We start from the raw sequence: 226,014 nt of genomic DNA on the forward strand, positions 1-226,014 counted from the left end.
CGGTCATCGTCTCGAGCTGATAGCGCGAGACGTCATGCGCGGCTTCGTCTTCGGCGAACACGCTGGACACCATCACGGTGTCGTCGCGGTCGTAGAAGCCGAGCTTGGCCAGGCCGCCGAAGAACTCGTCCCAGTTCACGTCGCCGTCCCCGATCTTGAGGTGCTGGTGCACCCGCACCGGGTTGCCCGGCGGATTGGTGATGTAGCGCAGGCCGTGGCTGCGGTGGTGATCCATCGTGTCGGCGACGTGCACCAGGCGCAGTTTGTCGCCGGCGGCGGCCATAATCTCGGCCATGTTCGCGCCCATGTGGAAGCTGTGGCATGCGACGTAGACCATGCCGATGTTGGGTGAGTTCACGCCGCGGATGATGCGCACCGCCTCGAGCCCGTCCTCGACGAAGTCGTCGGGGTGCGGGTCGATGCGTACGTCGATGCCCTCCCGCTCGAAGATCGGCACGAGTTCCTCCATCGACCGGAAGAACGCCCGCTCCGACTCCTCGGCCTTCTCCGGCCGTCCGGAGAACTCGGTGTTGATCACGTTGACGCCGAGGTCGACGGTGATCTGGACGACGCGCTTCCAGTTGCGCACCGCCGCTTCACGCGCGTCCTCGTCGGGACCCGACCAGCGCAGCACCGGGAGCACCGACGCGATGCCCACCCCTGCCGACGCGCACGCCTTCCGGAACTCGGCAACCAGGGCGTCGTCGGCGCGTGGGTGGTTGAAGAACGGGATGAAATCCCGGTGCGGGGTCAATTGCAGGTATTCGTAGCCCAATTCGGCGACCAGAGCCGGGAACTCGAGCAGCGAGTAGTCATGGTGGAACGGGGTCGGATCCAGTGCGATCTTCACGATGTCAGGCTCCTGGGATCGAGGCGCGGTCGACCATGTCCACCGCGACGGGTTGTCCGGACTGCAGGGCTTGGACACCCGCTTCGCACACGGCGGTGGCGGCGTAGCCGTCCCACGCGGTCGGCCCGGCTGTGTAGGTCCCTGTGGTGGGGCCGCAGCTGACCGCGTCGACCCACCGCTGGATCTCCGTGTCGTAGGCGCGGCCGAAACGCTCCTTGAAGCTCGGGGTGATGGTGCCGCCCCAGGTTCCGGGGGCGCTCTTGCGGACCAGGCCGACGTCGAGACCGATCATCGCGCTGCCCTTCTCGGCGACGAGTTCGGTGCGTACCTCGTAGGCGACGCCGGTGGTGACGAACAACTCGACGTCGACGTGCTTGCCACTGGCGGTGCGCATGATCGCGATCTGCGGATCGAACAACCCCTCGCGCGCAGCCGGATTCGGCGTCGGTGTGACGATCTGGATCGAGGTGATCTCCTCGCCGAACAGGAAGCGGGTCACGTCCACCTCGTGCACGAGCGAATCACGCACCGTCATCACCGAATCGAAGTGGTCTGGGACGGCCGGGTTGCGGTGCACGCAGTGCAGCACCAGGGGGCTGCCGAGCTCGCCGCCGTCCAGAAGCGCCTTCAGGGCGGCGTACTCGTCATCGAAGCGGCGCATGAACCCGACCTGGATCAGCCGCGTTCCGAGCTCGGCCTCGCGCCGGACCACCTCCAGCGAGGTGTCGACGTCGGTGGTCAGCGGCTTCTCGCACAGCACCGGCTTGCGGTGCTCGAGGCAGGCCAGCAGCTGCTTCTCGTGCGTCGGCCCCGGGGTCGCGAGCAGGACGGCGTCGACATCGGGGTCGGCGATGGCGTCGAGTGGGTCGGCGATGGCACGGCACCCGGGGATGCCGGCCGCCACCTGCTCGGCTTTCTCGGCCACATAGTCGTTGACGACGGCGACGCGGGCACCGGAGATGCGGGAGGTGATCCGCGCGACGTGGTCGGCGCCCATCAGACCGACGCCGAGGACGGCGATACGCAAGTCGGACATGGTCGGCTCCTAACGGAAGGTGACGGACGGGATGCCGCAGGACCCGAGGTAGGTGCGGGTGCGCTGGGCGATGGGCAGCGGGGCGTCGACCTCGCAGGGGTACATGTCCTGCTCGACGATCGCGAACACGTCGATGCCGAGGTGCTCGATCTCGGCCAGAAGCGAAGGCATGTCCGGGATCCCGCGCGGGGGTTCGGTCATCGCGCCGAGCTTGACGGCCTCGCCGAACGGCAGGTCCTCGGCCTCGACCTTGGCCCGCACCTCGGGGTCGACCTGCTTGAGGTGCAGATAGCCGATGCGCTCGGGTGCCCGGCGGATGATCGCGATGTTATCCCCACCGCAGTAGGAGATGTGGCCGGTGTCGAGACACAGGTTGACGAACTCGCTGTCGGTGCCGTCGAGGAAGCGGTAGACGTTCTCCTCGGTGTCGACGTGGGAGTCGGCGTGCGGATGGTATTGCGCCCGCACACCGTAAGTCTCGAACATCGCCTTGCCGAGCTGGTCCATGCCCTCGGTCTTCTTGCGCCACTGCTCGGGGGTGAGCACGCGGTCCTCGAGGACCGCGCCGGTGGACGGATCACGCCACATCTCCGGGATCACGACGACGTGTGTGCCGCCGACGGCGGCGGTCAACCGGGCGACGTCCTCGACCTGGGTCCACACCGCATCCCACGAATCATCTTGATGGAGATGCTCGAACACGGTGCCGGCGGAGAGCTTCAGGCCGCGGGAGCCGAGCTCGGCGAGCAGCTTCTCCGGGTCGGTGGGCAGGTATCCGTAGGGGCCCAGCTCGATCCACTCGTAGCCGGAATCGGCGACCTCGTCGAGGAAGCGGTGATACGGCGTCTGCTGCGGATCGTCGGGGAACCACACCCCCCACGAATCAGGGGCGGAGCCGACGCGGATGGTGCTCATGCGGGTGTCCTCGTCTCTCGACTAACGCGCGTTAGTAACGCGCGTGAGGTCTACTATGAACCGCGTCCCTGAATGTGTCAACCGTCACTCCCGTGGAGGATCCCCGCCGTGAGCACACCTCGCCGACGCCGCCCGACGATGGCCGACGTCGCCGAGCGCGCCGGGGTGTCCCGGACGCTGGTGTCGTTCATCCTCGACGGCAAACCCGGCGCCAGTGAGGAGACGCGGCAGCGGGTGCTCGCGATCGCCGGCGAGATCGGCTACCAGCCGGACTCCGCGGCACGCCTGCTGGCCCAGGGACGCAGTCGCACGCTGGGCGTGATGACCGACGTGCGTCAGCTCTTCCAGGCCGAGTTGGTCACCGAAATCTATCCCGCCGCAGAACATCTGGGCTACGAGGTGCTGCTGTCGGCGAACCTGCCGGACCGCACCGAGGGCGCGGTGGTGGACTCGCTGCTCAGCCATCGCTGTGGGGCGCTCATCCTGCTCGGCCCGAACGAGGACCCCGGCTTCTTCCGCGACCTGGCGACGCGGGCACCGGTGGTCGTGGCCTGCCGGCGGCTGCCGGGGTTGACCTCGGACACGCCGCTGGCGACGGTGCGCACCAACGACGCCAAGGGCATCCGGCAGGCGGTCGACTACCTGGTGGGACTGGGGCACCGCAGCATCCACCACGTCGACGGCGGCGCAGACCCGGGATCGGCCGACCGGTCACGCGCCTACAAGTCCGCGATGCGCGCGCACGGTCTGGCCGACGAGATCGCCGTGATCGCCGGAGCGCACAACGAGGAGGCCGGTGCCGCCGCGGCGCGCGCGATGCTGGCCGAACCCTCGCTGCCGACGGCGGTGCTGGCGGGCAACGACCGTTGCGCGCTGGGCATCCTCGATGTCTTCACCCGCGCGGGTGTCGCTGTGCCCGAGGATGTTTCACTCGTCGGTTACGACGACAACCGACTGTCGGAGAACCCGCGTATCGATCTCACCACGATCCACCAGGACGCACCCGACATCGCGCGCAACGCCGTCGAACTCGCCGTGCAGATGCTCGTCGACGGTGCCCCGCGCACGTCGGACGTCGTGCTGGAGCCGACGCTGATCGTGCGCGGGACGACCGCCCCGCCGCGCGCCTAAGAGCCGGCCGCCGACGCGATCATCCGGTCGATCACCGCCAGCAGTCCCTCATCGGCGGCCGACGGCGCCGGTTGCCCGCCCAGCGCACGGTGCAGCGCGTTGTAGTAGAGACCGTCGCCGATCAGCTTGACGGCCCGCGCGGTGTCCAGGTCGCCGATCGCCTGGTGCAGGATCGTCAACCATTCCTCGGCCGCGGCCTCGATCGCCGCCCGGGCCCGTGCGTCACCGGCCTGCCGCAGGCGGGACACGGCCACCAGCACGCGGTCCAACGGCGTGCCCTCGTAGTGCGACGAGCGCACGTAGTAGCGCGCCGGACCTTCGGGCGCGGTGCGCATCACCTCGGAGTCCTCGGCGGCGAGCGTCGCCAACCGCTCGCACACCGCCGCGGCGAGCTGGTCTTTCGACCGGAAGTGGTACAGCACCCCGCCCTTGGACACCCCGGCGCGCGCCGCCACGGCGTCGACCGTGGCGAACCGCTCACCCTCTTCTGCCAGCAGATCTGCGTAGGCGTCGAGGATGCGGTCGCGCGAGGACATGGGGCCAGCCTAAAACTCGGTGGTTCACTGCACCGTCTGGACAGTACAGTCCGGGCATGCGGACCTACCGTGCTCTCTTCCGGGTGCCGCGCGTCCTGAACATCACGGCGGCGCAGTTGTTCGCGCGGCTTCCGCTCGGCATCCTGTCGCTGGCCGTCCTGGTCCACGTCGAGCATCACACCGGTTCGTACGCGCAGGCCGGCGCCGTGGTGGCGTGCCTGACCGTCGGCGAGGCGGTGGCGATGCCGGCCACGTCGAAGTTGGCCGGCCGGGGCGGTAGAACCGCGCCGACCCTGGTGATCTGCGCCGTGGTCAACGGGCTCAGCATGCTGGCGCTCGCGGTCACTACGGCCTCCGGGCTTCCGCTCATGGCGTTGGGGCTGCTGGTGGGCGCGTCCGTGCCGTCGCTGATGCCGGTGGTCCGCGCGCTGTACCCGCAGATGCTGCCCCGCGACGGCGTGCGGGCGCTGTTCGCCCTGGACACCACGGCGCAGGAGGTGATCTGGGTCGTCGGTCCTGTCGCGGCGATGGCGTTGTCGACGCTGCTCTCGACGGCGCTGCCGCTGATCGTGTCTTCTGTGATCACCCTGGCTGGGACCGCGTGGTTCCTGGTGAGCGCGCGAGGGCTGCGCCCGCGCGGCGGACCGCGCACCGGAACCGGCCGCCGGGTGTTCGCCCGCCGCAGCGTGCTGCTCGCCATGGTCGCCGGATGCGCACTCGTCGGGTCCTTCACCGCGCTGGAGGTCGGGGTGGTGGCCGAACTCGGCCGCGACGGCATGACCGCGGGCGTTGCGATCGCCCTGGCCAGCGTCGGCTCGGTGGTCGGCGGGCTGACCTGGGGACACCGCCGCCTCGGCCTGCGCGGCATCGTCGCCGCGCTGACCGTCGTGGCGGTGGGAACCGCGTTGTTCGGGGCCACCCACGTCCTGGCCCTGCAGTTCTGCGCGTTGTTCGTCTCGGGGCTGGGCTTCGCGCCGGCGATGTCGGCGCTGTACTTCACGGTGTCCCAGGACATCGACGAGAGCGTCGCCACCGAGGCGTTCGGCTGGCTGCACAGCGCCGCCCTGGTCGGCGGCGCGCTGGGCACCGCGACCGCCGGGATGGCGACCGACGCGTACGGCGCCTCCGGAGCGGTCGCGGTGGGGACGCTGTTCGCCGTGGTCGCCGCGATGAGCCCGCTGGCCGCGCGAGCCACCGGCCGGATCGGCGGACTCGTCGACGCGGAGCCGCTCGCCCGGCCTGCCGTGGGTTCGCCGCGCTGACGGTCGCCGGCGGGCCCTACACTCCGAAGCGATGGACGACGACCGGGCAGTGCAGTTCGTCGGCGCCGGCCCAGGGGCCGCGGACCTGCTGACGGTGCGGGCCACGCGGATGCTCGCCGACGCCGACGTCGTGCTCTACCCGGGCAGTTACCTCGATCCCGAGGTGCTCACCCACTGCTCCCCCGCGGCCGAACTCGTCGACACCGCCGATCTGGATCTGGACGCCATCGTCGACCGCCTCGTCACCGCCCACCGCGCCGGACGCCGGATCGTGCGACTTGTCTCCGGTGACCCGTCGGTGTACTCCGCGGTCTCCGAGCAGACCCGCAGACTCGACGCGGCGGGCGTGCCGTGGACCGTCACGCCCGGTGTGCCCGCCTACGCGGCCGCGGCCGCCCGCGTCGGCCGTGAACTCACCGTCCCCCTCGTCGCGCAGTCGGTGGTACTGACCCGCACCCAGCAGCGCTCGACCGCGATGCCAGCGACCGAATCACTCGCCGCGTTCGCGGCCACCCGCGCCACGCTGGTGCTGCACCTGGCCGTGACCCGGATCCGGGAGCTGATGGCAGAACTGGTACCCGAGTACGGTTCCGACTGCCCCGTCGTCGTGGTGTATCGCGCGTCCCAGCCGCAGGAGACGGTGCTGCGCGGCACGGTGTCCGACATCGCTGACGCGGTCGAGGCCGCCGGGTTCCGGCAGGCCGCCGTCATCCTCGTCGGCCGCGCACTCGCCGACCGGCCGGACCCCTGCGCCGGCGAAAGCCACCTCTACGACCCCGCCCGCGACCGCTCGGCGCGCCCGTGACGGCGCCCAAACCGACAAATGGGCGCGAAAACGCCCGGAATCCACGCCCAAACGTTCGTTTGGGCGAAGATACACAGGCCGCGCTGTACGACGTGATCGGGCGGCGCCGCGACACCCGCCGCGAGTTCTCCGGTGAACCGGTCCCCGACGAGGTGCTCGAGCGGGTCCTGCTCGCTGCCCACGCCGCGCCGTCGGTCGGCATGAGCCAGCCGTGGGACTTCGTGCTGGTGCGCTCCCCGCAGACACTGCGCACCTTCCGCGACCACGTCGCCGCGGAACGCGAAGTGTTCGCCTCAACGCTGAGCGGCGAACGCGCGCAGACCTTTTCGCGCATCACCATCGAGGGTATCTGCGAATCCGGGCTGGGCGTCGTGGTCGGCTACGATCCGACGCGCGGCGGGCCGCAGGTACTCGGCCGACACGCGATCCCCGACGCCGGCCTCTATTCGGTGGTGTGCGCGATCCAGAACCTCTGGCTCGCCGCCACCGCCGAAGGCCTCGGCGTCGGCTGGGTGTCGTTCTACCGCGAGAACTTCCTGCGTTTGCTGGTCGGCATGCCCGAGCATGTCCACCCGATCGCCTGGTTGTGTGTCGGGCGGGTCACCGAGCTGCCCGACGTGCCCGACCTCGAGCGGTTCGGTTGGCGAGCAAGGACTTCCCTGGACTCCGTGCTGCACCGAGAGACCTACCAGGCCCACTGAGAGTGCTCCCGGCGAGCGCCCAAACCGACAAACGGGCGCGAAAAGGGTCCCTTTTCGCGCCCGTTTGTCGGTTTGGGCGTAAAAGTCAGAGGCGCAGGACCCGGCCCGCGATCACCAGGTGCACCTCGTCGCAGACCTCGGCGACGCGCTGATTGACGGTGCCCAGCAGATCCCGGAACAGCACCCCCGAGCGGTGCGCCGGCACCACGCCGAGGCCGACCTCATTGGTGACGATCACCGCCTGCGGCACCTGCGCCAGCACGTCGCAGAGCGCGTCGACCCGCGTTCCCAGCAGGTCGTGGACGTCGGCCGAAGGCGCCTCCCACAGTCCCGCGTCGTCGACGACTCCGACCACCCAGGTGCTCAGACAGTCGACGAGCACGGGTCCGTCGGCGCCGGCGATGGCGCCGGTCAGGTCGGTCGTCTCGACGGTCTGCCAGTCGGGTGAGCGCCGGGCCCGGTGTGCGGCCACGCGGGCGTCCCAGTCGGGGTCGCTGCCGTCGGCTGCCCGGCCAGGGGCCACGTAGGTGACCCGTCCGGCGTCGGCCAGCAGCGCTTCGGCGTGCCGTGACTTGCCGGACCGGACGCCGCCGGTGACGAGGATCCTCACCGGGTCATCGTAGAGAGCGCGCGCACCCAGTCCACCGCGTCGGCGACGTCGGTGACGGTCGTGACGCCGGGCGCGCGGGCGGGGCGCCGCACGATGACGACGGGAACCCCCAGTTGCTGCGCGGCGTCCATCTTGGGCCAGGTGTACTCACCGCCGGAGTCCTTGGTGATCAGTACATCGCTGCGGTGCTCCCGCATCAGGGCGAGCTCCCCGCGCAGCGCGTACGGGCCCCGGCTGGTGATCAGCCGCCACCGCGGCGGCAGGACGTCGTCGGGAGCCTGCACCACGCGGGCGAGAACGTCGTGGCCGTGCAGAGCCGGAATGAAGCGTGCGAGCTCCTGACGGCCCACGGTCAGGAACGGCCGCCGACCCAGCTGTGCGGCCAGCGCGGCCGCCTCATCGTGCGAGTCCACCCAGTACCACGAGTCGCGCGAGTGCTCGGCCCAGCCGGGCCGTTCCAGTCGCAGCAGCGGCACCCCGCCGGCGGCGCAGGCCGCCGCCGCGTTGGCGGAGATCGTCTTCGCGAACGGGTGCGTCGCGTCCACAACGGCGTCGAATTCCGCCAGGGCGGAACGCAATCCGTCGACGCCGCCGAAGCCACCGATGCGGACCTCACCCACGGGCAGCCGCGGATCGGCGACCCGCCCGGCCAGCGACGTCGTCACCTCGCCCAGCGGGGAGAGCTTCTCGGCCAGGTCCCGGGCCTCGGCGGTCCCGCCGAGCAGCAGGATCCTCACGGGGCGCCCGGCGGCAGGAACGGCAGACCCGCGGGCGCACCCCGGTGGGCGAGGTCGAGCAGCGCGTCGACGTCGATGTGCTGCTCGACCAGATCCCCCAGCAGGTCGATGCGCCGCTCGCGGGCTTCGGGAAAGGACACCCCGGACGCCGAGATACCGAGCGTCTCGGACAGGAACCGCGCCCGCAGCGCGTCGCCCTCCAGGGCCCCGTGCCACATCGTGCCGAACACGGTGCCGTGGCGCACACCGCCGAGGAAATCCTCGGTGGAACTCAGCGCCGTGATGCGGCCGTGGTGGATCTCGTAGCCGGACGCCGGTGCCCCCGACCACGCACCGCGCGGCAGCCGAAGCGTTTTCTGCGCAACGAAATTCGTGTCGACGTCGAGCAGTCCGAGACCGTCGACCTCCGTGACCGTCCCCTCCACGCCCGCGGGGTCGCGGACCGTCCGGCCCAGCATCTGGAAGCCCCCGCAGATGCCGAGCACCGGCTTCCCCGCGGCGGCGTGGGCACGCACCGCGTGGTCGAGTCCGCGGAAGCGCAGCCAGGCCAGATCGGCGATCGTGGAACGGGTGCCCGGCAACACGATGAGGTCCGCGTCGGTCAGAGCACCGGGGTGCGAGGCGAAGACCACGTCGAGTTCGGGCTCGAGACCGAGCGCGTCGACGTCGGTGAAATTGCTGATGCGCGGGAGTCGGATGACCGCGACGCGGCGGGCGCCGGCCCGCAGTGAGCGCCTGCCGGCGATCTCCAGGGCGTCCTCGGAGTCGAGCCACACGTCGGGCTGCCAGGGCAGCGTCCCGAACACCGTTCGGCCGGTGACCTTTTCGAGATCTTTCAGGCCCGGGCGTAGCAGGTCCAGGTCGCCGCGGAACTTGTTGACGACGAATCCGGCGATCAGGGCCTGGTCCTCGGGAGACAGCAGCGCCACGGTGCCCAGGAACGCCGCGAACACGCCGCCGCGGTCGATGTCACCGACCACGACGGTCGCCGTCCCGGCGTGCCGGGCCAGCCCCATGTTGACGTAATCCCCTGCCCGCAGGTTGATCTCGGTCGGGCTGCCTGCGCCTTCGGCGACGACGACGTCGAAGCGCGACGCCAGGTCGTCGTAGGCGGCGTGAGCCGCCTCGGCCAGCGCGCGCCGGCCGTCCAGCCAGTCCGACGACGACACCTCGCCCCACGGTTTACCCATCAGCACCACATGGCTACGCCGGTCGCTGCCGGGCTTGAGCAGGACGGGGTTCATCGCCGCCTCGGGGTTGACCCGTGCGGCGACTGCCTGAATCCATTGCGCGCGGCCGATTTCCACGCCGTCGTCACCGGACCCGGCGCAGACCATCGAGTTGTTGGACATGTTCTGCGCCTTGTACGGCGCGACGCGGACACCGCGGCGGGCCAGGGCCCGGCACAGCCCGGTGGTCACCAGGGTCTTGCCTGCGTCGCTGGTGGTGCCGGCGATCAGCAGCCCGGCCATCAGGGTCTCCTGAGCAGGAAGAGGTCCATCACCCAGCCGTCGCGGGCCTCGGCGGCGGCCCGGGCCTCGGGCAGGGCGGGCAGCACGTCGCCGAGCCGGCCGGTCAGCAGGCGTTCCCCGGGCGCGCCGAGATTCGCGCCCCACCAGATCGTCCAGTCGTGCAGACCGGTGAAGTCGAGGCGCTGCGGCGGCGGGTTGAGCATCGCGACGATGTTGTCGACCCCGGCGGCGACGGCCTCCTGCAACCGCCGCCCGGTGGTGATGTGGACCGACCGGCCCACCTCGTGCAGCACGATGCGGTGCCGGGCGGCGAGCAGAGAGGGCGCGCTGACACCGGGCAGCACGTCGTAGTCGACGTCGATCTGCCCCGCGAGGAGGCCGCGCACCTTCTCGACGATGCGGATCGTCGAGTCGTACAGCGACGGGTCGCCCCACACCAGGAACGCGGCCGTGCCGCCACGGCGCCGCAGCACGTCGGCGTAGCGTTCGGCGCGGGCGTCGTGCCAGTCGGTGACGGCGGACTCGTAGCCCTGGGCGCTCAGCCCGGTCGAGCGGTCCCGCGGCGGGTCGGGCACCGCGATGACCTCGGCGGGTCCCCGCGGACCGGGGTGGGCGCCGACGATCGCGCGCCGCAGCGCGAGCAGCGGGTCGTCGTCCGACTTCTCGGCGGCCAGCACGTAGTCGACCGACCGCAACGCCTCGGCGACCTCGCGCGTCACGTGCTCAGGCCCCATCCCGACGCCGAGGATCCGAACCCGCACCGGCGCACCCATACCCACGATTGTCCCTGCTCGCGTTCAGCGCGACCGGAGCAGGTCGGCTGCGGCTGCCGAGGAGACGGCGTCGGTCACCAGCTCGACCGTCGGGCTGTCGAGCTTCCAGCACTGCCAGTACAGGGGCACGTCGAGGTGCTCGTCGCAGATGCGGACGAAGAATCGGTCGATCAGCTGCTCGGGATACATCCCCCATCCCAGGCCCGCGTGTACGGCTGCACCGAAGCCCGTGGCGGTCGGCACGTAGTGCACGGGACGCCGCAGCACCGTCCCGAAGGCCTTGCGCAGCAACTGGTCCTGCAGCGCATCGTCACGGTTCCACGCCAGCGACGGTGCGCGACCGGCAGCGTCGGCGGTGAAGCCGTCGGGCAGATGGCGCGCCACGAAGTCGGGCGTGGCCACGGGCCGGTAGCGCATGATGCCGAGCGGCCGCACCCGGCAGCCGGGCACCGCGGCACGTTCGGTGGTGACCGCACCCATCACCACGCCCTCGCGCAGCAGGCGTGCAGAGTGGTCCTGATCCTCGATGCGCAGGTCGAGCAACGCGTCGGTCAGCCGGTCGAACACACCGGTGAACCAGGTCGCCATCGAATCGGCGTTGACGGCCAGCGCGATCCGCGGCCGCTCGGCGGAGCCGCCCCGCATCTCGGCGAGCGCCTCGGCCTCCAGCAGCGTGGTCTGCGCCGCCAGCCGCAACAGCGGAGCACCCGCAGCGGTTGCGACACAGGGCTTCTCGCGCAGAATGAGGACCTGACCCACCCGTTGCTCGAGGGCCTTGATGCGCTGGCTGATCGCCGAGGGCGTGACGTGCAGGTGCGTGGCCGCCGCGTCGAAGCTGCCGAACTCGACGACTGCCGCAAGCGCGGCGAGCTGACCGCTGTCCACCTGGCCCGCCACAGGGATAATGCTAGGCCTCAGCCCGCCACGGCGATGTCGGAGGGGTGTGCCGCCAGTGGGGTCACGGCGATGCTCATGAACGGGAAGAGCGGGAGCCCCGAGAGGATCCGGTGCAGTTCGTCGTGGGAGTCGACGTCGAAGATCGAGTAGTTCGCGTACTCGCCGACGATGCGCCAGATGTGCGGCCACTTCCCCGACCGCTGCAGGTCCTGGGAGTACTCCTTCTCTCGGTTGATGAGCGCGGCCCGTTCCTGCGGGTCCAGTCCGGCAGGCAGCCGGACGTCCATCCGGACGTGATACAGCATTGCGGCTCAGCCCTTTTCGGGGTCGAGCACGAAGCCGTAGACGATCTTCTGCGATCCGTCGGATATCGACTTCGGATCAAGGACCAGCTCGGGCTTGACGGCGTCGGCGATGTCGTCGTCGTTGTGCGGGTCGCCGGGGAAGTACAGCTGCGCGGTGAGCTGCTCGTGGCCCGGCGCCGACACCTTCACGTGCAGGTGGGCCGGCCGCCAGGCGTGCCAGCCGGCGGCGGCGATCAACTTGCCGCAGGAGCCGTCGGTGGGGATCTGGTACGGCGCGGGACGGACGGTGGTGATCTCGAAGGCGCCGTCGGGCCCGGTGGTGAAGGTGCCGCGCAGATTCCACTCCGGCAGGTTCGGGGCGAACTGCGAGTACAGCCCGTCAGCGTCGGCGTGCCAGAGCTCCACGGTGCCCGGCAGCGGGCTGCCGTCGGTGGAGGTGATGGTTCCCTCCCACACCAGGCGCGTGCCGTTCTCGTCGTCGCGCATCGGAATGGTGCCGCGGGCGCCGCACTCGGGCGAGCCGGGCACGTAGTAGGGCCCTTCGATGGTTCCCTTGTTGCCCTGCCGGTGGTCGGTGGCGACGTCCTCGACGACGTGCTCGACCCAGACGTCGAGGAACAGCGGCCATTCGCCGTCGGCGCCGACGCCGATCAGCCACGCCTTGAGGGCGTTGTACTCGTCGTAGGTGACCCGGTGTCGGCGGATGGTGTCGTGCACCGCGGAGAGCACCTCGCGGGCCAACAGGTCGACGCGTTCGGTCGGCGTGTCCTTGACCGCCTCGAACGGTGACTTGTCGGCGTGGAACCGCTCGGTCGCGGACGCGCCGGACGCGGCGGCGGTGGCGACCTCGGTGGTGGTGGTCTCGGTAGTGGTCATGGCCGTACTTCTTTCTCGTTGATCGTTCGTTGGTTGTTCGGTGTGGGCTGACACCGAAGGTCTTCAGTGGTCCGTGCGGTAGCGGGCGAGCTTGTCGGGGTCGATGTCGATCCCCAGGCCCGGTCCCGCGGGCACGTGCAGCTCCCCGTCGCGGATGCGCAGCGGTGTGGTGAGGAGGTCATCGGACATGTCCAGGAAGTTCGACAGCTCGCCGGCACGGCGCGCCGTGCGTTCGTACGCGGCGCCGAAGGCCACCGCGCAGGCGGTGCCGACCTGGCCGTCGATCTGGTTGCCGATGACGACCTCCAGGCCGAGTCCCTCGGCGAGGTGGTGCACCCGCTGCGAGCCGGTGAAGCCGGTGCGGGCGGTTTTGATGCTGATCGCCGTGGCCGAGCCGGCCAGCACCTCGCGGGTGACGTCGGCCGGGGTGGGCACCGACTCGTCGGCGATGAACGCCACGTCCAGGTGGCTGACGAGCCACCGCCGTCCCAGGACGTCGTCGGCCGGGCACAGCTCTTCTGCGAAGAGCAGGTCGAGGTCGGCCATCTGCTTCATGGCCCGCAGGGCCTCCGCGGCGGTCCAACCCCGGTTGGCGTCGACGTAGAGCTCCACGGTGTCACCGAAGTGCTCGCGCAGCGCCCGCACCACCGCGGTGTCCAGGTCGATCGGGCGTCGCCCGACCTTCACCTTGAACGTCCGGATGCCGTAGTGGTCCACGATGCGCTCGGCCTCGGCGACCATCGCCTCGGGTGTGTCGAACCCCAGCATGTGGCTGACCCGAAGGCGATTGGTGTAGCCGCCAAGCAGATCGCTGACGGACAGGTCCAGGCTGCGGCCCAGCGCATCCCAGATCGCCATGTCCACAGCGGCTTTCGCGGTCGGGTTGCCGACGGTCCGCGCCAGTCGCGAGGTGACCACTTCCCGTTCGGTCAGCCGCAGGCCGATGATCTGGGGGGCGAAGATCTGCCGGATCACCGCGAGGATCCCGTCCTGCGTCTCCCCGTAGGTGAACGGGCGCGGAGGCGCCTCCGCCACGCCGATGACGCCTTCGTCGGTGTGCACCCGGACCAGCACGTGGTCGGCCGAGTGCACCTCACCGGAGGCGAACCTGAGCGGCTTGCTGTAGGGAATCGAGAACGGAACAGCTTCTACTGCAGTGATTTTCATGATCTCTCCTGGATATGCGCGACGTCGGCGGTGGGGGTCAGCCCGACGGAGAGCAGTGCGACCACGGCATCGACGACGGGATTGTCGACCCCGCGGCGCCACGCCAGCGCGAGCTCGATGGTGTCGCTGTCGGTCAGGTCGCGGAACACGACGCCGTGCAGCGCCAGTGCCCGCACCGAGGCCGGCACCACCGCCACCCCGAGTCCGGCGGCCACCAGCGCAAGCAGCACCGCGGTGCTCGGGGCGCTGTACTCGCGATGGGGCACGAAACCGGCGTGCCGACAACTGCGCAACACGGCATGGTTGACCGCGGAGTCGGGGCTGGCGTAGCTGATGAACGGTTCACTGCGCAGATCGGCCATCGCGACCACGGGTTCGACGGACAGCCGGTGATCGGCCGACACGGCCAGCACCAGCTGCTCGAGGTCGATGGCGCGGATCTCGATGTCCTCGCCGACGGCCGGCGGCCGCAGCACACCGACGTCGAGGGTGCCCGAGCGCAGACCGTCGCACTGGTCGGGAGTGAGCACGTCGGAGCGGATGTCGAGCGCCACCCCCGGCAGCTCCCGCCGCACGATCCGCGCGATCCGGGGCAGATGGGAGAACGCGGCGGTGCCCGTCATCCCCAGCCGCAGCAGGCCCGTGCGGCCGGCCGCGATGCGGCGCACCCCGCGCTCGGCTTCGTCGACGCCGGCGAGGATCCGCCCGGCCTCGGCGCGCAGGAACTCCCCGGCCGGCGTCAGCGACACCCGGCGGGTGGTGCGGGTGAACAACGTGGCGTCGAGCTCGTTCTCGAGCTGTCGGATCGCATACGACAGCGCCGGCTGCGCGATGTGCAGCTGCTCAGCCGCCTGACCGAAGTGACAGGAATCGGCCACGGCGACGAAGTAGCGGAGGTGGCGCAGCTCCATGTCCGGTCCTTTCGACGACAGGTCAGCGGCCCAGGTCTCATAGAGGGGCCCGGTGTGATCACCGACACGAGTGACGCTAGACCGCTAATCCATCGATGACAAAGACCTATTTACGTCTTATTGATGGACTGGGGTTATCAATCAGAGCCCAGTTCAGGACTAGCAATTCACCTAGTGTGATGGACACCACGCGGTGACAGTGTTCGGGGAAGCATCACACGAACGCTCGCTGGAGGCACCTGTGACCACATCCCTGAACCCCGTCGCCGACGTCCTGGCCGACGCCGTCATCGACGACCCGGACGCCGGCGTGTTCCGGACCAACCGGCGCATCTTCACCGACGAGGACATCTTCGAACTCGAGATGAAGCACATCTTCGAGGGCAACTGGATCTACCTCGCCCACGAGAGCCAGGTGCCGAATCCGGGCGACTACTTCACCACCTACATCGGCCGCCAACCCGTCGTCATCACCCGCGACAAGAACGGCGACCTGCACTGCCTGATCAATGCGTGCGCACACCGCGGCGCCATGGTCTGCCGGCGCAAGACCGACAACCGGATGACCCTGACGTGCCCGTTCCACGGCTGGACGTTCCGCAACGACGGGACCCTGCTGAAGGTCAAGGATCCCGACGGGGCGGGTTACCCGGACACGTTCAACGTCGGCGGCAGCCACAACATGACGAAGGTCGCGCGGTTCGCGGGGTACCGCGGCTTCCTGTTCGGCAGCCTCGACGACGACGTGCTCCCGCTCACCGAGCATCTCGGGGACGCCACCAAGGTGATCGACATGCTCGTCGACCAGTCCCCCGACGGCCTGGAGGTGCTGCGCGGCTCGTCGACATACACCTACGACGGCAACTGGAAGGTGCAGGCGGAGAACGGCGCCGACGGCTACCACGTCACCGCGACGCACTGGAACTACGCCGCCACCACCAGCAGACGCACCACCGGCGAGTCGACGAACGACACCAAGGCACTCGACGCCGGCGGCTGGGGCAAGTCGGGCGGCGGGTACTGGTCCTTCCCGCACGGGCACCTGTGCCTGTGGACCTGGGCGGCCAACCCGCATGACCGGCCGCTGTGGGACAGACTCGACGAGCTCAAGAGCCGGTTCGGCGACGCCAAGGGCGAGTTCATGGTCAAGGGCTCGCGCAACCTGTGCATCTACCCGAACGTCTATGTGATGGACCAGTTCTCGACACAGATCCGGCACTTCCGGCCCATCGCTCCGGACAAGACCGAGGTGACCATCTACTGCATCGCCCCGAAGGGCGAGAGCGCGACCGCCCGCTCCCAGCGGATCCGCCAGTACGAGGACTTCTTCAACGCCTCCGGGATGGCGACCCCCGACGACCTCGAGGAGTTCCGGTCCTGCCAGCTGACGTTCCGCGCGAGCGCGGCCCCGTGGAACGACATGAGCCGGGGCGCGCAGCACTGGCTGACGGGGCCTGACGAGGTGGCCACCTCGCTGGGGATGGACGGGGTGATCTCCGCGGGCGTCAAAAACGAGGACGAGGGGCTCTACCCCGTCCAGCACGGCTACTGGCTCGAGACGATGCGTCGCGCGGTGCGCGCGCAGGAGGAGAATCGACGATGACCGAGACGATCAAGACGACCGGAAAACTCGTCACACAGAACATGATCGAGCAGTTCCTCTACCGCGAGGCGCGCTACCTCGACGACCGTGAGTTCGAGAAATGGCTGGACTGCTACGCCGACGACGTCGTGTACTGGATGCCGGCGTGGACCGACGACGACCGACTGGTCGAGGACCCGCAACGCGACATCTCGCTGATCTACTACGCCAACAAGGGCGGTCTCGAGGACCGGGTGTTCCGGATCCGCACCGAACGCTCCTCGGCCACCTCGATGCCGGAGCCGCGCACCAGTCACAACATCAGCAACGTGGAAGTGATCGAACGCCGCGGCGACCTCGTCGACGTCCGATTCAACTGGCACACAATGTATTTCCGCTACCAGACCATCGACCCGTACTACGGCACCTCGTTCTACACGATCGACTTCACCGGCGAGCAGCCCCTGATCCGCCGCAAGACCGTGGTGCTCAAGAACGACTACATCCACCACGTGGTGGATGTCTACCACTTCTAGAGGAGACCGCCGTGACCGCTGTGTCACCCCCCGCGCCCATCCAGAACCCGGCCGAGGTCTACTCGGTGGCGCTGTCGTTCGAAGACGGCGTCACCCGGTTCGTCAGCTGCCGCGGTGACCAGACCGTCGCCGACGCGTCCTACCGGCAGCGCATCAACATCCCGCTGGACTGCCGCGACGGCGCCTGCGGAACCTGCAAGGCCCTCTGCGAATCCGGCCGATACGACGGCGGGACCTACATCGACGACGCCCTGTCCCCCGATGAGGCGGACGCCGGGTACGTGCTGCCGTGCAGCATGCGTCCCCGCTCCGATCTGGTCCTGCAGATCGCCGGCACGTCCGACCTCGCCAAGACGCAGGCGGCCAGCTACACCGGCACCCTGACCGAGCTGCGCCGGCTGTCGGCGACCACCGTGAAGATCGGCATCGACATTCCCAACCGTGGCGAATTAGCCTTTCTGCCTGGGCAATACGTCAACATCTCGGTGCCGGGCACCGACCAGAGCCGGTCGTACTCGTTCTCCAACGCTCCCCACGAGAGCCGGCTCACCTTCCTGATCAAGCTCAGCCCCGGCGGGGCGATGTCGGACTACCTGACCGACCGCGCCGCCGTCGGCGACACCCTCACCTTCACCGGCCCGAACGGGTCGTTCTTCCTCCGGGAAGCCGAGCGGCCGGTGCTGCTGCTCGCCGGCGGGACCGGGCTGGCGCCCATCCTGTCGATGCTGCGAGCGATGCGCGCCGCCGGCAGCACCCGCAGGTCGCACCTCATCTACGGCGTCAGCACCGACGACGACCTCGCCGCGCTGGACGAGATCACCGAGATCGACACGACTCTGGACACTTTCACGTGGGACCACTGTGTGTCGGATCCCGGCAGCACGGCGCCGAACCGGGGGCCCGACCGCGCGTACGTCACCAGCCTGATCGATCCGGAGCACCTCAACGACGGCGACGTCGCGATCTACCTGTGTGGGCCACCACCCATGGTCGAGTCGGTCCGCACCCACCTCACCGGCGCCGGAATCGAGCCCACCGGGTTCTATTTCGAGAAGTTCGGTTTGGCCAGGACCGGCACTGCCACCACCTCGGGCGCCGTGAGCGCCGGATCCGGGGCCGGGGCCGACGAGGACCAGATCCTGCCGGTGCCGGAGGCGCGCGCACTGGCCGGTCAACCGGTACTGCCGGCAACGAACTTCCCGCCCCTACCCGCTGCGGGACCCGTACGCGACGACGGTGACCTCGCCCGGCGCATCGCCGGTCAGCTGATGGCCGCACCGGAAGCACCGGTCGCACCGCCCGAGGAGCAGCCCCTCGTCAGCGCTGACGGCTACCAGATCGGCGAGGAGCACCCCGAGGTGCGCGAATCCGATGCGCTGTTCGAGGCCCGCTCGGCGCTGGAACTCGGCGCGCTCGAACTGACCATCGGCCGGCTGACCAGCAGCCAGCTCGCCGGTTACCGGCTGCTCGCCGAGTCGACGCTGCCCTATGTCGACGGCGACCACTTCGTCGACGCCGTGCAGTACACCGAGACCAACGCCGCCTTCCACGACTATCTGTTCACCCTCACCGGCAATGACCATCTCCTGCACGCCTACCAGGCGCTCGGCGTCAAGGGGCGGATGAGCGAGGTGCTCAGCGAGGCGACCTGGTGCCATCCGCTGTGCGCACGCGACCACGTCGACATCGTCCACGCGTTCGAATCCGGTGACCGCGACGCCGCCCGGGAGCTCATCCTCGCCCACGCCGAGCGGTCCAAGCAGACCATGCGCCGCGCGATGGCCGACTCCGCGGCCGCGGCCACAGCGGTCTTCGTCACCCCGGGCAGGTTCGCCGGCAAGGTCGTCGTCGTGACCGGCGCGGCCCAGGGGATCGGGGAGCGCACCGCCCGGCGGATCCACGCCGAAGGCGGAACCGTGGTGCTCGCCGACCGGTCCGAACTGGTCGAGGAGTTGGCACGTCAACTGGCCGGTGACACCCGGTCGGCGCTGGCCGTCACGGCGGATCTCGAACACATCGACGGCGCAGAAAACGTTGTGCAGCATACTCTTTCGAATTACAGCCGCATCGACGTGCTGATCAACAACGTGGGCGGCGCGATCAACTTCAAGCCGTTCACCGAGTTCAGCGCCGCCGAGATCCGCGCCGAGATCGACCGGTCGCTGATGACCACGCTGTATGCGTGCCGCGCCGCGCTGCCCGCCATGGTGCACCGCGGCCGCGGCGTCATCGTCAACGTGTCGTCGGCGGCCACCCGCGGCATCCACCGCATCCCGTACTCGGCGGCCAAGGGCGGCATCAACGCGATCACCGCGTCGCTGGCGATGGAGTACGCCGAGGCCGGTATCCGGGTGGTCGGGACGGCGCCCGGCGGGACGACGGCGCCCGCGCGGCGCATCTCCCGCGGCACCCCCGAGCCGTCCACCGCCACGGAGCAAGCCTGGTTCGACGCCCACATCGGCCAGACCCTCGCCTCGTCGCTGCTCAAGCGTTACGGAACTCTGGACGAACAGGCGGCGGCGATCTGCTTCCTCGCCTCCGATGAGGCGTCCTACATCACCGGCACGGTGCTGCCCGTCGCCGGTGGCGACCTCGGCTGACGCGGGCCGCCTACGATGGGCTCGTGACCGGGACGTCCGTCGCGTTCGTCGGCCGCGTCCGCGAGATCGACGAGCTGACACGGCGATGCGCCATGGCCCGCTCCGGCGGCTTCAGCCTGCTCACCGTGACCGGCCCGGCAGGTATCGGCAAGACCGCGCTGCTGCGGCAGGTGGCGGAGCGCCTTCCCGCGGCGCGCTGGGCCACCGCCACCCCCTGGGAAACGGATTTGGCCGGCGGCGTCGTGAGCCAGCTGCTGCAGGAAGCCGCCCCCACCGACCCCATCGCCGCAGCCGACGCACTGGCCCACGCCCTCACGGGTGACGATCCCGTGCTGGTCGTGATCGACGACGCCCAGCACGCGGATCTCGTCTCGCTGCAAGCCGTTTCGACATTGTCGCGGCACCACCGCGGGTTGCCCGTGACCGTGGTGCTGGCCACCGACGGTTCGCGGCTGCCCACACCGGATCTGGATGCCGAGCAGATCCGGTTGACGGGCTTGTCGCGCAGTGAGGTCGCCGAGCTGGCCTCGGCGACCGGCCGGATCCTGCATCCCGCGATGGCCGAGCGACTGACCCGGCTGACCGACGGCGTCCCGCGCCACGTCCGCGACCTGCTCGACGAGGTACCCGCCGCGACATGGACGCGCACCGATGCGAGGCTGCCCGCGCCTCGGGCCGTCGCGCGCCGCGTCGCCGCACAGCTCGACGGCGCCGGGCCGGGTGGCCGCGCCCTCGTGGTGGCGCTGGCCGTCCTCGGCGAGCACAGCAGCCTCGCCGACGCGGCCCTGCTCGCCGGTGTCGACGATCCCCTGGCCGCACTGGAATCCGCGATCGGAGCCGGACTGCTGGCACCCCGCGACATCGCCGAACCGAGGTGGGCCGAGAGCCTGACCGCCGCCGCGGTGATCGACGCGACAGGCATCAGCGCGACGGCCGAACTGCACCGGCACGCAGCCGACGTCGTCACCGATCCCGCGGCGCGGCTGCGGCACCGGGTGGCCGCCACCCCGGTGCCCGACCCGGCGCTGGCCGACGACGTCGACACGCTGGCCCGTTCCCACGGCAACAACGGCGCCTGGGCGCAGGCCGCCGAGCTGTTCCGCGACGCCGGCCGGCTGACCGCCGATCCGCTGCTGCGCGACGAGCGGCTGATGCTCTCGGTGGATGCATTGGTGGCGGCCGGGGACTGCATCGGCGCCGCGGCGCTGGTGCCCGTGGTGGAGAGTCTGCGCGAAACACCGCTGCGCAATGCGGTTCTGGCCTACCTGGCGATCCTGCGCGGGAGAGCCACCGAAGCAGAACTGCGCCTGCAACGCGCGTGGGACATCGTCAACACCGGACGTGACCCCGGCACCGCGGCGTTCATCGCGCAGCGTCACGTCTTGCATGCCCTCGTGCACTGCCAGGGAGACCAGCTCGTGCACTGGGCCGACCGCGCCCTGGAGCTCGCCGATCCCGGATCACCCGCCGCCATCGAGGCGAGCGCGATCCGCGGGCTGGGCCTGCTGGCCGCCGGGCAGCCCCGGCGGGCGACGTCCGCCTACGAGGAACTCTCCGCCCGTGTCCGTCACGGCCCACAGGCCCAGCGGGTGGCGATGGGGCGCGGATGGGTCCAACTGATGCGCGATGACGTCGACGCGGCCCGGACCAGTCTGGAGACCGCCGTCGCCGCAGCATCGCTGGGCGGATCGACGCGGATCACCCTGTGGGCGTACGGATGGCTGGCCCGCGTGCAGTTCGTGACGGGCGAGTGGGACGACGCGATGGTCAGCGTCGCACACGGACGGCTGCTGGCCGACAGCAGTGGAATCGTCCTGGTGACACCGCTTCTGGAGTGGACCGCCGGTCAGATCGCCGCGCTGCGAGGGGACTGGGACGCGGCGGCCGAAGCCGCGCGGACGGCCGCGGTGTGCACGGGGGAGTACGCGATGATGCGCATCCCGACGCTGCTGCTCCAGGGTCAGATCGCCGAGGCCCACGCCGACTACCCCGCGGTGCGCAGATTCGTCGACCCGTTGCGCCGCATCGCTACGGGCACGTCCCTGCAGGAGCCCGGATACTGGCCGTGGCCGGATCTGCTCGCCAACGCGCTGGTCCTCGACGGCGACCTGGCCGGCGCCGAAGAGTTCCTGCGGCCCCACGAGCAGCGTGCGCGGGCACGGGGGCACCGCAGCGCGCAGGCCCGGCTCGGGTATGTCCGGGGGCGACTCCTTGGCGCCCGCGGCGACATCGCCGCGGCACGAATATGTTTCGACGAGTCGCTGGCCCAGCTCGACGGGCTGCCGCTGCGCTACGACGCAGCCAGGGTCAACTTCGCCTACGGGCAGACCCTGCGCCGGGCGGGCAAGCGCCGGGCCGCCGATGCGGCGATCAGCGCCGCCCGCGAACTCTATGCGTCGCTGGGCGCGGCGACCTATGTGGCCCGCTGTGACCGCGAGCTGAAGGCAGGCGGCCTCAACCAGGTGCGCGACACCAACGACGGTATCGAGCTCACGCCCCAGGAGGAGGCGGTGACCACGCTGGTGGCCCGAGGGCTGTCGAATCGTGACGTGGCCGCGGAGCTGTTCGTCTCGCCGAAGACCGTGCAGTACCACCTGACCCGCATCTACGCCAAGCTCGGTGTGCGCTCACGCGCGGAGCTGGCTGCGTTGCGGCGCTGAGTCAGCTCCGTTCGCGCAGCAGCTCCCACTGCTCCTGCTCGCGGGCGGTGAACGCATTCGACATGATCGCGCCGAACGCCGCCGCGTCGCGGGCGAACGTCTCCGCGGCGCCGGGCAGGGCATCGGGACCGTCGAGCCGGAAGCAGCTGGGCGCGAGCGGTCCGAACAACAGGGCGCGCCGCAGGTCCGGCCACGAGTCGAGGTCCGGCTCGCAGCCGGCCGCCCGCGCGAAGGCGATGGCCGCGATGTTCATCCGGGTCTTCTGCGACAGGCCGCGCCGCGCCCGGTACGCGTCGATCGATGCGCGCTGCGCTGCGGGATCAAGCGGCGGGATCACCCCGCCCCAGACGTAGGCGATCCAGCGTGCCTGCAGTTCCAGCGGCACGAAGTAGCCGCCGGACTGGTCCCACATCCCGACGAACGCCAGACCCGGCAGGTCCGGGTGGAAGGTGTACCGGTCGGCGTCGATGTGCACGGTGTCGAGCGCGACGGTGGCCCTGATGTCGTCATCGAGAAACGGGAGATCGAGGGCGAATCCGGTACCGAAGACGATGCCGTCGAACGGCGTCGTGCTGCCGTCACCGAACGTCACGTCTCGCCCGGACACCGACGTGAGCCACGGCCGGATCCCGATCCGGCCCTCGGCGACGAGCGGAAGGTAGTGCTGGCTCAGCGTGACCCCGGCCGCGAACAGCGACGGGTCCGGTCGCGGCGCCCCGTACTGCTCGGGGCTGCCGCCGGCGTCGGTCACGATGTCGCGAAGCTGCCGATCGACGGCCGACCTCGGCAGCTGTTCGTCTGCCAACACCCCGTAGCGGGTGAAGATGCGGTGATCCGACGGGACGCCGGCGGCGAACTTGGGCAGCACGTAGCGCTGCCGCCGCTGCGTCACCATCACGGCGTCGGCACCACCCTGCGCGAGTTCGGCGGCGATCTCCAATGCGCTGACCGCACACCCGCCGACCAGCACTCGTTTGCGGCGGTACCGTTCGGCGCCGCGGTAGTGAAATGTCGACGTCACCCCCTCCGAGCCGGCGAAGGACTCCAGGCCGGGCACCGTCGGCAGCGCGGGGGTCTGGAAGCGTCCACTGGCCACCACGACCCTGTCAAACATCTCTGCGCCACTTTCGGTTTCGACGGTCCAGCCACGCGCGCCCCGGCTCAGCCGGAACACTCTGGAGAACAACCGGATTCGGTCGACGAGTCCGAACGTCTGGGCGTAGCGGTTCAGATAGTGGCGGATGTCGCCGGCGGCGAGGAACGTCTGGTCGCCGGTGTGGGGCAGCTCGCTGAACGCCGTCAGGACGCGGCTGGTGTTGGTGTAGAGGCCCGGCCAGACACCGCTGGTGCCGTCCAAACCAGTCCACTGGCCGCCGAGTGCGGGCGCCTGCTCGAACAGGTGCGGCTCGAAACCCTGCGCAGCGAGCCAGCGCGCGGCGACCAGTCCGCCGGGGCCCGCCCCGATGATCGCAACAGTCGTCGCCACCGTGGCACTGTCGCACGCCGTGCGGTCACTGCGGACCGCATTGGGCGACGGGGATCAGCCCGCGGTGCCCGACGCGTTGACGAGAACGCCGGCCGGGACACTGCCTGCGAGCCGGCTCGCGACGAAATCAGCTGCCTGCGTGACCATTCCGGACTCCACGTAGTGGCTGTGGGCAGGCCGGTCGTCGCCGTCGGAACAGACCGGGTCGGCTCCGTTGCACAGGTCGATGGTCTTGGCACCGTAGAGCGGACTCGACGTGGTCAGGATGCGCCCGATCCGGCCCGCGGGGTTACCGAACACCGCGACGGCGGCGACATGGTCGGCGACGGGGGCCGGCATCGGGCGTCCGAACCCGAACGTGGCGGCGGGATCGCCGGTGATCAGATCCACCACCGCCGCGCCCTGCGAATACCCGCCCACCACGATGCGGGTATCGGGGCAGCGGGCGGCGGTGGCCTGGATCTGAGCGCTGGCGTCGTCGGCGCCGGCGGGCGCGGACTGCAGGAAGTCGTAGGACGCAGAGTAATTCACGGCCGAGGCGGTGACGGTGCGGCCGCCGAGTTGGTCGCGCAGGTCATCGACGAACGCCTCACCGACTCGGCCGAGGCCTGTGGGTTCGGCCGTGCCCCGGGCGAAGACGACCTGCACGTCGGGACAGGCGTCGGCGGCGTCGGCGCTCGCCGCACCGGGACCGATCAGGCCGGCCGCGGCGACCGCGCCTATGCCACTCATCAGCAGGGCCCGCCGCACGGTGTGCTGATCGGTCATCTCGGTCTCCTCCGTCGTGGCCGCCCCTGCGGCATCACCAAAAGGAATGCCTGCGACCGCGCAGAAATTCCAGGGAGACCCGAGTGGGCCGCTACCGCACCGTCTGGCGCAGCTCCGCGGCGGCGTCGGTGTCGGTGTCGTAGACCCGCACGATCGCGTCGTCACCTGTCTTGAGGTAGGTGCTCTCCCCGAGATCTGTGTAGCGGGTGGCGCCGATGCCGATGAGCACGTGTTCGGGGTGGCCACTGGCCACCATCAGCGCACCGACATCCTCCAGCGGGGTCTCCGGTGAGCCCTTCTGGTTGGCGAGCCGCTCGACGATCCAGTCCAGCAGGACCTCGCCGTAGTACGAGTAGCCGATCAGGGGGCTGTCGACGCCGTAGGCGTGCTCCGCACCGTCGGAGTGCAGGAAGCAGACCAGGCGCAGCGACGCGGTCGGCCCGTCCGGGGTCAGGTCGCTGATCTCGAAGAACGACTCCGAGACGCCCTTGGAGGCCGGGCCCCAGTTCTTCTTGTGGCTGATCTTCTTGGCGCCCGGCCTGCGGATAGAGCAGTCGTTGAAGGCGCCGAGCGCGAACGGTTGCAGAGTCACGATCGTGTCGCCCTGCCACACCACCCGGCACGCCAACCCGACCTCGGGTTCGATCTGCAGGTTCAGCGGCCCTGAGAACTCGGGGCTCTCGGCGGGCAGCTGGATCGCGTCATTGGACAGCGGAAACTCCCCGAGGAAGCTCTCCGCTCCGGGGGCGTACCACGGGAAGATGCCCTTGGGAGCGGCTCCCTCACTGGCCACGTTGACGAAATCGACGGCCTCCCCGGCCTGTTCGAGGTGTCCGGCGAAATTGCCCGCCACCCCGAAGCCGAACCAGTTCCGCATCTCGCTCAGGGGGATCTCGATCACGGTGGGTCAGCGTACGCGAACGCACCGTGGCCGATCGACTGATCTCAGCGCCGGTGGCGCAGCCAGATCAGCACGCCCAGTGTCGCGGCTGCGGCGAGCAGAACACCCACCGGAACGGCCGGCTTCGCCTTGGCGGTGTCGAGCGCGTCGTGACTGCGTTGCGCCACAGCCTGTTTCGTTTCGGCGACCTTCTGCTGAGCGCGCCCCTTGACGTCCAGCTTGTCGGAGAGCGCTCCGACGGTCTCCCCGAGTTCGGCGCGCGTGCGCTCGATGTCGGCCTGCAGCTCGTCGACACCGGCGTCCGGCCCCGGCTCGGGCCGCGGATCAGGCTGTACTGCCATGACGGGCTCCCTTCAACTCGGCGATGTCGGTCTTCACGCTGTCCACCGACACCGATGCCGGTGGCGGCACCTTCTCGACCTGCTTCTTGCCGATCAGCGCGGCGATGCCCGCCGCGGCGAACAGCACCACCGCCACGATCACCGCGGCCGCCCATACGGGCAGCACGAGGGAGAGCGCGGCGACAGCAGCCGCGATGAGGGTGGCCAACCCGAGGACTGCGAGCAGTCCAGCCGCGCCGGCAAGGCCGGCACCCACGCCGGCGTGCTTGGCCGACTCCTGCATTTCCTTCTGCGCCAACCGCAGCTCGTCACGAACCAAGCGTGACGTCTGCGAGGACAACTGACCCAGAAGCTCCCCGGTGGAGGGCTCCGTCTTCGGTTCCGTCATTTTCGAGGAGTGCCCGTTGCGTGCCCGGACAAACCCGGAACCGGGGCGGCGGCGAGGGCGTTGACCTTCGGTGACCCGCCGGACTCCCCCCGATCTCGCCGGCCGGCTGCTCGACGTGAAACGGACCTACCACGAGCCCGGCATCGACCGCTTCCCCCGCGCGCGTCAGGTGCTCGCCCGGTATCCCGAGGCCGAACGGATCGAGGTGGCCTCCCACCAGGCGATCCCCGGGCTGTACGGCAACGAGGGCAACGTCGAGGACTGGGACCTCATCGGCGCCACGCTGCCGGAGTGCCGGATCCGTTACGCGTTCTGACGCGACGTTTCGGGCCGCCGCCCGGAGGGCAATACCGGGCAATGCAACAGCAGCTCACGCCACCCCGCCCGAGGCGCAGCCCCGCCGCACTGGCCGGCGCCTTCCTGGCCGGCCTGGCGACCGGAGCCCTGACGACGCGCAAGGCCGCCGACGAGCGGCCGGAGCCGCCGAGCCCTGCGGGCCCAGTCGGCACCCCGGTCACCGAACCCGCCGAGCCGCCGCGGCCCGCGCAGGACGTCGAGGACCGGCCCGACGCCGACGATCCCGACAAGCCGGACTCCCCGACCGAGCTGACCCGGCCGTCGCTGCTCTACGTCCTGCGCCAGACCGCCGGCGAATTCACCCGCGACCAGTGCATGGACCTCGCCGCCGCGCTGACCTATTACGCGGTGCTGTCGCTGTTCCCCGCACTACTGGTGGTGATGTCACTGCTCGGTGTCGTCGGCCAGGGCGAGCGCACCGCCGACACCATCCTCGGGATCGTCGACGACGTGAGCCCCGGTGCGGCCGTCGACGTTCTGCGCCAGCCGATCGAGCAGCTCGTCAACGCGCCGTCGGCGGGATTCACGCTGGTGGCAGGCCTCCTCGGCGCTTTGTGGTCGGCGTCGGGCTACGTCGGCGCCTTCGGCCGTGCGATGAACCGCATCTACGAGGTCGAGGAGGGCCGCCCGGCGTGGAAGCTTCGGTTGCAGCAACTCGGGCTGACGTTCGGCGGGCTGATCGTCGCGGCCATCGCGGCGCTCCTGCTCGCGGTCAGCGGACCGGTCGCGGAGGCGGTGGGCGGCCACCTCGGCATCGGCCAGACCGGGCTCACGGTGTGGAACATCGCCCGGTGGCCGGTGCTGCTGCTGCTCGTCGTCGTGGGCGTGGCGACGCTGTACTTCACCGGTCCCAACGTCAAGCAGCCCAAGTTCCGCTGGATCAGTGTCGGGGCGGCCATCGCGATCCTCACCTGGATCGTCGCGTCGCTGCTGTTCGGCTTCTACGTCGCCAACTTCGGCAGCTACAACAAGACGTTCGGCACTCTCGCCGGGGTCATCGTGTTCCTGCTGTGGCTGTGGCTGACGAACCTGGCGCTGCTGTTCGGCGCCGAGGTGGACGCCGAACTCGAGCGTGGCCGCCAGCTGCAGGCCGGAATCCCCGCCGAGGATCTTCTGCAGCTTCCGCTGCGCGACACCAAGGTGATCGACAAGAACGCCGAAAAGGAGCATGCGCTGCGCGAGCGCGGCCGCACCCTGCGGCGCTCCCACGGAAAGCGGGCATGACTGCGCAGGTGAACGGGTATCCCCGCTGCGGCGCAAAGCCGGACAGGCGTGGGAGGTCACGATGGTCAAGTGGCTCGATCGCTTGCAGCAACGCAGCCGGGCGGCCGGTTTCGCCATCGCGGTGGTCTACAAGTACGTCGACGATCAGGCCGGCTATCTGGCCGCACTGATCACGTACTACGCCTTCGTCTCGCTGTTCCCGCTGCTTCTGCTGCTGACCACGCTGTTGGGCGTGGTGCTGTCGGGCCGGCCGCAGTGGCGCGACGAGATCGTCAGCGCAGCCATCGACCAGTTCCCGGTGATCGGCGACCAGCTCAGCCGACCCGAGGCCCTCAGCGGCGGCACCACCGCGGTGATCATCGGCATCGCGGGCGCGCTGTATGGCGGGCTCGGCGTCGGCAACGCCCTGCAGAACGCGATGAACACCGTGTGGGCGGTCCCCCGGTACACGCGTCCCGATCCCATCCGGGCGCGCCTGTACAGCTTGATGCTGCTGATCGTGCTGGGGTCGGCGGTCATCGGGACGACGGTGCTGACCGCGGTCGGCAGGGCGTGGGCCGGCCTGGGGTTCCTGGGCACCGCCGGAGTCGTCCTCGCGTCCCTGGCGTTGAACACGGCGGTGTGCGTCGCCGCGTTCCGGGTGACCACCGTGCGGCCGCTGAGCTACCGCGACGTCCTACCCGGGGCGATCACGGCCGCAGCGCTCTGGCAGATGCTGCAGTGGTTCGGCGCGGCGTACGTGGCCCACGTACTGGGCTCGGCCAGCGCGACCAACAGTGTGTTCGCGATCGTGCTCGGCCTGATGGCGTTCCTGTACCTGGTGTCGACATCGCTTCTGGTGTGCGCGGAGATCAACGCCGTCCGGGTGAACCGGCTGCACCCCCGCGCCCTGCTGACGCCGTTCACCGACAACGTGGAGCTCACCGAGGCGGACCGCAAGATGTACGCCGGCCAGGCCGAAGCCCAGCAGGCCAAGGGATTCCAACGCGTCGACGTCACCTTCCACAAACCCGAAGCCGACGACGACACGGGCGTTTGCGGCCCCGATGGCCAGGGTATGGCCGAGGCACACCCACGAAGCGGAGGCCACACACATGAGCGTCACCAGCCGAACGCGGTCGGCGGCCCGCACGGGCCTGAAGGTTCAACGTAGGATCGCGCTGGCCCAGCTGCTGTTCTGGCCCACCGTGATCACCACCGGGGCTGTGCTCACCGCGCTCGTGATCGCCGGGCGCCGACGCGGCCGGTCGACGAGTTCTGAGTACGTACCGGCCTCGGGCGTCGGTGCGGCTGAGGCGATGCCGGTGCCCGACAGCCCCGCGGCGACAGCTTGATGCGCATCGTCATCACCGGCGCGTCGGGCAACGTCGGCACCGCACTGCTGCGCCGGCTGGCCGAGGACGCGCCGGGTCACGACATCGTCGGCGTGGTGCGCCGGCCGCCGGAACCGGCCGGCGTCTACGACACCGTGCGTTGGCACAGCGTCGACCTCGCCGAGCCCGACGCCGCGACCCGGCTGCGGCCCCTCTTCGAGGGTGCTGACACGGTGGTCCACCTGGCCTGGGGCTTCCAGCCGACGCGCAACACCGAATACCTGACCCGTGTCGGTGTCGGTGGCACCACCGCCGTTCTGCACGCGGCACACGATGTTTCGGTCGGCCAGCTGGTGCACATGTCGTCGGTCGGCACCTACGCCGGCGGCCGGTATGCCCGGCGGGTGGACGAGTCCTGGTGCACCTCCGGCATCCCGTCCTCGCCGTACAGCCGCGACAAGTCGGCCGCTGAAGGCTTGCTCGACGACTACGAGCGCGACCACGGCGACGCCGGCGTGGGCATCGCCCGGATGCGACCCGGCTTCATCGTGCAGCGCGCGGCGGCGAGCGGGCTGATGCGGTATGCGCTACCCGGCTGGGTGCCGATGCTCGCGGTTCCGCTGCTGCCGGTGCTCCCGCTCGACCGCCGGCTGTGCATCCCGCTGGTGCATGCCGACGACGTCGCCGCGGCTGTGGTCCGCGCGATCGAACGCCGTGCCACCGGAGCGTTCAACCTGGCCGCCGAACCGCCCGTCACCCGCACCGAGGTGGCGAAAGTGTTGGGCTCCTTCCCCGTCCACGTACCGTCCCGGGTGCTGGGCGCACTGGTCGATCTCAGCTGGCGGATGCGCCTGCAACCGATCGACCGCGGCTGGCTCGACCTGGCGTTCAGCGTCCCCCTGCTGGACTGCGGGCGGGCCCGTACCGAACTGGGGTGGCAGCCCCGGTGGTCCTCGGTGGCCGCGCTCACCGACGTCATCACCGGTGTCGCCGAGCAGGCGCACACCGAAAGTCCGCCGCTGCGAGCACGATCGATGGTCGAGCAGGTGCGCCGCGACCTGACCGAAGGTCTGATGACCACCCGGCACCTGCCCTAGTCCGCAGGCCGGTCGGCCGCTTCCAGAAGGGCGTCGATCATCGCCGGGTCGACGTCGGCGCCACCGGCGGCGGCGAACACGATTGCCCGTTGGATCGGGATTCCGTCGAGCATCCGCGCGACGTCCACCCCCTCGGGCATCATCCCCGCGGTGCTACCGGCATCCGGCATCGCCGACGCCATCGCCTCGGCCAGCGCGGGGCCGGCCACCGGGTGCGCCAACACCTCGCCGATCGACGACATCCGCGTCAACGGCAACCCGATGTCGTCACCGGCGACGTCGACGCTCAGCGAGGCGCGCACGTCGCGACTCGACGCGGCGACCTCGATGGTGTAAGTCCCCGCCTCGACGACCCATCCGTCGACACGAATGTCCCAATAGGCCAGGTCTTCTCGCCGGACGGTCAGGCGGATCTCACGTGTCTCACCGGGCTCGAGGGGCACCGAGACGAACGCCTTGCACTCCCGCGGGGCCCGCGTGACGGCGCTGTCGCGGACGCCGGTGTAGACCTGCACGACCTCCCGCCCGGCCACCGCACCGGTGTTCGTCACCGACACCTCGACGGCGATGCCGCCGGCGTCGTCGACGGCGGCCGACGCGTCGCCGTAGTGGAAGGTGGTGTAGCTCAGCCCATGGCCGAACGGAAAAGCGACGTCGAGATCCCGCGCGTCGTACCACCGGTAGCCGACGAAAAGGCCCTCGCCGTAACGGACATGGCCGTGTTCGCCCGGGAAGTCGAGGTAGGCCGGCGTGTCCTGAAGTCGCCGCGGGATGGTCTCGGTCAGCTTGGCCGACGGATTGACCACACCGAACAGCACGTCGGCGACCGCGCCGCCGCAGGCCTGGCCGAGCAGCCAGCCCTCGAGCAGCGCGGGCACGTCCTCGGCGAACGGCAGCGCCACCACCCCGCCGTTGGACAGCACGACCACGGTGCGCGGATTCGCCAGCCGCACCGCGTCGAGGAGCGCCAACTGCGCTGCGGGAAGGTCGATTCCGTCGCGATCGTAGCCCTCGGACTCCGCCGCGGCCGGCAGGCCGAGGAACACGACGGCGACGTCGGCAGCCGATGCGGCGGCGACGGCGTCATCGAGCGGGTCACCGGGGTGATAGGTGACGGTTCCGGTTGCCAGAGCACGGATCTCGTCGAGGGCGGTGTCGAGACGGGTCGGGTTGATCTTCGACGAGCCGCCACCCTGGTAGCGGGGCTCGACGGCGAAGGCGCCGATGACGGCGATGCTGGTGTCAGGCCGCAGGGGCAGCAGGTCACCGTCGTTGCGCAGCAGCACGATCGACCGCCCGGCCGCCTCGCGGGCCAGTGCGTGGTGAGCGTCTTGGTCGACGGGGTCGGCGCCCCGGCCTCCGGCCCGCTCGATCAACCGCAGCACCCGGCCCGCCGCCTCGTCCACCCGCTGCGCGGCGAGCGTGCCGGCCTCGACGGCGGCCAGGATCGCCGCGTCCCCGGCGCGGGTAGGGCCGGGCATCGCGAGGTCCAGGCCGGCGACCAGCGACGCCGGACGGTCGTCGGCGGCGCCCCAGTCCGAGACGACGACACCGTCGAAGCCCCACTCCTCCCGCAGCACCGTCGTCAGCAGCCACGGGTCCCGCGCGGTGTAGACGCCGTTGATCCGGTTGTAGGAGCACATCACCGTCCACGGCTGCGCTTCGCGCACGACGTGGGCGAAGGCCCGCAGGTAGATCTCCCGCAGCGGGCGGGCGTCGATGTCGGCGCTGACCCGCATCCGGTCGGTCTCCTGGTTGTTGGCCGCGAAGTGCTTCAGCGAGGCGCCCACCCCGCGGCTCTGGATACCGGAGACCATCGCCGCGCCCAGCACCCCGGAGACGACGGGGTCTTCGGAGAAGTACTCGAAGGTGCGCCCGCACAGCGGGGTGCGCTTGATGTTGATACCGGGACCGAGCAGCACCGCCACGTCCTGGGCGGCGGCCTCCGCGCCGATCGCCGCGCCCACTCGCGCGACGAGTGCGGGATCCCACGAGCAGCCGAGTGCGACAGCCGGAGGAAAGCAGGTCGCAGGCTCGCTGTCGCCGATACCGTCGGCACCGGCCCTCTGCTTTCGCACGCCGTGCGGCCCGTCGGTCAGCACGATCGACGGAATTCCAACGCGCTCAATCGCTTCGGTGCGCCAGAACCCGGCACCACTGGTGAGCGACACCTTCTCCTCGAGCGTCAGGTCGGTCGGGGCCGGGAGAGGAGTCACGGTTCCATGGTGCCTCAGGCCCCCGCGAAGTCGATGCGCACGCAGTCGGTGACGGCCTCGAAGCCGATGCGCCGGTAGATCCCGTTGGACACCGGGTTGGCCGAGTCCGCGAACAGCACCACCTCGCCGGTCCCGCTGCGATGCGCCAGCCGGGCCGCCGCGGCCGTCACCGCGGAACCGAAGCCCTGCCCCCGGGCCGCGGTCGGCGTGTACACCGGCCCGATCCGGGATACGCCCGACGCGGGAGCGCGCAGCATCGCCATGCTCACCGGCTCGTCACCGAGCGTCCAGAGCACGAACCGGTCACCGACGTCGGCGGCGCGGGCGAGGAACCGCGCGCCAGCGGCGTCATCCCGGGGTTCGTTGAACGTCTCGACGAAGAAGCCCTCCACCCAGTCGACCAGCAGAGCGTGATCGTCCCCGGTCCCGAGACGGCAGGCGCCGCGCACGCCTGCCGGTGGCGCCAGCGTGCCCAGCCGGTAGAGCCTTTCGGCAAGGTCGACGTGGCCGACCCGGCCGGTGGCCGACTGCCAGGCGGCCGCGAACCGCGTCGCGACGTCACGGACGCCCCGGATGCCGTGGAGGTCGGGATGGGTCTCGGCGAGCAGTTCGGCCGCGCACTCGGTCGCGGCGCCCGCCAGACCGGTGACCAACAACGGGTAGGGCGGCGTCTGCAGCGCCGCCCCGACCGCGGTGTGACCGTCGTGCACGGTCACCATCAGCGACTGCGCGGGTATCCCGGCGCCGAGCGCGGTCAACTCGATCGTGTGCAGGACGGGATCGCGCCGGTACAGCGGACCGGCGTGCGCGAGGAATGCGTCGCGATCGTCGTGCAGGCGTGCGTCCATCACTTCAGCATGAGCACCGGGCCTGGCACGGTCGAATCATTAACGTCACTAATCCTGATGAAGAATCTTGAGCTGTACTGTTGCGCAGGTCGGCCCTAGCGTCAGACACATGACGACCACGGCGCTGATCGTGCTCAGCGGCTTCGCCACCACGATGGCGCTGATCGCGGCGATCGGCGCGCAGAACGCGTTCGTGCTCCGCCAGGGCATCCGGGGTGAGCACGTCCTTCCGGTGGTGGCCGTCTGCACCGTGTCCGACCTGCTCCTCGTCGCCGCCGGCATCGCCGGTTTCGGCGCGCTGGTTCGCGCCCACCCCGATCTGGTGACCGTCGCGACGTACGGCGGCGCCGCCTTCCTGCTGGGTTACGGCCTGCTCGCCGCGCGTCGTGCGCTGCGGCCGGGAACGCTGACGCCGTCGGAGGCGCAACCGGCCCGACTTGCCGGCGTACTGGCCACCTGCCTGGCGCTGACCTTCCTCAACCCGCACGTCTACCTCGACACCGTGGTGTTGCTGGGCGCGCTGGCGAACGAGCACCGCGAGGGCCGCTGGCTGTTCGGCATCGGGGCGGTGACCGCCAGCGCGGTCTGGTTCACCGGGCTGGGCTTCGGTGCACGGCGGTTGCGCCGCTACTTCGAGTCGCCGCGAACATGGCGGCTGCTCGACGGCGGGATCGCGGTGATGATGATCGCGCTGAGTGTGACGCTGGTCCTCAGCTGATCCAAACGGCCAATGTCTCAAGACGACTCCGCCACAATCGAGGGATGTCCCCAGCCAACACAGAGGGGCTCCGGGAACGCAAGAAGCGGCAGACCCGTGAAGCCGTCCGCCATGCGGCGTTCCAGCTGTTCGAGCGCAACGGCTACCCCAACACGACGATCGAGCAGATCGCCGAGGCCGCCGACGTCTCCCCGCGCACCTTCTTCCGCTACTTCCCTAACAAGGCGGCGCTGCTGATCCCGGATCAGCTGATGGAACCGATCATCGAGTTGTTCGTCGCCGCCCCCGCCGACATGTCCCCGATCGCTGCCTACCGGCACGCGCTCGAACAGGTCTTCAGCGGCATCGCCGGGTCGGAGTGGGGCGAGGAGATGGCGCGGCAGCGGCTGCTGTACACGTTGCCGGAGGCCGGCGGCGCGCTGTACCACGAGTACATCCACACCATCGAGCTGATCACCGAGGCGCTGGCCACCCGGCTGGACCGGCCCGTGGACGATTCCCAGCTGAGAATCACCGCCGGCGCGATGACCGGGGTGATGATGGCCGCGCTGCACGGGACACCGATGGCTCCCGACGCCCTGTTCGCGGGGCTGGACTTCCTCGACGCCGGCCTGCCGCTGACTTCCTAGCGCCGGCAATGTCCGGCGACTTCACGGTCAGCTGGCTATTCTCGCCGGGTGCCCGAGTTGTGGTCCCGGCGGAAAGTTCTGGCGATGACCGCCGCGGCGGCGTTGCTGACCGCCTGCAGGTCCGAGAAACCGGGTGCCGTCGCCTCGGACGGCTCGGTCACCGTCACGCACGCCTTCGGCGAGACGACGATCCCCAAGCCGCCGACCCGGGTGGTCAGCGTGGGCCTGAACGACGTTGACTTCCTGCTCTCGGTGGGTGTCGTGCCGGTCGCCGTGACGGACTGGTTCGGCGGCGAACCGTTCGGGGTGTGGCCGTGGGCGCAGCCCCGGCTCGGCAACGCAACACCGGTGGTGCTCTCGCTCGCCGACGGCATCCCGGTCAAGGAGATCGCGGCTGCCCGCCCGGATCTCATCGTCGCCACCAACGCCGGGCTGGATGCGGACACCTACACAGCGCTCAAGGCGCTCGCCCCGACCATCCCCCAGTCCGGTCGCGCCGCCTTCTTCGAGCCGTGGCGCGATCAGGCCGACCTGATCGGGCAGGCGACCTACCACCACGAGGACATGACCAAGCTCGTCGCCGACGTCGACGCGTCCTTCACCAAGGTCAAGGACGACCACCCCGCCTTCGCCGGCCGGAAGGTGCTGCTGCTCGACGGCCGGCTGGAGCCCGGCGGCGCCCGGGTGAGCGGGCCGGCCTGGCGGCGCGCATTCCTGACCGAGATGGGCCTCACCCTCGCCGACGCCGACGGGCTGATCCCGCGGGACCGGCTGACCCCGGTGCTCGACGGTGCGGATGTCGTGATCTGGACGACCGAGAGCGACGAGGAGCAGGCCGCGCTGCTGGCCGACCCGGCCGTCGCCCAGTCCCGCGTCACCACGCGGGCCCGCAATGTCTTCACCGGCAAGGAGCTGGCCGGCGCGATCGCCTACGCCTCGACGCTGTCCTACCCGGTGGTGGTCGACAAACTGCCGCCGATGATCGCCACCGCGCTGGGCTGATCTAATGGGCCGGTGACCGAGCAGCCCACCGACCTGGATCATCACGCCACCTTCGCCCGCGTGGGCTCGGCCTACTATCCGATCCTCGTCGCCGTGTTCACCGCGCTGGTGATCATCTCCAACGTCACCGCCACCAAGGGCGTCGCCTTCGGGCCGATCATCACCGACGGCGGCTTCATCGTGTTCCCGCTGACCTACGTGATCGGCGACGTGCTCAGCGAGGTCTACGGGTTCAAGGCCGCCCGGCGCGCGATCATGACCGGCTTCGCGATGAACATCCTTGCCGCCCTTGCCTTCTGGGTGACGATCTACCTGCCGGCCGCGGATTTCTACACCAATCAGGAGCACTTCGAGAACGTCGTGCACGCCTACACCCAGTTGATCGTCGCGGGGCTGGCCGGCTTCATCGTCGGGCAGACCCTCAACGCCTGGGTGGTGGTGGCGATCAAGGAGCGCACCAAGGAGAAGCACCTGTGGGCGCGGCTGGTCGGCTCGACGTTCGTCGGCCAACTCGGGGACACGCTGGTGTTCTGCACGATCGCCGCCAGCGCGATCGGCATCTCCACCTTCAAGGACTTCGCCATCTACACCGCGCTGGGCTGGTTCTACAAGACCGCCGTTGAGGTCGTCATGCTCCCCGTCACCTACCGGGTGATCGCGTCGATCAAGCGCCGCGAGCCCACGTACCAGCTGGTGGGTTGAGGGCCGTTCCTCTGAGCCGTTCCTAAGGTAGCTCTGGCAAGGTTCACAGAGCTGCGGCGAGCAGCGGCCAGGAAAGCTACTCGACGGTAGCGTTGGCACATGAGCGTGACTGCGGATGCGATGCAAGCAATGCGAACCGGGGGCGCACGCACGATCCACGACTATGGGGATCGGGCGCTCCTCCTCGAATTCGGCAGCACTGCCGAAGTGTTGGCGTGGACCGATGCGCTGCGGGCAGCCGAGCTGCCCGGTGTGGTGGATCTGGTGCCCGCCGCCCAGACCGTGCTGGTCAAGTTGGCCGGCGTCGACTACCAGGCCCCGACGCGCCAGCGTCTGAGCCGGGTGCAGCCGAGCGCGGAGGCGATGGCCGAGTCCGCCGCGCCGCCCGACGGGCACGCCGACGTCGTCATCGACGTCGTCTACGACGGTGCGGATCTCGACGATGTGGCGCGGCTGACCGGGCTGAGTGCCGACGACGTCGTCGCCGCGCACACCGCACGGCCGTGGCGGGTCGGGTTCAGCGGATTCGCGCCGGGCTTCGCCTACCTGGTGGGCGGCGACGAGCGGCTCGCGGTGCCGCGGCGCGCGGAACCGCGCACGAAGGTGCCCGTCGGGTCCGTCGGGCTGGCCGGCGCGTTCAGCGGCGTCTATCCGCGGGAATCGCCCGGCGGGTGGCAGTTGATCGGGCGCACCGACGCGGTGCTGTGGGACGTCGACCGCGAGAATCCCGCACTGCTGACTCCCGGCCTGTGGGTGCAGTTCCGGGCGGTGCACTCATGAGCGGGGTGACGCTGGAGATCCTGCAGCCCGGACCGCTGGCCCTGGTCGAGGACCTCGGCCGGCCCGGGTTGTCACACCTCGGCGTGACGCGGTCGGGAGCGGCCGACCGGCGCTCGCACACGCTGGCCAACCGGCTGGTCGCCAACCCCGGCGACCGTGCCACCGTCGAGGTGACACTCGGCGGCTTCGCCGCCCGAGTGTGCGGCGGAGACGTCGCGATCGCGGTCACCGGGGCCGACACCGACCCCGCGGTCAGCGGAGTTCCGTTCGGCACCAACAGCATTCATTACGTTCGCGCCGGTGAAGTGATTTCGCTGGGGCCGGCCCGCTCAGGGCTGCGCTCCTATCTGGCCGTCCGCGGCGGGTTCGACGTCGCCCCGGTGCTCGGCTCGCGCAGCTACGACGTGATGTCGTCGCTCGGCCCGCTGCCGCTGCGCTCGGGTGACGTGCTCGCTGTCGGGAAACACACAGACGAGTTCCCCGAACTCGACCAGGCGCCGGTCGCCGCCCTCGACGGCGAGGCACTCGAACTGCGGGTGGTGCCGGGACCGCGCGACGACTGGTTCGTCGACCCCGACGTGCTGGTGCGGACGAACTGGCAGGTCACCAACCGCAGCGACCGGGTGGGCATGCGGTTGGTGGGGATGCCGCTGGAGTACCGCTGGCCCGACCGCCAACTGCCCAGCGAAGGTGCCACCCGCGGCGCGATCCAGGTGCCGCCCAACGGTTTTCCGGTGATCCTCGGTCCGGATCATCCCGTCACCGGCGGGTACCCCGTGATCGGCGTCGTGGTCGACGAGGACATCGACGCGATGGCCCAGGCGCGGCCGGGGCAGACCGTGCGACTGCACTGGTCGCGGCCCCGGGTGCCGTTCGGCCCGCCGGGTGACCGGTCGGCCTGGTAGACACTGGAGGTGTGCGCGCACGCCTCGTTCACACCTCGGACCTCGACGACGAGACCCGCGAGGACGCCCGCCGGATGGTCATCGAGGCCTTCGGCGGCGAGTTCTCCGATGCTGACTGGGAGCATGCGCTCGGCGGCATGCACGCCGTGATCTGCCAGCGCGGAGCGATGATCGGCCACGCGGCCGTCGTGCAGCGCCGACTGCTCCATCAGGACACCGCGCTGCGGTGCGGCTATGTCGAGGCGGTCGCGGTCCGCGAGGACCACCGCGGTCAGGGCCTGGCGCACGCGCTGATGGACGCCGTCGAGCAGGTGATCCGCGGCGGCTACGTCGTCGGCGCCCTGGGGACCAGCGATCTGGGCCGGCCGTTGTACGCGGGTCGCGGCTGGGTGCCCTGGCAGGGACCGACCTCGGTGCTGGCACCCAGCGGACTCATCCGCACCCCCGACGACGACGGCGCGGTGTTCGTGCTGCCGGTGTCGGCGACGCTGGACCCGGCGGCCGGCATCGCGTGCGACTGGCGTGACGGCGACGTGTGGTGAGCCCTCACAGTCGGGCGCTGTCGGCGGTGAGCGGAAATTCACGCCCTGTCCGGCGGTGACACGACCCCGCAACGGCCGGGTAACCGGCGCGAAACACGACCTGAATAGACAGTGGGCATGAGTGAGCCGGACTGGTCGCCGCTCACCGGATTCCGGGTCGCGGTGACGTCAGCGCGGCGCGCCGACGAACTCGCCGCGTTGCTGACCCGTCGCGGTGCGACCGTCACCAGCGCGGCCGCCATCGAGATGGTGCCCCTGCCCGATGACGACGAACTGCGACAGCGCACGCGCGCACTGATCGACCAACCGCCCGACATCGTCATCGCCACCACCGGCATCGGCTTCCGCGGCTGGATCGCCGCCGCCGACGGCTGGGGCCTGGCCACCGAGCTCACCGCGGAGCTGGCCAAGGCCCGCGTCGTGTCCCGTGGCCCGAAGGCCACCGGCGCGCTGCGCGCAGCCGGCCTGCCCGAGGAGTGGTCACCGGACTCGGAGTCCTCGCGCGAGGTGCTGCACTACCTCGTCGAGGGCGGCATCGCGGGCGCGCGGATCGCGGTGCAGCTGCACGGCGCCACGGCCGACTGGGATCCGTTCCCCGAATTCCTCGACGAACTGCGTTCGGCGGGAGCCGATGTCGTGCCGATCCGGGTGTACCGCTGGCATCCGGCGCCGCGTAACGGGGATTTCGACGCGCTCGTCGCGGACATCGCCGCGGAGAAGTTCGACGCGGTCAGCTTCACGTCGGCGCCCGCGGTCGCGTCGGTGCTGCTGCGGGCGCGGGAGATGGGCATCGAAGCCGAGGTACTCGAGGCGTTGCGCGGTGGGGTGCACGCGATGTGTGTCGGGCCCGTCACCGCGCGGCCACTGGTCCGTCTCGGGATACCGACGTCGGCGCCGGAGCGGATGCGGCTGGGCGCGCTGGCCCGGCACATCACCGACGAACTGCCACTGCTACAGGCGCGGACGGTCCGGGTGGCCGGGCATCTGCTCGAGATCCGCGGCAACTGCGTGCTGGTCGACGGCGCGGTCAAGGCGATGTCGCCCGCGGCGATGGCCACGATCCGGGCGCTGGCGCAGCACCCGGGCGCAGTGGTGTCCCGGACCGATCTGCTGCGCGCACTGCCCGGCAGCGGCACCGACACCCACGCGGTCGAGACCGCGGTGCTGCGGCTGCGGACGGCACTGGGCGACAAGAAGATGGTGGCCACCGTGGTCAAACGCGGCTACCGGCTGCCCGTCGACGAGGCCTACGCGTCATGAGCTACGTGCTGGTGGCCCACGGCACCCGCAAGCGGCCGGGGGTGTCGCTGATCGGGGACCTCGCGTCCCGGGTGGCGGCGACGCTGGACCAGCCGGTGCACGTCGCGTTCGTCGACGTCGTCGGCCCCACACCTGCCGAGGTGCTCGGTGCCCGTACCGGGGAACCGGCGGTGCTGGTGCCGGCGTTCCTGGCCCGCGGCTACCACGTCAGCAGCGACATCCCCGCCCATGTGCGGGACAGCGGACACCACGGCGTCACCGTCACCCGCGCGCTCGGACCCGACCCGCAGCTGGTGCGGGTGCTCGTCGATCGGTTGATCGAAAGCGGTTGGCGGCCTGTTGATTCGGTGATCCTCGCGGCAGCGGGCACGTCGGATCCGGCGGCGATGCGCGACCTGCACACCACGGCGGCGTGGCTGTCGGCGACGCTGGGCTCACGGGTGGAACTCGCGTTCGCCGCGACCGGGCAGCCGCGGGTGGCCGACGCGGTCGCCGCGCTGCGAGGCCACGGCAGGCGCGTTGTCCTCGCGTCGTACCTGCTGTCCGAAGGCCTGTTCCAGGACCGGCTGCGCGACAGCGGCGCCGACCTGGTGACCGATCCGCTCGGCACGCATCCCGGCATCACGCGGCTGATCGTCAGCCGCTTTCAGCGGGCGCTGGTGTCGGAGCCCGTGGCGTCAGGGGTGCGGGGTCGTTGACGGCGGCCGCGCGGCCACCAGCGGTGTGTCCACGCCGACACGGCCCAGCCTGACCGCGCCGCCGGGATCTCCGAGCGGGGCGTCGCGGCCAGGCAGGACCATGCTGAAGAAGGCCGCGTTGTCCTCCAGAGACGCGGCTTCTTCGTCGGGCAGGTCGGTCTCGTAGTAGATGGCGTCCACCCGGCACGCGATGCGGCAGGCGCCGCAGTCCACGCACTCGTTCGGGTTGATGTACATCGCCCGGTCGCCCTCGTAGATGCAGTCAGCGGGGCACTCCTGCACACAGGACTTGTCGACGATGTCCACACACGCGCTACCGATCACATACGTCATGCCTACGACGGTAGGTAGTTCTCGCGCCGCCGTCGTGGGCCGAAAGTCCCTAGTTGAGTCACACTTGAACATCGCCGAAATTGCATTCCAGCAGCGAAAGTGCGAGTGGGGACCTGCTGGAATACAAGTTCGGCGGAGTCAGGAGCCGACCTGGACGTCGCCGTCCGGGGTGACGCGCGTGGCGTAGACCGGCAGCTCGTAGGCGGGGTCGTCGAGGCACACGCCGTCGTCGAGGGCGAACGCCTGCTTCTTCAGCGGCGAAGCCACGATCGCCCGACCGCCGCGGTCGCCGACGATGCCGCGCGAGATCACCGCGGCCCCGGTGAACGGGTCGATGTTGCCCACCGCGTGCAGCGTGCCGTCGTCGAGAAGGAACAGGGCGGCCTGCGCGCCGTCGGGCAGCAGCACCCCGACGCCTCGGTTGGGCAGCAGGAAGTCGAGGCGGCAGGCCGTCGTCCATACCGCGACACCGTCGAGAACAGTCATCGCTGAACCACTTTCGGCATGCCGATGGGCGTCGGCACCATGCGCCCCGCGCTGCGGGTGAAGCTCACCGTGGGGTCCTCGACGCCGGGCGCGTTGACGAACGACACGAATCGCGCCAGCTTGTCCGGGTCCTCGAGCACACCCTTCCACTCGCACGCGTAGCCCTCGACGTGCCGGGTGATCGCGGCCTCGAATTCGGCTGCCAGACCCAGCGAGTCGTCACACACCACCTCACGCACATGCTCGAGGCCCTTGTCCTCGACCCACGGCGCCGTGCGCTGCAGCCGGTCAGCGGTGCGGATGTAGAACATCAGGAACCGGTCGACGTAGCGCACCAGCGTGTCGTCGTCGAGGTCGCCGGCCAGCAGCTCGGCGTGGCGCGGCGTCATGCCGCCGTTGCCGCCGACGTAGAGGTTCCAGCCGTTCTCGGTGGCGATCACGCCGACGTCCTTGCTGCGTGCCTCCGCGCATTCCCGTGCGCACCCGGACACCCCCATCTTGATCTTGTGCGGGGCGCGCAGCCCGCGGTAGCGCATCTCGAGGTTCACCGCCATCTGCACCGAGTCCTGTTGGCCGTAGCGGCACCAGTCGCTGCCCACGCAGCTCTTGACCGTGCGAAGCGCCTTGCCGTACGCGTGCCCGGATTCCATCCCGCCGTCGACCAGGCGACGCCAGATCTCGGGCAGCTGGTCGACCCGGGCGCCGAACACGTCGATGCGCTGACCGCCGGTGATCTTGGTGTAGAGGCCGAAGTCCCTGGCGATCTCGCCGATCAGGATCAGGTGCTCGGGCGTGATGTCCCCGCCGGGCACCCGCGGCACCACCGAGTAGCTGCCGTTGCGCTGGATGTTGGCCAGGAAGTGATCGTTGGAGTCCTGCAGCGAGGCCTGTTCCCCGTCGAGGATGTGCTCCGTGCTGGTGGAGGCGAGAATCGACGCCACCACCGGTTTGCAGATGTCGCAACCCTTTCCGGACCCGAATCGCTCGATCAGCCCGGAGAAGGTGCGGATCTCGGTGGCGGTGACGATTTCGAACAGCTCGGCACGCGACTGCGGAAAGTGTTCGCACAGCGCCGTGGACTGCTCGACACCCTGGGCGTCGAGCAGCTGCTTGAGCAGCGGCACGCACGAACCGCAGGACGTGCCGGCCCTGGTGCACGCCTTCAGCCCCGGCACGTCGCAGCAGCCGGCGGCGATCGCGTCGGTGACCTCGCCCTTGGTCACGTTGTTGCACGAGCAGATCTGGGCGGTCGCCGGCAGTGCGCCGACCCCGACGGTGGCCGCGCCGCCGTCGGATCCGGCGGGGGTCAGGAATGCCAGCGGGTCACCCGGCAGCTTCTCGCCGACCATCGGGCGCAACACCCCGTAGGCCGAGGCGTCGCCGACCAGGATCCCGCCCAGCAGCGTCGACGCGTCGTCGGAGAGCACCAGCTTGGCGTAGGTCTGCCGCACCGCGTCGTTGACGGCCACCTCCAGGCAGTCCGGGGTGGCACCCATCGCGTCGCCGAAACTCGCGACGTCGACACCGAAAAGCTTGAGTTTGGTCGACATGTCCGCGGTGCCGAACTCCGCTGCGCCGCCGAGCAATCGGTCGGCGACCACCTCGGCGCTGGTGTAACCGGGTCCCACCAGGCCGTAGCACCGGCCGTCGATGGCGGCGACCTCGCCGATGGCGTATATCCGTGGATCTCTTGTCGCGCAAGAAGAGTCGGTGAGCACACCGCCGCGTTCGGCGATCGCCAGGCCCGCGGCGCGGGCGAGCTCGTCGCGCGGCCGCACGCCCGCCGCGAACACCACCACCCCCGCGTCCACCGTCTGCCCGTCGCTCAGGGCCACCCGCACCCCCGCTTCGGTCGGCTCGATCCGTTCGGTGCCGACCCCGACGTGCACGTCGATGCCCAGCGCGCCGACCATCCGGCCCAGCAGAGCACCGCCGGCCTCGTCGAGTTGCTGCGCCATCAACCGCGGCGCCATCTCCACCACGTGCGGGGTCAACCCGAAGCTGCGCAGCGCGTTGGCCGCCTCCAGACCCAGCAGCCCGCCTCCGATGACGACACCGGTGGCGTCACCGGAGGCGGCGGCTACTGCTCGGGCCGCGTCGGCCCGGATCGCGTCGAGGTCGTCCAGCGTGCGGTACACGTGACACTGCGGCAGGTCGTGGCCGGGTACCGGCGGCACGAACGCCGAGGAGCCGGTGGCCAGCACCAGCGCGTCGTAACCGAACTCGGCGCCGTCGGCCGTGGTCACCGTGGTGGCGGCCGTATCCAGCGCGGTGACGCGCCTGCCGAGTCGCACGTCGACGAGGTCGTCTCCGCGGTAGAGGTTGCCGGGGAGCGCGAGCCGGGGACGCTCCCAGTGCTCGGTGTACCCGGTCAGGCCGACCCGGTCATAGGCGGCATCGAGTTCCTCGGCCAGCACCGTCACCTGCCAGCGGTTCTCGGTGTCGCGGGAACGCAGAGCCTCGACGAAGCGGTGCGCGACCATGCCGTGGCCGACGACCACGACGCGTGAAGTGTGCATGGCGCTGAGGCTAGGAACCCGATATTGCCGCTGTGTCGCGCCGTGTGAAGCGCCCATCACGGTGTGCTCACCGCACCGGCGGACCCGTTGTGAGCGTTCGCCACCGGCGAACCGCCGTACGGAACTTGAGCGCGTTCGGCTCAAGTTGCAGTTCAGAGCCACCGGCAACGGGCCGGCCAGCAGAGAACATGAGTGAACAGTTGTACATTCAGGGGACGGAAACCGGGAGGGCGCATCAATGACGAAGTACTCGACCATCGTCGTCGGCACCGACGGCTCGGAGACCTCGCTGCGCGCGGTCGACAAGGCCGCAGCGCTGGCCGCCGAGTCCGACGCCCGCCTGATCATCGCGTCGGCGTACACACCGGCGCGCCACGACGGCGGCGCGCCCGAACCCGACCAGTCACGCCACGACTACCGCACACAGGGCGACGCACCGGTGTACGGCCTGCTGCACGACGCCGCCGACAGGGCCAGGAATGCCGGGGCGCACCACGTCGAGCAGCGTGCCGTGAAGGGCGCACCGGCCGACGCCCTGGTCGACCTGGCCGACGAGGTGGGCGCCGATCTGCTGGTGGTCGGCAGCGTCGGCATGCGGTCGATGGTGGGCCGACTCGTCGGTTCGGTACCCAAGATCGTGAAGCGCCGGGCGCACACCGAGGTGCTCGTCGTCGAGACCGACTGAGGCCGCGGCTCAGCGCCAGCGGGCGAGGATCTCCTTCGACCGCTCCGCGAGCGCCGCCTGCCAGAACGGGCCGAAACTGATCCGGGCCACCCCGAGCGGACCGTAGGACGCCGGGTCGGCCTTGTCCGGCGCCGCGATCGCGTTCACCGGCAGCGGCAGCTCGGATGTCAAGCGCTGCAACGTCTCCGGGCCGTGCAGCCCGACAGGGTAGAGCACGTCTGCGCCCGCGTCGGCCGCCTGCGTCAACCGCGCGATCGCCCGGTCGACCCGGTCGGACTCGTCGCCGTCCTGCCGCAGGAACAGATCGGTGCGCGCGTTGATCACCACGTGCACCCCGGCCGCGTCGGCGGCCGCCCGCAGCGCGCCCACGAGGTCGGCGTGCTCGTCGGCCGACCGTAGCCGGCCGCCCTCGCCGTGCACGGTGTCCTCGATGTTCAGGCCCACCGCCCCGACCGACAGCAGACCCTCGATGAGGCGCGACGGTGCTTCGCCGTATCCGGACTCGATGTCGACCGACACCGGCAGATCGGTCGCGGCCGTGATCTGGGCGACGCGGGTGAGCAGGTCGTCGAAACTCATGCCCTCGTTGTCGGGCTTGCCGACCGAGTCGGCCACCGGATGGCTGCCCACGGTCAGCGCCGCGAAGCCCGCGTCGGCAGCCAGCCGCGCCGACCACGCGTCCCACACCGTCGGCAGGATGACCGGATCCCCGGGCCGGTGCAGCGCCAGCAACGTCTCGGCGCGGCCCTTAAGAACGTCGTCGGTCATTCTTACCTCCGTGTCATCAAAGTGATCTGTCTCACCCACCAGCCGGGTGATGTGGCTAGCATCAAATGCGTACTGTGATCCATGACACCTTCAGCCCAAGGAGGTCACTTGTCCAGCAGCACGACCGAGCTCACCGAGCTTCACGATCTGATCGGAAGTCTTCGGCGTTGCGTGACATCACTGGCGTCGCGATACGGGGACAGCCCAGCTACCCGTCGCATCGTCAACGATGCCGAACGCATCCTCAACGATATCGACCGACTCGACATCGACGCCGAGGAACTGGAACTCGCGCGCGGCCTGTCCCGGCACCACCATGTCGGCGAGCGCATCGCTATTCCGGATACGCAGTACGACACCGATTTCTGGCGCGGCGTCGACGACGAGGGCCTGGGCGGAACGCACTGAACCGGGGAGTGCCCGCTCGGGCACATCGGGCTCGTGCGACAGTCGAGTTCGCCAATCGAGTTCGTGACGAGACATTCATCGAGAGGGAAACGTGAGCGCACCCACCGCCGACCGCAAGGCGACCGGCGTCTTCTCCCCCGGCCGAGCCCAGATCGCACAGCGCACGCTGCGCACCGACAACTGGCTCAAGGCGCCCATCGTCACGGACCTGGGTTTTGCCGCGTTCATCATCTACGCGACGGTGCGGGCGTTCATGCAGAACAACTACTACGTCGCCGAATACCACTACCTGACGCCGTTCTACTCGCCGTGTATCAGCAAGGGGTGCGTGCCCGAGGCCAGTCACTTCTGGCCGCAGATCCTGCCGGACGTCTGGTGGCTGCCCTACGCGGCGCTGTCGCTGCCGTTCCTGCTGCTGTTCCGGTTGACCTGCTACTACTACCGCGGCGCCTACTACCGGTCGGTCTGGCAGTCGCCGACCGCCTGCGCGGTGGCCGAGCCGCACGCGAAATACACCGGGGAGACCCGCTTTCCGCTCGTCATCCAGAACACCCACCGCTACTTCTTCTACATCGCGGCGATCATCTCGGTGATCAACACCTACGACGCCATCATCGCCTTCCACTCCCCGTCCGGATTCGGGTTCGGGCTGGGCAATGTGATCCTCGTCGTGAACGTGATCCTGCTGTGGACCTACACGGTGAGCTGCCACTCCTGCCGCCACGTCGCGGGCGGACGGCTCAAGCACTTCTCCAAGCATCCGGTGCGCTACTGGATGTGGACGCAGATCAGCAAGCTCAACACCCGGCACAAGCTCTACGCGTGGGTCACGTTGGGCACGCTCATGCTGACCGACTTCTACGTCATGCTGGTGGCCAGCGGCACTATCTCCGACCTGCGGTTCATCGGCTGAATCAGACTGGCGCACAGAGTTTTTCATTTATCAAGGACGAGTGAGGGTTGATGGCTTCGGACGAAGCGGAACTGGAACGGCACTCCTACGACGTCGTCGTGATCGGCGCCGGCGGGGCGGGACTGCGTGCGGTGATCGAGGCCCGGGAACGGGGCCTGCGCGTCGCGGTGGTGACGAAATCGCTGTTCGGCAAGGCCCATACCGTGATGGCCGAAGGCGGCTGCGCCGCGGCCATGCGCAACGTCAACACCAAGGACTCCTGGCAGGTGCACTTCGGTGACACCATGCGCGGCGGGAAGTTCCTGAACAACTGGCGGATGGCCGAACTGCACGCGCAGGAAGCCCCGGATCGGGTGTGGGAACTCGAGACCTACGGCGCGCTGTTCGACCGCACCAAGGACGGCAAGATCAGCCAGCGCAACTTCGGCGGGCACACCTACCCGCGGCTGGCCCACGTCGGCGACCGCACCGGCCTGGAGATCATCCGCACCCTGCAGCAGAAGATCGTGTCGCTGCAGCAGGAGGACAAGCGCGAACTCGGTGACTACGAAGCGCGGATCCGGGTGTTCCACGAGACTGCGATCACCGAACTCCTCCTCGACGACGGCAAGATCGCGGGCGCCTTCGGTTACTACCGCGAGACCGGCGACTTCGTGCTGTTCGAGGCGCCCGCGGTGGTGCTGGCCACCGGCGGCATCGGCAAGTCGTACAAGGTCTCGTCGAACTCGTGGGAGTACACCGGCGACGGGCACGCGCTCGCGCTGCGCGCCGGGTCCTCGCTGATCAACATGGAGTTCATCCAGTTCCACCCGACCGGCATGGTCTGGCCGCTGTCGGTGAAGGGAATCCTGGTCACCGAGGGCGTGCGCGGTGACGGCGGAGTGCTGAAGAACTCCGAGGGCAAGCGCTTCATGTTCGACTACATCCCCGATGTCTTCAAGGGCCAGTACGCCGAGAGCGAGGAAGAGGCCGACCAGTGGCTCAAGGACAACGACTCCGCACGGCGCACCCCTGACCTGCTGCCCCGCGACGAGGTGGCCCGCGCGATCAACACCGAGGTCAAGGAGGGCCGCGGCACCCCGCACGGCGGCGTGTACCTCGATATCGCGACCCGGATGTCGCCCGAGGAGATCAAGCGCCGGCTGCCGTCGATGTACCACCAGTTCATCGAGCTGGCCGAGGTCGACATCACCACCGACGAGATGGAGGTCGGGCCGACCTGTCACTACGTGATGGGCGGCATCGAGGTCGAGCCGGACACCGGCGCCGCCGCGACGCCCGGGCTGTTCGCCGCGGGCGAGTGCGCCGGCGGTATGCACGGCTCCAACCGCCTCGGCGGCAACTCGCTGTCCGACCTGCTGGTGTTCGGCAGGCGCGCCGGGCTCGGCGCGTCGGACTACGTGCGCGCCCTGTCCAGCCGCCCGGCCGTCACGCAGAACGCGGTCGACACGGCCCGGGAGATGGCGCTGGCGGTCTTCGACGGGCCGAGTGACGGCTCGGCGCCGGAGAATCCGTACTCGCTGCAGCTGGACATGCAGGACACCATGAACAACCTGGTGGGCATCATCCGCAAGGCCGACGAGATGCAGGAGGCGCTGGACAAGCTCCAGGAGCTGCGGGACCGCTACAAGCGGGTCAAGGTCGAGGGTGAGCGCAAGTTCAATCCCGGCTGGCACCTGGCGATGGACCTGCGCAACATGCTGCTTGTCAGCGAATCGGTGGCGAAGTCCGCGATGACCCGCACGGAGAGCCGGGGCGGACACACCCGCGACGACTACCCGTCGATGGACGCCGGCTGGCGCAACCACCTGCTGGTGTGCCGGTCCGAGGGCGACGATCCGGTGGTCCCGGACGTCAACGTCACCAAGGAGCGCCAGCCCACGATGCGGCCCGACCTGCTGGAGACCTTCGAGCTCTCCGAGCTCGAGAAGTACTACACCGACGACGAACTCCTCGAACACCCGCAACGGAAGGGCTGACACCATGGGTGCGTACAACGCGAAGATGCGCGTCTGGCGCGGTGACGCCTCCGGCGGGGAACTCAAGGACTACACCGTCGAGGTCAACGAGGGCGAGGTCGTCCTCGACATCATCCACCGGCTGCAGCAGACCCAGACCGGCGATCTGGCCGTGCGCTGGAACTGCAAGGCGGGCAAGTGCGGATCGTGCTCAGCGGAGATCAACGGCCGTCCCCGGCTGTTGTGCATGACGCGCATGTCCACCTTCGGCGAGAACGAGGTGGTGACCGTGACCCCGCTGCGCACCTTCCCGGTGATGCGGGACCTGGTGACCGACGTGTCCTTCAACTACGAGAAGGCCAGGGAGATCCCGTCGTTCACGCCGCCGAAGGACCTGCAGCCCGGTGAGTACCGGATGCAGCAGGAGGACGTGAACCGCTCGCAGGAGTTCCGCAAGTGCATCGAGTGCTTCCTGTGCCAGAACGTCTGCCACGTCAACCGTGACCACGAGGAGAACAAGTTGGCGTTCTCCGGCCCGCGGTATCTGATGCGGCAGGCCGAACTGGACATGCATCCGCTCGACGTGCACGGCCACCGCGCCGAACAGGCCCAGGAGGAGAACGGCCTGGGCTACTGCAACATCACCAAGTGCTGCACCGAGGTGTGCCCGGAGCACATCAAGATCACCGACAACGCGCTGATCCCGATGAAGGAACGCGCCGCCGACCGCAAGTACGACCCGGTGGTCTGGCTGGGCAACAAGCTGTTCCGGCGTAAATAGCACCGGGCGAATCGGGCGCGGAAAGCGACGCTCATCGTCGTTTGACGCGCCGGATTCGCCCCGCGCGCTAGATTGCCACCCATGCCGACTGCACGCCCCCTGCTGCTCAACCCGCACACCTTCGACCCCCAGCGGCTCGACCCGGAATCCCGCCGCCAACTGCGCGCCCTGATCGACTGGTTCGAGCAGCGGGGCAAGGACCGGCTGCTGCGCGACGACCTCGACGCGGCGTGGGTGTCGGACTTCCTGGACTTCGTCAAGCAGGAGCGGCTGTTCGCCACGTTCCTGACGCCGTCGGAGTTCTCCGGCGGGGACGCCGACAAGCGCTGGGACACCTCCCGCAACGCGGTGCTCAGCGAGATCCTCGGCTTCTACGGGCTCTCCTACTGGTACGCCGAGCAGGTCACCATCCTCGGGCTCGGACCGATCTGGCAGAGCGACAACGTCAAGGCCAAGGAGAAGGCGGCCGCCCAACTCGAGGGCGGCGGTGTGATGGCGTTCGCGCTGTCCGAGCGCGAGCACGGCGCCGACATCTACAACACCGACCTGCTGCTCACCCCGGCGGCTGCCGACGACAGCGAGGGCGTGCTGTTCCGGGCCTCCGGCGAGAAGTACTACATCGGCAACGGCAACGTGGCAGGCATGGTGTCGGTGTTCTCACGGCGCACCGACGTCGACGGCGCCGACGGGTACGTGTGGTTCGTCGCCGACAGCGGCCACGAGAACTACGAACTGATCGGCAACGTCGTGCACGGCCAGATGTTCGTCAGCACTTTCCGGCTCAACGACTACCCGGTGTACGAGGAGGACATCCTGTGCACCGGGCCGGAGGCCTTCTCGGCAGCGCTGAACACCGTCAACGTCGGCAAGTTCAACCTGTGCAGCGGCTCGATCGGCATGTGCGAGCACGCCTTCTACGAAGCCATCACCCACGCGAACAACCGGATCCTGTACGGCAACCCGGTCACCGTGTTCCCCCACGTGCGCGCGAACTTCGTCGACGCCTACTCCCGGCTGATCGCGATGAAACTGTTCAGCGACCGCGCCATCGACTACTTCCGCAGCGCCGGCCTCGAGGACCGCCGCTACCTGCTGTTCAACCCGGTGACCAAGTCCAAGGTCACCTCCGAGGGTGAGAAGGTGGTCACCCTGCTGTGGGATGTGCTGGCCGCCAAAGGTTTCGAGAAGAACACCTACTTCAGCGAGGTGGTCCGGCTGATCGGGGCGCTGCCGCGGCTGGAGGGCACCGTGCACGTCAACGTCGCCCAGATCCTGAAGTTCATGCCGAACTACATGTTCAACCCCACCGAGTACCCGCAGATCGGCACCCGCGACGACGCGGCCGACGACGTCTTCTTCTGGCACCAGGGGCCCGTCGGCGGCGCCTCGAAGGTGCGGTTCGCCGACTGGGCGCCGGTCTACGAGCGCAACACCGGCATCCCCAACGTCGGACGGTTCTTCGAGCAGGTCACCGCCTTCAAGGAACTGCTCGCCACCGCGGCACCCGATGCCGATCAGCGCGCCGATCTGGACTTCGTGCTGGTGATCGGCCACCTGTTCTCGCTGGTGGTGTACGGCCAGCTGATCCTCGAGCAGGCCGAACTGACGGGCCTGGACGCCGACCTGACCGATCAGATCTTCGATGTGATGATCCGCGACTTCTCCGCCTACGCGGTCGAGCTGCACGGCAAGCCCAGCTCCACCCCGGACCAGCAGGCCTGGGCGCTGTCGGCCATCCGCAAGCCGGTCACCGACTCCGCCCGATTCGACCGGGTGTGGCACGAGGTGGCGGCCTACGACGGCGTCTACGAAATGCGTCCCTGAATCGAGTCCTGGTTCATTGAAGCGTCTGCGGAGTACGCTCGCGAAGAGCACCACTCAGCGACGGAAGGCAGCGCAGTGTCGCTACACCAGCCCTTGAGCACCAACGATATTCGGACCGCCATCCGGGAGATCAGCAGCCGCGCCGACCTCGCCCGGCGAGAAGGCCGCAGTGCCGACGCCGCGGAGCTCGAGGAGCGTGTCAGACACTACCGGGACGAACTCGGCTATCGGCCCTAGCTCCTGCCGTCCTCAGGCGCCGAGCCTGCGGAACGTGCTGCGGTGAAAGACGATCGGCGCCACATCGGGGTGCACGGTGATGTTGCTGACCCGCAGCACGACGATGGTGTGGTCGCCCGCGGGCACCTGCTGCTCGATGGCGCTCTCCAACCACACACTGGTGCCGTGGATGAACACCGCTCCGCGCTCGGTTGACGCGGTCTCCAGCCCCGCGAACCGGTCGCCGGTCTTGGCGGCCAGTGTCCGCGCCGCCGCGTCATGGGACTCGCCGAGGACGCTGATTCCCAGGTAGGGCGCGTCCACCAGCCGCGGCCAGGTGGTCGACGAGTTCTGCACACAGAACGACACCAGCGGCGGGTCCAGCGACACCGGCACGAAAGTGCTTGCCGCCAAGCCGACCCGGGTGCCGTCCACCTCCGCGGCGATCGCGATCACGCCCGTCGGGAAATGCCCGAACGCCTCCCGCAGGGACGACGGGCTCAGGTCGATCTCGGAATGTGTACCGCTCATCTCCTCCATCTTCACACGTCGCCCGGCGCGGCCACCACGATGAGAATCCCCGTGAGCACAACGTGGCCGGTAAGTTGACGGCCATCATGTGGTTCCCGCTGCTGCTGATGGCCCTCGCGGTGAGCCTGGAGCCGTTCCGGATCGGCATGACCGTGCTGATGATCAACCGGCCACGCCCCGCGCTGCATCTGCTCGTGTTCCTCGCGGGGGGATTCGCGATGGGCACCGCGGTCGGCGTGGTGGTGCTGTTCGTACTGCGGCCGGCACCGTCACGCAATTGGGTGACGGCGTCACCGGACTCGAGATCGGCCAGCGGGTCTACGGCTCCATGCAGGGCGCGTTCGCCAGCCGGTTCAACGTGCCCTCGCAGTTCTTGGCGCCGATCCCCGACGGGGTGAGCGCGGTCGAGGCCGCGACCATCCCCGCCGCGGCGCTCACGGTTCGGTTGTCCTTCGATTGGGCGCAGCTCGAGCCGGGCGACAAGGTGCTGATCCACGCCGCCAGCGGCGGCGTCGGACTGGCGGCCGTGCAGATGGCCCAGCGGTGCGGGGCCGAGGTGTTCGCCACGGCCAGCACCTTCAAGCGCGAGACGCTGCGCCGGATGGGGGTGCAGCACGTGTACGACTCACGCAGCACCGACTTCGCCGATCAGATCCTCGCCGACACCGACACCGACGGCGTCGGCGTCGACGTGGTGCTCAACAGCCTGACGAGTGAAGGTTTCATCGAGGCGACGTTGCGGGCCACCGCCCACGGCGGCCGCTTCGCCGAGATCGCCAAGCGCGACATCTGGTCGGTGGAGCGGATGGCCGAGGCCCGGTCCGACATCGACTACGAGATCGTCGCGCTGGACACGGTGATGTTCACCGAACCCGAGCGCATCCGCGGGCTGCTGACCGAGGTGTCCGACGGTCTGGGCACGGGTGAGTGGACGCCGCTGCCCGCCGAGATCTACCCGGTGACCGAGGCGAGGTCGGCGTTCCGGCGCATGCAGCAGGCCCGGCACATCGGCAAGATCGTGCTGCAGATGCCCAGACCGCTTCAGCCGCAGCCTGACCGGACCTACCTGATCACCGGCGGCCTCGGTGCGATCGGCCTGCACACCGCGGCGCATCTGGCGCAGCTCGGCGCCGGCGACATCGTGTTGACCGGTCGCCGTGCCCCGTCCGCCGAGGCTGCGCAGATCATCGACGATCTCGTCGAACGCCACCGGTGCCGGGTGCACGTCGTGACCGCGGACGTCGGCGACGAGCACGACATGGTGGCGCTGCTGGAGCGCATCCGCGCCGAGATGCCCCCGCTGGGTGGTGTGGTGCACCTGGCCGGCGTACTCGACGACGCGCTGCTGTCGACACAGGACCTGAGGCGGTTCCGGAACACGTTGGCGCCGAAGGCTATGGCGCCGATCATCTCGACCGGTCGACCAGGGACGACGACCTCGACTTCATCATCGTGTCGTCGTCGGTGTCGAGCGTGTTCGGGTCTAGGGGTCAGGCCAACTACGCGACGGCCAACGCGTTCCTCGACGGTCTGGTCGCGGCGCGGCGGTCCCACGGGCTGCCGGCGACGGGCGTGAACTTCGGCCCCTGGGCCCGCGGCGGGATGGCGTCGTCGGAGGCGGCGACAGCCAACATCAGCGCCCAGGGCCTGATCCCGCTGGAACCGTCTGCGGCGCTGAGCGCGCTGTCGGAGGTCGTCGCCAACGGGACCGGGCAGGCGACCGTGCTCAAGGCCAACTGGCAGCGTGCCGCCAAGGTGCTCGGCGCCGCCCGCCCGCCGATGCTCGACCTGGTGTTGCCCAGCGCCGGCGGCGAGGCGACCGGGGACAGCGAGCTGCTCCGCCAGCTGCAGGAGATCCCGGTCCCGCAGCGCGCGGGCTTCGTCACCGAGTTCCTGCAGCGCGAGGTGCAGAACTTCCTACGGCTGGCGCAGCCGCCGGCCGCGTCGAGCAGGTTCCTCGACCTGGGCACCGATTCACTGATGGCGATCGAGTTGCGCAACCGGCTGCACAGCCAGTTCGGCGGCGCGTTCACGATCAACGCGACCGCGGTGTTCGACTATCCGACCATCGGCGGGCTCGCCGAGTACCTGGTGGGCCAGCTGCCCGACGGGGAGCCACCCGCCGAATCGGCGGACTGACACCGGGTGCGGCAATTCGAACGAAATAGGGACGTCGCGGCCGCGGTGACCGACCGCGGCCCTCGCACCGGTAGGGTGGTCCGGCATGGTTGACAGTCAACAGCCCACGCGCTCGAAAAACGTTATCGCTCTCGCGATCTCGCTCGGGGCGGTGGTCATCGCGTCGACCCTCGGCGGTCTCGCATCGGCCACCTCGGCGCAGGACTACGCCCGGCTGCAGCAGCCGTCCTGGGCCCCACCGTCGTGGGTCTTCGGTCCCGTCTGGACCGTGCTGTACGTCATGATGGCGGTGGCGGCCTGGCTGGTGTGGCGCAGCGGCCCGTGGGCGCAGACCCGGCCCGCGCTGACCGCGTACGGCACCCAGCTGGTGCTCAACGCCGCCTGGACACCGCTGTTCTTCGGCCTGGGCTGGCGCGGCATCGCGTTCGCCGAGTTGAGCGTGCTGTGGCTGGTGCTCGTCGGCACCGTGGTGCTGTTCTTCCGTCGCAGCGCGGTGGCGGGGTGGCTGCTGATTCCCTATCTGGCGTGGTCGACATTCGCGCTGTGCCTCAATTTCGCCGTCTGGCAACTGAATTCGTAGGAGGAGCGGCCCATGACCAAGTCGGTGTTCATCACCGGAGGCGCGACGGGGATCGGCAGGGCGACGGCTCTGCTGCTGGCGCAGCGGGGTTACCTCGTCGGCGCCTACGACATCGACGAGGCCCGGCTCGCCGTCCTGGAGCGTGACATCGCCGCGGTGGATGGGCGCAGCATCGTCGACCATCTCGACGTCACCGACGCCGACGAGATGGCGCGCCGCCTCGCCGAGTTCCACGAGGCCGCCGGTGGCCGGCTCGACGTGCTGATCAACAACGCCGGGCTGCTCAACGCCGGACGGTTCGAGGAGATCCCGCTCGACGTGCACCACCGCGAGATCGAGGTCAACGTCAAGGGTGTGGTCAACGGTCTGCACGCCGCGTTCCCGTACCTCAAGACCACACCCGGGGCCGTCGTGGTGAACCTGGCGTCGGCGTCGGCGATCTACGGCCAGGCCGAGCTCGCCAACTACAGCGCCACCAAGTTCTTCGTCCGGGCGATCACCGAGGCGCTGAACCTGGAGTGGGGCGGCCACGACATCCGCGTCATCGACATGTGGCCGCTGTACGTGAACACCGCGATGACGAGCGGCATCTCGACCGGCACCACCACCTCGCTGGGCATCCGGCTCACCGCGCAGGACATCGCCGAGGGCATCGTCGCCGCCGTCGACCCCACGCTGCCGCGCAAGGTGCTCCGCCAGGTGCACTTCCCGGTCGGCACCCAGGCGAAGGCGCTGGCCGCAGGGGCGCGGTTCTCCCCGGCGTGGCTGACCAGGCTGGTCAACAAGCGTCTCGCCGGGCACTGATCCAACTCGGCTAGGCCCAGCGCGTCGCCTCCACCGCCGGCGGAAGCGGCGGATGCAGCGGGACGTCGAGCCCGTCGTAGATCCCCGGCTTCTGCTCGGCGAGCCACCCGATCGCGCCGAGCAGGCGGTTGGCCGCCGTGGTGTTGCCGCCGTCGGCGCGGGTCCCGCCGGGAACGTCGGCGCGCGTGACGATCGTCAGCTGCGGGTCGCCGTCGACGATCACGCGGTGATCGCCCACCCCCTGGTCGGGCTGCGGCCAGTGCGGGGCGCAGGACGGGTCGATGCGGGTGATGTGTTCGACGATCACCCGCTGCACACCGCCGGCCCACCCGATGACGCGGAGGAAGAAGGCGCCCTGGGTGCCCTTGTCGAAACGCCCCATCACGGTGTCGACGGTCTCGTCGAGCGGCAGCCGCTCCACCTCCTCGGTGATCTCGTCGATCTCGATGCCGAGCCCGCGTCCGATCAGCCGGATGTTGCCGCCCCACACCATGGTCGGGATCGACGGCAGCAGCATCATCGGTGTCTCCTCCATCGGCATCCCGAACCCGCATGACACACGCACGGCATAGGGCTGGTCGTAGGTGGAGTAGTCGAAGATCTCCTGGCAAGTGATGGTGCGGATCCGGGTGCACAGTCCGGCCGCGGTCACCGCCAGCGCGTCGTTGGCCCAGCCCGGGTCGACGCCGCTGACCAGCAGGGCCGACCGGCCCTCCTCGGCGGCCGCGGTGAGCCGCTGCACCCAGTCCGGCGGCGCGGAGCGCGGGTCGTAGAGCGAGTACAGCGACGGGGTGACGACGTGCGCGCCCGCGCGCAGGCACCGTTCGATGTCGGCGACCGCCTCGTCGGGCCGGATGTCACCGGAGGCCATGTAGGCGACCGCGTCGGCGCCGGCGAGCACCTCGTCGACGTCGGTGCCTGCCCTGATTCCGGTCGGGGTGTCCAGGCCGGCGAAGCTCGCCGCGTCCCGGCCGGCCTTGTCGTCGGAGGAGGTGATCACCCCCGTCAGCCGCAACCCGGGAAACGCCGTGACCGAGCGGATCGACGTGGCGCCCATGTTGCCCGTTCCCCATACCGCGACACCGATGCTGGAAGCCATCTCCACACCCTAGAGAACCAAACGTGACCATCATCACAGTGCCTCGTTTCCGCAGTTCAGCAGGGTGAAGAAGGCCAAAAATGTGTCCCGGCCAACTGCTCGGTTGGTTGGCGCGCGGAAATTGCTCACAGTGGTCTTGCGTTGAAGTTACCGGGCGGTATAGTCAGCGACAGTTACTGGTGGGTAACTTGCCGAAAAGTACCCAACCGCGTGTGGCGTTCTCGACGAGGAGGAAACGTGTCCCACTACAAGAGCAATGTTCGCGACCAGGTGTTCAACCTGTTCGAGGTACTCGGGGTCGACAAGGTCCTGGGCGAGGGCGCCTACGCCGACCTCGACGTCGACACCGCGGTCGACATGCTGGGCGAGATCGCCCGGCTCGCCGAGGGCCCCGTGGCCGCCTCGTTCGAAGAGGGCGACCGCAACCCGCCGGTGTTCGACCCCAAGACCCACACCGTCACGCTGCCCGAGGGCTTCAAGAAGTCCGTGCGCGCGGTCGTCGAGGGTGGCTGGGACAAGCTTTCGGTCAGCGAGGAGCTCGGCGGCATGCCGATGCCCAGCGCGCTGTCCTGGGCTCTGCAGGAGCACATCCTGGGCGCCAACCCCGCCGTGTACATGTACGCGATGGGTGCCGGATTCGCCGACATCTTCTTCCACCTCGGCACCGAGGAGCAGAAGAAGTGGGCCAAGCTCGCCGCCGACCGCGGCTGGGGCTCGACCATGGTGCTGACCGAGCCCGACGCGGGCTCCGACGTGGGCGCCGGCCGCACCAAGGCCGTCCAGCAGCCCGACGGCACCTGGCACATCGACGGCGTCAAGCGCTTCATCACCTCAGCCGACTCCGACGACCTGTTCGAGAACATCATGCATCTGGTGCTCGCCCGCCCCGAGGGCGCCGGCCCGGGCACCAAGGGTCTGTCGCTGTTCTTCGTGCCGAAGTTCCACTTCGACCCGGAGACCGGCGAGCCCGGCGAACGCAACGGTGTGTACGTCACCAACGTCGAGCACAAGATGGGCCTGAAGGTCTCCGCGACCTGCGAGCTCTCGCTCGGCCAGCACGGCACCCCCGCCGTGGGCTGGCTCGTCGGCGAGGTGCACGACGGCATCGCGCAGATGTTCGACGTCATCGAGCAGGCCCGAATGATGGTGGGCACCAAGGCGATCGCCACGCTGTCGACCGGCTACCTGAACGCGCTGGAGTACGCCAAGTCGCGCGTGCAGGGTGCCGACCTGACCCAGATGACGGACAAGACCGCGCCGCGCGTGAGCATCACCCACCACCCGGACGTGCGTCGTTCGCTGATGACCCAGAAGGCCTACGCCGAGGGGCTGCGCGCGCTGTACCTGTTCACCGCGACGCACCAGAACGCCGACGTCGCCAAGACGATCCACGGCATCGAGCCCGAGCTGGCCGTCAAGGTCAACGACCTGCTGCTGCCGATCGTCAAGGGTGTGGGCTCCGAGCAGGCGTACGCCAAGCTCACCGAGTCGCTGCAGACCTTCGGTGGCTCCGGCTTCCTGCAGGACTACCCGATCGAGCAGTACATCCGCGACGCCAAGATCGACTCGCTGTACGAGGGCACCACCGCCATCCAGGCGCAGGACTTCTTCTTCCGCAAGATCGTCCGCGACAAGGGTGTGGCGCTGTCGCACGTGGCGGGCCAGATCGAGTCGTTCGTCAAGTCCGAGACCGGCAACGGCCGGCTGAAGGCCGAGCGCGCACTGCTGGCCACCGCGCTGGAGGACGTGCAGGGCATGGCCGCCACGCTGACCGGCTACCTGATGGCCGCGCAGGAGGATCCGGCGAGCATCTACAAGGTGGGCCTGGGTTCGGTGCGCTTCCTGATGAGCGTCGGCGACCTGGTCATCGGCTGGCTGCTGCAGCGCCAGGCGGCGGTGGCGATCGAGAAGCTCGACGCCGGCGCCACGGGTGACGAGCGCGCCTTCTACGAGGGCAAGCTGGCGGTGGCGTCGTTCTTCGCGAAGAACTTCCTGCCGATGCTGACCAGCACCCGGTCGATCATCGACAACCTCGACAACGAGGTCATGGAGTTGGACGAGGCGGCCTTCTAGACCTCATCGCCCGCGAGACGCCCCCGGACTCTTCCCGGGGGGGTCCTGCGTTGGCGGGGTCCCTTTCGCCCAAACCAACGTTTGGGCGGGTTTGTGCGAGTGGTTCGCGCCCTTTCGTCCAACTCGGCGCCAGCCGCCGGGTCGATCTGGGCGAAAAAGGGCGGGTCCGGGAGGACCTGTGGGCGCGTCACGTTAGTCTCGCGCGGTCGGCTTTCATCCCTTGCCGACTCTTCAGATCAGTCACTCCCGAACCCGTCGTGCAGACGATGCTACGCCTGGCCGAGCCGTTGCACCAGAGCAGATTTCAGCTCTCGGTGTCGACCGTGCGCAGCAACGCGCGGGTGCGTGCGTGTGCCTCGGGCGACCTCACGAACACCGCGCCGACGAACTCGTCCACACCGGCCGATCGCAGCTCGGCGAGGCGGTCCCGGACGGTGGCCTCGTCGCCGATGATCGCCGCGTCCTGCGGGCCGGCGTAGCCCTCACGGTCGAGCATCGCCCGGTACGACGGCAGTGTGCCGTAGATCGCGAACTGCTCGGCGGCCTCGGCCCGCGCCGCGTCGACGTCGTCGGTCACGGCCACCGGCAGCGCCGCGACCACCCGCACCGCGTCCTCGGGGCGGCCCGCGTCGGCCGCCGCCTGTCGCAGCGACGGGCTGACGTGCCCGCCCAGCGTCGCCGGTCCCGTCATCCACGTGCAGGTGCCGGAGGTCCGCTTGCCCGCGAGCCGCAGCATCTGCGGCCCCAGCGCGGCGATGTAGACGTCCGGTCGCCGCGCGCCGGGGATGACGAGCGCGCCCCGCGTCGTCACCGTCTGGCCCGGCGCGTCGGCGGGTTCACCGGCCAGCAGCGGCAAGAGGCCGTCGAGGTACTCGTTGAGGCGCCGCACCGGCTTGTCCCACGGAACGCCCCACATGCCCTCCGTGACCGCCGCGTGGGTCATGCCGAGCCCCAGCACGAACCGCCCTTCCGAGGCCAGGCTGACGGTCAGCGCGGCTTGCGCCATGTGCATGGGGTGCTGGTTCTGGATCGGGATGACGCCGCTGGCCGCCTGGATCGTGTCGACCTCGCGCAGCGCGATGGCCAGGATCGTCAGGAGGTCCGGCTCGTAGGGCAACTGACTCATCCAGACGCGGCTGAAGCCTTCGTCGCGCAGTTGCGAAAGGTAGGCGATGGTCGCGTCGACGGGCGAGCCGTCGCCGAGGCCGGTGAGTTGTCCGAACATGCTGATCTGCATGCACAAAATGTAAGAGCCCCGTGTTGCCGTCGGGTCGGGGGGTCAGACGGCAACACGGAGCTATCACGTGTATCGACGTCCCGCGGGCGGGCGTTACAGCGTCGGAAAAAAATTTCTCCGCGGGTCTGGTCGGGCGCCGAGATCGACGAAATGGCGCCGTTGTCCCGCCCTTTCTCGCCCAAACGTTGGTTTGGGCGACAAGAAGCAGGGTCAGGTCAGGCCTCGAGGATCGCCGTGACGCCCTGGCCGCCGGCGGCGCAGACGGAGATCAGGCCGCGGACCGGTTGTCCGGTTTCGGCCTTCTTCTCCGCGAGCTGCTTGGCCAGCTGGGCCACGATGCGCCCGCCGGTGGCCGCGAACGGATGCCCGGCCGCCAGCGAGGAGCCGTTGACATTGAGCTTGGATTTATCGATGCCGCCCAGTGCCTGATCCAAGCCGAGGCGCTCCTTGCAGTACTCCTCGGACTCCCAGGCCGCCAGCGTGGCGAGCACCACGGAGGCAAACGCCTCGTGGATCTCGTAGAAGTCGAAATCCTGCAGCGACAGCCCGTTGCGGGCCAGCATCCGGGGCACCGCGTAGGTCGGCGCCATCAGCAGGCCGTCGCGGCCGTTGACGTAGTCCACCGCGGCGGTCTGGCCGTCGACGAAGTACGCCAGCACGGGGATCGACCGAGCGGCCGCCCACTCCTCCGAGGCCAGCAGCGCGACCGAGGCGCCGTCGGTCAGCGGCGTGGAGTTACCGGCCGTCATCGTCGCGTCGCCGTTACGCACTCCGAACACGGGCTTGAGCTTGGCCAGCTTCTCCGTCGACGAGTCGGCGCGCAGGTTGTTGTCCCGGTAGAGCCCGAGGAACGGCGTCACCAGGTCGTCGAAGAAGCCACGGTCGTAGGCGGCGGCCATGTTGCGGTGGCTGGCCGCGGCCAGTTCGTCCTGGTCGACGCGCTTGACGCCCATCTCCTTGGCGGTCACCGCGGCGTGCTCGCCCATGGACATGCCGGTGCGCGGCTCGCTGTTGACCGGAATCTCGACGCCCAGTGCGGCGGGCAGCTTGCCGACCAGCTTGAGCCGGTCGACGTTCGACTTCGCCCGGCGCAGCCCGAGCAGCACCGAACGCAGGTCGTCACCGAGGGCGATGGGCGCATCCGAGGCGGTGTCCACACCGCCTGCGGCGGCGACCTCGTAGCGGCCACGGGCGATCCCGTCGGCGGCGGCGATCGCGGCCTGCAGGCCGGTGCCGCACGCCTGCTGCAGGTCGAATGCCGGGGTGGAGGACGACAAGGAGCTGCCCAGCACGCACTCGCGCATCAGGTTGAAGTCGCGGCTGTGCTTGAGCACCGCGCCGCCGATGACGGCGTCGAGGGTTTCGCCCTTCAGATCGAAGCGCTCGGCCAGGCCGTCCAGCACTGCGGTGAACATGTCCTGGTTGGACGCATTCGCGTAGGCGCCATCCGAACGTGCGAAGGGAATCCGGTTGCCTCCGAGGACGGCTACCCGGCGGGTTGTTGTGCTGTCGGCCACGTCTGCCTCCCGGCGTCGCGAGGAATGTTAGGTGTCGAGGGTCATACTACCCACCGTTCTTACTCTGGAGTAAGTTCGTGAGGGATACGACAGTGCTGGGTAACCAGCACCGTCGACACACGATGTACCCGGATTTCTCGAAAGGCAGCGCCGTGGCTTCCGATCTCCTGTCCCAAGTCGTCAACTCCGGCCCAGGGTCGTTCCTGGCCAAGCAGCTCGGTGTGCCCCAGCCCGAGCCGCTGCGCCGGTACAAGCCGGGTGAGCCGCCGCTGGCGGGCTCGCTGCTGATCGGCGGAGAGGGCCGCGTGGTCGAGCCGCTGCGGGCCGCGCTGGCCGAGGACTACGACGTGGTGTCGAACAACCTCGGCGGCCGCTGGGCCGACCGGTTCGGCGGGCTGGTGTTCGACGCCACCGGCATCACCGAGCCCGAGGGGCTCAAGGCGCTCTACGAGTTCTTCACGCCGTTGCTGCGCAACCTCGGCCCGTCGGGCCGCGTTGTGGTCGTCGGCACCACGCCCGACGAGGTCGATTCGGTGCACGAGCGCACGTCGCAGCGCGCGCTCGAAGGCTTCACCCGCTCGCTGGGCAAGGAACTGCGCCGCGGCTCGACCGTCGCGCTCGTGTACCTGCACCCGGACGCCAAACCGGCGGCCACGGGGTGCGAGTCGACACTGCGGTTCCTGCTGTCGGCGAAGTCCGCCTACGTCGACGGGCAGGTGTTCCGGGTCGGCGCCGCCGACGCCACCCCGCCCGCTGACTGGGACAAGCCGCTCGACGGCAAGGTCGCGGTGGTGACGGGCGCGGCGCGCGGCATCGGCGCGACGATCGCCGAGGTGTTCGCCCGCGACGGCGCCAAGGTGATCGCGGTGGACGTCGAACAGGCAGCCGAGGCACTCGCCGAACTGGCCACCAAGATCGGCGGCACCGCGCTGACGCTCGACGTCACCGCCGCCGGCGCGGTCGACCGCATCACCGAGCACGTCACGCAGCACTACGGCGGCAGGCTCGACATCCTGGTCAACAACGCGGGCATCACCCGCGACAAGCTGCTGGCCAACATGGACGAGGGCCGCTGGGACTCGGTACTCGCGGTGAATCTGCTTGCGCCGCTTCGTCTTGCCGAGGGCCTGGTGGGCAACGGCACGATTGGCGAGAACGGCCGCATCGTCGGGCTGTCGTCGATGGCCGGCATCGCCGGTAACCGCGGGCAGACCAACTACGCCGCGACCAAGGCGGGCATGATCGGGCTCACCGACGCGCTCGCCCCACAGTTCGGCGAGAAGTCGATCACCATCAACGCGATCGCGCCCGGGTTCATCGAGACCAAGATGACCGACGCGATCCCGCTGGCCACCCGCGAGGTCGGGCGGCGGCTGAACTCGCTGTTCCAGGGCGGCCAGCCCGTCGACGTCGCCGAGGCCATCGCCTACTTCGCCAGCCCGGCGTCGAACGCGGTGACGGGCAACACCATTCGGGTGTGCGGCCAGGCCTGGTTGGGAGCGTGAGCGAGGGCGGGCAGCCGTCGGGGCTGCGCAATCTGGTGCTGGCCGCGGCGGGTGCGCTGCCGTTCGTGCCGCGCGGGGACACCCTGCCCGACCGGACACTGACGGTCGAGGACCTCACCATCGACCCGGCCCATGTCGCGGCGTACGCGAACGTCACCGGTCTGCGGTTCGACAACACGGTGCCGCTCACCTACCCGTTCGCGCTGACGTTCCCGACGGTGATGTCGCTGATCACCGGCTTCGACTTCCCGTTCGCCGCGATGGGATCGGTGCACGTCGAGAACCACATCACCCAGCACCGGCCGATCGCGGTGACCGACACCGTGTCGGCGGCGGTGCACGCCGAGAACATGCGGGAGCACCGGCGCGGCCTGCTGGTGGACGTGGTGACCGACGTCAAGGTCGGCACCGAGACCGCCTGGCACCAGGTCACCACGTTCCTGCACCAGCAGCGCACCAGCCTGTCCGACGAGCCGAAGCCGCCGCCGGCCAAGCAGCCCAAGCTCGGTCCGCCGAACGCCGTGCTGTCGATCACGCCCGGCCAGATCCGGCACTACGCATCGGTGGGCGGGGACCACAACCCGATCCACACGAACTCGTTCGCGGCCAAGCTGTTCGGCTTCCCGACCGTCATCGCGCACGGAATGTTCAGCGCGGCAGCGGTATTGGCCAACATCGAGGGGCAGCTGCCGGACGCGGTGACGTACTCGGTGCGGTTCGCCAAGCCCGTCGTGCTGCCTGCGCGCGCGGGTCTGTACGTGAACCGGCGGGGCGACGGCTGGGAGCTGACGCTGCGGCATCTGACCAAGGGGCATCCGCACCTGACGGGCACGGTGTCCCCGGCCTGACCGTCAGTTCTGCGCGACCGCTTCGGCGTCGGACGGCGTCGGCGCGCCCTTGAGGCCCAGCCAGAACAGGTTGATCATCAGCTCGGCCGCCTCGTCCACGTCGGCGTCACCGGTGCTGACCCGCGCCGCGACGGCCTCCCCCGCGCCCACCAGCGCGACGGCCATCATGTCGAAGTCGGTGTCCGGGCCGGGGAACCGGGTTCCCGAGCGCAGCAGCCGGCCGACGAGTTCGATGATGCGCTCGCGGCCTTCCCGCACGGTGTGCGCGAACCGCTGCGAGCTGGTGGCCTGGGTGTAGAGCACCATCCACGAGGAGCGGTTCTCGTCGATGTACTTCAGGAACGCCAGCACCGCGCTGCGCAGCAACTCCTTTGGTGGATCCGCGAAGTCGATCTTGTCGCGCACCTCGTCGACGAAGCGCGCCAGCTCCCGGTCCAGACAGGCGCCGAACAGCTCCTCCTTGGAGCCGTAGTACAGGTACAGCATCGGCTTGCTGATCTGTGCCTCGGCGGCGATCGCGTCCATCGACGTCTCGTGGTAGCCGTTGACCGAGAAGATCTGCACGGCGGCGTCGAGCATCTGCTGTTCGCGGACGGCACGCGGCAAGCGCTTGGTACCACCTGCCATGACGCGCCTCTCTCGACTTCGGAGTCAACGTGCTTACCAACACAGGGTAAGCAATCGCTGACAGATCAGCCGCCGCAGCGCGGGGACGGGCCCTTCATGGCGGCCAGCTTGGTGACCGACGCGTCCACGGCCGGCTGCGACAGCTCGCCCGCCGCGACGGCCTTCTCCAGCCGGTCCAGGACCGCGGGCACCTCGTCGGTGGTGACCCACAGCGCGACGTCCGCGCCGGCCTGCAGCGAGCGCAGCACCGCGTCGGGGACCCCGAACCGATCGGAGATGGCTTTCATGCTCGACAGATCGTCGGTGAACACCACGCCGCCGAATGGCGGGCCGCCGTAGTCCCCGGAGCGCAGCAGACCGTAGGCCTGCGGGCTCAGGCTGGCCGGTTCGCTGCCCGTCAGCCCCGGCACCTCCATGTGACCGACCATGACGCCGACCGGGCCCTGGGTGGTCAGCGTCCGGTAGGGCACCAGGTCGTTGTTCTGCAGGTCCGCGATCGGCGGCGTGACCACGCTGCCGGCATGCGAATCGCCCGAGCCGTGGCCGTGGCCGGGGAAGTGCTTGAGCACCGGCAGCAGCCCCGCGTCGCGCAGCCCGCGGGCGTAGGCGCCGGCGAAGTCGGCGACCGTGGTGGGATCGGCACCGAACGAGCGGTCGCCGATCACCGTGTCGTCTGGGGCGTCGGTGACGTCGACGACGGGTGCGAAATCGATCGTGAAGCCCAGGCCGCGCATCTGCCTGCCGCGGTCGAGGGCGATCTGGTAGACCTCCTCGGGCGTGCGGGTGGCCGCCAGCACGCGCGGGGCGGGCTGCTCCCCGATCACCCCGGCCAGCCGGGACACCCGGCCGCCCTCCTCGTCCACGCTGACGGCCAACGGCAACGGTCCGGCGTTCGCCGCGATGTCGGCCAGCGAGCCGTCGGAGAGCATCGACATGTCCGTCCAGCCACCCACCATGATGCCGCCGACGTGCTGGTTGTCGACGACGGCGCGGGCGTCGGCGGCGCCGGTGACGCCGACCATCAGCAGCTGGGCGAGTTTGTCGCGGGTCGGCATCGCCGCGACCGCGGCGACGGGATCACCGCAGGCGGGGGCCGGTGCCTGCGGGGGCGCGGAGCCGGCACCCGGTCCGGCCGCCATCGCCACGGTGGTCGACGAGGTGGCCGCCGTGTCGTCGGCCGATGCGCCACACCCGGCCAGCAGGGCCGTCGTGGCGAGCATTCCGGTCACAGCTCTGAAGACGCTCCGCGGGGCAACCATGGGTCTCGACCCTAACGGCAACGCCGGCCCCGGCCATAGTCTGAGGGGGACGGGCACGAGAAAGGGGACCGATGCCAGCGGAGGAGACCGTCGTGCTCCTCGCGTTCGACGGTTCGCCGACAGCCCGGCGCGCGGTGCACTACGCGAGCCGCTTCCTGACGGTGGACCGGGCCGTCGTGCTGACGGTGTGGGCGCCGCTGCACCGCGGCTCCGAGCCCACGGCGTTCGACCTCGACGGACCGCCTGATCCGCCGGAGGCCGACGAGGCGGACATCGCGTTCGGCGAGGCGCAGCGCACCAACGCCGCCGGCGTCGAGCTGGCGCGGGCGGCCGGTCTGCCGGCCGAGCCGATGTGCGTCGCACAGACCTACACGGTGTGGGGCACGATCATCGCCGTCGCCGACGACGTCGACGCCGACCTGATCGTCACCGGCACCCGGGCCACCACCGGGTTGCGCTCGCTGGTGCAGTCCAGCGTGGCCGATCACGTCCGGCGCCGGGGCCACCGGCCGGTGCTCATCGTGCCCCCGGCGCCGTGAGACGCCCGTGCTAGTTTGAGGCCCATGGATCGGTTCCTCGTACCTGCGGCGGCCAGCATCGTCGTCGGCCTGCTGTTGGGCGCGGCAGCCGTGTTCGGGGTGACGCTGATGGTGCAGCAGGACACCCGGCCTCCGCTGCAGGCGGGCGATCCGGCGTCGTCGGTGCTCAACAGGGTCGAGTACGGCGACCGTAGCTGAGCAGACCCGGCCGCTGTCGCGGCGCTGGTTGTGGGTGGCCGCCGCGGCGGCACTGGTCCTGACCTTCGCCCAGTCCCCGGGCCAGATCTCCCCCGACACCAAGCTCGATCTCACCGCCAATCCGCTGCGCTTCCTGACGCGCGCGTTCACGCTGTGGAACAGCGAACTGCCGTTCGGCCAGGCCCAGAACCAGGCGTACGGCTACCTCTTCCCGCACGGCACGTTCTTCCTCGCCGGGGATCTGCTGGGCGTGCCCGGCTGGGTCACCCAGCGGCTGTGGTGGGCGCTGCTGCTGGTGGCCGGGTTCTGGGGCGTGCTGCGGGTCGCTGAAGCTCTCGGCATCGGAACCACCACCTCCCGGGTGATCGGCGCGGTCGCGTTCACGCTGTCGCCGCGGGTGCTGACCACGATCGGCGCGATCTCGTCGGAGACGTTGCCGATGATGCTGGCCCCGTGGGTGCTGCTGCCCGTGATCCTCGCGTTGGGCGGGACGGCAGGGGTGGGAACGGCACAGCGCGGCGATCCTCGGGTCCGCATGCTGGCGGCGCGCTCGGCGCTGGCGATCGCCCTGATGGGAGCGGTCAACGCGGTCGCGACTCTGACGGCCTGCCTGTGCGCGGTGGTGTGGCTGGTGTGCCACCGGCCGGGGCCGGTGTGGCGGCGCTTCGTGGTGTGGTGGCTGCCGTGCGTGGCGCTGGCGGTGGCGTGGTGGGTGGTCGCGCTGCTGCAGCTGGGCCGCATCAGCCCGCCGTTCCTGGACTTCATCGAATCGTCCGGCGTCACCACGCAGTGGATGTCGCTGACCGAGATGCTGCGCGGCACCGGGGCGTGGACACCGTATGTGGCGCCGACCGCGACGGCAGGTGCGTCGCTGGTCACCGGATCGGCCGCCGTACTCGCGACGACGCTGGTCGCGGCCGGTGGGCTGGCGGGCCTGACGCTGCGCACGATGCCGGCCAGGGGCCGGCTGGTGACCATGCTGCTGGTCGGCGTGGCGCTGCTGGCCGCCGGCTACTCCGGCGGGCTGGGCTCCCCGATCGCGCAGCAGGTGCAGGCTTTTCTCGACGCCGACGGCACCCCGCTGCGCAACCTGCACAAGCTCGAGCCGCTGCTGCGGTTGCCGCTGGCGCTGGGGCTCGCCCACCTGCTGGGCCGGGTGCCGCTTCCTGGCAGCGTGCCGCGGCCGATGTGGCGGCGCGCGTTCGCCCACCCCGAGTCCGACAAGCGGGTCGCCGTCGGCATCGTGGTGCTCGCCGCCCTGCTCGCCTCGACGTCGCTGGCGTGGACGGGCAGGCTCACCGCGCCCGGCGCGTTCGACGCGATCCCGCAGTACTGGCACGACACCGCGGCGTGGCTGGACGCCAACAACTCCGGCGGCCGGGTCCTCGTCGCGCCCGGTGCGCCCTTCGCGACGCAGGTCTGGGGCAACAGCCACGACGAGCCGCTGCAGGTGCTCGGCGACAGCCCGTGGGGCGTGCGCGACTCGATCCCGCTGACCCCGCCCGAGACCATCCGCGCCCTCGACGCGGTTCAGCGCCTCTTCGCCGCCGGTCGGCCATCGACAGGACTGGCTGACACCCTTGTGCGTCAGGGTATTTCGTATGTCGTGGTGCGCAACGACCTGGACCCCGAGGCCAGCAGGTCGGCCCGGCCGATCCTGGTGCACCGGGCTGTCGACGGTTCCCCGGGACTGACGAAGGTCGCCGAGTTCGGCGCGCCGGTCGGTCCCGGCACCCTGGAGGGTTTCATCACCGACAGCGGGCTGCGGCCGCGCTACCCGGCCGTCGAGATATACCGCGTCGACGGGGCCCGAAACGCCATGGCGCCGTATGTCGTCGACGCCGACGCGATGCCGCGCGTCGACGGCGCGCCCGAATCGCTGCTGCGGCTCGACGAGCGCCGACGGCTGACGGGCCGGCCGCCGCTGGGGCCCGCGCTGCTGACCCAGGACGCGCTGCGGGCCGGACTGCCCGCGCCCGTGGTCACCGTCACCGACACCCCGATGGCGCGCGAGACCGACTACGGCCGCGTCGACGACCACAGCTCGGCGGTGCGCGCGGCCGGCGACGCCCGCAACACGTTCAACCGGGTGCCCGACTACCCCTCGGCGGGAACCGATCCGGTGTCGGGCGCCTGGGACGGCGGTCGGCTCACGGTGTCGAGTGCGGCATCGGACTCCACGGCGCTGCCCAACGTGTCGCCGGCGTCCGGGCCGCCGGCCGCGATCGACGGCGACTCGTCGACCAGCTGGGTGTCCAACTCCCTGCAGAGCGCCGTCGGGCAGTGGTTGCAGGTGGACTTCGACCATCCGGTCACGAACGCGACGCTCACCGTCACGCCCAGCGCCACCGCGCTCGGGGCGCAGGTCCGCAGGCTGGAGGTCTCGACGGTCACCGGCACCAGCACGGTCCGGTTCGACGAGCCGGGCAAACCGGTGACCGTCGCGCTGCCCTACGGGGAGTCGCCGTGGGTGCGCATCACCGCCGTGGCCACCGACGACGGGTCCCCCGGGGTGCAGTTCGGCATCACCGACCTGTCGGTGACCCAGTACGACGCGAACGGCTTCGCCCACCCCGTCAACCTGAGGCACACCGTCGAGGTGCCCGGCCCTCCCCCGGGTTCAACTGTGGCGCAATGGGATCTGGGGGCCGAACTGCTGGGCCGGCCCGGCTGCGCCGCCGGCCCGACCGGCGTACGGTGTGCCGCCGCGATGGCCCTGGCCTCCGAAGAGCCCGTCAACCTGAGTCGCACGCTCACCGTGCCGAACCCGACCGATGTGACGCCGACGGTGTGGGTGCGCGCCCGCCAAGGTCCCAACCTGGCCGACCTGATCGCCCAGCCGAACACCACCCGCGCCGGCGGGGACGCCGACCTGATCGACGTCCTCGGCTCCGCCTACGCCGCCACCGACGGTGACCCCGACACCGCGTGGACCGCGCCCCAACGCGTGGTGGCGCCGCAGACCCCAGCCACGTTGGTGCTGAAACTGCCGTCCCCCCATACGGTTTCCGCGCTGCGGGTGACGCCGAGCGAGTCGGCGCTGCCTGCTCATCCGACGATGATCGCGATCGATCTCGGGGACGGCCCCCAGGTGCGCCGCCTCACCGACGGCACGGAGACGCTGCGGATCAAACCGCGCCTGACCGACACGATCACCGTCTCCCTGCTCGACTGGCACGACGTGATCGACCGCACCGCACTGGGTTTCGATCAGCTCAAGCCGCCGGGCCTGGCCGAGGTGGTGGCGCTGGATCCGCGCGGGGTTCCCATCGACGCCGCCGACGCCGCCGCCAACCGTGCGCGCACCGTCACCCTCGGCTGCGGTCGCGGCCCGATCATCGCCGTCGCCGGCCAGTTCATCCCCACCTCGGTGCGCACCACGGTCGGCGACCTTCTGGACAACGAACCGATCCCGGCCCGGCCGTGCCGCAGCGAGCCGATCACGCTGCCCGCAGGCCAGCAGGAACTCGTGATCAGCCCCGGGGCGGCCCTCGTCGTCGACGGTGTCGCGCTGACCACGCCCGCGGAGAGCCGAGTGCGTACGGCCACAACAGAATCGGTCGGCACATCGCTGTGGCGCAACGACCGCCGCGAGGTCGACGTCGCGCCGTCGGACGCGGCACGCGTCCTCGTCGTTCCCGAGAGCATCAACCCCGGGTGGTCGGCCCGTGGCGAGGACGGGGCGGCGCTGCGGGCGGTGACCGTCAACGGCTGGCAGCAGGGCTGGCTCCTGCCCGCCGGCACCCGCGGCACGGTGACGCTCGCCTTCACCGCCAACACGGCCTACCGCATGGGGCTGGTCGGCGGGCTCGCGCTGCTGCCCCTGCTGCTCGTGTTGGCCTTCGCGCCGGCCCGACGCCGCGACCCGCTCCCGCCGGCCCAGCCGTGGGCACCGAACCTCGTCGCCGTCGGCGTCGCGGCGACGCTCGCCGCGACGGTGATCTCCGGTCCCGTCGGCGCCGCGCTGTCGGCATCGGCGTTCGGCGCCCGCCATCTGCTGCGGCGACGCGAAAAGCTCTGCCAGACAATCACGGTCGTCGGCGCGGCGGGCGGGCTGATTCTGGCCGGGGCGGTGCTCAGCCAGAATCCGTGGCGCTCGGTGGACGGGTACGTCGGGCATTCGCCGTGGGTCCAGTTCCTCGCCCTGATCTCGGTGGTGGCCGTCGCCGTCTCGGCGGTTCCCTGGCCTCCCGCCGCGGACAGCCAGCAGGATGACTGACATGACCTCCCCCGTCCCGCCGATCGGCACCCAGGTCTCGGCACTGGCCGCGCAGCACCCGCAGGCGCCTGCGGCGACCTGCGACGGCGTCACGGTGACCCGGTCCCAGCTCGACACCACCACCAACCGGCTGGCGCGCGGCTTCGCCTCCCTCGGCGTCGGGGTCGGCGACTACGTGACGATCCTGCTGCCCAACTCGCTGGACTGGATCTACGCGGTGCTGGCCTGCTGGAAGCTGGGCGCGGTGCCCCAACCACTGTCCGCGCGGCTGCCCGACGCGGAGCTGTCAGCACTGCTCGAGCTGCGGCGTCCGGCGCTGCTGGTCGGCCGGACCGACCCCACCGGCGTCACCCCGACCACGACCGCGGCGCCGGCGCAGGACTTCCCGGATGCACCGCTGCCGGAAGCGGTCTCACCGGTGTGGAAGTCGATGGCCTCGGGCGGCAGCACCGGGCGGCCGAAACTGATCGAGGCAGGCAACGACAGCCGGATTCCCGCGGCGATCGGCGCGCCACTGGGGGCGCAGGAGGGCGACGTCTCGCTGATCTCGGTGCCGCTGAGCCACAACACCGGCTTCACCACGTTCGCGGTGGGCCTGCTGCAGGGCCATCACCTGGTGGTGATGCCGCGCTTCGAGCCGCACGAGTTCCTGCGGCTGGTCAGCGAGCACCGGGTGACGTTCCTGACCACGGTGCCGACCATCATGCAGCGGCTGCTGCCGGTGTACCGCGCCGACCCCGACGCCTACGACCTGTCGTCGATCCGCAGGTTCTGGCATCTCGCGGCGCCGTGCCCGCCCGCGGTCAAGCGCGCCTGGATCGAGCTGCTGGGCCCGGAGAAGGTGTGGGAGCTCTACGGCGGCACCGAACTGCAGGCGCTGACGTTCATCTCCGGCGACCAGTGGCTGACGCATCCGGGTTCGGTGGGCGTGGTGGTCGCCGGGGAGATGAAGGTGCTCGACGACGACGGCAACGAGTGCCCGCCCGGCGTGGCGGGCGAGATCTACATGCGCCGCGCCCCGGGATCACGGCCCACCTACCGCTATGTCGGCAGCACGGCCACGAGCCGCGACGGCTGGGACTCGCTGGGCGACCTGGGCTACTTCGATGCGGAGCAATTCTTCTACCTCACCGACCGCCGCGTCGACATGTTCACCGTCGGCGGGCGCAACGTGTACCCGGCCGAGATCGAGTCGGCGCTGGCCGAACATCCCGGAGTGCTGTCCAGCCTGGCCGTCGGGGTGCCCCACGACGACCTCGGCCAGGTGCCGCACGTCATCGTCGAGGCACCGGGCCTGGACGCGGCCGAGGTGACGGCGTTCCTGGCCGACCGGCTGGCGAGCTACAAACTGCCGCGCACGGTCGAGTTCAGCGACCGGCCGTTGCGCGACGACGCCGGCAAGGCGCGCCGGTCGGCGGTGCGCGACGAGGTCATCTCGCGACTGCGGGCTCGGTGACGTCGTCGACCGCACTGTCCAGCGGGGTCGGGTCGTTGCGCCGCTCCCACCGGCGCAGCGCATTGCGGCACGGTGACTCCACCAGGGCGTAGCTGACCGCCGCGATCGCGAACCCGAACACCACCGTCAGCACCAGCACCGGGACGAAGTGCCCGTTGAACGCGAACTCGCCGAGCAGCGGGAACACCATCGCCAGCGCGGCCAGATGCCACACGAACAGGCCGTACGACCAGCGGCCCAGCGTCACCATCGTCGGATGCCCGAGCAACCGGTGCGCGGTGTCGGGGGTGTCGAGCACCAGCGGCGCCAGTAGCGCACCGGCCACCACCGCGCCCATCGCGGTCTTGACGGTGACCTGGCCGATCGTGCCGAACTGCAACCCCTCCCTGCCCGCCAGTGGCGACGCCGCGATCAGGAAGGCCGTCACCGCCACGCCCGCCATCAGCAGCCGCTGGCGCGCCAACCGGTGCGCCAACCCGACCGGCGAGACGGTCAACTCGGCGAGCACCATGCCCGCGGCGAACCAGGAGAAGAACGCAGGCGGCCAGTTCCACAGGTTGTGGCCCGACGCCGGGTCGAACGGGATGCGCACCCAGAACAGGCTCGCCACCGCGGCGGCCAGGATCACCGGGATGCGGGCGCGCACCGGGACGCGGCGCACCAGCAGCGCCAGGAACGGCAGCGCGATGTAGAACGCCACCTCCACCGACAGGCTCCACATCTGGGTCAGCCCGGCGGTCAGCGTCAACGGCACGTAGATCTGCGTCAACGTCAGGTTCGACAGCCACACCGTGGCGTCGGCTCTGGCATCCGGCAGCAGGGTCAGGATCACCACGACCGCGACGAGGTAGCCGGGCATGATGCGCACGAACCGCGACCGCAGGTAGTGCCCGGCCGCCGGCCGCTTGCGCAGTCCCCTTGCCGCGGCCGCGTGCCCGCGCCACAGCAGGAAACCCGACAGCGCGAAGAACACCGCGACCGCGAGGTCGAAGCGGCCCAGCAGCCGGCCCGTCACCCCGGTGGTGTGACCGGTCTGGAAGGCGACGTGGGTGACGACGACGCCGATGGCCGCGCAGGCGCGCAGGCCCTCCACCGCGGGCAGGAAACTCCGGGTGCCCCCGACAGAGCGCGCGATGGCGGCCGTCTCGGATCGGGTCACGACGAACAGTGTGCGCCTTCTGCGACACCCCGCGGAAAACGGGTAGTCAGGACCGGCGGCCGTCCAATCGCGCTCGTCAGTGAGGGCCTTAGCTTGTGCTGTTAGGGTCGAACGGGTTTTGCCGCGCGCGAAGGGAGACACGGTATTGAACCGCGCAGTTGCGCTGAGGTTTGCCGCGTGCGGACTCATGGGATTGGGCGCTGCCCTGCTCATCGCCGCGCTGCTGCTGACGACGTACACCAAGGGCAAGATCTCCAAGATCCCGCTCGACATCGACGCCACGCTGGTCAGCGACGGCACCGGTGACGCCTTCGACCCCGCGTCGCTCAACACGCAGCGGTTCGTGGTCGACAAGGACGTCCCGGTGGTGATGCAGCAGCAGATCAGCGTCGAGTCGCCGGCCAACGCCGATGTCGTCACGCTGCAGGTCGGCGACACGCTGCGGCGGTCGGACCAGCAGCAGGACAAGGGCCTGCTGCTGGCGATGGTCGACACCGTGACCCTCGACCGCAAGACCGCCGAGTCGGTGTCCAGCGAGAGCAACCCCGGCGGTGCCGTGCAGAAGCCGCGCGCCATCGAGGAGGAGAACCCGCCCACGAACATCGCGCTGCCCCACGAGGGGCTGGCCTACCGCTTCCCGTTCGACACGCAGAAGAAGACCTACCCGTTCTTCGACCCGATCGCGCAGAAGCCCTACGACGCCAACTACGCCGGTGAAGAGGACGTCAACGGGCTGACCGCCTACAAGTTCACCCAGAACGTCGGCTTCGACGACGACGGCAAGCTGGTCGAACCCGTGAAGTACGCCTCGCTGTACGACGACGACGCCGACAGCCAGGTCACGGCGCGCGCCGCGCTGTGGGGCCTCCCGGGCGACCCCGAGGAACCCATCACAATGACGCGGTACTACGCCGCGCAGCGCAGCTTCTGGGTCGACCCGGTGTCGGGCACGATCGTCAAAGAGACCGACCGCGGCTACCACTACTACGCCCGCGAGGCGCTCAAGCCCGAGGTGACGTTCGTCGACTACACGGTGACGACCAACGACGAGTCGGTGGAATCCCAGGTGGCCGCGGCGTTCGACGAGCGGGACCGGGTGGCGCTGTGGGGCCGCATCCTGCCGATCACGTTCACCGCGCTCGGTCTTGTCGCCCTGATCGGCGGCGCGCTGCTGGGCTCGTTCAGCATGCGGGCCGAGTCGATGCTCATCGACCCCGGCCTGGACGACACCGGCGACCGCTTCTTCGGCGGGCGCGGCGACGAGGGTGAACCGGTCCCGGGCGCGGAAGCCAAGACCGAGAAACTGCCCGCCCAGCGGCCGACGGATCTGCCGCCGGACCGACCGGTCTGATCGCCCGCACCCGTTCGCTGGTCGCCCCGGCGTACGCGCTGGTGCTGGCGCTGGCGGTGACCGCGCCGCTGCTGGGGCCGGGTTATCTGCTGCTGCGCGACGCGGTGTCGACGCCGCGGTCGTATCTGACCGATGCCGCGCTGGGGCTCACGCAGGCGGCGCCCCGGGCGCTGCCGCAGGACGTCGCGGTCGCGCTGGCGTCGGCGGTGCTCGACGGCGGGGTGGTGGTCAAGGCGCTGCTGATCCTCGGCATCTGGCTGGCCGGCTGGGGTGCGGCCCGACTGGCCGCGGCGATGCTGCCGGACGCGGGCGTGCCCGGGCAGTGTGTCGCGGCCACGGTCGCGATCTGGAATCCGTATGTGGCCGAACGCCTGCTGCAGGGCCACTGGAGCCTGCTGGTGGGTTACGGCGCGCTGCCGTGGGTGGCCGCCGCGGTGCTGTCCTTACGTTCTGCGCCGAAACTGTATTCCACGCGCGAAAACCGGCCGTCGGAGCGCGTGGAATACAGTTTCGGCGGGGTCGGGGCCGTGCTGTTCTGGATGGCGCTGGCCGGGCTGACGCCGACGGGCCTGATGCTGGCGGCGACGGTCGCGCTGGCCTGCGCGGTGGCGCCCGGGCCGGGCCGGTCCCGCCGGTTCTGCGCGGCGGTCAGCCTCGCCGCGGCGACGACGGCCGCGCTGCCGTGGCTGGTGGCCTCCGCCGTGGCGGACGGCTGGAGTTCCGGTGCGGATCAGGGGGCCGCGGTGGCGGCGTTCGCGGCCCGCGCCGAGCCGGGATTGGGCACGCTGGGCAGCCTCGCGGGGCTGGCCGGCATCTGGAACGCCGACGCGGTACCAGCTTCGCGCACAAGTCTTTTCGCGATGGTGGCGACGCTGACGCTGCTGGCCGTGGTGGCCGTCGGCGTGCCGGTGATGATCCGGCGCCGCGCCGGGGTGCCGTTGCTGGTGCTCGGGGTCGCCGCGGTGACGGTGCCCGCGCTGATGGCGACGGGCCCGGGGCTGGCGGCCGTCGAGGCGGTGATCGAGGCGATACCCGGCCTGGGTGTGGTACGCGACGGCCAGAAGTGGGTGGCGCTGGCGATGCCCGGCTACGCGCTGGCCGGGGCGGCGGCCGTGGTCGCGCTGCGGCCCAGGGTGCCCGCCGTCGCCATCGCGGTGGTGTGCTGCGCCGCGGTGATCGCGACGCTGCCCGACCTGGCCTGGGGCGTGGGCGGGAAGGTCCGGCCGGTGCGGTACCCGCCGGCGTGGTGGGAGGCCGCCGCGGTCATCGACGCCGACCCGGCGCCTGTCGCGGTGCTGCCGGTCGACAGCATGCGCCACTTCGGCTGGGCCGGGCCCGCACCCGTGCTCGATCCGCTGCCGAGGTGGCTGCGCGCCGAGGTGCTCACCACCGGCGACCTGTCGATCGGCGGACGCACCGTGCCCGGTGAGGGCGCCCGCGCACGCGATGTCCAGGAGATGCTGCGCGCCGGCGCCGACCGGGACCGGTTGGCCGCGGCAGGGGTTGGCTGGGTCGTCGTCGAAGGGTCCGGCGCGAATCTGGTGCTGCCCGTGGCGTTCCGGAGCGCCGAGCTCACGGTCTACCGGGTCGGCGGGCAGAGCCCGTCCTCGCCGCACCGAGCCGTCGTGCTCGCCGCGCACGGAGTCTGGCTGGCCCAGTTGATCATCGGCTTGGGTGCGATGACGTTGCGCCGCAGGCGATCACGTGGCACATACGGCCGGGATGAGCATGCTCAGCGGCCAGAGCGTCGCGACGAGTAGATAGGACAGGATGTCCGCACCGGCCGGCAGCCGCGTCGTCAGGATGTCTTCGACGGCACCGACCTGCTGCGTCTGGAAGAACGCCCACGTCAAGCCGATCGCCACGTACGGGATCGCCAGCCACAGCGCGAGTTCGACCACGTCGTACACCGAGACGCGTCTGCTCAGCAGGCGGCGGGCGGCGGTGCGGATTCCCATCGATTCCCCCTAGACCAGACGGCGGTGTCGACGCACCCGGGTCCGGACGTCCGCGAGAAGCACGAACGTGCCCGCCTGCCGCACGAATTCGGGCAGGAACCGATTGACGAAGGCGACAACGAGGAAGAGCCGCTCAAACATCCACTGCCGCCCCGCGCCCCAACCGAGGCCGAGCGCGTCACGGAACACCGGCGCCAGGAAGCCCGCCGTCAAGAACTTCAGCAGGGGCCGGAACGGCACCGCCAGAACGGGATTGATCATCCGCAGGTGGATCAGGTCCATCAGGTAGTCGCGCACCGCCGCGTCGAACCCGATCTGCGTGCAGGCCGCGGCCCAGTAGTCGTCGAATTCGGCCCGGCTCGGCGGCCACTGGTCCTCGGTGACCTGAAGGGTGGTGCCCAGCGGCCACGCCGAGAGATAGAACTGCTCACGCTGCTGCGGTGTCATCGGCCCACGCAGCAACTGGTACGTGTCTTCGAGACCGACGAACAGGCACGCCGCCACCCACATCTGCAGATCACGGTCGAAGGCGTGGTAGCGCAGTGGACTCGAAGGAGTCGACCGCACCTGCCGGTGCACGTCGTCGACCGCAGCGCGGAACGCCGCCCGGTCCTCGTCGGTGCCACGAATCGCCACTGCGAGATAGGTGAACGTGGTGCGCGCCCGCTTCCAGGGGTGCTTCATCAGGTTGCCCGACTCGACGGTGCTCTCGACGACGCCGTGCCCGACACCCGGGCGGGACAGCTGCATGATCACGTTGGCCGCCCCGGCGGCGAAGGACCAGAAGTCCATCGCATCCGCTACCGTCACCGGACCGTCGTCCCACCGCGCGGTGCGGTGCGCGACCTCGATGCGGTTCGCGGTCATGGCGTGCAGGCTCCCGCGAGCAACAGCACCGGCCAGTAGAGGACACCCCCGACGAACGCCGCCGCGGCGCGGAAACCCTCAGCACGGACGAGAAAGTCGTTGCCGACCAGGGTGTAGACCACTCCGATCGCGGCGTAGGGCGTGCCGAGCAGCGCCGCGGTACCCAGCCATTCGGCCACGGTCATCCGGTAGTCCAGGATCCGGCGCGGGGTGCTGGGCATGGCGGTGATGGTAACGACGGTTCCGACCCTCCGGTGGGCTTCCGGTACTACAGTGCGTTCCACGCGGGGAGGTGCCGATGACGATGCCCGAAGACGCGATCAGTATCGGCGGTGTCGATCTCGCCGATCCGGACACCTATCGCGCCGGTATGCCGTACGGCGCGTTCCGCGAGCTCCGCGCCCGTGCGCCGGTCGCCTGGCATCCGTACGGGGACAAACCCGGCTTCTGGGCGCTGACCGCCTACGACGACGTTCTCGCGGTCTCACGCGACAGCCAGACGTGGTCGTCGCAGACGACGGGGGCCTTCCTCGACATCCCGCCGCCGGAGGAGTCCTTCCAACTCGCTCTGATCATGCTGACGATGGATCCTCCCCGGCACACGGCGCTGCGGTCGCTGGTGAGCCACGGCTTCACACCCCGGCACGTCGCGCGGCTGCGCGCCCGCACCGCGGATATGGCACGCGACATCGTCGACCGCGCGCTCCGGCACGGCGAGTGTGACTTCGTCGACGACATCGCCGGTGCCCTCCCGTCCTTCGTGATCGCCGAACTGCTCGGCATCCCGCGCGACGACGGCCGCCGGCTCTATGCGCTCACCGAGATCATGAACACCCGGCTGATCGGCGACGTCGAGCAGAAGCAGGCGCAGCTTCAGCTGTTCGAGTACGCAAGCGCACTGGCCGCCGACAAGCGCGCACGCCCCGGCGACGACATCGCGACCGACCTGTTGCACGCCGAGGTGGACGGCCGGCGGCTCACCGATCTCGAGTTCAACCTCTTCTTCCTCCTTCTGATCAACGCCGGCGGCGACACGACCCGAAACCTCGTCGCGGCAGGCACTCTCGCGCTCATGGAACACCCAGACCAGTGGGCGCGGCTGGCCGCCGACCCCGCACTGATGCCGACCGCCGTGGAGGAGATGCTGCGCTGGACGAGTCCGGTCACGATGTTCGCGCGCACCGCGACCCGAGACACCGAGGTGGGCGGCGTCGTACTCTCGGCCGGGGAGCGCGTCATGATGTTCTATCCGTCGGCCAACCGGGACGAATCACACTTCACCGATCCCGAGCGCTTCGACGTGGGGCGCTCGCCGAACCATCATCTGGCGTTCGGCGGCGGCGGCACCCACTTCTGCCTGGGTGCGAACCTCGCGCGCGTCGAGGCGACGGCGATCTTCACCGAATTGCTCAGCCGCGTCCGCGAAGTCGAGATCACCGGGCCCGTCGAACGGGTGCGCTCCGTGCAGATCAACGGCGTGCGTTCGATGCCGGTCCGGTTGAGGCCCGCGGCCGGGCCGCGGTTCCGGTAGTCAGACCAGGCCGCTGGTGCGGCGCCCGGCGCGCACCGCGTCCAGGACCGCGCGCATCGCGTCGGCGCTCTGGTCCCAGGAGAACTCCCCGCTGCGCACCTGCGCTTTGGCGCCGAGCTGTTCGCGCAGCACGGGGTCGGTGAGCAGCCGGTGCAAGCCCTCGACCAGATCCTCGACGTCGTCGACGAGAATCCCGGTGACGCCGTCGACGACGGAATCGGACAGTCCGCCCGAGGACCGGTACCCGATCGTGGGCACGCCGTGCTGGGCGGCCTCGACCACCGCCAGGCCCCACCCCTCCTTGCGGGACGGCAGCACGTTGACCCAGCTGCGTTGCAGGACAGCGTGTTTGGTGACGTCATCGACGTGTCCGTGGAAGGTGACCGCGTCGGCGATGCCGAGGCGGTCAGCGTGGTCGACCAGGCGCTGTGCCCACCAGCCGCCGCCCACCACGTCGAGGTGCAACTCCGGGATCCGGGGGCGCAACCGGGCCACGGCGTCGAGCGCGTCCTCGATCTGCTTGTGCGGCACCAGCCGCGAGAGCACGACGACGCGCGGCGTCGGCGACCGCGGCGCGGTCAGGCTGGCCTGCGGCGCGGCGTCGACGCCGTTGCGCACGACCGCGACGTGGTCGGCCCGCACCCCGAGTTCGGTCAGATCCCGCGCCGAGGGCAGCGACACCGTCACGTACTGGTTGCGCCGGTGCAGCCGCGGCGACAGCCGGGATTCGACGAACCAGCCGATGCGGCTCTTCACCGGGCCTGCCACCGGCCACTGCTCGCGGTGGCAGTGGTGCACCAGCACGACGGCGCGCCGGCCGTACGCGAGCCGGGCCAGGAAGGGCAGCCCGTTCTGGGTGTCGACGACGACGTCGGGCCGGACGTGCCGCAGCGGGCCCACGCCCACGCGGGCCGCGACCATCGCCAGCCCGGCGCGCACGTACACCGAGTAGGGCCCGCCCCGGCGTTGGATCTCGACCCCGTCGACGACCTCGCGGCGCGCCGACCCGTCGTAGCGCGCGGTGCGCAGCGTGACGCGGACCCCGGACCGGGCCAGGTGGGCGCCGATGCGCTGCAGGTAGGTCTCGCTGCCGCCGCCCTGCGGGTGGCCGGTGTCGCGCCAGCACAGCAGCAACACGGAGTTCAGGGGGGCGGACATCGGTGTTCAGACTAGCGGTGTGCCTAGGGTGGCCGGGTGGTCGCTACGGATCTGTTCGCCCGGCGGGCGACGCTGGCGCGCTCGCTGCGGCTGCTCTCGGCGTTCCGCTTCGAGCAGACCGATCCCGACCGCTTCTACGGCGCCCTCGCCGACGACACCGTCGCGCTCGTCACCGACCTGTGGACCGGCGCGACCGGCAGCGACCCGGCGGGCCTGACCGTGCTGGACGTCGGTGGCGGCCCGGGCTACTTCGCGTCGGCGTTCACCGACGCGGGGATGCGCTACCTCGGGGTCGAACCGGACCCGCGGGAGATGCACGCCGCCGCGCCGCGCACCCACCGGCGCGCGGGGACGTTCGTCCGCGCCTCGGGCACGGCGTTGCCGTTCGCCGACGGCAGCGTCGACGTCTGCCTGTCCTCCAACGTCGCCGAACACGTCGCGCAGCCGTGGCGGCTCGGCGCGGAGATGCTGCGCGTCACCCGGCCCGGCGGGCTGGCGATCCTGTCGTACACGGTGTGGCTCGGGCCGTTCGGCGGCCACGAGATGGGGCTGACGCACTATCTGGGCGGGCAACGGGCCGCCGACCGCTATGCCCGCCGGCACGGTCGTCGACCCAAGAACGACTACGGCTCGTCGTTGTTCGCCGTGCATGCCCGCGACGGGCTGCGCTGGGCGGCGGGCACGGGCGCGCTCGTCGCCGCTTTCCCCCGCTACCACCCGCGATGGGCGTGGAAACTGACGAAGGTGCCCGGGCTGCGGGAATTCGCGGTGAGCAATCTGGTGCTGGTGTTGTCGCCGTCCTGATTCCGCGAACTGCAACAGGTTCTACTTCCGCCGGATCGTAGGTAATGTGACGTCCATGACACAGAGCACGGCGTTCAAGACCGAATGGGACAAGCTGTTCATCGGCGGCAAGTGGGTCGAGCCGGCCACCTCCGACGTGATCGAGGTGCACTCCCCCGCCACCGGCGAGCTGGTCGGCAAGGTTCCGCTGGCGAGCGCCGCCGACGTCGACGCCGCCTGCGCGGCCGCGCGCAAGGCCTTCGACGAGGGCCCGTGGCCGCAGATGTCGCCCGCCGAGCGCGGCGAGGTGCTGGCGCGGGCGGTCAAGATCCTCGAGGAGCGGGCCGACGAGCTGAAGTTCCTGCTCGCCGCCGAGACCGGGCAGCCGCCGACGATCGTCGACATGATGCAGTACGGCGCCGCGATGTCGGCGTTCCAGTTCTTCGCGGGCGCGGCCGACAAGTTCACCTGGCAGGAGATCCGCGACGGCATCTACGGCCAGACACTGGTGGTGCGCGAGCCGATCGGTGTCGTCGGCGCCGTCACCGCATGGAACGTGCCGTTCTTCCTCGCCGCGAACAAGCTGGGCCCCGCGCTGCTTGCCGGCTGCACGATCGTGCTCAAACCCGCCGCCGAGACGCCGCTGTCGGTGTTCGCGATGGCCGACGCGTTCGCCGAGGCCGGGCTGCCCGAGGGCGTGCTGTCGATCGTGCCCGGCGGCCCGGAGACCGGCCGCGCCCTGACCGCCAACCCCGAGCTGGACAAGTTCACGTTCACCGGCTCGTCGGCGGTGGGCAAGGAGATCGCCAAGATCGCCGCGGAGAGGCTCAAGCCGTGCACGCTGGAGCTGGGCGGCAAGTCGGCGGCGATCATCCTCGAGGACGCCGACCTCGACTCCACGCTGCCGATGCTGGTGTTCTCCGGGCTGATGAACTCCGGACAGGCCTGCGTCGGGCAGACCCGCATCCTGGCGCCGCGGTCGCGCTACGACGAGGTCGTCGAGAAGCTTTCGGCGGCGGTGTCGGGCATGCTGCCCGGCCTGCCCACCGACCCCGCCGCGATGATCGGCCCGCTGATCAGCGAGAAGCAGCGCGAGCGTGTGGAGGGCTACATCAAGAAGGGTGTCGAGGAGGGTGCGCGCGTCGTCGTCGGCGGCGAGCGTCCCGAGGGACTCGACAGCGGCTGGTATGTGCAGCCGACCGTGTTCGCCGACGTCGACAACTCGATGACGATCGCCCAGGAGGAGATCTTCGGGCCGGTGCTCGCGGTGATCCCCTACACCGACGAGGACGACGCGGTGCGCATCGCCAACGACTCGGTCTATGGGCTGGCCGGGTCGGTGTACACCACCGACAACGAGAAGGCGCTCAAGATCGCCCGCCGGATCCGCACCGGCACGTACGCGGTGAACATGTACGCGTTCGACCCGGGCGCCCCGTTCGGCGGGTACAAGAACTCGGGCATCGGCCGCGAGAACGGCACCGAGGGCATCGAGGCGTACTGCGAGCCGAAGTCGATCCTGCTGCCGTTCGGCTACACCCCGTCCTGATCTTCTGCCGAGCAGACGCGAACTCGCACGAAATCGCTTCGGCGAGTATGAGTTTGCGTCTGCTCGCGGTCAGGCGGTGTGCGGCATCGAGTGGTGCTCGTGGGCGATCACCCACGCGCCGTCGATCTTGCGCAAGCCGAACGTGCTGCGCAGCCGCTTCTCGGGGTGCGCGGCGATGTCCTCAGGCATGCCGGAGCGGAACAGTGCGTGCGCGTAGGCGACGGTGTCGCCCGCGGTGACGTCGAGCCGGACCAACTCCAGCACGGCGCCGGCGGCGATCCACTCGAAGAACTCCGGCCAGGTGGCGCGGTAGCCGTCGATGCCGTACACCCCGTCGTAGGGCACCGGCACGTCGAACAGCACGATGTCGTCGGTGTGTGCGGCGGCGACGCCGTCGAGGTCACGGGCGCGGATCGCGCCCAGCCAGCGGTCGAGGACGTCGCGGATTGCGGTTTCGTCGGTCATGCGGGTGCAGACCGGGCCGGCGCCCCGAAATCATCGCCGCGAGCAGACGCGAACTCGCGTGAATTGGCGGTGATTCGCCCGAGTTCGCGTCTGCTCGCGGTGAAAAGGGGACCCTAGAACGCCGACTCGGGCACCTCCATGGCGGTCAGGTCGACCGCCTCGAGGATCGCCCGCCGCGAGGTCAGCCCGGGCAGCATGTTCTTGGCGAAGAACAACGCGGTGGCCACCTTGCCGGTGTAGAAGTCGCGGTCACGCTCACTCACCTCGCCGTCGAGCGCGGTCAGCGCGATCTCGGCCTGATGAAGCAGCAGCCACCCGAGCAGCAGGTCGCCGACCGCCAGGAGGAACGCCACCGACTCCATACCCACCCGGTAGAGCTCGCTCGGATTCTGCTGCGAGTCGATCAGGTACTTCGTCATCGCCGCCACCATCGCCTGCACGTCGGCGACCGCGGTGGACAGCAGAGCCCGGCCGTCGGCGAGTTCGGGACGAGCCGAGCCGTCGTCGAGGAACGCCCGGATCTGCGTGACCACGTGCATCAGTGCCCCGCCCTGGTCCCGCGCGATCTTGCGGAAGAAGAAGTCCTGCGCCTGGATCGCGGTGGTGCCCTCGTAGAGCGAGTCGATCTTGGCGTCGCGGATGTACTGCTCGATCGGGTAGTCCTGCAGGAAGCCCGATCCGCCGAGCGTCTGCAGCGACTCGGTCAGGCACTGGTAGGCGCGCTCGGAGCCCACGCCCTTGACCACCGGCAGCAGCAGGTCGTTGACGCGGTCGGCCATCTCGGCGTCGGCGCCGGACACCACCGCGGCGACCGCCGGGTCCTGGTGGGCGGCGGTGTACAGGTACAGCGCGCGCAGCCCCTCGGCGTAGGCCTTCTGGGTGAGCAGCGCCCGGCGCACGTCGGGATGATGGATGATCGTCACCCGCGGTGCGGCCTTGTCGGTCATCTGGGTCATGTCGGCACCCTGCACGCGGCTCTTGGCGTACTCGAGCGCGTTGAGGTACCCCGTGGACAGCGTCGCGATCGCCTTGGTGCCCACCATCATTCGCGCGTACTCGATCACCTTGAACATCTGCGCGATGCCGTTGTGGGTGTCGTCGACCAGCCAGCCGACGGCCGGGGTGCCGTGCTGCCCGAACGTCAGCTCACACGTCGCCGACGCCTTGAGGCCCATCTTGTGCTCGAGCCCGGTGACGTAGACGCCGTTGCGTTCGCCGAGCTCGCCGGTCTCGGGGTCGAAATGGTACTTGGGCACGATGAACAGGCTCAGGCCCTTGGTGCCGGGTCCGGCGCCCTCGGGCCGGGCCAGCACCACGTGGATGATGTTCTCGAACAGGTCGTCGCCGTCGCCGTTGGTGATGAACCGTTTGACGCCGTCGATGTGCCAGGTGCCGTCGGGCTGTTCGACGGCCTTGGTGCGGCCCGATCCGACGTCGGAGCCGGCGTCGGGTTCGGTGAGCACCATCGTCGCGCCCCAGTCCCGCTCGATCATCAGCGACGCCCAATGCCGTTGACGCTCATTGCCGATCGCATAGAGGATGTCGGCCATCTTGGGGCCGGCCGAGTACAGGAACACCGCTGGCTGGGCGCCGAGGGCGAACTCGTTGACCGCCCACTCGACCATCGCCGGGACCGGAACGCCGCCGATGTCCTCCACCATGCCGACGCGCGACCACTCGCCGTCACGCCAGGCCCGGAACGTCTTCTTGAACGGTTCGGGGATGCTGACGACGTGCGTGGCGGGGTCGAAGCTGGGCGGTTGGCGGTCGGTCTCGGCGAAGGCCTCGGACAGCGGGCCCTCGGCCAGCTTGGCCGCCTCCTGCAGCATCTGATGGACGGACTCGCCGTCGAGGTCGCCGAATTCGCCGGTGGCGAGCACCTTCTCGAGTGCCAGCGTCTCGAACAGGGTGAACTCGATGTCGCGGACGTTGCTCTTGTAGTGGCCCATGATGCGCCTTTCGCCTGATCATCGCCGCTTGCTGCTGCGGGAGACAGACTATGCCGCCGGACCGCGCCCGTCAGGCTTTACGCCAGTGCGCGCAGACGAAGTCGGCGTTGCGGGCCGTGGCGACCAGTTTCCACTCCGAGCGCACCGGCAGCACCGGGGAGCCCGCCCCTAGCGTGCACGGCGCGTAGGACACGATCATTTCGTCGACAAGGCCGGCACGGACGAACTGCCCGGCCACCTTCCCGCCGCCGACCACCCAGACGTGGCGGTCCCCGGCCGCGTCGCGCAGCGTCGGGAACAGCTCCGTCGCCTCACCGGCGAACGTCTGCACAGGGTGGCCCGCGGCCACGATCTGCGGGCGGTGCGTCATCACCCACGACGGCTGGGAGTACATCCACTCGCCGGGGTGGTGGGCCAGGATCCACTCGTAGGTGTCGGCCCCCATCACCAGCGCGCCGACCGAAGCCAGGAACGGGTCGATGGCGAACGGTCCTTCGGCGTCGATGTCGCGGGTGACCAGCCACTCCAGGCTCGCGTGCTCGTCGGCGACGTAGCCGTCGAGGCTGGCGGCGGTGTAGTAGACGCAGGCCATGTCAGGTCCCTCTCATCCAGTCCAGTGGGTCGCCGCGGCCGGTGTCGACGCCGTGTTCGGCGAGCATCGCGCGGGTGAGTTCGCGCCGGTGCGCGGAGTAGGTCAGAACGTGCGCGACGATCCCGTACAGCGGGAACGACTCCGGCGGTTCGCAGAGGGCGTCGATGACGGTGTCGCCGAGCCGGCCGGCCGCCGTGTAGTCGGCGATCGTTGTGCGCCAACGCTTTCCGATCTCGTCGTGGAACGCCGCCAGGGCCTCGGCGTCGATCAGATCCGGGCAGGTGGAGGTGCGCGCCGGGAAGTCCTCCCCGGCGATCGTGGCCAGCCAGACCTGCTTGGTCCACACGATCGCGCCGAGCACCGCCCCGACGCTGGGTTCGGGCCCGTCCCAGTCGAGCACCGTCTGGCCGGGGCGGATCGGGGCCGTCCACTGCTGCGGGGTTAGCTCGACCGCCCGGGTCAGGAGTTGGCCGGTGTCGTCGAGGTCGTGGTCGATCATCAGCACCGTCACGTCGGGCGCCGGGGCGGTACTGCGGCGACTGTCCAGCCACAGCGACTGCGGGGGGTGAAAGTGCAGCCCGTTGGGCGCGGGCAGCCGGAAGTGCACGGCGGCGGCCTCCGACGGCGGATGTCCGTAGGTGCGGCGGAAGGCGCGGGAGAACACCTCCGCCGAGGACCAGCCCTCCCCGGCGGCGACGGCCGACACCGGTTCGCCGCGCTGGAGCCGCCACGCCGCCCGTTCGAGCATGATGCGACGCCGCAGCGCCGCAGGGGATTCTCCGGTGAGCCGGCGCACCTCCCGGGAGAAGTGGAATTCCGAGGCGTGGCTGCTGCGCGCCATCGCACCGACGTCGCCGTTGCCCGCGTCCGTCACCGCGTCGAGGAGTTCGCGCAGCCGATCGCGCCCCGATGGGTCCGTCACGCGTCCGAGTATCGCCTGCCCGGCGCTCCGGGAGCCATGACGATTCCTGCTGTCTCGCCCGGACCCGCAAAAGCACTAGGGCGGAACCCCCGACCAGGTTCCGCCATAGTGAGGATGAACCTACCGTCGCGCGTGGCGCAGCGCTGGCTTTCGGCCTGCGGGACTTTTCGGCCAATCCTCTGCGTTCAGCCTGCTGTACCCAGCATCCGGAGGAGGACCCCATGAACTCGCCTATGACCACCGACCACATCACCGCACTCGTCACCGGCGCCAACCGCGGGCTCGGCCGCCGGTTCGCCGAGCAGCTGCTCGAGCGCGGCGCCACCGTGTACGCCGCCGCGCGCCGCCCCGAGACCATCGACCTCCCCGGGGCGATCCCCCTGCAGCTCGACATCACCGATCCCGACTCGGTGCGCCGCGCCGCCGAGACCGCGGGCGACGTGACGGTCCTGATCAACAATGCCGGCGTCTCCACCCGCGCCGGACTGCTCGACGGGTCCATCGACGACATCCGCCTCGAGATGGAGACGCACTACTTCGGCACCCTGTCCGTGATCCGCGCGTTCGCGCCCGTCATCGAGCGCAACGGCGGCGGCTCGATCCTCAACGTGCTGTCCGTGCTGTCCTGGGCGCACGTCCCGACCAGCGGCGCCTACGCCGCCGCGAAGGCCGCCGGTTGGGCGCTCACCGACGCCGTCCGCACCGAGCTGGCCCCGCGCGGCATCCACGTCGCGGCTCTGCACGTCGGCTACATGGACACCGACATGGTCAGCTACATCCCGGCCGACCAGAAGACCGACCCGGCCGTGGTGGCGGCCCTGGCCCTCGATGGCCTGTTCGCCGGTCAGCCGGAGATCCTCGGCGACGAACTGACCCGCACCGTCAAGGCGCACCTGTCCGACGCCCCGCAGTGACAAGATGGTCGGCACAGCGCCGGCCGCACCTTGGGTAGACTGGCAAAACTAGAACACGTTCCAGTCCGACGTCCGTCTCTCCGAGGAGCCTTCAGTGAGCTCGACCGACATCACGCCGTCCGAGATCACCAAGTGGGATCCCGCACTCACCGAACGGGTGATGGGGCTGCTGCGACCGTTTCTGAAGGGCTATCACCGCGCCGAGGTCCGCGGCCTGGACACCTTCCCGGTCGGCGGCGCGCTGGTGGTGGCCAACCACTCCGGCGGACTGTTGCCGATGGACGTGCCGGTGTTCGCCAGCGGCTTCTACGAGGAGTTCGGCTACGACCGGCCGGTGTACACGCTCAGCCACGACCTGCTGATGGTCGGCCCGACCGGCGCGTTCCTGAAGAAGACCGGCTTCATCCCCGCCAACCATCACAACGCGGACGAGGCACTGCGCTCCGGCGGGGTCGTGGTGGTGTTCCCCGGCGGTGACTATGACGTCTACCGGCCGACACTGTCGGCGAACAAGATCGACTTCGGCGGCCGCACCGGCTACATCAAGGCCGCGCTGAACGCCGGGGTGCCGATCGTGCCGACGGTCGGGATCGGCGGCCAGGAGAGCCAGTTGTTCCTGAGCCGCGGCACCGATGTGGCCAAGGCGCTCGGCCCGATCGCGCGGGCGGCCCGCACCAAGATCCTGCCTATCTCGTTCGGCTTCCCGTTCGGCCTGTCGGTCGTGCTGCCGGTCAACCTGCCGCTGCCCACCAAGATCACCATGCAGGCGCTGCCGCCGATCGACATCGTCGCCGAGTTCGGGGAGAACCCCGACATCGACGAGGTCGACGCGCACGTCCGGCACGTGATGCAGCGCGCACTGGACGACCTCGCCGCGGAGCGCCGGTTGCCGGTGCTGGGCTGATGGGCATCGCCGACCCGATCACCGGCACCCTCGGGCTGCTCTCGACGCTGGCGCGAGCGGGGGTCATCGCGCCGATGCGCCCCGACAAGTACCTCCGCATCGCCGGGGCGATGCAGCGCGAACGCATGGCCGTCACGTCGGGATTCGCCGCCGCCGCCCAGCGCTGCGGTGACCGCGCCGGACTGATCGACGAGATCGGCATCCTGACCTGGCGGCAGATCGACCGCCGTGCCGACGCGCTGGGCGCCGCCCTGCAGGCACTGCCCGGCGGTCAGCCCGACGTCGTGGCCCTGATGGCGCGCAACCATCGCGGGTTCGTCGACACGCTGATCGCCGCCAACCGGATCGGCGCCGACGTGCTGCTGCTCAACACGTCGTTCGCCGGCCCAGCGCTGGCCGAGGTGGTCGCGCGCGAAGGCGAGGGCCGCTCCCTCGTGCTGATCTACGACGAGGAGTTCGGCGACACCGTCGACCGCGCGCTGCAGGGTCGGCCCGAGACGCCGCGCATCGTCGCGTGGACCGACACCGACGACCACGACCTCACCGTCGAGCAGCTGATCGACGCCCACGCCGGGCAGGAGCCGCGACGGGCCGCCGCACGCAGCCGAACGATCCTGCTGACCTCGGGCACCACCGGAACCCCGAAGGGCGCCACCCACTCCGGCGGCGACCCGAGCGCGCTCAAGGCAATCCTCGACCGGACCCCGTGGCGGGCCGAACAACCGGTCGTCGTCGTGGCGCCGATGTTCCACGCATGGGGGTTCTCGCAGCTGGTGTTCGCGGCCTCGATGGCGTGCACCGTGATCACCCGCCGCAAGTTCGATCCCGAGGCGACGCTGGATCTGGTGGACCGGCACCGCGCCACCGGGCTGTGCGTCGTGCCGGTGATGTTCGACCGGATCATGGAGCTGCCCGACGAGGTGCTGGACCGCTACAGCGGACGGTCGCTGCGGTTCGCGGCGGCGTCCGGGTCACGGATGCGCCCCGACGTCGTCATCCGGTTCATGGACCGATTCGGCGACGTCATCTACAACAACTACAACGCCACCGAGGCAGGCATGATCGCCACCGCGACGCCGCGCGATCTGCGCGCCGCACCCGACACCGCGGGCCGGCCGGCCGAGGGGACCGAGCTCCGGATCCTCGACGGGGATTTCCACGAGGTGCCGACCGGCCGGACCGGTGCGATCTACGTGCGGAACAAGACCCAGTTCGACGGCTACACCTCCGGTGCCACCAAGGACTTCCACGAGGGCTTCATGTCCTCGGGCGACGTGGGGTATCTCGACGAGGAGGGTCGACTGTTCGTGGTCGGCCGCGACGACGAGATGATCGTCTCGGGCGGGGAGAACGTCTACCCGATCGAGGTGGAGAACACGCTGACCGCGCATCCGGACGTGGCGGAGGCCGCGGTGCTCGGCGCCGATGACGAGAAGTACGGTCAACGCCTGGTGGCGTTCGTGGTTTTGCGCCCCGGCGCCGCGGCTACTCCGGACACGCTGAAGCAGCACGTACGAGACAACCTGGCCAATTACAAAGTCCCCCGCCAGATCACGGTCCTCGACGAACTGCCCCGCAGCATCACCGGCAAGATCTCCCGTAAGGAATTGCAGGACCGCATCGACCATGATTGAGCGCCGACCCGTGCTGCGCGCCGTCGCCGAACTGCTCAACGCCGCCAACGGCGTCCGGCCACTGGCCCGCGAGGGTTACCCCACCATTCCCGTCTTCGCCTTCGGCTGGCCGACCTCGGAGATGTCCGGGCTGTACATGGCCGGCTCGATGGCCGACGCCGTGCGCCGCGGTCTGCGCGGTGACTTCCGGGGTACCCGCGGACGAATCGCTTTGCTGCTCACCGCCGTTGCGTGGGCGCTGCTGTGGCTGATCCACCGCCGCAACGTCGCGTCGCAGCCGCACTTCGAGGACCCGCTACGCGAGGCACTGGGCGAGAACTACCAGGCGATCGCCGAGAAGGCGAAGTCCAACCGGCGCCGGGTGTTCGGGGTGCCGCCCAACGACATGATCCGGCGCCGCTACGTCGAGAAGGCCGGCACCGTGCAGTACGGACCGCACGGCGGGGCCAACCGCGCCGACATCTGGCGGCGCACCGACCTGCCGCGCGACGGCAAAGCGCCGGTGCTGCTGCAGGTTCCGGGCGGCGCGTGGTCGATCGGCATGCGCAGGCCGCAGGCCTATCCGCTGCTCAGCCATCTGGCCGACCACGGCTGGGTGTGCGTGTCGATCGACTACCGGGTCAGCCCGCGCAACACGTGGCCCGACCACATCATCGACGTCAAGCGGGCGCTGGCGTGGATCAAGGAGAACATCGCCGACTACGGCGGAGACCCGGACTTCGTCGCGATCTCCGGCGGATCGGCAGGCGGCCACCTGTCGGCGCTGGCGGCGCTCACCCACGACGATCCGCTGTTCCAGCCCGGGTTCGAGGACGCCGACACGTCGGTGGTGGCCGCGGTGCCGATCTACGGCCGCTACGACTGGGTCACGGTGCACGGCAACGGCCGTCGCGAGTTCATCGCGTTCCTGCAGAAGTTCGTCGTCAAGCAGCCGTTCCGGTCCAACCGAGCCCTCTACCTCGACGCCTCACCAGTCCACCGGCTACGCGCCGACGCGCCGCCGTTCTTCGTCCTGCACGGCCGCGACGACTCGATCATCCCGGTACCCGAGGGTCGCGAGTTCGCCGAGGCGCTGGGCGAGGTGTCGACGTCGCCGGTGGTGTACGCCGAGATCCCGCACGCCCAGCACGCCTTCGACTTCTACTACGGCTCGCCGCGGGCGCACTACACCGCGCAAGCTGTCGAGGAGTTCCTGTCGTGGGTGCAGGCCACCCGCCAGGAGGCGCCCCGCGAGCAGACCGGCTAGGGCGCCATCGCGGTTTCGACGACCGTCAGCTCTTCGGAAAGCCCTGCGGCGCGGCGGATCTCGACGAAAGCCTCGACCATCGCATCCGTCAGCTCGTGCGGGTCGTCCAGCGTCTTGCCGTCGGCGAGCACCGAGATGTTGAGCTGGTCGGCGTAGCTCCAGACCGTGATGTTCAGTCCGCTGCCCGCGGTGAGCGGTCCGACCGAGTAGATCTCGGTCACCAGTGCGCCGCCGACCCGGGCGCGCTCGCGCGGACCGGGCACGTTGGAGATCGGCAGGTTCATCACCTTGTTCTGGCCGTCCTTGGTGGACAACCACCGGAACATCGCCTCGGCGGGGGCCGGCGGGAAGTACGCCGACCACTGGCTGACCAGCTCCGGGCCGAGCAGGGTGTTGCTCTCCTTGCCCGCGGCCGCCGAGTCGTGCGCGGCGCGCACCCGCTCCAACGGATCCTCGATTTCGACGGGCAGGCTGACCAGCACCCCGGTGAAGTAGTTGCCCGAGATCCGGTCCGGTGAGAAGTCGAAGCTGACCGGCACCGACGCGAGCAGTGGATGGTCGGCGTGACCGTCGTACTGCAGCAACAAATTTCGGAGCGCACCCGCCGAGATCGACAGCACCATGTCGTTGATCGTGACGCCGAGATGCTTGCCGGTCTGCTTGACGTCGTCGAGCGCCAGCGTCGCGGTGGCGAACCGGCGGGTGGCGTCGAGCATGTGGTTCATGAACGAGGGCGGCGGCGTGAACGGACGGGTCAGTTCGGGCGAGAGTTTGTGCGGGCTCTGCCGGACCCGGCGCACGCCGGCCGCGGTGTAGCGCACCACCGACGGGAACCGCGCGATCTGGCGCAGGTGATCGGTGAACGCGGTGCGCACGAGTTCGCCCCGCGACGGGGCCGGGTCGGTGGCGTAGGAGTCACGGTCGATCTGCGGGCCCTCCTGCAGATCCATGCCGCGGGCAAGCAGATTCGCCGAGGCGACCCCGTCGGCCAGCGCGTGATGGATCTTGCCCAGCACGGCGATGCGCCCGCCCGCGAGGCCCTCGATCAGATACATCTCCCACAGCGGGCGGCTACGGTCCAGCGGGGTGCTCGCCAGCCGGCCGACCGCCTCGTCGAGCTGACGGCGGCCACCCGGGGCGTCGACGCGGTAGGGCCGCACGTGGTACTCGAGGTCGACCTCCGCGTTCTCCCGCCACATCGGATGGTGGAACTTGAACGGGATGTCGATCAGCTCGTAGCGGAACGGGTCCAGCTTGTAGAGCCTGCTGTGCAGGACCTTGCGCAATTCCTCGACGCCGAACGTCGCCCCGCCCAGCCCTTCGAGGTCGATCACCGCCAGCTTCAGCGTGTGCATGTGGACGTTGGGCGTCTCGCTGTAGAGAAGAACAGCGTCCCACCCGCGAAGCCTCTTCACTGCGCGCACCTCTCCTCGGAGGTGTCTATATAACCTCTTTGGCCCCGATGAGGCTTCGGTTTCGATGAATGTGATTGAGGAACAAGCCGATTGCCGTCGACGCCGCGCCGGTGCGGGCGCCGTCGGTCATGTCGAAGCCGTGTCCGGCGCCGGGCAGCTCGACGTAGCTGACCACCGAGCGCGACACCTCCTTCAGCCGGTCGACGAAGCTGCGGGCCTGCGCCACCGGTATCACGCTGTCGCCGGTGCCGTGCAGCACCAGGAACGGCGGCGCTTCTGCATGCACCCGGGCGATCGGCGAGGCCTTGCGGAACACGTCGGGATGCTTGGCGATCTTGCGTCGCACCACCACCCGCTCGAGGAAGTCGACGAACCGGACGCGTTCGACCGTCGAGCGGTCCTCCCAGTCGTATCGGCCGTAGATGCCGATCACGGCGTCGACCGATGTGTCGGACCCCTCGGGCAGTTCGCACTGCATCTCCGGGTCGTTCGCGGTCAGGCCCGCCAGCGCCGCGAGGTGTCCGCCCGCCGAGGTGCCGGCGACCGCCACGAAGTCACGGTCGCCACCGAACTTGTCAACGTTGGCACGCGCCCAGGCAATCGCGGTCTTGACGTCGGTGATGTGCGCCGGCCAGGGGTTGTGCGGGGCGACCCGGTAGTCGATGGACAGGCACACCCAGCCCATCTCGGCCAGGTGGGACATCAGCGCATAGCCCTGAAGCATGCGGCTGCCGTGCACCCACGCTCCGCCGGGCACGAACAGCAGCACCGGCGCCGGATGGTTCGGCAGGTCGTCGCGGCGCCACACGTCGAGCAGCTGGGTGGGCCGCGGGCCGTAGCGCACCGAGGTGCGGTGCACGTGGCGTCGGTGCTCGCGCATCTTCCACACCGGCGGAACGCGCTCGGCGGCCGGCCAGTCGATCTCGAGGTCCTTGGGCGAGACGACGCCGCTCAGGGCGGCCTGGGTCACCTCGTTGGTGCAGTCCCGTTCGCGCCGCTTGAGCTCGGCGTCGTTGGGCGCCATCAGTGATTTGACGGTGGAGTTCAGGAAGTCCGGCGCGTGCCGGGCACCCCAGATGCCTGCGGCGGTGAGTGCGCCGAGCGGCTCCAGGTGCTTGCCGATCACCGGCAGGGACGCGGTGGCCACGCTGGCGGCCAGCATGTAGTCGCCGGGACCGGCCTTGAGCAACCACTGCAAACGCGTGGTCAGGGTGGGCCCGGGGTACCGGATGTCCGGCCGTTCCGTCATGGCGCTCACCGTACCCCGCACGTCAGAGCTGAAACGGACAATCTCAGCAACGTTGTCTACTGTTTTCCGGATGTGGCGCATTTGTGACGTGGGCCACAGCCGGCTGCGGCGGCGGAACCGCGGGTTAGGTTCTCTTTGACAAGTGTCAACTGGCAGAGAGGCCGGCACCGTGAGCAAGACCGTCAGCGCATCGGCACTCGCCATCACCGAAGAACACCAGGCCCTCGCCGACGCCGCCGCCGGTCAGCTGAACCGTCTGCACGCACTGTCGCAGGCCCGCGCGGCACTCGACGGCGGATCCCGTCATCCGGCCGACATCTGGTCGGCCGCAACCGATCTGGGGTGGCTGGGGCTGGCCGTCGCGGAAGAGCACGGGGGGTCGGGCTTCGGGCTGGCCGAGTTGGCCGTGGTGGTGGAGTGCCTGGGTCGCCAGCTCTGTCCGGGGCCGTTCCTGCCGTCCGTGGCGGCTGCGGTGACGATCGATCGCTTCGCGCCGGAATCGGTTCGGGCAGAACTCCTTCCGGGACTGTGCTCGGGTGCGACGGTGGCCGCCCTCGGGGTGACGGGCAACGTGGCGGTCGGCGCCGACGGAGTCGCCGGCGGGGAGAGCCCGGTGGTGCTGGGCGCGCCCGACGCCGACCTCCTGGTCCTGGTGGCCGGCGACGACGTGGTGGTGCTCGACGCCTTGAATGCCCCAGCCGTGACGGTCACCGCGCTGGAGTCGCTGGACCCGACCCGCAGTGTCGGGTCGGTGGCGGTGCGGGACGTTGCTGTGCCGGCCGACCGTGTGCTGCGCGGTGCGGCGCGGGATGCCCGCACGGTGTTCCGGATCCTGGCGGCGGCCGAGGCCGTGGGTGTCAGCTGGGCCGCGCTGGAGATGGCGGTGGCCTACGCCAAGGTGCGCGAACAGTTCGGCCGCACGATCGGCACGTTCCAGGCCGTCAAGCATCATGCCGCCAACATGCTGGTCGCCGCGGAGGTCGCGACCGCGGCCACCTGGGATGCGGCCCGCGCCGACGACCTGGCCAGCGCCGACTTCCCCGCGGCGGTGGCCGCGGCGCTGGCGATCCGCGCGCAGATCCTCAACGCGCAGAACAACATCCAGCTGCACGGCGGCATCGGCTACACCTGGGAGCACGACGCCCACCTGTACCTGCGCCGCGCCCGCACGTTGGCCGCGCTGACGGCCGACGGCACCGACCCGCTGCTCGACGTCGTGGCGGGACAGCGCGAGGGCCGCGCCAGGGCGGCGACGTTCACGCTGCCCCCCGAGGCCGACGAGTACCGCACTCAGGCCCGCGAAGCCGCCGCGGCGGTGCGCGCGCTGCCCGCCGAGCAGCAGCGTGACGCGCTCGTCGACTCCGGCTATCTGGTGCCGCACTGGCCCGCGCCCTGGGGTCGGGGCGCCGACGTGCTGGAACAGCTGGTGATCGAAGAGGAGTTCTCCGACGTTCCGCGGCCCGACATGGGCATCACCGGGTGGGTGGCGCTGACCATCGCTCAGGCCGGCACCGAGGACCAGCGGCAGCGGTGGGTCGAGCCCGTGCTGCGCGGCCAGGTGATGTGGTGCCAGCTGTTCTCCGAGCCGGGTGCGGGCTCGGACGCCGCGGCCGTGCGGACGTCGGCCACCAAGGTCGAGGGCGGCTGGCTCGTCAGCGGGCAGAAGGTGTGGACCAGCCTGGCCCATCTGTGCCAGTGGGGGCTGGCGACCGTACGCACCGATCCCGACGCCCCCAAGCACGCCGGTGTCACGATGATGGCCATCGACATGAACTCCGCTGGGGTGAAGGTCAATCCGCTGCGCGGCATCACCGGCGACGCCCATTTCAACGAGGTGTTCTTCGACGACGTCTTCGTGCCCGACTCGGACGTCGTCGGCGACGTGAACAAGGGGTGGCTGGTGGCCCGGGCGACCCTGGGCAACGAGCGGATCTCCATCGGCGGCGGCTCCGGCGCTCTGACCGGCACCACCGCCGACGACCTGATCGCGCTGCTGGACAGCGCACCGCACACCGCGGCCCACCATGTGCTGCGCGCCGGGGAGGTGATCGCCGAGACCCACACCCTGCGCCTGCTCAACCTGCGCCGCGCCACCCGCGCCATCGCAGGCGCGGAGCCGGGGCCGGAGGGCAACGTCACCAAGCTGCTGGTCGCCGAGTCCGGACAGCGGCTGACCGAGCTCGCCTTCGCCCTGGCCGGAACCGCCGCCGTCGTCGAGCAGAACCCACAGCTGACCCGCAGCTACCTGGGCAACCGCGCGATGACGATCGCCGGCGGCACGTCGGAGATCGCCCGCAACACCATCGCCGAACGCATCCTCGGGCTGCCCCGGGATCCGCTGCTGCGGTAGCTGCGCATACTGAAAGGGTGCCCCGCACCAGGACCACCCCCAAGGCCACCCCGGAGTTCCACCCCGAACTGCGGCGCAGCGCGCGCCTCCTGCCCAAGCAGATGATCACGCCCGTCACCCTGCCGTTCGTGCGGGCCGCGTCACGGTTGATGTGGCGCGGACAGCCCGACGGCGTGGAGGTTCTCACGCTGTCGTCAGGGGTCGGCGTCCGCCTGCACCGCCCGCCCGGCGTCACCACGCCGGGGCCCGCGCTGCTGTGGATCCACGGCGGCGGCTACGTCATCGGCGACGCCGCCCAGGACGACGTGCTGTGCCGCCGGTTCGCGCGCGAGCTCGGCGCGACGGTGGTGGCGGTGAATTACCGGCTGGCGCCCGAACATCCGTATCCGGTGCCGGTCGAGGACTGCTACGCCGCGCTGTCGTGGCTCGCCGGGCTGCCGTCCGTCGACCCGGAGCGGGTCGCGATCGGCGGGGCCAGCGCCGGTGGCGGCCTGGCCGCCGCACTCGCGCTGCTCGCCAGGGACCGGGGCCGGATCCCCGTGGCCGCACAGCTTCTGGTGTATCCGATGCTCGACGACCGCACCGTCGACCGCACCGGCCTGGACCACCCCGGGCATCGGCTGTGGAACCAGTCGAGCAATCGCTACGGCTGGCAGGCCTACCTGGGCGACGCCGACCGCGACGTCGCCGTCCCGGGCCGGCGCACCGACCTGGCCGGCCTGCCACCGGCCTGGGTCGGAGTGGGCACGTTCGACCTGTTCCACGACGAGGACGTCGCGTATGCGCAGCGGCTGCGCGAGGCGGGGGTGCCGTGCGAGGTCATGGTCGTCAAGGGTGCGTTCCACGGATTCGACGGCATCGCACCCAAAGCCCATGTGTCGCAGAAGTGGTTCGACAGCCAGTGCGCGGTGCTGCGAAGCGCGTACGCCTCGTCCACGGTGTGAGCCGCCCTCACCGCCCGGCGTAGACCACCTCGCCGGCCACCACCGTCGCCGCCACCTGCTCGGCATCCAGGTCGGCCAGCACCTGCTGTGGGGACCCTGACAGCACGCAGAGGTCACCGGCCGCGCCGGGTTCGATCCGCCGCGGCGTCGCGGGCGTCAGCGGATCCCCGAGGAACATCGTCAAAGCCTCCGCGGCGGTGACCTTCTCGCCGGCGGTCAGCACCGCGCCCGACGCGGTGCGCCGCGCCACCGCGGCCCGCATCGCCGCCCACGGATCGGGGTGCCCGAACGGTGCGTCGGTCGACAGTGCGACGGGCACGCCCGCGGCGCGCAGCGAGGCGACCCGCCACAACTCGTGATGCTCGGCGGCGGGAACGGCGCGCAGGTACGCCCCGCCGCGCTCGACGACGAAGTTCGGCTGCGTCACCACCGTGGCCCCGCTCGCCGCGACCGCGGCCACGCTGACGTCCGGGACGACGGCGGCGTGCTCGAGCCGATCGCCCGGGCGGCGGCCCGCGGCCTCGAGCGCCGCGAGCGCGACGACGAGTTGCGCGGCGGTGACACAGTGCAGCGCAACGGGTTCGCCCGCGACGTGCCGACCGGTGATCCACCCGGTGAGCGCGTCGAGGTCGAGGTCGTCGTCGTGCAGGATGCGCTTGCCCGGCGCCAGGCAGTGCACCGACTGGGCCAGCTCGCCGCGCCGGTGCGCCTGCTGCAGCGCCGCCACGTCCGCGGCGGTCAGCCCCGGAGTGGCGTCGGTGACCCCGGTGACGCCGTAGCCGCTCAGCCGCGCGCTGAGCTCGGCCAGGCCGGGCTCGGTGCGGGGCAGCGCCGCCGTCCACTCGGTGTCGGCGCTGCGCAGCCGGCCGTCGGGGTGATCAGGCAGTCCGACCAGCGCCAGCCCCGCCGAGTTGAGCGTCCACAGCACTCCGCTGCGGTGCTGGATGCGCAGCGGGACGGCCGGGCAGATACCGTCCAGCGCAGTGCGATCGAGCGGTCCCGCGACGGACTCGTGGTAGCCGACCGCGCGGACCCAGCCATCGGCGCCGGTGGCCGCCGCGCGCAGCACGCGGGCGAGATGCTCCGGCCCGGTCACCTCGTCGGGACCCACCCGCACCGAGTGCAGAGCGGCTGCGGCGGCGCGCAGGTGCAGGTGGTGGTCGTGCAGACCGGGCAGCACGGTGCCGCCCGCGGCGTCGTAGACGGTCTCCCCGCGTCGGGCCGCCAATCCGTCGGCGACCTCGGTGATGCGCTGCTCGACGCGGATGTCGGTCCGGGTTCCGTCGAGCAGCACGCCGCGGCGGATCAGCACGCCGGAGCCAGCCGCCGTGCCACCATCTCGTCGACGAGCGCGTTGTGCTCACCGAGCCGCGCCGCACTCCCGGTCACGGAAACTCCTGTGGTGCAGAGCGTTTCGTCTCCACGGGGTAACGCCGCATACCGGGCCGCCACCGCGGCCATCGCCACGCCGATCACCTCGCCACCGCCGCGGGCATGCGACTCCAGCACCGCGCGCGCGGCCTCCAGCCCCGTCAACGGGTCGGCGATCGCGTCCCCGCAGAACGCCGGCGCCGCCGGGGTGCCGCCGACCAGACCCCCGGAGACCGCCGCGTCGTCGCCGAACGCGACCCAGTGCGCGCGCTCCCCGACCGCGCCGTGGCCGGTGATCTGCACCCAGATGCGGCCGGCGCGGGCGGGGACGTCGGCGTGGCCCAGGCCGCGGCCGTGCAGTGCGGACGGGCGGGACGACTCCAGCACGACGTCGGCGGCGGCGAGCAACCTGACGAGCCCTTCTGGCTGTGCGAAATCGACGGCGTACGAGAGTTTTTCGTTGTTCACCCAGTCGAAGAACGGCGCAGGACCCGCGCGGGTCCCGTCGGGCCGGTGCGGGCTCTCCACCTTCACCACCGTCGCGCCCGCCCGGGCCAGCAGGCGGCCGCACAGCGGGCCGGCCCACATCGAGGACAGGTCGGCCACCAGCAGTTCGCACAGCGGACGGGGGTGCGCGCGGGCACCGGCGGTGCGCACCACGGGCGGGGCCGGGTCGGTCTCGCCGAGCACCCCCACCGGCAGGCCGAGCAGCCGCGCCCGCGCCGCGACCGCGTGCACGCCGGTGGCCCGGATCGCTTCGCGCACCGCCGCCCACGGGTCCGAGGTGTGGTCGGCCTCGACGAGCGCGGGCACGGCATCCAGGTCGTCGGGACGCGCCAGGGTCAGCGCACACCATCCGTCCGCCGCACCCATCAGCCGGGTGGCGCCGCCCGCCGACACCGTGCCTCCGCGCGGGAGACCGAGCAGCGCCGCCCGCCCGCCCAGCGCTTCCGCGGCATCGACATCCACACCGGTGGCCACCGTCACCACGTGCGCCGTCGCCCGTGCCTCGGCGAGCACGGCCGCGGGAAGCACCACCGACGTCATCAGACCATTGTGGGCGTTCAGAACAGCAGGCCGGTGAAGACCCAGTCGAGCACGGCGCGATCGGCGCCGTCGTCGGCGACGGCGTAGACGGTCGAGCGCAGCAGCACGGTGCCGCCGCGTCCGCCGGGCAGCGGGTCGGCGGCCTCGACGGCGAGGTCGCTGTACAGGGTGTCGCCCTCGTACACCGGCGCGGTGTGCTCGCACGAATCCCAGCCCAGCACCGTCACCAGTCCCGGCAGCACGCGGCAGGCCTGCGCGAGCGCCAGCCCGATGGTGTGGCCGCCGTACACCAGCCGGCGCCCCGACCCCCGCGAATCATGATGAGCGGCAGCGATGTTGAGTGTCAGCCGGGCCAGCTCGGGCGCGCTGGTGACGACGTCGGCGGTGCTGCGCAGCACGGTGCCCGCCAGTGCCGGGTCGAAGCCGGGCCCGGGGACCCGGGCCCGGAACGCGTCGGCGTCCCAGTCGGCGGTGGGATCAGAGGCGGGCCCGGCCCCGGTGCCGATCGCGGCCATGTCGTCGGCGTGCCCGGTTTCGACGCCGTCGGCGCTCAGCGGCAGCATCGCGCAGCGGTAGAAGTCGAGCACCAGCCGTCCGACGCCGTCGATGGTCGTCATCCGCAGCGCGGCCAGCCCGGTCGGCGGCCGGTCGGGCCGTGCCGTGTTCTGCTTCAGCCCGACCACCTCGGTGCGGGTGAACAGCGTGTCTCCGACGACGGGGAACCGGTGGAACGTCAGCCCGCGGTAGAACAGGTTGGCTCTGACCCGCTCGGTGACCACCGTCGACTGCCCGATCGCCACGTCGCACACCAGGCCGGGGTGCGCCAGCGGAGCGGTCGCCCCGGTGACGAGCATCGACAGTTCGGCGTCCAGCGGCAGCCGCAGCCGGTCCCCGAGGATCGCCTGGTGCGCCGCGGCCACCCCGGCGGTCAGCGTCATCGTCGGGGCCGCATCGAAGACCTGGCCGACGTGCAGATCGTCGAAGAACGGGCCCCCCGATATTTGGCCGTACAAAGTCACAAGCGGTCATGCTGGCACTGCCGCTCCGAGTGTGTCAACATCGGCAGAATGGCCGTACATTTGCTCGACGACGACGAAACCATGCTGGTCGACACCGTGGCGCAGTTCGTCGACCGGGAGGTGAAGCCGACCGTCCGCGACGTAGAGCACGCCAACACCTACCCCGAGGCGTGGATCGAGCAGATGAAACGCATCGGGATCTACGGGCTCGCCGTGCCGGAGGCCTACGGCGGCACCCCGGTTTCGACGCGCTGCTACGTGCTGGTCACGCAGGAGCTGGCCCGCGGCTGGATGAGCCTGGCCGGGGCGATGGGCGGGCACACCGTGGTCGCCAAACTGCTGGACCTGTTCGGCACCGACGAGCAGAAGCAGCGCTACCTGCCTGCCATGGCGACCGGGCAGCTGCGTGCGACGATGGCGCTCACCGAACCCGGCGGCGGATCCGACCTGCAGAACATGCACACCGTCGCCCGGCCCGACGGCGACGGGTGGCTGATCACCGGCGCCAAAACATGGATCTCCAACGCCCGCCGTTCGGGCCTGATCGCGCTGCTGTGCAAGACCGACCCCGACGCGACGCCCCGGCACGCGGGCATCTCGGTGGTTCTGGTGGAGAACCCGACACCGGGCCTGACCGTGTCGCGCGACCTGCCCAAGCTCGGATACAAGGGCGTCGAGTCGTGCGAGTTGGCGTTCGACGGGTGCCGGGTGCCCGGTGACGCGGTCCTGGGCGGTGATCCCGGAAAGGGCTTCGCGCACATGATGAAAGGCCTCGAGACCGGCCGCATCCAGGTCGCGGCCCGGGCGCTGGGCGTCGCGACCGCCGCGCTGGACCACGCGCTCGCCTACGCCCGGGAACGGGAGAGCTTCGGGGTGCCCATCTGGAAGCACCAGGCGATCGGGCACTACCTGGCCGACATGGCGACCAAACTGACCGCCGCACGCCAGCTGACGCTGCACGCCGCCGACTGTTACGACAGCGGCGAGCGCGCCGACATGGAGGCCGGCATGGCCAAGCTGTTCGCCTCGGAGATCGCGATGGAGATCGCGCTGAACGCGGTGCGCATCCACGGCGGCTACGGCTACTCGACCGAGTACGACGTCGAACGGTACTTCCGGGACGCGCCGCTGATGATCGTCGGAGAGGGCACCAACGAGATCCAGCGCAACGTGATCGCCGCCCAACTGGTGGCCAGGGGCGGGCTGTAGATGAAGGCCCCGCCGGCCTACCAGGTGCTGCGGGAGCGGCTCCGCGAGGAGATCGTCGCCGGCCGGTACGCCGACGGTGTGCGCCTACCGACCGAGTCGGAACTTTCTGCGCGGCACGGCCTTTCGCGTCAGACCGTCCGCCGGGCGTTTCAGGACCTGGTCGCCGAGGGCGTGGTCTACCGGGTGCCCGGGCGGGGCAGCTACGCCGGTGAGGGCGGGCGGCGTTATCTGCGCCGCCTCGGCTCGATCGACGACCTGATGAGCCTGTCCGACGACACCACGATGGAGGTGCTCGACGGGCTGAGCCGACGCGTCGACATCGCCGCCGCCAGCCGGCTCCGCCTCGACGACGACGTCGTGCACTCGGTGACGTTCCGGCGCCTGCACGACGGAGTCCCGTTCGTACACACCGTCGTCCATCTTCCTCCGTCGATCGCCGCCGCGGTGTCGGTGTCGCCGCATCTGAGCACCGGAGCGGTCAGCACCCACACCGTGATCGGTTTGCTCGAACCGCATCTGGACGCGCCGATCGCCGAGGCCGCCCAGACGATCACGGTCGGCATGGCCGACGCGGGGGCGGCAGCCGCCGTGGGCTGCGAGGCCGGACATCCGATGCTGCGGGTCGACCGCCTCTACAGCGACGACGCCGGCCGTCCCGTCGAACTCGCCGTCAGCCACTTCCTGCCCGAGCAGTACACCTACCGGGTCACCCTGCGCCGGTCGGGTTAGCCGCCGTCGCGGCGATGCTTCCGAGCAGGGTGAGGGCATCGGCACTGGGCGTGCCCGGGTCGGCGTCATAGACGATCAGCTCCTGCCCCGGCGATGAGCGCACGTCGAACGTCTGCATGTTCAGCGTCACCAGGCCCACCTCGGGATGGCGGAAACGCTTGCGGGCCAGGCACTTACGCCGTGCATCCCGGCGCTCCCAGAGCGCGCGGAAGTCGTCGCCGGTGAGCAGCTCGGCCAGCACGGCCCGGGCGCGGGGATCCTCGGGCGCGGACCCGTAGGCCATCCGGAAGCCGGCGACGGAGTCGGCGGCGACCTCGTGCCAGTCCGCGTAGAACTCCCGAGCCCGCGGATCGGTGAAGACGAGCAGCATCAGATTGCCGACCGCGCCGAGGTCGCCGAACAATGCGGCGGCCAACGGGTTGGCGGCCAGGATGTCGTAGGCGCGGTTGTAGACCAACGCCGGATTGTCGGGCCACGCCGCCATCAGCCGCAGCAGCCCGGGGTCGACCCGTTCGGACACCCACGTACGAGACGTCCGCGGCGTGAGCCGGGCGAGCGTGAACAGATGCGCCCTGCCGTCGTCATCGAGGCGCAGTGCGGCCGCGAGCGCCTCGACCACCTGAGCGGACGGGGACCGTTCGCGGCCCTGTTCGAGCCGTCCGTAGTAGTCGGTGCTGACCCCGGCCAGCAGAGCCACCTCTTCGCGGCGCAGGCCGGGGACGCGGCGGGTGCCCGCACTGGTCAGTCCGACATCGCCGGGGCGCAGCGCGGCGCGCCTGCTCCTCAGGTACTCCCCCAACTCGGTCACCCCTCCAGGGTAGGAAGTCGCGACGCCGCAGACAGGGTGTACCGCACCCTGGCTGTCGGTGTCCCGCGCCACGACGCTGGGCACATGACCGACAACAAGATCATCATCGTCACCGGAGCCAGCAGCGGTATCGGCGAGGCCGTGGCCGAACGGCTCGCCGCCGACGGGCGCCACGTCATCGCCGGGGCCCGGCGGCAGGACCGGCTGGAGCAGCTGGCCGACAGGGTCGCCGGGCAGGGCGGCAGCATCGAGGTGCACGCGCTCGACGTGACCGACCGCGCGTCCGTCGCCGCGCTCGTCGACGCGGCCGTCGCCGCCCACGGACGGGTGGACGTGATCGTCAACAACGCCGGCGTCATGCCGCTGTCCCGGCTCGACGCGCTGCTGGTCCACCAGTGGGACCAGATGATCGACGTCAATGTGCGCGGCCTGCTCAACGGCATCGCCGCCACGCTGCCGCACTTCCAGCGCCAGGGATCGGGACACTTCATCACGGTGGCCTCCATCGGGGCGCACGAGGTGGTGCCGACGGGCGCGGTCTACTGCGCCACCAAGTACGCGGCGTGGGCGATCACCGAGGGCCTGCGCCTCGAACTCGATCCCTCGATCCGGGTCACGACGATTTCCCCCGGAGTCGTGGAATCCGAACTCGCACAGACGATCACAGATGAGACGGCGGCCGAGGCGATGCACGGGTATCGAGCCGACGCGATCCCGCCTGCAGCCATCGCCCGCGCGATCGCCTATGCGATCGGCGAACCGGCCGACGTGGATGTCAACGAGATGATCATCCGGCCGGCGAGGCAGCGCTGATCTCGTCGACCAGCCCCCACCGCAGCGCGGTCGCGGCGCCGATGGACCGGCCGGACAGCACCAGATAGGCGGTGCGCCACCGGCCGATGCGGCGGGTGATGCTCACCGTGCCGCCGGCACCGGGGATCAGACCCAGCGCCAGCTCCGGAAGGCCCAGCACCGCGTCGGGATGGCAGCTGACCCGGCCGCAGAACGCCGCCATCTCCAGCCCGCTGCCCTGCACCTGCCCGTGGATGACAGCGCGGCATGCCGGCCCGAGCCGGTCGGTGATCTCGGCCAGCGCCAGCGCGGGACTGTGCCGGGTACGGGCCAGGTGCGCGCTGGCCGGATCGACGAACGTGCCGAACTCGGCGAGGTCGCCACCGCTGCAGAACGACGGGCCGTTGCCGGCGACCACCACCTCGTGGATCGACGGGTCGAGGCGGGCCACCTCGAGCGCTTCGAGCAGTGCCGCCCGTGCGTCGGTGGAAAACGCGTTGTGCCGGGCGCCGCGGTTGAACCTGATCGTCAACCGGTCGTCGACGCGTTGCGCCACAACAGGATCGGGGAGGCCGGGGACGGTGGCCGGGCCGCGCTCGGTCAGCCAGCGGGCGAACTCGGCACCCGCCTGCAGCGTCGAGTAGGCCAGCGATTCGGTGACGACGCCGGCGAACGTCGACCCCGCCGGGTCCAGGGCGCGCAGCACGTCGTCGCAGACTGCCGACGCCTGCGGCCACCGCGCGACCCGCCCGGCGATCTCGGCCACCGCCGCGTCGACGGAGCCGACCGTCACCGCGCGGGCGTCGTCGCAGGGCTGCTCGGTCAGCGAGAACGTGGCGTCGTCGGCCGAGGCGGCCGCCACCAGTTCCCCGCCTGCGACCCTGACGTGCTTCACGAGTACTTCTTCATCAGCTCCTGCTTGTACAGCTTGCCGGTATCCGTGCGCGGAAGCTGCGCCTCGAACGACAGCGACCGCGGGCACTTGTAGTGCGCCAACCGGTCGCGCAGCCACGCGATCAGCTCCTCGGCGAACTCCGGCGTGGCGTCGCGTTGGTCGACGGTCTGCACGACCGCCTTGACGCGCTGGCCCATCTCCTCGTCCGGAACCCCGAACACCGCGGCGTCCATCACCAACGGGTGCGTGACGAGCAGGTTCTCGGCCTCCTGCGGGTAGATGTTCACCCCGCCGGAGATGATCATGTGGTGCCTGCGATCGGTCAGGTAGAGGTAACCCTCCTCGTCGAGGTACCCGATGTCGCCCACGGTCTTCCAGCCGCGGGGATCACGTGAGCTCTTCGTCTTCTCGGGGTCGTTGAGGTACTCGAAGTCGTTGCCGCCCTCGAAGTAGATCTCACCGGGATGGCCGGGCGGGAGCTCCTTGCCGTCCTCGTCGAGGATGTGCACCGCACCGCCCATCGGCTTGCCGACCGAACCGGGATGGGTCAGCCAGTCCTCGGCGAAGATCAGCGTCGACCCGTGCGCCTCGGAGGAGGCGTAGTACTCGTCGACGATCGGACCCCACCAGTCGATCATCTGCTTCTTGATGTCCACCGGGCACGGCGCCGCGGCGTGCATCACCCGCTGCAGGCTGGACACGTCGTACTTGGCGCGCACCTCCTCGGGCAGCTTGAGCATCCGGGTGAACATGACGGGCACGAACTGCCCATGGGTCACCTTGTGTTTCGCGATCGCGTCCAGTGCGCCCTCGGCGTCGAACTTCTCCATCACCACGGTGGTGATGCCGCCGGCCTGCGTCTGCATCGACCACACCGACGGTGCGGTGTGGTACAGCGGGGCGGGGCTCAGGTACACCGCGTCGGGATGCATCCAGAACGACACCAGCGCGGCCATCAGGCCCGGGGACTCCGACGGAGGCACGTGCGGCAGTGCGCGTTTGATGCCCTTGGGCCGTCCCGTCGTTCCCGACGAGTACTGCAGCAGGTCACCCTCGATCTCGTCGTCGATCGGGGTATCGGGTTGTCCGGCAACGCATTCCGGGTAGCTCTGCCAGCCGTCTAGGGTGCTGGAGCCATGTGTCGCCGACGGTTCGGCTCCGTCGGCGATGATGCGCACCGGCGGCAGGCCGTTCGGGAGTTCCGCGGCGAGCCCGGACAGGGTGTCGACGAGCTTGCCGGAGCCGACGATCGCCTTGGCGTTGCTGTTGTCGATGATGTAGGCCGCCTCCGCGGCGGTCAGGTGGGTGTTGATCGGGATGTAGTACAGCCCGCAGCGGCGCGCGGCCCACATCACCGCGTGCATGTGCTCGTTGTTCTCCATCAGGATCGCGACGGCGTCGCCCTCGACGAGACCGGCCTCGCGGAACAGGTGCGCCAGCCGGTTGGCCCTGGCCTCGAGCTCACCGAAGGTCACGACGGTGCCCGAGGGATACATGACGATCGCGGGCTTGTCGGGGGAGGCAACGGCGGTGTCGCGGATCTGCATGGGCTGACTCTACAAAACTTGACTTGACAGGTGTCAAGTGCCGCGAGTGTGCGGCCAAGGCGACCTTCGCGGCGTACCGGCGCCCTGTGCGCACGTTCGGCGGACGCCCCCGGGGCGCTTCGGCCGCTCGCCGAAAAACAGGCGAGCTACTCCGCCTCGGCGAGGCGCGTCTTGAGCGCGTCGAACTCGTCCTTGATGCCGGTGGGCAGCTTCTCGCCGACGAACTCGAACCACTCCTCGATCAGCGGCAGCTCCTTGCGCCACTCCTCGGGATTGACCTTGAGCGCCTCGTCGACATCGGCGGCCGACACGTCCAGGCCCTCCAGGTCGAGATCCTGTGCGGTCGGCACGATACCGATCGGCGTGCTCTTGCCGTCGGCCTGGTGCTCGATGCGCTCGATCGCCCACTTGAGCACCCGGCTGTTCTCGCCGAAGCCCGGCCACAGGAAGCGACCGTCGGCGCCGCGGCGGAACCAGTTGACGAAGAACACCTTCGGTAGCTTGGTGTCGTCGGCGTTCTTGCCGATGTCGATCCAGTGCTGGAAGTAGTCACCGACGTTGTAGCCGAGGAACGGCAGCATGGCCATCGGGTCGCGGCGCACGGTGCCGACCTTGCCCTCGGCGGCGGCGGTCTGCTCGGATCCCAGCGTGGCGCCGATGAACACGCCGTGCTGCCAGTCGCGGGCCTCGGTGATCAGAGGGACCGTGGTCTTGCGGCGGCCGCCGAACAGGATCGCCGAGATCGGCACACCCTGCGGGTCGTCCCACTCCGGCGCCAACGTCGGGCACTGCGCGATCGGTGTGCAATACCGCGAATTCGGATGCGCCGCCTTGCTTTCCGTCTCCCGCAGGATCCAGTCGTTGCCCTTCCAGTCGATCAGATGGTCGGGCTCGCCCTCCAGGCCCTCCCACCACACGTCGCCGTCGTCGGTCTTGGCGACGTTCGTGAACACGGTGTTGCCCCCCGCGATGGTCTTCATCGCGTTCGGGTTGCTGCTCCAGTTGGTGCCCGGCGCGACGCCGAAGAAGCCGAACTCGGGGTTGGTGGCATAGAGCCGGCCGTCCTTACCGAACCGCATCCACGCAATGTCGTCACCGACGGTCTCGGCGCGCCAGCCGGGAATCGTGGGCTGCAGCATCGCGAGGTTGGTCTTGCCGCACGCCGACGGGAACGCCGCGGCGATGAAGTAGGCCTTGTTCTCCGGCGAGATCAGCTTGAGGATCAGCATGTGCTCGGCGAGCCAGCCCTCGTCGTGGGCCATCGCCGACGCGATGCGCAGCGAGTAGCACTTCTTGCCCAGCAGCGCGTTGCCGCCGTACCCGGAGCCGTAGCTCCAGATCTCCCGGGTCTCCGGGAAGTGGGTGATGTACTTCGTGTCGTTGCAGGGCCAGGGAACGTCTTCCTGGCCCGGCTCCAGGGGCTCGCCGATCGAGTGCAGCGCCTTGACGAAGAAGCCGTCGTCGCCGATCTTGTCCAGCGCCGCCGAACCCATCCGGGTCATGGTGCGCATCGACACGACCACATACTCGGAGTCGGTGATCTCGACCCCGAGCTTGGGGTCCTCCGCGTCCAGCGGGCCCATGCAGAACGGCACGACCCACAGCGTGCGGCCACGCATGCTGCCGCGGTACAGGTCGGTCATCAGCGCCCGCATCTCGGCGGGGTCCATCCAGTTGTTGGTGGGCCCGGCGTCGATCTCGCGCTGGCTGCAGATGAACGTCCGCGACTCGACGCGCGCGACGTCGGACGGGTCCGACAGCGCCAGGTACGAGTTCGGCTGCTTCTGCGGATTCAGCTTCTGAAAGGTGCCGGCCTCGACCAGCTGGGCGCAGAGCCGCTCGTACTCCTCGTCGGACCCGTCGGCCCACGCCACCCGGTCGGGCTGCGTGAGCTCGGCCACCTCACGCACCCAGGCGAGCAGCCCCTCGTGCTTGGTCGGTGCGGAATCCAGTCCCGGAATGGTCGCTGCGGTCATGGGCGTGTCATCTCCTGCACTGTTCCTGCGCGTGGTCTTCAGCGGACGCGGGCGCCGGAACCGACCAGGATCTGATCTTCACAGGCGCCGCCGCCCTTCCTGAACACTGAGGTTAACGCGGGTGACATACCCGCGGAAATCCAGGACTATGTCCGTTCACTCACAGGAACGATTCAGAACGGGCCGACCGGGCGGGCTACCGATCGGTAACCACGGAATCCGTCGCCGACGGGTCGAACGACCGGCGCCGTGAGGCGTATCGCCGCAGTTCGGCCTCGATGTGCGCGAGCCGTTGATCGACGGCGACGGCGTGGACCGTCTCGACGGCCAGCAGCCGCGCCGACACCCTGTCCTCCACCTCGATCCGTAGCGCGGCCACGGCGTCGACGACCCAGCGCTCCAGCACCGCCCGGTCGTGCAGCAGCGCCCGTGCCCGCACCACCCAGACGGTGACCGCCAGCCCGGCCAGCCCGCCGGCCACCGTGCCGCCGACCGCCACAGGCCCGGCGAGCCGCGCCACGAGCCGTGCCACGACCAAGGCCACACCGAAGCCGAACCCTGCGCCCAGCACCACCATCAGTTGGGTCTCCAACCGGCGCGCGTGGCGCGGCGGCGCGGGCACGGTGACCTCGCGATCTGCCGGCGCCGGTACCGGTGCCGTCGCCAGCTCGGCGAGGCGGGCATCGATCTGGTCGTCCACCTCGGCCAGGGTGTCGGCGCAGCGCTGCCGCACCCGCGCCTCGACCGCGGGCCGCGTCGGCCGGGTCACCGCGGCGACCTCGGCGAACAGGTCGGCCCGTAAAGCCGCGCACCGCTGCCGCGCCGAGTACGTCAGCTCCAGCCGGACGCGCTGCGCCTCGCGCCGCCACCGCGCGTCCCCTGTCCGCGTCGACCGGTGCGCACGCACCACCTCGGCGCGCTCGGCATCCCGCTCGGCGAGCCCCGCGTCGAGGTCGGCCTGCCGGGCCCGTGCGGCGGTGCGCCTCGTCAGGTCGGGGTCGGCCAGCTCCCGCGTGAGCACGGCGACCAGGTCGTTGACCAGCGGCTCCCCCAGCCGCGGGTGGGCCGCGGCACCGACCCACGGGATGCCGGCCAGCCGCGGTACGGCCGCCGTGAGCCGGTCTCGATCATCGGCGAGCACGCCGCGCCACGCGCGGTGGTCGTCGACCTTGTTCACCACCCCGATCACCGCACCGGTGCGCGCCGTGACGCCGGCGGCGAGCGCACCGTCGGACCGGACCATCGGAGCGTCCGCCGACACCACGAACACCACCACCAGAGGTGCCTCGCCTGCCGCCAGCGCGTCTGCCTCGACGAACCGACGGCCGGGCATCCGCTCCCGCAGCCGCTCCAGCACGCTCGTCACCCCGGCCCGGGCGGCGCCGGTGACCAGGACCGCGTCCGGCGGATCACTCACCGCAGGCCTCCAGCAGCCGCAGACTGCCGCGGGCGATGTCGGCGGCGCAGCGCCGATGCAGCGCATCAAGCGGCGCCCGCGCGAATCCGTGCCACCGCAGCGCCCGGCGGGTGTGCGCCCCGGCGTCGTCGCCGCGGTCCACCTCCGCACCGGTGGCCTCGACGACGTCCACGGCGGCCGTCATCACCGCGAGCACGACGTCGTCGCCGTCGAGGAACGCCGCCAGCCGCTCGTCGGAGGTCTCGGCGGCCAGCACCCGCAGCGCGTGCACCGCCGCGCGGATCCGCGCATAACGCACAGGGGCGGCGACACCGGCCAGCGCGGCGAGCACCGCGTCGATGCGGCTGAGCGCGCGCAGCCGGGCGGTCACCGTGGCCGGCGTGAGGCCGTCAGCGGCGGCGAGGACGGCGTGCGCCAGCCCGAACCGGTCGAGTCTGTCGAGCAGCGCGCGCCGCACCTCGGCCGGCACGAGATGCTCACCCGCGGCGAACGCGTCAACCGACGTCATGTCCGCCGGGGCGTCGACCAGCGCGCGCAGCGCGGCGAGGTCGTCGTCGTGCACCTCGGCCGACGCGAGCAGCGCGACCATCGGTACGACCGGGAGCCCCACGGCGACCGACAGCCGGGCCGCGGTCGCGTCGGCCGCGGCCAGCGGACCCCCCGCACTCGCCGCACCGAGGTCGGCCTTGTTGAGGACTACCAGTGTGGGCACCGAACGGCACAGCAGCACCGTCTGTTCCTCCTCGGTGAGCCTCTCGGAGAGCACGACGACGTCGATGTCGGCGGTGGCCCCTGGCGCAGCGACCGCGACGCCTGCTGCGGCCAGCGCCGCCGCCACCGTGTCGCGGCCGACCCCGCGGCGTCCCCGCACAGCTACGCTGACGGGCAGACGCAGGCGCCGTTCGACGGCGGTGACGCGCGGATCTGCGGTCACGGCGACGTAGCCGGCCAGCACATCCGTCACACCCGTCACCTCCCCCCGGGTTCGCCCTCGACAGAAATCGTGGCATCCGCGCGGACCTGCTCGGCGCACGAATTTCGGGGCGGCCGATCGGCGTACCAGCGGAAGGCAACTGTTGGGTATCAATCTGTAACACGATGCGGGAGGTGACTCCGTGATGAGCGACGATGGACGGATGCACGTGCCGGGTCCCAGCGACGTCGAGGTCGCCGGCGACGCGGCGGACGGGCCCGACGGTCAGCGCCCCGCGCACTTCCCCCGCCGCGTCACCAGCTTCCGCGCCCGACGGTCCACGATCTCCGACCGCCAGCAGGCGATCTGGGATGAGCGCTGGCCCGAACTGGGTCTGCAGGCTCGCACCGGCGACGAGCCCCCCGCGCCGCTGGACACCGACGCCTGGTTCGGCCGGCACGCCCCGCTGGTGCTGGAGATCGGCTGTGGAACCGGGACGTCGACGCTGGCGATGGCGCAGGCCGAACCCGACGTCGACGTGATCGCCGTCGAGGTCTACCGCCGCGGCCTGGCGCAGTTGTTGGCCGCGATCGACCGCACGTCGGCGACCGACGCCGTCGGCAACATCCGGCTCATCCGCGGCGACGGTGTCGACGTGCTGACCCACATGCTCACACCCGGCTCCCTGACCGGGGTGCGCGTGTACTTCCCCGACCCGTGGCCCAAGGCGCGCCACCACAAACGCCGGCTGCTGCAGGCCGACACCGTGGCGCTCATCGCCGACCGGCTGCGTCCCGGCGGCATCTTCCACGCCGCGACCGACCACTCCGGCTATGCCGAACAGATCGCCGAGGTGGGCGACGCGGAGCCGCGGCTGCGCCGGATCACGCCGGACACAGCGGGGCTGCCGGTCTCGGTGGCCCGGCCCGTCACCAAGTACGAGCGCAAGGCGCTGGCCGGCCCCGACGTCACCGAGCTGCTGTGGGAGAGGTCATGAGCGTGACCGACGACATGCCCACCGAGATCGCACAGGTCCTGCCCGACGCCGAAGCCGCCCCCGCGGTGCCCGCGCCCGCCCGTGTGCTGCTGGTGTGGGACGCCCCGAACCTCGACATGGGGCTGGGCTCGATCCTGGGCGGCCGGCCGACCGCGTCGCACCGACCCCGGTTCGACGCGCTGGGCCGCTGGCTGCTGGCCCGCACCGCCGACCTGTCCGCGCAGGCGAACGCGGACGGCCACCCGCTGTCGCTGGAGCCGGAGGCGACGGTGTTCACCAACATCGCGCCGGGCAGCGCCGAAGTGGTCCGGCCCTGGGTGGAGGCACTGCGCAACGTCGGCTTCGCGGTGTTCGCCAAGCCGAAGATCGACGAGGACAGCGACGTCGACGCCGACATGCTGGCGCACATCGCGCTGCGCCGCAGCGAGGGTCTGGCCGGGCTGATCGTCGCCTCGGCCGACGGGCAGGCCTTCCGGCTGCCGCTGGAGGACATCGCGCACGCAGGCGTCGAGGTCCAGGTCCTCGGATTTCGCGAACATGCCAGTTGGGCGCTAGCGTCGGATACCTTGGAGTTCGTCGACCTGGAGGACATCCCTGGTGTCTTCCGGGAGCCGCTACCGCGAATCGGGCTTGATTCGCTACCGGAGCAGGGCGCATGGCTGCAGCCATTCCGGCCGCTGTCCTCGCTGCTGGCGTCGCGTGTCTAGAACAATGGAAAGCCTGGTCGTGATGTGCGCATGCCGATGATCACAGACTTCTGCGAAATGGTGAGGAGCTGAACGTGTTCGCCTGGTGGGGTCGAACGGTGTACCAGTACCGATACATCGTGATCGGTGTCATGGTCGCACTGTGCCTGGGCGGCGGCGTCTACGGCATCAGCCTGGGACAGCACGTCACCCAGAGTGGGTTCTATGACGAGGGCAGTCAGTCCGTCCACGCGTCGGTGATCTCCGACGAGGTGTACGGGCGTGACCGCACCAGCCACGTGGTGGCGATCCTGACGCCGCCCGACGGCAAGAAGGTGACCGACCCGGCGTGGCAGAAGAAGGTCGTCGGCGAACTCAACGACGTGGTCGACAACCACAAGGACCAGGTCGTCAGCTGGGTCGGATGGCTGCGGGCGCCGGACACCACCGCCGAGACCGTCCAGCAGATGAAGACCGAGGACGGCTCGAAGACGTTCGTCAGCATTCCGCTCAAGGGCGACGACGACGACACGATCCTGAAGAACTACCAGACCATCGAGCCCGACCTGGAGCAGGTCAACGACGGCAACATCCAGATGGCCGGGCTGAACCCGCTGGCCAGTGAGCTCACCGGCACCATCGGCGAGGATCAGCGGCGCGCCGAGGTCGCGGCCATCCCGCTGGTCTGCGTCGTGCTGTTCTTCGTGTTCGGCGGTGTGATCGCGGCGGCGCTGCCGGGCATCATCGGCGGCCTGACGATCGCAGGCGCGCTCGGCATCATGCGGCTGACCGCCGAGTTCATGCCGGTGCACTTCTTCGCCCAGCCGGTGGTGACGCTGATGGGCCTTGGCATCGCGGTCGACTACGGCTTGTTCATGGTGAGCCGGTTCCGAGAAGAGATCGCCGAGGGCTACGACACCGAGACCGCGGTCAGACGCGCGGTGATGACCTCCGGCCGCACCATCATGTTCTCGGCCGTCATCCTGGTCGCATCCTCGGTGCCGCTGCTGCTGTTCCCGCAGGGCTTCCTGAAGTCGATCACCTACGCGATCATCGCGTCGGTCATGCTCGCGGCGATCCTGTCGGTGACCGTGCTGCCCGCGGCGCTGGCCATCCTCGGCCGCAACGTCGACGCGCTCGGCGTGCGCACGCTGCTGCGCATCCCGTTCTTCCGCAACTGGAAGCCGATGCGCGTCTACCTCGAGTGGCTCTCGGGCAAGATGCAGAAGACCAAGACCCGCGCCGAGGTCGAGAAGGGCTTCTGGGGCCGGCTGGTCAACGTCGTGATGAAACGGCCGATCGCATTCGCCGCGCCGATCCTGATCGTGATGATCCTGCTTGTCATCCCGCTGGGTCAGCTGGCACTCGGCGGCATCAGCGAGAAGTACCTGCCGCCCGACAACAAGGTCCGGATCGCGCAGGAGGACTTCGACAAGACGTTCCCCGGGTTCCGCACCGAACCGCTGACCATCGTCGTCGAACGGCAGGACGGCCAGCCCGTCACCGACCAGCAGCTCGCCGACGTGCGCGCCAAGGCGATGACGATCAGCGGGTTCACCGACCCCGACAACGATCCGACCAAGATGTGGCAGGAACGGTCCGTCCAGGAGGGCGGGACGAAGGATCCGTCGGTCCGGACGATCCAGAACGGCCTGGTGAGCCGCAACGACGCGCCGCAGAAGATCGTGGAACTGCGGTCCATCACGCCGCCGCGCGGCCTGGACATCTCCGTCGGCGGCACCCCGGCGCTGGAGCAGGACAGCATCCACAGCCTGTTCGACAAGCTGCCGCTGATGGTGGTGGTGCTGATCCTCACCACGACGGTCCTGATGTTCCTCGCGTTCGGATCGGTGGTGCTGCCCATCAAGGCCGCGCTGATGAGCGCGCTGACGCTTGGCTCGACGATGGGCATCCTGACCTGGATGTTCGTCGAGGGTCACGGGTCCGGCCTGATGAACTACACGCCACAGCCCCTGATGGCGCCGATGATCGGCCTGATCATCGCGGTGATCTGGGGCCTGTCCACCGACTACGAGGTGTTCCTGGTCTCCCGCATGGTCGAGGCGCGGGCGCGGGGCATGTCGACCGCCGAGGCGATCCGGATCGGCACGGCCACCACCGGCCGCCTGATCACCGGCGCCGCGCTGGTGCTGGCCGTGGTGGCGGGCGCGTTCGTGTTCTCCGACCTGGTGATGATGAAGTACCTGGCGTTCGGTCTGCTGATCGCGCTGCTGCTGGACGCGACGATCATCCGGATGTTCCTGGTGCCGGCGATCATGAAGCTGCTCGGCGACGACTGCTGGTGGGCGCCGCGCTGGATGAAACGCGTCCAGGAGAAGCTGGGCCTGGGCGAGACGGAGCTGCCCGACGAACGCAAGCGGCCGCTGGTGCGCGAGACCGCGCCCGCCGAGGCGCTCGTCGGCGCCGGCGGTCCGCCGGTGACGGCTGCGCCGCGGTCGCTGCCGCCGCACGATCCGGGCCACCCCGCGCCCGACCGCGGTTCCGCGCCCGGCGTCACCACCCGCATCGCGACGGGGGCGCACGCCGGTGGGCCGTCCGCCGCGGGCACCACGCGCCTGCCCGGCGCACCGTCGCGGCCGCCGGCACCCGAGCCGGAGCCGGAACCGCAGACCACCCGGCTGTCCGTGGCCAAGAACGCCGTCCGCAACGCCGTGAGCAGCGCCGCCGACGCGGTGACCCAGCGCGGTCAGCGTCCGTCTGCCCCGCCGCCTGCGCCCAAGCGCGACGAACGCGAGATCGAGTCCTGGCTCGGTGATCTGCGGGGCAGCGGGGCGGCCACCCCGGGACCGGCCGCACCAGCGCGGCCGTCGGCCGAGCCGACGAGGGCGATGCCGGACCCGGCGGGCAACGAGCCGACCACCGCGTTTTCCGCGCAGCGTGCCGAGACGCCGCAGGACGACGACTCCGCCGAGGCCACGCGCGCCATCCCGACCGCGCGGCAGTCCGACGCGGACACCGCGACCGAGAAGCTCAACACCCGGCCCGAGGGCGACGCGCCCCGGCGCGGCGGCAACGGTCTGAGCGCTCAGGAACTGCTGCGCCGCGAAGGCCGGCTGTAGCTACTGCTCGACGTCGTCGGGTTCCGCGCTGAGCACCGGCCCCTCGTCGGCTTCCTGTGCGGCTTGGACGGCGGCCGGGTCGTCGGCGATGAGCACGCGGATCGCGCTGTTGAGGAACGCGAGCACCGGCACGGCGAGCAGCGCGCCGACGATACCGGCCAGCACGGCACCGCCGGCGATCGCGAGCACGACGGCGAGCGGGTGGATGGACACGGCGCGGCCCATCACCAGCGGCTGCAGCACGTGGCCCTCCAGTTGCTGGACGGCGAGGATCAGACCGAGCGTGATGAGCGCATAGATCAGCCCCTTCGTCAGCAGCGCCACGATGACCGCGAGAAATCCGGTGACCACGGCGCCGACCAGCGGGACGAACGCACCCAGGAACACCAGCGACGCCAGCGGCAGTGCGAGCGGAACGCCCATGATCGCCAGCCCGACCCCGATGCCGAGCGCGTCGACGAGCGCGACGAGGAACGTCGCCCGCACGTAGCCGATCAGCGAGTGGAATCCGGCGCGGCCCGCGTCGCGCACCCGCTGCCGGGTGCCGGACGGGAAGACCCGGGTGACGAACTCGAAGATGTTGCGGCCGCCGTGCAGCAGGAAGATCAGCGTGAACAGCACCAGCAGGGCGCCGGTGACGATCTCGGTGATGGTGCCCGCGGTGGACAGCGCGCCGCTGGTCACCTTCTCCTGGTTGTTCCGCAGCGCCTCGATCGCCGAGTTGCCCGCGTTGTCGATCTGTTCGCGGCTGAGCCCCAGCGGACCGTCGACCAGCCAGCGCCGCAGCCCGTCGATGCTGCGAGTGACCTGCTCGACCAGCGCCGGCGCGCCCTCGATGAACTGGCTGACGACGAACGTCAGCAGGCCGCCGACGAGCGCGAGCCCGCCGAGCAGGATCAGCGCCACGGCGCCGCCGCGCGGCGCGCCGCGGCGGTCGAGGAAGTCGACGGCGGGCATCAGCAGGGCCGCCGCCAGCGTGGCCAGCGCCACCGGGACGAGAATGACCTCCAGCTTGAGGACCAGCCAGAGCACCGCGAACACGGCGGCGAAGATCACCAGCAGCCGCCACGACCACGCCGCGCCCTTGCGGACCAGCGGGCTGACCGACTCGTCGGCAGCGGAGTCGGAGAACGCTCGGGCAGACATTCCGGTAGCGTAACGGCCTCGCTGATCATGAATTCGGTTCGCCGGATTCCGCGTGCCTACGCCTTACCCTGTAGGCGTGTCACACGACGCTCCTCCGAGCGGCACCCAGGCGGGCAGCGCCGGCCGGGAGCGGCCCACGCGGGGCAAGTACTGGTGGCTGCGATGGGTGCTCCTCGCGGTCGCGGTCCTCGTGCTGACCATCGAGCTGGCGCTGGTGCGCGATCAGCTCGCCAAGGCGTGGAAGAGCCTGTACTCGGCGAACTGGTGGTGGGTGCTGGCTGCCGCGGTCGCTGCGATGGCCTCGATGCACAGCTTCGCGCAGATCCAGCGCACGCTGCTGGCGTCGGCCGGTGTGCAGGTGCGGCAGTGGCGCAGCGAGGCCGCGTTCTACGCAGGCAACGCGCTCTCGACCACGATGCCGGGCGGGCCCGTGCTGTCGGCGACGTTCATCTACCGCCAGCAGCGGCTGTGGGGCGCCTCGCCGCTGGTCGCGTCGTGGCAGCTGGTGATGTCGGGCGTGCTGCAGGTCGTCGGTCTCGCGCTGCTCGGCCTGGCCGGGGCCTTCATGCTGGGCGCCAGCAAGAACCCGCTGTCGCTGATCTTCTCCCTCGGCGGGTTCCTGGCGCTGATCCTGCTGGCCCAGGCGGTGGCGACCCGTCCGGAACTGATCGACGGTATCGGCGTGCGGGTGCTGTCGTGGGTGAACTCGGCGCGCGGCAGGCCGACCGACACCGGGCTGGGCAAGTGGCGGGAGATCCTGTCCCAGCTCGAATCGGTGCAACTGGGCCGGCGCGACCTCTCGGTGGCGTTCAGCTGGTCGCTGTTCAACTGGATCGCCGACGTCGGCTGCCTGCTGGCGGCGTGCTACGCGACGGGCGGGCATCCGTCGCTGGCGGGGGTGACGGTGGCCTACGCCGCGGCCCGTGCCGTCGGCTCGATCCCGCTGATGCCGGGCGGGCTGCTGGTGGTCGAGGCGGTGCTGGTGCCCGGCCTGGTCTCCAGCGGCATGTCACTGGCCTCGGCGATCTCGGCGATGCTGATCTACCGGCTGATCAGCTGGATCTTCATCGCGGCGATCGGCTGGGTGGTGTTCTTCGCGATGTTCCGCACCGAGAAGGACGTCGACCCGGACTCGCATGCGGCGCCGCGGGGCGTCGACGCGTCCTGCCCGCAGTTCAGTCCGGATCCGGAGGCACCCCATCCGCCGGACCGCACGGCCGATCCCCCCGACGAAAGACGGGAAGCCTCATGACGTTTCGCCGCCGTGACCGTACGGCGGTGGCGCTGGCCGCCGATGTCGCCTGCGTGCTGGTGTTCTGCGCGATCGGGCGGCGCAGTCACGCCGAGGGGGTGACGCTGGCCGGCGTGGCCGAGACGGCCTGGCCGTTCCTGACCGGGACGGCGCTGGGCTGGCTGCTCGCCCGGGCCTGGCGGCGACCGCTGGCATTGCTGCCGACGGGCGTGGTGGTGTGGGCGGCGACGGTCGTGGTCGGGATGCTGCTGCGCAAGCTGACCTCCCAAGGCACCGCGCCGAGCTTCATCGTCGTCGCGTCGCTGACCACCGCGGCACTGCTGCTCGGATGGCGGGCGATCGCCCGGTCATTCGTCTGAATCATCTTGCGGCGCAGGCTCTGTCGACACCGTCAGGGTGGCCCGCAGGCCCCCGAGCGGACCGTCGGACAGCTCGATCGAGCCGCCGTGCAGTGACGCCTGCTGGGCGACGAGCGCCAGCCCGAGCCCCGACCCGCCCGGGGCGGCGTTGCTGCCCCGGGAGAAGCGGCCCAGCACCGTCAGGTGCTCGTCGACGGGCAGTCCGCGGCCGTTGTCGTCGACGACGATCGTCATCAGGTTCGTGCGCCGGTGCGCGGCCAGCACGATCCGGGTGGCCTGACCGTGGGTGATCGCATTGCGCACCAGGTTGTCCACCGCCAGCCGCAGCCCGCCCGGCCAGCCCAGCAGGAAGCCGAGATCGTCGGCGGCGTGCACCTCGATCGTGACGTCGCGGCTCACCCGCATGTTCTCCCGGGCCACCCGGTCCAGCATGTCGGTGACGTCGATGACCTCGCGGTCCTCGGCCTGGGCGAGCTGCCCCGAGGCCAGCTGTCCCAGCGCGGTGATGATGCCCTCGACCCGGCGCTGCGCCCGCGACAGGTCGGCCACCACCTCGGCGCGCTCCTCGGCGGGCAGGTCATGGATGCGCAGCGTGTCCAGGTCGGCGCGCATCGCGGTCAGCGGGGTGCGCAGTTCGTGGGCGGCGTTGGCGGCGAAGTCCTGTGCTGCCTGCAGGGAGTTGGTGGTGGCGCGCTGGGCTGCGGCGAGCCGGTCGAGCATCGCGCTCATCGCCTCGGACAGGTCCTCGGCCTCGCGCACACCGCGCACGGTCGGGATCTGCTCGGAGCCCGTGCCGAGTGTCTTGGTGTGCTCGGTCAGTTTGCGCAGCGGGCGGATCGCCGGGCCGGCCAGCAGCCAGCCCAGGCCCGCGGCGATGAGCACCGTCACCACGCCCACGGCGATGTACAGCGGCACCCGCGCGGGGTTGAGCAGGATGCTGTCGGCGCGGATGCCGATCGACATCAGCACGCCGCCGTCCTGCTCGACCGGGACCGTCCGCACCCGGTACTCGACGTCGTTGACCATCACGGTCTCGGTGCCCGGCGGCAACGCCGGCAGCTGGAACCCGCGCTGGTAGACCACCTGCCCCGAGGAGCGCGACCGTCCGGTCTGCAGGACGCCGCGGCGCGGATCGGTGAGCTGCTCGGGGTAGACGCTGGCGTCGACGATCGCGTCCAGCCGCCGATCCAGTTGCGCCGCATCGTTGTTGGCCAACACCAGCGAGGTGAGGATGGTGAACATCGCGACCACGGCGGCCGCGGCGGCCGCCGACGCGATGGCGACCCGCGTCCGCAGCGAGGCGGACCGGAGCGCGCGGGGCAATCTCACCGGCGAACCGGGCGCGGACTTCTCACGGCTCTTCCCGCAGCACGTACCCGATCCCGCGCACGGTGTGGATGACGCGCGGCATGCCGTCCCGCTCGAGCTTGCGCCGCAGGTAGGACACGAAGACGTCGGCGACGTTGGTGTCGACGTCGAAGTCGTAGCCCCACACCAGTTCCAGCAGTCGCTGGCGGCTCAGCACCACCCCGGCATTCTCGGCCAGCGCGGCGAGCAGATCGAACTCCCGCTTGGTGAGGTCCACCCGCTCGCCGCCCACGAACACCAGCCGGCGCGACGTGTCGATGGTCAGCGATCCGACGGTCATGGTGTCGGAGGTGGGGTCGGAGTGATGCGCCCGGCGCAGCAGCGCGTGCAGCCGGGCCACCAGCTCACCGAGGTCGAACGGTTTGGTCAGGTAGTCGTCGGCACCGGCCTCCAGGCCCGCGATCCGGTCGTTGACCGTGTCGCGTGCCGACAGCACACAGATCGGGATGTCGTTGCCCAGCGCGCGCAGCGCCGTCACCACCGCGACGCCGTCGAGTTCGGGCATCTGCACGTCGAGCACCAGCGCATCGTGCGATTCGCTGGACAGCAGCCGCAGCGCTTCCTTCCCCGTCGCCGCGACCCGCACGTCGAAGCCCGAATGCCGCAGACCCCGGGCCACCGAGGTGCGGACATCCGGGTCGTCGTCCACCATCAGCACCGTCCGACCCGCGCCGTCCTGGGCGGACAGCTCTCCCCCACGAGTGGGCGAAGCTTCCACCCTGTCTCGCATCGCGCCTACGGGACGAGCGGCCCGTTGGGGTCACTCTCCGAGAAGCCGCAGCGGTTCTTGATGTCGATCAGCGGCTGACGGATGCCCGTGAGCTCGGCCTTGACCTGCGGGTTGGCGTTCATGTAGTCGACGACCTTGGGCCGCAGCTGGTCAGCGGGCAGCCCGTGCAGGCCGGAGAAGAAGTTGTTGACCTCGGGATGGGTGAACAGGTAGGCCGAGGTCGACGCCGAGACGCCGGAGGCCACACCGGAGAAGTCGGCCGCGGTGCAGCCGGGGGCAACCGGCGGTTGAGCCGATGCCATCGGTGCGGCGCCGAACACCAGTGCGCCGGTCACCGCGCCCGCGCCCAGCGCGCCGGCGACAGCGCGGCGCAGGAGGGGAGCCGAGATCAACATGAAGTCTCCTTCATCAAGAGGTGGACAGCCGGCACCGTGTCGGTGGCCGACCTCAGACCATCCTAGGAAGCTAAGCAGACCGGCAGCCGACTTTCCCGCCGAGGCTGTTAACCGATCATGAGAAAACCGCGGCGGCGGTCAGCGCAGCGGCGGCGTGGTGGCGGTCTCGGCGGCGCCGACGCCGACGGTCTGCGCGGCCGGTGACGCCGCCGGGGCGGCCGGGCTTGCGGGCTGGGCGAGGGGCTGGGCGGCCTGCATCAACCCGAGCATCTGCGGCAGCGTCAGGGGCAGCTTGCACCGGCCGGCCAGCGCGGTGAGCGGCTGCTGCAGCCGCTGCAGATCGGCGGCGACGAGCGGATTGGCGTCGAAGTAGGAATTCAGCGCGCCGAGCGACTGAGGGCCGCTCTGCTGCTGGGTGATCAGCGTCAGCGCCTGGTTGGTCTGCGGATGCGTCTCGAGGTAGGCCCCGGTGCTGGTCGCCACCGACCCGGCGGTCTTGGCGACCTCGCTCGCCGCGCACGGGTCGGGCGCGGCCTGCCCCGCCGGCGCCGCGGGCCCGGTCAGCAGCACCGCGCCCGCACCGATGGCGAACGCCGCTGCCAGCGTGGCGCCGGTCCGGCGCGCAGTGAAACCCGAGGGTGCTTTCATCACGAACTCCTCACCGTCTGCGGCCGCCCACACGCGCCGCAAACGTTCTACGGTCAACAGCAAAGAATCCCCGACCGACGAACCTCGTCGGGGCCATCGTGCCATCGCCGGGGTCCGGTGCCCAATCGAGACGACCGCCGGCGCCGCATTAAAGCTGCATGAGGCATCTCTGGCAGGACTGTTCAGTGCGGTCGGCGAACAGGTCGCTGCTGTACCCTTTCGCTACGAAAGGCCGGGGAGAAAGTGGGGAGTTCCCATCCAGCAGTTCATGATGCGCGTGAGCAGCAACCTGCGCAGATTCCGCTGGGCGGTGTTCGCCGTGTGGCTACTGCTGTTGGTCCCGTCGATCTACCTGGCGATGAACCAATCGGGCAATCTGACCGGCGGCGGCTTCGAGGTCGAGGGTTCGCAGTCGCTCTATGTGCAGCGCCAGCTCGAGGCGCAGTTTCCTGACCAGGGCGCTTCCCCGCTGGCCCTGGTCGCCGCGCCCCGCCCGGACGCGTCGTTCGACGACATGAACGCCGCGGTGGGCCGCCTGGAGGCCATCGCCCGCGAGGTGCCCAGCGTCACGATCATGCCCAACCCGGCCCAGCCGCCTCCCCAGCCGGACCGGCCCTACGTCATCACGCTGCAACTCGGATTCGAGAACACCGGTGCGGTCGACATCGCCAAGCAGCTGCGCCAGAAGGTCGGCATCGACGGCGACGAACCCGGCGAGATGGACAACGGCAAGGTCCGCCTCTACGTCATCGGCCAGGGCGCTCTCGGTGCGGCCGCCACGCTTGCCACCAAACACGACATCGCCCAGGCGGAGCGCTGGAACCTGCCGATCGTGCTGCTCGTGCTGCTGGCGGTGTTCGGCTCCTTCGCCGCCGCGGCGATGCCGCTGATGCTCGGCATCTGCACGGTCGTGGTGACGATGGGCCTCGTCTACTGGCTGTCGATGTACACGACGATGTCGGTGTTCGTCACCTCGACGGTGTCGATGTTCGGCATCGCGGTCGCGATCGACTATTCGCTGTTCATCCTGATGCGGTTCCGGGAGGAGCTGCGCGCGGGCCGCGAACCTCAGGACGCCGCCGACGCCGCGATGGCCACGTCCGGGCTGGCGGTGCTGCTCTCCGGCCTGACCGTGATCGCGTCGGTCACCGGCATCTATCTGATCAACACCCCGGTGCTGCGGTCGATGGCCACCGGCGCGATCCTCGCGGTCGCGGTCGCGGTGCTGACGTCGACGACGCTGACCCCGGCCGTGCTGGCCACCTTCGGGCGGCGGGCCGCGCGCCGCTCGTCGTACCTGCACTGGGGCCGCGGCGTCGAGGCGACGCAGTCGAAGTTCTGGACCCGCTGGACCGGCTGGGTGATGCGCAGGCCGTGGCTGTCCGCACTGGGCGCGGCGGCGCTGCTGCTGGCATTCGCCGCGCCGGCGTTCTCGATGATGCTGGGCAACAGCATGCAGCGGCAGTTCGAGCCCACCCACGAGATCCGCGGCGGCGTCAACGCCGCGGCCGAGGCCCTGGGCCCCGGCGCCCTGGGCCCGGTCCGGGTGCTGGTGACGTTCCCCGACGGCAACGCCGCGTCGGCACCGGCCAAGGAGCCGCTGCTCGACGCGGTCCGGCAGAAGATGGCGCAGGCGCCCAACACCGTGTCGGTGACACCGCCGGTGTTCGGCACCGACTACCGCAGCGCGCTGCTGTCGGCGGTGCTGTCGGTGGACCCCGAGGACATGGGTTCCCGCGACACCGTGGACTGGATGCGCGAGCAACTGCCGCCGGTCGCCGGCGATGCAGCGCAGGTCTACGTGGGCGGGCCGACCGCGCTGATCAAGGACTTCGACGACCGGGTGGCCCAGATCCAGCCGCTGGTCTTCGGGTTCGTGGCGCTGATCGCGTTCGTGATGCTGCTGATCTCGATCCGCTCGGTGTTCCTCGCGCTGAAGGGCGTGGTGATGACCGTGCTGTCGGTCGCCGCGGCCTACGGCAGCCTGGTGGTGGTGTTCCAGTGGGGCTGGCTGGCCGATCTGGGCTTCAAGCAGATCTCGTCGCTGGACAGCACCATCCCGCCGCTGGTGCTGGCGCTGACCTTCGGCCTGTCGATGGACTACGAGATCTTTCTGCTCACCCGGATCCGGGAACGGTTCCTGCAGACCGGCAACACCCGCGACGCGGTGGCCTACGGCGTGTCGACCAGCGCGCGCACCATCACCAGCGCCGCGCTGATCATGATCGCGGTGTTCATCGGGTTCGCGTTCGCGGGGATGCCGCTGGTCGCCCAGCTCGGGGTGGCGTGCGCGGTCGCGATCGCGGTGGACGCCACGGTGGTGCGACTGGTGCTGGTGCCCGCGCTGATGGCGATGTTCGACGAGTGGAACTGGTGGCTGCCGCGGTGGCTCGACCGCGTGCTGCCGTCGGTCGACTTCGAGAAGCCGCTGCCCAAGGCCGACATCGGCGACCTGATCATCATCCCCGACGACATCTCGGCGCTGGCACCGACGGGTGCCGACCTGCGCACCGTCGTCAAGTCGGCGGCCAAGCTGAAAACCCTTGCACCACAGGCGATCACGGTGGCCGACCCGCTGGCCTTCAGCGGCTGTCAGCCGTGCGGCAAGCTGGTTCCCGGACGCCTGAAGAGCGAGGGCCGGGTGCCCGCGGCCATCAGCAACCGGGCCCACGGCAAGACGGTCGCGGTGAAGCTGCCCAAGCATCCGGTCACGATGTGGCGGGGCCGGCTCGACGTGGCGCTCGACGCGCTGGCCGTGGAGAGGTCGGTGGCCGAGCACGCCGGCCGCACCCCACTGGAGCGCGTCAGCCCGATGGAGACCACCAACGTGCTGCTGCCCACCGGTGACCGGCTGCAGATCCCGACCGGCGCCGAGACGCTGCGGCTGAAGAGCTTCCTGATCATGGAACGCAACAGTGCGCACGACTACTCGGAGTTCGCCGAACTCGTGGGTTCGATGGACACGAACACCGCGGCGGAAGTGCTGACGGGCATGGACCGGTACTACTGTGGTCAACCGGCGCGCGAGCACTGGGTGGCCACCCAGCTGGTGCGCCGCCTGGCCGATCCCCGGCCTTCCGACGGCCCCGACATCGCATCCTCGGGAGCCGCCGCGGAGGCCGACTGGGCCAGGGTCAGGCAGCGCTGTCTGTCGGTCGCGGTGGCCATGCTGGAGGAGGCGAGGTGACTGTGTCGGAGATGCGCGGGCAGTCGCGAGGCCCGCACTCCGACGACCGGCCGGTCGAGTTCTGGCCGACGGCAGCCATCCGCGCCGCCCTCGAACACGACGATCTGAGCGTCTGGCAGCGCATCGTGGTGGCGATCAAGCGCGATCCCTACGGCCGGACGGCCCGGCAGGTCGAGGAGGTCCTCGAGACCGCCGAGCCCTACGGGGTGTCCCGCGCGATGTCGGAGGTGCTGGTGCGCACCCGCGAGCATCTCGAGGCCAACGAGTGCGCCGAGGTCGCCCGCCACGTCCGGCTGCTGCTGGACCGTTCGGGGCTCGGTGAACAGGAGTTCGCGTCGCGCATCGGGGTGCCCGCCACCGACTTCGCCGCCTACCTGGGCGGCACCGTCAGCCCGCCGGCGTCGCTGATGATCCGGATGGGCAGGCTCTCCGAGCGGTTCGCCAAGATGCGCACCCACCGCCCCGGTCATTAACCACACTCCCCCGCGGAAGCGCATTCCGGGCTGCGCTCGGTCCCCCGATCACCGCCCTGGCTTCTCTACCGCGAGTGGATCGGCGAGACGTCCTCGACCAGCCAGCGGCCGTCGGTCTTCGACAGCGTGACCCGCAAGGCCAGCACCGCCGTGTCGGCCGGCTTCCCCGGCGAGGTCTGTGTGCCGCGCAGGACCACCGCGACGCTGGCCGCCTGCGGCCCGATCGCCTCGACCCCGGCCGACACCGTGCTCGCCTGGGCCGAGACGTTGCGGCTGCCCAGGTCCTTGGCCACCCCGGCGAAGTCGTTCTTGAAGCGCTCGGCGCTCTCGGAGGTCATCATCTGCGCGGCGCGGTCGATCGAGGCGGTCGGGTTCTGCGGCGTGAACGTCGCCGACGCCTCGGCCACGCTGCTGGCGATGCCCGTCACCTCGGTGCTGTCCGCGCGCAGCGTCCGGTCGGGCATCGTCCACTGCGTGTAGCCGACCACGGCGGCGGCCACCAGCGCCGCAGTCGCGGTCCCCACCACGGCCAGCCGCAGCCCGGGTCCGTCGTCGTCGGTGCCCACGGTGACCCCGTCGCGGCGGGCCAGCACGAAGTTCACGATCACCGCCTGCACCACCAGCAGGCACAGCACCGAGCACACCGACACCCACCACAGCGGCCACCCCAGCGCGACACCGAGGTAGACCAGCGCGGCCACGGCGGCCGCGGGGGCGAGCAGATCGAAGAGCAGGACGCGTAGCCGGTTCCTCATCGGATCGGTTCCAGCCGCGAGATCAGCAGCGTGCCGTCGACGTCGGAGACGTCCATGCGCAGCGTCCAGCGCACCGTCTGCGGCGCTTCGGTGCCGGCGTTCTCGCTGACCGACGTCGCGATGACCATGACGGTGTCGGTGCGCGCGGCCAGGCCGGACAGGTCCGTGCGCGGCGCAGGCGGCGGCGCCCCGGGCTGGTCGTGGTGGATGGTCTCGATCGCGACGGCGTTGATCTGCCCGGTGGTGCGCGCCTTGAGCGTGCGCACCAGCTTGCGGTACGGCTCCACGGTCGCCTCGAAGTCCGTGTTCAGCTGACCGACGGTGCCCTCGTGCAACGTGTTGAGGTCCGCGTCGACGGAGTCGGCGTTCATGTTGATCAGCACACCGGTCCACTCGGCGGCGGCCTGCAGCACCCGGGTGCGGTAGGCCCGTTCGTCGGTGTCGCCGCGGTGGGAGTTCCAGATCAGCGTGGCCAGCACGACGGCGGCCACCGCGACGACGGCCAGCACCGCCGAGGCGATGCCGTAGACGCTGACGACGCGGGGCGCCTCCTCGCCGCGCTGCGGTTCGGGCTGGTCATCAGGCATGCGGGTGAGGGTACCCGGGCGTTTCTGGAAGGATGTCGGGGTGACGGTAGAAGCGACCTCCCTCAAGTCCGGTATCGATCTGCGCTACGTCGACGACTCCGCCCGGCCCCAGGACGACCTGTTCGGTCACGTCAACGGCCGCTGGCTTGCGGAGTACCAGATCCCCCCGGACCGGGCCACCGACGGCGCGTTCCGCACGCTCTACGACCGCGCCGAGGAGCAGATCCGCGATCTCATCACGGAGGCGGCCGCAGCCGCGTCGGCGGCGACATCGGGCAGCGACGCCCACGCGCCCGAGGGCACCGACCAACAGCGCATCGGCGACCTGTACGCGAGCTTCATGGACGAGGAAACGATCCGCGAGCGCGGTCTGGCCCCGCTGCTCAATGAGCTGGCGACGGTCGACGCCGCCGACAGTCCCGAGGCGCTGGCCGCGGTGCTCGGGGCGTTGCAGCGCACCGGTGTCGGCGGCGGCACGGGGCTGTACGTCGACACCGATTCCAAGAACTCCAGCCGCTATCTGCTGCACCTGACACAGTCGGGCATCGGGCTGCCCGACGAGTCGTACTTCCGCGAGGAGCAGCACGCCGAGATCCTGGCGGCCTACCCCGGACACATCGCGGCGATGTTCGCGCTCGTCCACGGCGGCGACCACCGTCAGACCGCGGAGGACATCGTCGCGCTGGAGTCCCGGATCGCCGCCGCGCACTGGGATGTGGTGAAGCGCCGCGACGCCGACCTGACCTACAACCTGCGCACGTTCGCCGAGGTGACTTCGGAGGCGCCCGGGTTCGACTGGCGAGGCTGGCTGGCCGCGCTTGGCGCGTCCGAGGAGGCGGCCGCCGAGGTGGTGGTCCGCCAGCCCGACTTCCTGACCGCCTTCGCGGCACTGTGGTCGGACGCGGATCTGGCGACGTGGAAGAACTGGCTGCAATGGCGGCTGATCCATTCCCGGGCGTCGCTGCTGACCGATGAGCTGGTGGCCGAGGACTTCGCGTTCTACGGGCAGCTGCTCTCGGGCACCGAGGAGATCCGGGCCCGCTGGAAGCGCGGCGTCTCGGTGGTCGAAGCCCTGATGGGCGACGCGTTGGGCCGGCTCTACGTCGAGCGGTACTTCCCGCCGCAGGCCAAGGCCCGGATGGACGAGCTGGTGGCCAATCTGCGCGAGGCCTACCGGGTCAGCATCGACACGCTGGAGTGGATGACGCCGCAGACCCGGCGCAAGGCGCTGGCCAAGCTCGACTCGTTCACCCCGAAGATCGGTTATCCCGCGAAGTGGCGCGACTACTCGTCGCTGGTGATCGCCCGTGACGACCTCTACGGCAACCATCTGCGCGGCTACGCGCTGGAGTACGACCGCGATCTGGCCAAGCTCGGCGGTCCGGTGGACCGCGACGAGTGGTTCATGACGCCGCAGACCGTCAACGCGTACTACAACCCAGGCATGAACGAGATCGTGTTCCCCGCGGCGATTCTGCAGCCGCCGTTCTTCGACGCCGACGCCGACGACGCCGCCAACTACGGCGGTATCGGTGCGGTGATCGGGCACGAGATCGGGCACGGCTTCGACGATCAGGGCGCCAAGTACGACGGCGACGGCAACCTGGTGGACTGGTGGACCGACGAGGACCGCGCCGAGTTCGGCGCGCGGACCAAGGCGCTGATCGAGCAGTACGAGCAGTTCACGCCGCGCGGGCTGGATCCTTCACACCACGTGAACGGCGCGTTCACCGTCGGGGAGAACATCGGCGATCTCGGCGGGCTGTCGATCGCGCTGCTGGCCTACCGGCTGTCGCTGAAGGGGCAGCAGGCGCCTGTCATCGACGGACTGACCGGCGAGCAGCGGGTGTTCTTCGGGTGGGCGCAGGTGTGGCGCACGAAATCCCGTGAGGCCGAAGCAGTTCGGCGGCTGGCGATCGATCCGCACTCGCCGCCGGAGTTCCGCTGCAACGGCGTGGTCCGCAACATGGACGCGTTCTACGAGGCGTTCGAGGTCGGCGAGGACGACGAGCTGTACCTGGAACCGCAACGGCGCGTGCGGATCTGGAACTGACCGCTCAGCGCAGGTAGGGCCGCAACGCCAGCAGGTAGCCGGCGAGCAGCACCAGCGGCGCCGCCAGCGGCAGCCAGGGCGCCTCGACCGGCACGGCGACGACGACGGCGGTGACGGTGGCGAATCCGACGGCGGCCGTCATCGTCGGAACGGTGGCGGCGTCGTGGCGCGTCACCAGGTAGGCGGTGGCGGCCAGTCCGGCCAGCGTCGTGTCCAGCGGCGCTCGAGCGGCGAGCACGACGGTCAGCACGGTCAGTGCCACCGCGGCGCCTGCTGCGGGCCGCCACCAGATGCCGATCACGACGGCGGCCAGCGCGACCGCGGCCGCCGCCAGCGCCCACCCGTGCCCGGTGCGCGCCGCTGCGCCCACCATGACGGCGCCGAACATCAACGGCAGCAGACCTTTCCGCAGCGCCGTCATCATCGCGCCCGGTGTTCGGGAACCAGTGCCATCGCCTGGTCGAGCGTCGCGGATCCCGGCCACGCGACGATGTCCACGCCGACGGTCGCCATGTCGCGGTACATGAAGGAGCGCTGCATCGCCCACATCCGGTCGACGAGGGGGTCGAGGTCGCCGTCGACGGGGCAGCCCTCCAGAACGTCGACCGCCACCACCGGGTGACCGCGCCGACGCAGGTCGATCAGCGCCAGCGCGAACTCGGTGTCGAGCATGGTGGAGAACGCGACGACGATCGCGCCCGCGGGCAGCGCCGGGCGGGGTGCCAGCGTACCGGTGGCCGACTCGTAATCGCCTGTCGCGCCGAGCATCGTGTCGAGGATCCGGTAGAACTGCCGCTGGCCGATGTCGGCGCCCAGCCACCGGGTGGCGCGACCTCCGAGCGCGACCAGACCAGCCCGGTCGCCGTAGCGCAGCGCACTCTGCACCACCTGCGCCGCGCCGCGGGCGGTGCGTTCGGTCGCGGCCGTGGCCGGCCCGGGCGGTTGCGGGTAGGTGTCGAAGAGCACCACCACGTCGGCGGCCCGGTCGGTGAGCCGTTCGGTGACGTGCAGCGTGCCGCGGCGCGCGCTGACCGGCCAGTTGACGGTGCGCAACTGGTCGCCGGGCACATAGGGGCGGATGTCGGCGTACTCCACGCCGGGCCCGGTGTGGCGAGTGAGGTGGGTGCCGAGCCGGTCGAGCAGATCGGTGCGGGGGATCGCGGTGGATTGCGGTGGGGCGACGGGGAACACGCACACCTGGGCGGCGGCCACTGTGCCGGTGCCCTCGAGCAGCCCGCCGCGGCCGAGCACACGCACCGTCGCCTCGATCGGGTAGCGGCCCCAGCGTGCGGCCCGTACCGCCACCGTCGGCGCGGGGCCGGCGTCGACGACGTCGAGGTCCATGCCCGGCGGCGCCACCGCGGCCAGCCGGACCCTGCCGCCGTCGTCGGCACCGGCCGACAGCGTCACCGTCACCTGCTCGCCTTCGAAACAGCGGTGCAGCGGCGGCTCGCCGGTGACCGTGACGGTCGGCACGGGCCGCTGCCACCCCAGCGAGCACAGCACCGCGAGCAGCGGCGCGGCGAACGCGATCAGCTCCCATCGGCCGGTCAGCAGCGCGGCCGCGATCGCGATGGCGACACACGTGGCGATCGAACGCGTCAACGAGGAAGCACGCCAACGTAATTCGGCGTCGGTCACGACGAACCCCGGGCCCGCGGCACCGGGGTGCGGCGCAGCAGGTCGTCGACCACGTCGCCGCCCTGCACTTTGCGCACCCACATCTCCGGCCGCAGGCTGATGCGGTGCGCCATCACCGGAACGGCCAGCGCTTTGACGTCCTCGGGCACCACGTAGTCGCGGCCCAGCAGCAGCGCCCGGGCGCGCGCCAGTTGCACGAGATCCAGCTCGGCGCGCGGGCTGGCCCCGACCGCGACCTGCGGATGGTGCCGGCTCGCGGTGGCCAGCGCGACGACGTACTCCAGCACGTCGTCGTGCACCGTGACCAGTTCCACCGACTCCTGCATGGCCAGCAGGTCGTGCCCGTCGACCACCTGGGCCACCTCCGGCGCCGCCGACCCGCGCTCGAGGCGGCGGCGCAGCATCGTCGTCTCCTCCTGCCCGGAAAGGTATTTCAGCTCCAGCCGCAGCGCGAACCGGTCCAGTTGGGCCTCCGGGAGCGGATAGGTGCCCTCGTATTCGATCGGGTTGTCGGTGGCCAGCACCAGGAACGGCTCCGGCAGCCGGTGGGTGACGCCGTCGATGCTGACCTGACGCTCGGCCATCGCCTCCAGCAGCGCGGCCTGCGTCTTGGGTGGGGTGCGGTTGATCTCGTCACCCAGCAGCAGATTGGTGAAGATCGGGCCGCCGCGGAACTCGAAGCGGCCGGACTGCATGTCGTAGATCGTCGAGCCGAGCAGGTCGGCGGGCAGCAGGTCGGGGGTGAACTGCACGCGGGTGAACCGGAGCCCCAACGCGGCGGCGAAAGACTTGGCGATCAACGTCTTTCCGAGGCCGGGCAGGTCCTCGACGAGCACGTGCCCGCGGGCGAGCACGGTCGTCAGGATCAGCGTCAGTGCGGCGCGCTTGCCGACGACGACCTTGCTGATCTCGTCGAGCACGGCCTCGCACTGGGCGGTGGTGGCGGCGGGTTGCAGCGCAGGGCTCACAGTCGCTCCAGACGGCGCAGGATCTCGTCGAGTGTGGCGCGGCCGGGTCCGGGTTCGGTGCTCCCGGTGCGGGCGATGTTGTCAGGATCCACCCACTGCCAGAGCCCGTCGCCGAACAGCATGCGCCCGGTCGCGTCGAAGCCGTTGGGGTCCTTGGCTTTCCGCTGACCGGCCGCGAGCTCGAACTGCCGTGCCAGCATCGGGCGCAGCCGCCGGTCCCAGTCCGATCGGGACGACTCCGACCAGGAGATCAACGTCTCCGTGCGGGACAGCCAGCGCTGCAACGACGCTCCGGCGCCGTCGGTCACGACGTCGGGGTCGGGTTCGGTGCGCTGCGTCAGCCGCCACCGCACGGTGAGCAGTACCGAAACCATCGCCGCACCGGTGGCCGCCACCACCAGGCGGCGGTCCAGCAGCGCCCACGCGCACACCTCGGCGGCCACGATGACGGCGACAGCGGCGACGACGAGCTTCGTCATGAGACGCCCTGCAGTGCGCGCTGGACCACCTGCAACGCCTCGACGGCCTCGGCGCGATGCTCCTCGGTCATCACGTGCGGGCTGAAGCGGGCCTCTTCGAACAGGTCGACCAGCTGCGTCGCGCTCCCGGCGTGCACCGCGCGGCGGGCGACGGCGCGGGCCAGCACCTCCGAGGGGGTGTCGGAGGCCTGCGGAACGGTGCCCGGCGACTTCTCCAGCTCCTGTTCCATCGCGAGGTAGCAGGCGATGATCGCCTCGCGGGGATCGCGGCTGCGGTCGCCGACCTCGGCCAGCCCGCGCTCGGCCGCCCTGGCCAGATCGGGTCCTGCGGGCGGGGGCGATGCGGGCGGCGCGCCGTCGGTGAGCACCGGTTCGGCGGCGGTACGGCGCCTGCGGCCGGCGACAGTGGCGAGCACCGAGAGCAGGAGCAGGATGATCGCCGTCCCCATCAGGAGACCGAAGACGCTGGATCCGCTACCCGAATCGGGTTCGGGCGGCCCTGGGTTCGCGGTCGTGGGCTCGGGCCGGCTGGTGGAGTCGGCGGGGGCGGTGCCGACGTCGACGGGCGAGACCCAGCGCATCAGTAGGGTGATCAGCAGCAGCCAGGTGAGCAACGCGGCCCCGGCGATCAGCAGCAGCCGCCACGGGACCGCGCGGCGCTCGCCGGAGCGGCGACGGGGCGACTCGCCGGCTGCGCGCGGCGGCTGGGGCGACCGGCTGCGCGCCGCCAGCGACACCGCGATGGCGGTCAGGGACACCGCGAGCATGACAACCACGGCGACCAGTGAGCCGGTGCCGTCGCTGTCGGTCTCGGCGGGCTCGGCCGGCGGTGGTGCTCCCGGCAGAAAGCCGCGTAGCGCGACCGCGGCGAGCAACGTCAGCACCAGCACTCCGGCGGTGCGGACCACCGCCTTGTCGTCACCGGGCATCCGCGCCCACCCTTCGCCTGCCCCCATCGTGGCATGGCGTGCGGCCGCCGCGGCGCGAAAGCGCCTGCGGTGTTCGCGCCGAAGGACTACGTCAGAACATCTGCCAGTCCGACGCACCGTCGGGCTGGTTGTACGTACCGACGGAGTTCTTGATGACGACGGCGTCTCCGCTGCCGAAGTTGTCGTAGAACCACTGGGCGTTGGCCGGGCTGAGGTTGATGCAGCCGTGGCTGACGTTGCTTTCGCCTTGCGAGCCGACCGACCAGGGCGCGCTGTGCACGAACGCGCCGCTGTTGTCGATGCGCACGGCGTCCTGCACCTTGAGCTTGTAGCCCTGCGCTGAATCCACCGGCACCCCGTACGTCGAGGAGTCCATCACGATGTCGGCGAACTTCTCCAGCACGTAGTAGGTGCCGTTCTTGGTCTCGTAGCCCTTCTTGCCCATGGAGACGGGGAAGGTCTTCTCGACCTTGCCGTTGCGCACGACCGTCATCGTCTTGGTGGTGTCGTCGACGGTGGCGACCAGCTGCTCGGGCACGGTGAAACTCGACTTGGTGCCGGCGGCGTCGATGTTGACGACGGTGCCCGCGGGCCAGAAGTCCTGCGGCCGCCAGCGCAGCTGGGTGTCGGTGGTCCAGTAGAAGCGGCCGGGCACCGGAGGCACCGACGAGATGTGCACCGCGTCCTGGGCCATCTGCCGGTTGGCGATGGGCCGCGCGAAGTTGATGTAGATCGGCTTGGCCGCACCCGCGATGGACCCGTTGGTGGGGTTGAACGACGGCGGCACGAACGGCGGCTGGCCGACGAACGGATTCGGGTTCTGGCCGGCGGGCGTGCCCTCCGGGATCGGCATCGGGTCGCCGGGGATGACGGCGAACGGGTCAGCCGGGGTCGGCGCGGTGGCCGGGGCGGGCGCGGGCGGCGCGAACGGATTCGCCAATGCCAGCGGATCGGGTGCAGGCGGCGGCGCCATCGGGTCGACCGGCACCGGTGGCGGCGCCACACCGGGCTGCGCCGACGCCGACGGGGCGCTCAGCACCAGCCCTGCGACCACAGTGATCACCGACAACACGGCGATGAACCCGGTCCTGTTTGCCTGCCGCATGCGTGTACCTCCAGTCCCGCGACTGCACCCAGTGTGGCACAGCGCCGAAGTCGATTGTGCTGGCCAGCGGGTGTTCACAGCCCCGACGACCCCGCATTCGAGGGCCCTGACCTGCATTGATGATCGTCATACGGGCGTCAGGCGTTACCGGGGAGGGAGCCGTACGCTCGGCGGAATGATCGTCGCATTCAGCATCAGCCCCTCCGGAGGGGACGAGACCGGTGGAGTCAGCGAGGCCGTCGCCGCGGCGGTGCGGGTGGTGAGGGCCTCCGGGTTGCCGAACGAGACCAACGCGATGTTCACCAACATCGAGGGTGAATGGGACGAGGTGATGGCCGTGGTCAAGCAGGCGGTCGACGCCGTCGCTGCCGCGGCGCCCCGCGTCAGTCTCGTGCTCAAGGCCGACATCAGACCCGGCTACACCGGTCAGCTCACCGCGAAGGTGCAGCGCATCGAGGACGCCCTCGGCTGACACGTTGCCTCTCGGCAGCCAGCACCTTACTCTGCAGTAAGAACGGTTGTTCACTGAAGGGTGCTCGCATGCGGACGACGGACATCGAGTCCCTCGGCGAGGTGGCTGCGGAGGGACTGACCGTGCTCAACACGCTGGTGCGCGGATTGCACACCGGCATCGCCGGTCGGGTGTTCCGGTCGATCGGGCCCGCGGCGCGGCCGGTCGAGATCGTGCACGACGCGATCGCCGGGGCCGTCTACGACGCGCTCGACGCGACCGGCCAGCGACTGCCCCCGGCCGTTGCCGGGCTGGCTGTGGCGGGCCTTGCCTTCGATGACGACGCCCCCCTGGACGAACGGTCCGGCGTCGCCAAGGCCATCGCCGCGCTCAACGGCATCTACGGCGACGAACTGTCCGACCGCGACAACGCGCTTGCCGCGCCGATGTCGGTGCGGGTGGCCGGGCGCCCGGTGCCGCTGACGCCCGATGCGGTGACCGACGCGTTCCCCACGCCCACCGACACGCTCGTCGTGTTCCTGCACGGGCTGTGCCAGACGGAGTCGTCGTGGCACCGCCCGCCGCGCCCCTCGGACGAGGTGGATCCGCGGTGGTACGGCGAACGGCTGCGTCACGACCACGGGTTCACGCCGGTTCAGATCCGGTACAACACGGGGCTGCACATCTCGACCAATGGTCGGGCGTTCGACGAACTGCTGACCCGGTTGGTCGAGGTGTGGCCGGTGCCGGTGCGCCGGATCGCGCTGGTCGGTCACTCGATGGGAGGGCTGGTGGCCCGGTCGGCGTGCCACTACGGCCACGAACAGAACCGCCGGTGGAGCCGGGCGACGCAGCAGGTGGTGTGTCTGGGCTCGCCGCACCTGGGTGCCGATCTGGAGAAGGGCGTGAACGCCGCGGCGTGGCTGCTGATCCGGCTGCGCGAGACGCGCGCGATCGCCGAGTTGCTCAACCTGCGCAGCGACGGCATCAAGGATCTGCGCTTCGGCTCGGTGCTCGACGACGACTGGGCCGACGCGCATCCCGACGAATTCCTGCGGGACCGCTGCGGCGAGGCACCGTTCCTCCCCCACGCCCGCTACCACTTCGTCGCCACCTCCGCGGCGCCGACGGCGCTCGGCGTGCTGTTCGGCGACCACCTGGTGCGTCCGTCGAGCGCTTCGGGACGGGGCCGCAACCGGCGGTTGCCGTTCGGCGAGGACGACGGCCTGGTGCTGACGGGCCTGCACCACTTCGATCTGCTCAACCACCCGCGGATCTATGACCGACTGCATCACTGGCTCGGTGGCGCACCGCGGCAGTGAACGGGCCATCCCCAGAGCCGGATTCATCCACAGATCCTGATGTCGGCGGGCGTCTCCCACCATGGGCGTCCCCGCTCGGAGGGACCATGGGGTCATGTCCGCAATCGCGTCTGCTGAGCCGGCGGCGACGAGTTTCGATGAACGGCTCGGTGAGTTGTTCGACGAGCTCGCGGAGCTGACCGGGCAGCGCAACGCGATCGACGGACGGATCGTGGAGATCGTCGCGGAGATCGAGCGCGACCAGCTCTGGGGCGCGACGGGAGCACGATCGATCCCGGCGTTGGTCGCGTGGAAGACCGGGTTTCGCCATCCCGGGCGGAAACCATTGCGGCCGTTGCACATCGGCTCGAAGAACTCCCACAGTGCGTGGCCGGCTTGCGGGAAGGCAAGCTGTCGCTGGACCAAGTCGGCGTCATTGCCCAACGGGCGGCTCACGGTTCCGATGCCCACTTCTCGGAGTTGGCCGAGTGCGCGACTGTCAGCCAGTTGCGTACTGCGCTCAGGCCTCCAACCCAAGCCGGAACCTCAACCCGAGCCCGACGCCGACGCCGACGCCGATGCCGATGCCGATGCCGATGCCGATGGGCCCGCATCCGATCCGGGTCCGCAGCCGTCGATCACCACCAAGTCCGATGAGCAGTACACGTATTGGCAGATCAGGCTTCCGCATGTTGAGGCGGCGACATTCGAGGCGGCCCTTCAATCGCATCGGGACGCACTCATCACCGACTGGAGGCAACGGGTCGAGACCGATGGGCGGCCGCCGATGCCCACGACCGCCGACGCTTTCATGCGCCTGGTGGAGGCCGGTTGGGACGCCGAGGCCGCTGCCCGCCCGCACGGGCAACGCACCACGGTCGTCGTCCATGTCGATGCGAACGACGCTGTCGCCGCACTGCATCTGGGGCCGCTGCTCGCCGACGCCGACCGCCGATACCTGTCCTGCGATGCCACCTGCGAGGCGTGGTTCCACCGCGACGGCCGTGCCATCGGCGCGGGCCGAAGCACGCGGACAGTGAATCGCCGGCTACGCCGCGCGCTGGAGTACCGAGACCGCATGTGCGTGGTACCAGGGTGTGGAGCCACCCTCGGTCTGCACGCCCACCACCTCGTGCACTGGGAGGACGGCGGACCCACTGAGCTGTGGAATCTTGCGCTGGTCTGCCCCTACCACCACCGCGCTCACCACCGCGGGATCATCACCATCACCGGACCCGCCGACAAGCTGTGCGTCACCGACAGCGCAGGACGAGCGCTGAGCTCAGCGTCGCTGGCGCGGCCGCCGACCACGCCGCGACCAGCGGTCGAGCCCTGCCGCGGGCCCACCGGTGAACGTGCCGACTGGTGGTGGTACCAACCGTTCGAACCCCCACCATCGACCAGCAACTAGGCCGAGCTCAAGAGCGGACCAGCCGGGCGATCGCCGCGGAGGCCTCGGCGAGCTTCGCGTCGGCGTCGGCGCCGCCGGCCGCGACGGCGTGGGTGACGCAATGGCCGAGGTGCTCGTCGAGCAGGCCAAGAGCCACCGACTGCAGGGCGCTGTTGACGGCGCTGATCTGCGTGAGGATGTCGATGCAGTACTTGTCCTCGTCGATCATCTTCGCGATGCCGCGCACCTGTCCTTCGATACGGCGCAACCGCTTGGCGTAGTTCTCCTTCTGCGCGGAGTAGCCGTGGACGCCGGTGTCGTCTGCTTCGGTCACGGATTCCCCTCCAGCATCGTGTTCATCTGCCCGATCTCGGCTTGCTGCGTGGACACCATCGTCCTGGCCATCGACACGGCGTCGACGTTCTCACCGTGGGCGATCTCCGCCTTCGCCATCTCGACCGCCCCCTGATGGTGGTCGACCATCGACTGCAGCCACAGTCTGTCGAACTCAGGCCCGCGCAGCGACTCCAACCGCGTGATCGTGGCCGCGTCGACCATGCCGGGCATGTTCTGGCCGTGACCGCCGTGGTCGGCCTGCCCGAGCTTCGGCTGCTCGTTCCACTGCACCAGAAAGACGTTGAGGGTGTTGATCTCGGACTGCTGCTCCCCGGCGATGCGGGCGGCCAGGGCGGCGAGCTCCGCGTTGGTCGAGCGCTCCGGCACCAGCTCGGCCATCGCGACGGCCTGCCGGTGGTGGTCGATCATCTGCTTTGCGAACGTCACGTCGTCGGGGTTGAACCCGGCCGGCTCGCCGGTGATCACCGGGGTGTCGGTCGACGTCGGCGCGGCATCGCTCGACGACGACCCCGAACTGCCGCACCCGGCCAGCACAACGGCGGCGAACACGGCGGCCACCATCCGGACAATCGGCATCATGTGGCCAGCGTACTAGTACCCCACGGGGGTATGGATAACGGTTTGGCCGGGTGAAACGCCAGGCGCATAATCGTGCGCATGCCCTCAGAGTCCCCAGACGCCACCGCCAGGTCCGATTCCAAGCCTGACATCAAGCCCCGCTCCCGTGACGTCACCGACGGTCTCGAGAAGGCCGCCGCCCGCGGCATGCTCCGCGCGGTCGGCATGGGTGACGAGGACTTCGCCAAGTCGCAGATCGGCGTCGCGTCGTCGTGGAACGAGATCACGCCCTGCAACCTGTCGCTGGACCGGCTGGCCAAGGCCGTGAAGGAGGGCGTGTTCGAGGCCGGCGGCTTCCCGATGGAGTTCGGCACCATCTCGGTGTCCGACGGCATCTCGATGGGTCACGAGGGCATGCACTTCTCGCTGGTGAGCCGCGAGATCATCGCCGACAGCGTGGAGACCGTCATGCAGGCCGAGCGGCTCGACGGGTCGGTGCTGCTCGCCGGTTGCGACAAGTCGCTGCCCGGCATGCTGATGGCCGCAGCCCGCCTCGACCTCGCCAGCGTCTTCCTCTACGCCGGGTCGATCCTGCCCGGCAAGGCCAAGCTGAGCGACGGCACCGAGAAGGACGTCACGATCATCGACGCGTTCGAGGCCGTCGGCGCCTGCGCGCGCGGGCTGATGTCGCGCGAAGACGTCGACGCGATCGAGCGCGCCATCTGTCCCGGCGAGGGCGCCTGCGGCGGCATGTACACCGCGAACACGATGGCCTCGGCCGCCGAGGCGCTGGGCATGTCGCTGCCCGGTTCGGCCGCTCCCCCGGCCACCGACCGCCGCCGCGACGGTTTCGCCCGCAAGAGCGGCATCGCGGTCGTCGAACTGCTGCGCCGCGGGATCACCGCCCGCGACATCCTCACCAAGGAGGCGTTCGAGAACGCGATCGCCGTGGTGATGGCGTTCGGCGGCTCCACCAACGCGGTGCTGCACCTGCTGGCCATCGCCGCCGAAGCCGAGGTGAAGCTGACGCTGGCGGACTTCACCCGCGTCGGAGCCAAGGTGCCCCACCTCGCCGACGTCAAGCCGTTCGGCTCCTACGTGATGAACGACGTCGACCGCATCGGCGGTGTGCCGGTCGTGATGAAGGCACTGCTCGATGCCGGTCTGCTGCACGGGGACTGCCTCACCGTGACCGGCCGGACGATGGCCGAGAACCTCGCGCACATCGCCCCCCCGGACCCCGACGGCAAGGTGCTGCGCGCGCTGTCCGAGCCGATCCACCCGACCGGCGGCATCACGATCCTGCACGGCACGCTTGCCCCCGAGGGTGCAGTGGTGAAGTCCGCAGGCTTCGACTCCGACGTCTTCGAAGGCACCGCACGGGTTTTCGAGCGTGAGCGGGCAGCGCTGGACGCGCTCGAGGACGGCACCATCACGCACGGCGACGTCGTGGTGATCCGCTACGAGGGCCCCAAGGGCGGTCCGGGCATGCGGGAGATGCTCGCGATCACCGGCGCGATCAAGGGTGCGGGCCTCGGCAAGGACGTGCTGCTGATGACCGACGGCCGGTTCTCCGGCGGCACCACCGGGCTGTGCGTCGGGCACATCGCCCCCGAGGCCGTCGACGGCGGCCCGATCGCGTTCCTGCGCGACGGTGACCGCATCCGCCTCGACGTCGCCAACGGCACCCTCGACGTGCTGGTCGACGAGGCCGAATTCGATTCGCGCAAGGCAGGTTTCGAGCCGTTGCCGCCGCGCTACACCACCGGCGTACTGGCCAAGTACACCAAGCTGGTCGGGTCCGCCGCCGGCGGCGCGGTCTGCAGCTAGATGTCGCTGGCCTTCCTGCTGACCACCCTCATCGTGGTCGCCACCCCCGGCACCGGTGCGCTCTACACCGTGGCCACCGGGCTGGCGCACGGCACCCGGGCGGCGATCGTCGCAGCAGTGGGCTGCACGTTGGGGATCGTTCCGCACATGGTGGCGGCGGTCAGCGGGCTGGCGGCCATCCTGCACAGCAGCGCCGTCGCGTTCCAGACGCTCAAGTACCTCGGGGTGGCGTACCTGCTGTACCTCGCGTGGCTCACCTGGCGTGACGACTCGGAGCTGGCCACCGAGTCCGCGCCCGCGGCCCCGCCCGGGCCCTGGCGCATCGTCGGCACCGCGATCGGCGTCAACGTGCTGAATCCGAAGCTGACGCTGTTCTTCTTCGCGTTCCTGCCGCAGTTCGTCGATCCGGCCGCCGGTCCGGCGTTCCTGCGGATGCTGGGGCTCTCCGGCGTCTTCATGGCCGTCACGCTGGTGGTGTTCGCTGCCTACGGCGTCTTCGCCGCCGGGGTGCGGACGCACGTGATCAGGCGGCCCCGCGTGGTGACGTGGATGCGGCGCACCTTCGCCGCGACGTATGTGGCGCTAGCGGCACGGATGGCGGTCGCCTCCCGCTGATCGGCAGCATCGGCAGCGACAATCTCCGATCCCGCCGCAGCGGACGCGCCATAGCGGAGAATCGAGGCGATGAACCAGCGACGCGGGGTGGCGACGGTGCGGCGTGCCCTGCGGCTGGCCGGGATGCGGCCCCTGCCCCGCGTGCCGATGCGCACACCGATCGACTTGCGCGGCAAGAGAATTCTGCTGACCGGAGCGTCCTCGGGTATCGGTGAGGTTGCCGCCGAGAAGCTCTCGGCGTGCGGCGCCACGGTGATCGCCGTGGCCCGTCGAGAACACCTGCTGACCGATGTCGTCGCCCGGATCACCGAGCGCGGCGGTACCGCGGTCGCGATGCCCGCGAACCTCGCCGACCTCGACGCGATCGACCAGCTTGTGCGCGACGCCGGACCGATCGACGTGCTGATCAACAACGCAGGCCGATCGATCCGGCGACCGTTACTGGAGTCCCTCGAGCGGTGGCACGACGTGGAACGCACGATCGCACTGAACTACTACGGCCCGCTGCGCCTGATCCGCGGACTCGCCCCGGGCATGGTGGCGCGGGGCGACGGACACATCATCAACATCTCCAGCTGGCGGGTGATGCCGGAGTCCTCGCCGTTGTTCAGCGTCTACAACGCGTCGAAGGCGGCCCTGAGCGCGGTGAGCCGGGTCATCGACAACGAACTGGCCGACTCCGGGGTGCACTCCACGACCATCTACTACCCGCTGGTGGCGACACCGATGATCGCGCCCACCCGCGCCTACGACGGGTTGGCGGCCCTGCACGCCGACGAGGCCGCCGACTGGATGGTGTACGCCGCGCGGATGCGCCCGGTGCGGATCTCCCCACGAAAGACGTTGCCGCTGAGGGCACTCGACCTGGTCTCGCCGCGTCTGCTCAACGGGGTGATGAAGCGCTCGACGCCGCCCACGTGAGTCAGCGCGACGCCTCCTCGAATGCCTTCGTCACATCGGCCTGGGTCTCGCCGAGAAAGGTGCCCAGTTCGTCACCGGTCAGGAACGCGGTAATGAACTGCCGCTGGTCGGCGATCCGCTTCCAGGTCGGCGTCCGCACCATCTCGCCGAGCACCTTCTGCCAGTAGGCGACGGCCTGCTCGGGCATGCCGGGCGGCCCATAGAGCCCCCGCCAGTTCGACAGCGTGACGTCGAGTCCCTGCTCGCGGGCCGTCGGGGCATCGACGCCGGGCACCGGGTTCTCGGCCAGGACCGCCAGTACGCGCAGCTTCCCGGCCCTGATCTCGTCGACGAACTCGCTGAGCCCGCCGATCGCGACGGGGATGTGGCCGGCGCGCAGCGCCGCGGAGACGAGCAGGTCGAACGGCGCCTCGTCGTCCTTCGCGGCGCCGACGGCGAGATCGCCGGGCCGGGTCTTGACGGCGGTCATGACGTCGCCGAGATTCGCGAAGGGCGCGGCCGGGTCGGTGACGACCACGAAGTACTCCGTCATCAGGCGGGCGATGATCGTGACGTCGCGGTAGCCGTAGGGGGAGACGCCCCGGATCTGGTTCATCATCATCGACAGCGACGTGACGGAGATCTGGTCGTCGGTACCGGCGTGCTGCTCCACCATGGTCGCGAGTTGATCGGCCCCGCTCCTGCCGGGCCGGTTCGCGACGGTCAGCGGCACGTCGACCAGGTGCTCGGTCTGCAACGCCTCGACGACCGCCCGGATCGTCAGGTCGAAGCCACTGCCGGGGCCGGCGCCGGCAGTCATGGTGATCGGCGCCGACGGATAGGGCTTCGGAGCCGCCCCTGACTCCGAAACGGGTTCTGACCGTTGGCAACCCGCGACGAGCAGGATGGCGGTCAGTAGTGCTCCGATCACGGACAGGCGGAACACGGCCATGCAAGCCTCCCCGGGCGGATGCGACTATGCGCCTACCACGCGCTGACCCGGTCGGCGCGTTCCCGCCCCGCGAGCCGGGCGTCCCACTCGTCGAGCACCTCCGGGGAGGTGCGCGGTGTCGCCAGGCTCGCAACCACGTACACCACCAGGCTGGCGGCCAGGCCGTAGTAGATCGGCTCGTTGGCCAGCACGTCGCCGACGATCACCATCGTGCCCAGCGTGACGACGGTGCCGACCGCCATCGACCACAGCGCCCCGGTGCCGGTGGCCCGCTTCCACAGAAAGCCGCCAAGGATCGCGACCAGCAGCCCGCCCACCAGGATGTCGTAGGCGATCGTCAGCGCCGCGACCACGTCGTTCAGCAGTGCGGCGATGACGATCACGACGATGCCGAGCACCACCACGTACAGCCGGTCGGAGTGCACGTCCCGTTCAGTGTCCTCACCCTTGTCCGGGGTGCGCCCGATCATCCTCTGCAGCAACGGTTTCACGTCGGTGCGGGCGACGGTCGCGGTGGCGATCAGGGCGCCGGACGCGGTGGACATCATCGCCGCGACCGCCGCGGCGAGCACCAGCCCGCTGATCCCCACCGGCAGGATGCTCTCCGCGATCTGGGCATAGACGTCGTCCTTGGCCTCGATGTCGGGCAGGAACGTCGACGCCGCCATCCCGATCACCGCGCCGGCGATGCCGTAGAGCACGCAGTACAGCGCCGCCGTGGTGCCGCCCCACTTGGCGACCTGCGGGGAGCGCGCGGTGAACACTCGCTGCCAGATGTCCTGGCCGATCAGCATGCCGAAGCTGTACACGACGAAAAACGTGATGATGGTAGGCATCCCGATCGCCCCGAGGTCGAACACGGCATCGCCCGCGCGCTCCCGGATACCGGCGAAGCCGCCCGCCTTGCTCAGCGTGAACGGCAGCAGCAGGGCGAAGATGCCGATGGTCTTGAGGATGAACTGCACCATGTCGGTGAGCGTGATCGACCACATGCCGCCGATCGACGAGTACAGCATCACCACCGCGCCGCCGATGATCACCGAGACCGTGCGATCGGTGCCGAACAGCACGTTGAACACCGTCGCGTACGCGATCGTCGACGTCACCGACAGCATCAGCGTGTAGGCGGCCATGACGAGCCCCGACGACGACGTGGCGTCGACGCCGTACCGCAGCCGCAGCATCTGCGCGACCGTGTAGACCCGCAGGCGCTGGATCCGGCCGGCGAAGAACAGGCTCAGCGCGAGCAGACCGACGGCGATCGACACCACCAGCCACATTCCCGACAGCCCCCATTTGTAGCCGAGGCCGACACCGCCGACGGTCGACGCGCCGCCCAGCACCACCGCGGCCATCGTGCCGGTGTACAGCGTCGGGCCCAGCCGCCGCCCGGCGACCAGGAAGTCGGCCGAGTCCTTGGTCCTGGTCTTGCCCCAGAAGCCGAACGCCAGCATGGCGACGAGGTAGACGACGATGATCGTGATGTCGAGCGGCTTGCCCATGGTCTTAACTCCTAGGTGGCTGAGAACATCCGCAGCGTTGCGGGAAGGACGACAACGGCGGGTCCGCGCGCCGTGGAGGTGCCTGCGACGACCTCGCCGACGGTGTCGAGGGTGGCCCGGTGCGCAGGCACGCCGAAACTGGCTGCCAGAGCGACGAAGTCGGGCCGGGCGAGCTCGGTGGCGGTGGCCTGGCCGAACTCGCCGGTCATGTACTCGCGCAGGATACCGTAGCCGCCGTCGTCGACGATCAGCCACGTGACGTCCGCGTCGTGCTGGCGCGCGGTGGCCAGCTCGGCGATCGAGTACATGGCCCCGCCGTCCCCGGATACGGCCAGCGTCCGCTGCCCGGTGCCGATCGCGGCCGCCACCGCCGCGGGGAACGCGAAGCCCAATCCGCCCGCGCCCTGCGCCGAGTGGAACTCGCCGTCGAGCGGGTCCCACGCCGACCACGCCCAGTAGCCGGCGATCGTCATGTCCCAGAACGTCTGTGTCGCACCGGGAGTCGCGTTCCGCAGATCGCGGATCAGTGCGCGCTCTGCCGCGACGTGCTGCCCGGCGAGCCTGTCCTCGACGGCTGCGCGCAGGGCCGCGGCGATGTCGGCACCGCTGATGGTGGCGCGCGGGGTCACCTGCGCGGCGAGCGCGGTCAGCGCTTGCGCGGCGTCGGCGTGCACGGCGAGCGCCCGGTGGTTGGCTCCCAGCACCCGCGCCTCGGCGTCGACGTGGATCACGGTGCCCCTGGGGGTGAGGGTGAAGTAGTTGCTCGTCACCTCGCCCATCGCCGTACCGACCGCGAGCAACACGTCGGCGTCCTCCAGCAGCGAGGTGGTGTGCCGGTCCTCGATCCAGGACGCCGCTGACAGCGGATGGTCGAATCGGATGGCGCCTTTACCGCCGACCGTCGACACCACCGGAGCGTCGAGGCGTTCGGCCAGCGCGACGAGCGCCTGCGCACCGCCGCGGGAGCGACGCACGCCGCCGCCTGCCAGGATCACCGGCCGCTGCGCGGCGCTGAGCACGGCCGCGGCCTCGGCGACCACCTCGGCGCGGGGCGGGCGCGCCGTGACGGCGGTGACGACGGAGGTGACCGGCGGGACGTCGGCCGGCTCGAGGAGCACGTCCTGCGGGATCTCCACCCAGGTCGGACCGGCGGGCGCGGACTGCGCCAGCGACCACGCGTCGGCCAGCAGGCTCGGCAGTTGGCCCGAATGCCGGACGACCGCCGTGCTTTTCGTGACGTTGATCGCGCTACGCTGCTGGTCGTCGAGTTGGTGCAGCGCACCGCGCCGCAGGCCCATCGCCGCCCGCGGCACCTGGCTCGCGATCACCAGCAGTGGGACGCCGGTGGCGTACGCCTCCTGCAGCGCGCCCAGCGCGGTCAGCGCACCAGGTCCGGTCGACAGGAACAGCACGCCGACCTCACCGGTGGCCCTGGCGTAGCCGTCGGCGCCGAACGCCGAGTTGTTCTCGACCCGCGAGCTGACGAAGGTCAGGTCGCTACGCCGGATCGCGTCGAACAGGCCGAGCGCGTTCTGCCCGGGGATGCCGAAGACGTGCGACGCGCCGAGTGCTGTCAGCGTCTCGACGACGACGTCGCCACCGTTGCGCTCCATCGGCGATCCTTGTCGGGGTGGGGAATGTGGTGTGGCTCACGGTAGAACCGCGCCTCACCACCCGCAAGCGCTTCCGTCGCCACACCCCTCGGTATTGTCGCGATCCGCCGACGTCGGGTCGCTGATCCACGCGGAAGCGGCAACGCACGGTCGGCAGATGACCGATCCGTCGGTGCGGTCAGGCCGAAAAATCTTCGGCCCGATCACCGGCCCTTGACGTGGAGCACCCGTTTCCGCAGCCCTTCGGTGGCCGTCTCCATCAGTCCCTTGGCACCCCGTTTCACCACGAATCCGGGCAAGGGCACCGTCGGATCGACGGTCAGCTCGAACGTCACCCGCGTGGTGTCCCCGTCGGGGACCAGCGTGTAGCGGGCGTCCTGCGCGCGCTGCTGCGCGGAGCTCACCAGGGTCCAGCTGACGCCGTCGTCGTGGACCGAGTAGTCGAGGACCTGTTCGTCACTGATGCCGACGATCCTGACCACCTGCCGGGACCGGGCGGGCCGGCCCTGGTCGTCGCGCTCGAGGATCTCGACCTCCTGGTGCGCCGAGGACCATTCCGTCAGCGACTCGAGGTCGAACAGGACCTCCAGGATCTCCGCGGGCGACGCCTCGATGACGGTCTCGCGGGATTCGGTGATCGCCATCTAGACGCGCGGCCGTCCGCTGCTGCGACGGCCGGTGATGCCCAGGTAGGCGGCGATCAGCACGATCGCGAAGATGATGCCGACCAGGAACGGGATGATCTTGAATCCACCGTTCTGGTTGGAGTAGCCCAGCTTGTAGGAGACCCAGGCGCCCAGGAAGGACCCGAGTGCGCCGAGCACGATGGTCATCAGCACGCCGATGTTCTGCTTCCCCGGCATGACCAGCCGCGCCAGTGCGCCGACGATGAGACCGACGACGATGGCGCCGATGATGGTTCCGATCACGATGTGCTCCTCGATTGGGCGATGTGCCGACGGCCGGAGGATTACCCGTCGGCGCCGGAATCAACCGCCATCGCCTCGATGCGCCGCAGCGCCACCGCGAGCACGGGCAGATACGCGGGCGCCCACACTGGGGCGCTCATCCACGCCCGGCACCCGCCGGCGGTCGGTTCCACGCCGTGATGCGTGGCGGGCACACCGGCCACGCGCCACGCCCAGGAGCGCCCCTGGTCGAGTTCGGTGATCGTGAACGGCAGAGGCACCCCGACCGGCGTCCACACCCGGCCCGTCGCTCCGAGTTCGAACCCGCCGCCGTCGAGTTCGGCGCCCGCGACGGTCGGCCCCCACTGCGGCCAGGCGCCGAGGTCGACGAGGAGGTGCCACACCGCGTCGGCGGGCGTGGAGATCTGTCTGCTCACTGTCCACACGGGCGTGGAGTACCCGCCTCGGGAACCCGAGTCACAGCATGGGCGGTGCCTGCGCGATCTCGACCCGCCGCCGAAGCCGCTCCGCGAATGCTGCGGCCTGCTCGAGGTCGGTCTCGTTCGGCCGTCCCTTGTTGACCCCGCCGAGGAATTTCAACGGGCCGACCGTGTCGAGACCCGGGCACGAGAACGAATCCAGCACGTCGAAGCCCTTCGCCTCGAGCTTGCGACCCAGCGGGCCACCGTAGTCCAGCAAGCGCATCCGTCGCGCGCCGCTGGTGAAGAACGTGAACGCGCGCCGAGTGCCGGTGTCGTCGGTCGGCAATCGGCGAACGAGATTCCACAGCCGCGGATGCACCGCCATGAAGTAGATGCCCGACCCGAATCCGACGAGGTCGTACTGTCCGAGCGAGTCGACGTCGACCGCCTCGGGTGTCACGACGTCGGCACCCAGTACTTCGGCCATGCTGTCCGCCACTCGACGGGTGTTCCCGTTGGAGACCGACGCACAGATGATCAGTGACTTCATGACCGCGATCGTGCGCCGGAGTCACTCTCGAGCGTCAGGGCGCTAGATCATCTCGCCGCGGGACGTTCGTCACTTGTCGGGACGAACCGCAGCGCCAGCGCGCCCAAGGCCATCACCGACACCACGGGCGTGAGGAACAGCAGCAGCGCGGCCAGCAAAGCCGCGCTAAGCGAACCGCGCGTACAGCGCAGGCAGGAAACCGGCGAGGTGGTTCATCTCCTGGGCGCAGTGCACCATCAGATCCCGCGGATCAGGCAGCTGACGGGCCGCCACCGGACGAATCATGCTGTTGGCGAACATGTTTCCGTGTCTGACCGCGACCTCTGGTCCGCCCATCCAGAACCGCGACCGCATCTCGGACCCGTCGGCGGTGGGCCGAATCTGGTGCACCAGCCAGCCGATGTCCACCGGCAGCTCCGAGGACCCCAGCCGCGCGCACACCGCCACGGAGTCACCGAGCCGGTGCGGCGGCAGGCCCAGCTCCTCCGGCGGCACGAAGCGGATGGCCGCCTTGGTGTACGCCGACCCGAGGTACTCCTCGACCAGCGATGTGCGCCCGACATACTGCCCGTCACCGCCGCCGTCGGCCCACCGCGCCGATGCGTGCGCGCGCGGATGCCACAGCTTGTACCGGCGCGCATCGCTGCCGTGCCAGCCGAACCACCAGTCCCACATCTGCGGCGTCACCCCGGGCATGTCGGTCAGCACCGACACCGCGAAGCCGCCGCGGCGCAGCCGCCCGTAGCCGGTCTCGGTGGCGAGGTAGCCGTGGTCGAGAAGATCTGCCGCACAAGCGAGGTCGAGCAGAACCTGGTCGGCCTGCGGACCGTGGTGCAGCGCGTCGACCACGTGGGCGGGCAGCAACGCCATGCGCGGATCGAAGAACGCGCCCCACGCGGTGTCGGCGTCGCCGGGCCGGTACCCCAGATAGGCCATCACACCCGACCCATCCAGCTGTGGAACCGGCCCGCCGGGTCGTAGACCGACCGGACCCGGTCCAGCTCGGCCATCACCGCGTCGGTGGCGAACGGGGCGGGGCGGCGGCCGAGGTTCTCGTCGGCCAGCTGGACCCCGGTCTGCAGGTGCTCCATCGCGGCGAGGTTCGACCGCGCCCAGTCGCCGTGGGAGTCGTCGTCGGCGGCGTCCTGCCACACCCCGTAGAGCGCGAGGTAGATCTCGTCTTCGAGGCTGTAGGCCATATCCTGACGCTGCGGCGAGGGCCCCCAGTTCAGCCACAGGAAGTGCGCCGGGTGCGGCGGCATCGTCTCGAGGATCCGCCGGATCCCCGGCATCAGCTCCTCGGCTGTCGCCGAAGTCCACATGTTGTCGGTGCCGTACCGGTATCCGGTCGGATAGTTGCTCATCACGCCCGCGTACCAGGTGTCCAGGTCCGACGGGGCGTACGGCACCGCGATCGTCGCCCGGTCCCGGACGGGGCAGGTCTCCAGCAGGGCCAGCGCGGCCGTCGCCTCGGCCTCGGACTCGGCGAACACCGGGGACGCCAACACGATCGACGGGATGTCGATGCCCGCGCCGGGCACCGCCCCCGACGCCACGATCTGCAGTTCCACCCGGCGGTCCACCTCGGCGCTGATCGCCCGCGCCCACGGGTAGATCTCCTCTGCGCACTGCATCGGATACACGTAGAGACTGCTGCCGCACACCGCGGGACGCGGGTAGAGCCGAAGGTGGAAGGCGACGACGACGGCGAAGAAGCCCGACCGGAGCCCCGCGCCGCCCAGTACAGATCGGGGTGGTTTTCGGCGTCGACGTGCAGGCGCTCACCGTCGGCGGTCACCACGTCGAGGCCGAGCACGCTCTCACACGCAGGCCCGAGGACCCGGCTGTTCCAGCCGTAGCCGCCCTGCAGCAGGTAGCCGCCGATCCGTACGCCCTTGCAGTGCCCGGCCGGGAAGAACAGCCCGCACTGGTCCAGCAGCCCGGCCAGCACGCTACCGCCCATTCCGGGGCCGACGACGGCGGTCCCGGTGCCGGTGTCGATGTCGCAGTCGTCGAGGCGGCTGACGTCGAGCAGCATGCCGCCGTCGCGCACATGGTTACCGGCCCAGCTGTGACCGCCCGACCGGACACCGATCCGCATGTCGTGCCGTGCGGCGTACCGCACGGCGGCGACCACCTCATCGGCATCGGCGGCCTGCACGACGACGTCGGGATAGCGCTCGGGCGTGCGGGCGTTCCACACCGTCTGGGCGCGGGCCTGCTCGTAGCCGTCGTCGCCGCGGAAGAAGTGCCGTCCGTCGGGAAGGTCCGCCATTGCTCCGCCCTCCGAGGGTGATCCGTATAGCGGATCGTGGTGATCCGTACAGCGGATCACTATAGTGCTCGGCATGGCGCCGGAGGACGAGAATCAGCGAACCCGCGACTCCTCCCGAGATGATGGCCTGCAGGCGCTGCGCAGGGCCGCCGCGGCGCTCGACGAGATCGCCACCGCGCCCGGCCGGCTGCGGCCGGGCGACATCGCGGCGAACCTCGGGCTGGCCAAGTCGACGGCGCGCCGCCTGCTCGTCGCGCTCGTCGACGTCGGGTTCGCCGCAGTCGACGACGCGGGACGCTACCGCCTCGGCGACCGGCTGCTGGGCCTGGCCGGCGCCGACGGCGCGCATCTGGCGGCCGCGCTACGCCCCGTGCTCGCCGCGGTCGCGTCGGCGACCGGCGAGACGGTCGACCTGTCGGTGCTGCGGGGCCGGCAGATGTGGTTCATCGACCAGATCGAATGCCCGCACCGGCTGCGTGCGGTGTCGGCGATCGGCGGCCGGTTCCCGTTGTCCGACACCGCCAACGGAAAAGCCGCGCTGGCCCTGCTCGACGACGACGAGGTACCCGGCGCATTGGCCGAGGAGATCCTGGAGGTGCGGCGCACCGGCATCGCCTACGACCGCGACGAACACACCGTCGGCATCTCGGCCGCGGGGATCGCCAAGCGGGTGCCGAGCGGACTCGTGCTGGCGATCTCCGTCCCGGCGCCCACCGAGCGGTTCCGGTCCCACGAGTCCGCGATCATCGACGCGCTGCGCGCCGCGGCGGCCTCACCACTGTGGGACACCCTCGGCTGAGGAGTCAGCGCCCGCCGGCGAGCACGATGTCCACCGCCGCCTCGACCACCGCGTCGGCGGGCAGCGCGCCGAACATCAGCGACGGACAGGTCACCACGCCGGTCAGCATCGACAGGGCCGCCTCGAGCCGGGCGCCGGAGAACCGCTGTCCCAACAACTCCCGCAGCGGGCGCTGGCCCTCGGCATTGACCCGGTCCCGGAGCCGGGCGGCGGCCGCGGTGGTGGCCGACTGCGCCAGCCCGAAGACGAGGCGGTCGAGCCGCAGCTCGGTGACCGACCGCCGGAACACCGTGAGTTCACCGATCAGATCGGCGCGCAGATCTCCGCTCGCCGGGTGGTGCGGCAACTCCCCGAGCGCGTCGAGCGCCAGGCCCACCAGGTCCAGCCGGGTCGGCCAGTGGGCGTACAGCGTGGTCTTCGAGTACCCGGCGCTCTCGGCGACCCGGGCGTGGGTCACGTCGTCGAATCCCTCGGTGCGCAGCACCTCGAGAGCGGCGCGCGACACGTCGGTGCGCGTCCGGGCCACGCGCGCGTCCTCGCCGCCCCTGTCCTGAGTGCTGGGCACGATAGGCCCTTCCGTTGCGGCTGCGATCGCGTCACCAACGCGTCAGAAACTCGATTGGTGGACGCTCTTTCCATTAGTGATTGATGTGTGTACTAATGAACTATAGATCCAGTAATGAATGTTCGAGAGCATTTCCTGGCATCCGCGTCGAGCCCCGGCGCCCGCGATGCCACGGTCCCACACCGCCCCAGAAGGGAAACCCCATGCCCGCCATCCTCTTCGGATCGATCAGCACCCTGGCCGACACGTCGGAACTGCAACGTCAGGCGTTCAACGAGGCCTTCGCCCAGCACGGGCTGGACTGGACCTGGTCGCAGCAGGAGTACCGCTCCATGCTCGGGTCGAACGGCGGCGCCCAGCGCATCGCCGACTACGCCGCCGCCCGCGGTCAGGACGTGGATGCCGCCGCCGTGCACGCCACCAAGTCGCAGCTGTTCCAGAAGCTGCTCTCCGAAGCCACCCTGAGCCCGCGGCCCGGCGTGCGCGAGACCATCGAGCACGCCAGGACGGCCGGCCACCGGCTCGGGTTCGTCACCACGACGTCGAAGGCCAACGTCGACGCGCTGCTCGCCGCGCTGGAACCCGACATCGACGCCTCGACGTTCGACGTCATCGTCTTCGACGACCACGTCGACGAACCGAAACCGGCGCCGGCGGCCTACCGGCTCGCGCTGGACTGGCTCGACATCGAGCCCGCCGACGCCGTCGCCATCGAGGACAACGTCGGTGGCGTGCGCGCCGCCCGCGCCGCCGGACTGCGCTGCATCGCCTTTCCCAACGCGAACACGGCCGGGGCCGATTTCGACGAAGCCACCGACACCGCCGACCACCTCGACGCCGACCGCGTGGTGGCGTTGGCCGCCGCCTGACCGGAACGAACGGAGCCTGCCCGCATGAGCGACCTCACCGCACGAGTCACCGCCTCGGAGCGCAACTTCCACGTCGAAGGCTACGAACGCATCTCCTACGACCTGACCTATGTCGACGGCGTGTTCGACGTCGCCAACACCGAACTCGCCGACGCCTACCGACGTTACGGCCGCACGCTGATGGTGATCGACGAGGTGGTCTACGACCTCTACCGCGACAGCATCGACGCCTACTTCGACCATCACGGGATCGATCTGACGGTCATCGGCGTGCACATCCACGAGACCGCCAAATCGCTGGAGACCTTCGAGCGCATCGTCACCGAGTTCGACCACTTCGGCCTCGTGCGCACCGAACCCGTGCTGGTGGTCGGCGGCGGATTGACCACGGACGTCGCCGGATTCGCGTGTGCGAGCTACCGGCGCAACACGCCCTACATCCGGATCCCCACCACGCTGATCGGGCTGATCGACGCGAGCGTGTCGATCAAGGTCGCCGTCAACCACGGCCACCACAAGAACCGGCTGGGCGCCTACCACGCCTCACAGCAGGTGTTCCTGGACTTCTCGTTCCTCAAGACGCTGCCCGAGGACCAGATCCGCAACGGCATGGCCGAACTGATCAAGATCTCCGTCGTCGGCAACGCCGAGATCTTCGATCTGCTCGAACGTTTCGGGCCCGACCTGCTCGCCACCCGCTTCGGCCACCTCGGCGGCACACCCCTGCTGCGGGCCACCGCGCACCGGCTGACCTACCGGGCGATCGCGACCATGCTCGAGCTGGAAGCGCCGAACCTGCACGAGATCGACCTGGACCGAGTCATCGCGTTCGGGCACACCTGGAGCCCGACGCTGGAGCTGACACCGGCCACGCCGTTCTTCCACGGCCACGCGATCAGCATCGACATGGCGCTGTCGGTCACGCTCGCCGAACGCCGGGGCCTGCTCACCGCCGGCGGCCGCGACCGCGTGCTGGCCACGATGAGCGCGCTGGGTCTGGCGCTGGACTCCGAATACCTGACGCCGGAGCTGATCGAGCGGGCCACGGCGGCGATCCTGCGCACCCGCGACGGCATCCTGCGCGCCGCGGTGCCCGACCCGATCGGCACCTGCCGCTTCCTCAACGACGTCACCGTCGACGAACTCGTCGACACGCTGACGCTGCACAAGAAGCTGTGCGCCGAATACGACCGTGGGGGCGACGGCGTCGACGCGTTCACCGCCGTCACCGTCGATGGCTGAGGTCCTCGCCGCGGTGCCGCGGCCGGTCACGCCGACGACGATCCTGGCTCAGCAGCTCGCCGACCTGTACGACGACGTGCGCGCGCAGCCGTCCGCCGCCGCGGCGACGGTCGAGAAGCTGCGCCGTGCAAGGGATCTCGCGGCCGGCCTGGATCCCTACCTGGAGGCCGGCACCACCGGGGAGTCGCCTGCGCTGGCCGACCTGGCCCGGCGCACGCGTGCCCACCTGTGGCGCGACGGGCTGGAGCAGGAGATGCTGTCCGGCCATGTCGAGGGACAACTGCTGAAGTTCCTGGTCCGAATGAGCTCGGCGGTACGGGTGCTCGAGATCGGCATGTTCACCGGCTACTCCGCGCTGGCGATGGCCGAAGCGCTGCCCGCGCACGGCGTCGTCGTCGCCTGCGAGATCGATTCCGGCGCAGCGGGGATCGCACGGGCCGCGTTCGACAGCTCCGGCATCGGCGATCGCATCCGGATCGAGCAGGGGCCCGCGCTGGAGACGCTGCGCCGGCTCGCCGACACCGGGGAGCCCGCGTTCGACTTCGTGTTCGTCGACGCGGACAAGAGCGGCTACCAGGGCTACCTCGATCTGCTGCTCGACTCCGCCCTGCTGGCGCCCGGTGCGGTGATCGCCGTGGACAACACGCTGATGCAGGGCCAGCCGTGGACCGCCCGCTCCACCGCCAACGGCAGGGCCATCGAGGCGTTCAACCGCGACCTGGCCGACGACCCGCGGACCGAACAGGTGCTCATCCCCGTGCGCGACGGGCTGACCCTGATCCGTCCGCTCCCGCGATGACCCTCACCGCGGAGACCACAGACCGGGCCGCCCCGGCGGGTGCGGTGCGGCGTCCTCCCGACGCCGCCCGCACCCTTGCCGTCCTGGCCGCCCTGACCGCCACGCTGCCCGTCGACCTCGCCGTCACCGGGTTGGCGCTGCTGCGGCGCGCGCCGCGCCCGGCCGTCCACGCGGCAGGCCGCCCGCGAACCGTGCTCATCAGCGGCGGCAAGATGACCAAGGCGCTGCACCTGGCGCGCGCGTTCCATCTGGCCGGCCACCGGGTGGTGCTCGCCGAGTCGGCCAAGTACCGCTGGACCGGTCACCGCTTCTCCCGAGCGGTTTCGGCCTTCCACTGCACACCCGAGGCGTCCGACCCGCGCTATCCCCAGGCGCTGGCGGACATCATCGCCGCCGAAGGGGTGGACGTCTTCGTCCCGGTGTCCAGCCCGGCGGCGAGCGTGCCAGAAGCGGCCGTACGGGATCTGGTGGGCGAAAGATGCGAAGTGCTGCACGGGTCGGCCGCGCTGATCGCGACGCTCGACGACAAGCGTGACTTCAGCCGGCTGGCCACCTCGATCGGGCTGACGGTGCCGGAGTCCGTGCTGATCACCGACCCACGCGACATCGAGCGCTTCGACTTCGCCCCCGGCCGGTCCTACATCCTCAAGAGGCTCTCCTACAACCCGGTCGGCCGCACGGATCTGACGCGTCTGCACCGCGACACCCCCGAACACAACGCGGTGTTCGCGCACTCCCTCGACATCTCACCCGGCGATCCGTGGCTGCTGCAGGAGTACGTCGACGGACAGGAGTACTGCACGCACTCCACGGTCCGCGACGGCGCCGTCACCGTGTACGGCTGCTGCGAATCCTCGGCGGTGCAATTGAATTACCGATTCGTCGACCGGCCCGAGATACGGGCCTGGGTGACCCGCTTCGCCGCGGCGCTGGGCCTCACCGGTCAGGTGTCGTTCGACTTCATCGAGGCCGCCGACGGACGCGTGTACGCGATCGAGTGCAATCCGCGTACCCACAGCGCGATCACGATGTTCCACGACCACCCCGAGGTGGCGCAGGCCTACCTGGAGGACCGGCCCACCGCGATCACCCCTCAGCCGGGGTCGGCGCCGACGTACTGGATCTACCACGAGTTGTGGCGGCTGCTGCGTGGACCCGACCGGTTGCGGCGGCTGCGGGTGATCGCCGAGGGTCGCGACGCGATCTTCGCGGCGTGGGACCCGCTGCCCTACCTCGGGGTGTATCACCTGCAGATTCCGGCCCTGCTGGTCGACAACCTGCGGCGCCGGCGGGGCTGGCGGCGCATCGACTTCAACATCGGCAAGCTCGTCGAATCGGGCGGTGACTGACGTGGGGCGCAAGATCATTCAGCTCGCAGGATCGCCGGTCGACGAATTCCACGCCGAGTTGTCGCGGCTGTACGCGCGCGCCAGCGCGGCGGCGCTGGTCGAGCACCACCGGGTCGGCTTCGCCTACGTCGCGCCGGGCGGCACCTGGCAGTTTCCCGACGGTCTCGACGCGGACAGCCTGGCCGCGGCCGAACCGCTGCCGGCCGCGGCGGGCATCGCCCGGCTGGCCGGGATGAGTGCGGATGTCGTTCTGCCGCAGCTGTTCTGCCATCCGGGGATGACGTCCTACCGGGCGCTGCTGGACGTCCTGGGGCTGCCCTATCTCGGCAACACCGCCACGGTGATGGCCAACACCGCGGACAAGGCGGTCGCCCGCGCGCTCGTCGCGGCCCACGGGGTCGCGGTGCCGGCCGGCCGGGTCGTGACGCACGCCGACGAGGTGGACCTCTCACTGCCGGTCGTGGTCAAACCCGCGCGGTCGGACAACTCGATGGGGGTGTCGCTGGTCGCTGACAGCACGGAGGTGGCCACCGCGGTGGCGCGCGCGAAAGCACACTCGGCCGACGTGCTGGTCGAGACGTACGTACCTCTCGGACGCGAAGTGCGCTGCGGCGTACTGGAAGTCGACGGCGGGCTAGAGTGCCTGCCGCTGGAGGAGTACGCGCTCGACGCCCCGATCCGGCTGCCCGCCGACAAGCTCGGCCGCTCGGGCGGCGGGGAGCTGCGCCTGGTGGCCGGCGACGCGGGCCGTGCGTGGATCGTCGACCATGACGACCCGGTCGTCGAGCCGGTATGGCGTGCCGCGCGCGCCTGCTTCCGGGCGCTGGAGTGCCGGCACTACGGGCTCTTCGACTTCCGCATCGACCCGCACGGGGTGCCGTGGTTCCTGGAGGCCGGGCCCTACTGTTCGTTCGCCCCGTCCAGTGTGATCGTCAAAATGTCTGCGGCACAAGGTTACTCACTTGCCGGGTTGTTCGACACCCTGTGCCGCGAAGCGCGCATCGAGGCGGCATGACGATCGCGGTCACCACCCGCCATCCGATCGGGGCCCAGGTGCGGGGTGTCCGGGTGGGCCCGCTGGACCCGACGGTCGTCGCGCACCTGCGCGCGCTGCTCGCGGTGCACGGGGTGCTCGTGCTGCCCGACCAGCGCGTCGACGACGAGGATTTCGTGGGGTTCCTGCGCAGCTTCGGTGAGTTGGTGTTCACCACCGGGGAGACCCCGGTCCCCGGGGCTCCGCTGCTCAACGTCATCACCAACGTGGGCCGCACCCGGGCGCCGCGTTCGTCGTTCCACGTGGACACCAGCTATCTGTGCCACCCGCCCGCCTACACCGCGCTGCGCGCGGTGACGGTGCCCGAACGCGGCGGGCACACGCTGTTCACCAACCAGTACAACGCTTACGACACGCTGCCGCGGGAGGTGCGGGCCCGCATTCGGCGCCGCGTCGTCACCCACGTCGTCACCGGGCTGGACCTCGACGAGGGCGCCGAGAGTTCGGCCCGTCATCCCCTGGTGCTGCGGCATCCGCTGTCGGGCCGGACGGCGCTGTACCTGTCGACGCGGCAGCGCTGCCGGGAGGTCAGCGGGATGGCACCCGAGGCCGCGACGCAGCTGATCGACCAGCTGCTGACGCATTCGACCAGGCCGGATAACGTGTTTCGGCACCGGTGGCAGCCCGACGACGTCGTGATGTGGGACAACCGGTGCGTGATGCACAAGGCCGATCACGACGATGTGGTCGGGGACCGGGTGATGCATCGCGGCACCGTCGTCGACCGTGCGGCCTGGGCTTAACCGACCACCGCGACCGCGAAGCCGTCCCATCCCTTGGTGCCGACGGTCTGAATCGCGGCGGTGTCCAGGCGGGGATGGGAGCCCATCATCGCAAGCATGTCGCGCACGGCCAGGGCCTGCCGATCGTCCGGATCGGGGTGCAGCACACGCCCGAAGCGGGCGATGTTGTCGACGATGATCACGGTCCCGGGTGCGCCGAGGGTGATGGCCCACTCCACGTAGGCGACGTTGTTCTCCTTGTCCGCATCGATGAACACCAGGTCGAACGGTGCCCGGTCGGCCAGCGTGGGCAGCGTGTCCAGCGCGGCGCCGACGACGATCTCGACCCGGTCGGCCACCCCGGCACGATCCAGGTTGGCCCGGGCCACCTCGGCGTGCGCCGGCTCGAACTCGAGGCTGACCACCGAGCCGTCCGACCCGACCGCGCGGGCCAGCGCGATCGTGCTGTAGCCGGCCAGCGTGCCGATCTCGAGGACCCGGCGCGCCTTGGCGACCCGCACCCACAACGACAGCAGTTTGGCGTGCTGCGCCGAGACCTCGATGGCCGGCATGCCCGCCGCGGAACCGGCGTCCCTGGCCGCGCGCAGCGCATCGTCCTCGGTGTCCAGCAGGTCGGTGAACATCTCGTCGAGAGACACCCAGTCGGGCTCGGTCACATCAGCGACCGTACCGCGCGCGACCGGCGGTGAACGCGACATGCGTCTCAACGAACCGTGGTGTACTGCGCGGATGTCCACATTCCACGCGGGCGACACCGTCCCGCCGCGCCGGCTGGCCGCCATCGACGGTTCACAGGTGCTGATCCCCGATCAGGACCGCCTCGTGCACCTGCAGTTCCGGCGGTTCGCCGGCTGCCCCATCTGCCATCTGCATCTGCGGTCCATCGTGCGGCGTCACGACGAGCTGGTGGCCGCAGGCGTGCGCGAAGCCGTCGTGTTCCACTCCGCACCCGAGGCGCTCCTGAAGTACCAATCGGACCTGCCGTTCGCCGTCATCGCCGATCCGGAACGTCTGCTGTACCGGGAGTTCGGTGTCGAGTCCTCGCCCGCATCGATCGCGCACCCGCGAGCGTGGCTCGCCGCCGCCCGGGGCGCCATGCACCAGCGGTCACTCGCCGCAGGCCTCGGTCGTGGAGAGGACCACCTGGGCAGACCCGCCGATTTCCTGATAGCACCCGACGGCCGCATACTGGCCGCCAAGTACGGGGTCCATGCCGACGATCAGTGGCCGGTCGACGACATCCTCAGGCTCGCAGGGCAATCCAACGCACACTGAGCTCAGCCGATCACGCCTTCGTTCGCGCACACCACCCGCAGCACGTGCGCCACCTCCGGACCCATCACCGCGGCGGCGAGCTCACGCAGCGTCGCGACGAACTCCGGCCCGTGCGGCGGATCGGCGTCGCACAGGTGGTGGGCGATCTCGTGCAGCACCACGAGCTCCCGCAGCGCCCACATCTCGCGGCCCTCCGGCACGGCGATCGCCGCCCCGTCCACGCCGCGTTCGTAGTGCGCGGCGGTCGCTCCGCGGCGCGGCCGCACCCGCAGCGGCCCGCGGCCCGGCCACTTCGCCGTCACGGCGGGCAGCGCCAGGACGTCGTCGACATAGGCCTGCGCGGAGTCCGCCGACGCGAAGCGCGCCTCGGGCGGCAACGTCAGTTGCGTGCCGAAGAACTCGACGACCCGGTTGTTGCGCTCGGCGGCCCGATCGAACATCGTCCGCACGAAACCTTCTGCCGCATACACTTTCGCGCGTTGGGCGTCCCGGGCCATCACTCCAGTGCCCGGCGCGCCCCGCCAGCTCCGTCTCGCCGCCCAGCCGCGCCCGCCGCCCGGCGCGGTCGCCGGCCCGGCGCGCCGCCGAGGAGTACCCCGCCGTCGCACTCGTGGCCCGCCAGGTGCCCCGCGCCCGCGACGTCTGCCGGTAGTAGTCCTTGAGCTCGAGGTCCTTGTTGCGCAACGCGATTGCGGTGCCCGGATTGCTCGCCGGCCCCGCGGTCGCCTCCTGCTGGGCCTGCTCGCGCGCCTCGGCCAGCCGCTGCCCGACCCGCGCCCCGAAGGCGAGCTGGAAGTTGATGCGCGCGGTGATGGTCGGCGTCGGCCGGTGCGCGCCGGAGGCGATGTAGTCCTTCGACGCGCGGACCATCTGCAGCACCAGGCTGGTGTACAGCGCGTGGGTGGCGTCGATGTCCTCGGCGAAGCCGTAGGCGTAGACGAACGTCGAATTGGACGCGATGTCGCATTTGACGTCGTTGGCGGCGGCGATCACCACGAACAGTTGCACGTAGGTGCGCAGCCCGCGGGCGCCGGGTTCGCCGATGGTGATGGTGCGCTGCACCGGCGTCTGCGCGGCGGTCCGCGTCGCGCTGTGCGACCGGGCGACCGCGAGGTCGATCGACGTGGCGGTGGCCAGCCGCTGCGCGGCGGCCATGAACGCCTCGGCCTCGTGCTCGTTGTCGGTGCCTTCGGCCTGGCGCAGCAGCGCCGCGATCCGGGCCAGCATCTTCTCGTCAGTGCTCATGCCCGGAAACCTAGGCCGGGCCGCAGACATGTCATCGCCGACCAGTATTGCTCATCCCCACAACCGAATTCATCCACAGGTCACTTCGCGACGAACGCGTCCAGCGCGGACGCCAGCTGCGGGGACAGCGGATCCTTCTTGGCGTAGTTGGCGATGTTGTCGGTCGGGTCGTCGCGCAGCACATGGTTGACGCCCTTGAGTTCGACGACGGTCAGCGCGGTGCGGCCGAGGGCGTCGACCAGCGGCCGGACGTTCTGGCAGCGGGCCTGGTTGTCGGCGTCGGAGCAGGTGAGCAGAACCGGGGTGCCCGCGGGCACCTTGGCGGCCAGCGCCAGCGGGTCGATCCGGTCGGCGTCGATGACGGCCTTCAGGTTGCCGGCGTTGACGATCGCGTTCAGCCCGTCGGGGAGCTTGTCGGGCACGGTGCCCTGGGTGCGGATCTGCTGCACGGCCGCGGTCCAGGCGGCGACGGTCTCGGGCTTGCCCTCGGCCTTCACCCGGTCGGTGATGATGTCGAGGTACCGGCCGGGAAGCGGCTGGAACAGGCCGAGCGAGTGGACCTTCGGGACGTCGGGCGCGGTGTCACCGGCCAGCGTCAGCGCGTGGATGGTGCCCTCCCCCAGCGCGTAGATCGACACCCGGTCCGGGTCGGTGCCGGGCCGGCCCGCCAGGTAGCGCAGCGCGGCGCCGGCTCCCGCGGTGTAGACGCTGCTGACCACGTCGCCGGGCCGGGCGGCGTACGGGCCGATCCCCGTCTTGCCCGTGCCGACCTTGTCGTAGCGCAGCGTCGCCACGCCCCGGTCCGACAGCAACTCGGCCAGTTGGCGCATGTTGCCGATCGGACCGGCGACCTGGTTGTCGCCGTTGCGGTCGGTGTTGCCGCTCTCGGAGATCAGCAGCGCCGCAGGGCCGCGATCGTCGGTGTCGCGGTGCCGGTAGGTGCCGTAGAGGGTCAGGCCGTCTGCGGTGAACGACACCTCCTCGTCGACCCAGATCGCCGCGGGCTGCGGAGTGTTCGACGAGCAGCCCGCGGCGATCAGCACCGCCAGCCCGAGCAGCACCGCGAGCACGCGTCTCACAGCTTCGACTCCATCCACGACGTCACGTCGTCGAGCACCAGCGCCTGTTCCGGCTCGTTGAACACCTCGTGGTAGAGGCCGGGATACACCTTGAGGTGGGCGTCGGTGGATCCGACGCATTCGAGCAGGCGCCTGCTGCCCTGGACCGGTATCAGCCGGTCGGCCTCGCCGTGCACCACCAGCAGCGGCGCGGTGATCCCCGCGGCCCGCTTCGGCATGGTCTCGCCGACGCCGATCAGGGCGCGGCCGATGCCGGCGGGCAGCTTCCCGTGGTGCACCAGCGGGTCGGCCTCGTAGGCGGCCACCACCCGCGGATCCCGGGAGACCGCGTCGGCAGGCAGGTTCTCCACCGGCAGGCCGGGGGCGATCCGGCCCAGCACCTTCGCGGCGAGCAGCTTCACCGGTGGCACCGAGTCGTGGGCGTCGACGGCGGGGCCGGAGAGCACCATCGCGGTGTAGTCGCCGGGGTTCTCGACGCCGTAGGTGAACACGATGCCGCCGCCCATGCTGTGGCCGAGTACGACGCGGGGGCGGTCGGGGTGCTCCTCGGCGGCGATGCCGACCAGGCGGCCGAAGTCGGCGGTGTACTCGGAGATGTCCCGCAGGTAGACGCGCTTGCCACCGGACCGGCCGTGGCCGCGGTGGTCGAGGGCGTAGGTGAGCAGTCCGGCGTCGGCGAACCGGGCGGCCACATGGTCGTAGCGGCGGGCGTGCTCGCCGTACCCGTGGGCCAGCACCACGACCCCGCGCGGCGGCTGCTCCGGCGTCCAGGTGTCGTAGACGATGCGCACGCCGCCGAGTCCGTCGAAGCTGCGTTCGGTTCGCGTCACGGCCATGATCGGCAGACTAGCGGGCGGTGCTGCCGGCGCCGATTTCTCACCGCTCGAGGGGGCTGACCCTGTCGGTGCTGCTGCGTAAGCTGCCACACGTGAGCGTGTTGGCTGTCGATGGCAGCAGCGCAGAGGACGCCTTCCTCGCCGACGCCCAGCGGTATCGGCGGGAGCTCCTGGCGCACTGCTACCGGATGACCGGTTCCCTGCACGATGCGGAGGACCTGGTCCAGGAGACGTATCTGCGGGCGTGGAAGTCCTACCACGGGTTCGAGGGCAAATCCTCGATCCGCACGTGGCTGTACCGGATCGCGACGAACACGTGCCTGACCGCGCTGGAGGGCCGCAACCGACGCCCGCTGCCCAGCGGGCTGGGCCAGCCGTCGTCGGATCCCCTCGGTGAGCTCAACGAGCGGCACGAGATCACCTGGCTCGAACCGCTGCCCGACGCGCCGCGGGAGGACCCGTCCGACCCGTCGGTGATCGCCGAGTCCCGCGAATCGGTGCGGCTGGCGTTCATCGCGGCCCTGCAGCATCTGCCGCCGCGGCAGCGAGCGGTGCTGGTGCTGCGCGAGGTGCTGCAGTGGAAGGCCGCCGAGGTGGGCGCGGCGATCGGCGCGTCGACCGCCGCGGTGAACAGTCTGCTGCAGCGGGCCCGGGCGCAACTCGAGGAGGTGGCGCCCACCCGCGACGACGAGGCGGCCGATCCCGGCTCGCCCGAGACCGCTGAGCTGCTGGACCGCTTCATCGCCGCCTTCGAGACCTACGACATCGACCGGCTGGTCGAGCTGTTCACCGCCGACGCGATCTGGGAGATGCCACCGTTCGACGGGTGGTACGACGGCCCGGCCGACATCGTCTCGCTGTCGAAGAACCACTGCCCCGCCGAGGGACCCGGCGACATGCTCTACCTGCGCACGACGGCCAACGGCCAGCCTGCCGCGGCGATGTACATGCGCAACCCCCAGACCGGAGTGCACGAGGCGTTCCAACTGCAGGTGCTCGACATCCGCACCACGGGCATCGCGCACGTCGTCGCGTTCATGGAGAGGTCCCTGTTCGAGAAGTTCGGCCTGCCCGCGACGCTGTAGCCCGCACGACGATAGGCAAACAAAAGGTTGCACATCAGCCGGCGGTCGTCTACGGTCATATGCAACTAGGAGGTTGCATATCATGACTGATCGAATCGAGAAGAGCGCACTGCTGCGAGCACCCCTCGACCGGGTGTGGCGGGCGATCAGCGATTCCGCGGAGTTCGGCATCTGGTTCGGGATGACCGTGGACGGGCCATTCGTCGCGGGGGCGACGGTCACCGGGGTGATGACGCCGACCGCGGTCGACGACGAGGTCGCCGCCAGCCAGGAGGCGTTCGCCGGGGTGTCGTTCCCCCTGCACGTCGTCTCGGTGGCACCGCCGCGCTATTTCGCATTCCGGTGGAATCCGCTGCAGGAGCCGGAGTTCGCGGAGCTGACCACCCTGGTGGAGTTCACCCTCACCGAGGCCGACGACGGCGTGCTGCTCGAGATCGTGGAGTCCGGATTCGACGCGCTTCCCGAATCGCACCGCGGCGCGGCGTTCGCCGACAACAGCGGCGGCTGGGCAACCCAGCTCCGCCTCATCGGGCGATACGTGGCGGCACCACAATGGGCGTGACCTCGGACATGAGCAGGGCGACTGCGGCACCGCTGTTCGATGCGCTGGGGGATCCCCACCGGCTGCGGATGGTCATCTGGTTGTGCGACACCGGACCGTGCTCGACGTCGGCGGTGACGCAGTCGGTTCCGGTGACCCGGCAGGCGGCTACCAAGCACCTCGCGCTGCTGGAATCGGCCGGGGTGGTCCGCAGCGAGAAACGCGGGCGGGAGCGGATCTGGTCGGTACAGACCCGATCGCTGACCGCCGCCCAGGATTACCTGGGCGCGCTGTCGCAGCGCTGGGACCGGCGCATCGACCGGCTGCGGGCCTTCGTCGAGGAGTAGCTCACCGCGGCGGAGTCGTCCCGTCGGTCCCGCCGGCGGCCCGGAGACGGTCGAGCACGATGTCGATCGCGGCGCCGAACGCGCGCTGCTGCGACGCCGACAGCCCGTCGAACACCGTCGAGCGGACGAGGTCGACGTGCCCGGGCGCCGCGGTCTCCAGTGCGGATCGCCCCGCGTCGGTGATCGTCACCGTCGCGGCGCGCCGGTCGTCGTCGTCGCCCTCCCGCTCCACCAGACCGCGCCCGCGCATCCGGCGCAGCTGGTGCGAGAGCCGGCTCTGTTCCCATCCGATCAGCTCGCCGAGTTCGGTGATGCGCAGCGGGCCCCGTTCGGAGAGCGCGACCAGGACGTCGTAGTCGGACAGCGAGAGTTCGCAGTCCGACTGGAGCTGACGGTGCATCGCCGTGTGCAGCCTGCTGGTCATCGCCAGGTAGTCGCGCCAGATGCGCTGCTGCTCGGCCGTGAGCCATTCCATCACCCCACTGTACGGAATACATGATGTGTCATGCATGTTGTCCGACGCAGAGCAGCCACCTAGGCTGGCCGAGACTCCCGAGGAGTGATCGCATGACCACCACCAACAGCGTCGTCGACATCCGGCGCGCCGAGGACCGCGCCGCCACGAAGATCGCCTGGCTGGACTCCAAGCACTCGTTCTCCTTCGGCGGTCACTACGAACCCGACAACACCCACCACGGGCTGCTGCTGGTCAACAACGACGACCGGGTCGCACCGGGTACAGGATTCGATACCCACCCGCACCGCGACATGGAGATCGTCACGTGGGTGCTGCGCGGCTCGCTGGTGCACCAGGACTCCACCGGCCACTCCGGCGTCATCTACCCGGGGCTGGCGCAGCGGATGTCGGCGGGACGCGGCATCCTGCACTCCGAGAAGAACGACTCGTGGACGCTGACCGGCGACGAAACGCACAGTGTCCCGGTGCATTTCGTCCAGATGTGGGTGGTCCCCGACGAGTCCGGCCTCACCCCGGGCTATCAGCAGCTCGAGATCGACGACGAGCTGCTGCGCGGCGGCCTCGTGACGATCGCCTCCGGCATGCCCGAACACCGCGACGCCGCGGCCATCACGATCCGCAACCGGTACGCGGCGCTGCACGGCGCCCGGCTGCAGGCGGGACAGAGCGTGGAACTGCCCGACGCGCCGTACCTGCACCTGTTCGTGCCCCGCGGCGAGGTCGTGCTCGAAGGCGCGGGACCGCTGCACCAAGGTGACGCCGTGCGCTTCACCGCATCGGGCGGTCAGCGCGTCACCGCCACCGACGCCGCCGAGATCCTCGTCTGGGAGATGCATGCCGGACTTGCTGCGGCATAACCGAATCGGTGCGCTGCTCGTCGGCGCAGCCCTGGTGGCGGGGTGTACCGACGCGCAGGCACCGCCGCAACCGGCGTCGTCGACGGGCGCCACCACGTCCTCGGCGCCACCGGCGACGGGTGCCGACGTGGTCACCGTCGAGGTGCCGCCCGGCCTGGCGCAGGCGCCGTTCGACGAACCCCGGCAGGTTCAGGTACCCGCCGGGTGGACGCTCTCGGTGTGGGCCAGGACGCCGCGGCCGCGGCTGAGCACCTGGGCCCCCGACGGCACGCTGCTGGTGTCGGTGCCGAGCGCCGGCACGGTGCTGCGGTTCACCCCGCGCGGCAGCGGCGCCGACGAGTCGGTGCTGCTCGACGGCCTGGACCAGCCGCACGGCCTGGCCTTCGCCGGCACCACCCTCTACGTCGCGCAGAGCAACCGGGTCGACGCCTACGACTACCGCGCGGGGTCCGCCACCGACCCGCGCGTCGTGGCCGACGGCCTGCCCGACGCGAAGAGCCCCGACCTGCGCGGCGCGTACGCCCATGCGCTCAAGAGCGTGGCCGTGGGACCGGATGGGGCGGTGTTCTTCTCGATCGGGTCGACGGGCAACATCACGGCCGCGGACCGCACCGCGAATCCACCCCGGGCGACGATCATGCGGGTGCCCCCCGGCGGCGGGCCCGCCGAGCCGTTCGCGACCGGCGTACGCAACGGTACCGGCCTGGCCGTTGCCCCCGACGGCGCGCTGTGGACGGCCAACAACGGTCGCGACAACATCGCCGATCCGCGCACCGGCAGGGTCGATCCGTCCTATGTCAGCGACCATCCGCGCGAACAGCTGGCACGCCTGTCGCCGGGACGCGAACTGGGCTGGCCGTTCTGCAATCCCGATGGCGGCCCGGCGAACCTCCCCCTCGTCCGTGACGTCCAGACCAATGCCGACGGCAGCCGGATGGACTGTGCGGCACTGCCGCCGATCGAGCAGAGCTTCGCCGCCCACTCGGCGCCACTGGGGTTGAGCTTCACCACCGGTGCACTGCCCGAGCCCTACGCGCAGGGTGCGCTCGTCGGCGTGCACGGGTCATGGAATGCCACGCCGCCGCGGGAACCCGAGGTGTCGTTCTTCCCGTGGCGCGACGGCGCTCTGGGCGACCAGCAGACCCTCGTCGCCGGCTTCCAGGCTGACGACGGATCGCGCTGGGGCCGGCCGGTGGCCGCGGTCACCGGCCCCGACGGCGCGGTCTACATCACCGACGACGCCGCCGACGCGATCTACCGGCTGGCGCCGCGGGCCTGATCCGGCTGGTGGGCCAGGTCGTTGAGCACGGCGGTCAACTGCCGCTCGGTGTCTCCGGCGAGCCTTTCGATCGCCAGCTTGATCACCGGGTTGAGCACCCGGGCGGTGCCGTGCATCTGCCGTTCGGCCTCGTAGGTGATGACCGACCCGGCGCCGTCCGGCTCGATCGTGATGGTGTCGACCGACGTGGCGGAACTGCTCTCGCCGACGAACACGAGTCTGCGGTCGGTCAGCTCGTCGAGCGTGTAGGTCAGCTCCGCGGTGCGGCCCAGGATCCTCGAGACGCTGTGCCAGTAGGCGCCCTCGGTCACCGGGCCGCTGTCGATGCGTTCACAGCGCTGCGTGCCCGGGTCCCACTGCTCGGCATGGGCGAAGTCCTTGAGGTAATCGAGGACGACCGTGGGCGGCGGACTGACGGCGAAGGTGCGTGACACGGTGGGCATGGTCGTCGATTACCCGATTCGCAGCAAACACTTCAGCGACCCGCCCGGAATCATCCTGTGATGTTGCTGTGACGAAAGTTGACACTGTGCCTACTGGGATTAATGTTGTCTCTCCGACCAGGGTCGTCGACCCACCTTCGAGAGGAGCCGCTGGTGCCGACTCCTGTCGCAAACATTCGCCGCGCGCTGTCCGGCGTCGCCGCCGCGGTGGTGTGCGCGGTGGTCGCGGCCGGGGTCACCGCACCGGCCGCCGCCGCGGCGAGCGCACGCGAGCTCCTCGCCGGCGCGATCGCCAACACCAAGGGCTCGTATCTGGTCTACAACTTCGGCGGCGGATTCCCCGCGCCGATGCTCGACGCCGGAGGTCGCTGGTACGAGATGACCAACGGCGGCCGGCTGATGATCATCAAGGCCGCGTCCACCCGGCTGGCCCCGCGGCTGCTCGCCGATTCGCACACCGGGTTCCAGGCCCGCTGCGAACGCGATCCGCGGGCGCGAACCGCCGAGGGCCTGCTCCAGGCCTCGGAGACCTACTCGCCGCTGCAGGCGTGGCAGGTGCTCGGGCAGCCGACGATCGCGATCAACGCCAACTTCTTCGACGTCCGCGGTCAGCAGGGCGGCTCGTGGAAGTCCACCGGGTGCAGCTCGCCGTTGGGCGCCTACGTCGACAACACCCGCAACCTGGGCCGCACCAACGCCGCGGTCACCGGCACGCTGGCCTACGCGGGCAAGCAGGGACTCTCGGGCGGCAACGAGAACTGGATGGTGCTCTCGACGATGATCCTTCCGGTGCAGGGCGCGCCGTTCGTCGTCCCGCCCCGCAGCGAGGACGACTTCGACGCGGCCTCGCCGGTGATCGCAGACCTGTTGGACAAGGGCACGCGGTTCGTCGCCGTCGCCGGTCTTCCCCTGCTGGCCCCCGGCGACACCGGCCAGATGAACGACCCCGGCCCGAGTGCGGCCCGCACCGCGATCGCCTATGTCCGCGACCGCGACGAGATGTACGTCTTCTCCGGCGGCAGCTACACCCCCGACCAGATCCAGGACCTGTTCCGCGGGCTGGGCAGCGATACGGCGATCCTGCTCGACGGCGGCGGGTCCTCGGCGATCGTGCTGCGCCGCGACACCGGCGGCATGTGGGCGGGCGCGGGCTCCCCGCAGGGCTCCTGCGACACGATGGCGGTGCTGTGCGATTCGCACGAGCGGGCACAGCCCGCCTGGCTCGCGTTCAACTAGAGCGCGCCGCGCGCCGCCGCGTGGGTCTGGTCGACGTAGCCCGCGCCGAACAGCACGACGTGGGCCAGCAGCGGGTAGAGCTGGTGCAGGCCGACCCGGCCCCGCCAGCCGTCGGCCAGCGGCCGCACGCTCTGGTAGCCGTCGAGCACGGCGTCGAGGTGCGGACAGCCGAACAGCGCGAGCATCGCCAGATCGGTCTCCCGGTGGCCGCCGTGGGCGGCCGGGTCGATGAGCACCACGCCGTCGGGCGTCCACATCACGTTGCCGCTCCACAGGTCGCCGTGCAACCGACTGGGCTGTTCGGCGGGGTCGTCGAAATCGCCTGCAAGACAACGGGAGATGACAGCCTGCACCGCCTCGCGGGTGGCCGCGTCCAGACGCACAGCGGCACGCTCGGCCATCGGCGCGAGCCGGCGAGTCGCGTAGAACCGGCCCCACGACGCGTCCCGGTCGTAGCTCATCGGCAGCGGCCGGCCGAGCGGGCCGAAGAATCCGGCCGGCGCCGTCCAGCCCTGCGGGGGCGCGCCGAAGCCGTCGGCACCCGCGGCGTGGGTGCGGGCCAGCCGCGCGCCGAACGCCACCGCGGCGCGCTCGGTCGGCGCGGCCGTCGTCAACCGCTCCAGCGTCAGCGACTGCTCGTCCACCGCCACCACCCGGGCGCACGGCACTCCCCCGTCGGCGGCCGAGAGCCAGTGCAGCCCCGCTGCTTCGCACGCGAAGAAGCCGGCCGGTGCCCGGGCGTCGCGTTTCACGTGGAACACGTCAGCCCTGCTCACCGAACCAGAAGATGGCCGCACTCACGGTGACGATCAGCGCCGCCAGTCCGATGATCGGCGCCACGGCGAACCGCGTCAGCGTCGCACCGACCCCCGCGCCCAGGCACATCGTCGCCACCACGCCGTAGCGCAGCTTCTCCCGGTCACCGGTACCGCCGGCCAGCCGGCTGTCGAAGCCGATCCCGACGATCGTCGACGTCAGCACCGTGGTGGACAACTCCTGGATGCCGAACTGGCGGGCCGTCGCGTTCTGGGCACCGAACGCCACCGCGAGCCCGGCGATCAGGATGAGCTTGCGGTTGTCGTGATAGTCGAGCACCCCGGTACCGGCGAGCACCGCGAGCACGGCCAGCAGCACGGCCTCGGCGCCCAGCGCGGTGACGAGCCAGCGCCGCAGATGGCTCTCCAGGTGGCGCGACAGCCGACCGCCCACGATGGTGCCGAGGACGAAGCCCGCGAACGCGACGACCGCGGCGGTCAGGTCCACGCCGGAGTGCGGGACGAACCAGAACCCCAGGAAGATCACATTGCCGGTCATGTTCGCGACGAACACGTGCCCCAGGATCAGCACGCTGACCGCGTCGATGAGCCCCGTCGTGAAGGTGAGCAGCAGCAGCGCCGTCAGCGTCTGCCGGTACGACACCGGCGAGGGGGGCGCCACCGTCGGTCGGGTCTACAGCTTGGGGGTGAGGTCGAACGAGGTGATGGTCGACATCCGGGTGATCAGCCACTCGCCGCCGTCGCGGGTCATCGTCAGCCGGTAGGACAGGTACCGCAGGGACGGGATGTTCTTGGTGACCGGGCTGGTGGCCACGGAGTTGGTGTAGACCAGCGCGGTCGCCTCGGTCGGCGTGTTGGCCGGCGACACGCTCTCCACCGCGGCGCCCACCACCTCGGTGGTGTTGGTGACCTGCGCCTGCTTGTTCGGTTCGACGATCGCGTCGATGTACTTGCGGTACTCGCCCGCGAAATCGCCGGCCAGGAACTTCGACGCCCGGTCGGCCAGCGTCGGCATGTCGTCGGGGGTGTAGGTCCACAGCGCGGTGATCGCGGCCGTCGCCGTGCGCGCGATCTCGATCTTGGTGGCGTTCAGCGCACGCTGAGCCAGGTAGGGCTGCACCATCGCCCCGGCGAAGGCGCTGCCGCCGACGAACAGCACCGACGCGGCCACCGCCACGCCGATCGTCCGTGCGCCCGCGGGCCGGTGCGGCACCAGGACGACCTCGGCGGGAGGCTCGCTGTCGGCGTCGGTGTCGGTGTCTGCCGATGACGTCGTCGCCGTCGGTGACTCTGCGGCTCGGGCGGCGCGGGCGGCCTTGCCGACGGGCGTTTTCGGCTGGTCCTCGGCGGGCGCCTCGGGTGCCTCGGCTGCGTCGACTGTGTCGTTGTCGGGGGCGGCCACCGTCCGGCGCCGGAAGAACCGGCGGCGGCGCTGCGGTGTCTCCTCGAGGGTGTCGCCGGTCGAGGTGACGGCCTCGTCGTCGGTGGTCAGATCACCTGAACCAGGTTGCTGATCTTCCACTGCTGTCCTTCCTTGATCGTCGTGGCGATCCAGCGACTCCCACTCTCGATCGTCGTCTTGCCGTCCGGCGACTTCGAGGTCACCTTGGTCGCGATCAGGACGTCGGCGCTGCCGTCGTCGTTCCACCGCTGCACGCCGGCCTCCAGCACCGCACCGGTCGTGGGTTCGGCCTGGGCCACCTGGAGCAGGATCGCGTTCTGCTTCTCCTTGAAGTTCTTGGCGAACTCGCCGGTGGCCTGCGCGGCGATCCGGTCGGTGTAGGCGTTGGCGTTGAACGGGTCCAGGCTGGTGTAGGTCGTCATGAACTCGCGGGCGTAGCCCAGGGCGGCCGCCTCGGTGAGCGACTGCCGACGATCCGACTCGTGCCGGACGAGCATGAACGTGCTGGCCGTCAGTGCCGCCGCGACGACGAGCGCCGCGACGACCGACACCGCGGCCAGCCCCCACCGCCGCGGTGGGCGCGGGGTGCGGGTGAAGTAGTCGGCGGCGGTGTCGTCGACCCTGCGGCGCGGACTCACTGCCGCGCCTGGTTCATTTGCGGCTTCTTCAGCACCGTCAGGTTCGCGACCTTCCACTGGCCGTCGGACGACCGGTCGAAGTCCACCCGCACCGTCGCGGTGATGAACTTCAGGTCCTTGGGATCGTCGCCACGCTGCCCCTGCATCGCCATCAGCATGGACACCTGATCCGGCGTCACCGGCGGGTTCGTCAGCACCGCGCTGCTCACCGCCCAGTACTCGTTGGACGTCACGCCCGCCTTCTGGGCGGCCTGCTGCTGCGCGATCAACTGCGCACGGTAGCCGTCGGTGGTCAGGCCCTGCGCGCGGGCGAAGTCGGAAGGCATCGTGTCGGCGCCGTAGCTGAGCATCTGCTCGACGATCCGCGGCCCCTGCTCGGCGATCTGCGCTTTCGCCGCGTCGACGGCGCGCTCATGCCGGTACACGGCGAGGTAACCGAGGCCCGCGGCCGCGGCGCACAGCAGCGCCACCGCGATCAGGAACACGGCCACCAACCGGCGCATGTCGCGGCGGGGCCGCGCGACGCGCAGCACCTCGGTGCGGGCCAGCAGGTCGGCGAAGGTGCGGCGGCGCCGGTCCCACAGCGGCCACAACCATCCGACGAAGACCGCCAGCGTGTCCACCAGGTGGGCCAGTTCGCGCAGGGTCAACCGGGCGATGCCGACGGGTGCGCCGCTGCGGTCGCGCACCGCGATGCCGCACACCGCGCGGCCCAGCGTCCATCCGGTCGCGGCGGGTGCCACCAATCGGTTGAACGCCATCGCGAACAGCGCCGCCGCCCCCGCCCCGGTGAACACCCAGCGCGCCCAACCGTCGGCGGGCGACGCCAGCGCCAGCAGCGCCATCGTCGCGCCCACGGCGGCGCCGGGCACGATGTCGACCGCGAACGCGCCCGCCCGCGTCGCCCAGGACGCCGGCGTCGGATCCGGCGCGGCGTCCTCGGCTCGCGACGCGGAGATCGGGAGGACGACCGTCACGAGGTGACCTGGTCCAGCTTGGCGATCCGGTAGCGGCCCTCGTCGAAGGCCATCGTGGCGCGCAACCGGTAACCGACCTGCTGGTCGGCCGCCTCGGAGTTGGTGATCTTCACCCGCACCGCGACCAGCACGCTGATCGACCCGTCGTCGTTGTGGCGCTCGACCGCGGCGCGCAGGTCGTCGACGGCGACCCGAGCGTTGGCCGCCTGGTACGCCTCGGCGACCACGCTGCTGAACAGTCCGGCCTGCACGCCGAAGTCGCCGGTCGAGCAGTCGAGGATCTTGGATTGCGCGGCGGTCATTGCCGCGGTGTCGGGAGCCTGGGTGGCCGCCACGCACTCCTTGGCGGCCGCGAGCGCCGCGTCGTCGCTGCGCGCGATCGCCGCACCCCGCTGGTCGGCACGCAGCGCGAAGTATCCCCCGGCCACTGCTCCGCCGGTGAGCAGAACCAGCACCAGGGTCAGCGCAGCGATCCAGCCGGCGCCCAGCCGGGACGGCCGGCGCGGATCGGTCGGTTCTTCGACGGACGTGGTCTCCGGCGCCTCGGATTCCTGCCCGCCGGTGTCGATCCCCGGGTCGCTTCGCTCCTGCCCGCCGGTCTCGTCAGTATCGATGGGGGGGTTCAGCCGGCTGGTGCCAGCATCTCCTTCCATCCGTCGTCTCCTGGGTTCGTCGAATTCGTGACGTTGTATCGCACACCGTCAGGCCCCACCACTTCACCGCTCTGTGGGCTGTACGCCGCGGTGGAGCCGGGCGGGCCCTGTGCGGGAGTGTAGATGCACGGGTTGGGCTGTTGACCGCTGCAGCTGACGGTACCCGAGCCTGGTGCGCTGATCGGGTCGCTGACCGGCGCGGTACTCGGCACGGGCGGCAACTTGTCGGCGGGCAACGGGTTGGTCCCGTTGTTGATCGACGGCGCCGGGATCACCCGGCCGGGGTCGACACCCTGGTCACACCGGGCGCCGGGCGCCGGGCAGGACAGGATCTGGTTCGGGTCGCCGTACCAGGGGTTGGTGCCCAGCGGGACGTAGGGCTCGGTGCTGTGGCACTCGCGCGGCGTGGCCGCCCGCTTGCCCGGCACATCGGCGCACGGATAGTTGCGCGCGCCGCGCACCACGTTGCCCTGGTAGTCCTTCGGAATCTTGCAGTAGGTGCCCGACGGTAGCGGCGCCATGCTGGTGTCGGCAGGCGAACGCCACTCCGAGGCCGGCAGGAAGCCGGTCAGGCACGGCGGCGGCAGGTTGATCGACAGACCGAAGTGCAACAGACCCTCGTTCTCGAAGATCGTGCCGGCCTGCGACAGTGCCGCGCCCTGGGGCAGGATCACCAGCGCCTGCTCGAGGCCCTTGTTGTAGCGCTTGAGCATGTCGATCACCACGGACAGGTTCGCCAGTGTCTGGGGCAGCGAGTCGCGGACGTCGTTGAACACCGTCGACACCTGATCCAGCGTCGGCGCGGCCTGCTGCAGGCCGCTGCGCAGCGCGGCGTCCTGCTCGGCCGTCTGCCCGGCGATGACGTTCAGGTTGCGCGACCACTGGCCGATCGCATCCCCCGACTGCACCTGGCTGTCGAGGATCGGCGCCGAGTTCGCGATGATGTCGTTGACCTGCGGCAGGTTGTCGCGGAACCCCTCGGCCAGGTTGGTGGTCGATTCGACGAGCCGCTGCAGCGACGGGCCCAGACCGCCGACCGCCGCCGAGGTCTCGGTCAGCAGTGAGTCGATCTTCTCCTTCGGCAGCACCGCAAGACCGCGGTTGGCCGCGTCGAGCGCGGGACCGACCTCGGCCGGCACCGTGCTCTTGGTGATCGTCTGACCGGGGCTGAGGTACTGCTTGGTGTCGGCGGCGGGCACCAGGTCGAGGTACTGCTCGCCGATCGCCGAGACCGAGTGCACCTCGGCGGTCACATCGACCGGGATCTTGAAGTCTTTGCTGATGCTCATCGTCGCCCTGGCGCCGTTCTCGGTCGGCTCGACCTCGGTCACCTTGCCGATCTGGGTGCCGCGATAGGTCACGTTGCCGGTGGCGTAGAGCCCGCCCGAGCGGGGCAGCTGCGCGTACAGCGTGTACTGCCCGACGCCGGCGAGGCTCGGCAGCCGCAGGTAGTACAGCCCCAGCACCGCGACCGCGGCGACCGTGAGGATCGTGAAGATGACCAGCTGGATCTTGATGAACCGGGTCAACATCGCTCACTCACCCCTTTCCACCAGCGGTCCGCCCGGCACGTCGTGCGGGTTCGGCGTGAACCGCACATCCGGGATCATCGTGTTCGGGTCGCGGCCCCACGACTGCTCCAGCGCCCGCAGCATGCCCGAGACGCCCGTGCCGCTCAGGAAGCCGTTGTCGATGGCCGACAGCGTCAGGTCCACCAGCAGCGAGACGTTGATGTAGTCGCCGCGCACCACCTTCGGCACGTTCTCGATGCTGAACGGCGCGGTGAACAGCAGCTTGAGCGCGCCGAGCGTGTACGGCCCGGCCTTGCCCAGCTCGCGCAGCGGCCGCTGCAGGTTCGCCAGGTTGGTGTTCAGGTCACCGCTGGCGGGCGCCAGCGCGTCGTCGGCCGCATTGCTGATCCGGCCCAGCGCCTGCACCGCGTCGGCGAACAGATCACGGGTGTCGGCGAAATGCTTGATCAGCGGCGGGAACTCGGTGAGCACCTGATCGAGCGTGTCGTTGCGCTGCTCGACGATCGACAGCAACCGGTTCGTCGAATCGATCGCGCGGGTGATGTCGTCGCGCTGCTTGTTCAGCTCGTCGGTGAACGTGTCCAGCTTGCCCAGGAAGTCGCGGATCTGGTCGGACCGGCCGTTGAGGACGTTGAAGATCTCCGACTGGATGGTCTCCAGGTTTGACACGCCACCGCCGGTGAGGATCGAAGCGATGCTGGCCAGCACCCGCTCGGTGGTCGGGAACGCCGAGGCGTTCTTCAGCGGGATGGTGTCACCGGTCTCGAGCTTCTGCGGCGACGGGTCCGGCGGCGGGTCGAGTTGGACGTGCTGGGAGCCCAGCAGGCTGGTCTGACCGATCTTGGCCAGCGTGTTGACCGGCAACTGCACGGACTTGTCCAGATCCAGCGTCAGCGTGGCGACCCAGTTCTTCAGCTCGATGGAGCGGACCCGTCCGACGTACACGTCGGAGACCCGCACCCGGCTGTTCACGTTGAGCGCCAACGTGTCCGGCATCTGCACGTAGATCGTCGTGTGGTCCGGGCCGGTGCCGGGGCCACCCGGCAGCGGCACGTTCGCGATGCCCTTCCACGAGCCGCACGACGTCAGCACCATGGCGGCGGCCCCGAGCGCCACCGCCCGTTGCCCGAACTTCGCCATGCTTCTCACGGTCGGCCTCCCGCCTCAGCCGGCAACAACGGACCCGACGGCGCCGCGGGCGCGGGCGCGGACGCGGCCGGCGGTGCGGCCGGTGCGATCGCGCCGAGCGGATCGCCCGGGGTGACACCCGGTGCCGGACCCGGCGGCGGCCCCGGCTGGGGATACCACGGCGGCGGCAGCGGGGTGTTCTCGCTGTACGCATTCGGCGGCCCGGGCAGCCTGCCGTTGTTGACGCCGAACGCCGGGGGTGCCGGCGGCGCGACGATGTCGGGCCCGCCCATCAACTCGGCCAGCGATTCCGGGGTCAGCATGTTCTGGGTGAACGGCTGCACGTCGACACCCTGCATACCGGGCGCGACCACCCAGCCGGGCTCGTGGTTGCCGTGGGAGAACAGCGTGTCCCGCGAGAAGATGCCCGGCACGGTGGTGTCCTTGTATCCCGGCGGCGGCTGCAGCCGTGGCTCGGAGTACGCGATCTGCTTGGGCAGCGTCATCGCCGGGTGCAGCTGGTTGACGCCGAACGGCAGGTAGTTGAACTTGATCGCGTCGAGGATCGGGCCAAGGTACTGCGCGCACAACTCCGAGGACTCCTGGTAGCCCAGCCGGCTGCCCGCCTGGATCGCGCTGCAGATGAACTGCATCGGGTTGGCGAAGTTGTTGATCACCGGCAGACCGACGATGCCGCCCGCATTCGGCGCGGAGATGTTGACGACGTTCGCGCCCAGGTTCGGGAACACGTGCAGGCCGGTCTCCAGACCGTCGCGGGGCTCCGGCTGCAGGATCGCGTTGGTGACGTCGGCCAGGTTATTGATGTCGTGCGTCAGCACCTCACCGTTCTTGCCGATGAAATCCCTTGTGGTGGAGAGCAATTGGTTGAGATCCTGCAACGCGTCGGCGACCTCGCGGTCGGTGTTGGTGAACGCGTTGGTGAACTTCGCCAGGTCGTTGTTGAGCGCCACGAACTGCTGATCGCTCTTGTAGAGCGCGTTGACGAACAGCGCGAGGCTCTTGACGACGCTGAAGAGGTCGCCGCGACCTTCGTTGAGCGCGTACAGCGCTTCCGAGAGGCCCTTGAGCGTCTTGTTCAGCTGCTCGCCCTTGCCCGCGAACCCGTCGGCGGCGGACTCGATGATGTCACCGAAGGGGCCCTTGGGCTGTTCGGGCGTCGGCCCGAGGTCGGTGAGCAACCGGTCCAGTGAATCGCGCAGGTCGTCGTACTCGACCGGCACCTGGGTGCGGTCGAGGTTGATGACCGCGCCGTTCTCCATGACCGGCCCGCCGGTGTAGGGCGGGGCGAGCTGGACGGTGCGCGACGCGACCAGGCTCGGGTTGAGGATGGAGGCGGTGGCGTTGGCCGGGACCTTGAACTTCTTCTGATAGTTGAAGGTCACCTTCATCTTGTCGCCGTCGGGTTCGATCTTCTCGATCTTGCCGACCTGCACGCCCATGATCTGCACCTTGTCCCCGGGATACAGCGCCAGGGTCTGGGTGAAGTAGGCGGTGACGGTGTTGGTGGTCAACCGCTTGTAGGCGTTCCAGCCCAGGAACGCGGCCACGATCGCACCGATCAGCACGAGGGTGCCGACCACCAGAGCCGCCCGGGACACGCCGGGCCGCTTGAGGTTTCGCACGTTGAAGATCGTCGACATCTAGCTCTGCACCCCCCTTATCCTTGTGAGCCCGGCGGGAGGAACGGCGGGTTGCCCGGCAGCGGAGCCGAATCGGCCGGCGGCAGCTGCGGACCCGGTCCTGGCGGCGGCGGCGGACCGGTCAGGGCCGGTGGCAGCGGCGCGATGCCCGGCGTGAAGTCGGGCGCCGAGGGCTGCGGTGACAGCGGAACCGTCCGCGCACCGGGCGGGGCAGGCGGCAACGGCGGCATGGCACCCGGCACGTTCGGCGAGAGCTGACCCGGGATCGCGGCGGCCGGCACACCCGGTCCGGGCAGCGGTCCGGTCGGGTTCGGCGCCGACGTCGCGACGTTGGGGCCCTGGCCCTCGTAGTTCGGCCCATACGGATTGTCGCCGAACGGCCCGACCGACAGACCCGCGCACGGCAGCGGGTTTCCGGGCCGGGGCAGCCCGTCCGCCGGCGGGGTGTACGAGCATGGCGAGCCCTTCAGCACGGCCGGACCGGGATTCTCGGGCGTGCCCTCGATCGGAGTCGGGGCCGGCGGCGGCGCGCCGTTTTCGAACCCGGTGCCGTTGGGATCGGGGAACCGGAACGCGGGCAGACCGGCGTTGCGCCAGAACTCCTCCGGGTTGATGCCGCGCTTCTTGAACGCGGCGTCGACGAACGGCTGCAGGATCCAGTACGGGGCCAGGTTGACGAGCATCACCTTGAAGAAGGGACCGGACGCGATGGCCTCCCCCAGGGAGGCGGTGAACTTCGACAGCGTGGTCAGCACATCGACCAGATCGAACTTGCGCTCGTTGAGCACGTCGCTGATCGTGCGCAGCTGCTCGAGGGTGCGGTTCAGGTTGGGGTTGTCGTCGATGAAACCCTTGACCTGGGTGGAGAACTTGTCGACCCGCTCGAGCAGCTGGCTCACCGCGTAGTTGCGCTCGTTGACCGCGGCCAGCAGGGTCTGGGCGTTGACGAACAGCTGGTTGATCTGCTCGCTGCGGTTGCCGAGCACCCCGGCCACCCGGTTGGCGTTGGCCAGCAGCTGCTTGATCTGGTCGTCGCGCTTGCCGATGGTGTCGGAGAACCGGGCCACCCCGTCGAGCGCCGCGCTCAGGTGCGGGTAGGTCTGGTCGATGGTCTGGCTCAGCACGTTGAGCGATTCCTTGACCGTCTTGGTGTCCCAGCCCGACGCGGAGTTGCTCAGGTCGAAGAACGCGTCGTAGATCTGGTACGGCGTCGAGGTCTGCCCCAGCGGCAGCGTCCCGTTGGCGCGCAACGGGTCGTCACCGCGCGGCTCGATCTCGATGTTGCGCCGGCCCAGGATCGTGTCGGTGCGGATGGCGGCCCGGCTCTTGGTGCCGATCTCTGTGCCGCTCAGGCCGTACCCGATCACGACCTTGTCGCCGGAGATGTCCAGCGACCGCACCACGCCGACGTCGACGCCCGCGATGCGGACCTTGTCGCCGTTGTTGATGCCGCCGGTGTCGGAGAACTCCGCGTAATAGGTGGGCGTGGCGAACAGCATCGGCACGCTGGCGAAGCTCTGCCCCACTCCGATGACCATGATCAGCAGGATGATGCCCATCATCCCGCTACGGACGCGGCTGGATCCCTCGAGAGCTCTCATTTCGGCGTGCACCTACCCGAGGGCTGACTCCACACCTTGACCGTGCGCACCGGGCCCCCGGGCTGCAGCCCGTTGAGTTTCAGTGTCACGTCGCAGGCGTAGAAGTTGAAGAAGTCACCGTAGACGCCGCCGGCGCGGCCGATGATCTTCAACGCGGTCGGGAGCCGGACGAGCAGGTCATTGAGCTGATCCTTCTGGTCCACCAGCGGCTGCTGGACCACCTCGAGCTTGCTGACGGTCTGCTGCAGCAGCGGCCGGTTGTCGGCCAGCAGGTCGGCGATCGTGCCCGCGGCGTCGCTGATGTCGGCGACCGACGAGGCGATCGGATCGGCCCGGTTCTTCAAGCCGGTGATCAGCGTCTCGAAGTTCTGCACGGTGTCGTCGAACTGCTGCTGGTGCTTGACCACGGTGGCCAGCACGCTGTTGAGGTTGTTGACCACCTCGCCGATGGCCTGGTCGCGGTCGGCCAGGGCCGAGGTCAGCGACGCGGTCTGGTCGAGGATGTCGTTGATCGTGCCGCCCTGTCCCTGGAAAACCGTGACGATCGACTGCGCGATCGTGTTGACCTTGTCCGGGTCCAGCGACTGGAACACCGGTCGGAAACCGCCGATCAGCGCGTCGAGGTCGAGCGCGGGCTCGGTGCGTTCGACCGGGATGGTGCCGCCGGCGGGCAGCTTCTTGTTGCTGTCACCGCGCTTTAGCTCCAGGTAGCGGTCTCCGATGAGGTTGAGGTAGCGGATCGAGGCCGTCGTCTCGTCGAACAGCTCCAGCGAACGGTCCACATCGAAGTCGACGCGCGCCTTGGAGCCGCCGTCGATCAGCTTCACGTCCTTGACCTTGCCGACCTCCACGCCGGAGGCACGGACGAACTGGCCGGAGCGCAGCCCGCTGGTGTTGGTGAAGACCGCCGAGTAGCTGTTGGTCCGGTCGAAGCGCATCTGACCGAACACCACGATGATGATCGCGGTGAACAGCAGCAGCACCAGCGAGAAGGCGCCCAGCTTGATCGCGGTTCCGGTGATTTTCATGGGTTGATCGTGTGCTCCCCGACTTGGCGTCCCCAGACGTACTCGGTGAGGATCGGCTGGCCCAGTTCGATGTGGTTGTACGGGGCGATGGATGCCCCGGTGTCCATCACCAGGTAGGGCGCCGGCCACAGGTCGCGGGTGACCGGCTGCCAGCATCCGGGGCGGCCCTCGGGCCCGCCTTTGGCGTTCACCCGCGGCAGGTTGTCGGGGTAGACGTAGGCGTTGGCCGTGCCGAGCCCGAGCAGTTCGGAGTGCGTGCGCAGCGAGTAGCCGTTGCCGCCCAGCGACGCGGCGATCTTCGGTTCGACGTCGTGGTAGTTGCGGATGGTGCAGAACAGCGCGGGGCTGTACTTGTCGAGCAGCGCGGAGGTGGGCACCAGATCCTTGAGGCCGCGCTGCAGGTAGGGCCCGCCGCGTTCGAAGATGTCGCCGCCGGTGTTGCCGAAGCCGACGGCCGCCATCAGCGCCTGGTCGACGTTGCCCTGCTGCTCGTTGAGCGTGCGCGCGGTGGTCACCGCGTTCTGCAGGCCGTCGAACAGATCGGGCGAGGCGTCGGCGTACACGTCGGCGAGGTCGGCGAGCAGCTGGTTGTCGCGGCGCAGCTGCGGCAGCCGCGGGTTGATCTCGTCGAGGATCTGGTTGCCGTTGACGATGGACTGCCCGAACCGGTCGCCGAGGCCGTCGAGCGCTTGTGCCGTCGCGGTCAGCGTCTGGTTCAGCTTGATCGGGTCGACCTGGCCGGCGACCGATACCACCGTCTCGAACAGCGTGTTGAACTCGGTGGTCACCTTCGTCACGTCGATGATGTCGGAGTCGGTGATCCGCTTCGGGGACGGATTCTCGGGCGACGAGAACGACACGTACTTGTTGCCGAACACCGTGGTGGCACTGATGTCGGCGTTGACGTTCTGCGGGATCAGGTCGAGGTACTTGGGGTCGACCTCGAGGATGATCTTGGCGCGCGGGTCGCCGCCGACGGTGACCTGCTCGACCTCGCCCACCCGGCCGATCTCCACGCCGTTGTAGGTGACCTTGGAGCCGGGGTCCATCGACAGACCCGACCGGGCGGCCATCATCGTCAGCTGGGTGCGCGGCAGGAAGTCGCCGCGGAACTGCAGGAAGACCAGGACCAGCACGATGATGGTCAGCACGGCCAGCAGGAGGCCGGCCAGCTTGTAGGGCGGCTTGCGCTCGTCGTTCACGGGTGCCGTCATCGCGCTACACCGTCAGGTTGAAGTTCGGGTCGACGCCGTACAGCGCCAACGAGGCGAACAGGACCACACAGACGATCGCGATCAGGGACGCGCGCATCGACCGGCCGACCGCCTCGCCGACGCCCACTGGGCCGCCGCTGGCGTAGAAGCCGTAGTAGCAGTGATTCAGCATGACGATCACGGAGATGATGACGGCCTGCACAAAGGACCAGAACACGTCGTCGGGTCGCAGGAAGGTCCGGAAGTAGTGCTCGTAGGTACCGGTCGACTGGCCGTAGAACAGCGTCGTCGTGACCTGAGCCGACAGGAAGCTCATGATGATCGCCATCGCGTAGAGCGGGATGATCACGATGAACCCCGCCACAATGCGCGTGGACACCAGGTAGGAGATCGACTTGATACCCATCACCTCGAGGGCGTCGATCTCCTCGCTGATCCGCATGGCGCCCAGCTCGGCGGTGGCGCCGGCGCCGACCGTGGCGGCCAGCGCCTGACCGGCCACCACGGGCGCGGCGATGCGTACGTTGATCAGCGCCGCGAAGAACCCGGTGAACGCCTCCACACCGATGTTGCCCAGGGACGCGAAGCCCTGGATCGCCACCAGAGACGAACCGGACAGCGTGACGAAGCCGACGATCGCGACGGTGCCGCCGATGACGGCCATCGCGCCGGTGCCCATGCCGATCTCTGCGATCAGGCGCAGCATCTCCTTGCGGTAAAAGCGCACCGCATGCCCGATGGAGCCGACGGCGGTGACGACGAACCAGGCGATGTGCCCCATCGAGTCCAAGCCGCGGCCGGGCGCACCGGCCAGCTTCTGGGCGGCCGCGGCACCCCGGGGGAACCGTGACCGCAGAACGGCAGCAGTCGACATGTCAGCTCCCCGTTCCGAATTTGACACCGATGGTGGTCAGCACGACGTTGACCGCGAACAGCGCGATGACGCACAGCACCAGCGTCTCGTTCACCGCGGTGCCGACGCCTTTCGCGCCTCCGGCGCATGTCAGGCCGCGGTAGCAGCCGACCAGTCCGGCGATCAGGCCGAACGTCAGGGCCTTGATCAGCGAGATCAGCACCTCGGGCAGGCCGGTGACCAGAGTGAGCGTGGATACGTAGGCGCCGGCGGACACGTTCTGCAGGTACACGCCGAAGATGAAGCCACCGACCAGGCCGATCGTGATGACGGCGCCGTTGAGGAGCATCGCGACGAACGTCGAGGCGATCACGCGGGGCACCACCAGCCGGTGGATCGGGTCGATGCCCAGCACCTCCAGCGCGTCGATCTCCTCGCGGATCGTGCGGGCGCCGAGGTCGGCGCAGATGGCCGTGGACCCCGCGCCGGCGACGACGAGCACCGTCACCAGGGGGCCCAGCTGGGTGACCGCGCCCAGCGCCGCGCCCGCGCCGGAGATGTCGGCCGCGCCGAACTCGGTCAGCAGGATGTTGAGCGTGAAGATCAGCAGCACGGTCAGCGGGATGGACACGGCGACGGTGGGCAGGAAGGCGACCCGCAGCAGGAACCAGCTCTGCAGGATGAACTCGCGCCACTGGAACGGCGGCCGCAGAAGAGCCTTGCCCACCAGAACGCACATCCGGACGAAACCACCGACGGCCACCAGTCCAGGTCGGACTTGATCGCGCACGTAGCCGGTCAGGTTGGAAGTGGTGGTCACCGCAGCCCTCTCGCGACGAATCCGTCACTGGTGTAGCGCACCGGCAGCACCTGTCGCACGCCCCTTTCCAGCCCCAACCCCGACCGTGTGAGCCTCGCCTCCCTACCGGTTGGTAGTAAGGCGGACCACAGGACTGTACCCGATGCCTCGGACCGTCTGTACCGCATCCGTTGGATTAGCCCCTCAACCGTTAGCAAATGATCCCCTTCCGGCTAACCTGGCTGCTGCCCGGCCGAAACCGTTGTCCGAGTGGAACTTTCGCGAGCGTCAATCTGGTCGCTGGCGGCGAAGCGGGCGCGCAGTTCTGTCTTGAGTACCTTGCCGGCCGGGTTCCTGGGCAGGGCCTCGACGATTTCGAGGGCCTTCGGGTGCTTGTACCGCGCGAGCCGCTCGGTCAGGAACTCGTCGAGGTCGGCCAGCGTCAGCGCGGCCTCACCGGTTGTTCTCAGCGAACTCCGGACGACCACCACAGCTACCGGGACTTCGCCCCACTTCTCGTGGCCTCGGCCGATCACCGCAACCTCGACGATGTCGGGATGCGCGGCCAGGACGTTCTCCACTTCCGCGCAGTAGATGTTCTCGCCGCCCGAGATGATCATGTCCTTCTTACGGTCGACGACCCAGATGTAACCCTCCTCGTCCTGCCGGACGAGGTCGCCGGAGTGAAACCAGCCGCCGGCGAAGGCCTCCGCCGTCGCCTCGGGGTTGTTCCAGTAGCCGGCCATCAGCGTCGGCGCCCGGTAGACGATCTCACCGACCTGGCCCACCGGCACGTCGTTCATCTCGTCGTCGACGATGCGCGCCGACACTGTCGGGATCACCTTGCCGACCGAGCCGAGCTTGCGCAGCGCGTCCTCGCCCAACAGCATGCAGGTCACCGGGGACATCTCCGTCTGCCCGAACGCGGCCAGGATCGCAGCGCCGGGGAACGTGTCGGCCATCTCGCGCAACAGCGTGTCCGACGCCGGCGCCGCACCCCAGGACAGCACCCGCAGCTTGAGGTCACGGGGCTCGGCACGCTGCGCTGCGCACACCGCCTGCCACTGCGCGGGCACCAGGAAGATGCCCGTCACCTTCTCGGCCGCCAGCACGTCGAGCAGTTCGCCGGGATCGAACGCGCCGAGGGGGTAGATCACCGTGGGCCGGCCGAGCAGCAGGCCGAAGATCGTGTTGCCGATACCGGCGATGTGGAACAACGGCACCCCGACGAACCCGATGTCGTGGTTGATGTCGGCGCCGTTGGTGAACAGGTGCGTCAGCGCCTGGCCGGCCAGGTTGGCGTGGGTCAGCACCGCGCCCTTCGGACGGCCGGTGGTGCCGGAGGTGTACATGATCAGCGCCGGCGAATCGTCGGGGACGTCCACCGCCGGGCACGGCGCGTTCTCGGCCAGCAGGTCCTCGTAGCCCAGCACGTGGAGATCGGCGAGGTCCTCGGTGGCGCCACCGGCGACGATCACGGTGTCGAGCGTCGCGTCGAGGCCCCGCACCGCGGTGGCGACCCCGGCCAGCACGGGCTCGGTGACGACGACCGCGGCCTGGCAGTCCGACACCAGGAACGCGATCTCCGGCGGTGTCATCCGGAAGTTCACCGGCACGGCGATCGCGCCGAGCTTGTTGACCGCCAGCGTCGACTCGATGAACTCGGGACGGTTGAGCATCAGGATCAGTACCCGGTCGCCGGAACCCACCCCTCGCCGGTGCAGCGCGCCGGCCAGCGCGGTGACCCGGCGGTCCAGCTCGCCCCAGGTGGTGGTGGCGCCGAGGAATCGCAGCGCCGTCGCGTCCTGCTGCATCAGCGCGTGCCGGGCCAGCTGGTTCGCCCAGTTCTGCCTTCGGGCCAGATAGGGCTGCTCCGGCACGCTCGTCGAAGTCCCCGTCAATGTCACCGTCGTCCGTTCCGTCACTGTGGGTTGCGCGAGGATGATATTTGATCAAACATGATGTTGCCTCGGTCACACTATGGGCCAGGCGGCGTCGGGACAACCCGTCGTCACATTTGAAGGGCGGCACCGCGATGATCGCTCCCGCCGGGACACGGCCCGCCGGTGCGGTGCGCCGCGAACAGCTCTCCGACGAGGTGGCCACCCGCCTGCGCACCGAGATCATGACCGGGGTCCTGCGCCCGGGCACCTTCATCCGCCTCGACGAGACCGCCGCCCGCCTGGGTGTCAGCATCACCCCGATCCGGGAGGCGCTGCGCACCTTGCGCGGCGAAGGCATGGTCGAGCTCGAGCCGCACCGCGGGCACCGGGTTGTTCCGTTGTCCCGCAACGACATCCAGGACATCTTCTGGCTCCAGTCGACGATCGCGCAGGAGCTCGCCGCGACGACGGCGCGGCGCATCACCGACGAGCAGATCGACGAACTCGAGGTGCTCAACGCCGCGATGGCGGTCGCGGTCGAACAGCAGGATGCCGACGCGATCGCGGCTGCCGAGTTCGCCTTCCACCGCGCGTTCAACCGTGCCTCGGGCCGGATCAAGCTCGCCTGGTTCCTGCTGCACGCCACCCGGTACCTGCCGCCGCAGCTGTTCGCCTCCGACCGGACCTGGGGCGCCGAAGCGGTCGCGAGCCATGACCGGCTGATCGCCGCGCTACGGCGGCGCGACACCGCGACCGTGGTCGACCTGACCGAGGGCCAGTTCGCCGACGGCCTGTCGCGGCTGCTCGGCTACCTGGATCAGGTCGGACTGTGGGCTAACCGGTCGCGAGCTGTTCGGCGCGAGTCTTGAGGTTGTCGGCGAGGTAGTCCAGCGTGTCGGCGATGGCCTTCTTGACCATCGGTTTGGGCAGCGCCAACTTCGTCTCGACGTCGAGGTCGACGGTCAGCAGTGACGTGGCGCCGAGCCCCACCACCGAGAACTTCTGGTCCTGCTTGTCGAAGTGGTCGCCCTGCTGCAGCACCGTGTAGATCTGGTTCTCCCCGGGGTAGTAGACCGCGGTGATGAACGTGCCGGACTGTCCCTGCACCACGACGTCGAGCCGCAGCTGGCTCGGTCTCCCGTCGTCGTACCGGGCGAGGATCCAGCAGCCCTTGATCTCCTCGTTCCACAGCGGATAGCTCTCGAAGTCGGCGACGATCGCCATGATCGATTCTGCGGGCGCTGCGACCTCGACTGTCTTGCTCACCAACGGCATCGGCTGAGCATAGCGACCCGGGCCGGGGCCTCACGCCGTCGTGGCGATGCCCTCAGCGCGCGGTGGCCGACGACGGAGGCAGCAGGGCCAGCGCGGCGACATGCCCCTGGCGCGGCGCGGCCTCGGGGTATCCCGCGCGCAGGAATGCGTGCACTGCGGTGACGATGCGTGGGGCCTTCATGGGCACGCTGCGTACCCACGCGGCGGGGCTGCCAAACCTCAGCCGGCCAGTTCGGTGCGCAAGTCCCTCGCGTTGCGCACGGCGTTGCCGCCGAGGTCGTTGTTGAAATACACCAGCACGTCGCGGCCCTGCCCGTCCCACTCGCGGATCCGGTCGGCCCACCACCGTAGGTCCTCCTGGCTGTAGGAACCGCCGTAGAGCGCGCCAGGATCGGGTCCGTGCAGTCGCACGTAGACGAACTGCGCCGTCGCCCTCAGCACGCACGGCAGCCCCGCGCCGCTCATCACCACGTACGCGGCGCCGTGGCGTTCGAGCACGGCGAACGCGGCGGGGTCGTTCCAGGAGGGGTGCCTGAACTCCACGGCCATCGGGATGGCGGCGGGCATCACGTCGAGGAAGTGGTCGAGCCGGGCGTCATCGCGTTCCATCGTCGGCGGGAGCTGCACCAGCAGCGGCCCGGCCCGGTCGGCGAGCTCGCTCCACCCTCGGTGCAGGCGTTCGGCCCACACCTCCGGTGAGCCCAGCCGGCGGGCGTGGGTCAGGCCACGGGCCGCTTTGACCGTCATCAGGAAGCCGGGCGGTAGCTGATCCCGCCACCGGGCGAACCACCCATCGGGTGGCCACCGGTAGAAGCTTCCGTTCAGTTCGACGGTGTCGAACTCGGCGGCGTAGCGCTCCAGCCGCCGCGCCGCCGGGAGACCCCGTTCGTAGAGGACGCCCACCCAGTGGTTGTACGACCATCCTGAGGTGCCGATACGGATCGTCACGTCCGGTCGGGTACCCGCGTCCGTTTGAAGATCACCGCATCGGCAATGGCTATCAGGGTGACCGCCTACCGACCTTTGCTGCAGGAACTGCTGTTCGCGTACGGACCGTGCGGACAGGAGGACGCGGTCCGCGACGTGTGCCTTCGCGAGCTGGAGCCGGTGGTCGACGAGGCGTGGACCGACCCGGCCGGCAACGTGATCGGTGTGCTGCGCGGCGGCGACGCGCCCGCGGTGCGGGTGATGGCGCACATGGACGAGCTGTCCATGCTGGTCAAGCGCATCAACGGCGACGGCACGCTGAGCCTGACGCCGCTGGGCACGATGTACCCAGGCAACTTCGGGCTCGGGCCGGTGGCCGTGCTCGGGCAGCACACGACGGTGTGCGGTGTGCTGGCGCTGGGCTCCGAGCACACCACCCAGGAGAGCCCCCGCATCTGGCAGACCAAACCGGACCAGGGCGACAAGGCGCTGGATTGGCCCGACGTCTACGTCTTCACCGGGCTGACCGGCACCGAACTGAGCCACGCCGGCGTCGCACCGGGCACCCGGGTCTGCGTCGACCGCAGCAGGCGCACGCTCGTCGACGTCGGCAACGACTATCTCGGCTGCTATTTCCTCGACGACCGTGCCGCGCTCACCGCTCTGCTGTGTTGCGCCCGCGAACTGCGCGACGGTGCCACACCGTCGGGCGATGTGTACTTCGTGTGCACAACCAACGAGGAGATCGGCGGCATCGGCGGCGGGTACGCGAGCCGCACCCTCCCGGGCGATCTCACCCTCGCCCTCGAGGTCGGGCCCACCGAACCCGAGTACGGCACGCAGGTGGGGGGCGGCCCGATCGTCGCCTACAGCGACGCGCTGTGTGTCTACGACAAGGCCGTGGCCGACCGGCTGATGGACATGGCCGATGAACTGGGCCTGGCGCCGCAGGCCGCGGTGCTCGGCGCGTTCGAGTCCGACGCCTCGCACGCCAAGGCGAGTGCACTCTCTCCGCAGGCGGCGCTGCTGTGCCTGCCGACGCTGAGCACCCACGGCTACGAGGTGATCGCCCAGGGCGCCATCCCCGCGATGGCCGACGTGCTGACCGGATTCCTGCGCGACCCGTGGCGCCGGTCGGGTTAGCCGCCCGAGCGGGCGTCGGCCTGGTCGGCGCCGAGCGGGGACTCCTGCCGCACCGCCTCGTCGCGGATCAGGCCGCGCAGCAGCGCGGTGCTGAACTCGACGGCGATCTCCTGGGCGGTGCGCCTGCCGTGCGGACGCAGCCAGCGGTAGGACCCCAGCGTCATCCCGATGTACCCGAGCGCCAGCACGTGGGAGTCGCACTCGTAGAATTCGCCGCTTGCGATGCCGCGGTCGATCACGTCGCGGACGTGCTCGTAGACCTGGGTCTCCTTCTCCCGGATGTAGGCCACCTGCTCCTCGGTGAACCACTCGGTGATGTAGGGGGCTTCCTGGAAGTAGACGGCCGCGCGTTCGATGTCGCTGGAGATGCCGACCAGCAGGCGCCGGGTGAAGTGGTAGATGGTCTCGCGGGCCGACGCCGACGGGTCGTCGTGCAGCGCGTCGACGGTGAAGTCGGCCGCGCCCTTGTAGATGTCGTAGAGGATCAGCGACTTGCTCGCGTAGTAGTGGTAGACCGTCGCCTTGTTGAGACCGACCGCGTCGGCGACGTCGTCCATCCTCGTGCCGTGGTAGCCGCGCGCGGCGAAGAGCTTGGTGGCCACGGCCAACAGCTCCTCGCGGCGGGACATGCCGTTGCTCGGCCCGGTCGGCACAGCGGTCTCAGACATGGTGACTCACTCTAGATTGGACCGGTGGGTCCACGATCGACTAACTGCACGATCCACTAACTGGTTGGTTCAGTCTAGGTCGTTGCCCTGTGACCGCAGCCGCGGCCGGTCTAGACTTCTGGCAGAGCCAGCGTGCACGGCCGACGGAGAGGTATCGCGGTGGACCCCAATCCCGATTACGACGCAAGCGACGAAGTCGAGTACGGCATCAACTGGTTCGCGTGGATCCTGCGCGGGGTGTACCCGCCACCCGCTTACCCGCCGGTCTGATCGGCCGTCTGTCGCCCGAACCGACGTTTGGGCGCCAAAGTGCGAGTGCGCCGCACCATTTCGTCGAGTTCGGCGCGGCTTCTCTGCACTACCACTGAGACGTGTCCGCGGATCTCTGCGCGCCAGTCCCTTGGCGGCACAGGTTCGTGATCGGGCGGCCACAGGATCGGCGGCTCGATGAGCGCGAGTTGCTTCCCGGGCTCCACCGGCCGCAGGTCCTCCTCGTAGCGCTCCCCGCATTTGCGGCAGCGCACCTCGTAGCGCATCCCGTCGGGTTCGCCCTCGATGAAGGCGTAGTCCGCCATCGAGACACACCGAGGGCACCGTGCCAGTCCGCGCTCCACCACCATGCTCACGTCGTTATCGTGCGGCCCACGAGGCGGTCAACGCACCGGCCCGGTCGATGTCGATGCGGGATCGGTGCCGTTTCGAGATATCAGGCCGCGGCGGCTTTGACGGCCCGGCCGACCTCGGCCCGCAACTGCCCGTACTCCGGCGAGCGGCGCAACTCGTCGGCGTCGACGCCGGTGCGGGGCAGGTCCACCGGGATGTCCAGCGCGACCTGTCCGGGGCGACGGGTCAGCACGACGATCCGGGAGCCGAGGAACGCCGCCTCGTCGGCGCTGTGCGTGACGAACACCGTGGTGCGCCCCGATTCCGCGCTGACCTGACGGACGTCCTCCTGCAGGCGCTCCCGGGTCAGCGCGTCGAGCGCGGCGAACGGCTCGTCGAGCAGGAACAGCGGTGTCTCGGCCGCCAGCGCCCGCGCGATCGCGACGCGCTGCTGCTGGCCGCCGCTGATCTCCCAGATGCGCCGGTGCGCGGTGCCCGTCAGCCCCACTCGGTCGAGCAGCTCGTCGCGGCGCTCGGCCCGTCGTTCCCGCGGCACCTCGGCGTATTTCAGCGCCAGCTCGACGTTCCCGCCGACCGTCCGCCACGGGAACAGTCGCGGCTGCTGAAACACCACCCCCGCTGTCACACCGGGAGTCGGTGCGGCACCGGCGATTTCGACCGACCCCTGGCTGGGGGACTCGAATCCGGCGAGCAGCCGCAGCAGCGTGCTCTTGCCGCAGCCCGACGCCCCGACGAGTACCAGGAACGCTCCCGGCTCGACCGTCAGGTCGACGGGCCCCAGTGCGGTGACCTCGTCGCGTCCGCTGCCGTACCGGTGCGAGACCGACGCGATCCGGATCGCCGCGTCACTGCGCGAGGACACCCGGAAGGCCCTTGGTGTAGATCGCGTCCTGGAACGTCTGCAGCGGCGCCGCGGCCGGGATCTGCTTCTGCTCGGCGAGGAACCGCGACGCGCTCTGCAGGTTCACCGCGATGTTGCCCGGTTTGCCTTCGGAGCCAAGCCATTCCGGCGACGCCACCTGCTCGGGGGTCAGGTACACGCCCTGCTCGAGCTGGCCGGCGACTTCGTCGGCACTGAGCCCGATCTCGGCGGCGATCGCCGAGGCGGCGGCGCTGGGATCCTTCTGGATCAGCGTGAGCGCGCGGGCTTCCTGCTGACGCCAGATGTCGACCACCTCGGGATGCTGGGCGGCGAACTCGTCGGCCACCGCGCCGAGGTCCAGCGTCGGCTTGCCGTCCTCGGCCAGCTGCCGGCTGGTGATCAGATCCTTGCCCGTGGTTCGCAACTGGTCCAGCGTCGGCAGCCAGGTGTAAGCGGCGTCGATGTCACCGCGCTCCCACGCCGCCAGGATCGCCTGCGGCTGCAGGTCTACCAGCTGAACGTCGTTGGGCGACAACCCGTTCTGGTTCAGCGCGGCGAGCAGACTGTAGTGCGCGGTCGACGCGAACGGGGTGCCGATGCGCTTGCCGCGCAGCTGCGCGATGGTGTCGACGCCGCTGCCGTTGCGCGCCACCAGCGCCTCGTTGTCGCCGGCGACGTCGAGCACGAAGGCCACCTTGTAGGAGATGTTCAGCGGCGCCGACAGGCCCCTGGCCACAGGGCTGGACCCGAGCGCACCGAAGTCGAGTTCCTCGGCGATGAACGCGGTGTTGACGTCGGCGCCGGAGTCGAACTTCGTCCACTTGATGTTCCAGTCGGGCAGCGCCTCTTCGAGCCATTTGTTGTTCTTGACGATCAGATCGCCGCTGGGGAAGCTCTGGTAGCCGATGCGGATGGTCGGCTTGTCGGCCTGCTGCCCCGAGTTGTCCACCGAGCATCCCGCCAGCGCCAGCACGGCCGCCACCAGCGCCACGATCAGACCTTTGTACTTCATATTCTTCCTCTCCAGGGTGCGGCACGGCGTTCCACCGACCGCAACATTCCGTCGATCACCAGACCCGAGACGCCGATGGCGAAGATGCCGACCAGCACGACGGGCGTGTTGTTGTAGTTGCTGGCGTCCTTGACCAGGCCGCCGATGCCGGGGATGCCGTTGAACAGTTCGGCCGCCACCACCGACGAATAGGCCATGCCGACGGCCAGGCGGATACCGGTGAACGTCTCCGGCAGCGCCGACGGGACGACGACGTCACGGATGACCTGGCGCCGCGACGCCCCGAGGGCGCGGGCGGCCTCCTGCAGGCCGACCGGCGCGGCGACCACTGCGGCGGTGGTGGCCACCGCGGCGGGCGGCAGCGCGGCCAGGGCCAGCAGCGTGATCTTGGGGGCCTCGTCGATGCCCAGCCAGATCACCAGAAGAAAGAAGTACGCCAGCGGCGGCAGCGCCCGCAGGAACGTCAGCCACGGTTCCAGCACGCTGCGCAACCAGCCCACCGACCCCATGAGCAGCCCGAGCGCGACACCGATCGCCACCCCGATCACCACGCCGGCCAGCACGCGGCGCAGCGTCATGTACAGGTGCTCCCACAGCAGGTAGCCGGCATATCCGCGGACGCCGTCGTGGCTGGTGGAGACGTCGACGAAGGCCCGCCACACCGTGGCCGGGTACGGGACGAAGGTCTGGTTCCAGACGCCGCTGGCCGCCGCCGCCTGCCACACGGCGCCGAATACGACGACTGACAGCAGCGGCAGTACGGCGCGGGTCAGCCGGCGCCGCAGCAGCCCGCCGCGGGGGCGCGCGTCAGGGCCTGGCGCCGCGGTGGCGGCGTCCTCGGGCGCGATGTCGACGAAAACGGACACCGGCAGACACTGACGGATCCGTCATGGCGGGCATAGAGCTGCGCTCAGCACGATCAAAACTGCCCGTTTGGGGGACCGCCGGTAACGGGGTGCGCGGTCGACGTGCCCCAACTCATACACTTGCACTTTCGTCCCGCCCGACCGCGAACCTAGATCGGACCGACATCGAATGATCATCGGGATACCCGCAGAGTCCCTACCTGGTGAAACGCGAGTGGCCGCCACCCCGGCCACGGTCACGCAGCTGATCAAGCTGGGCTACCAGGTCGTGGTCGAGTCCGGCGCGGGTGCTGCCGCCAGTTTCGCCGACCCGGCTTATACCGAGGCCGGCGCTGAGATCGGGGACCCCTGGTCCGGCGACGTGGTGCTGAAGGTCAACGCCCCGACCGACTACGAAATCGCCCTGCTGCGCAACGGCGCGACGCTGGTGAGCCTGATCTCGCCGGCGCTCAAGCCCGAGCTGCTCGAGAAGCTGTCCGGCCGGCCGATCACGGTGCTCGCGATGGACGCGGTGCCCCGGATCTCGCGGGCGCAGTCGCTGGACGTGCTGTCGTCGATGGCCAACATCGCCGGCTACCGCGCCGTGGTCGAGGCCGCGCACCGCTTCGGCCGGTTCTTCACCGGACAGGTGACCGCGGCAGGCAAGGTGCCGCCGGCCAAGGTGCTGGTGGTCGGCGCCGGTGTTGCCGGCCTGGCCGCGATCGGTGCGGCGGGCAGCCTGGGGGCGATCGTGCGCGCCACCGACCCCCGCCCCGAGGTCGCCGATCAGGTCAAGTCGCTGGGCGGCGAGTACCTGGCGGTCGACCCTGCGGCCGCCGAGGTGTCGGCGACCGGCTACGCCAAGGAGATGGGCGACGACTACAAGGCCCGCGAGGCCCAGCTCTACGCCGAGCAGGCCGAGGACGTCGACATCATCATCACCACCGCGCTGATCCCCGGCAGGCCCGCGCCGCGCATCATCACCGCCGAGATGGTGGCCTCGATGAAGCCGGGCAGCGTGATCGTCGACATGGCCGCGGCCAACGGCGGCAACGTGGAGGGCACGGTCAAGGATCAGGCCGTCGTCTCCGACAACGGCGTCACGATCATCGGCTACACCGACCTGGCCGGCCGGCTGCCCGCGACCGCGTCGCAGCTCTACGGCACCAACCTGGTGAACCTGCTCAAACTGGTGACCCCGGAGAAGGACGGAACTCTCCTCCTAGATTTCGATGACGTCGTGCAGCGGTCGGTGACCGTGGTGCGCGACGGCGAGATCACCTGGCCGCCACCGCCGGTGCAGGTCTCGGCCGCACCCGCGGCCGCGGCGGCAGCGGCGCCGGTCGCGCAGAAGCCGGCGAAGAAGCCGATGTCGACCGGGCGCCGGCTCGGAACGGCGTTCGCCGCCGCCGCGGTGCTGTTCGCGCTGATCGCGCTGTCCCCCGCCGCACTGCAGGTGCACCTGACGGTGTTCGCGCTGGCGATCGTGATCGGCTACTACGTGATCGGCAACGTGCACCACGCGCTGCACACTCCGCTGATGTCGGTGACGAACGCGATCTCCGGGATCATCGTCGTCGGCGCGCTGCTGCAGATCGGGCACGGGAATCCCGTCATCACCGCGGTGGCCGGCCTGGCGATCCTGCTGGCCAGCATCAATGTCTTCGGCGGCTTCGCGGTGACCCGCCGCATGCTGGCCATGTTCTCGAGGAGCTAAGACCATGTTCACGCTGGAGACCGCCGCCACCGCGGCCTACGTCGTCGCCGCGCTGCTGTTCATCCTGGCGTTGGCCGGGCTGTCCAGACACGAGACGTCGCGTGCAGGCAACTCGTTCGGCATCGCAGGCATGGCCGTCGCGCTGGTCGCGACCATCGCGCTCGCGCTGGCCCGCCACATCGAGCCGCTGGGCCTGGCACTGCTGGTCGTCGCGATGGTGATCGGCGCCGCGATCGGGCTGTGGCGCGCGAGGGTCGTCGAGATGACGGGCATGCCGGAGCTGATCGCGCTGCTGCACAGCTTCGTCGGCCTGGCCGCGGTGCTCGTCGGCTGGAACGGCTACCTGCACGTCGAGCGTGACGCCGGCGGCGCCGAGGCGCTGCAGCTGGGCCGCGAGGGCATGCTCGGCATCCACTCCGCCGAGGTCGTCATCGGCGTGTTCATCGGCGCGGTGACGTTCACCGGGTCGATCGTCGCCAACCTGAAGCTGTCGGCGCGCATCAAGTCCGCCCCGATGATGCTGCCCGGCAAGAACATCCTCAACGTGGGCGCGCTGGTGGCGTTCTTCGCGCTGACCGTGTGGTTCGTCATCGACCCGCAGCTGTGGCTGCTCGTGGTCGTCACGGTGCTGGCACTGCTGCTCGGCTGGCACCTGGTCGCCTCGATCGGCGGCGGCGACATGCCCGTCGTGGTGTCGATGCTCAACAGCTACTCGGGCTGGGCCGCGGCCGCGTCCGGCTTCCTGCTGGGCAACGACCTGCTGATCATCACCGGCGCGCTGGTGGGCTCCTCGGGTGCGTACCTGTCCTACATCATGTGCAAGGCGATGAACCGGTCCTTCATCTCGGTGATCGCCGGCGGCTTCGGGATCGAGGCCGGCCCGGCGGAGGACAAGGACTACGGCGAGCACCGCGAGATCACCGCGGAGGGGGCCGCCGAGCTGCTCGAGTCGGCCTCGTCGGTGATCATCACGCCCGGCTACGGCATGGCTGTGGCGCAGGCCCAGTACGGCGTCGCCGAACTGACCCGCAAGCTGCGCGCGCGCGGCGTCGACGTGCGCTTCGGCATCCACCCCGTCGCGGGGCGGCTGCCCGGGCACATGAACGTGCTGCTGGCCGAGGCCAAGGTGCCCTACGACATCGTGCTGGAGATGGACGAGATCAACGACGACTTCGACGGCACGTCGGTCGTCCTGGTGATCGGCGCGAACGACACCGTCAACCCGGCCGCGTCGGAGGACCCGTCCAGCCCGATCGCCGGCATGCCGGTGCTGACGGTGTGGAACGCCGACAACGTGATCGTGTTCAAGCGGTCCATGGCGTCGGGCTACGCCGGCGTGCAGAATCCGCTGTTCTTCCGTGAGAACACCCAGATGCTGTTCGGCGACGCGAAAGACCGCGTCGACGCGATCAACGCGGCGCTGTCGGAGACGGCACGCGTCTAGAGCTGCCGACGACGAGATCCACGTTTTACAGCGGGTCACTCGCACATCGTCTGCAAAAAGCGGATCTCGTCGCCGACCACCACCAGGGCCTTGCCGTCGGCCGCCACCGCCCCACCATGGCGCTCAGCATTCCACAGCAAAGGCACAACCCGCCGCATCGCGCACTGCGCCGGGCCGCCCGGTACACTTGGCGGCAGCAAGGGGGCGAAGCCACCGGCCCCGCGGCACCGCTGAACGTAGCGGGAGGCTTCATGACCAGCAGCAATGCTCCGCATGAGGATCTGGTTTTCCACAGCACGGATCTTTCGTCTACCGAGGATTTCCTGGCACGCGCGTACACCAAGATGTCGATCGGCGCGGGCCCCGGCGAAACGGCGTCGGCGCATGTCGAGCGCCGGTGGGTGGGGCCGGTCAACTTCGACGAACTCCAGCTCGGCTTCACGATGTCCTACGACGCGGCCCCGCTGGGGCGGGTCTGTCTGTGCCGGGTGCACGACGGCTACATCGAGGAAGACATCATCGGCGAGGGGCCGGACGTGTTCGCCCCCGGCGACGTCGCGCTGTTGTCGCCGCCGGAGCTGCCGTACTCGGGCCGGGTGTGCAAGGCGAGCTACGACCTGACGATGTTCGACACCACGCTGCTCGACCGCGTGGCGTCCTCGGCGCGCCCCGCAGAGGGTGTGCGGCTGACCGGTCACCGCCCCGTGTCGGCGGCCGCGAAGCGCCGGCTGAGCCGCACCATCGACTATGTCGGCAGCGTCGCGAAGGCGGACGAGGCGCCGCCCCCGCTGGTCGCCTCGACCACCGCGTCGATGCTCGCCGCGGTGGTGTTGTCGACGCTGCCCACCAACGCCGTCATGGAGCCCACGGCCATCGATCGAGCCGACGCCAGGCCCGAGCTGCTCCGCCGCGCGGTGGCCTACATCGACGACAACGCCGACCGCGACGTCACCCTCACCGACGTCGCCGAGAGCATCCACGTGACGCCGCGCGCGCTGCAGTACATGTTCCGCAAGCACATGGACATGACGCCGATGGAGTACCTGCGCCGGGTGCGGATGGACCACGCGCACCGGGAGCTGCTGCGGTCGGATCCCGCCTGCACGACGGTCGGGATCGTCGCCGCCCGGTGGGGGTTCGCCCACACCGGCCGATTCGCCGCGATGTACCGGCAGGCCTACGGGGTGAACCCGTCGGACACGCTCCGCAGCTGAGCTACCCGGAAGGGGTCAGGCCACGGGTCGCGGGGCCCTCGATCAGCGCGCCGTCGGGCGCGAAGCGGGAGCCGTGCAGCGGGCACTCCCAGGCCTGGTCGGAGTCGTTCCAGGTGACGACGCCGCCAAGATGCGGGCACACCGGGGACACCGTGCGGGTCACCCCGTCGACGACGCTGGTGGCCGTCATCCGCCAGGGGGCCCCGCTGACGATGCCCTGGCCCTCCTGGGGCTCGCCGGACGCGGTGAGCGGGGCCACCCAGCCCTTGGCCAGGTGCAGCCCGACCTCCATGTTGAGCTGGAGCGCGGTCGGGATGCCGCTGAGTTCGTGCGGGCTCCAACTGGCGAACGCCGCCGCCCAGTCCATCCGGCCGCCGAGGATGCGAGCCGACAGCGCCAGCGCCGCGGCGACCCCGTTGGTCATCCCCCACTTGTCGAATCCCGTTGCCACGAGCAGATTCTCGAGCTTGGGCAGCAGCGGGCCGACGTAGGGGAGTTCGTCGGCGGGATGGTAGTCCTGCGCCGACCAGTAGTGGGTCTGCACCGCACCGGGGTAGTGCAGCGCCGCCCACCGCGCCAGCTCGGTGACGGCGTTCTTCGGGTGGTCCGCCCGGCCGACGGTGTGGCCGGCTCCGCCGACGATCAGCTTGTCCCCCGTCGGGGTCGGCGCGTAGCGCACCGACCGGGTCGGCGAATCCACCGACAGGTACATCGACCTGGTGATGTCGCCCGGGACGTCGAAGGCCAGGCAGTAGGAGCGCTTGGGCTCCAGCCGGGCGAAGAAGAAGCCGCGGTCGAGCACCGGCATCCCGGTGGCCAGCACCACGCGCTGAGCGGTGATGGTGTGGTGGGCGTCGCGGCTGTCCTGGGCCTCCGCGGTCCGGCGCAGCTTCACCCGCATCGGGCCGGTGCCCGACACCGTGGTGGCACGCACGCCCTGCAGCAGGGTGCCGCCGTGCTTCTCGAGTTCGGTGACCAGGCTGGACAGGTACGGGATCGGGTCGATCTGCGCCTGTTCGCGCAGCCGCACACCGCCGGCGAACGGGAACGGCACGTCGGCCTCGTCGACCCACTGCGCGTCCAGGCCGGCCTCCTTGCACGCCGACAGCACGCTGCGCGCCGTGCAAAGGCCCTTCTCGTTCTGGGCGTAGGCGTGGTCGTCCTCGCGCTGGTAACTCAGCCCGTGCTCGTCGCAGTGCCGCAGCAGCCACTCCCGGCCCTCGGTGTTGCCGGTGACGTAGGCGCGCAGCAGGTCGGCGCCGTGCTTCTTGGCGATGTTCGCCAGCTTGCTGCCCTGCAGCGCGCTGACCTTGCCGGTGGTGTTGCCGGTGGTCGCCGCTCCGACGTGGCGGGCCTCCACCACGACGACCTTCTTGCCGGCCCGGGCGAGCAGCACCGCGGTGGTCAGGCCGGTGATCCCCGCGCCGACCACCACGACGTCGGCGGTGGTGACGTCGTCGATCACTCCCGCGGGAGTCGCGGTTTCCAGGCGGCCGTCGGTCCACAGAGAAGGCATGGCGCGCGGTGTACCCCCCGCCCTTGCGACCAAACGCCAACGGTTTGTCGGCCGGGACAGTGGGAACGCCGTGATCATGAACCAGTCTCACGCCCCGCTGCTCGAGGCGCTGGCGCGTTACCGCGGCGCCGACCGTTACGGATTCACCCCGCCCGGGCACCGCCAGGGTCGCGGCGTCGACGAGCGGGTGACGGCTGTACTCGGCGCCGACCCGTTCCGCAGCGACGTGCTGGCCAGCGGAGGGCTGGACGACCGGCGGTCGCAGGGCGGATACCTGGCCCACGCCGAGGAGCTGATGGCCGACGCGGTGGGCGCCGACTACGCGTTCTTCTCCACCTGCGGCAGTTCGCTGTCGGTCAAGGCCGCGATGATGGCCGTCGCGGGTGGTGGTGACGGCCTGCTGCTCAGCCGCGACAGCCACAAGTCGATCGTCGCCGGCCTGATCTTCGGCGGGTTGCAGCCGCGGTGGATCACTCCGCAGTGGGATGCGGAACGGCACCTCTCGCATCCGCCGTCACCCGAGCAGGTCGAGGAAGGCTGGTGCAGACATCCGGACGCGGACGCGGCGCTCATCGTCAGCCCGAGCCCCTACGGCACGTGTGCGGGTCTGCGCGGGATCGCCGAGGTGTGCCACCGCCGCGGCAAACCGCTGATCGTCGACGAGGCCTGGGGTGCCCACCTTCCGTTCCACGAGAACCTGCCTACCTGGGCGATGGACGCAGGCGCCGACGTCTGCGTGGTCAGCGTGCACAAGATGGGGATGGGCTTCGAGCAGGGATCGGTGTTCCACGTGCAGGGCGACCTGATCGATCGGGACAGGCTGTCCGCCTGCGCCGATCTGCTGATGACGACGAGCCCCAACGTGCTGCTCTACTCGGCGATGGACGGCTGGCGTCGCCAGATGGTCGAGCGCGGACATGACATGCTCGGCGCCGCACTGGATCTCGCCTCCTCGCTGCGGGCCACCCTCGACGAACTCCCGGACGTCACCGTCATGGAGCACGAGTTGTTGGGCGAGCAGGCCTCCCACGACCTGGACCGGTTGCAGATCATGCTCGACGTCGCCGCCACCGGCACGTCGGGCTATCAGGCCAACGACTGGCTGCGCGAGCACTGCCGGCTCGACCTCGGCATGAGCGACCACCGCCGCATCCTGGCCACGATGTCGGCCGCCGACGACGCGGCCACCGGGGCGCGCCTGACCGATGCGCTCACGGCATGGCGCGACGCCGCACGCGAGTTCCCGGCGCCGCCGACCATCGCGCTGCCCGACCCCGGCGAGTTGCAGCTGGACAGCGTGATGCTGCCCCGCGAGGCGTTCTTCGGAGCCACGGAGATGGTGCCGGCGGACAGGGCCGCCGGCCGCATCGCGGCCGAACAGATCACGCCCTACCCGCCGGGCATCCCCGCGGTCGTCCCAGGCGAGCGGCTCAACGACACCGTCATCGACTATCTGCGGTCCGGCGTGGAGGCCGGCATGAACACCCCGGATCCCGCCGACCCCTCGCTGGCGGAGTTCCGGGTGGTGGCCTGATCCGGTTTGAGCCGGCTGTGACGGGGCAGACACGGGTTCGTGAGAATCTCGGACCTGACCACCCTGCCCCTCAAGGCCGGCGCCGCGCTGCGCGACCGGCGGGTGTTCCACCCCACCGGGGTGCTGTGCGCAGGCACGGTCACCCGGCTGGCTCCCGACGGCGAAGGCCTGCCGGTGGTGTCCGGCGACATCGTCGGCCGGATCTCGAAGGGGGCAGGCACACCTGGCGCACTGCCCGATTTCGCCGGGCTGGCCTGGCGGATGCAACGCGACGCTGACGCGCAGGTGCCCTGGGATGTGTTGATGGTGTCCTCCACGGCGCGGGTGCTGCTACGACCCACCCGATCCTGGCCGGCGGCGCAGTACTCGACGCTGATGCCGCTGGGCTACCGCGGCGCCGTGTACTGGCTGCGTGCGCACCTGCAGACCCCGATCACCGGCGAGGGCCTCGCGCTGTCCGCAGTGCGCGACCAGCTGTCCACGGGCACGGTCGACTTCGCGGTGGAGCAGGCGCGCGGTGGCGGCCCGTTCACCGCGCTGGCGACGCTGAGCTTCGACCGCGCGCTGTGCGGTGACGAGCCCGAATGCGACCAGCCGTTCGACCCGACGGTGCGCAGCGGTGCCGAGGTGACGCTGTTGCCGGGCTGGCTGACGTCGCTGCGCCGGGCGGCCTACCGCAACAGCCGGGAGGGGCGTGGCGCCGAATAAGCACTGCGGGCGGCGACCCATCTCGACAGGTGTCATATCGTGGCGGGCATGGACTTCGCGATGTCTGCCAAGGCGGCCGACTACCACCAGCGGTTGACCGATTTCATGGTCGAGCACGTCATTCCGGCCGAGGAGTCGTACGACCGCTACCGTCTCGGGGCGGGCCCAGAGGACCACACGGTGCCGCCGGTCATCGAGGAGCTCAAGAAGCTGGCCAAGGAACGCGGGTTGTGGAACCTCTTCCTGCCCGCCGAATCCGGGCTGACCAACCTCGAGTACGCGCCGCTGGCCGAGCTGACCGGCTGGAGCATGGAGATCGGTCCCGAGGTCACCAACTGCGCGGCGCCCGACACCGGCAACATGGAGACGCTGCATCTGTTCGCCACCGCCGAGCAGCGGGAGCAGTGGCTCGAGCCGCTGCTGGCCGGTGAGATCCGCAGCGCGTTCGCGATGACCGAGCCCGCGGTTGCGTCCAGCGACGCCCGCAACATCGAGACCACGATGCTGCGCGACGGGGACGACTACGTCATCAACGGCCGCAAGTGGTGGATCTCGGGGGCGGCCGATCCGCGCTGCGCGATCCTCATAGTGATGGGCCGGACCAACCCGGATGCGGCCAGCCATCAGCAGCAGTCGATGATCCTGGTGCCCGTCGACACCCCCGGGGTGTCCATCGAACGCTCGCTTCCGGTGTTCGGCTGGCAGGACCAGCACGGCCACTGCGAGATCACGTTCGACAACGTGCGGGTGCCGTCGTCGAATCTGCTCGCCGAGGAGGGCAGCGGTTTCGCGATCGCGCAGGCGCGGTTGGGGCCGGGCCGCATCCATCACTGCATGCGGGCGATCGGCGTGGCCGAGCGGGCGCTGGCGCTGATGATCGACCGCGTGCAGAAGCGGATCGCGTTCGGCAAGCCGCTGGCCGAGCAGGGTGTGGTGCGGGAGTCGATTGCGTTGTCGCGCAACCAGATCGACCAGACGCGGCTGCTGTGCCACAAGGCGGCGTGGACCATCGACGCGCACGGCAACAAGAGCAAGGACGCCCAGCTGCAGGTCGCGCAGATCAAGGCGGTCGCCCCGAAGATGGCCTGCGACGTGCTCGACCGGGCCATCCAGGTGCACGGCGGAGCCGGGGTGTCCGACGATTTCCCGCTGGCCCGGATGTACGGCTGGCACCGCGCGATGCGGCTCTTCGACGGCCCCGACGAGGTGCACATGCGCACCATCGCGCGCGCCGAACTCGGCAGGGAGAAGACGCCACTTGCCGCGGCGGTGACGCGCTAGTGGCGTCGTTGGGTGACGAACTCTCCGGCGCGTGGAACTTCCGTGACGTCTCCGAGCAGACCGGGATCGCGCCGGGCCGGTTCTTCCGTGCCAGCGAGTTGTCCAGGCTCGACGACGACGGCCGCAGCGCGCTGAGCGGCTACGGCGTCACCGACGTCGCGGATCTGCGGACGCTGCGCGAACTCGAGCGGCACGGACCCGGCTTGGTGCCCGCGGGCGTCGACATCCACCATCTGCCGTTCGTCGAGACGGCCGCGTCCGACGACGAGGCGCCGCACGAGCACGCCTTCCAGCGGATGATGACCGACAAGCCCGACGGGATGTCGGTCGCCGACGCCGCGGCGCGCTACATGACCGAGGAGTACGGCCGCATCGCCGGCGCTCCACTGGCACAGCGCGCGGTGCACCGGGTGGTGACGCTGCTGGGTTCGGGCCGTCGCGTACTGGCGCACTGCTTCGCGGGCAAGGACCGCACGGGCTTCGCGATCGCGATGGTGCTGGAGGCCGCCGGGGTGGACCGCGACGCCATCATGGCCGACTACCTGCGCAGCAACGCCGCGGTCCCGCGGCTGCGCGAGAGCATCCTGGAGACGGTGCGGCAACGCGCCGCCGAATCGCCGGAAGTGCTCGAGCTCGCCGAGGCGCGGCTGACCGAGTCGGTGCTCGGCGTCCGTGAGGAGTACCTGCACACGGCACGGCGCACCGTCGACACTGAATTCGGTTCGCTGCGCGGCTATCTCGAGGCGACAGGGCTGACCGATGCCGACATCGAGCGGCTGCGCACCGCGCTGAACGGCTAGTCCAGATACAGCGCTACAGCAGCCCCGAGTGCACGCTTTGTGACGGAAAATCGCCGATTTCCGTCAGAATGCGTGCACTCGAGGCGCTCACGCCGTCAGGAACACCCCGACGGCCCACGTGACCGTCGCCAGCAGCGCCCCGGTGAGCTCCACCCCCACCGACAGCGCCACACCCTTGATCGCGTGCACCGTCGAGGCCCAGGCCCGGGCGACGTTGCGGCGCATGGTCATCTCGGCGGCGAACACCCCGGCGACGAAGCCGACCAGCAGGCCGACGACCGGGATCACGAAGAACCCGACGATTCCGGCCAGCGCGCCGACCACCAGCACCGAGGTGCGGACCTGCGCGTCGCGCATGCGCCGGGCGGGCCAGGTGTACTTGATCACGGTGGCCGCCGCGAAGAACGCCGCGGCGATCCCGAACGTCACCCACGCCGCCGCGGTGCCGACGACGAATGCCCACACCCCGATGGCCGCGATCACCAGCACGCCGCCCGGCAGGATCGGCACGATGATCCCCACCAGACCGATGGCGATCACCAGCGCGACGAGGACGATCCCGCCGGTACTCATCCTCAGCCCTGCATCGGGGTGTTGACCTTGTCGGCCTCGATGGTGACGACCAGCCGTGTCTCGTCGGGGTTTCCGCTGAAGTACGGGTACGGGATGCCGAGGTACTTCTGCGACAGCTCGTCGATGCCCTCCTTGCCGCCTTCGCTGGTCATCGACACCACCCGGCCGCGCACCTCGAAGAAGCGGGCGACGTCGTCGGGGTCGGCGACGTTGACCGCGATGCGCGGATCACGCCGCAGGTTCCGCTCCTTCTGCATCCCGCCGACGATGTTGAGCACGACGTGCTCGCCGTCGGTGGTCACCCACGTCTCGGTGAGCTGCGGGGAACCGTCGGCCATCAGCGTCGCCACGAAGCACGGGCTGGGCTTGCGGAGCAGTTCGAGCAGAGCGTCGGGCAGGGCAACCGCCATGGTGTACGTCCTCTCAGGCTTGCAACTGGTCGGCGAGATCACCGAAATCGTCGGCCATGACGTCGAATTCGTCGGCAGCCGGTCGGCGCAGCACCCGGTCGGGGCCGTGCTCGGCGGGCCGGAACACGAAGCCGGTGCGCAGCCCGGCGTCCCGCGCGGAACGCAGGTCGGAGGGATGCGCGGCCACCATCATCAGTTCCGAGGGTGCCACGTCGAGGATCTCCGCGCACCCGAGGTATGTCTCGCGGTCCGGCTTGTAGTGGTGGAAGATCTCCGCGGAGAGCACGCAGTCCCACGGCAGGCCTGCGCGCTTGGCCATGTTCGTCAACAGCGAGACGTTCCCGTTGGACAGCGTGGTGATGACGAACCGCTTCTTGAGCCGGGTCAGTCCGGCCACCGCGTCGGGCCACGGGTCCAGCCGGTGCCAGGCGCGGTTCAGGTCGTCGATCTCCGCGTCGTCGACGGTGATCCCGGCGTCGGTGAGCAACTCGACCAGGCGTCCGCGATGTAGGTCGTCGATCCGCGTCCACGGCAGCTCGCCGCGGCGCACACGGTCCATCGCCGGTGAGTAGCCCGCCCGCCAGGCGTCGGCGAACGCCGGCCAGTCCCGCTCGAATCCGTGCCGGGCGCCGAATCGCTCGAGTTCGGCGGTGACACTCGAGCGCCAGTCCACGACCGTCCCGAACACGTCGAACGCGAGCGCTCGGATCATCTAAGGCTCCAGCACGAGTTTGCCTGCGACCCCGCCGTCGGCGAGGCTCTGCAGCGCCTCGGCCCCGGCCGACAGCGGAAACCGCACCGGCTCAGGAGGTCTCAGCCCGGCGGCGACCAGTGCGGCCAACCTGGCACCCACCTCGGCCTGCGCGCCGGGGGTGCGGTTGACGAACTCCCCCCAGCCCACGCCCACGACGCTGACGTTGCGCAGCAGCAGCCTGTTCACTTTGACCGTGGGGATGCCGCCGGCGGCGAAGCCGATGACCAGCAGGCGTCCCTCGGTGGCCAGCGCGCGGACGGCGTCGTCGAAGGTCGAGCCGCCGATCGGGTCCACCACCACGTCCACGCCGCGGCCCCCGGTGTGCTGCTTGACCGCGTCCAGCCACCCGTCGCTCAGGGGCAGCACCACGTCGGCGCCGAGGGATTCCACGAAGCCCATTGCCGACGGCCGGTGCACCATCGCGATCACCTTGGCGCCCATCGCTTTCGCGATCTGCACCGCGGCGGTGCCGACCCCGCCGCCCGACCCGAGCACCAGCACGGTCTCGCCGGGGCGCAGCGCGGCCCGGCGCTGCAGCGCGAAGTACATCGTGTAGTAGTTGCCCAGCAGAGCCGCCGCGGATGCGTCGTCGACGTCTGCGGGTGTGGGCACCACACTGCCGGGGTTCACCGCCACCTGCCCGGCGTACCCGCCGAGCATCGTGAACGCCGAAACCCGCTGTCCGACAGCGAAATCAGATGTCTCGGGCGCCGCCCGCACCACCCCGGCGACCTCCATGCCGGGAATGAACGGCGGATCCAGGCGCATCTGGTACTCACCGCGCAGGAGCAGCAGGTCCGGGAAGCACACCCCGGCAGCCCGCACGTCGATCACGACGTCGCCGTCACCCGCGGGGTCGGGCACGTCGGTGTACACCAACCCCGCAGGACCTGACAGCTCCTGCGCGACAAGCGCTTTCATCCGTCAGCCGAGAGCGAACGTGGCGCGCTCGGCTGCCGACAGGTCGGCGATCTCGCCCCACCGGCCCGCGACGTCGTCGACCGAGGGCACTTCGGTGAACGTCACACCGCTGTTCTGGAACAGCGCCACCCGCTGCACCTTGCCGCCACCGACGATGAACACCGACGCGGTCTCGGGCACCTCCTCGGTGCACAGGTAGGCCACCACGGGCGCCACGTACTCCGGCGTCAGCTTCTCGAACACCTCGGGCGGCAGGATGTCCTGTGTCATCCGGGTGGCCGCGATCGGGGCGATGGCGTTGGCTTTGATGTTGTACTTCGCGCCCTCCTGGGCCAGCGTGTTGATCAGGCCGACGAGGCCGAGTTTGGCGGCGCCGTAGTTGGCCTGTCCGAAGTTGCCGAACAGTCCGCTGGTGGAGGTGGCGACGACGACGCGGCCGAAGCCGTTCTCGCGGAAGTGCGGCCACGCCGCCCGGATCACGTTGTACCCGCCGTAGAGATGAACCTTGAGCACGGCGTCCCAGTTGCCGAACTCCATCTTGTGGAACGTGCCGTCGCGCAGGATGCCGGCGTTGCTGACCACCCCGTCGACCTTGCCGAACTCGTCGACAGCGGTCTTGATGATGTTGGCGGCGCCCTCGGGTTCGGCGACGGAGTCGTAGTTGGCGACCGCGCGACCGCCGGCGTCCTTGATCTCCTTGACCACCTCGTCGGCCATGTTGTGGCCGGCGCCGGTGCCGTCGCGTGCGCCGCCGAGATCATTGACGACCACGCTGGCGCCTTCGCGGGCGAGCGTCAGCGCGTATTCGCGTCCGAGACCGCCTCCGGCGCCGGTGACGACGATGACCCGATCCTGCACTCCTGGCATGACGATTCCCTTTCCTAGAAAAGCCGTCTGGCGAGCTTCCAAGCCTTCTCTGTATACGGGGGATAGATGAAGGCGCCGACGTCGGGTCGGGTTGGCTTGGTCATCACGGTCTTGCGGTGGCTGAACTCCTCGAATCCGTACTTGCCGTGATAGGCGCCCATCCCCGAGGGGCCGACGCCGCCGAAGGGCAGCTTGTGGGTGGCGAAGTGGAACAGCAGGTGGTTGATCACCATGCCGCCGGCGGCGACCTCCTTGATCACCCGCTCACGCACGGCCTTGGTCTTGGTGAACAGGTAGGCGGCCAGCGGTTTGGGCCGCGAGTTCACGAAAGTGATTGCCTCGTCCAAGGATCCGACGGTGACCACCGGCAGGATGGGACCGAAGATCTCGTCGGTCATCAACGGCTCGGCAGGGTCCGGGTCGACGACGACGGTCGGCTGGATCCTGATGTTGACGGCGTCGGAGCCACCGCCGACCGCGACGGTGCCCTTGGTTGCCGCCAGCGCGTTGGCCAGCCGGTTGAAGTGGCGCTCGTTGACGATGCGCTTGCCGCCGGGGTTGCCGGCCTCGAACTCGGCGACGGCCTCACGCAGCTTGTCGACCAGCTGGTCGCGGATCGGGGCCTCGGCGAGCACGTAGTCCGGCGCGATGCAGATCTGTCCGGAGTTGATCAGCTTCGTCCAGGCGATGCGCTTGGCGGCGACCTCGACGTCGGCGTCGGCCGCCACGATCACCGGGCTCTTGCCGCCCAGTTCGAGCGTCACCGGCGTCAGGTGCGCGGCCGCGCCCTGGTAGACCTTGCGGCCGATCTCGGTGCCGCCGGTGAACAACAGGTAGTCGAAGCCCTGGTCGATGAGTTCCTGGCTGACCGCGCCGTCGCCCTCGATGACGGCGATCGCGTCGTTGTCGAGATACCGCGGAACCAGCTCGGCCATCAGGGCCGAGGATGCCGGCGCGATCTCCGAGGGCTTGAGCACGACCGTGTTGCCTGCGGCGATCGCGCCGACGGCCGGGCCGAGCGTCAGCGCGAACGGGAAGTTCCACGCGCCGATGATCAGCACGGTGCCGTACGGCTCGTACTCCACCCAGCCGCGGCCGGGCAGCTGGGAGAACTCCAGCATGCGGTAGCGGCGCTTCATCCACTTGCCCACACTCTTGGCCGCCGACGCCGCCTCGCCGGCGGTGCTCGCGATGTCGGCCAGCCACGCCTCGAACGGTTTGCGGTCGAGGTCTTTGGCCAGCGCCTCGGCGATGGCGCCTTCGTTCTCGGTCATCAGCCGCTCGAGGGCCCGCAGCTGTTGCTTGCGCCATTCGACGCTGCGGGTGCGGCCCGATGCGAACGTCTCACGGAGACGGCGGACGGTGGCCGGAATGTCGGGGGTGGCGGCACCCACGTCGACGGGGACGGCGGAATCGGTGGTCATGACGGGTCTCCTTCATCTGACCTGCGGAATACCCGAATCGTAGCCAACCATCCGGTTGGTGAACAGGCGGCTGGGGAGCCGCGGACGCTCAGCGCCGAACTGCGGTGGTGAAGGTCGAGAAGGATTCGCCCTCGTTGTCGCCGATCTCGATGTAGCGGTCGAGCCGGACCATCTCGTCCTGCGAGGCGATCGCGTCGGCCTGCCAGCCGTGGCCGTTCAACCAGTCGGCGACCTCGGCGCGGTCGGCGTCGTCGTAGGTGAGCTCGGTGATGTCCATCGGCTCGACGTCGAACTGCGCGGTGATCCGGGAGAACCGTTCCCGCATCCGCTGCCTGCGGTCCGGGGCGTGCAGGCCCATCGACTCGGCGGCGATGCGGCTGCCCGGGGCGCTCAGCTCGGTGATCTGGGAGAACAACCGGTCCTGGGCGTCGGCGGGCAGGTACATCAGCAGTCCCTCGGCCAGCCAGGCCGTGGGCTGCGCGGGGTCGAATCCGGCGTCGGTCAGTGCGGCCGGCCAGTCCTGCCGCAGGTCGATCGCCACCGCGCGACGATCGGCCGTCGGGCTGACGTCGTGGGCGGCGAGCGTCTCGGCCTTGTACTCGAGCACCTTGGGCTGGTCGATCTCGTAGACCGTGGTGCCGGCCGGCCACGGCAGCCGGAAAGCCCGGGAGTCCAACCCGGATGCCAGGATCACGACCTGCCGGACGCCGGCGTCGACCGCGGCGCCGAAGTACGCGTCGAAGAAGTGCGTGCGCACCGCCTGGTAGTTCTTCATGTTCTCGAACATCGCGGCGACCTCGGGGTCGGACGCGGAGACGGTGGCGACGAAGTCGTCGTCGAGCATCAGGCCCCACACCCCGGTGCCGGCGTCGGCGATCAGGATCTTGGCGTAGGGATCACGGATCAGTGGGTCGGGACGCTCGGTCTCGGCGGCTCGGGCGGCGGCGACCATGACGGCGGTGGCGCCGACGCTGGAGCTGATGTCCCAGGTGTCGTTGTCGGTGCGCAGAGAGCTCATACTTCGGAAGTCTATCTATCAAATGCTGGGGCTCAGCCACGGTGTGGGCCACGCCACAGCGCGGTGACTAGCCCAGATGCCAGAGCTTGTTGGCCAGCAGCAGTTCGAGTTTGTGCACGACCGCGCCGAGGCCGGCCCCGTCGCCGACGAAACCGGCGTAGAAGCCCATTCCCCACAGCACGGCGACCAGCATCTCCACCAGGTGGCTGACGTCGGTGTCGCTGCTGAGTTCACCGCGCTCGATCGCATCGTTGACGACCCACGTGACGAAGGCCCGCGAGTTCTTCAGCGGGTCGTGCTCGTCGCTGACCAGTTCCGGGTGGCGCTGGGTCTCCAGCACGGACGTGACCAGGAACGCCGCCGCGGAGCGGTCCTCGGCGTCGGCCTGCGTCGTGGCCGACAGGAAAGCCGCCAATCGGTCGACCAGTCCTGTCCGCTCGTGCGCGCGCGCCACGCCCGCGCTAACAATCGACGTATTCGTCTGCTCGACCACCTCGGCCCACAGCACGCGTTTGCTGGCGAAGTAGTGATTGATCGCTGGACGGGTCAGGTCGGCGCGGATCGCGATGGCCTGGAACGTCGCGGCGTCGTATCCAAGTTCGCTGAACACCTCGCGAGCAGCATGCAAAATGCGCTCCCGCGTCTCGGCGGCCTTCGCTGCGGGGGGACGACCCGGACCTCTACTCGCCGTATACGGCATTGTGAAATTGTGCCACACGTCACCAGCCGTGACGGCACTCGCCCTGCAGCGCGCTCGCAGCCTGCCCTCTCAGCAAAAGTTGAGCGCACGTAATCGCAGTTTTCCGGGGACACAGACCGCCGACATCCGGCCCCGTCGAACTAGGGTTTGGCTATGGGGGCGGTCGGGTCACGGGAATCGTTCTTCAACGCTGGGTTCGACGTGCTCGCCGAGCTCGGCTACGGCGGGCTGAAGCTGGCCGAGGTGTGCCACCGGCTGGGTGTCACCAGCGGGTCGTTCTACCACTATTTCTCCAGTTGGTCTGACTTCACCCGCCAGCTCGTCGCCCATTGGCACGAGGGCATGACCGTGCGCGTCGTCGAGGCGGTCCGCGACGAGCCCGACCCGCGCCGGCGGGTGGACAAGTTGATCAAGGGCGCGCTGGAGTTGCCGCACGGCGCCGAGGCCGCGATCCGCGTCTGGGGCTCGATCGATCCGCATGTGCGTGCGGTGCAGGCCGCGGTGGATCATCAGCGCTTCGACGCGGTCTTCGAGTCGGCGTTGCAGCTGCTGGACAACAGGCGGCAAGCTGAGATGTTCGCATCGTGGTCGGTGTACCTGCTCGTGGGATACGAGCAGGCTCTGCTGCCCCGCAACCCGGACGGATTGGAGTGGCTCGTGACGCAGTTGCTGGACAGCCTCGACGCCGGCCGGTTCAGGTCGGTGCCCGACGGTGACTGAGACCGCCGACGACGACGTCGAGGCGCCGCCAGTCGGGCACGTCGTGTCGATGTTGCGGGAGCGCCTCTACGGAGCGATCTCCTGCCTGGCGACGCTGGTGGTGCTCACCCGCTACACCGAGGACGACACCAGCGGCTGGTTCCGGATGCTCGATGTGGCCGTCACGATGGGTGGTCTGTGGGCCGCGAGTCTGCTGGCCGACTGGGTCGCGCATCTCGCCGTGCACGAAGAGGCGCCCCACGGAGCCGAGCGCTGGCGGATGCTGCAGGCCTCGGGCCAGATCCTGCAGGCCAGCGTGCTGCCCCTGGTCGCGCTGGCGACGGCGGGCATCGGGCTGCTCGACACCGACACCGCGATGTGGGTGGCCAAGTGGATCCTGGTCGGCGAGTTGGGGCTGATCGCGCTGCTGGCGGTGCGGCGCACGCGGCTGCCCTGGTGGCAGCAAACTCTCACTGTGGCCACGTTGATCGGTGTGGGCCTGCTCGTCATCGGCATCAAGGTGCTCGCGCATTGACGACCGCGCCCACTCTCTCTGTGCGGGGACGCATCGTTGCGCGCATGCATCAGCGCGATCCCGACAACGACGCCCTGCGCCGCGCGGTGCGCGCGGCCACGGTGGTCCCGATCGCCGCGGCGGTGAGTTTCGCGATCGCAGGCGGTAACTCGCAGACACCGCTGTTCACGCTGTTCGGTTCGGTGGCGTTGCTGGTGTTCTCCGACTTCCCCGGGAACCGGCAGAACCGGGCCGTCGCCTACGCCGGGCTGGGCCTGAACGGAATGGTGCTCATCTCGCTCGGCACGCTGATCGCGCCGTATCCGTGGCCCGCCGTAGTACTGATGTTCGTGCTCGGGGTGGCCGTGACGTTCTCGGGGGTTCTCAGCGAGACGGTCGCCGCGGGGCAGCGGGCGACCCTGCTGACCTTCGTGCTGCCTGCGTGCACTCCGCCGGGCCCGATCGGCGAGCGGCTGCTGGGCTGGACGATCGCGCTGGCCGTCTGCGTGCCTGCCGCGCTGTTCGTGCTGCCGCCGCGGCACCACGGTCAGTTGCGCCGCCGGGCCGCCCGCGCCTGCCGTGCCCTGGCCGACCGGCTCGACGGGGCGGCGACCGCCGACGACGTCCACCGCGCGATGGACACGCTGCGAGAGACGTTCCTGGGGGCGGACTTCCGGCCGGTCGGACTGACCGCGGGCAGCCGGGCGCTGGTGCGCGTGGTCGATGATCTCGAGTGGGTCGCCGACCGCACGGGGCAGGGCACCGGGGTCACGCTGCGCGACCGGGATGCGGTGGTAGCTGTGCTGCGATGCGCGGCAGCCGTGCTGCGCATCTCGCGGCCTGCCGACAGGGAACTGGCCCGCGCCGACCTGGAGGCCGCCCTGGTCGTGCTGCGCGACATCGCCCGGGGACGCTGGCGGGAGGATCTCGACGAGATCCTCAGCGCCCCGAACGACGAGCGCGCCGTCGCGTTGGGCCGTGAGTTGTTGCGGCGGCGCACCATTGCCGCCACGATCAGCGCGACCGGCCGCATCATCGCGGCCGCGGCAGCAGCCGACGCTCGGCCGGTGTGGGCCCGCGCGCTCGGCAGGCGGCTGCCGCCGACCGGTGCGTCGGATCGTCTGCTCCCGGAAACCGTTGCCGCAGCCCAGATCACGTCGGGCTTCGTGGCCAACCGCTCGGTCGCGGTGCGCAACAGCCTGCGCACGGGGCTGGGGCTGGCGGTCGCGGTGGCGATCACGCACCTGTTTCCCGTCGAGCACGGGTTCTGGGTGGTGCTGGGCGCGTTGTCGGTGCTGCGCAGCAGCGCGCTGAGCACCGGCACCCGGGTGTGGCGCGCGGTGATCGGGACCGGGATCGGCTTCCTGCTGGGGGCGCTGCTGATCGGTCTGGTCGGGGTGGAGCCGACGGTGCTGTGGCTGCTGATGCCGCTGGCCGTCTTCGGATCGGCCTACGTCCCGGAGATCGCGTCGTTCACCGCGGCCCAGGCCGCCTTCACGATGATGGTGCTGATCTTCTTCAACCTGATCGTGCCGACCGGCTGGCAGGTGGGGTTGATCCGCGTCGAGGACGTCGTCGTCGGTGCGCTGGTCGGGGTGGTGGTCTCGGTGCTGCTGTGGCCGCGCGGGGCGACGGCGTCGGTCACGCGCGCGATCGACTCGGCGCGTGCGATCTTCGCCCGGTACCTGTGGGCATCGGTGCTGCGCATCACGCGCGGCGCGTACGAGGAGCGCACCGACGAGGTGGCGACGCTGAGCCAGAACGCGCTCGCCGCGTCGCGGGTCATCGACGACGCTGTGCGACAGTATCTTTCGGAGAGCGGTGCCGAGACGGACTTCCGCGCTCCGGTGGTCCGCTCGTTCAACCGGGCGATCCGGTTGCGCGCGGCCGCCGATCTGATCGCCGACATCCCGACCCCACCGCCGCTGTCGGCCTATCCGGACGTCCGCGAAGTCATCGAAGCCCACGCCGGGGCGATCTGCGAGCGCGTGGCGGGCCGGCCCGACCCCGAGCATCCGTGGGCGCCGATCAGTGACGACTTCGTGCGGGCGCTGCGCGCGCAGATGCGCGACGACGACCTCGGCGTCTCGGCGGCGCTGCCCCTGCTCACCGTTGCGGCGCTGATCGGTGAGCTGGAGTTGATCTATCCGCTCTCAACGTGACGGGCGGTGCGGCATCAGCGCGTTCGGCGGGATGGTGCCGAACCTGCCTGCGTTGAAATCCTCGACGGCGGCGATGAGCTCGGACTTGGAGTTCATCACGAACGGGCCGTACTGGAACACCGGCTCGCGAATCGGTTTGCCGCCCAACAGCAGGACCTCGAGGGCCGGCCGGTGCGACTCCTGGGTACGGGTGGCCGCGACCGTGATGCGGTCGCCGGGGCCGAGCACGGCGAGCCGGCCCTGCTCGATGGGATGGTCCACGGGACCGACCGAACCGCGTCCGGACAACACGTAGACGAGCGCGTTGAAGTCGCGGTTCCACGGCAGGTTGAGCCGGGCGCCGGGTTCGATGGTCGCGTGGGCCAAGGTGATCGGCGTATGCGTCGAGCCGGGACCCGATGCGCCGTCGATGTCGCCGGCGATCACCCGCACCAGCGCGCCGCCGTCGTCGGAGGAGAGCAGGCCGACCTGCGGGCCCTCGATCGACTGGTAGCGGGGCGCGGCGAACTTGTCCTTGCGCGGCAGGTTCACCCACAGCTGGATGCCGTGGAACACGCCGCCGCTCTCGACCAGTTCCGCGGGCGGTGTCTCGATGTGCAGAATGCCGGATCCCGCGGTCATCCACTGGGTGGCGCCGTCGGTGATCAGCCCGCCGCCACCGTGGGAGTCCTGGTGCGCGAAGCGGCCGTCGATCATGTAGGTGACGGTCTCGAAGCCGCGGTGCGGGTGCCAGTCGGTGCCGCGCGGTTCGCCGGGTTGGTACTCCACCTCGCCCATCTGGTCCATGTGGACGAACGGGTCGAGGTCCCGCGCGCTGACACCGGCGAACGCGCGCACGACGGGGAAGCCCTCGCCTTCGTATCCGCGCGGTCCGGTCGTCACCGAGCGCACGGGGCGGTCGGTGTCGGCGGGGGCCGGGGCGGCGATGCGGGGCAGGGTCAGGGTGTCGGCGGTGATCGCGGGCATACCCCATCTAACCGGACCGTGGTCCGATTCATTCCGTTCGCTGGTGTGCGTACAGATCGTCGAATCGGCCCGATCCGCGCGCTGGACGCACACTAGGCCCACGTTCAGCGGGTACTCCCCCGCCATGGCCAACAGCATCTGGGAAGTCGTCGCCGCGACGCTCTATGACCGCGGCAATCCCGACGGCGGTGCGGAAGAGTCGTCGCTCGTCACCGGACCCGAAGACGAGGCCCGGCGCGTCTACGCGGACACGACCGCGGTCGCGGCGGAACGCGGATACGAGTCCGTGACGCTGCGGCGCGACGGCGTGGATGTGGAGTCCTGGCCGCAGGCCACCGGCTGGACGTCCTAGCGGGCCGTCCGCCAGGCGATCAGCCCAGGACGCCCAGGGCCGCGGCCCGCGCCTCGGCGGCGCTCGCGGTGCCCAGCACCGCGTCGGCGGCCTCACGGCACTGCTGCAGCGTGACCTGCGCCAGCTTCGCCCCGACACCCTGGACCGCGGCCGCCGCGGCGGACAACGAGGTGACGCCCAGCCCGGTGAGCACGCACGCCAGGAGCGGATCGGCCGCGGCCTCACCGCAGACACCCACCGGCTTGCCGACGGCCGTGCCGGCGCGCACGGTCATCGCGACGAGCGCGAGCACCGCGGGCTGCCACGGATCGGTCAGAGTGGCCAATTCGGCCGACATCCGGTCGGCGGCCATCGTGTACTGCGCGAGGTCGTTCGTACCGATCGACAGGAAGTCGACGTGCTCGAGGATCCGGTCGGCCAGCAGCGCCGCCGCGGGCACCTCGATCATCACGCCGGGCGTCAAGCCGCGCGACCGCGCTTGTGCGGCAAAGGACTCCGCCTCCTGGGCGGTGGCGATCATCGGCGCCATCACCCATGGCTGCTCACCGGATTTCTCCGCCGCCGCCGCGATCGCGTCGAGTTGATGGTGTAGCAGGCCGGGGTTGTTCTCGGCGATCCGGATGCCGCGAACGCCGAGTGCCGGGTTGGCCTCGTCGGGATGGCCCGCGAACTTCAGCGGCTTGTCCGAGCCGGCGTCGAGCGTGCGGATCACGACCTTGCGGCCGGCGAACGCGTCGAGCACCTCGCCGTAGATCTGCGCCTGCTCCTCGACGGTCGGCTCGGCGTCGGTGTTCAGGAAGCACAGTTCGGTCCGGAAAAGGCCCACACCTTCGGCCGGAGTCTCCCGCGCGGCGCGGGCCGCGGCCCCGTCCTGCACGTTGGCGAGCACGGCGACCTGGTGACCGTCCGCGGTCGCGCCCGGCCCGGACCAGTCGGCCGCCGCTGCCGCGACGCGGGCGGCCTCCGCGACGGCGTCCTGTGCCGCGGACTCCTGGGGCGTGACCGTGACCGTGCCGAGGGTGCCGTCGACGAGCACCGTGGTGCCGGCGGGTACGTCGTCCAATCCGTGGACGGCGACGACGCACGGGATGCCCAGCTGCCGCGCGATGATCGCGGTGTGGCTGGTCGGGCCGCCCAGCGTGGTGGCCAGCGCGACGATCAGCGCCGGGTCCAGGCCGGCGGTGTCGGCGGGGGCGAGGTCCTCGGCGCAGAGCACCGACGGGGAGTCGGGCAGCGGTACGCCGGGCTCGGGCAGGCCGTTGAGTTCGGCGATCACCCGGTCGCGGATGTCGCGCAGGTCGGTCACGCGCTCGGCCATCAGGCCGCCGAGCTTGGTGAACATCTCGACGAACTGGTCGATCGCGGCGCTGACCGCGCGGACCGCGGGCGTGCCGTCGGTGATCCTCTTCTCTGCGGCGCCGAGCCAGCCGCGATCCTGCGCGAGGGTGGCCGTCGCGGCCAGCACCTCGGACGCGGCGCCGGTCGCGTGGGCCGCGCGGTCCCGCAGGCGGCCGGCCACGGTCGCCGCCGCTGCGGTGAAGCGCTCACCCTCGGCCGGCCGGTCGTCCTCGGCGACCTCGGGGAGGGTGCTGACGTCGACCTCGGGGAGCCGGCCGGGACGGATCACCGGCGCGTAGGCCACCCCGGCCACGACGGGAACCCCCTGAAGCACAGTGCCGGAGGGCGGGGAGGAAGAACCCTGTGAGCTGAGCGAAGACGTCGCGGTCATGTGAACCAGATTACAAGAAACCGTTGACAAGTCAACACGTTCAGGAGTAAAACCAAACATATCAACAACAAACCGGACGTATCCCCACACAAACGGAGCTCCATGTACCCCGAAGAGCGGCAGCAAGCCATCGCCTCCCTGGTGATGGCCAAGGGCCGCGCGTCGGTGACCGAGCTGGCTCAGGCCTATGACGTCACCACCGAGACGGTGCGGCGCGACCTGGCGGTGCTGGACAAGGCGGGCATCGTGCGCCGCGTGCACGGCGGCGCGGTCCCGGTGCGCGCGCTGCACCTCGTCGAGCCCGGCGTCGGCGAGCGCGATGTCACCCGGTCCGAACACAAGGACGCCATCGCCGCCGCGGCGGCCGAGTTCTTCCCCCTCAGCGGCGCGAGCGTGCTGCTCGACGCCGGCACCACCACGATGCGCATCGCGGCGCACCTGCCGACCGACCGCGAACTCGTCGTCGTCACGAACTCGGTGCCCATCGCGGCGCGGCTGGCCACCATGCCCACGGTGTCGCTGCAGCTGCTCGGCGGACGGGTGCGCGGGGTCACCCAGGCCGCCGTCGGCGAACAGACGCTGCGGGTGCTGGACACCATCCGCGTCGACATCGCGTTCATCGGCACCAACGCGATCAGCATCCGGCACGGCCTGTCCACGCCCGACAGCGAGGAGGCGGCGGTCAAGCGGGCCATGGTGCGGGCGGCCAACTACGTCGTCGTCGCCGCGGACTCGTCCAAGGTCGGCCGGGAGGACTTCGTCAGCTTCGCGCCGATCACCAGTGTCGACACCCTCATCACCGACCCCGAGATCAGCGCCGCCGACCGCGTCGAACTGACCGATCAGGGCCTCGAAATCATCTGCGCAGGAGATCACCAGTGATCGTCACCGTCACGCCCAACCCGAGCATCGACCGCACGGTCACGCTGCCGTCCACGCTCACGCGCGGCGCCGTCCACCGCGTCACGTCGGTCACCAGCCAGGCCGGCGGAAAGGGCGTCAACGTCGCCCGCGCGCTCACCCTCGCCGGCATCGACGCGCTGGCCGTCCTGCCTGCCGCCGGCAACGACCCGTTGATCCCCGCGCTCGAGACCGCGGCGGTGTCGTTCCAGATCGTTCCCACCGCCGAGTCGGCCCGCACCAACCTGACCATCACCGAGCCCGACGGCACCACCACCAAGATCAACGAGCCGGGCGCGACGCTCGACGACGCGACCGTCGCCGCACTGACCGACGCGGTCCTCGCCGCCGCCGACGGCGCCGATTGGGTGGTGATGTCCGGATCGCTGCCGCCCGGGATGCCGGCCTCCTGGTACGGCGACGTGGTCGCGTTGCTCGCCTCCCGCCCCTGCCGCGTCGCCGTCGACACCTCCGACGCGCCGCTGGACGCCCTGGTCGGCTCGCTGGACCGCGGCGCCCCGGATCTGATCAAACCGAACGCCGAGGAACTCGCCAGTGTGCTGGGGCTCTCCCCTGAACTGCTGGAAAGCGCTGTGGCGCAGGGTGATCCGGAGCCGGTGGTGACAGCGGCCCGCCAGCTCATCGACCGCGGCATCGGCGCGGTGCTGGCCACCCTCGGCGCGGAGGGCGCGGTGCTGGTCGACGCCAACGGCGCCTGGATGGCGACCCCGCCCCCGATCGTGCCGCGCAGCACCGTCGGCGCGGGTGACTCGTCGCTGGCCGGCTACGTCCGCGCCGAAGTCGGCGGCGCCGTTCCACCGCAGCGGCTGCAGATGGCCGTCGCCTACGGCAGCGCCGCCGCGGCGCTGCCCGGCACCACGCTGCCCACCCCCGCCCAGATCGACCTCGCCGCCGTGCAGGTCTCGCCCATCTCACCGATTCCCGCCACCCAGTAACACGCCGACGACGAAAGTAGTGCCATGACAAGCTCCACCACCTCTCCGCCGATCATCACCACCGACCTGGTTCTGCTCGACACCGCCGTCGACGGTGACAAGCAGGCGGTCATCGCACGCATGGTGGGCAGTCTCGCCGCGGCGGGACGCACCCACGACGCCGACGGGCTGATCGGCGCCGCGATGGCCCGCGAGCAGCAGTCGGCCACCGGCCTGCCGGGCGGCATCGCGATCCCGCACTGCCGCTCCCCCTATGTCGACACCCCGACGATCGGCTTCGCCCGGCTGAGCCCCGCGGTGGACTTCGGCGCCCCGGACGGTCCGGCCGACCTCGCGTTCCTGATCGCGGCACCCGACTCCGGCGGCCAGGAGCACATGAAGCTGTTGTCCAGCCTGGCAAGGGCGTTGGTGCGCAAGGACTTCGTCGAATCGCTGCGCAACGCGTCGTCGGCCGAGGAGGTCGTCGGACTGGTCGACGGCGTGGTCAACCCTGCCCCTGCTCCGGCCACCCCGGCCCCCGCCGCGGCGCCGGTGGAGAAGCCGACGGCCAAGACGCTGATCGCGATCACAGCGTGCCCCACCGGGATCGCGCACACCTACATGGCCGCCGACGCCCTGGCCGCCGCGGCCAAGGAGGCCGGCGTGACCATGATCGTCGAGACGCAGGGCTCCTCGGGCAGCACCCCGGTGCCTGCCGAGACCATCGCCAAGGCCGACGCGGTCATCTTCGCCACCGACGTGGGCGTCAAGGACCGGGGCCGCTTCGCCGGCAAGCCCGTGATCGCCTCCGGGGTGAAGCGGGCTATCAACGAGCCGGCCAAGATGGTCGCCGAAGCCGTTGCCGCAGCCGATGATCCGAACGCGCCGCGGGTCGAGGGCTCCGCCGGCGGTGCCGCCGCGGCCGGTGCCGCGCCGGCCGGTGGCGTGGGCTGGGGCACGCGCACCCGGCAGATCCTGCTGACCGGCGTGAGCTACATGATCCCGTTCGTCGCCGCGGGCGGTCTGCTCATCGCCCTGGGCTTTCTGTTCGCCGGCTACGAGATCGCGAACACGCCCGACGGGGCGACGCAGTCGATGGGCAACATCATCGCGCTGAACAACTCGCTGACCAACCTCCCCGATGGCGGGTTCACCCAGTATCTGGGCGCGATCCTGTTCTCCCTCGGCGGTCTGGCGTTCAGTTTCCTGGTGCCCGCGCTGGCCGGCTACATCTCGTTCGCGATCGCCGACAGGCCCGGTATCGCGCCCGGCTTCACCGCGGGAGCGCTCGCGGTGTTCGTCGGCGGCGGCTTCATCGGCGGCATCGTCGGCGGCGTCATCGCCGGGTTCGCGGCGCTGTGGATCAGCAATCTCAAGGTGCCCAAGTGGTTCCGGGGACTGATGCCGGTGGTGATCACGCCACTGGGCGCGTCACTGTTCGTGGGTCTGATCATGTTCTTCCTGGTGGGCCGTCCGCTCGCGCTGATCAACACCGGTCTGACCAACTGGCTCAGCGGGATGTCCGGAACGTCGGCGATCCTGCTCGGTGTCATCCTCGGCCTGATGATGTGCTTCGACCTCGGTGGCCCGGTGAACAAGGCGGCCTATGCGTTCGCCACCGCAGGCCTGGCGGCGTCGACCACCGCGTCGTTCCAGATCATGGCCGCGGTGATGGCGGCCGGCATGGTGCCCCCGCTGGCGATGGCCCTGGCCACTGCGGTGCGACCCGGGCTCTTCAGCGAGCCTGAGCGTGAGAACGGCCGCGCCGCATGGCTTCTGGGCGCATCATTCATCTCCGAGGGTGCCATCCCGTTCGCCGCAGCGGACCCGCTGCGCGTCATCCCGTCGATGATGTTCGGCGGCGCCATCACCGGTGCGCTGTCGATGGCCTTCGGCGCGACCTCGCGAGCACCCCACGGCGGCATCTTCGTGCTGTTCGCCATCGACAACAAGCTGGGCTTCGTCATAGCGCTGGCCGCAGGCACGGTGGCGGCCGCGGTCGCGGTCGTCGCGGCCAAGCAGTTCATCCAACCGGGCGCCAAGAAGGCCGAGCGCGAGCTCGCGGCCGTCCCGGCCTGAGACCATCGATTCCAGACAACCGAAAGAGGAGAGTTCATGCCCACCAAGACCGTCATCGTCGGATCGTCGATCGGACTGCATGCCCGGCCCGCGGCGATCATCGCCGAAGCCGTCGTCAACGCCGGCGTGCCCGTCACCCTGTCGGTCGACGGCGGTGAGCCGGTGGACGCCGGGTCGGCGCTGATGATCATGACCCTCGGCGCGGGCAACGGCGCCCAGGTCACCGTCGCCTCCGACGACGAGGCCGCGCTGAACACCATCGCCGATCTGGTGCAGCAGGACCTCGACGCCTGACCTACTTTCCCCTTCCCGCCGAAACTGCGTTCCACGCGCCGAAGTCCGAGTAGAGGCCGCGTGGGACGCAGTTTCGGCGGGAAAGAAAGCGGAATGACCCTCCTCCGCGGGCCCTTAGGCTTGCCCATGTGCCGGCACCGAGTACGTTCGACGTGACATTTTGCGCCGCCCGACGGGCGGCGCTATGTTTGCTGACGACGTGCCGGACCGCGGGGATCCGGACGGCCCGGGTGGGGGGTGGACAGTAGTGCAGCGACTCGGTGCGCTGTTTGCCGTGCTGGCGCTGATTTTGTTGGTGACGCCGCCGTCCGCGGGCGCCATCGAACCCCCGGTCATCGATCCGGCCGCCGTTCCCCCTGACGAGACGGGGCCGGACCAGCCGATGGAGCAGCGGCGGGTCTGTGCCGCGCCGACGGTGTTCCCCAACTCGAACTTCGCTGACCGACCCTGGGCGAGCGACTACCTCCGGCTCGCCGACGCGCAGCGGTTCGCCACCGGCGCCGGGGTAACTGTGGCCGTGATCGACACGGGCGTCAACGGGTCGCCGCGGGTGCCCGCGGAGCCCGGCGGCGACTTCGTCGACCAGGCCGGCAACGGCATGTCCGACTGCGATGCCCACGGCACCCTGACCGCCGCCGTCATCGCGGGCCGGCCCGCCCCCACCGACGCGTTCGTCGGCGTCGCCCCGGATGCGCGCATCCTCTCGCTGCGGCAGACCTCGGACAGCTTCCAGCCGGTCGGTACCCGCACCGACCCCAACGATCCGAACGCCACGCAGACCGCCGGTTCGCTTCGCAGCCTGGCCCGCGCGATCGTGCACGCCGCCAACATCGGGGCGCAGGTCATCAACATCAGTGAGGCGGCTTGCCACCGACGTCGCGGCGCCACCACCGGCAGTCCAGCGTGCGGTCCGGCCGGCTCAACGCGTCCACCATCGCGGCGACTTCGGGATGCGGATCCCCGAAGGCGGTCAGGATGCCCTGCGCGGTCAGGTCACGGGTGACCTGCTCCCACACGGTCCGGCGCTGGTCCTCGTACGGAATGTTGGGGCGGATGCCCAGGGCCAGCGGGAAGTCGACGAGGTGCAGCAGGTCCGCGATGACCAGCATGCCGTCGATGGTCACCTCGACGCCGACCACGTCGTCGTAGTGGGTGGGTTCGGCGTCGCCGAAGAACGGGCTGGCCATCACCGGCGGAGCCGCTCGGCGGATGCCTGATCGGTGGCCTCATACCGGTGCGCGGCGCATGTCAGGTTCTCCTCGAGCGCGCGTGATTCGCCGGCGACACTGGCCGCCGCGTCGGCCCGGGCCTGCTGGATCGCCTCGAGCGCAGCCGCCGTGGACCACGCGACCACCCCGTGGGACATCCGGATGGGGGTGTCCACACCGGCGACGGCCGCAGTGGCCGAGGCCATCTCGGCCGCGGCCTGGCCGTGTTTGGCGGCGAGTTCACGCAGGTGCGCGGTCGTCACTTCGAGGGCGTCATACGACATGAGCGGTGTCTTCTCTGCTCGGTTACTGCGGGGGTCGGGTGGCTGCCGGGGCCGGCGGACGCGGCGGTTCGGCCGCCGGCGGCGGGGCCGCGGCCGGTTCACCGGGCTCCGCGACGGCGCCCGGGGTGGTCGGCTCGGCGGCATCGTCGTCGGCGGCCGGCTCGGCCGGTTCGTCGCGGGGGTCCTCGTCGGTGGTCGACGTGGCGGTGTCCGGCGCGCCGTCGGTGGACTCGGCGGGTTGCGCCGACGTCGCCGTCGACAGTGCCTGGCCGGCCGCGGTGACGACCCCGGTCAGCGCCGCGGCGATCGGCGCCATCGCGGAGCCGATTGCACCGCCCACCGCGCCGAACACCGATGACATCGCGGCCATCGGATCGGCGGCCGTCGGCGGTGGCGCAGCCTGTCCGGCGGTCGTCGCCTCGGCGGGAGGGGCCGGCGAGCAGTGAACAGGGGGTGGCATCGCGGACGCCGCCGGAGCCGGCATCGACGGCGACGCGGCCCCGATGGACGGTCCCCGCTCCGGGTCGCGGCCGGACGGCACGTCGGTGGCCGGTTCGGTGCCGGGTCGGCGCTCCTGCTCGTCGACGGGCGGCGGCTGATCCTCGTCGAGCACCGGCGGCGCCGTCTTGCGCGTCAACGCCGCATAGCCCTCGACGAGCCGTCGCAGCTCGGCGGCGTTCTCCCCCGTCTCGGACGCCAGGGTGGCGAGTTCGGTGCTGCTGACCAGCAGAGCGGTGTTGACCGCGGTCATCTCGACGGCCGCCTTGAGCGCCTTCCCCACGCCCGGGATCAGCGCGACCGACCAGGTGGCATAGCCGAGCGAGGACAGGTGGTCGGACAGGTCGTCGAGCTTGCCGCGGTGGTATTCGACCTGAAAGGCCTCCCGTGCGACGACCGTCTGCACGTCGCGGTCCAGCACGGCCAGCGATGCGGCGGACCCGGACTGCCGGCGGTTAGCCGACGCGTAGGCCCGCGACCCGGTGCCCGCCCAGTCGTCCCGGGGGTAGGCCGAGTCGACGGTCTGGCCGGCGCCGGTGAAGCCGGTCGCGCCGCGCCCGAACGCCTCGCCGGGATCGGGCGTACCCCAGCCGGTGGTCAGCCGCATCCCGGCGATCAGCAGCTGGCCGGCATCGAGGATCTCCGAGCCGGACGACGCTGTTCGAGAGCGCGCGTCGGCATTGCCGAAAGCACCGCCGATGACTTTGCCGAACCCGTCGGCACCATCGGACATATCCACACCGAATCACCCCTTCCCGCTGGGAGCCTACCAGCGGGTACCCCCCTGTACTGTCACCAATTTCCACGCTCCGCGGTACCGGCAGAATCGTCGGATCAGAGCCTGCAGCTATCGCAGACGACGCCTTTTAGAGGCTATTTCCTATTTGGGCAAACTCGCCTGACTGCGCGTCCGCGGAGATCATCGTCGGCAGCGGCAGAGCCGCGTGTGACGCACGCGCCCCGCGTCCGAGTCAGTTGACCGGCCCCGCCCGCGGTTCTGCGATGTCTTTGCTCCGAGGACGGGGCCGTACGCTGAGACCCTGCACGGATGGCACCGGCGAGGAGACGCTTTGTGACGGACCGCGATGAGACACTGCGGGGCGAATCGGGGTGGACGGACTCCGGGACACCCCCGACGGGTCAGTCCCCGGTCGTCCCTCCCCGCCCGCCGTTCGACGCGGGCCCCACGCAGGTCCTCCGGCCCGGCGCGCCGGGCCGGAGGACCTGCCCGCCGGCGTGGCCGCCGTCGGGCCGCCCCACGCCTCCGCCCGGCCCGTGGCCACCGCGGCCGCACGAGCCCGACACCGCCGGTCTGCCGGCCCAGCCGGGGTCCTACGCCGAGCGCATCCGCCCGGCCGACCTCGTTCCGGTGCGCAAGCCCATCCCTGGCCGGGGGTGGCGTCGCGCTCTGTTCACGGCCACGTTCGGTCTGATCAACCTCGGGCCGTCGCCGGCCGAACGCCGCATCGCCGGACTCGAAGCAGCGATCCGCGCGCCGCTGCGCGGCCACTTCAAGATCGGGGTGATGGGCAAGGGCGGCGTCGGCAAGACCACGGTCTCGGCGTGCATCGGCTCGGTCTTCGCCGAACTCCGCCAGGACGACCGCGTGGTGGCGGTCGACGCCGACACCGCATTCGGCAAGCTGGGCAGCCGCGTGGATCCCCGCGCCCAGGGGTCGTTCTGGGAGCTGGCCGGCGATCAGCACCTCGAGACGTTCGCCGACGTCCGCAACCGCGTCGGCAGCAACGCCGCCGGACTGTTCGTGCTCGCCGGCGAAGCGACTCCCGCGCGCCGCCGTGTGCTCGACCCGGCGATCTACCGCGAAGCGACGGCCCGGCTCGACCGGCACTTCACGATCTCGGTCGTCGACTGCAGCTCGACGATGGACGCCCCGGTGACCCAGGAAGCGCTGCGCGATCTGGACGCGCTGGTCGTGGTGTCCTCCCCGTGGGTCGACGGCGCGGCGGCCGCGGGCCAGACACTGGACTGGTTGGCCGCGCGCGGCTTCAACGGTCTTCTGCACCGCACGGTGGTTGTGCTCAACGACTCTGACGGCCACGCCGACAAGCGCACGAAATCCGTTCTGGCGCAGCAGTTCTCCGGGCACGGCCAACTGGTCGTGGAGGTGCCGTTCGACGGCAATCTCCGACCGGGCGGGGTCATTGACGGCACCCGTGACATGTCTCCCGCCGCCCGGCTCACGTTCCTCGAGATCTGCGCGGCACTGGCCGCACACTTCCCGAACCACCAGCGCTGACCGACGCTCACGGAAATGTCGGACCCCTGTGATTGTGTGGGGTCATGTCACCGACGGCTTCACTCGCCCAAGATGAGCGGCTGTCGGTGCTGTTCGATGAGTTGGGCGAGTTGACGGGTCAGCGCAACGCGATCGACGGGCGCATCGTGGAGATCGTCGCCGAGTTCGACCGTGACGAGTTGTGGGCCGCGGCGGGAGCGAAGTCGGTTGCGGGCCTGGTGGCGTGGAAGGCCGGGGTGTCCCCGTCGCGAGCGGAAACCATTGCCGCCGTAGCGCATCGGCTCAACGAGTTCCCCCGGTGTGTGACCGGGTTGAAAGAAGGCCGGCTGTCGCTGGATCAGGTCGGGGTGATCGCCCAGCGGGCGGCCGAGGGCTCCGATGAGCACTACGCCACGCTGGCCGCCGCAGCGACGGTCACCCAGTTGCGCACCGCTCTCAAGCTCGCCCCCAAACCCTTACCCGAGCCGGAGCCCGAATCCGACACTCAACCCGAAGCGGAGCCCGCGCCGGAGCCGTCGATCAACAAGACCACGGACGACCAGTACACGTACTGGCACATCCGGCTGCCTCATGTGGAGGCAGCGACGTTCGACGCGGCACTTCGCTCACACCAGGACGCGTTGATCGCCGAGTGGAAAGAGCTCGACGAAACGGCCGCCCGCCCGCCGATGCCCACCACCGTCGACGCCTTTCTGCGCCTGGTGGAGACGGGATGGGACGCCGAGGCCGCCCGCCGACCGCACGGGCAGCACACCACCGTGGTCATGCACGTCGATGTGAAGGACAAGGTGGGGTCACTGCATCTCGGTCCGGTCCTCTTGCAGCACGACAGGCAGTACCTGTCGTGTGACGCCACCTGCGAGGTGTGGTTCGAGCGCGACGGACGGCCGATCGGTGCGGGTCGAACCACGCGGACGATCAGCCGGCGGCTGCGACGCGCGCTGGAGCGCCGGGATCTCACCTGTGTGGTCCCCGGTTGCGGCGCCACTCGCGGTCTGCACGCCCACCACCTTCGGCACTGGGAAGACGGCGGGCTCACCGAGCTGATCAATCTCGCTCTGGTCTGTCCCTACCATCACCGGGCCCATCACCGCGGTCTCATCACAATCGTCGGGCCCGCTGATCGGCTCGTCGTCACCGACCACGCCGGCCGGCCGATGACGTCGACATCGCTGGCCCGGCCACCCACACAACCCCCGCCTGACGTCGCCCCGTGCCCCGGGCCGACCGGGGAACGCGCCCGATGGTGGTGGTACGAACCCTTCCAGCCGCCGTCACCCCCCGCGAGGAACTAAGCCTGGCGCAGACTCAGCACCTCACCGACGATCCGTCCGTCGGCGAGCAGCTCCCCCATCTGCCCGGACTGCCGTTCCGACACCTGCCAGGCCGGGTCGTCGCCGTATCGGCGCGCCAGCTCCGCGTCGACCCGGTCGACGCGGTCCTGCCAGTCCCCGGGCATCGCCGGCAGATCGGACGTGCGCAGCCGCGACACCACAGCCAGACCGGCTGCGGCCACCGCGTCGCGCAGCGAATCCGGTGTCGGGAAGTGGTTGCCGTCGGGTCGCTCGTCATCGGTCAGCGGCGTCCGTGCGACGAAGACGAGCAGGCCGATCCGGCCCGGCGGCCGCACCACCCGGCGCAGCTCACTCAGCACGGCGACGTGGTCGGCTGTCGTGCACAACACGCCGAGGCACCACGCCGCGTCGACGGCTGCGTCGGCGAACGGCAGCGCATCGGCACTGCCCTGCACCGTCGGATAGCCGAAAAGCGACCGCGCGGCGCGGCAGGCACCCGCCTCGGGCTCGACCAGCATCGGCGCGACCGGTTTCCGACCGACGGCGTAAGCCGCGGGCCCGCCGACCCCGGCGCCACAGTCCAGCAGCGACTCCCCGTCCCGCAGCTCGAGTTCATCGATCAGCCAGTCGAGGGCGGCCGGATTGCCGCTGCCCCGGCACCCGGCGGGAACGTGATACGACGGCCCCAGGTCGCGGGCCACCGTCGCCGTCCATTCGGCGACGGTGTCGAACTCCGCCGACATCGCGTCACTCACAGCGCTTCCCTCCCCTGCCGGATCCGTCGTCCGACCTCGGCCTTGATCTCGGCTCCGGCCCGGGTTCCCGCCGCCGACGCCAGCCCCGAGACGTTGACGCCGTCGACGCCGTCGACGGCCAGCAGCGCCCGGGCCTCGGCGACCGCGGCATCGATACCCGCCTCGACCGGATCGGGGGCATTCAGGATGCCGTCGACGACGCCCCAGTCGACCGCCAACCCGGGCAGGCCTTGCAGGACAGCCGCCGAGAGCTCGTCGGTGATCACCGCGACGGCCGCCAGTACGGGAATCGCCAGTCCGGCCGCGCGCGCGGCCGCCATGAAGTCGGCCACCACAGCCGGGGCGGACATGTGGTTCAGCACGGCGATGCTCGCACCGGCCCGCTGCTTCTGCACCAGGCGCAGCGGCCGCCCCGAAATTGGCGGCGCCGAGGGTGTTTCGGGTACGGCGGCGGTGACGCCCAGCTCGGCGGCCAGCGCCACCAGGCGCGGACCGTCCAGGTCGAACGTCTGCGTGACATCGGGGCGCACGTCGTAGGCGCGCCCGTCGCCGGTCACGCAGAGCACCGTCCGCACGCCGGTCAGCGCCAGCCCGCGCAGTTCCTGCTCGAGTACCACGCGATTGCGGTCGCGGCAGGACAGCGTGATCCAGGGCTGCACCCCGGCGTCGAGGAGCAGAGAGCCCATCAGCGTGGGCGGAAAATCGGGCCGGTTCTGATGCTCGCCCACCAGCACCGCATCACAGGAGTCGGCCAGCGCACCCGCCGTGGCCGCCAGATCCGCCGCGTCGAACGGAAGGCAGCTGAAGTCGGTGAGGATCAGCGGCGCCGCCACGCGCTGCGCTTCGGCCGGGGCGCCGTCCCACAGCACGGTCTCGGGAAACTCGCACGGACCGGGCCGCATCTCGCACTGGCCGTCCGGCCGGACCCCGCCGCAGGGGCCGAACCGCATGTGCTTCGGACAGCCCGCCGCCGCGCGCTCCCCAGCCAACTCCGCCGTCATCGAACCTCCGTGTCGTCGCAGCATCGTGCCCCGCGCCGGGCGCACCCAAACGCGGAGCACCGAGGGCATTACGGCTATTCGGTATGGACCTTTGGCCCCATCGGCGCCCTGGCAGCGTCCCTAGGCTCGAAGAAGCGCAGGACGGGACGGTTGCCTCCAGTTCGGCGTCAGGCGAGACCGGAGGCAACTCCGCCGTTAAGAAGCAGCGCCGGCCCTGTTTTCGCCGCTCTCCCCCGGGTCCTGCGCGCCGGAGGGCAGCCGCTGGTGAGCGGTCATCAGCACCCCGTCGTACACCTCCCGGGTCGGCAGCACGCCGTCGTGCTGCAGCGCACGGAAGTCGACCAGAATCTGCTCGGCGAGAAGTCGCAGTTTCACGTTCGTCTGTTGCGAACGCCACCG

General features: G+C 70.2%; 217 protein-coding genes and 8 pseudogenes (2 of these 225 running past the window's edge). 103 read left to right on the forward strand and 122 right to left on the reverse strand.

The window, feature by feature from the left end:
* The 3 genes in view from G6N45_RS02805 to G6N45_RS02815 are tightly spaced (at most 9 nt apart) and all read right to left on the reverse strand, a layout consistent with a single transcriptional unit that may run on beyond the window.
* A protein-coding gene (locus G6N45_RS02805; protein ID WP_057150181.1) for a sugar phosphate isomerase/epimerase family protein crosses the window boundary here: on the reverse strand, positions 1–850 show its 5' portion. 23 nt of this gene lie to the left of the window's left edge; only the first 850 of its 873 coding nucleotides appear in the window; it begins with the start codon at positions 848–850; its stop codon lies off the left edge, out of view.
* 4 nt (positions 851–854) lie between these two features.
* On the reverse strand, positions 855–1,886 hold the full coding sequence (locus tag G6N45_RS02810; RefSeq protein WP_163720317.1) for a Gfo/Idh/MocA family protein: 1,032 nt from the start codon (positions 1,884–1,886) through the stop codon (positions 855–857).
* Between the two features lie 9 nt (positions 1,887–1,895).
* Positions 1,896–2,801 (reverse strand): sugar phosphate isomerase/epimerase family protein, encoded by a 906-nt coding sequence (locus tag G6N45_RS02815; protein ID WP_163720318.1) that lies wholly within the window; start codon positions 2,799–2,801, stop codon positions 1,896–1,898.
* A 138-nt stretch (positions 2,802–2,939) separates the two neighbouring features.
* Here G6N45_RS02815 and G6N45_RS02820 point away from each other — a divergent pair, with 138 nt between their 5' ends.
* Positions 2,940–3,932 (forward strand): LacI family DNA-binding transcriptional regulator, encoded by a 993-nt coding sequence (locus tag G6N45_RS02820; protein ID WP_179965334.1) that lies wholly within the window; start codon positions 2,940–2,942, stop codon positions 3,930–3,932.
* On the opposite strand, the gene G6N45_RS02825 is transcribed toward G6N45_RS02820, so the two are convergent.
* Positions 3,929–4,468 carry a TetR/AcrR family transcriptional regulator gene (locus tag G6N45_RS02825; RefSeq protein WP_163720320.1) on the reverse strand — a complete coding sequence of 180 codons (540 nt, stop codon included), beginning with the start codon at positions 4,466–4,468 and terminating at the stop codon, positions 3,929–3,931. The genes G6N45_RS02820 and G6N45_RS02825 overlap by 4 nt on opposite strands.
* 56 nt (positions 4,469–4,524) lie before the next feature.
* On the opposite strand from G6N45_RS02825, the gene G6N45_RS02830 reads away from it, so the two are divergent.
* Genes G6N45_RS02830 through bluB form a run of 3 tightly spaced genes read left to right on the forward strand, consistent with a single transcriptional unit; the run spans position 4,525 to position 7,236 of the window.
* A complete protein-coding gene (locus tag G6N45_RS02830; RefSeq protein WP_163720321.1) occupies positions 4,525–5,730 on the forward strand; it encodes an MFS transporter in 1,206 nt (401 codons plus the stop codon).
* Positions 5,731–5,761: 31 nt separating this feature from the next.
* The gene (gene cobM, locus G6N45_RS02835) at positions 5,762–6,535 is read left to right on the forward strand and encodes a precorrin-4 C(11)-methyltransferase (RefSeq protein ID WP_163720322.1); all 774 of its coding nucleotides are present in this window, start codon (positions 5,762–5,764) and stop codon (positions 6,533–6,535) included.
* Positions 6,536–6,594: 59 nt separating this feature from the next.
* The gene (gene bluB, locus G6N45_RS02840) at positions 6,595–7,236 is read left to right on the forward strand and encodes a 5,6-dimethylbenzimidazole synthase (RefSeq protein ID WP_163720323.1); all 642 of its coding nucleotides are present in this window, start codon (positions 6,595–6,597) and stop codon (positions 7,234–7,236) included.
* An 85-nt stretch (positions 7,237–7,321) separates the two neighbouring features.
* On the opposite strand, the gene G6N45_RS02845 is transcribed toward bluB, so the two are convergent.
* From G6N45_RS02845 to G6N45_RS02885, 9 genes are all read right to left on the reverse strand, one after another.
* Complete coding sequence (locus G6N45_RS02845; RefSeq protein WP_163720324.1) at positions 7,322–7,846, reverse strand: bifunctional adenosylcobinamide kinase/adenosylcobinamide-phosphate guanylyltransferase; 525 nt, start codon at positions 7,844–7,846, stop codon at positions 7,322–7,324.
* Positions 7,843–8,583 (reverse strand): cobalt-precorrin-6A reductase, encoded by a 741-nt coding sequence (locus G6N45_RS02850; protein WP_163720325.1) that lies wholly within the window; start codon positions 8,581–8,583, stop codon positions 7,843–7,845. Before G6N45_RS02850 ends, G6N45_RS02845 begins: the two co-directional genes overlap by 4 nt.
* Entirely contained in the window at positions 8,580–10,055 is a 1,476-nt protein-coding gene (locus G6N45_RS02855; RefSeq protein WP_163720326.1) for a cobyric acid synthase, read from the reverse strand. The genes G6N45_RS02850 and G6N45_RS02855 overlap by 4 nt, the downstream gene beginning before the upstream one ends.
* Positions 10,055–10,828: a precorrin-6A synthase (deacetylating) gene (gene cobF / locus G6N45_RS02860; RefSeq protein WP_163720327.1), complete on the reverse strand. Its 774-nt coding sequence runs from the start codon at positions 10,826–10,828 to the stop codon at positions 10,055–10,057. Before cobF ends, G6N45_RS02855 begins: the two co-directional genes overlap by 1 nt.
* Before the next feature lie 24 nt (positions 10,829–10,852).
* On the reverse strand, positions 10,853–11,725 hold the full coding sequence (locus G6N45_RS02865; RefSeq protein WP_163720328.1) for a LysR family transcriptional regulator ArgP: 873 nt from the start codon (positions 11,723–11,725) through the stop codon (positions 10,853–10,855).
* A 17-nt stretch (positions 11,726–11,742) separates the two neighbouring features.
* Positions 11,743–12,030, reverse strand: coding sequence for a muconolactone Delta-isomerase (gene catC, locus G6N45_RS02870; protein ID WP_057150168.1), 288 nt, complete (start codon positions 12,028–12,030; stop codon positions 11,743–11,745).
* A 6-nt stretch (positions 12,031–12,036) separates the two neighbouring features.
* Positions 12,037–12,906: a catechol 1,2-dioxygenase gene (gene catA, locus G6N45_RS02875; RefSeq protein WP_163720329.1), complete on the reverse strand. Its 870-nt coding sequence runs from the start codon at positions 12,904–12,906 to the stop codon at positions 12,037–12,039.
* Positions 12,907–12,969: 63 nt separating this feature from the next.
* A complete protein-coding gene (locus tag G6N45_RS02880) occupies positions 12,970–14,073 on the reverse strand; it encodes a mandelate racemase/muconate lactonizing enzyme family protein (RefSeq protein WP_163720330.1) in 1,104 nt (367 codons plus the stop codon).
* A complete protein-coding gene (locus G6N45_RS02885) occupies positions 14,070–14,984 on the reverse strand; it encodes a LysR family transcriptional regulator (protein ID WP_163720331.1) in 915 nt (304 codons plus the stop codon). Before G6N45_RS02885 ends, G6N45_RS02880 begins: the two co-directional genes overlap by 4 nt.
* Positions 14,985–15,213: 229 nt before the next feature.
* Here G6N45_RS02885 and benA point away from each other — a divergent pair, with 229 nt between their 5' ends.
* The 4 genes from benA to G6N45_RS02905 are packed head-to-tail and all read left to right on the forward strand — an operon-like array spanning position 15,214 to position 22,362.
* Entirely contained in the window at positions 15,214–16,587 is a 1,374-nt protein-coding gene (benA, locus tag G6N45_RS02890; RefSeq protein ID WP_407664331.1) for a benzoate 1,2-dioxygenase large subunit, read from the forward strand.
* Entirely contained in the window at positions 16,584–17,102 is a 519-nt protein-coding gene (benB, locus tag G6N45_RS02895; protein WP_057150164.1) for a benzoate 1,2-dioxygenase small subunit, read from the forward strand. The genes benA and benB overlap by 4 nt, the downstream gene beginning before the upstream one ends.
* Before the next feature lie 11 nt (positions 17,103–17,113).
* A complete protein-coding gene (benC, locus tag G6N45_RS02900) occupies positions 17,114–19,702 on the forward strand; it encodes a benzoate 1,2-dioxygenase electron transfer component BenC (protein ID WP_246228858.1) in 2,589 nt (862 codons plus the stop codon).
* A 23-nt stretch (positions 19,703–19,725) separates the two neighbouring features.
* The gene (locus G6N45_RS02905) at positions 19,726–22,362 is read left to right on the forward strand and encodes a helix-turn-helix transcriptional regulator (RefSeq protein WP_281353825.1); all 2,637 of its coding nucleotides are present in this window, start codon (positions 19,726–19,728) and stop codon (positions 22,360–22,362) included.
* Position 22,363: 1 nt separating this feature from the next.
* Here G6N45_RS02905 and G6N45_RS02910 read toward each other — a convergent pair whose 3' ends face one another.
* The 5 genes from G6N45_RS02910 to G6N45_RS02930 all read right to left on the reverse strand — a co-directional run bounded on the left by G6N45_RS02910 (position 22,364) and on the right by G6N45_RS02930 (position 26,246).
* Positions 22,364–23,848, reverse strand: a complete 1,485-nt coding sequence (locus G6N45_RS02910) for a flavin-containing monooxygenase (protein WP_163720333.1) — start codon at positions 23,846–23,848, stop codon at positions 22,364–22,366.
* A 54-nt stretch (positions 23,849–23,902) separates the two neighbouring features.
* The gene (locus G6N45_RS02915; RefSeq protein ID WP_163720334.1) at positions 23,903–24,616 is read right to left on the reverse strand and encodes a cutinase family protein; all 714 of its coding nucleotides are present in this window, start codon (positions 24,614–24,616) and stop codon (positions 23,903–23,905) included.
* Between the two features lie 91 nt (positions 24,617–24,707).
* The gene (locus G6N45_RS02920; protein WP_163720335.1) at positions 24,708–25,517 is read right to left on the reverse strand and encodes a DUF5718 family protein; all 810 of its coding nucleotides are present in this window, start codon (positions 25,515–25,517) and stop codon (positions 24,708–24,710) included.
* A gap of 44 nt (positions 25,518–25,561) precedes the next feature.
* Entirely contained in the window at positions 25,562–25,858 is a 297-nt protein-coding gene (locus G6N45_RS02925) for a DUF3618 domain-containing protein (protein WP_163720336.1), read from the reverse strand.
* A complete protein-coding gene (locus G6N45_RS02930) occupies positions 25,842–26,246 on the reverse strand; it encodes a phage holin family protein (RefSeq protein WP_057150157.1) in 405 nt (134 codons plus the stop codon). The genes G6N45_RS02925 and G6N45_RS02930 overlap by 17 nt, the downstream gene beginning before the upstream one ends.
* Before the next feature lie 70 nt (positions 26,247–26,316).
* On the opposite strand from G6N45_RS02930, the gene G6N45_RS02935 reads away from it, so the two are divergent.
* The 4 genes from G6N45_RS02935 (at position 26,317) to G6N45_RS02950 (ending at position 30,237) form a co-directional block, all read left to right on the forward strand.
* Positions 26,317–26,562, forward strand: a complete 246-nt coding sequence (locus G6N45_RS02935; RefSeq protein ID WP_246228859.1) for a hypothetical protein — start codon at positions 26,317–26,319, stop codon at positions 26,560–26,562.
* 41 nt (positions 26,563–26,603) lie between these two features.
* Entirely contained in the window at positions 26,604–27,827 is a 1,224-nt protein-coding gene (locus G6N45_RS02940) for a YihY/virulence factor BrkB family protein (RefSeq protein WP_163720337.1), read from the forward strand.
* A 61-nt stretch (positions 27,828–27,888) separates the two neighbouring features.
* On the forward strand, positions 27,889–28,980 hold the full coding sequence (locus G6N45_RS02945) for a YihY/virulence factor BrkB family protein (protein ID WP_163720338.1): 1,092 nt from the start codon (positions 27,889–27,891) through the stop codon (positions 28,978–28,980).
* Positions 28,981–29,160: 180 nt separating this feature from the next.
* Positions 29,161–30,237 carry an NAD-dependent epimerase/dehydratase family protein gene (locus tag G6N45_RS02950; protein ID WP_163720339.1) on the forward strand — a complete coding sequence of 359 codons (1,077 nt, stop codon included), beginning with the start codon at positions 29,161–29,163 and terminating at the stop codon, positions 30,235–30,237.
* Here the strand turns inward: G6N45_RS02950 and G6N45_RS02955 are convergent.
* Positions 30,234–32,453 carry a glycoside hydrolase family 3 C-terminal domain-containing protein gene (locus G6N45_RS02955; protein ID WP_163720340.1) on the reverse strand — a complete coding sequence of 740 codons (2,220 nt, stop codon included), beginning with the start codon at positions 32,451–32,453 and terminating at the stop codon, positions 30,234–30,236. The genes G6N45_RS02950 and G6N45_RS02955 overlap by 4 nt on opposite strands.
* A 14-nt stretch (positions 32,454–32,467) precedes the next feature.
* Entirely contained in the window at positions 32,468–33,301 is an 834-nt protein-coding gene (locus tag G6N45_RS02960) for a GNAT family N-acetyltransferase (RefSeq protein ID WP_163720341.1), read from the reverse strand.
* Positions 33,302–33,410: 109 nt separating this feature from the next.
* Here G6N45_RS02960 and lysE point away from each other — a divergent pair, with 109 nt between their 5' ends.
* The 9 genes from lysE to G6N45_RS03005 all read left to right on the forward strand — a co-directional run bounded on the left by lysE (position 33,411) and on the right by G6N45_RS03005 (position 40,537).
* The gene (gene lysE / locus G6N45_RS02965; protein WP_163720342.1) at positions 33,411–34,019 is read left to right on the forward strand and encodes an L-lysine exporter; all 609 of its coding nucleotides are present in this window, start codon (positions 33,411–33,413) and stop codon (positions 34,017–34,019) included.
* A 44-nt stretch (positions 34,020–34,063) separates the two neighbouring features.
* Positions 34,064–34,648 carry a TetR/AcrR family transcriptional regulator gene (locus G6N45_RS02970; protein ID WP_163720343.1) on the forward strand — a complete coding sequence of 195 codons (585 nt, stop codon included), beginning with the start codon at positions 34,064–34,066 and terminating at the stop codon, positions 34,646–34,648.
* Positions 34,649–34,696: 48 nt separating this feature from the next.
* Positions 34,697–35,650, forward strand: a complete 954-nt coding sequence (locus tag G6N45_RS02975; RefSeq protein ID WP_163720344.1) for an ABC transporter substrate-binding protein — start codon at positions 34,697–34,699, stop codon at positions 35,648–35,650.
* A gap of 12 nt (positions 35,651–35,662) precedes the next feature.
* On the forward strand, positions 35,663–36,352 hold the full coding sequence (locus G6N45_RS02980; protein WP_179965265.1) for a queuosine precursor transporter: 690 nt from the start codon (positions 35,663–35,665) through the stop codon (positions 36,350–36,352).
* 99 nt (positions 36,353–36,451) lie between these two features.
* Positions 36,452–37,132: a 5-oxoprolinase subunit B family protein gene (locus G6N45_RS02985; protein ID WP_163720345.1), complete on the forward strand. Its 681-nt coding sequence runs from the start codon at positions 36,452–36,454 to the stop codon at positions 37,130–37,132.
* Positions 37,129–38,037 (forward strand): 5-oxoprolinase/urea amidolyase family protein, encoded by a 909-nt coding sequence (locus G6N45_RS02990; RefSeq protein ID WP_163720346.1) that lies wholly within the window; start codon positions 37,129–37,131, stop codon positions 38,035–38,037. The genes G6N45_RS02985 and G6N45_RS02990 overlap by 4 nt, the downstream gene beginning before the upstream one ends.
* Positions 38,031–38,579 (forward strand): GNAT family N-acetyltransferase, encoded by a 549-nt coding sequence (locus tag G6N45_RS02995; RefSeq protein WP_246229011.1) that lies wholly within the window; start codon positions 38,031–38,033, stop codon positions 38,577–38,579. The genes G6N45_RS02990 and G6N45_RS02995 overlap by 7 nt, the downstream gene beginning before the upstream one ends.
* Positions 38,580–38,696: 117 nt before the next feature.
* Positions 38,697–39,839: a uroporphyrinogen-III synthase gene (locus G6N45_RS03000; RefSeq protein ID WP_163720348.1), complete on the forward strand. Its 1,143-nt coding sequence runs from the start codon at positions 38,697–38,699 to the stop codon at positions 39,837–39,839.
* Positions 39,836–40,537 carry a sirohydrochlorin chelatase gene (locus G6N45_RS03005; protein ID WP_163720349.1) on the forward strand — a complete coding sequence of 234 codons (702 nt, stop codon included), beginning with the start codon at positions 39,836–39,838 and terminating at the stop codon, positions 40,535–40,537. Before G6N45_RS03000 ends, G6N45_RS03005 begins: the two co-directional genes overlap by 4 nt.
* Here G6N45_RS03005 and fdxA read toward each other — a convergent pair.
* The 3 genes from fdxA to nirB form a co-directional block, all read right to left on the reverse strand.
* A complete protein-coding gene (gene fdxA / locus G6N45_RS03010) occupies positions 40,517–40,870 on the reverse strand; it encodes a ferredoxin (RefSeq protein WP_163720350.1) in 354 nt (117 codons plus the stop codon). The two genes, G6N45_RS03005 and fdxA, sit on opposite strands and share 21 nt — an antisense overlap.
* 138 nt (positions 40,871–41,008) lie before the next feature.
* Entirely contained in the window at positions 41,009–41,356 is a 348-nt protein-coding gene (gene nirD / locus G6N45_RS03015; RefSeq protein WP_057150126.1) for a nitrite reductase small subunit NirD, read from the reverse strand.
* Entirely contained in the window at positions 41,353–43,875 is a 2,523-nt protein-coding gene (gene nirB, locus G6N45_RS03020) for a nitrite reductase large subunit NirB (protein WP_246228860.1), read from the reverse strand. Before nirB ends, nirD begins: the two co-directional genes overlap by 4 nt.
* Positions 43,876–44,113: 238 nt before the next feature.
* Here nirB and G6N45_RS03025 point away from each other — a divergent pair, with 238 nt between their 5' ends.
* Entirely contained in the window at positions 44,114–44,560 is a 447-nt protein-coding gene (locus tag G6N45_RS03025; RefSeq protein ID WP_163720352.1) for a universal stress protein, read from the forward strand.
* Between the two features lie 9 nt (positions 44,561–44,569).
* Here G6N45_RS03025 and G6N45_RS03030 read toward each other — a convergent pair whose 3' ends face one another.
* Positions 44,570–45,328 carry an isocitrate lyase/PEP mutase family protein gene (locus G6N45_RS03030; protein WP_163720353.1) on the reverse strand — a complete coding sequence of 253 codons (759 nt, stop codon included), beginning with the start codon at positions 45,326–45,328 and terminating at the stop codon, positions 44,570–44,572.
* 108 nt (positions 45,329–45,436) lie between these two features.
* Between G6N45_RS03030 and G6N45_RS03035 the strand changes: the two genes are divergently transcribed.
* The 6 genes from G6N45_RS03035 (at position 45,437) to G6N45_RS03060 (ending at position 51,449) form a co-directional block, all read left to right on the forward strand.
* Entirely contained in the window at positions 45,437–45,736 is a 300-nt protein-coding gene (locus tag G6N45_RS03035; protein ID WP_407664274.1) for an Rv0250c family protein, read from the forward strand.
* Between the two features lie 91 nt (positions 45,737–45,827).
* Positions 45,828–46,649 (forward strand): succinate dehydrogenase subunit SdhC, encoded by an 822-nt coding sequence (locus tag G6N45_RS03040; protein WP_057150118.1) that lies wholly within the window; start codon positions 45,828–45,830, stop codon positions 46,647–46,649.
* Positions 46,650–46,699: 50 nt separating this feature from the next.
* The gene (locus G6N45_RS03045) at positions 46,700–48,628 is read left to right on the forward strand and encodes a fumarate reductase/succinate dehydrogenase flavoprotein subunit (RefSeq protein WP_163720354.1); all 1,929 of its coding nucleotides are present in this window, start codon (positions 46,700–46,702) and stop codon (positions 48,626–48,628) included.
* A 4-nt stretch (positions 48,629–48,632) separates the two neighbouring features.
* A complete protein-coding gene (locus G6N45_RS03050; RefSeq protein ID WP_163720355.1) occupies positions 48,633–49,388 on the forward strand; it encodes a succinate dehydrogenase/fumarate reductase iron-sulfur subunit in 756 nt (251 codons plus the stop codon).
* An 81-nt stretch (positions 49,389–49,469) separates the two neighbouring features.
* Positions 49,470–51,212 (forward strand): acyl-CoA dehydrogenase family protein, encoded by a 1,743-nt coding sequence (locus tag G6N45_RS03055; protein ID WP_163720356.1) that lies wholly within the window; start codon positions 49,470–49,472, stop codon positions 51,210–51,212.
* A gap of 93 nt (positions 51,213–51,305) precedes the next feature.
* Positions 51,306–51,449, forward strand: coding sequence for a hypothetical protein (locus tag G6N45_RS03060; RefSeq protein WP_163719575.1), 144 nt, complete (start codon positions 51,306–51,308; stop codon positions 51,447–51,449).
* 12 nt (positions 51,450–51,461) lie between these two features.
* Here the strand turns inward: G6N45_RS03060 and G6N45_RS03065 are convergent, their stop codons facing one another.
* Positions 51,462–51,959, reverse strand: a complete 498-nt coding sequence (locus G6N45_RS03065; RefSeq protein WP_163720357.1) for a flavin reductase family protein — start codon at positions 51,957–51,959, stop codon at positions 51,462–51,464.
* A gap of 86 nt (positions 51,960–52,045) precedes the next feature.
* On the opposite strand from G6N45_RS03065, the pseudogene G6N45_RS03070 reads away from it, so the two are divergent.
* From G6N45_RS03070 to G6N45_RS03085, 5 genes and pseudogenes are all read left to right on the forward strand, one after another.
* Positions 52,046–52,225: pseudogene (locus tag G6N45_RS03070) on the forward strand (GAP family protein); the annotation flags it as partial.
* A 266-nt stretch (positions 52,226–52,491) separates the two neighbouring features.
* Positions 52,492–53,492, forward strand: a pseudogene (locus tag G6N45_RS27985) (SDR family NAD(P)-dependent oxidoreductase); the annotation flags it as partial.
* A gap of 246 nt (positions 53,493–53,738) precedes the next feature.
* Positions 53,739–54,098, forward strand: a complete 360-nt coding sequence (locus G6N45_RS27990; protein WP_246229012.1) for an acyl carrier protein — start codon at positions 53,739–53,741, stop codon at positions 54,096–54,098.
* 85 nt (positions 54,099–54,183) lie between these two features.
* Positions 54,184–54,678: a TspO/MBR family protein gene (locus G6N45_RS03080; protein ID WP_163720358.1), complete on the forward strand. Its 495-nt coding sequence runs from the start codon at positions 54,184–54,186 to the stop codon at positions 54,676–54,678.
* Positions 54,679–54,690: 12 nt separating this feature from the next.
* Positions 54,691–55,482 carry an SDR family oxidoreductase gene (locus G6N45_RS03085; RefSeq protein WP_163720359.1) on the forward strand — a complete coding sequence of 264 codons (792 nt, stop codon included), beginning with the start codon at positions 54,691–54,693 and terminating at the stop codon, positions 55,480–55,482.
* 10 nt (positions 55,483–55,492) lie between these two features.
* Here G6N45_RS03085 and G6N45_RS03090 read toward each other — a convergent pair whose 3' ends face one another.
* Positions 55,493–56,581, reverse strand: coding sequence for an NAD(P)H-dependent amine dehydrogenase family protein (locus tag G6N45_RS03090; protein ID WP_163720360.1), 1,089 nt, complete (start codon positions 56,579–56,581; stop codon positions 55,493–55,495).
* Positions 56,582–56,818: 237 nt separating this feature from the next.
* Between G6N45_RS03090 and G6N45_RS03095 the strand changes: the two genes are divergently transcribed.
* The gene (locus G6N45_RS03095) at positions 56,819–58,654 is read left to right on the forward strand and encodes an acyl-CoA dehydrogenase (RefSeq protein ID WP_163720361.1); all 1,836 of its coding nucleotides are present in this window, start codon (positions 56,819–56,821) and stop codon (positions 58,652–58,654) included.
* Between the two features lie 304 nt (positions 58,655–58,958).
* On the opposite strand, the gene G6N45_RS03100 is transcribed toward G6N45_RS03095, so the two are convergent.
* On the reverse strand, positions 58,959–59,891 hold the full coding sequence (locus tag G6N45_RS03100) for a TIGR03564 family F420-dependent LLM class oxidoreductase (protein WP_163720362.1): 933 nt from the start codon (positions 59,889–59,891) through the stop codon (positions 58,959–58,961).
* 215 nt (positions 59,892–60,106) lie between these two features.
* Positions 60,107–61,408 carry an acetyl-CoA C-acetyltransferase gene (locus G6N45_RS03105; protein ID WP_163720363.1) on the reverse strand — a complete coding sequence of 434 codons (1,302 nt, stop codon included), beginning with the start codon at positions 61,406–61,408 and terminating at the stop codon, positions 60,107–60,109.
* A 122-nt stretch (positions 61,409–61,530) separates the two neighbouring features.
* On the opposite strand from G6N45_RS03105, the gene G6N45_RS03110 reads away from it, so the two are divergent.
* Positions 61,531–62,913 (forward strand): 3-oxoacyl-ACP reductase, encoded by a 1,383-nt coding sequence (locus G6N45_RS03110; protein ID WP_163727689.1) that lies wholly within the window; start codon positions 61,531–61,533, stop codon positions 62,911–62,913.
* Complete coding sequence (locus G6N45_RS03115) at positions 62,910–63,761, forward strand: MaoC/PaaZ C-terminal domain-containing protein (protein ID WP_163720364.1); 852 nt, start codon at positions 62,910–62,912, stop codon at positions 63,759–63,761. The genes G6N45_RS03110 and G6N45_RS03115 overlap by 4 nt, the downstream gene beginning before the upstream one ends.
* Before the next feature lie 3 nt (positions 63,762–63,764).
* Here G6N45_RS03115 and G6N45_RS03120 read toward each other — a convergent pair whose 3' ends face one another.
* A complete protein-coding gene (locus tag G6N45_RS03120; RefSeq protein ID WP_163720365.1) occupies positions 63,765–64,388 on the reverse strand; it encodes a TetR/AcrR family transcriptional regulator in 624 nt (207 codons plus the stop codon).
* A 65-nt stretch (positions 64,389–64,453) separates the two neighbouring features.
* A complete protein-coding gene (locus G6N45_RS03125) occupies positions 64,454–65,647 on the reverse strand; it encodes a glycoside hydrolase family 3 N-terminal domain-containing protein (RefSeq protein ID WP_163720366.1) in 1,194 nt (397 codons plus the stop codon).
* A gap of 71 nt (positions 65,648–65,718) precedes the next feature.
* Between G6N45_RS03125 and G6N45_RS03130 the strand changes: the two genes are divergently transcribed.
* From G6N45_RS03130 to G6N45_RS03145, 4 genes are read left to right on the forward strand one after another with little or no spacing between them, the layout of a single operon-like run.
* Positions 65,719–66,186: a universal stress protein gene (locus G6N45_RS03130; RefSeq protein WP_057150101.1), complete on the forward strand. Its 468-nt coding sequence runs from the start codon at positions 65,719–65,721 to the stop codon at positions 66,184–66,186.
* A 24-nt stretch (positions 66,187–66,210) separates the two neighbouring features.
* Positions 66,211–66,384 (forward strand): DUF2613 domain-containing protein, encoded by a 174-nt coding sequence (locus tag G6N45_RS03135; protein ID WP_070356595.1) that lies wholly within the window; start codon positions 66,211–66,213, stop codon positions 66,382–66,384.
* A gap of 28 nt (positions 66,385–66,412) precedes the next feature.
* On the forward strand, positions 66,413–70,603 hold the full coding sequence (locus G6N45_RS03140; RefSeq protein ID WP_275998090.1) for an alpha-(1->3)-arabinofuranosyltransferase: 4,191 nt from the start codon (positions 66,413–66,415) through the stop codon (positions 70,601–70,603).
* A 1-nt stretch (position 70,604) separates the two neighbouring features.
* A complete protein-coding gene (locus G6N45_RS03145; protein ID WP_163720368.1) occupies positions 70,605–72,059 on the forward strand; it encodes an AMP-binding protein in 1,455 nt (484 codons plus the stop codon).
* Here G6N45_RS03145 and G6N45_RS03150 read toward each other — a convergent pair.
* Positions 72,034–73,218 (reverse strand): acyltransferase family protein, encoded by a 1,185-nt coding sequence (locus G6N45_RS03150; protein WP_163720369.1) that lies wholly within the window; start codon positions 73,216–73,218, stop codon positions 72,034–72,036. The two genes, G6N45_RS03145 and G6N45_RS03150, sit on opposite strands and share 26 nt — an antisense overlap.
* A 145-nt stretch (positions 73,219–73,363) precedes the next feature.
* On the opposite strand from G6N45_RS03150, the gene G6N45_RS03155 reads away from it, so the two are divergent.
* Complete coding sequence (locus G6N45_RS03155) at positions 73,364–74,569, forward strand: cell envelope lipid trafficking protein PgfA (RefSeq protein WP_163720370.1); 1,206 nt, start codon at positions 73,364–73,366, stop codon at positions 74,567–74,569.
* Between the two features lie 41 nt (positions 74,570–74,610).
* On the forward strand, positions 74,611–76,329 hold the full coding sequence (locus G6N45_RS03160; RefSeq protein ID WP_246228861.1) for an MmpA family trehalose lipid delivery protein: 1,719 nt from the start codon (positions 74,611–74,613) through the stop codon (positions 76,327–76,329).
* On the opposite strand, the gene G6N45_RS03165 is transcribed toward G6N45_RS03160, so the two are convergent.
* The 3 genes from G6N45_RS03165 to G6N45_RS03175 are packed head-to-tail and all read right to left on the reverse strand — an operon-like array spanning position 76,270 to position 77,615.
* Positions 76,270–76,527, reverse strand: a complete 258-nt coding sequence (locus tag G6N45_RS03165; protein WP_163720371.1) for a hypothetical protein — start codon at positions 76,525–76,527, stop codon at positions 76,270–76,272. The genes G6N45_RS03160 and G6N45_RS03165 overlap by 60 nt on opposite strands.
* A 9-nt stretch (positions 76,528–76,536) precedes the next feature.
* Entirely contained in the window at positions 76,537–77,394 is an 858-nt protein-coding gene (locus tag G6N45_RS03170; protein ID WP_163720372.1) for an oxygenase MpaB family protein, read from the reverse strand.
* Positions 77,391–77,615 carry a hypothetical protein gene (locus tag G6N45_RS03175; RefSeq protein WP_163720373.1) on the reverse strand — a complete coding sequence of 75 codons (225 nt, stop codon included), beginning with the start codon at positions 77,613–77,615 and terminating at the stop codon, positions 77,391–77,393. The genes G6N45_RS03170 and G6N45_RS03175 overlap by 4 nt, the downstream gene beginning before the upstream one ends.
* Positions 77,616–77,698: 83 nt before the next feature.
* On the opposite strand from G6N45_RS03175, the gene G6N45_RS03180 reads away from it, so the two are divergent.
* Positions 77,699–78,925 carry a cytochrome P450 gene (locus G6N45_RS03180; RefSeq protein WP_163727694.1) on the forward strand — a complete coding sequence of 409 codons (1,227 nt, stop codon included), beginning with the start codon at positions 77,699–77,701 and terminating at the stop codon, positions 78,923–78,925.
* On the opposite strand, the gene G6N45_RS03185 is transcribed toward G6N45_RS03180, so the two are convergent.
* Positions 78,926–80,083, reverse strand: coding sequence for a glycosyltransferase family 4 protein (locus G6N45_RS03185; RefSeq protein ID WP_163720374.1), 1,158 nt, complete (start codon positions 80,081–80,083; stop codon positions 78,926–78,928). It lies immediately after the preceding gene.
* Positions 80,084–80,119: 36 nt separating this feature from the next.
* Between G6N45_RS03185 and G6N45_RS03190 the strand changes: the two genes are divergently transcribed.
* Both G6N45_RS03190 and G6N45_RS03195 read left to right on the forward strand, forming a co-directional pair.
* Positions 80,120–80,887, forward strand: a complete 768-nt coding sequence (locus tag G6N45_RS03190; protein ID WP_163720375.1) for a class I SAM-dependent methyltransferase — start codon at positions 80,120–80,122, stop codon at positions 80,885–80,887.
* Positions 80,888–80,942: 55 nt separating this feature from the next.
* Positions 80,943–82,415 (forward strand): aldehyde dehydrogenase, encoded by a 1,473-nt coding sequence (locus G6N45_RS03195; protein ID WP_163720376.1) that lies wholly within the window; start codon positions 80,943–80,945, stop codon positions 82,413–82,415.
* A gap of 69 nt (positions 82,416–82,484) precedes the next feature.
* Here G6N45_RS03195 and G6N45_RS03200 read toward each other — a convergent pair whose 3' ends face one another.
* The 4 genes from G6N45_RS03200 to G6N45_RS03215 all read right to left on the reverse strand — a co-directional run bounded on the left by G6N45_RS03200 (position 82,485) and on the right by G6N45_RS03215 (position 86,343).
* On the reverse strand, positions 82,485–82,880 hold the full coding sequence (locus tag G6N45_RS03200; RefSeq protein WP_163720377.1) for a YybH family protein: 396 nt from the start codon (positions 82,878–82,880) through the stop codon (positions 82,485–82,487).
* A 113-nt stretch (positions 82,881–82,993) separates the two neighbouring features.
* Positions 82,994–84,829, reverse strand: coding sequence for an acyl-CoA dehydrogenase (locus G6N45_RS03205; protein WP_163720378.1), 1,836 nt, complete (start codon positions 84,827–84,829; stop codon positions 82,994–82,996).
* A gap of 70 nt (positions 84,830–84,899) precedes the next feature.
* Positions 84,900–85,421, reverse strand: coding sequence for a dihydrofolate reductase family protein (locus G6N45_RS03210; RefSeq protein ID WP_163720379.1), 522 nt, complete (start codon positions 85,419–85,421; stop codon positions 84,900–84,902).
* 1 nt (position 85,422) lies between these two features.
* Positions 85,423–86,343, reverse strand: coding sequence for a helix-turn-helix domain-containing protein (locus G6N45_RS03215; RefSeq protein WP_163720380.1), 921 nt, complete (start codon positions 86,341–86,343; stop codon positions 85,423–85,425).
* Between the two features lie 233 nt (positions 86,344–86,576).
* Here G6N45_RS03215 and G6N45_RS03220 point away from each other — a divergent pair, with 233 nt between their 5' ends.
* The 4 genes from G6N45_RS03220 to G6N45_RS03235 all read left to right on the forward strand — a co-directional run bounded on the left by G6N45_RS03220 (position 86,577) and on the right by G6N45_RS03235 (position 91,041).
* Positions 86,577–87,257 carry an SDR family oxidoreductase gene (locus G6N45_RS03220; protein ID WP_163727698.1) on the forward strand — a complete coding sequence of 227 codons (681 nt, stop codon included), beginning with the start codon at positions 86,577–86,579 and terminating at the stop codon, positions 87,255–87,257.
* Between the two features lie 94 nt (positions 87,258–87,351).
* Positions 87,352–88,161 carry a 1-acyl-sn-glycerol-3-phosphate acyltransferase gene (locus G6N45_RS03225; protein WP_163720381.1) on the forward strand — a complete coding sequence of 270 codons (810 nt, stop codon included), beginning with the start codon at positions 87,352–87,354 and terminating at the stop codon, positions 88,159–88,161.
* Entirely contained in the window at positions 88,161–89,795 is a 1,635-nt protein-coding gene (fadD12, locus tag G6N45_RS03230; RefSeq protein WP_163720382.1) for an acyl-CoA ligase FadD12, read from the forward strand. Before G6N45_RS03225 ends, fadD12 begins: the two co-directional genes overlap by 1 nt.
* Positions 89,788–91,041, forward strand: a complete 1,254-nt coding sequence (locus G6N45_RS03235) for an alpha/beta hydrolase (protein WP_163720383.1) — start codon at positions 89,788–89,790, stop codon at positions 91,039–91,041. Before fadD12 ends, G6N45_RS03235 begins: the two co-directional genes overlap by 8 nt.
* Here G6N45_RS03235 and G6N45_RS03240 read toward each other — a convergent pair.
* Positions 91,038–92,456: a WS/DGAT/MGAT family O-acyltransferase gene (locus G6N45_RS03240; RefSeq protein ID WP_163720384.1), complete on the reverse strand. Its 1,419-nt coding sequence runs from the start codon at positions 92,454–92,456 to the stop codon at positions 91,038–91,040. The two genes, G6N45_RS03235 and G6N45_RS03240, sit on opposite strands and share 4 nt — an antisense overlap.
* A gap of 25 nt (positions 92,457–92,481) precedes the next feature.
* Positions 92,482–93,705, reverse strand: a complete 1,224-nt coding sequence (locus G6N45_RS03245) for an alpha/beta hydrolase (protein WP_163720385.1) — start codon at positions 93,703–93,705, stop codon at positions 92,482–92,484.
* A 169-nt stretch (positions 93,706–93,874) separates the two neighbouring features.
* On the opposite strand from G6N45_RS03245, the gene G6N45_RS03250 reads away from it, so the two are divergent.
* Both G6N45_RS03250 and G6N45_RS03255 read left to right on the forward strand, forming a co-directional pair.
* A complete protein-coding gene (locus G6N45_RS03250) occupies positions 93,875–96,055 on the forward strand; it encodes an acyl-CoA dehydrogenase family protein (RefSeq protein ID WP_163720386.1) in 2,181 nt (726 codons plus the stop codon).
* Positions 96,056–96,156: 101 nt separating this feature from the next.
* Entirely contained in the window at positions 96,157–96,999 is an 843-nt protein-coding gene (locus tag G6N45_RS03255; RefSeq protein ID WP_163727701.1) for an alpha/beta hydrolase, read from the forward strand.
* A 7-nt stretch (positions 97,000–97,006) separates the two neighbouring features.
* Here G6N45_RS03255 and G6N45_RS03260 read toward each other — a convergent pair whose 3' ends face one another.
* The 3 genes from G6N45_RS03260 to G6N45_RS03270 are packed head-to-tail and all read right to left on the reverse strand — an operon-like array spanning position 97,007 to position 100,436.
* Entirely contained in the window at positions 97,007–98,311 is a 1,305-nt protein-coding gene (locus G6N45_RS03260; RefSeq protein WP_163720387.1) for an amidohydrolase family protein, read from the reverse strand.
* Positions 98,305–99,417: a CoA transferase gene (locus G6N45_RS03265; protein ID WP_163720388.1), complete on the reverse strand. Its 1,113-nt coding sequence runs from the start codon at positions 99,415–99,417 to the stop codon at positions 98,305–98,307. Before G6N45_RS03265 ends, G6N45_RS03260 begins: the two co-directional genes overlap by 7 nt.
* Before the next feature lie 17 nt (positions 99,418–99,434).
* Positions 99,435–100,436, reverse strand: coding sequence for a MaoC family dehydratase (locus G6N45_RS03270; protein ID WP_163720389.1), 1,002 nt, complete (start codon positions 100,434–100,436; stop codon positions 99,435–99,437).
* Positions 100,437–100,484: 48 nt separating this feature from the next.
* Here G6N45_RS03270 and G6N45_RS03275 point away from each other — a divergent pair, with 48 nt between their 5' ends.
* The gene (locus G6N45_RS03275; RefSeq protein ID WP_163720390.1) at positions 100,485–101,645 is read left to right on the forward strand and encodes an acyl-CoA dehydrogenase family protein; all 1,161 of its coding nucleotides are present in this window, start codon (positions 100,485–100,487) and stop codon (positions 101,643–101,645) included.
* On the forward strand, positions 101,646–102,374 hold the full coding sequence (locus G6N45_RS03280; RefSeq protein ID WP_163720391.1) for a GntR family transcriptional regulator: 729 nt from the start codon (positions 101,646–101,648) through the stop codon (positions 102,372–102,374).
* On the opposite strand, the gene G6N45_RS03285 is transcribed toward G6N45_RS03280, so the two are convergent.
* Positions 102,352–103,182: a helix-turn-helix transcriptional regulator gene (locus G6N45_RS03285; protein ID WP_163720392.1), complete on the reverse strand. Its 831-nt coding sequence runs from the start codon at positions 103,180–103,182 to the stop codon at positions 102,352–102,354. The two genes, G6N45_RS03280 and G6N45_RS03285, sit on opposite strands and share 23 nt — an antisense overlap.
* Before the next feature lie 84 nt (positions 103,183–103,266).
* Here G6N45_RS03285 and G6N45_RS03290 point away from each other — a divergent pair, with 84 nt between their 5' ends.
* The gene (locus G6N45_RS03290) at positions 103,267–103,995 is read left to right on the forward strand and encodes an SDR family oxidoreductase (RefSeq protein WP_163720393.1); all 729 of its coding nucleotides are present in this window, start codon (positions 103,267–103,269) and stop codon (positions 103,993–103,995) included.
* On the opposite strand, the gene G6N45_RS03295 is transcribed toward G6N45_RS03290, so the two are convergent.
* The 5 genes from G6N45_RS03295 to G6N45_RS03315 form a co-directional block, all read right to left on the reverse strand.
* Positions 103,970–104,869: an enoyl-CoA hydratase/isomerase family protein gene (locus G6N45_RS03295; RefSeq protein WP_163720394.1), complete on the reverse strand. Its 900-nt coding sequence runs from the start codon at positions 104,867–104,869 to the stop codon at positions 103,970–103,972. The two genes, G6N45_RS03290 and G6N45_RS03295, sit on opposite strands and share 26 nt — an antisense overlap.
* Positions 104,866–106,416, reverse strand: a complete 1,551-nt coding sequence (gene fadD4 / locus G6N45_RS03300; protein ID WP_163720395.1) for a fatty-acid--CoA ligase FadD4 — start codon at positions 106,414–106,416, stop codon at positions 104,866–104,868. Before fadD4 ends, G6N45_RS03295 begins: the two co-directional genes overlap by 4 nt.
* A 146-nt stretch (positions 106,417–106,562) precedes the next feature.
* Entirely contained in the window at positions 106,563–108,392 is a 1,830-nt protein-coding gene (locus G6N45_RS03305; RefSeq protein ID WP_163720396.1) for a phosphoenolpyruvate carboxykinase (GTP), read from the reverse strand.
* 196 nt (positions 108,393–108,588) lie between these two features.
* Positions 108,589–109,809 (reverse strand): hypothetical protein, encoded by a 1,221-nt coding sequence (locus tag G6N45_RS03310; RefSeq protein ID WP_163720397.1) that lies wholly within the window; start codon positions 109,807–109,809, stop codon positions 108,589–108,591.
* Complete coding sequence (locus G6N45_RS03315; protein ID WP_246228863.1) at positions 109,802–110,773, reverse strand: hypothetical protein; 972 nt, start codon at positions 110,771–110,773, stop codon at positions 109,802–109,804. Before G6N45_RS03315 ends, G6N45_RS03310 begins: the two co-directional genes overlap by 8 nt.
* A gap of 154 nt (positions 110,774–110,927) precedes the next feature.
* Here G6N45_RS03315 and trmB point away from each other — a divergent pair, with 154 nt between their 5' ends.
* From trmB to G6N45_RS03330, 3 genes are all read left to right on the forward strand, one after another.
* Positions 110,928–111,719: a tRNA (guanosine(46)-N7)-methyltransferase TrmB gene (gene trmB, locus G6N45_RS03320; protein WP_163720398.1), complete on the forward strand. Its 792-nt coding sequence runs from the start codon at positions 110,928–110,930 to the stop codon at positions 111,717–111,719.
* Positions 111,716–112,426 (forward strand): NYN domain-containing protein, encoded by a 711-nt coding sequence (locus G6N45_RS03325; RefSeq protein ID WP_163720399.1) that lies wholly within the window; start codon positions 111,716–111,718, stop codon positions 112,424–112,426. Before trmB ends, G6N45_RS03325 begins: the two co-directional genes overlap by 4 nt.
* A gap of 74 nt (positions 112,427–112,500) precedes the next feature.
* A complete protein-coding gene (locus G6N45_RS03330) occupies positions 112,501–115,485 on the forward strand; it encodes a trehalose monomycolate exporter MmpL3 (protein WP_163720400.1) in 2,985 nt (994 codons plus the stop codon).
* On the opposite strand, the gene G6N45_RS03335 is transcribed toward G6N45_RS03330, so the two are convergent.
* A complete protein-coding gene (locus G6N45_RS03335) occupies positions 115,486–116,631 on the reverse strand; it encodes an AI-2E family transporter (protein WP_163720401.1) in 1,146 nt (381 codons plus the stop codon).
* Between the two features lie 76 nt (positions 116,632–116,707).
* On the opposite strand from G6N45_RS03335, the gene G6N45_RS03340 reads away from it, so the two are divergent.
* Together G6N45_RS03340 and G6N45_RS03345 are read left to right on the forward strand one after the other, a co-directional pair.
* A complete protein-coding gene (locus G6N45_RS03340) occupies positions 116,708–117,883 on the forward strand; it encodes a lysylphosphatidylglycerol synthase transmembrane domain-containing protein (protein ID WP_163720402.1) in 1,176 nt (391 codons plus the stop codon).
* Positions 117,880–118,242, forward strand: a complete 363-nt coding sequence (locus G6N45_RS03345; RefSeq protein ID WP_163720403.1) for a DUF3054 domain-containing protein — start codon at positions 117,880–117,882, stop codon at positions 118,240–118,242. The genes G6N45_RS03340 and G6N45_RS03345 overlap by 4 nt, the downstream gene beginning before the upstream one ends.
* Here G6N45_RS03345 and G6N45_RS03350 read toward each other — a convergent pair.
* The 4 genes from G6N45_RS03350 to G6N45_RS03365 form a co-directional block, all read right to left on the reverse strand.
* Positions 118,231–119,571, reverse strand: coding sequence for a HAMP domain-containing sensor histidine kinase (locus G6N45_RS03350; RefSeq protein ID WP_163720404.1), 1,341 nt, complete (start codon positions 119,569–119,571; stop codon positions 118,231–118,233). The genes G6N45_RS03345 and G6N45_RS03350 overlap by 12 nt on opposite strands.
* Before the next feature lie 22 nt (positions 119,572–119,593).
* On the reverse strand, positions 119,594–120,340 hold the full coding sequence (locus G6N45_RS03355) for a response regulator transcription factor (protein WP_163720405.1): 747 nt from the start codon (positions 120,338–120,340) through the stop codon (positions 119,594–119,596).
* 5 nt (positions 120,341–120,345) lie between these two features.
* A complete protein-coding gene (locus G6N45_RS03360) occupies positions 120,346–120,735 on the reverse strand; it encodes a heme-binding protein (RefSeq protein ID WP_163720406.1) in 390 nt (129 codons plus the stop codon).
* A gap of 138 nt (positions 120,736–120,873) precedes the next feature.
* A complete protein-coding gene (locus G6N45_RS03365) occupies positions 120,874–121,383 on the reverse strand; it encodes a hemophore (RefSeq protein ID WP_163720407.1) in 510 nt (169 codons plus the stop codon).
* Positions 121,384–121,651: 268 nt separating this feature from the next.
* Here G6N45_RS03365 and G6N45_RS03370 point away from each other — a divergent pair, with 268 nt between their 5' ends.
* Together G6N45_RS03370 and G6N45_RS03375 are read left to right on the forward strand one after the other, a co-directional pair.
* Complete coding sequence (locus G6N45_RS03370; RefSeq protein WP_163720408.1) at positions 121,652–124,570, forward strand: MMPL family transporter; 2,919 nt, start codon at positions 121,652–121,654, stop codon at positions 124,568–124,570.
* An 11-nt stretch (positions 124,571–124,581) separates the two neighbouring features.
* Positions 124,582–125,043 (forward strand): XRE family transcriptional regulator, encoded by a 462-nt coding sequence (locus G6N45_RS03375; protein WP_163727706.1) that lies wholly within the window; start codon positions 124,582–124,584, stop codon positions 125,041–125,043.
* A 65-nt stretch (positions 125,044–125,108) separates the two neighbouring features.
* Here G6N45_RS03375 and G6N45_RS03380 read toward each other — a convergent pair whose 3' ends face one another.
* Both G6N45_RS03380 and G6N45_RS03385 read right to left on the reverse strand, forming a co-directional pair.
* A complete protein-coding gene (locus tag G6N45_RS03380; protein WP_163720409.1) occupies positions 125,109–125,798 on the reverse strand; it encodes a hypothetical protein in 690 nt (229 codons plus the stop codon).
* Complete coding sequence (locus G6N45_RS03385) at positions 125,795–126,385, reverse strand: Rv1363c family protein (protein ID WP_163720410.1); 591 nt, start codon at positions 126,383–126,385, stop codon at positions 125,795–125,797. The genes G6N45_RS03380 and G6N45_RS03385 overlap by 4 nt, the downstream gene beginning before the upstream one ends.
* Before the next feature lie 40 nt (positions 126,386–126,425).
* Between G6N45_RS03385 and G6N45_RS03390 the strand changes: the two genes are divergently transcribed.
* A complete protein-coding gene (locus tag G6N45_RS03390) occupies positions 126,426–128,438 on the forward strand; it encodes a M13 family metallopeptidase (protein ID WP_163720411.1) in 2,013 nt (670 codons plus the stop codon).
* Positions 128,439–128,442: 4 nt separating this feature from the next.
* On the opposite strand, the gene G6N45_RS03395 is transcribed toward G6N45_RS03390, so the two are convergent.
* The 6 genes from G6N45_RS03395 to G6N45_RS03420 all read right to left on the reverse strand — a co-directional run bounded on the left by G6N45_RS03395 (position 128,443) and on the right by G6N45_RS03420 (position 133,560).
* Positions 128,443–128,859, reverse strand: a complete 417-nt coding sequence (locus G6N45_RS03395) for a hypothetical protein (protein WP_163727709.1) — start codon at positions 128,857–128,859, stop codon at positions 128,443–128,445.
* Positions 128,859–130,079: a DUF58 domain-containing protein gene (locus G6N45_RS03400; protein WP_163720412.1), complete on the reverse strand. Its 1,221-nt coding sequence runs from the start codon at positions 130,077–130,079 to the stop codon at positions 128,859–128,861. The genes G6N45_RS03395 and G6N45_RS03400 overlap by 1 nt, the downstream gene beginning before the upstream one ends.
* Positions 130,076–131,047: an AAA family ATPase gene (locus tag G6N45_RS03405; protein WP_246228864.1), complete on the reverse strand. Its 972-nt coding sequence runs from the start codon at positions 131,045–131,047 to the stop codon at positions 130,076–130,078. Before G6N45_RS03405 ends, G6N45_RS03400 begins: the two co-directional genes overlap by 4 nt.
* The gene (locus tag G6N45_RS03410) at positions 131,044–131,526 is read right to left on the reverse strand and encodes a hypothetical protein (protein ID WP_163720413.1); all 483 of its coding nucleotides are present in this window, start codon (positions 131,524–131,526) and stop codon (positions 131,044–131,046) included. Before G6N45_RS03410 ends, G6N45_RS03405 begins: the two co-directional genes overlap by 4 nt.
* Positions 131,523–132,455, reverse strand: coding sequence for a DUF4129 domain-containing protein (locus G6N45_RS03415; RefSeq protein WP_163720414.1), 933 nt, complete (start codon positions 132,453–132,455; stop codon positions 131,523–131,525). The genes G6N45_RS03410 and G6N45_RS03415 overlap by 4 nt, the downstream gene beginning before the upstream one ends.
* Positions 132,456–132,546: 91 nt before the next feature.
* Positions 132,547–133,560: a L,D-transpeptidase gene (locus G6N45_RS03420; RefSeq protein WP_163720415.1), complete on the reverse strand. Its 1,014-nt coding sequence runs from the start codon at positions 133,558–133,560 to the stop codon at positions 132,547–132,549.
* Between the two features lie 175 nt (positions 133,561–133,735).
* Here G6N45_RS03420 and G6N45_RS03425 point away from each other — a divergent pair, with 175 nt between their 5' ends.
* The 3 genes and pseudogenes from G6N45_RS03425 to G6N45_RS03435 all read left to right on the forward strand — a co-directional run bounded on the left by G6N45_RS03425 (position 133,736) and on the right by G6N45_RS03435 (position 136,723).
* The gene (locus G6N45_RS03425) at positions 133,736–134,032 is read left to right on the forward strand and encodes a thiamine-binding protein (protein ID WP_163720416.1); all 297 of its coding nucleotides are present in this window, start codon (positions 133,736–133,738) and stop codon (positions 134,030–134,032) included.
* Between the two features lie 68 nt (positions 134,033–134,100).
* Positions 134,101–135,333 (forward strand): lipase family alpha/beta hydrolase, encoded by a 1,233-nt coding sequence (locus G6N45_RS03430; protein WP_163720417.1) that lies wholly within the window; start codon positions 134,101–134,103, stop codon positions 135,331–135,333.
* A gap of 94 nt (positions 135,334–135,427) precedes the next feature.
* Positions 135,428–136,723: pseudogene (locus G6N45_RS03435) on the forward strand (HNH endonuclease signature motif containing protein).
* A 7-nt stretch (positions 136,724–136,730) separates the two neighbouring features.
* Here G6N45_RS03435 and ricR read toward each other — a convergent pair.
* A complete protein-coding gene (gene ricR, locus G6N45_RS03440; RefSeq protein WP_057150046.1) occupies positions 136,731–137,036 on the reverse strand; it encodes a copper-sensing transcriptional repressor RicR in 306 nt (101 codons plus the stop codon).
* A complete protein-coding gene (locus tag G6N45_RS03445) occupies positions 137,033–137,638 on the reverse strand; it encodes a DUF305 domain-containing protein (protein WP_163720418.1) in 606 nt (201 codons plus the stop codon). The genes ricR and G6N45_RS03445 overlap by 4 nt, the downstream gene beginning before the upstream one ends.
* 78 nt (positions 137,639–137,716) lie before the next feature.
* Between G6N45_RS03445 and ilvD the strand changes: the two genes are divergently transcribed.
* The 3 genes from ilvD (at position 137,717) to G6N45_RS03460 (ending at position 140,983) form a co-directional block, all read left to right on the forward strand.
* Entirely contained in the window at positions 137,717–139,447 is a 1,731-nt protein-coding gene (gene ilvD, locus G6N45_RS03450; protein WP_163720419.1) for a dihydroxy-acid dehydratase, read from the forward strand.
* On the forward strand, positions 139,448–140,062 hold the full coding sequence (locus G6N45_RS03455) for a LysE family translocator (RefSeq protein ID WP_163720420.1): 615 nt from the start codon (positions 139,448–139,450) through the stop codon (positions 140,060–140,062).
* A 69-nt stretch (positions 140,063–140,131) separates the two neighbouring features.
* Complete coding sequence (locus G6N45_RS03460) at positions 140,132–140,983, forward strand: SDR family oxidoreductase (RefSeq protein WP_163720421.1); 852 nt, start codon at positions 140,132–140,134, stop codon at positions 140,981–140,983.
* Position 140,984: 1 nt separating this feature from the next.
* Here the strand turns inward: G6N45_RS03460 and G6N45_RS03465 are convergent, their stop codons facing one another.
* The 9 genes and pseudogenes from G6N45_RS03465 to G6N45_RS03505 all read right to left on the reverse strand — a co-directional run bounded on the left by G6N45_RS03465 (position 140,985) and on the right by G6N45_RS03505 (position 149,184).
* Positions 140,985–141,914, reverse strand: coding sequence for a tripartite tricarboxylate transporter substrate binding protein (locus G6N45_RS03465; RefSeq protein ID WP_246228865.1), 930 nt, complete (start codon positions 141,912–141,914; stop codon positions 140,985–140,987).
* 32 nt (positions 141,915–141,946) lie between these two features.
* A complete protein-coding gene (locus tag G6N45_RS03470) occupies positions 141,947–143,416 on the reverse strand; it encodes a sodium:solute symporter family protein (protein WP_163720422.1) in 1,470 nt (489 codons plus the stop codon).
* A gap of 11 nt (positions 143,417–143,427) precedes the next feature.
* A complete protein-coding gene (locus tag G6N45_RS03475) occupies positions 143,428–145,029 on the reverse strand; it encodes a thiamine pyrophosphate-binding protein (RefSeq protein ID WP_163720423.1) in 1,602 nt (533 codons plus the stop codon).
* Between the two features lie 203 nt (positions 145,030–145,232).
* Positions 145,233–145,673 (reverse strand): SRPBCC family protein, encoded by a 441-nt coding sequence (locus G6N45_RS03480; protein WP_163720424.1) that lies wholly within the window; start codon positions 145,671–145,673, stop codon positions 145,233–145,235.
* A complete protein-coding gene (locus G6N45_RS03485) occupies positions 145,674–145,958 on the reverse strand; it encodes a GlsB/YeaQ/YmgE family stress response membrane protein (protein WP_163720425.1) in 285 nt (94 codons plus the stop codon).
* A gap of 41 nt (positions 145,959–145,999) precedes the next feature.
* Positions 146,000–146,383, reverse strand: coding sequence for an SRPBCC family protein (locus G6N45_RS03490; protein WP_163720426.1), 384 nt, complete (start codon positions 146,381–146,383; stop codon positions 146,000–146,002).
* Between the two features lie 31 nt (positions 146,384–146,414).
* A complete protein-coding gene (locus tag G6N45_RS03495; RefSeq protein WP_163720427.1) occupies positions 146,415–146,909 on the reverse strand; it encodes a flavodoxin family protein in 495 nt (164 codons plus the stop codon).
* A gap of 165 nt (positions 146,910–147,074) precedes the next feature.
* Entirely contained in the window at positions 147,075–147,845 is a 771-nt protein-coding gene (locus tag G6N45_RS03500) for a DAPG hydrolase family protein (protein WP_163720428.1), read from the reverse strand.
* Positions 147,845–149,184, reverse strand: a pseudogene (locus G6N45_RS03505) (FAD-binding oxidoreductase). Before G6N45_RS03505 ends, G6N45_RS03500 begins: the two are co-directional and overlap by 1 nt.
* Positions 149,185–149,257: 73 nt before the next feature.
* Here G6N45_RS03505 and G6N45_RS03510 point away from each other — a divergent pair.
* Positions 149,258–149,983, forward strand: a complete 726-nt coding sequence (locus G6N45_RS03510) for an IclR family transcriptional regulator (RefSeq protein ID WP_163720429.1) — start codon at positions 149,258–149,260, stop codon at positions 149,981–149,983.
* A gap of 4 nt (positions 149,984–149,987) precedes the next feature.
* Here G6N45_RS03510 and G6N45_RS03515 read toward each other — a convergent pair whose 3' ends face one another.
* Positions 149,988–150,548, reverse strand: coding sequence for a TetR/AcrR family transcriptional regulator (locus tag G6N45_RS03515; protein WP_163720430.1), 561 nt, complete (start codon positions 150,546–150,548; stop codon positions 149,988–149,990).
* Between the two features lie 203 nt (positions 150,549–150,751).
* On the opposite strand from G6N45_RS03515, the gene G6N45_RS03520 reads away from it, so the two are divergent.
* The 6 genes from G6N45_RS03520 to G6N45_RS03545 are packed head-to-tail and all read left to right on the forward strand — an operon-like array spanning position 150,752 to position 156,604.
* The gene (locus tag G6N45_RS03520) at positions 150,752–151,417 is read left to right on the forward strand and encodes an HAD-IA family hydrolase (protein ID WP_163720431.1); all 666 of its coding nucleotides are present in this window, start codon (positions 150,752–150,754) and stop codon (positions 151,415–151,417) included.
* 24 nt (positions 151,418–151,441) lie between these two features.
* Positions 151,442–152,659 carry a sedoheptulose 7-phosphate cyclase gene (locus tag G6N45_RS03525; protein WP_163720432.1) on the forward strand — a complete coding sequence of 406 codons (1,218 nt, stop codon included), beginning with the start codon at positions 151,442–151,444 and terminating at the stop codon, positions 152,657–152,659.
* Positions 152,652–153,458: an O-methyltransferase gene (locus tag G6N45_RS03530; protein WP_163720433.1), complete on the forward strand. Its 807-nt coding sequence runs from the start codon at positions 152,652–152,654 to the stop codon at positions 153,456–153,458. Before G6N45_RS03525 ends, G6N45_RS03530 begins: the two co-directional genes overlap by 8 nt.
* Positions 153,455–154,807 (forward strand): ATP-grasp domain-containing protein, encoded by a 1,353-nt coding sequence (locus G6N45_RS03535; protein WP_197746865.1) that lies wholly within the window; start codon positions 153,455–153,457, stop codon positions 154,805–154,807. Before G6N45_RS03530 ends, G6N45_RS03535 begins: the two co-directional genes overlap by 4 nt.
* Positions 154,800–155,822 carry a D-alanine--D-alanine ligase family protein gene (locus tag G6N45_RS03540; protein WP_246228866.1) on the forward strand — a complete coding sequence of 341 codons (1,023 nt, stop codon included), beginning with the start codon at positions 154,800–154,802 and terminating at the stop codon, positions 155,820–155,822. Before G6N45_RS03535 ends, G6N45_RS03540 begins: the two co-directional genes overlap by 8 nt.
* Positions 155,819–156,604: a TauD/TfdA dioxygenase family protein gene (locus G6N45_RS03545; RefSeq protein WP_163720434.1), complete on the forward strand. Its 786-nt coding sequence runs from the start codon at positions 155,819–155,821 to the stop codon at positions 156,602–156,604. The genes G6N45_RS03540 and G6N45_RS03545 overlap by 4 nt, the downstream gene beginning before the upstream one ends.
* Here G6N45_RS03545 and G6N45_RS03550 read toward each other — a convergent pair.
* Positions 156,601–157,227, reverse strand: coding sequence for an O-methyltransferase (locus tag G6N45_RS03550; protein WP_275997208.1), 627 nt, complete (start codon positions 157,225–157,227; stop codon positions 156,601–156,603). The two genes, G6N45_RS03545 and G6N45_RS03550, sit on opposite strands and share 4 nt — an antisense overlap.
* A gap of 106 nt (positions 157,228–157,333) precedes the next feature.
* Between G6N45_RS03550 and G6N45_RS03555 the strand changes: the two genes are divergently transcribed.
* Positions 157,334–157,879, forward strand: coding sequence for a peroxiredoxin-like family protein (locus G6N45_RS03555; RefSeq protein ID WP_163720436.1), 546 nt, complete (start codon positions 157,334–157,336; stop codon positions 157,877–157,879).
* Positions 157,880–157,881: 2 nt separating this feature from the next.
* On the opposite strand, the gene G6N45_RS03560 is transcribed toward G6N45_RS03555, so the two are convergent.
* The 4 genes and pseudogenes from G6N45_RS03560 to G6N45_RS03575 form a co-directional block, all read right to left on the reverse strand.
* Positions 157,882–158,376 (reverse strand): TIGR04338 family metallohydrolase, encoded by a 495-nt coding sequence (locus G6N45_RS03560; protein WP_163727721.1) that lies wholly within the window; start codon positions 158,374–158,376, stop codon positions 157,882–157,884.
* Between the two features lie 19 nt (positions 158,377–158,395).
* Positions 158,396–159,124: pseudogene (locus G6N45_RS03565) on the reverse strand (DUF2786 domain-containing protein); the annotation flags it as partial.
* A gap of 80 nt (positions 159,125–159,204) precedes the next feature.
* Positions 159,205–160,173 carry an alpha/beta hydrolase family protein gene (locus G6N45_RS03570; protein WP_275997809.1) on the reverse strand — a complete coding sequence of 323 codons (969 nt, stop codon included), beginning with the start codon at positions 160,171–160,173 and terminating at the stop codon, positions 159,205–159,207.
* Positions 160,174–160,199: 26 nt separating this feature from the next.
* Positions 160,200–161,039, reverse strand: a complete 840-nt coding sequence (locus tag G6N45_RS03575; RefSeq protein WP_163720438.1) for an alpha/beta hydrolase — start codon at positions 161,037–161,039, stop codon at positions 160,200–160,202.
* A 62-nt stretch (positions 161,040–161,101) separates the two neighbouring features.
* Between G6N45_RS03575 and G6N45_RS03580 the strand changes: the two genes are divergently transcribed.
* From G6N45_RS03580 to G6N45_RS03590, 3 genes are all read left to right on the forward strand, one after another.
* Positions 161,102–162,124 carry a sigma-70 family RNA polymerase sigma factor gene (locus G6N45_RS03580; RefSeq protein WP_163727724.1) on the forward strand — a complete coding sequence of 341 codons (1,023 nt, stop codon included), beginning with the start codon at positions 161,102–161,104 and terminating at the stop codon, positions 162,122–162,124.
* Positions 162,125–162,206: 82 nt separating this feature from the next.
* The gene (locus tag G6N45_RS03585; protein WP_163720439.1) at positions 162,207–162,686 is read left to right on the forward strand and encodes an SRPBCC family protein; all 480 of its coding nucleotides are present in this window, start codon (positions 162,207–162,209) and stop codon (positions 162,684–162,686) included.
* A gap of 8 nt (positions 162,687–162,694) precedes the next feature.
* The gene (locus G6N45_RS03590) at positions 162,695–163,012 is read left to right on the forward strand and encodes an ArsR/SmtB family transcription factor (protein ID WP_163720440.1); all 318 of its coding nucleotides are present in this window, start codon (positions 162,695–162,697) and stop codon (positions 163,010–163,012) included.
* Position 163,013: 1 nt separating this feature from the next.
* On the opposite strand, the gene G6N45_RS03595 is transcribed toward G6N45_RS03590, so the two are convergent.
* On the reverse strand, positions 163,014–163,487 hold the full coding sequence (locus G6N45_RS03595) for a MarR family winged helix-turn-helix transcriptional regulator (protein ID WP_163720441.1): 474 nt from the start codon (positions 163,485–163,487) through the stop codon (positions 163,014–163,016).
* A gap of 92 nt (positions 163,488–163,579) precedes the next feature.
* Between G6N45_RS03595 and G6N45_RS03600 the strand changes: the two genes are divergently transcribed.
* Together G6N45_RS03600 and G6N45_RS03605 are read left to right on the forward strand one after the other, a co-directional pair.
* Complete coding sequence (locus G6N45_RS03600; protein WP_163720442.1) at positions 163,580–164,347, forward strand: pirin family protein; 768 nt, start codon at positions 163,580–163,582, stop codon at positions 164,345–164,347.
* Positions 164,325–165,626 (forward strand): PQQ-dependent sugar dehydrogenase, encoded by a 1,302-nt coding sequence (locus G6N45_RS03605; RefSeq protein WP_163720443.1) that lies wholly within the window; start codon positions 164,325–164,327, stop codon positions 165,624–165,626. Before G6N45_RS03600 ends, G6N45_RS03605 begins: the two co-directional genes overlap by 23 nt.
* Here G6N45_RS03605 and G6N45_RS03610 read toward each other — a convergent pair.
* Positions 165,602–166,069, reverse strand: a complete 468-nt coding sequence (locus G6N45_RS03610; RefSeq protein ID WP_163720444.1) for an SRPBCC family protein — start codon at positions 166,067–166,069, stop codon at positions 165,602–165,604. The two genes, G6N45_RS03605 and G6N45_RS03610, sit on opposite strands and share 25 nt — an antisense overlap.
* A gap of 153 nt (positions 166,070–166,222) precedes the next feature.
* Here G6N45_RS03610 and G6N45_RS03615 point away from each other — a divergent pair, with 153 nt between their 5' ends.
* Entirely contained in the window at positions 166,223–167,305 is a 1,083-nt protein-coding gene (locus G6N45_RS03615) for a phosphodiester glycosidase family protein (RefSeq protein WP_179965268.1), read from the forward strand.
* Here G6N45_RS03615 and G6N45_RS03620 read toward each other — a convergent pair.
* From G6N45_RS03620 to fadD5, 15 genes are all read right to left on the reverse strand, one after another.
* Entirely contained in the window at positions 167,302–168,081 is a 780-nt protein-coding gene (locus tag G6N45_RS03620) for a fructosamine kinase family protein (RefSeq protein ID WP_407664276.1), read from the reverse strand. The two genes, G6N45_RS03615 and G6N45_RS03620, sit on opposite strands and share 4 nt — an antisense overlap.
* Positions 168,068–168,742, reverse strand: a complete 675-nt coding sequence (locus tag G6N45_RS03625) for a YoaK family protein (RefSeq protein WP_163720446.1) — start codon at positions 168,740–168,742, stop codon at positions 168,068–168,070. Before G6N45_RS03625 ends, G6N45_RS03620 begins: the two co-directional genes overlap by 14 nt.
* Positions 168,743–168,754: 12 nt before the next feature.
* Positions 168,755–169,603, reverse strand: a complete 849-nt coding sequence (locus G6N45_RS03630) for a mammalian cell entry protein (protein ID WP_163720447.1) — start codon at positions 169,601–169,603, stop codon at positions 168,755–168,757.
* Positions 169,570–170,121, reverse strand: coding sequence for an Rv1363c family protein (locus tag G6N45_RS03635; RefSeq protein WP_163720448.1), 552 nt, complete (start codon positions 170,119–170,121; stop codon positions 169,570–169,572). Before G6N45_RS03635 ends, G6N45_RS03630 begins: the two co-directional genes overlap by 34 nt.
* Positions 170,118–171,098: an RDD family protein gene (locus G6N45_RS03640; protein ID WP_163720449.1), complete on the reverse strand. Its 981-nt coding sequence runs from the start codon at positions 171,096–171,098 to the stop codon at positions 170,118–170,120. Before G6N45_RS03640 ends, G6N45_RS03635 begins: the two co-directional genes overlap by 4 nt.
* Positions 171,095–171,751 (reverse strand): Rv1363c family protein, encoded by a 657-nt coding sequence (locus tag G6N45_RS03645; RefSeq protein WP_163720450.1) that lies wholly within the window; start codon positions 171,749–171,751, stop codon positions 171,095–171,097. The genes G6N45_RS03640 and G6N45_RS03645 overlap by 4 nt, the downstream gene beginning before the upstream one ends.
* Positions 171,721–173,283 (reverse strand): virulence factor Mce family protein, encoded by a 1,563-nt coding sequence (locus G6N45_RS03650; RefSeq protein ID WP_163720451.1) that lies wholly within the window; start codon positions 173,281–173,283, stop codon positions 171,721–171,723. Before G6N45_RS03650 ends, G6N45_RS03645 begins: the two co-directional genes overlap by 31 nt.
* A gap of 3 nt (positions 173,284–173,286) precedes the next feature.
* On the reverse strand, positions 173,287–174,423 hold the full coding sequence (locus G6N45_RS03655; RefSeq protein WP_163720452.1) for a virulence factor Mce family protein: 1,137 nt from the start codon (positions 174,421–174,423) through the stop codon (positions 173,287–173,289).
* 5 nt (positions 174,424–174,428) lie between these two features.
* Positions 174,429–176,072 (reverse strand): virulence factor Mce family protein, encoded by a 1,644-nt coding sequence (locus G6N45_RS03660; RefSeq protein WP_163720453.1) that lies wholly within the window; start codon positions 176,070–176,072, stop codon positions 174,429–174,431.
* 17 nt (positions 176,073–176,089) lie between these two features.
* Positions 176,090–177,673 (reverse strand): virulence factor Mce family protein, encoded by a 1,584-nt coding sequence (locus G6N45_RS03665; RefSeq protein ID WP_163720454.1) that lies wholly within the window; start codon positions 177,671–177,673, stop codon positions 176,090–176,092.
* A complete protein-coding gene (locus tag G6N45_RS03670) occupies positions 177,670–178,701 on the reverse strand; it encodes a virulence factor Mce family protein (RefSeq protein ID WP_163720455.1) in 1,032 nt (343 codons plus the stop codon). Before G6N45_RS03670 ends, G6N45_RS03665 begins: the two co-directional genes overlap by 4 nt.
* The gene (locus tag G6N45_RS03675; RefSeq protein ID WP_163720456.1) at positions 178,698–179,915 is read right to left on the reverse strand and encodes an MCE family protein; all 1,218 of its coding nucleotides are present in this window, start codon (positions 179,913–179,915) and stop codon (positions 178,698–178,700) included. The genes G6N45_RS03670 and G6N45_RS03675 overlap by 4 nt, the downstream gene beginning before the upstream one ends.
* Positions 179,916–179,919: 4 nt before the next feature.
* Positions 179,920–180,789 (reverse strand): MlaE family ABC transporter permease, encoded by an 870-nt coding sequence (locus G6N45_RS03680; RefSeq protein WP_057150003.1) that lies wholly within the window; start codon positions 180,787–180,789, stop codon positions 179,920–179,922.
* 1 nt (position 180,790) lies between these two features.
* Complete coding sequence (locus G6N45_RS03685) at positions 180,791–181,588, reverse strand: MlaE family ABC transporter permease (RefSeq protein ID WP_163720457.1); 798 nt, start codon at positions 181,586–181,588, stop codon at positions 180,791–180,793.
* 212 nt (positions 181,589–181,800) lie between these two features.
* On the reverse strand, positions 181,801–183,447 hold the full coding sequence (gene fadD5, locus G6N45_RS03690; protein ID WP_407664277.1) for a fatty-acid--CoA ligase FadD5: 1,647 nt from the start codon (positions 183,445–183,447) through the stop codon (positions 181,801–181,803).
* Positions 183,448–183,602: 155 nt separating this feature from the next.
* Here fadD5 and G6N45_RS03695 point away from each other — a divergent pair, with 155 nt between their 5' ends.
* Positions 183,603–184,319: a GntR family transcriptional regulator gene (locus tag G6N45_RS03695; RefSeq protein WP_163720458.1), complete on the forward strand. Its 717-nt coding sequence runs from the start codon at positions 183,603–183,605 to the stop codon at positions 184,317–184,319.
* Here the strand turns inward: G6N45_RS03695 and G6N45_RS03700 are convergent.
* From G6N45_RS03700 to G6N45_RS03710, 3 genes are read right to left on the reverse strand one after another with little or no spacing between them, the layout of a single operon-like run.
* A complete protein-coding gene (locus G6N45_RS03700; RefSeq protein ID WP_057150001.1) occupies positions 184,285–184,725 on the reverse strand; it encodes an SRPBCC family protein in 441 nt (146 codons plus the stop codon). The two genes, G6N45_RS03695 and G6N45_RS03700, sit on opposite strands and share 35 nt — an antisense overlap.
* Positions 184,726–184,777: 52 nt before the next feature.
* A complete protein-coding gene (locus G6N45_RS03705) occupies positions 184,778–184,906 on the reverse strand; it encodes a DUF3349 domain-containing protein (RefSeq protein WP_163720459.1) in 129 nt (42 codons plus the stop codon).
* A 38-nt stretch (positions 184,907–184,944) separates the two neighbouring features.
* Positions 184,945–185,673: a DUF72 domain-containing protein gene (locus G6N45_RS03710; RefSeq protein ID WP_163720460.1), complete on the reverse strand. Its 729-nt coding sequence runs from the start codon at positions 185,671–185,673 to the stop codon at positions 184,945–184,947.
* Positions 185,674–185,718: 45 nt separating this feature from the next.
* Here G6N45_RS03710 and G6N45_RS03715 point away from each other — a divergent pair, with 45 nt between their 5' ends.
* A complete protein-coding gene (locus tag G6N45_RS03715; RefSeq protein WP_163720461.1) occupies positions 185,719–186,795 on the forward strand; it encodes a M42 family metallopeptidase in 1,077 nt (358 codons plus the stop codon).
* Here G6N45_RS03715 and G6N45_RS03720 read toward each other — a convergent pair.
* A complete protein-coding gene (locus tag G6N45_RS03720; protein ID WP_057149997.1) occupies positions 186,792–187,463 on the reverse strand; it encodes a TetR/AcrR family transcriptional regulator in 672 nt (223 codons plus the stop codon). The genes G6N45_RS03715 and G6N45_RS03720 overlap by 4 nt on opposite strands.
* A 162-nt stretch (positions 187,464–187,625) precedes the next feature.
* Here G6N45_RS03720 and G6N45_RS27790 point away from each other — a divergent pair.
* Positions 187,626–187,733, forward strand: a pseudogene (locus G6N45_RS27790) (CAP domain-containing protein); the annotation flags it as partial.
* On the opposite strand, the gene G6N45_RS03725 reads toward G6N45_RS27790, so the two are convergent.
* The 4 genes from G6N45_RS03725 to G6N45_RS03740 all read right to left on the reverse strand — a co-directional run bounded on the left by G6N45_RS03725 (position 187,718) and on the right by G6N45_RS03740 (position 190,827).
* Positions 187,718–188,038, reverse strand: a complete 321-nt coding sequence (locus G6N45_RS03725) for a hypothetical protein (RefSeq protein ID WP_246228867.1) — start codon at positions 188,036–188,038, stop codon at positions 187,718–187,720. The pseudogene G6N45_RS27790 and the gene G6N45_RS03725 overlap by 16 nt on opposite strands.
* 131 nt (positions 188,039–188,169) lie before the next feature.
* Positions 188,170–188,949 carry an ABC transporter ATP-binding protein gene (locus G6N45_RS03730; protein ID WP_163720463.1) on the reverse strand — a complete coding sequence of 260 codons (780 nt, stop codon included), beginning with the start codon at positions 188,947–188,949 and terminating at the stop codon, positions 188,170–188,172.
* Positions 188,933–189,961: a taurine ABC transporter substrate-binding protein gene (locus G6N45_RS03735; protein ID WP_163720464.1), complete on the reverse strand. Its 1,029-nt coding sequence runs from the start codon at positions 189,959–189,961 to the stop codon at positions 188,933–188,935. The genes G6N45_RS03730 and G6N45_RS03735 overlap by 17 nt, the downstream gene beginning before the upstream one ends.
* Positions 189,958–190,827: an ABC transporter permease gene (locus G6N45_RS03740; RefSeq protein ID WP_163720465.1), complete on the reverse strand. Its 870-nt coding sequence runs from the start codon at positions 190,825–190,827 to the stop codon at positions 189,958–189,960. Before G6N45_RS03740 ends, G6N45_RS03735 begins: the two co-directional genes overlap by 4 nt.
* Positions 190,828–190,996: 169 nt before the next feature.
* Between G6N45_RS03740 and G6N45_RS03745 the strand changes: the two genes are divergently transcribed.
* The 3 genes from G6N45_RS03745 to G6N45_RS03755 all read left to right on the forward strand — a co-directional run bounded on the left by G6N45_RS03745 (position 190,997) and on the right by G6N45_RS03755 (position 195,181).
* Positions 190,997–192,523 (forward strand): Re/Si-specific NAD(P)(+) transhydrogenase subunit alpha, encoded by a 1,527-nt coding sequence (locus G6N45_RS03745; RefSeq protein WP_163720466.1) that lies wholly within the window; start codon positions 190,997–190,999, stop codon positions 192,521–192,523.
* A 4-nt stretch (positions 192,524–192,527) separates the two neighbouring features.
* On the forward strand, positions 192,528–193,967 hold the full coding sequence (pntB, locus tag G6N45_RS03750; RefSeq protein WP_163720467.1) for a Re/Si-specific NAD(P)(+) transhydrogenase subunit beta: 1,440 nt from the start codon (positions 192,528–192,530) through the stop codon (positions 193,965–193,967).
* 251 nt (positions 193,968–194,218) lie between these two features.
* Entirely contained in the window at positions 194,219–195,181 is a 963-nt protein-coding gene (locus G6N45_RS03755; protein ID WP_163720468.1) for an AraC family transcriptional regulator, read from the forward strand.
* Between the two features lies 1 nt (position 195,182).
* Here the strand turns inward: G6N45_RS03755 and G6N45_RS03760 are convergent, their stop codons facing one another.
* Positions 195,183–196,697, reverse strand: coding sequence for an FAD-dependent oxidoreductase (locus G6N45_RS03760; protein WP_163720469.1), 1,515 nt, complete (start codon positions 196,695–196,697; stop codon positions 195,183–195,185).
* Between the two features lie 76 nt (positions 196,698–196,773).
* On the opposite strand from G6N45_RS03760, the gene G6N45_RS03765 reads away from it, so the two are divergent.
* The 4 genes from G6N45_RS03765 to G6N45_RS03780 are packed head-to-tail and all read left to right on the forward strand — an operon-like array spanning position 196,774 to position 201,020.
* The gene (locus tag G6N45_RS03765) at positions 196,774–198,231 is read left to right on the forward strand and encodes an aminotransferase class I/II-fold pyridoxal phosphate-dependent enzyme (protein WP_163720470.1); all 1,458 of its coding nucleotides are present in this window, start codon (positions 196,774–196,776) and stop codon (positions 198,229–198,231) included.
* 39 nt (positions 198,232–198,270) lie between these two features.
* On the forward strand, positions 198,271–198,939 hold the full coding sequence (locus G6N45_RS03770; protein ID WP_163720471.1) for a phosphodiesterase: 669 nt from the start codon (positions 198,271–198,273) through the stop codon (positions 198,937–198,939).
* A gap of 48 nt (positions 198,940–198,987) precedes the next feature.
* The gene (locus G6N45_RS03775; RefSeq protein ID WP_163720472.1) at positions 198,988–200,220 is read left to right on the forward strand and encodes an acyl-CoA dehydrogenase family protein; all 1,233 of its coding nucleotides are present in this window, start codon (positions 198,988–198,990) and stop codon (positions 200,218–200,220) included.
* Positions 200,220–201,020 carry a tyrosine-protein phosphatase gene (locus G6N45_RS03780; RefSeq protein ID WP_163720473.1) on the forward strand — a complete coding sequence of 267 codons (801 nt, stop codon included), beginning with the start codon at positions 200,220–200,222 and terminating at the stop codon, positions 201,018–201,020. Before G6N45_RS03775 ends, G6N45_RS03780 begins: the two co-directional genes overlap by 1 nt.
* Before the next feature lie 87 nt (positions 201,021–201,107).
* Here the strand turns inward: G6N45_RS03780 and G6N45_RS03785 are convergent, their stop codons facing one another.
* The 8 genes from G6N45_RS03785 to G6N45_RS03820 form a co-directional block, all read right to left on the reverse strand.
* Positions 201,108–201,593: a DUF456 domain-containing protein gene (locus tag G6N45_RS03785; RefSeq protein WP_163720474.1), complete on the reverse strand. Its 486-nt coding sequence runs from the start codon at positions 201,591–201,593 to the stop codon at positions 201,108–201,110.
* 2 nt (positions 201,594–201,595) lie between these two features.
* The gene (locus G6N45_RS03790; protein ID WP_163720475.1) at positions 201,596–202,003 is read right to left on the reverse strand and encodes a PPOX class F420-dependent oxidoreductase; all 408 of its coding nucleotides are present in this window, start codon (positions 202,001–202,003) and stop codon (positions 201,596–201,598) included.
* Between the two features lie 13 nt (positions 202,004–202,016).
* Positions 202,017–202,715: a haloacid dehalogenase type II gene (locus G6N45_RS03795; protein ID WP_163720476.1), complete on the reverse strand. Its 699-nt coding sequence runs from the start codon at positions 202,713–202,715 to the stop codon at positions 202,017–202,019.
* The gene (locus tag G6N45_RS03800) at positions 202,716–203,678 is read right to left on the reverse strand and encodes an NADPH:quinone oxidoreductase family protein (protein ID WP_163720477.1); all 963 of its coding nucleotides are present in this window, start codon (positions 203,676–203,678) and stop codon (positions 202,716–202,718) included.
* 3 nt (positions 203,679–203,681) lie between these two features.
* Positions 203,682–204,545: an SDR family oxidoreductase gene (locus tag G6N45_RS03805; protein ID WP_163720478.1), complete on the reverse strand. Its 864-nt coding sequence runs from the start codon at positions 204,543–204,545 to the stop codon at positions 203,682–203,684.
* Positions 204,546–204,559: 14 nt separating this feature from the next.
* Positions 204,560–205,969 (reverse strand): aldehyde dehydrogenase family protein, encoded by a 1,410-nt coding sequence (locus tag G6N45_RS03810; RefSeq protein ID WP_163720479.1) that lies wholly within the window; start codon positions 205,967–205,969, stop codon positions 204,560–204,562.
* Between the two features lie 88 nt (positions 205,970–206,057).
* Positions 206,058–206,987, reverse strand: coding sequence for a class I SAM-dependent methyltransferase (locus tag G6N45_RS03815; RefSeq protein WP_163720480.1), 930 nt, complete (start codon positions 206,985–206,987; stop codon positions 206,058–206,060).
* A 67-nt stretch (positions 206,988–207,054) separates the two neighbouring features.
* Positions 207,055–207,687: a TetR/AcrR family transcriptional regulator gene (locus G6N45_RS03820; RefSeq protein ID WP_163720481.1), complete on the reverse strand. Its 633-nt coding sequence runs from the start codon at positions 207,685–207,687 to the stop codon at positions 207,055–207,057.
* Between the two features lie 153 nt (positions 207,688–207,840).
* Between G6N45_RS03820 and G6N45_RS03825 the strand changes: the two genes are divergently transcribed.
* From G6N45_RS03825 to G6N45_RS03835, 3 genes are read left to right on the forward strand one after another with little or no spacing between them, the layout of a single operon-like run.
* Positions 207,841–208,407, forward strand: a complete 567-nt coding sequence (locus G6N45_RS03825) for a TetR/AcrR family transcriptional regulator (protein WP_163720482.1) — start codon at positions 207,841–207,843, stop codon at positions 208,405–208,407.
* A gap of 49 nt (positions 208,408–208,456) precedes the next feature.
* On the forward strand, positions 208,457–208,921 hold the full coding sequence (locus tag G6N45_RS03830) for a hypothetical protein (protein ID WP_246229019.1): 465 nt from the start codon (positions 208,457–208,459) through the stop codon (positions 208,919–208,921).
* Between the two features lie 44 nt (positions 208,922–208,965).
* Positions 208,966–211,062 carry an FUSC family protein gene (locus G6N45_RS03835; protein WP_163720484.1) on the forward strand — a complete coding sequence of 699 codons (2,097 nt, stop codon included), beginning with the start codon at positions 208,966–208,968 and terminating at the stop codon, positions 211,060–211,062.
* Here G6N45_RS03835 and G6N45_RS03840 read toward each other — a convergent pair.
* Entirely contained in the window at positions 211,054–212,028 is a 975-nt protein-coding gene (locus G6N45_RS03840) for a pirin family protein (protein ID WP_163720485.1), read from the reverse strand. The two genes, G6N45_RS03835 and G6N45_RS03840, sit on opposite strands and share 9 nt — an antisense overlap.
* Before the next feature lie 124 nt (positions 212,029–212,152).
* Between G6N45_RS03840 and G6N45_RS03845 the strand changes: the two genes are divergently transcribed.
* Positions 212,153–212,380, forward strand: a complete 228-nt coding sequence (locus G6N45_RS03845; RefSeq protein ID WP_057149974.1) for a hypothetical protein — start codon at positions 212,153–212,155, stop codon at positions 212,378–212,380.
* A gap of 19 nt (positions 212,381–212,399) precedes the next feature.
* Here G6N45_RS03845 and ptsP read toward each other — a convergent pair whose 3' ends face one another.
* The gene (gene ptsP, locus G6N45_RS03850; protein WP_163727735.1) at positions 212,400–214,169 is read right to left on the reverse strand and encodes a phosphoenolpyruvate--protein phosphotransferase; all 1,770 of its coding nucleotides are present in this window, start codon (positions 214,167–214,169) and stop codon (positions 212,400–212,402) included.
* Positions 214,170–214,211: 42 nt separating this feature from the next.
* Between ptsP and G6N45_RS03855 the strand changes: the two genes are divergently transcribed.
* The 5 genes and pseudogenes from G6N45_RS03855 to G6N45_RS03875 form a co-directional block, all read left to right on the forward strand.
* Complete coding sequence (locus tag G6N45_RS03855) at positions 214,212–214,991, forward strand: DeoR/GlpR family DNA-binding transcription regulator (RefSeq protein ID WP_163720486.1); 780 nt, start codon at positions 214,212–214,214, stop codon at positions 214,989–214,991.
* Positions 214,988–215,965, forward strand: coding sequence for a 1-phosphofructokinase family hexose kinase (locus G6N45_RS03860; protein WP_163720487.1), 978 nt, complete (start codon positions 214,988–214,990; stop codon positions 215,963–215,965). Before G6N45_RS03855 ends, G6N45_RS03860 begins: the two co-directional genes overlap by 4 nt.
* Positions 215,966–215,989: 24 nt before the next feature.
* On the forward strand, positions 215,990–218,023 hold the full coding sequence (locus G6N45_RS03865; protein ID WP_163720488.1) for a PTS fructose transporter subunit IIABC: 2,034 nt from the start codon (positions 215,990–215,992) through the stop codon (positions 218,021–218,023).
* 36 nt (positions 218,024–218,059) lie between these two features.
* Entirely contained in the window at positions 218,060–218,317 is a 258-nt protein-coding gene (locus tag G6N45_RS03870; protein WP_057149969.1) for an HPr family phosphocarrier protein, read from the forward strand.
* Between the two features lie 247 nt (positions 218,318–218,564).
* Positions 218,565–219,191: pseudogene (locus tag G6N45_RS03875) on the forward strand (S8 family serine peptidase); the annotation flags it as partial.
* Here G6N45_RS03875 and G6N45_RS03880 read toward each other — a convergent pair.
* From G6N45_RS03880 to G6N45_RS03890, 3 genes and pseudogenes are all read right to left on the reverse strand, one after another.
* Positions 219,181–219,504 (reverse strand): annotated as a pseudogene (locus G6N45_RS03880) (ESX secretion-associated protein EspG); the annotation flags it as partial. The pseudogenes G6N45_RS03875 and G6N45_RS03880 sit on opposite strands and share 11 nt — an antisense overlap.
* Positions 219,504–219,809, reverse strand: a complete 306-nt coding sequence (locus tag G6N45_RS03885; protein ID WP_163720489.1) for a type VII secretion target — start codon at positions 219,807–219,809, stop codon at positions 219,504–219,506. The gene G6N45_RS03885 and the pseudogene G6N45_RS03880, both read right to left, overlap by 1 nt.
* A 22-nt stretch (positions 219,810–219,831) precedes the next feature.
* On the reverse strand, positions 219,832–221,040 hold the full coding sequence (locus tag G6N45_RS03890) for an EspA/EspE family type VII secretion system effector (protein ID WP_163720490.1): 1,209 nt from the start codon (positions 221,038–221,040) through the stop codon (positions 219,832–219,834).
* 339 nt (positions 221,041–221,379) lie between these two features.
* On the opposite strand from G6N45_RS03890, the gene G6N45_RS03895 reads away from it, so the two are divergent.
* Both G6N45_RS03895 and G6N45_RS03900 read left to right on the forward strand, forming a co-directional pair.
* The gene (locus G6N45_RS03895) at positions 221,380–222,564 is read left to right on the forward strand and encodes a MinD/ParA family ATP-binding protein (protein ID WP_163720491.1); all 1,185 of its coding nucleotides are present in this window, start codon (positions 221,380–221,382) and stop codon (positions 222,562–222,564) included.
* A gap of 44 nt (positions 222,565–222,608) precedes the next feature.
* Positions 222,609–223,859 (forward strand): HNH endonuclease signature motif containing protein, encoded by a 1,251-nt coding sequence (locus G6N45_RS03900; protein WP_163720492.1) that lies wholly within the window; start codon positions 222,609–222,611, stop codon positions 223,857–223,859.
* Here the strand turns inward: G6N45_RS03900 and G6N45_RS03905 are convergent.
* The 3 genes from G6N45_RS03905 to G6N45_RS03915 form a co-directional block, all read right to left on the reverse strand.
* Positions 223,856–224,614, reverse strand: coding sequence for a class I SAM-dependent methyltransferase (locus tag G6N45_RS03905; RefSeq protein WP_197746866.1), 759 nt, complete (start codon positions 224,612–224,614; stop codon positions 223,856–223,858). The two genes, G6N45_RS03900 and G6N45_RS03905, sit on opposite strands and share 4 nt — an antisense overlap.
* On the reverse strand, positions 224,611–225,615 hold the full coding sequence (locus G6N45_RS03910; protein ID WP_163720493.1) for a methylenetetrahydrofolate reductase: 1,005 nt from the start codon (positions 225,613–225,615) through the stop codon (positions 224,611–224,613). The genes G6N45_RS03905 and G6N45_RS03910 overlap by 4 nt, the downstream gene beginning before the upstream one ends.
* A 195-nt stretch (positions 225,616–225,810) precedes the next feature.
* Positions 225,811–226,014, reverse strand: the 3' end of a protein-coding gene (locus G6N45_RS03915) for a PAS and ANTAR domain-containing protein (protein WP_163720494.1). The gene runs 510 nt beyond the window's last position; 204 of the gene's 714 nt are visible here — the last part of the coding sequence; its start codon lies beyond the right edge, outside the window; its stop codon occupies positions 225,811–225,813.

Origin of the sequence: Mycolicibacterium psychrotolerans (assembly GCF_010729305.1) — a bacterium.
In the GTDB taxonomy this organism is placed as follows: Bacteria; Actinomycetota; Actinomycetes; order Mycobacteriales; family Mycobacteriaceae; genus Mycobacterium; species Mycobacterium psychrotolerans.

Coding starts and splice junctions, on each gene's coding strand:
- G6N45_RS02810 (WP_163720317.1), bottom strand. CDS start 1,886: ATGTCCGACTTGCGTATCGCCGTCCTCGGCGTCGGTCTGATGGGCGCC.
- G6N45_RS02815 (WP_163720318.1), bottom strand. CDS start 2,801: ATGAGCACCATCCGCGTCGGCTCCGCCCCTGATTCGTGGGGGGTGTGG.
- G6N45_RS02820 (WP_179965334.1), top strand. CDS start 2,940: ATGGCCGACGTCGCCGAGCGCGCCGGGGTGTCCCGGACGCTGGTGTCG.
- G6N45_RS02825 (WP_163720320.1), bottom strand. CDS start 4,468: ATGTCCTCGCGCGACCGCATCCTCGACGCCTACGCAGATCTGCTGGCA.
- G6N45_RS02830 (WP_163720321.1), top strand. CDS start 4,525: ATGCGGACCTACCGTGCTCTCTTCCGGGTGCCGCGCGTCCTGAACATC.
- cobM (WP_163720322.1), top strand. CDS start 5,762: ATGGACGACGACCGGGCAGTGCAGTTCGTCGGCGCCGGCCCAGGGGCC.
- G6N45_RS02855 (WP_163720326.1), bottom strand. CDS start 10,055: ATGGCCGGGCTGCTGATCGCCGGCACCACCAGCGACGCAGGCAAGACC.
- cobF (WP_163720327.1), bottom strand. CDS start 10,828: ATGGGTGCGCCGGTGCGGGTTCGGATCCTCGGCGTCGGGATGGGGCCT.
- catC (WP_057150168.1), bottom strand. CDS start 12,030: ATGCTGTATCACGTCCGGATGGACGTCCGGCTGCCTGCCGGACTGGAC.
- catA (WP_163720329.1), bottom strand. CDS start 12,906: ATGACCACTACCGAGACCACCACCACCGAGGTCGCCACCGCCGCCGCG.
- G6N45_RS02880 (WP_163720330.1), bottom strand. CDS start 14,073: ATGAAAATCACTGCAGTAGAAGCTGTTCCGTTCTCGATTCCCTACAGC.
- G6N45_RS02885 (WP_163720331.1), bottom strand. CDS start 14,984: ATGGAGCTGCGCCACCTCCGCTACTTCGTCGCCGTGGCCGATTCCTGT.
- benB (WP_057150164.1), top strand. CDS start 16,584: ATGACCGAGACGATCAAGACGACCGGAAAACTCGTCACACAGAACATG.
- G6N45_RS02915 (WP_163720334.1), bottom strand. CDS start 24,616: ATGACCGATCAGCACACCGTGCGGCGGGCCCTGCTGATGAGTGGCATA.
- G6N45_RS02925 (WP_163720336.1), bottom strand. CDS start 25,858: ATGGCAGTACAGCCTGATCCGCGGCCCGAGCCGGGGCCGGACGCCGGT.
- G6N45_RS02930 (WP_057150157.1), bottom strand. CDS start 26,246: ATGACGGAACCGAAGACGGAGCCCTCCACCGGGGAGCTTCTGGGTCAG.
- G6N45_RS02940 (WP_163720337.1), top strand. CDS start 26,604: ATGCAACAGCAGCTCACGCCACCCCGCCCGAGGCGCAGCCCCGCCGCA.
- G6N45_RS02945 (WP_163720338.1), top strand. CDS start 27,889: ATGGTCAAGTGGCTCGATCGCTTGCAGCAACGCAGCCGGGCGGCCGGT.
- G6N45_RS02950 (WP_163720339.1), top strand. CDS start 29,161: ATGCGCATCGTCATCACCGGCGCGTCGGGCAACGTCGGCACCGCACTG.
- G6N45_RS02960 (WP_163720341.1), bottom strand. CDS start 33,301: ATGGACGCACGCCTGCACGACGATCGCGACGCATTCCTCGCGCACGCC.
- lysE (WP_163720342.1), top strand. CDS start 33,411: ATGACGACCACGGCGCTGATCGTGCTCAGCGGCTTCGCCACCACGATG.
- G6N45_RS02970 (WP_163720343.1), top strand. CDS start 34,064: ATGTCCCCAGCCAACACAGAGGGGCTCCGGGAACGCAAGAAGCGGCAG.
- G6N45_RS02985 (WP_163720345.1), top strand. CDS start 36,452: ATGAGCGTGACTGCGGATGCGATGCAAGCAATGCGAACCGGGGGCGCA.
- G6N45_RS02990 (WP_163720346.1), top strand. CDS start 37,129: ATGAGCGGGGTGACGCTGGAGATCCTGCAGCCCGGACCGCTGGCCCTG.
- G6N45_RS03000 (WP_163720348.1), top strand. CDS start 38,697: ATGAGTGAGCCGGACTGGTCGCCGCTCACCGGATTCCGGGTCGCGGTG.
- G6N45_RS03005 (WP_163720349.1), top strand. CDS start 39,836: ATGAGCTACGTGCTGGTGGCCCACGGCACCCGCAAGCGGCCGGGGGTG.
- fdxA (WP_163720350.1), bottom strand. CDS start 40,870: ATGACGTATGTGATCGGTAGCGCGTGTGTGGACATCGTCGACAAGTCC.
- nirD (WP_057150126.1), bottom strand. CDS start 41,356: ATGACTGTTCTCGACGGTGTCGCGGTATGGACGACGGCCTGCCGCCTC.
- nirB (WP_246228860.1), bottom strand. CDS start 43,875: ATGCACACTTCACGCGTCGTGGTCGTCGGCCACGGCATGGTCGCGCAC.
- G6N45_RS03025 (WP_163720352.1), top strand. CDS start 44,114: ATGACGAAGTACTCGACCATCGTCGTCGGCACCGACGGCTCGGAGACC.
- G6N45_RS03030 (WP_163720353.1), bottom strand. CDS start 45,328: ATGACCGACGACGTTCTTAAGGGCCGCGCCGAGACGTTGCTGGCGCTG.
- G6N45_RS03045 (WP_163720354.1), top strand. CDS start 46,700: ATGGCTTCGGACGAAGCGGAACTGGAACGGCACTCCTACGACGTCGTC.
- G6N45_RS03050 (WP_163720355.1), top strand. CDS start 48,633: ATGGGTGCGTACAACGCGAAGATGCGCGTCTGGCGCGGTGACGCCTCC.
- G6N45_RS03055 (WP_163720356.1), top strand. CDS start 49,470: ATGCCGACTGCACGCCCCCTGCTGCTCAACCCGCACACCTTCGACCCC.
- G6N45_RS03065 (WP_163720357.1), bottom strand. CDS start 51,959: ATGAGCGGTACACATTCCGAGATCGACCTGAGCCCGTCGTCCCTGCGG.
- G6N45_RS27990 (WP_246229012.1), top strand. CDS start 53,739: ATGCTCGACCTGGTGTTGCCCAGCGCCGGCGGCGAGGCGACCGGGGAC.
- G6N45_RS03080 (WP_163720358.1), top strand. CDS start 54,184: ATGGTTGACAGTCAACAGCCCACGCGCTCGAAAAACGTTATCGCTCTC.
- G6N45_RS03085 (WP_163720359.1), top strand. CDS start 54,691: ATGACCAAGTCGGTGTTCATCACCGGAGGCGCGACGGGGATCGGCAGG.
- G6N45_RS03090 (WP_163720360.1), bottom strand. CDS start 56,581: ATGGCTTCCAGCATCGGTGTCGCGGTATGGGGAACGGGCAACATGGGC.
- G6N45_RS03100 (WP_163720362.1), bottom strand. CDS start 59,891: ATGCAGATCAGCATGTTCGGACAACTCACCGGCCTCGGCGACGGCTCG.
- G6N45_RS03110 (WP_163727689.1), top strand. CDS start 61,531: ATGTACCCGGATTTCTCGAAAGGCAGCGCCGTGGCTTCCGATCTCCTG.
- G6N45_RS03120 (WP_163720365.1), bottom strand. CDS start 64,388: ATGGCAGGTGGTACCAAGCGCTTGCCGCGTGCCGTCCGCGAACAGCAG.
- G6N45_RS03125 (WP_163720366.1), bottom strand. CDS start 65,647: ATGGTTGCCCCGCGGAGCGTCTTCAGAGCTGTGACCGGAATGCTCGCC.
- G6N45_RS03130 (WP_057150101.1), top strand. CDS start 65,719: ATGCCAGCGGAGGAGACCGTCGTGCTCCTCGCGTTCGACGGTTCGCCG.
- G6N45_RS03135 (WP_070356595.1), top strand. CDS start 66,211: ATGGATCGGTTCCTCGTACCTGCGGCGGCCAGCATCGTCGTCGGCCTG.
- G6N45_RS03145 (WP_163720368.1), top strand. CDS start 70,605: ATGACCTCCCCCGTCCCGCCGATCGGCACCCAGGTCTCGGCACTGGCC.
- G6N45_RS03165 (WP_163720371.1), bottom strand. CDS start 76,527: ATGGGAATCCGCACCGCCGCCCGCCGCCTGCTGAGCAGACGCGTCTCG.
- G6N45_RS03170 (WP_163720372.1), bottom strand. CDS start 77,394: ATGACCGCGAACCGCATCGAGGTCGCGCACCGCACCGCGCGGTGGGAC.
- G6N45_RS03175 (WP_163720373.1), bottom strand. CDS start 77,615: ATGCCCAGCACCCCGCGCCGGATCCTGGACTACCGGATGACCGTGGCC.
- G6N45_RS03180 (WP_163727694.1), top strand. CDS start 77,699: ATGCCCGAAGACGCGATCAGTATCGGCGGTGTCGATCTCGCCGATCCG.
- G6N45_RS03185 (WP_163720374.1), bottom strand. CDS start 80,083: ATGTCCGCCCCCCTGAACTCCGTGTTGCTGCTGTGCTGGCGCGACACC.
- G6N45_RS03195 (WP_163720376.1), top strand. CDS start 80,943: ATGACACAGAGCACGGCGTTCAAGACCGAATGGGACAAGCTGTTCATC.
- G6N45_RS03200 (WP_163720377.1), bottom strand. CDS start 82,880: ATGACCGACGAAACCGCAATCCGCGACGTCCTCGACCGCTGGCTGGGC.
- G6N45_RS03205 (WP_163720378.1), bottom strand. CDS start 84,829: ATGGGCCACTACAAGAGCAACGTCCGCGACATCGAGTTCACCCTGTTC.
- G6N45_RS03210 (WP_163720379.1), bottom strand. CDS start 85,421: ATGGCCTGCGTCTACTACACCGCCGCCAGCCTCGACGGCTACGTCGCC.
- G6N45_RS03220 (WP_163727698.1), top strand. CDS start 86,577: ATGACCACCGACCACATCACCGCACTCGTCACCGGCGCCAACCGCGGG.
- fadD12 (WP_163720382.1), top strand. CDS start 88,161: ATGGGCATCGCCGACCCGATCACCGGCACCCTCGGGCTGCTCTCGACG.
- G6N45_RS03235 (WP_163720383.1), top strand. CDS start 89,788: ATGATTGAGCGCCGACCCGTGCTGCGCGCCGTCGCCGAACTGCTCAAC.
- G6N45_RS03245 (WP_163720385.1), bottom strand. CDS start 93,705: ATGACGGAACGGCCGGACATCCGGTACCCCGGGCCCACCCTGACCACG.
- G6N45_RS03255 (WP_163727701.1), top strand. CDS start 96,157: ATGATCACGCCCGTCACCCTGCCGTTCGTGCGGGCCGCGTCACGGTTG.
- G6N45_RS03265 (WP_163720388.1), bottom strand. CDS start 99,417: ATGACGTCGGTGGTGCTTCCCGCGGCCGTGCTCGCCGAGGCACGGGCG.
- G6N45_RS03275 (WP_163720390.1), top strand. CDS start 100,485: ATGGCCGTACATTTGCTCGACGACGACGAAACCATGCTGGTCGACACC.
- G6N45_RS03280 (WP_163720391.1), top strand. CDS start 101,646: ATGAAGGCCCCGCCGGCCTACCAGGTGCTGCGGGAGCGGCTCCGCGAG.
- G6N45_RS03290 (WP_163720393.1), top strand. CDS start 103,267: ATGACCGACAACAAGATCATCATCGTCACCGGAGCCAGCAGCGGTATC.
- fadD4 (WP_163720395.1), bottom strand. CDS start 106,416: ATGCAGATCCGCGACACCGCCGTTGCCTCCCCCGACAAGCCCGCGATC.
- G6N45_RS03305 (WP_163720396.1), bottom strand. CDS start 108,392: ATGACCGCAGCGACCATTCCGGGACTGGATTCCGCACCGACCAAGCAC.
- trmB (WP_163720398.1), top strand. CDS start 110,928: ATGAGCGACGATGGACGGATGCACGTGCCGGGTCCCAGCGACGTCGAG.
- G6N45_RS03325 (WP_163720399.1), top strand. CDS start 111,716: ATGAGCGTGACCGACGACATGCCCACCGAGATCGCACAGGTCCTGCCC.
- G6N45_RS03335 (WP_163720401.1), bottom strand. CDS start 116,631: ATGTCTGCCCGAGCGTTCTCCGACTCCGCTGCCGACGAGTCGGTCAGC.
- G6N45_RS03345 (WP_163720403.1), top strand. CDS start 117,880: ATGACGTTTCGCCGCCGTGACCGTACGGCGGTGGCGCTGGCCGCCGAT.
- G6N45_RS03355 (WP_163720405.1), bottom strand. CDS start 120,340: ATGCGAGACAGGGTGGAAGCTTCGCCCACTCGTGGGGGAGAGCTGTCC.
- G6N45_RS03360 (WP_163720406.1), bottom strand. CDS start 120,735: ATGTTGATCTCGGCTCCCCTCCTGCGCCGCGCTGTCGCCGGCGCGCTG.
- G6N45_RS03365 (WP_163720407.1), bottom strand. CDS start 121,383: ATGAAAGCACCCTCGGGTTTCACTGCGCGCCGGACCGGCGCCACGCTG.
- G6N45_RS03370 (WP_163720408.1), top strand. CDS start 121,652: ATGATGCGCGTGAGCAGCAACCTGCGCAGATTCCGCTGGGCGGTGTTC.
- G6N45_RS03375 (WP_163727706.1), top strand. CDS start 124,582: ATGCGCGGGCAGTCGCGAGGCCCGCACTCCGACGACCGGCCGGTCGAG.
- G6N45_RS03380 (WP_163720409.1), bottom strand. CDS start 125,798: ATGAGGAACCGGCTACGCGTCCTGCTCTTCGATCTGCTCGCCCCCGCG.
- G6N45_RS03385 (WP_163720410.1), bottom strand. CDS start 126,385: ATGCCTGATGACCAGCCCGAACCGCAGCGCGGCGAGGAGGCGCCCCGC.
- G6N45_RS03395 (WP_163727709.1), bottom strand. CDS start 128,859: ATGACGGCGCTGCGGAAAGGTCTGCTGCCGTTGATGTTCGGCGCCGTC.
- G6N45_RS03410 (WP_163720413.1), bottom strand. CDS start 131,526: ATGACGAAGCTCGTCGTCGCCGCTGTCGCCGTCATCGTGGCCGCCGAG.
- G6N45_RS03415 (WP_163720414.1), bottom strand. CDS start 132,455: ATGCCCGGTGACGACAAGGCGGTGGTCCGCACCGCCGGAGTGCTGGTG.
- G6N45_RS03420 (WP_163720415.1), bottom strand. CDS start 133,560: ATGCGGCAGGCAAACAGGACCGGGTTCATCGCCGTGTTGTCGGTGATC.
- G6N45_RS03425 (WP_163720416.1), top strand. CDS start 133,736: ATGATCGTCGCATTCAGCATCAGCCCCTCCGGAGGGGACGAGACCGGT.
- G6N45_RS03430 (WP_163720417.1), top strand. CDS start 134,101: ATGCGGACGACGGACATCGAGTCCCTCGGCGAGGTGGCTGCGGAGGGA.
- G6N45_RS03445 (WP_163720418.1), bottom strand. CDS start 137,638: ATGATGCCGATTGTCCGGATGGTGGCCGCCGTGTTCGCCGCCGTTGTG.
- ilvD (WP_163720419.1), top strand. CDS start 137,717: ATGCCCTCAGAGTCCCCAGACGCCACCGCCAGGTCCGATTCCAAGCCT.
- G6N45_RS03455 (WP_163720420.1), top strand. CDS start 139,448: ATGTCGCTGGCCTTCCTGCTGACCACCCTCATCGTGGTCGCCACCCCC.
- G6N45_RS03460 (WP_163720421.1), top strand. CDS start 140,132: ATGAACCAGCGACGCGGGGTGGCGACGGTGCGGCGTGCCCTGCGGCTG.
- G6N45_RS03465 (WP_246228865.1), bottom strand. CDS start 141,914: ATGGCCGTGTTCCGCCTGTCCGTGATCGGAGCACTACTGACCGCCATC.
- G6N45_RS03470 (WP_163720422.1), bottom strand. CDS start 143,416: ATGGGCAAGCCGCTCGACATCACGATCATCGTCGTCTACCTCGTCGCC.
- G6N45_RS03475 (WP_163720423.1), bottom strand. CDS start 145,029: ATGGAGCGCAACGGTGGCGACGTCGTCGTCGAGACGCTGACAGCACTC.
- G6N45_RS03480 (WP_163720424.1), bottom strand. CDS start 145,673: ATGGCGATCACCGAATCCCGCGAGACCGTCATCGAGGCGTCGCCCGCG.
- G6N45_RS03495 (WP_163720427.1), bottom strand. CDS start 146,909: ATGAAGTCACTGATCATCTGTGCGTCGGTCTCCAACGGGAACACCCGT.
- G6N45_RS03500 (WP_163720428.1), bottom strand. CDS start 147,845: ATGGCCTATCTGGGGTACCGGCCCGGCGACGCCGACACCGCGTGGGGC.
- G6N45_RS03510 (WP_163720429.1), top strand. CDS start 149,258: ATGGCGCCGGAGGACGAGAATCAGCGAACCCGCGACTCCTCCCGAGAT.
- G6N45_RS03520 (WP_163720431.1), top strand. CDS start 150,752: ATGCCCGCCATCCTCTTCGGATCGATCAGCACCCTGGCCGACACGTCG.
- G6N45_RS03525 (WP_163720432.1), top strand. CDS start 151,442: ATGAGCGACCTCACCGCACGAGTCACCGCCTCGGAGCGCAACTTCCAC.
- G6N45_RS03530 (WP_163720433.1), top strand. CDS start 152,652: ATGGCTGAGGTCCTCGCCGCGGTGCCGCGGCCGGTCACGCCGACGACG.
- G6N45_RS03535 (WP_197746865.1), top strand. CDS start 153,455: ATGACCCTCACCGCGGAGACCACAGACCGGGCCGCCCCGGCGGGTGCG.
- G6N45_RS03545 (WP_163720434.1), top strand. CDS start 155,819: ATGACGATCGCGGTCACCACCCGCCATCCGATCGGGGCCCAGGTGCGG.
- G6N45_RS03550 (WP_275997208.1), bottom strand. CDS start 157,227: ATGTTCACCGACCTGCTGGACACCGAGGACGATGCGCTGCGCGCGGCC.
- G6N45_RS03555 (WP_163720436.1), top strand. CDS start 157,334: ATGTCCACATTCCACGCGGGCGACACCGTCCCGCCGCGCCGGCTGGCC.
- G6N45_RS03560 (WP_163727721.1), bottom strand. CDS start 158,376: ATGGCCCGGGACGCCCAACGCGCGAAAGTGTATGCGGCAGAAGGTTTC.
- G6N45_RS03575 (WP_163720438.1), bottom strand. CDS start 161,039: ATGGCCGTGACGCGAACCGAACGCAGCTTCGACGGACTCGGCGGCGTG.
- G6N45_RS03585 (WP_163720439.1), top strand. CDS start 162,207: ATGACTGATCGAATCGAGAAGAGCGCACTGCTGCGAGCACCCCTCGAC.
- G6N45_RS03590 (WP_163720440.1), top strand. CDS start 162,695: ATGAGCAGGGCGACTGCGGCACCGCTGTTCGATGCGCTGGGGGATCCC.
- G6N45_RS03595 (WP_163720441.1), bottom strand. CDS start 163,487: ATGGAATGGCTCACGGCCGAGCAGCAGCGCATCTGGCGCGACTACCTG.
- G6N45_RS03600 (WP_163720442.1), top strand. CDS start 163,580: ATGACCACCACCAACAGCGTCGTCGACATCCGGCGCGCCGAGGACCGC.
- G6N45_RS03605 (WP_163720443.1), top strand. CDS start 164,325: ATGCCGGACTTGCTGCGGCATAACCGAATCGGTGCGCTGCTCGTCGGC.
- G6N45_RS03610 (WP_163720444.1), bottom strand. CDS start 166,069: ATGCCCACCGTGTCACGCACCTTCGCCGTCAGTCCGCCGCCCACGGTC.
- G6N45_RS03645 (WP_163720450.1), bottom strand. CDS start 171,751: ATGGAAGGAGATGCTGGCACCAGCCGGCTGAACCCCCCCATCGATACT.
- G6N45_RS03650 (WP_163720451.1), bottom strand. CDS start 173,283: ATGTTGACCCGGTTCATCAAGATCCAGCTGGTCATCTTCACGATCCTC.
- G6N45_RS03655 (WP_163720452.1), bottom strand. CDS start 174,423: ATGGCGAAGTTCGGGCAACGGGCGGTGGCGCTCGGGGCCGCCGCCATG.
- G6N45_RS03660 (WP_163720453.1), bottom strand. CDS start 176,072: ATGTCGACGATCTTCAACGTGCGAAACCTCAAGCGGCCCGGCGTGTCC.
- G6N45_RS03665 (WP_163720454.1), bottom strand. CDS start 177,673: ATGAGAGCTCTCGAGGGATCCAGCCGCGTCCGTAGCGGGATGATGGGC.
- G6N45_RS03670 (WP_163720455.1), bottom strand. CDS start 178,701: ATGAAAATCACCGGAACCGCGATCAAGCTGGGCGCCTTCTCGCTGGTG.
- G6N45_RS03675 (WP_163720456.1), bottom strand. CDS start 179,915: ATGACGGCACCCGTGAACGACGAGCGCAAGCCGCCCTACAAGCTGGCC.
- G6N45_RS03680 (WP_057150003.1), bottom strand. CDS start 180,789: ATGTCGACTGCTGCCGTTCTGCGGTCACGGTTCCCCCGGGGTGCCGCG.
- G6N45_RS03695 (WP_163720458.1), top strand. CDS start 183,603: ATGATCGCTCCCGCCGGGACACGGCCCGCCGGTGCGGTGCGCCGCGAA.
- G6N45_RS03700 (WP_057150001.1), bottom strand. CDS start 184,725: ATGCCGTTGGTGAGCAAGACAGTCGAGGTCGCAGCGCCCGCAGAATCG.
- G6N45_RS03705 (WP_163720459.1), bottom strand. CDS start 184,906: ATGAAGGCCCCACGCATCGTCACCGCAGTGCACGCATTCCTGCGCGCG.
- G6N45_RS03715 (WP_163720461.1), top strand. CDS start 185,719: ATGGCTATCAGGGTGACCGCCTACCGACCTTTGCTGCAGGAACTGCTG.
- G6N45_RS03720 (WP_057149997.1), bottom strand. CDS start 187,463: ATGTCTGAGACCGCTGTGCCGACCGGGCCGAGCAACGGCATGTCCCGC.
- G6N45_RS03725 (WP_246228867.1), bottom strand. CDS start 188,038: ATGGCGGACTACGCCTTCATCGAGGGCGAACCCGACGGGATGCGCTAC.
- G6N45_RS03735 (WP_163720464.1), bottom strand. CDS start 189,961: ATGAAGTACAAAGGTCTGATCGTGGCGCTGGTGGCGGCCGTGCTGGCG.
- G6N45_RS03745 (WP_163720466.1), top strand. CDS start 190,997: ATGATCATCGGGATACCCGCAGAGTCCCTACCTGGTGAAACGCGAGTG.
- pntB (WP_163720467.1), top strand. CDS start 192,528: ATGTTCACGCTGGAGACCGCCGCCACCGCGGCCTACGTCGTCGCCGCG.
- G6N45_RS03755 (WP_163720468.1), top strand. CDS start 194,219: ATGACCAGCAGCAATGCTCCGCATGAGGATCTGGTTTTCCACAGCACG.
- G6N45_RS03760 (WP_163720469.1), bottom strand. CDS start 196,697: ATGCCTTCTCTGTGGACCGACGGCCGCCTGGAAACCGCGACTCCCGCG.
- G6N45_RS03765 (WP_163720470.1), top strand. CDS start 196,774: ATGAACCAGTCTCACGCCCCGCTGCTCGAGGCGCTGGCGCGTTACCGC.
- G6N45_RS03775 (WP_163720472.1), top strand. CDS start 198,988: ATGGACTTCGCGATGTCTGCCAAGGCGGCCGACTACCACCAGCGGTTG.
- G6N45_RS03785 (WP_163720474.1), bottom strand. CDS start 201,593: ATGAGTACCGGCGGGATCGTCCTCGTCGCGCTGGTGATCGCCATCGGT.
- G6N45_RS03790 (WP_163720475.1), bottom strand. CDS start 202,003: ATGGCGGTTGCCCTGCCCGACGCTCTGCTCGAACTGCTCCGCAAGCCC.
- G6N45_RS03795 (WP_163720476.1), bottom strand. CDS start 202,715: ATGATCCGAGCGCTCGCGTTCGACGTGTTCGGGACGGTCGTGGACTGG.
- G6N45_RS03800 (WP_163720477.1), bottom strand. CDS start 203,678: ATGAAAGCGCTTGTCGCGCAGGAGCTGTCAGGTCCTGCGGGGTTGGTG.
- G6N45_RS03805 (WP_163720478.1), bottom strand. CDS start 204,545: ATGCCAGGAGTGCAGGATCGGGTCATCGTCGTCACCGGCGCCGGAGGC.
- G6N45_RS03810 (WP_163720479.1), bottom strand. CDS start 205,969: ATGACCACCGATTCCGCCGTCCCCGTCGACGTGGGTGCCGCCACCCCC.
- G6N45_RS03815 (WP_163720480.1), bottom strand. CDS start 206,987: ATGAGCTCTCTGCGCACCGACAACGACACCTGGGACATCAGCTCCAGC.
- G6N45_RS03820 (WP_163720481.1), bottom strand. CDS start 207,687: ATGCCGTATACGGCGAGTAGAGGTCCGGGTCGTCCCCCCGCAGCGAAG.
- G6N45_RS03825 (WP_163720482.1), top strand. CDS start 207,841: ATGGGGGCGGTCGGGTCACGGGAATCGTTCTTCAACGCTGGGTTCGAC.
- G6N45_RS03830 (WP_246229019.1), top strand. CDS start 208,457: ATGTTGCGGGAGCGCCTCTACGGAGCGATCTCCTGCCTGGCGACGCTG.
- G6N45_RS03835 (WP_163720484.1), top strand. CDS start 208,966: ATGCATCAGCGCGATCCCGACAACGACGCCCTGCGCCGCGCGGTGCGC.
- G6N45_RS03840 (WP_163720485.1), bottom strand. CDS start 212,028: ATGCCCGCGATCACCGCCGACACCCTGACCCTGCCCCGCATCGCCGCC.
- G6N45_RS03845 (WP_057149974.1), top strand. CDS start 212,153: ATGGCCAACAGCATCTGGGAAGTCGTCGCCGCGACGCTCTATGACCGC.
- ptsP (WP_163727735.1), bottom strand. CDS start 214,169: ATGTTTGGTTTTACTCCTGAACGTGTTGACTTGTCAACGGTTTCTTGT.
- G6N45_RS03855 (WP_163720486.1), top strand. CDS start 214,212: ATGTACCCCGAAGAGCGGCAGCAAGCCATCGCCTCCCTGGTGATGGCC.
- G6N45_RS03865 (WP_163720488.1), top strand. CDS start 215,990: ATGACAAGCTCCACCACCTCTCCGCCGATCATCACCACCGACCTGGTT.
- G6N45_RS03870 (WP_057149969.1), top strand. CDS start 218,060: ATGCCCACCAAGACCGTCATCGTCGGATCGTCGATCGGACTGCATGCC.
- G6N45_RS03885 (WP_163720489.1), bottom strand. CDS start 219,809: ATGTCGTATGACGCCCTCGAAGTGACGACCGCGCACCTGCGTGAACTC.
- G6N45_RS03890 (WP_163720490.1), bottom strand. CDS start 221,040: ATGTCCGATGGTGCCGACGGGTTCGGCAAAGTCATCGGCGGTGCTTTC.
- G6N45_RS03900 (WP_163720492.1), top strand. CDS start 222,609: ATGTCACCGACGGCTTCACTCGCCCAAGATGAGCGGCTGTCGGTGCTG.
- G6N45_RS03910 (WP_163720493.1), bottom strand. CDS start 225,615: ATGACGGCGGAGTTGGCTGGGGAGCGCGCGGCGGCGGGCTGTCCGAAG.